The sequence below is a fragment of the Dactylosporangium sp. NBC_01737 genome, from assembly GCF_035963215.1.
GTDB lineage: Bacteria > Actinomycetota > Actinomycetes > Mycobacteriales > Micromonosporaceae > Dactylosporangium.
On record NZ_CP109153.1, the window covers coordinates 13039313 to 13264943 of the forward strand.

Annotated in this window: 222 protein-coding genes, 4 tRNA genes and 7 pseudogenes (2 of these 233 cut by a window edge); 94 read left to right on the top strand and 139 right to left on the bottom strand. The window is 72.2% G+C overall.

Going from position 1 to position 225631, the window contains the following annotated elements; genetic code table 11:
- The 4 genes from OHA72_RS60165 to OHA72_RS60180 all read right to left on the bottom strand — a co-directional run.
- Positions 1-935, bottom strand: partial view of a glycosyltransferase gene (locus OHA72_RS60165; protein ID WP_327005032.1) — the 5' portion only. 184 nt of this gene lie to the left of the window's left edge; 935 of the gene's 1119 nt are visible here — the first part of the coding sequence; it begins with the start codon at positions 933-935; the stop codon falls past the left edge of the window.
- Positions 919-2028, bottom strand: a complete 1110-nt coding sequence (locus OHA72_RS60170; RefSeq protein ID WP_327005034.1) for a glycosyltransferase — start codon at positions 2026-2028, stop codon at positions 919-921. Before OHA72_RS60170 ends, OHA72_RS60165 begins: the two co-directional genes overlap by 17 nt.
- 132 nt (positions 2029-2160) lie before the next feature.
- Complete coding sequence (locus tag OHA72_RS60175; protein WP_327005036.1) at positions 2161-3504, bottom strand: hypothetical protein; 1344 nt, start codon at positions 3502-3504, stop codon at positions 2161-2163.
- Positions 3505-3736: 232 nt separating this feature from the next.
- Entirely contained in the window at positions 3737-4303 is a 567-nt protein-coding gene (locus tag OHA72_RS60180) for a TetR/AcrR family transcriptional regulator (protein ID WP_327005038.1), read from the bottom strand.
- Between the two features lie 68 nt (positions 4304-4371).
- Between OHA72_RS60180 and OHA72_RS60185 the strand changes: the two genes are divergently transcribed.
- Entirely contained in the window at positions 4372-4836 is a 465-nt protein-coding gene (locus OHA72_RS60185; RefSeq protein WP_327005039.1) for a GNAT family N-acetyltransferase, read from the top strand.
- A 35-nt stretch (positions 4837-4871) separates the two neighbouring features.
- On the opposite strand, the gene OHA72_RS60190 is transcribed toward OHA72_RS60185, so the two are convergent.
- Together OHA72_RS60190 and OHA72_RS60195 are read right to left on the bottom strand one after the other, a co-directional pair.
- Positions 4872-6083: an SGNH/GDSL hydrolase family protein gene (locus OHA72_RS60190; protein ID WP_327011895.1), complete on the bottom strand. Its 1212-nt coding sequence runs from the start codon at positions 6081-6083 to the stop codon at positions 4872-4874.
- Between the two features lie 242 nt (positions 6084-6325).
- A complete protein-coding gene (locus tag OHA72_RS60195; RefSeq protein WP_327005040.1) occupies positions 6326-6778 on the bottom strand; it encodes a DUF1203 domain-containing protein in 453 nt (150 codons plus the stop codon).
- 97 nt (positions 6779-6875) lie between these two features.
- Here OHA72_RS60195 and OHA72_RS60200 point away from each other — a divergent pair, with 97 nt between their 5' ends.
- Positions 6876-7319, top strand: coding sequence for a hypothetical protein (locus OHA72_RS60200; RefSeq protein WP_327005041.1), 444 nt, complete (start codon positions 6876-6878; stop codon positions 7317-7319).
- A gap of 64 nt (positions 7320-7383) precedes the next feature.
- Here the strand turns inward: OHA72_RS60200 and OHA72_RS60205 are convergent, their stop codons facing one another.
- The 4 genes from OHA72_RS60205 to OHA72_RS60220 form a co-directional block, all read right to left on the bottom strand.
- Positions 7384-7848, bottom strand: a complete 465-nt coding sequence (locus OHA72_RS60205; protein ID WP_327005043.1) for an SRPBCC family protein — start codon at positions 7846-7848, stop codon at positions 7384-7386.
- Positions 7849-7917: 69 nt separating this feature from the next.
- Positions 7918-8679 carry an SDR family NAD(P)-dependent oxidoreductase gene (locus OHA72_RS60210; RefSeq protein WP_327005044.1) on the bottom strand — a complete coding sequence of 254 codons (762 nt, stop codon included), beginning with the start codon at positions 8677-8679 and terminating at the stop codon, positions 7918-7920.
- A 10-nt stretch (positions 8680-8689) separates the two neighbouring features.
- Positions 8690-9574: a Sco1979 family transcriptional regulator gene (locus OHA72_RS60215; RefSeq protein WP_442788457.1), complete on the bottom strand. Its 885-nt coding sequence runs from the start codon at positions 9572-9574 to the stop codon at positions 8690-8692.
- A gap of 154 nt (positions 9575-9728) precedes the next feature.
- On the bottom strand, positions 9729-9977 hold the full coding sequence (locus OHA72_RS60220) for a DUF397 domain-containing protein (protein WP_327005046.1): 249 nt from the start codon (positions 9975-9977) through the stop codon (positions 9729-9731).
- A 203-nt stretch (positions 9978-10180) separates the two neighbouring features.
- Here OHA72_RS60220 and OHA72_RS60225 point away from each other — a divergent pair, with 203 nt between their 5' ends.
- Together OHA72_RS60225 and OHA72_RS60230 are read left to right on the top strand one after the other, a co-directional pair.
- Positions 10181-10837, top strand: a complete 657-nt coding sequence (locus OHA72_RS60225) for a GGDEF domain-containing protein (RefSeq protein ID WP_327005047.1) — start codon at positions 10181-10183, stop codon at positions 10835-10837.
- A gap of 14 nt (positions 10838-10851) precedes the next feature.
- Positions 10852-11055 carry a hypothetical protein gene (locus OHA72_RS60230; protein WP_327005048.1) on the top strand — a complete coding sequence of 68 codons (204 nt, stop codon included), beginning with the start codon at positions 10852-10854 and terminating at the stop codon, positions 11053-11055.
- A gap of 288 nt (positions 11056-11343) precedes the next feature.
- Here OHA72_RS60230 and OHA72_RS60235 read toward each other — a convergent pair whose 3' ends face one another.
- Positions 11344-12099, bottom strand: a complete 756-nt coding sequence (locus OHA72_RS60235; protein ID WP_327005049.1) for an endonuclease/exonuclease/phosphatase family protein — start codon at positions 12097-12099, stop codon at positions 11344-11346.
- Positions 12100-12116: 17 nt separating this feature from the next.
- On the opposite strand from OHA72_RS60235, the gene OHA72_RS60240 reads away from it, so the two are divergent.
- The gene (locus OHA72_RS60240) at positions 12117-13358 is read left to right on the top strand and encodes an ArgE/DapE family deacylase (RefSeq protein ID WP_327005050.1); all 1242 of its coding nucleotides are present in this window, start codon (positions 12117-12119) and stop codon (positions 13356-13358) included.
- Between the two features lie 58 nt (positions 13359-13416).
- Here the strand turns inward: OHA72_RS60240 and OHA72_RS60245 are convergent, their stop codons facing one another.
- Positions 13417-13893, bottom strand: a complete 477-nt coding sequence (locus OHA72_RS60245; RefSeq protein ID WP_327005051.1) for a peptidase associated/transthyretin-like domain-containing protein — start codon at positions 13891-13893, stop codon at positions 13417-13419.
- A gap of 222 nt (positions 13894-14115) precedes the next feature.
- Here OHA72_RS60245 and OHA72_RS60250 point away from each other — a divergent pair, with 222 nt between their 5' ends.
- Together OHA72_RS60250 and OHA72_RS60255 are read left to right on the top strand one after the other, a co-directional pair.
- Positions 14116-15564, top strand: a complete 1449-nt coding sequence (locus OHA72_RS60250; protein ID WP_327005052.1) for a cellulose binding domain-containing protein — start codon at positions 14116-14118, stop codon at positions 15562-15564.
- 47 nt (positions 15565-15611) lie between these two features.
- Complete coding sequence (locus tag OHA72_RS60255) at positions 15612-15956, top strand: PadR family transcriptional regulator (protein WP_327005053.1); 345 nt, start codon at positions 15612-15614, stop codon at positions 15954-15956.
- Positions 15957-15994: 38 nt separating this feature from the next.
- Here the strand turns inward: OHA72_RS60255 and OHA72_RS60260 are convergent, their stop codons facing one another.
- A complete protein-coding gene (locus OHA72_RS60260) occupies positions 15995-16435 on the bottom strand; it encodes a MarR family winged helix-turn-helix transcriptional regulator (RefSeq protein WP_327005054.1) in 441 nt (146 codons plus the stop codon).
- Between the two features lie 77 nt (positions 16436-16512).
- Here OHA72_RS60260 and OHA72_RS60265 point away from each other — a divergent pair, with 77 nt between their 5' ends.
- Positions 16513-16884: a cupin domain-containing protein gene (locus OHA72_RS60265; protein ID WP_327005055.1), complete on the top strand. Its 372-nt coding sequence runs from the start codon at positions 16513-16515 to the stop codon at positions 16882-16884.
- Here the strand turns inward: OHA72_RS60265 and OHA72_RS60270 are convergent.
- The gene (locus OHA72_RS60270) at positions 16836-17648 is read right to left on the bottom strand and encodes a helix-turn-helix transcriptional regulator (protein ID WP_327005056.1); all 813 of its coding nucleotides are present in this window, start codon (positions 17646-17648) and stop codon (positions 16836-16838) included. The genes OHA72_RS60265 and OHA72_RS60270 overlap by 49 nt on opposite strands.
- A gap of 48 nt (positions 17649-17696) precedes the next feature.
- Between OHA72_RS60270 and OHA72_RS60275 the strand changes: the two genes are divergently transcribed.
- Entirely contained in the window at positions 17697-18107 is a 411-nt protein-coding gene (locus OHA72_RS60275; protein ID WP_327005057.1) for a DUF2000 family protein, read from the top strand.
- A gap of 11 nt (positions 18108-18118) precedes the next feature.
- Positions 18119-19510 carry a condensation domain-containing protein gene (locus tag OHA72_RS60280; RefSeq protein WP_327005058.1) on the top strand — a complete coding sequence of 464 codons (1392 nt, stop codon included), beginning with the start codon at positions 18119-18121 and terminating at the stop codon, positions 19508-19510.
- Here OHA72_RS60280 and OHA72_RS60285 read toward each other — a convergent pair.
- The 5 genes from OHA72_RS60285 to OHA72_RS60305 all read right to left on the bottom strand — a co-directional run bounded on the left by OHA72_RS60285 (position 19431) and on the right by OHA72_RS60305 (position 22818).
- Positions 19431-20225 carry a hypothetical protein gene (locus OHA72_RS60285; RefSeq protein ID WP_327005059.1) on the bottom strand — a complete coding sequence of 265 codons (795 nt, stop codon included), beginning with the start codon at positions 20223-20225 and terminating at the stop codon, positions 19431-19433. The two genes, OHA72_RS60280 and OHA72_RS60285, sit on opposite strands and share 80 nt — an antisense overlap.
- On the bottom strand, positions 20213-20686 hold the full coding sequence (locus tag OHA72_RS60290) for a SigE family RNA polymerase sigma factor (RefSeq protein WP_327005060.1): 474 nt from the start codon (positions 20684-20686) through the stop codon (positions 20213-20215). The genes OHA72_RS60285 and OHA72_RS60290 overlap by 13 nt, the downstream gene beginning before the upstream one ends.
- Positions 20687-20780: 94 nt before the next feature.
- Positions 20781-21200 (bottom strand): hypothetical protein, encoded by a 420-nt coding sequence (locus OHA72_RS60295; RefSeq protein ID WP_327005061.1) that lies wholly within the window; start codon positions 21198-21200, stop codon positions 20781-20783.
- 27 nt (positions 21201-21227) lie between these two features.
- On the bottom strand, positions 21228-22106 hold the full coding sequence (locus OHA72_RS60300; RefSeq protein ID WP_327005062.1) for an NAD(P)H-hydrate dehydratase: 879 nt from the start codon (positions 22104-22106) through the stop codon (positions 21228-21230).
- On the bottom strand, positions 22093-22818 hold the full coding sequence (locus tag OHA72_RS60305; protein ID WP_327005063.1) for a histidine phosphatase family protein: 726 nt from the start codon (positions 22816-22818) through the stop codon (positions 22093-22095). Before OHA72_RS60305 ends, OHA72_RS60300 begins: the two co-directional genes overlap by 14 nt.
- A gap of 84 nt (positions 22819-22902) precedes the next feature.
- On the opposite strand from OHA72_RS60305, the gene OHA72_RS60310 reads away from it, so the two are divergent.
- The 7 genes from OHA72_RS60310 (at position 22903) to OHA72_RS60340 (ending at position 29429) form a co-directional block, all read left to right on the top strand.
- A complete protein-coding gene (locus tag OHA72_RS60310; RefSeq protein WP_327005064.1) occupies positions 22903-23904 on the top strand; it encodes an NPCBM/NEW2 domain-containing protein in 1002 nt (333 codons plus the stop codon).
- Between the two features lie 76 nt (positions 23905-23980).
- On the top strand, positions 23981-24778 hold the full coding sequence (locus OHA72_RS60315) for an alpha/beta fold hydrolase (protein ID WP_327005065.1): 798 nt from the start codon (positions 23981-23983) through the stop codon (positions 24776-24778).
- 1240 nt (positions 24779-26018) lie between these two features.
- Positions 26019-26666 carry a C40 family peptidase gene (locus OHA72_RS60320; RefSeq protein WP_327005066.1) on the top strand — a complete coding sequence of 216 codons (648 nt, stop codon included), beginning with the start codon at positions 26019-26021 and terminating at the stop codon, positions 26664-26666.
- A gap of 293 nt (positions 26667-26959) precedes the next feature.
- Positions 26960-27307 (top strand): PadR family transcriptional regulator, encoded by a 348-nt coding sequence (locus OHA72_RS60325; protein WP_327005067.1) that lies wholly within the window; start codon positions 26960-26962, stop codon positions 27305-27307.
- Complete coding sequence (locus tag OHA72_RS60330; RefSeq protein ID WP_327005068.1) at positions 27304-28281, top strand: hypothetical protein; 978 nt, start codon at positions 27304-27306, stop codon at positions 28279-28281. The genes OHA72_RS60325 and OHA72_RS60330 overlap by 4 nt, the downstream gene beginning before the upstream one ends.
- Before the next feature lie 24 nt (positions 28282-28305).
- Positions 28306-28965 (top strand): tetratricopeptide repeat protein, encoded by a 660-nt coding sequence (locus OHA72_RS60335; RefSeq protein WP_327005069.1) that lies wholly within the window; start codon positions 28306-28308, stop codon positions 28963-28965.
- Positions 28962-29429, top strand: a complete 468-nt coding sequence (locus OHA72_RS60340) for a YfbM family protein (protein ID WP_327005070.1) — start codon at positions 28962-28964, stop codon at positions 29427-29429. The genes OHA72_RS60335 and OHA72_RS60340 overlap by 4 nt, the downstream gene beginning before the upstream one ends.
- Here the strand turns inward: OHA72_RS60340 and OHA72_RS60345 are convergent.
- Positions 29413-30855 (bottom strand): FAD-dependent oxidoreductase, encoded by a 1443-nt coding sequence (locus tag OHA72_RS60345; protein ID WP_327005071.1) that lies wholly within the window; start codon positions 30853-30855, stop codon positions 29413-29415. The genes OHA72_RS60340 and OHA72_RS60345 overlap by 17 nt on opposite strands.
- Positions 30856-31304: 449 nt before the next feature.
- On the opposite strand from OHA72_RS60345, the gene OHA72_RS60350 reads away from it, so the two are divergent.
- Entirely contained in the window at positions 31305-33257 is a 1953-nt protein-coding gene (locus tag OHA72_RS60350) for a glycoside hydrolase family 99 protein (protein ID WP_327005072.1), read from the top strand.
- Between the two features lie 80 nt (positions 33258-33337).
- Here OHA72_RS60350 and OHA72_RS60355 read toward each other — a convergent pair whose 3' ends face one another.
- The 12 genes from OHA72_RS60355 to OHA72_RS60410 all read right to left on the bottom strand — a co-directional run bounded on the left by OHA72_RS60355 (position 33338) and on the right by OHA72_RS60410 (position 44397).
- Positions 33338-33820, bottom strand: a complete 483-nt coding sequence (locus OHA72_RS60355; RefSeq protein ID WP_327005073.1) for a flavin reductase family protein — start codon at positions 33818-33820, stop codon at positions 33338-33340.
- A 21-nt stretch (positions 33821-33841) separates the two neighbouring features.
- Positions 33842-34543: an alpha/beta hydrolase gene (locus OHA72_RS60360; protein WP_327005074.1), complete on the bottom strand. Its 702-nt coding sequence runs from the start codon at positions 34541-34543 to the stop codon at positions 33842-33844.
- Complete coding sequence (locus OHA72_RS60365; protein ID WP_327005075.1) at positions 34540-35664, bottom strand: LLM class flavin-dependent oxidoreductase; 1125 nt, start codon at positions 35662-35664, stop codon at positions 34540-34542. The genes OHA72_RS60360 and OHA72_RS60365 overlap by 4 nt, the downstream gene beginning before the upstream one ends.
- Entirely contained in the window at positions 35661-36776 is a 1116-nt protein-coding gene (locus tag OHA72_RS60370) for an acyl-CoA dehydrogenase family protein (protein WP_327005076.1), read from the bottom strand. The genes OHA72_RS60365 and OHA72_RS60370 overlap by 4 nt, the downstream gene beginning before the upstream one ends.
- Before the next feature lie 49 nt (positions 36777-36825).
- Entirely contained in the window at positions 36826-37797 is a 972-nt protein-coding gene (locus tag OHA72_RS60375; RefSeq protein WP_327005077.1) for an ABC transporter ATP-binding protein, read from the bottom strand.
- Between the two features lie 385 nt (positions 37798-38182).
- The gene (locus OHA72_RS60380) at positions 38183-39196 is read right to left on the bottom strand and encodes an ABC transporter ATP-binding protein (RefSeq protein ID WP_327005078.1); all 1014 of its coding nucleotides are present in this window, start codon (positions 39194-39196) and stop codon (positions 38183-38185) included.
- Positions 39193-40005 (bottom strand): ABC transporter permease, encoded by an 813-nt coding sequence (locus OHA72_RS60385; RefSeq protein WP_327005079.1) that lies wholly within the window; start codon positions 40003-40005, stop codon positions 39193-39195. The genes OHA72_RS60380 and OHA72_RS60385 overlap by 4 nt, the downstream gene beginning before the upstream one ends.
- On the bottom strand, positions 40002-41009 hold the full coding sequence (locus OHA72_RS60390; protein WP_327005080.1) for an ABC transporter permease: 1008 nt from the start codon (positions 41007-41009) through the stop codon (positions 40002-40004). The genes OHA72_RS60385 and OHA72_RS60390 overlap by 4 nt, the downstream gene beginning before the upstream one ends.
- Positions 41006-42538 carry an ABC transporter substrate-binding protein gene (locus tag OHA72_RS60395; RefSeq protein ID WP_327005081.1) on the bottom strand — a complete coding sequence of 511 codons (1533 nt, stop codon included), beginning with the start codon at positions 42536-42538 and terminating at the stop codon, positions 41006-41008. Before OHA72_RS60395 ends, OHA72_RS60390 begins: the two co-directional genes overlap by 4 nt.
- A gap of 296 nt (positions 42539-42834) precedes the next feature.
- Complete coding sequence (locus OHA72_RS60400; protein ID WP_327005082.1) at positions 42835-43512, bottom strand: DsbA family oxidoreductase; 678 nt, start codon at positions 43510-43512, stop codon at positions 42835-42837.
- A 2-nt stretch (positions 43513-43514) separates the two neighbouring features.
- Positions 43515-43943, bottom strand: a complete 429-nt coding sequence (locus OHA72_RS60405) for a cupin domain-containing protein (protein ID WP_327005083.1) — start codon at positions 43941-43943, stop codon at positions 43515-43517.
- A gap of 10 nt (positions 43944-43953) precedes the next feature.
- Positions 43954-44397 carry an RrF2 family transcriptional regulator gene (locus OHA72_RS60410; RefSeq protein ID WP_327005084.1) on the bottom strand — a complete coding sequence of 148 codons (444 nt, stop codon included), beginning with the start codon at positions 44395-44397 and terminating at the stop codon, positions 43954-43956.
- A gap of 156 nt (positions 44398-44553) precedes the next feature.
- Here OHA72_RS60410 and OHA72_RS60415 point away from each other — a divergent pair, with 156 nt between their 5' ends.
- Positions 44554-45336 (top strand): hypothetical protein, encoded by a 783-nt coding sequence (locus OHA72_RS60415; protein ID WP_327005085.1) that lies wholly within the window; start codon positions 44554-44556, stop codon positions 45334-45336.
- 104 nt (positions 45337-45440) lie between these two features.
- On the opposite strand, the gene OHA72_RS60420 is transcribed toward OHA72_RS60415, so the two are convergent.
- From OHA72_RS60420 to OHA72_RS60470, 11 genes are all read right to left on the bottom strand, one after another.
- Positions 45441-46007, bottom strand: a complete 567-nt coding sequence (locus tag OHA72_RS60420) for a TetR/AcrR family transcriptional regulator (RefSeq protein ID WP_327005086.1) — start codon at positions 46005-46007, stop codon at positions 45441-45443.
- The gene (locus OHA72_RS60425) at positions 46000-46794 is read right to left on the bottom strand and encodes an alpha/beta fold hydrolase (RefSeq protein ID WP_327005087.1); all 795 of its coding nucleotides are present in this window, start codon (positions 46792-46794) and stop codon (positions 46000-46002) included. The genes OHA72_RS60420 and OHA72_RS60425 overlap by 8 nt, the downstream gene beginning before the upstream one ends.
- A gap of 45 nt (positions 46795-46839) precedes the next feature.
- Entirely contained in the window at positions 46840-47550 is a 711-nt protein-coding gene (locus tag OHA72_RS60430) for a sugar ABC transporter substrate-binding protein (protein WP_327005088.1), read from the bottom strand.
- Positions 47547-49019, bottom strand: a complete 1473-nt coding sequence (locus tag OHA72_RS60435; RefSeq protein ID WP_327005089.1) for a methyl-accepting chemotaxis protein — start codon at positions 49017-49019, stop codon at positions 47547-47549. Before OHA72_RS60435 ends, OHA72_RS60430 begins: the two co-directional genes overlap by 4 nt.
- 115 nt (positions 49020-49134) lie before the next feature.
- Positions 49135-49806, bottom strand: a complete 672-nt coding sequence (locus OHA72_RS60440; protein WP_327005090.1) for a FadR/GntR family transcriptional regulator — start codon at positions 49804-49806, stop codon at positions 49135-49137.
- A complete protein-coding gene (locus OHA72_RS60445; protein ID WP_327005091.1) occupies positions 49797-50675 on the bottom strand; it encodes an amidohydrolase family protein in 879 nt (292 codons plus the stop codon). Before OHA72_RS60445 ends, OHA72_RS60440 begins: the two co-directional genes overlap by 10 nt.
- Positions 50672-51598, bottom strand: a complete 927-nt coding sequence (locus OHA72_RS60450; protein WP_327005092.1) for an aldo/keto reductase — start codon at positions 51596-51598, stop codon at positions 50672-50674. The genes OHA72_RS60445 and OHA72_RS60450 overlap by 4 nt, the downstream gene beginning before the upstream one ends.
- Positions 51595-52350, bottom strand: coding sequence for an SDR family NAD(P)-dependent oxidoreductase (locus OHA72_RS60455; protein ID WP_327005093.1), 756 nt, complete (start codon positions 52348-52350; stop codon positions 51595-51597). The genes OHA72_RS60450 and OHA72_RS60455 overlap by 4 nt, the downstream gene beginning before the upstream one ends.
- Positions 52351-52447: 97 nt before the next feature.
- The gene (locus tag OHA72_RS60460; RefSeq protein WP_327005094.1) at positions 52448-53680 is read right to left on the bottom strand and encodes an RNA polymerase sigma factor; all 1233 of its coding nucleotides are present in this window, start codon (positions 53678-53680) and stop codon (positions 52448-52450) included.
- A 9-nt stretch (positions 53681-53689) separates the two neighbouring features.
- Positions 53690-55156, bottom strand: a complete 1467-nt coding sequence (locus OHA72_RS60465; RefSeq protein WP_327005095.1) for a diguanylate cyclase domain-containing protein — start codon at positions 55154-55156, stop codon at positions 53690-53692.
- A gap of 4 nt (positions 55157-55160) precedes the next feature.
- Complete coding sequence (locus OHA72_RS60470) at positions 55161-55472, bottom strand: hypothetical protein (protein WP_327005096.1); 312 nt, start codon at positions 55470-55472, stop codon at positions 55161-55163.
- A gap of 173 nt (positions 55473-55645) precedes the next feature.
- On the opposite strand from OHA72_RS60470, the gene OHA72_RS60475 reads away from it, so the two are divergent.
- From OHA72_RS60475 to OHA72_RS60485, 3 genes are read left to right on the top strand one after another with little or no spacing between them, the layout of a single operon-like run.
- Complete coding sequence (locus OHA72_RS60475; RefSeq protein ID WP_327005097.1) at positions 55646-56908, top strand: glycosyltransferase 87 family protein; 1263 nt, start codon at positions 55646-55648, stop codon at positions 56906-56908.
- Positions 56905-57729 carry a class I SAM-dependent methyltransferase gene (locus OHA72_RS60480; RefSeq protein WP_327005098.1) on the top strand — a complete coding sequence of 275 codons (825 nt, stop codon included), beginning with the start codon at positions 56905-56907 and terminating at the stop codon, positions 57727-57729. The genes OHA72_RS60475 and OHA72_RS60480 overlap by 4 nt, the downstream gene beginning before the upstream one ends.
- Before the next feature lie 47 nt (positions 57730-57776).
- Positions 57777-59045, top strand: a complete 1269-nt coding sequence (locus tag OHA72_RS60485) for an aldehyde dehydrogenase family protein (protein WP_327005099.1) — start codon at positions 57777-57779, stop codon at positions 59043-59045.
- Positions 59046-59731: 686 nt separating this feature from the next.
- Here the strand turns inward: OHA72_RS60485 and OHA72_RS60490 are convergent.
- Positions 59732-60583 carry an aldo/keto reductase gene (locus OHA72_RS60490; RefSeq protein ID WP_442788796.1) on the bottom strand — a complete coding sequence of 284 codons (852 nt, stop codon included), beginning with the start codon at positions 60581-60583 and terminating at the stop codon, positions 59732-59734.
- A 196-nt stretch (positions 60584-60779) separates the two neighbouring features.
- Here OHA72_RS60490 and OHA72_RS60495 point away from each other — a divergent pair, with 196 nt between their 5' ends.
- On the top strand, positions 60780-60983 hold the full coding sequence (locus tag OHA72_RS60495) for a hypothetical protein (protein ID WP_327005101.1): 204 nt from the start codon (positions 60780-60782) through the stop codon (positions 60981-60983).
- Here the strand turns inward: OHA72_RS60495 and OHA72_RS60500 are convergent.
- Together OHA72_RS60500 and OHA72_RS60505 are read right to left on the bottom strand one after the other, a co-directional pair.
- The gene (locus tag OHA72_RS60500; RefSeq protein ID WP_327005102.1) at positions 60962-62776 is read right to left on the bottom strand and encodes a diguanylate cyclase domain-containing protein; all 1815 of its coding nucleotides are present in this window, start codon (positions 62774-62776) and stop codon (positions 60962-60964) included. The genes OHA72_RS60495 and OHA72_RS60500 overlap by 22 nt on opposite strands.
- The gene (locus tag OHA72_RS60505; protein ID WP_327005103.1) at positions 62773-65100 is read right to left on the bottom strand and encodes a putative bifunctional diguanylate cyclase/phosphodiesterase; all 2328 of its coding nucleotides are present in this window, start codon (positions 65098-65100) and stop codon (positions 62773-62775) included. Before OHA72_RS60505 ends, OHA72_RS60500 begins: the two co-directional genes overlap by 4 nt.
- A 108-nt stretch (positions 65101-65208) precedes the next feature.
- Between OHA72_RS60505 and OHA72_RS60510 the strand changes: the two genes are divergently transcribed.
- Positions 65209-66090, top strand: a complete 882-nt coding sequence (locus OHA72_RS60510; RefSeq protein WP_327005104.1) for a serine/threonine-protein kinase — start codon at positions 65209-65211, stop codon at positions 66088-66090.
- 31 nt (positions 66091-66121) lie between these two features.
- Here the strand turns inward: OHA72_RS60510 and OHA72_RS60515 are convergent, their stop codons facing one another.
- Positions 66122-66385 carry a hypothetical protein gene (locus tag OHA72_RS60515; protein WP_327005105.1) on the bottom strand — a complete coding sequence of 88 codons (264 nt, stop codon included), beginning with the start codon at positions 66383-66385 and terminating at the stop codon, positions 66122-66124.
- Between the two features lie 131 nt (positions 66386-66516).
- Positions 66517-66948, bottom strand: a complete 432-nt coding sequence (locus tag OHA72_RS60520; protein ID WP_442788798.1) for a MarR family winged helix-turn-helix transcriptional regulator — start codon at positions 66946-66948, stop codon at positions 66517-66519.
- A 170-nt stretch (positions 66949-67118) separates the two neighbouring features.
- Here OHA72_RS60520 and OHA72_RS60525 point away from each other — a divergent pair, with 170 nt between their 5' ends.
- A complete protein-coding gene (locus OHA72_RS60525; protein ID WP_327011896.1) occupies positions 67119-68831 on the top strand; it encodes an ABC transporter ATP-binding protein in 1713 nt (570 codons plus the stop codon).
- A 52-nt stretch (positions 68832-68883) separates the two neighbouring features.
- Positions 68884-69123 carry a hypothetical protein gene (locus OHA72_RS60530; protein WP_327005107.1) on the top strand — a complete coding sequence of 80 codons (240 nt, stop codon included), beginning with the start codon at positions 68884-68886 and terminating at the stop codon, positions 69121-69123.
- 376 nt (positions 69124-69499) lie between these two features.
- Here OHA72_RS60530 and OHA72_RS60535 read toward each other — a convergent pair whose 3' ends face one another.
- The 5 genes from OHA72_RS60535 to OHA72_RS60555 form a co-directional block, all read right to left on the bottom strand.
- The gene (locus OHA72_RS60535) at positions 69500-70132 is read right to left on the bottom strand and encodes a TetR/AcrR family transcriptional regulator (RefSeq protein WP_327005108.1); all 633 of its coding nucleotides are present in this window, start codon (positions 70130-70132) and stop codon (positions 69500-69502) included.
- Positions 70133-70154: 22 nt separating this feature from the next.
- Complete coding sequence (locus OHA72_RS60540) at positions 70155-70577, bottom strand: ester cyclase (RefSeq protein WP_327005109.1); 423 nt, start codon at positions 70575-70577, stop codon at positions 70155-70157.
- Positions 70578-70663: 86 nt separating this feature from the next.
- Positions 70664-71548, bottom strand: coding sequence for an IS5 family transposase (locus tag OHA72_RS60545; protein WP_327002749.1), 885 nt, complete (start codon positions 71546-71548; stop codon positions 70664-70666).
- Positions 71549-71693: 145 nt separating this feature from the next.
- Positions 71694-72059 (bottom strand): DoxX family protein, encoded by a 366-nt coding sequence (locus tag OHA72_RS60550; RefSeq protein WP_327005110.1) that lies wholly within the window; start codon positions 72057-72059, stop codon positions 71694-71696.
- Position 72060: 1 nt separating this feature from the next.
- Positions 72061-72873 (bottom strand): NmrA family NAD(P)-binding protein, encoded by an 813-nt coding sequence (locus tag OHA72_RS60555; protein ID WP_327005111.1) that lies wholly within the window; start codon positions 72871-72873, stop codon positions 72061-72063.
- 81 nt (positions 72874-72954) lie between these two features.
- On the opposite strand from OHA72_RS60555, the gene OHA72_RS60560 reads away from it, so the two are divergent.
- Positions 72955-73446, top strand: coding sequence for a MarR family transcriptional regulator (locus tag OHA72_RS60560; RefSeq protein WP_327005112.1), 492 nt, complete (start codon positions 72955-72957; stop codon positions 73444-73446).
- Between the two features lie 13 nt (positions 73447-73459).
- On the opposite strand, the gene OHA72_RS60565 is transcribed toward OHA72_RS60560, so the two are convergent.
- Genes OHA72_RS60565 through OHA72_RS60580 form a run of 4 tightly spaced genes read right to left on the bottom strand, consistent with a single transcriptional unit; the run spans position 73460 to position 77100 of the window.
- On the bottom strand, positions 73460-74353 hold the full coding sequence (locus OHA72_RS60565; RefSeq protein ID WP_327005113.1) for a glycoside hydrolase family 88 protein: 894 nt from the start codon (positions 74351-74353) through the stop codon (positions 73460-73462).
- Positions 74354-74356: 3 nt separating this feature from the next.
- Complete coding sequence (locus OHA72_RS60570; protein WP_327005114.1) at positions 74357-74794, bottom strand: nitroreductase family deazaflavin-dependent oxidoreductase; 438 nt, start codon at positions 74792-74794, stop codon at positions 74357-74359.
- A 35-nt stretch (positions 74795-74829) separates the two neighbouring features.
- Positions 74830-76164: an AI-2E family transporter gene (locus OHA72_RS60575; RefSeq protein WP_327005115.1), complete on the bottom strand. Its 1335-nt coding sequence runs from the start codon at positions 76162-76164 to the stop codon at positions 74830-74832.
- 51 nt (positions 76165-76215) lie between these two features.
- Positions 76216-77100: a hypothetical protein gene (locus tag OHA72_RS60580; protein WP_327005116.1), complete on the bottom strand. Its 885-nt coding sequence runs from the start codon at positions 77098-77100 to the stop codon at positions 76216-76218.
- 238 nt (positions 77101-77338) lie between these two features.
- Between OHA72_RS60580 and OHA72_RS60585 the strand changes: the two genes are divergently transcribed.
- The 3 genes from OHA72_RS60585 to OHA72_RS60595 all read left to right on the top strand — a co-directional run bounded on the left by OHA72_RS60585 (position 77339) and on the right by OHA72_RS60595 (position 78441).
- Positions 77339-77620: a DUF3040 domain-containing protein gene (locus OHA72_RS60585; RefSeq protein WP_327005117.1), complete on the top strand. Its 282-nt coding sequence runs from the start codon at positions 77339-77341 to the stop codon at positions 77618-77620.
- An 87-nt stretch (positions 77621-77707) separates the two neighbouring features.
- On the top strand, positions 77708-78202 hold the full coding sequence (locus OHA72_RS60590; RefSeq protein ID WP_327005118.1) for a 3-keto-5-aminohexanoate cleavage protein: 495 nt from the start codon (positions 77708-77710) through the stop codon (positions 78200-78202).
- Complete coding sequence (locus OHA72_RS60595) at positions 78199-78441, top strand: 3-keto-5-aminohexanoate cleavage protein (protein WP_327011897.1); 243 nt, start codon at positions 78199-78201, stop codon at positions 78439-78441. The genes OHA72_RS60590 and OHA72_RS60595 overlap by 4 nt, the downstream gene beginning before the upstream one ends.
- A gap of 27 nt (positions 78442-78468) precedes the next feature.
- Here OHA72_RS60595 and OHA72_RS60600 read toward each other — a convergent pair whose 3' ends face one another.
- Positions 78469-79278, bottom strand: coding sequence for an NAD-dependent protein deacetylase (locus OHA72_RS60600; RefSeq protein ID WP_327005119.1), 810 nt, complete (start codon positions 79276-79278; stop codon positions 78469-78471).
- A 91-nt stretch (positions 79279-79369) separates the two neighbouring features.
- On the opposite strand from OHA72_RS60600, the gene secA2 reads away from it, so the two are divergent.
- Positions 79370-81697, top strand: a complete 2328-nt coding sequence (gene secA2 / locus OHA72_RS60605; RefSeq protein ID WP_327005120.1) for an accessory Sec system translocase SecA2 — start codon at positions 79370-79372, stop codon at positions 81695-81697.
- Between the two features lie 211 nt (positions 81698-81908).
- Here the strand turns inward: secA2 and OHA72_RS60610 are convergent, their stop codons facing one another.
- Together OHA72_RS60610 and OHA72_RS60615 are read right to left on the bottom strand one after the other, a co-directional pair.
- Positions 81909-82286 carry a DoxX family protein gene (locus tag OHA72_RS60610; protein ID WP_327005121.1) on the bottom strand — a complete coding sequence of 126 codons (378 nt, stop codon included), beginning with the start codon at positions 82284-82286 and terminating at the stop codon, positions 81909-81911.
- A gap of 76 nt (positions 82287-82362) precedes the next feature.
- On the bottom strand, positions 82363-85377 hold the full coding sequence (locus tag OHA72_RS60615; protein ID WP_327005122.1) for an AfsR/SARP family transcriptional regulator: 3015 nt from the start codon (positions 85375-85377) through the stop codon (positions 82363-82365).
- Between the two features lie 78 nt (positions 85378-85455).
- Here OHA72_RS60615 and OHA72_RS60620 point away from each other — a divergent pair, with 78 nt between their 5' ends.
- From OHA72_RS60620 to OHA72_RS60630, 3 genes are all read left to right on the top strand, one after another.
- Positions 85456-86517 (top strand): methyltransferase domain-containing protein, encoded by a 1062-nt coding sequence (locus OHA72_RS60620; protein ID WP_327005123.1) that lies wholly within the window; start codon positions 85456-85458, stop codon positions 86515-86517.
- A 91-nt stretch (positions 86518-86608) separates the two neighbouring features.
- The gene (locus tag OHA72_RS60625) at positions 86609-88006 is read left to right on the top strand and encodes a ferredoxin reductase family protein (RefSeq protein ID WP_327005124.1); all 1398 of its coding nucleotides are present in this window, start codon (positions 86609-86611) and stop codon (positions 88004-88006) included.
- Positions 88006-88524 carry an FMN-binding protein gene (locus tag OHA72_RS60630; protein ID WP_327005125.1) on the top strand — a complete coding sequence of 173 codons (519 nt, stop codon included), beginning with the start codon at positions 88006-88008 and terminating at the stop codon, positions 88522-88524. Before OHA72_RS60625 ends, OHA72_RS60630 begins: the two co-directional genes overlap by 1 nt.
- A gap of 388 nt (positions 88525-88912) precedes the next feature.
- Here OHA72_RS60630 and OHA72_RS60635 read toward each other — a convergent pair whose 3' ends face one another.
- Genes OHA72_RS60635 through OHA72_RS60645 form a run of 3 tightly spaced genes read right to left on the bottom strand, consistent with a single transcriptional unit; the run spans position 88913 to position 92302 of the window.
- Positions 88913-89821 (bottom strand): EAL and HDOD domain-containing protein, encoded by a 909-nt coding sequence (locus OHA72_RS60635; protein WP_327005126.1) that lies wholly within the window; start codon positions 89819-89821, stop codon positions 88913-88915.
- A gap of 36 nt (positions 89822-89857) precedes the next feature.
- The gene (locus tag OHA72_RS60640; protein ID WP_327005127.1) at positions 89858-90385 is read right to left on the bottom strand and encodes a GNAT family N-acetyltransferase; all 528 of its coding nucleotides are present in this window, start codon (positions 90383-90385) and stop codon (positions 89858-89860) included.
- Between the two features lie 12 nt (positions 90386-90397).
- Positions 90398-92302 (bottom strand): ABC transporter ATP-binding protein, encoded by a 1905-nt coding sequence (locus OHA72_RS60645; RefSeq protein WP_327005128.1) that lies wholly within the window; start codon positions 92300-92302, stop codon positions 90398-90400.
- Positions 92303-92430: 128 nt separating this feature from the next.
- Here OHA72_RS60645 and OHA72_RS60650 point away from each other — a divergent pair, with 128 nt between their 5' ends.
- The gene (locus OHA72_RS60650; protein ID WP_327005129.1) at positions 92431-92958 is read left to right on the top strand and encodes a type 1 glutamine amidotransferase domain-containing protein; all 528 of its coding nucleotides are present in this window, start codon (positions 92431-92433) and stop codon (positions 92956-92958) included.
- Positions 92959-93091: 133 nt separating this feature from the next.
- Positions 93092-94120, top strand: a complete 1029-nt coding sequence (locus tag OHA72_RS60655) for a hypothetical protein (protein WP_327005130.1) — start codon at positions 93092-93094, stop codon at positions 94118-94120.
- Here the strand turns inward: OHA72_RS60655 and OHA72_RS60660 are convergent.
- Positions 94110-94772, bottom strand: coding sequence for an SDR family NAD(P)-dependent oxidoreductase (locus tag OHA72_RS60660; RefSeq protein ID WP_327005131.1), 663 nt, complete (start codon positions 94770-94772; stop codon positions 94110-94112). The genes OHA72_RS60655 and OHA72_RS60660 overlap by 11 nt on opposite strands.
- 60 nt (positions 94773-94832) lie before the next feature.
- Between OHA72_RS60660 and OHA72_RS60665 the strand changes: the two genes are divergently transcribed.
- Together OHA72_RS60665 and OHA72_RS60670 are read left to right on the top strand one after the other, a co-directional pair.
- Positions 94833-95828 (top strand): dipeptidase, encoded by a 996-nt coding sequence (locus OHA72_RS60665; RefSeq protein WP_327005132.1) that lies wholly within the window; start codon positions 94833-94835, stop codon positions 95826-95828.
- Between the two features lie 96 nt (positions 95829-95924).
- Entirely contained in the window at positions 95925-97457 is a 1533-nt protein-coding gene (locus OHA72_RS60670; protein WP_327005133.1) for an alkaline phosphatase D family protein, read from the top strand.
- 46 nt (positions 97458-97503) lie between these two features.
- On the opposite strand, the gene OHA72_RS60675 is transcribed toward OHA72_RS60670, so the two are convergent.
- The 12 genes from OHA72_RS60675 to uraD form a co-directional block, all read right to left on the bottom strand.
- Positions 97504-98484, bottom strand: a complete 981-nt coding sequence (locus tag OHA72_RS60675) for a hypothetical protein (RefSeq protein WP_327005134.1) — start codon at positions 98482-98484, stop codon at positions 97504-97506.
- Between the two features lie 57 nt (positions 98485-98541).
- The gene (locus OHA72_RS60680) at positions 98542-99045 is read right to left on the bottom strand and encodes a flavin reductase family protein (RefSeq protein ID WP_327005135.1); all 504 of its coding nucleotides are present in this window, start codon (positions 99043-99045) and stop codon (positions 98542-98544) included.
- A 72-nt stretch (positions 99046-99117) separates the two neighbouring features.
- Positions 99118-100065, bottom strand: coding sequence for an allantoicase (alc, locus tag OHA72_RS60685; RefSeq protein WP_327005136.1), 948 nt, complete (start codon positions 100063-100065; stop codon positions 99118-99120).
- A complete protein-coding gene (gene allB / locus OHA72_RS60690) occupies positions 100062-101360 on the bottom strand; it encodes an allantoinase AllB (protein WP_327005137.1) in 1299 nt (432 codons plus the stop codon). Before allB ends, alc begins: the two co-directional genes overlap by 4 nt.
- Complete coding sequence (locus OHA72_RS60695; RefSeq protein WP_327005138.1) at positions 101357-102520, bottom strand: DUF6986 family protein; 1164 nt, start codon at positions 102518-102520, stop codon at positions 101357-101359. The genes allB and OHA72_RS60695 overlap by 4 nt, the downstream gene beginning before the upstream one ends.
- 2 nt (positions 102521-102522) lie before the next feature.
- Complete coding sequence (gene pucD, locus OHA72_RS60700) at positions 102523-104775, bottom strand: xanthine dehydrogenase subunit D (protein ID WP_327005139.1); 2253 nt, start codon at positions 104773-104775, stop codon at positions 102523-102525.
- Positions 104772-106118, bottom strand: coding sequence for an 8-oxoguanine deaminase (locus tag OHA72_RS60705; RefSeq protein WP_327005140.1), 1347 nt, complete (start codon positions 106116-106118; stop codon positions 104772-104774). Before OHA72_RS60705 ends, pucD begins: the two co-directional genes overlap by 4 nt.
- Positions 106115-106573, bottom strand: a complete 459-nt coding sequence (locus tag OHA72_RS60710) for a (2Fe-2S)-binding protein (RefSeq protein ID WP_327005141.1) — start codon at positions 106571-106573, stop codon at positions 106115-106117. Before OHA72_RS60710 ends, OHA72_RS60705 begins: the two co-directional genes overlap by 4 nt.
- Positions 106564-107415 carry an FAD binding domain-containing protein gene (locus OHA72_RS60715; RefSeq protein WP_327005142.1) on the bottom strand — a complete coding sequence of 284 codons (852 nt, stop codon included), beginning with the start codon at positions 107413-107415 and terminating at the stop codon, positions 106564-106566. The genes OHA72_RS60710 and OHA72_RS60715 overlap by 10 nt, the downstream gene beginning before the upstream one ends.
- Entirely contained in the window at positions 107403-108263 is an 861-nt protein-coding gene (gene pucL / locus OHA72_RS60720) for a factor-independent urate hydroxylase (RefSeq protein ID WP_327005143.1), read from the bottom strand. The genes OHA72_RS60715 and pucL overlap by 13 nt, the downstream gene beginning before the upstream one ends.
- A gap of 3 nt (positions 108264-108266) precedes the next feature.
- The gene (locus tag OHA72_RS60725) at positions 108267-108557 is read right to left on the bottom strand and encodes a hydroxyisourate hydrolase (protein ID WP_327005144.1); all 291 of its coding nucleotides are present in this window, start codon (positions 108555-108557) and stop codon (positions 108267-108269) included.
- A complete protein-coding gene (uraD, locus tag OHA72_RS60730; RefSeq protein WP_327005145.1) occupies positions 108554-109033 on the bottom strand; it encodes a 2-oxo-4-hydroxy-4-carboxy-5-ureidoimidazoline decarboxylase in 480 nt (159 codons plus the stop codon). The genes OHA72_RS60725 and uraD overlap by 4 nt, the downstream gene beginning before the upstream one ends.
- A 141-nt stretch (positions 109034-109174) precedes the next feature.
- On the opposite strand from uraD, the gene OHA72_RS60735 reads away from it, so the two are divergent.
- Positions 109175-110464: an ATP-binding protein gene (locus OHA72_RS60735; RefSeq protein WP_327005146.1), complete on the top strand. Its 1290-nt coding sequence runs from the start codon at positions 109175-109177 to the stop codon at positions 110462-110464.
- A 26-nt stretch (positions 110465-110490) separates the two neighbouring features.
- Here the strand turns inward: OHA72_RS60735 and OHA72_RS60740 are convergent, their stop codons facing one another.
- From OHA72_RS60740 to OHA72_RS60750, 3 genes are all read right to left on the bottom strand, one after another.
- Complete coding sequence (locus OHA72_RS60740) at positions 110491-111270, bottom strand: GNAT family N-acetyltransferase (protein ID WP_327005147.1); 780 nt, start codon at positions 111268-111270, stop codon at positions 110491-110493.
- A gap of 48 nt (positions 111271-111318) precedes the next feature.
- Complete coding sequence (locus OHA72_RS60745) at positions 111319-111687, bottom strand: ADP-ribosylation/crystallin J1 (RefSeq protein WP_327011898.1); 369 nt, start codon at positions 111685-111687, stop codon at positions 111319-111321.
- 292 nt (positions 111688-111979) lie between these two features.
- Positions 111980-113410 (bottom strand): MFS transporter, encoded by a 1431-nt coding sequence (locus OHA72_RS60750; protein WP_327005148.1) that lies wholly within the window; start codon positions 113408-113410, stop codon positions 111980-111982.
- Between the two features lie 103 nt (positions 113411-113513).
- Between OHA72_RS60750 and OHA72_RS60755 the strand changes: the two genes are divergently transcribed.
- A complete protein-coding gene (locus OHA72_RS60755) occupies positions 113514-113903 on the top strand; it encodes a MarR family winged helix-turn-helix transcriptional regulator (RefSeq protein ID WP_327005149.1) in 390 nt (129 codons plus the stop codon).
- Here OHA72_RS60755 and OHA72_RS60760 read toward each other — a convergent pair.
- From OHA72_RS60760 to OHA72_RS60775, 4 genes are all read right to left on the bottom strand, one after another.
- Positions 113885-114583 carry a class I SAM-dependent methyltransferase gene (locus tag OHA72_RS60760; RefSeq protein ID WP_327005150.1) on the bottom strand — a complete coding sequence of 233 codons (699 nt, stop codon included), beginning with the start codon at positions 114581-114583 and terminating at the stop codon, positions 113885-113887. The genes OHA72_RS60755 and OHA72_RS60760 overlap by 19 nt on opposite strands.
- A gap of 527 nt (positions 114584-115110) precedes the next feature.
- Positions 115111-115581 (bottom strand): hypothetical protein, encoded by a 471-nt coding sequence (locus tag OHA72_RS60765; protein ID WP_327005151.1) that lies wholly within the window; start codon positions 115579-115581, stop codon positions 115111-115113.
- An 80-nt stretch (positions 115582-115661) separates the two neighbouring features.
- The gene (locus tag OHA72_RS60770) at positions 115662-116924 is read right to left on the bottom strand and encodes a sensor histidine kinase (protein ID WP_327005152.1); all 1263 of its coding nucleotides are present in this window, start codon (positions 116922-116924) and stop codon (positions 115662-115664) included.
- Positions 116921-117613 (bottom strand): response regulator transcription factor, encoded by a 693-nt coding sequence (locus OHA72_RS60775; RefSeq protein ID WP_327005153.1) that lies wholly within the window; start codon positions 117611-117613, stop codon positions 116921-116923. Before OHA72_RS60775 ends, OHA72_RS60770 begins: the two co-directional genes overlap by 4 nt.
- A 49-nt stretch (positions 117614-117662) precedes the next feature.
- Between OHA72_RS60775 and OHA72_RS60780 the strand changes: the two genes are divergently transcribed.
- Positions 117663-118145 (top strand): hypothetical protein, encoded by a 483-nt coding sequence (locus tag OHA72_RS60780; RefSeq protein WP_327005154.1) that lies wholly within the window; start codon positions 117663-117665, stop codon positions 118143-118145.
- Here OHA72_RS60780 and OHA72_RS60785 read toward each other — a convergent pair.
- Positions 118142-119014: a LysR family transcriptional regulator gene (locus OHA72_RS60785; RefSeq protein WP_327005155.1), complete on the bottom strand. Its 873-nt coding sequence runs from the start codon at positions 119012-119014 to the stop codon at positions 118142-118144. The genes OHA72_RS60780 and OHA72_RS60785 overlap by 4 nt on opposite strands.
- 74 nt (positions 119015-119088) lie before the next feature.
- Between OHA72_RS60785 and OHA72_RS60790 the strand changes: the two genes are divergently transcribed.
- Complete coding sequence (locus OHA72_RS60790; protein ID WP_327005156.1) at positions 119089-119814, top strand: CTP synthase C-terminal region-related (seleno)protein; 726 nt, start codon at positions 119089-119091, stop codon at positions 119812-119814.
- A 100-nt stretch (positions 119815-119914) separates the two neighbouring features.
- On the opposite strand, the gene OHA72_RS60795 is transcribed toward OHA72_RS60790, so the two are convergent.
- From OHA72_RS60795 to OHA72_RS60845, 12 genes and pseudogenes are all read right to left on the bottom strand, one after another.
- Positions 119915-120658 (bottom strand): metallophosphoesterase, encoded by a 744-nt coding sequence (locus OHA72_RS60795; RefSeq protein WP_327005157.1) that lies wholly within the window; start codon positions 120656-120658, stop codon positions 119915-119917.
- 52 nt (positions 120659-120710) lie between these two features.
- Entirely contained in the window at positions 120711-121502 is a 792-nt protein-coding gene (locus OHA72_RS60800; RefSeq protein ID WP_327011899.1) for an endonuclease/exonuclease/phosphatase family protein, read from the bottom strand.
- A 118-nt stretch (positions 121503-121620) separates the two neighbouring features.
- A complete protein-coding gene (locus OHA72_RS60805; protein ID WP_327005158.1) occupies positions 121621-122337 on the bottom strand; it encodes an alpha/beta fold hydrolase in 717 nt (238 codons plus the stop codon).
- A 300-nt stretch (positions 122338-122637) separates the two neighbouring features.
- A pseudogene (locus OHA72_RS65425) lies at positions 122638-122898 on the bottom strand (hypothetical protein); the annotation flags it as partial.
- A gap of 17 nt (positions 122899-122915) precedes the next feature.
- Entirely contained in the window at positions 122916-123041 is a 126-nt protein-coding gene (locus OHA72_RS60810; RefSeq protein ID WP_327005159.1) for a hypothetical protein, read from the bottom strand.
- Between the two features lie 62 nt (positions 123042-123103).
- Entirely contained in the window at positions 123104-123736 is a 633-nt protein-coding gene (locus OHA72_RS60815) for a CG0192-related protein (protein WP_327005160.1), read from the bottom strand.
- 23 nt (positions 123737-123759) lie between these two features.
- Positions 123760-124212, bottom strand: a complete 453-nt coding sequence (locus OHA72_RS60820) for a GNAT family N-acetyltransferase (RefSeq protein ID WP_327005161.1) — start codon at positions 124210-124212, stop codon at positions 123760-123762.
- Between the two features lie 205 nt (positions 124213-124417).
- The gene (locus tag OHA72_RS60825) at positions 124418-124561 is read right to left on the bottom strand and encodes a hypothetical protein (RefSeq protein WP_327005162.1); all 144 of its coding nucleotides are present in this window, start codon (positions 124559-124561) and stop codon (positions 124418-124420) included.
- A 47-nt stretch (positions 124562-124608) separates the two neighbouring features.
- Positions 124609-125541, bottom strand: a complete 933-nt coding sequence (locus tag OHA72_RS60830; RefSeq protein ID WP_327005163.1) for an amidase family protein — start codon at positions 125539-125541, stop codon at positions 124609-124611.
- Positions 125542-125724: 183 nt separating this feature from the next.
- Positions 125725-126531: a GDSL-type esterase/lipase family protein gene (locus tag OHA72_RS60835; RefSeq protein ID WP_327005164.1), complete on the bottom strand. Its 807-nt coding sequence runs from the start codon at positions 126529-126531 to the stop codon at positions 125725-125727.
- Between the two features lie 49 nt (positions 126532-126580).
- Entirely contained in the window at positions 126581-127075 is a 495-nt protein-coding gene (locus OHA72_RS60840) for a hypothetical protein (protein WP_327005165.1), read from the bottom strand.
- Positions 127062-127571 carry a GNAT family N-acetyltransferase gene (locus tag OHA72_RS60845; RefSeq protein ID WP_327005166.1) on the bottom strand — a complete coding sequence of 170 codons (510 nt, stop codon included), beginning with the start codon at positions 127569-127571 and terminating at the stop codon, positions 127062-127064. The genes OHA72_RS60840 and OHA72_RS60845 overlap by 14 nt, the downstream gene beginning before the upstream one ends.
- 128 nt (positions 127572-127699) lie before the next feature.
- On the opposite strand from OHA72_RS60845, the gene OHA72_RS60850 reads away from it, so the two are divergent.
- Entirely contained in the window at positions 127700-128128 is a 429-nt protein-coding gene (locus OHA72_RS60850; protein WP_327005167.1) for an SRPBCC family protein, read from the top strand.
- Here the strand turns inward: OHA72_RS60850 and OHA72_RS60855 are convergent.
- The 4 genes from OHA72_RS60855 to OHA72_RS60870 all read right to left on the bottom strand — a co-directional run bounded on the left by OHA72_RS60855 (position 128125) and on the right by OHA72_RS60870 (position 133457).
- A complete protein-coding gene (locus OHA72_RS60855) occupies positions 128125-129132 on the bottom strand; it encodes an LLM class flavin-dependent oxidoreductase (protein WP_327005168.1) in 1008 nt (335 codons plus the stop codon). The genes OHA72_RS60850 and OHA72_RS60855 overlap by 4 nt on opposite strands.
- Positions 129133-129172: 40 nt before the next feature.
- The gene (locus OHA72_RS60860; RefSeq protein WP_327005169.1) at positions 129173-129739 is read right to left on the bottom strand and encodes a cadmium resistance transporter; all 567 of its coding nucleotides are present in this window, start codon (positions 129737-129739) and stop codon (positions 129173-129175) included.
- Positions 129740-129793: 54 nt separating this feature from the next.
- Positions 129794-131671, bottom strand: a complete 1878-nt coding sequence (locus OHA72_RS60865) for a Calx-beta domain-containing protein (RefSeq protein WP_327005170.1) — start codon at positions 131669-131671, stop codon at positions 129794-129796.
- A gap of 199 nt (positions 131672-131870) precedes the next feature.
- On the bottom strand, positions 131871-133457 hold the full coding sequence (locus tag OHA72_RS60870; RefSeq protein ID WP_327005171.1) for a methyl-accepting chemotaxis protein: 1587 nt from the start codon (positions 133455-133457) through the stop codon (positions 131871-131873).
- 57 nt (positions 133458-133514) lie between these two features.
- On the opposite strand from OHA72_RS60870, the gene OHA72_RS60875 reads away from it, so the two are divergent.
- A complete protein-coding gene (locus tag OHA72_RS60875) occupies positions 133515-134312 on the top strand; it encodes a VWA domain-containing protein (RefSeq protein WP_327005172.1) in 798 nt (265 codons plus the stop codon).
- 203 nt (positions 134313-134515) lie between these two features.
- On the opposite strand, the gene OHA72_RS60880 is transcribed toward OHA72_RS60875, so the two are convergent.
- Positions 134516-135742 (bottom strand): IS4 family transposase, encoded by a 1227-nt coding sequence (locus OHA72_RS60880; RefSeq protein ID WP_327005173.1) that lies wholly within the window; start codon positions 135740-135742, stop codon positions 134516-134518.
- Positions 135743-135875: 133 nt separating this feature from the next.
- Between OHA72_RS60880 and OHA72_RS60885 the strand changes: the two genes are divergently transcribed.
- Together OHA72_RS60885 and OHA72_RS60890 are read left to right on the top strand one after the other, a co-directional pair.
- Positions 135876-137522 (top strand): IS1634 family transposase, encoded by a 1647-nt coding sequence (locus tag OHA72_RS60885; RefSeq protein ID WP_327005174.1) that lies wholly within the window; start codon positions 135876-135878, stop codon positions 137520-137522.
- A gap of 87 nt (positions 137523-137609) precedes the next feature.
- Positions 137610-138841, top strand: a pseudogene (locus OHA72_RS60890) (IS4 family transposase).
- 203 nt (positions 138842-139044) lie between these two features.
- Here OHA72_RS60890 and OHA72_RS60895 read toward each other — a convergent pair.
- From OHA72_RS60895 to OHA72_RS60910, 4 genes are all read right to left on the bottom strand, one after another.
- Positions 139045-140559 carry a GntT/GntP/DsdX family permease gene (locus OHA72_RS60895; RefSeq protein ID WP_327005175.1) on the bottom strand — a complete coding sequence of 505 codons (1515 nt, stop codon included), beginning with the start codon at positions 140557-140559 and terminating at the stop codon, positions 139045-139047.
- 15 nt (positions 140560-140574) lie between these two features.
- Complete coding sequence (locus OHA72_RS60900) at positions 140575-141090, bottom strand: gluconokinase (RefSeq protein ID WP_327005176.1); 516 nt, start codon at positions 141088-141090, stop codon at positions 140575-140577.
- Between the two features lie 162 nt (positions 141091-141252).
- Positions 141253-142005 (bottom strand): SDR family NAD(P)-dependent oxidoreductase, encoded by a 753-nt coding sequence (locus OHA72_RS60905; RefSeq protein WP_327005177.1) that lies wholly within the window; start codon positions 142003-142005, stop codon positions 141253-141255.
- A gap of 56 nt (positions 142006-142061) precedes the next feature.
- Positions 142062-142433, bottom strand: a complete 372-nt coding sequence (locus OHA72_RS60910; protein WP_327005178.1) for a hypothetical protein — start codon at positions 142431-142433, stop codon at positions 142062-142064.
- A 237-nt stretch (positions 142434-142670) separates the two neighbouring features.
- On the opposite strand from OHA72_RS60910, the gene OHA72_RS60915 reads away from it, so the two are divergent.
- Complete coding sequence (locus OHA72_RS60915; RefSeq protein ID WP_327005179.1) at positions 142671-143546, top strand: GNAT family N-acetyltransferase; 876 nt, start codon at positions 142671-142673, stop codon at positions 143544-143546.
- Between the two features lie 159 nt (positions 143547-143705).
- On the opposite strand, the gene OHA72_RS60920 is transcribed toward OHA72_RS60915, so the two are convergent.
- The gene (locus OHA72_RS60920; RefSeq protein ID WP_327005180.1) at positions 143706-145415 is read right to left on the bottom strand and encodes a DUF6311 domain-containing protein; all 1710 of its coding nucleotides are present in this window, start codon (positions 145413-145415) and stop codon (positions 143706-143708) included.
- Between the two features lie 29 nt (positions 145416-145444).
- Complete coding sequence (locus tag OHA72_RS60925; RefSeq protein WP_327005181.1) at positions 145445-145777, bottom strand: DUF952 domain-containing protein; 333 nt, start codon at positions 145775-145777, stop codon at positions 145445-145447.
- A gap of 96 nt (positions 145778-145873) precedes the next feature.
- On the opposite strand from OHA72_RS60925, the gene OHA72_RS60930 reads away from it, so the two are divergent.
- Complete coding sequence (locus OHA72_RS60930; protein WP_327005182.1) at positions 145874-146203, top strand: hypothetical protein; 330 nt, start codon at positions 145874-145876, stop codon at positions 146201-146203.
- On the opposite strand, the gene OHA72_RS60935 is transcribed toward OHA72_RS60930, so the two are convergent.
- On the bottom strand, positions 146190-147953 hold the full coding sequence (locus tag OHA72_RS60935) for a thiamine pyrophosphate-dependent enzyme (RefSeq protein WP_327005183.1): 1764 nt from the start codon (positions 147951-147953) through the stop codon (positions 146190-146192). The two genes, OHA72_RS60930 and OHA72_RS60935, sit on opposite strands and share 14 nt — an antisense overlap.
- A 73-nt stretch (positions 147954-148026) precedes the next feature.
- On the opposite strand from OHA72_RS60935, the gene OHA72_RS60940 reads away from it, so the two are divergent.
- The gene (locus tag OHA72_RS60940) at positions 148027-149181 is read left to right on the top strand and encodes a DUF1444 domain-containing protein (protein WP_327005184.1); all 1155 of its coding nucleotides are present in this window, start codon (positions 148027-148029) and stop codon (positions 149179-149181) included.
- 81 nt (positions 149182-149262) lie between these two features.
- Here the strand turns inward: OHA72_RS60940 and OHA72_RS60945 are convergent, their stop codons facing one another.
- Positions 149263-150324, bottom strand: a complete 1062-nt coding sequence (locus OHA72_RS60945) for an FKBP-type peptidyl-prolyl cis-trans isomerase (protein WP_327005185.1) — start codon at positions 150322-150324, stop codon at positions 149263-149265.
- A 125-nt stretch (positions 150325-150449) separates the two neighbouring features.
- On the opposite strand from OHA72_RS60945, the gene aceB reads away from it, so the two are divergent.
- From aceB to OHA72_RS60975, 6 genes and pseudogenes are all read left to right on the top strand, one after another.
- Positions 150450-152006 carry a malate synthase A gene (aceB, locus tag OHA72_RS60950; RefSeq protein ID WP_327005186.1) on the top strand — a complete coding sequence of 519 codons (1557 nt, stop codon included), beginning with the start codon at positions 150450-150452 and terminating at the stop codon, positions 152004-152006.
- Entirely contained in the window at positions 152003-153460 is a 1458-nt protein-coding gene (locus OHA72_RS60955; protein WP_327005187.1) for an FAD-linked oxidase C-terminal domain-containing protein, read from the top strand. The genes aceB and OHA72_RS60955 overlap by 4 nt, the downstream gene beginning before the upstream one ends.
- Positions 153461-153463: 3 nt before the next feature.
- A pseudogene (locus OHA72_RS60960) lies at positions 153464-153634 on the top strand (FAD-binding oxidoreductase); the annotation flags it as partial.
- Positions 153635-153722: 88 nt separating this feature from the next.
- The gene (locus tag OHA72_RS60965) at positions 153723-154640 is read left to right on the top strand and encodes an FAD-binding oxidoreductase (RefSeq protein ID WP_327005188.1); all 918 of its coding nucleotides are present in this window, start codon (positions 153723-153725) and stop codon (positions 154638-154640) included.
- 83 nt (positions 154641-154723) lie between these two features.
- Positions 154724-155731, top strand: a pseudogene (locus tag OHA72_RS60970) (heterodisulfide reductase-related iron-sulfur binding cluster); the annotation flags it as partial.
- A 223-nt stretch (positions 155732-155954) separates the two neighbouring features.
- On the top strand, positions 155955-156131 hold the full coding sequence (locus tag OHA72_RS60975) for a hypothetical protein (RefSeq protein WP_327005189.1): 177 nt from the start codon (positions 155955-155957) through the stop codon (positions 156129-156131).
- A gap of 38 nt (positions 156132-156169) precedes the next feature.
- Here OHA72_RS60975 and OHA72_RS60980 read toward each other — a convergent pair whose 3' ends face one another.
- Positions 156170-156775 carry a hypothetical protein gene (locus OHA72_RS60980; RefSeq protein ID WP_327005190.1) on the bottom strand — a complete coding sequence of 202 codons (606 nt, stop codon included), beginning with the start codon at positions 156773-156775 and terminating at the stop codon, positions 156170-156172.
- Between the two features lie 72 nt (positions 156776-156847).
- Between OHA72_RS60980 and OHA72_RS60985 the strand changes: the two genes are divergently transcribed.
- Both OHA72_RS60985 and OHA72_RS60990 read left to right on the top strand, forming a co-directional pair.
- Positions 156848-158605 carry an ABC transporter ATP-binding protein gene (locus OHA72_RS60985; protein ID WP_327011900.1) on the top strand — a complete coding sequence of 586 codons (1758 nt, stop codon included), beginning with the start codon at positions 156848-156850 and terminating at the stop codon, positions 158603-158605.
- A gap of 27 nt (positions 158606-158632) precedes the next feature.
- Positions 158633-159280 (top strand): GntR family transcriptional regulator, encoded by a 648-nt coding sequence (locus OHA72_RS60990; protein WP_327005191.1) that lies wholly within the window; start codon positions 158633-158635, stop codon positions 159278-159280.
- A 7-nt stretch (positions 159281-159287) separates the two neighbouring features.
- On the opposite strand, the gene OHA72_RS60995 is transcribed toward OHA72_RS60990, so the two are convergent.
- Together OHA72_RS60995 and OHA72_RS61000 are read right to left on the bottom strand one after the other, a co-directional pair.
- Positions 159288-159944, bottom strand: a complete 657-nt coding sequence (locus OHA72_RS60995) for a hypothetical protein (RefSeq protein WP_327005192.1) — start codon at positions 159942-159944, stop codon at positions 159288-159290.
- A gap of 51 nt (positions 159945-159995) precedes the next feature.
- Entirely contained in the window at positions 159996-160979 is a 984-nt protein-coding gene (locus OHA72_RS61000; RefSeq protein WP_327005193.1) for a calcium-binding protein, read from the bottom strand.
- 119 nt (positions 160980-161098) lie between these two features.
- On the opposite strand from OHA72_RS61000, the gene atzF reads away from it, so the two are divergent.
- From atzF to hpxZ, 5 genes are all read left to right on the top strand, one after another.
- On the top strand, positions 161099-162832 hold the full coding sequence (gene atzF / locus OHA72_RS61005; RefSeq protein ID WP_327005194.1) for an allophanate hydrolase: 1734 nt from the start codon (positions 161099-161101) through the stop codon (positions 162830-162832).
- A gap of 64 nt (positions 162833-162896) precedes the next feature.
- Positions 162897-163592: a biuret amidohydrolase gene (gene biuH, locus OHA72_RS61010; RefSeq protein ID WP_327005195.1), complete on the top strand. Its 696-nt coding sequence runs from the start codon at positions 162897-162899 to the stop codon at positions 163590-163592.
- Positions 163593-163612: 20 nt separating this feature from the next.
- Positions 163613-164293: a cysteine hydrolase family protein gene (locus tag OHA72_RS61015; protein ID WP_327005196.1), complete on the top strand. Its 681-nt coding sequence runs from the start codon at positions 163613-163615 to the stop codon at positions 164291-164293.
- A 3-nt stretch (positions 164294-164296) separates the two neighbouring features.
- Complete coding sequence (locus OHA72_RS61020; protein WP_327005197.1) at positions 164297-165970, top strand: SulP family inorganic anion transporter; 1674 nt, start codon at positions 164297-164299, stop codon at positions 165968-165970.
- 88 nt (positions 165971-166058) lie between these two features.
- Positions 166059-166451, top strand: coding sequence for an oxalurate catabolism protein HpxZ (gene hpxZ / locus OHA72_RS61025; protein ID WP_327005198.1), 393 nt, complete (start codon positions 166059-166061; stop codon positions 166449-166451).
- Between the two features lie 73 nt (positions 166452-166524).
- Here hpxZ and OHA72_RS61030 read toward each other — a convergent pair whose 3' ends face one another.
- The 5 genes and pseudogenes from OHA72_RS61030 to OHA72_RS61050 form a co-directional block, all read right to left on the bottom strand.
- Positions 166525-167094, bottom strand: coding sequence for an HdeD family acid-resistance protein (locus OHA72_RS61030; protein ID WP_327005199.1), 570 nt, complete (start codon positions 167092-167094; stop codon positions 166525-166527).
- Positions 167094-167378 (bottom strand): chaperone modulator CbpM, encoded by a 285-nt coding sequence (locus OHA72_RS61035; protein WP_327005200.1) that lies wholly within the window; start codon positions 167376-167378, stop codon positions 167094-167096. The genes OHA72_RS61030 and OHA72_RS61035 overlap by 1 nt, the downstream gene beginning before the upstream one ends.
- A complete protein-coding gene (locus OHA72_RS61040) occupies positions 167375-167878 on the bottom strand; it encodes a J domain-containing protein (RefSeq protein WP_327005201.1) in 504 nt (167 codons plus the stop codon). The genes OHA72_RS61035 and OHA72_RS61040 overlap by 4 nt, the downstream gene beginning before the upstream one ends.
- A gap of 239 nt (positions 167879-168117) precedes the next feature.
- Positions 168118-168261 (bottom strand): annotated as a pseudogene (locus OHA72_RS61045) (DnaJ domain-containing protein); the annotation flags it as partial.
- A 106-nt stretch (positions 168262-168367) separates the two neighbouring features.
- Positions 168368-169042, bottom strand: a complete 675-nt coding sequence (locus tag OHA72_RS61050; RefSeq protein ID WP_327005202.1) for an Hsp20/alpha crystallin family protein — start codon at positions 169040-169042, stop codon at positions 168368-168370.
- Positions 169043-169197: 155 nt separating this feature from the next.
- On the opposite strand from OHA72_RS61050, the gene OHA72_RS61055 reads away from it, so the two are divergent.
- Positions 169198-169593, top strand: a complete 396-nt coding sequence (locus OHA72_RS61055; RefSeq protein ID WP_327005203.1) for a DUF2267 domain-containing protein — start codon at positions 169198-169200, stop codon at positions 169591-169593.
- Between the two features lie 56 nt (positions 169594-169649).
- On the opposite strand, the gene OHA72_RS61060 is transcribed toward OHA72_RS61055, so the two are convergent.
- Together OHA72_RS61060 and OHA72_RS61065 are read right to left on the bottom strand one after the other, a co-directional pair.
- The gene (locus OHA72_RS61060) at positions 169650-171071 is read right to left on the bottom strand and encodes an LLM class flavin-dependent oxidoreductase (protein WP_327005204.1); all 1422 of its coding nucleotides are present in this window, start codon (positions 171069-171071) and stop codon (positions 169650-169652) included.
- Between the two features lie 19 nt (positions 171072-171090).
- Entirely contained in the window at positions 171091-171693 is a 603-nt protein-coding gene (locus OHA72_RS61065; protein WP_327005205.1) for a hypothetical protein, read from the bottom strand.
- Between the two features lie 167 nt (positions 171694-171860).
- On the opposite strand from OHA72_RS61065, the gene OHA72_RS61070 reads away from it, so the two are divergent.
- The 6 genes and pseudogenes from OHA72_RS61070 (at position 171861) to OHA72_RS61095 (ending at position 177879) form a co-directional block, all read left to right on the top strand.
- Positions 171861-172388 carry a pyridoxamine 5'-phosphate oxidase family protein gene (locus OHA72_RS61070; protein ID WP_327005206.1) on the top strand — a complete coding sequence of 176 codons (528 nt, stop codon included), beginning with the start codon at positions 171861-171863 and terminating at the stop codon, positions 172386-172388.
- An 88-nt stretch (positions 172389-172476) separates the two neighbouring features.
- A pseudogene (locus tag OHA72_RS61075) lies at positions 172477-175512 on the top strand (SNF2-related protein).
- Positions 175513-175541: 29 nt separating this feature from the next.
- On the top strand, positions 175542-175829 hold the full coding sequence (locus tag OHA72_RS61080; protein WP_327005207.1) for a YciI family protein: 288 nt from the start codon (positions 175542-175544) through the stop codon (positions 175827-175829).
- Positions 175826-176659 carry an SWIM zinc finger family protein gene (locus OHA72_RS61085; RefSeq protein ID WP_327005208.1) on the top strand — a complete coding sequence of 278 codons (834 nt, stop codon included), beginning with the start codon at positions 175826-175828 and terminating at the stop codon, positions 176657-176659. Before OHA72_RS61080 ends, OHA72_RS61085 begins: the two co-directional genes overlap by 4 nt.
- Before the next feature lie 9 nt (positions 176660-176668).
- Complete coding sequence (locus OHA72_RS61090; protein ID WP_327011984.1) at positions 176669-176968, top strand: hypothetical protein; 300 nt, start codon at positions 176669-176671, stop codon at positions 176966-176968.
- 203 nt (positions 176969-177171) lie between these two features.
- Positions 177172-177879 (top strand): septum formation family protein, encoded by a 708-nt coding sequence (locus tag OHA72_RS61095; RefSeq protein ID WP_327011901.1) that lies wholly within the window; start codon positions 177172-177174, stop codon positions 177877-177879.
- 39 nt (positions 177880-177918) lie between these two features.
- Here OHA72_RS61095 and OHA72_RS61100 read toward each other — a convergent pair whose 3' ends face one another.
- Entirely contained in the window at positions 177919-180366 is a 2448-nt protein-coding gene (locus tag OHA72_RS61100; RefSeq protein ID WP_327005209.1) for a transglycosylase domain-containing protein, read from the bottom strand.
- Positions 180367-180778: 412 nt separating this feature from the next.
- On the opposite strand from OHA72_RS61100, the gene OHA72_RS61105 reads away from it, so the two are divergent.
- A complete protein-coding gene (locus tag OHA72_RS61105; RefSeq protein WP_327005210.1) occupies positions 180779-182083 on the top strand; it encodes a MurL-like N-terminal domain-containing in 1305 nt (434 codons plus the stop codon).
- 81 nt (positions 182084-182164) lie between these two features.
- Here OHA72_RS61105 and OHA72_RS61110 read toward each other — a convergent pair whose 3' ends face one another.
- A complete protein-coding gene (locus OHA72_RS61110) occupies positions 182165-182686 on the bottom strand; it encodes an AAA family ATPase (RefSeq protein WP_327005211.1) in 522 nt (173 codons plus the stop codon).
- A gap of 160 nt (positions 182687-182846) precedes the next feature.
- On the opposite strand from OHA72_RS61110, the gene OHA72_RS61115 reads away from it, so the two are divergent.
- From OHA72_RS61115 to mgrA, 11 genes are all read left to right on the top strand, one after another.
- The gene (locus OHA72_RS61115; protein ID WP_327005212.1) at positions 182847-183224 is read left to right on the top strand and encodes a hypothetical protein; all 378 of its coding nucleotides are present in this window, start codon (positions 182847-182849) and stop codon (positions 183222-183224) included.
- A 300-nt stretch (positions 183225-183524) separates the two neighbouring features.
- The gene (locus OHA72_RS61120; protein ID WP_327011902.1) at positions 183525-184535 is read left to right on the top strand and encodes a LacI family DNA-binding transcriptional regulator; all 1011 of its coding nucleotides are present in this window, start codon (positions 183525-183527) and stop codon (positions 184533-184535) included.
- 125 nt (positions 184536-184660) lie between these two features.
- Positions 184661-185476, top strand: coding sequence for an exodeoxyribonuclease III (locus OHA72_RS61125; protein WP_327005213.1), 816 nt, complete (start codon positions 184661-184663; stop codon positions 185474-185476).
- A gap of 490 nt (positions 185477-185966) precedes the next feature.
- Entirely contained in the window at positions 185967-186968 is a 1002-nt protein-coding gene (locus OHA72_RS61130; RefSeq protein ID WP_327005214.1) for an ABC transporter permease, read from the top strand.
- A 194-nt stretch (positions 186969-187162) separates the two neighbouring features.
- Positions 187163-188887, top strand: coding sequence for an ABC transporter substrate-binding protein (locus OHA72_RS61135; RefSeq protein WP_327005215.1), 1725 nt, complete (start codon positions 187163-187165; stop codon positions 188885-188887).
- A 133-nt stretch (positions 188888-189020) separates the two neighbouring features.
- A complete protein-coding gene (locus OHA72_RS61140) occupies positions 189021-190022 on the top strand; it encodes an ABC transporter permease (RefSeq protein WP_327005216.1) in 1002 nt (333 codons plus the stop codon).
- Positions 190023-190074: 52 nt separating this feature from the next.
- Complete coding sequence (locus OHA72_RS61145; protein ID WP_327005217.1) at positions 190075-191151, top strand: ABC transporter ATP-binding protein; 1077 nt, start codon at positions 190075-190077, stop codon at positions 191149-191151.
- A gap of 11 nt (positions 191152-191162) precedes the next feature.
- Positions 191163-192293 carry an ABC transporter ATP-binding protein gene (locus OHA72_RS61150; RefSeq protein ID WP_327005218.1) on the top strand — a complete coding sequence of 377 codons (1131 nt, stop codon included), beginning with the start codon at positions 191163-191165 and terminating at the stop codon, positions 192291-192293.
- Positions 192294-192355: 62 nt separating this feature from the next.
- Positions 192356-192601, top strand: a complete 246-nt coding sequence (locus OHA72_RS61155) for a hypothetical protein (protein WP_327005219.1) — start codon at positions 192356-192358, stop codon at positions 192599-192601.
- A gap of 77 nt (positions 192602-192678) precedes the next feature.
- A complete protein-coding gene (locus tag OHA72_RS61160) occupies positions 192679-194379 on the top strand; it encodes a S8 family serine peptidase (protein ID WP_327005220.1) in 1701 nt (566 codons plus the stop codon).
- Positions 194380-194507: 128 nt separating this feature from the next.
- The gene (gene mgrA / locus OHA72_RS61165) at positions 194508-195467 is read left to right on the top strand and encodes an L-glyceraldehyde 3-phosphate reductase (RefSeq protein ID WP_327011903.1); all 960 of its coding nucleotides are present in this window, start codon (positions 194508-194510) and stop codon (positions 195465-195467) included.
- A gap of 37 nt (positions 195468-195504) precedes the next feature.
- On the opposite strand, the gene OHA72_RS61170 is transcribed toward mgrA, so the two are convergent.
- The gene (locus OHA72_RS61170) at positions 195505-196011 is read right to left on the bottom strand and encodes a hypothetical protein (RefSeq protein ID WP_327005221.1); all 507 of its coding nucleotides are present in this window, start codon (positions 196009-196011) and stop codon (positions 195505-195507) included.
- 134 nt (positions 196012-196145) lie between these two features.
- Between OHA72_RS61170 and OHA72_RS61175 the strand changes: the two genes are divergently transcribed.
- The 4 genes from OHA72_RS61175 (at position 196146) to OHA72_RS61190 (ending at position 204577) form a co-directional block, all read left to right on the top strand.
- Entirely contained in the window at positions 196146-197435 is a 1290-nt protein-coding gene (locus OHA72_RS61175) for an MFS transporter (protein WP_327005222.1), read from the top strand.
- Between the two features lie 3209 nt (positions 197436-200644).
- Positions 200645-203389, top strand: coding sequence for a hypothetical protein (locus OHA72_RS61180; protein ID WP_327005223.1), 2745 nt, complete (start codon positions 200645-200647; stop codon positions 203387-203389).
- Between the two features lie 87 nt (positions 203390-203476).
- Positions 203477-204358: a glycosyltransferase family 2 protein gene (locus OHA72_RS61185; protein WP_327005224.1), complete on the top strand. Its 882-nt coding sequence runs from the start codon at positions 203477-203479 to the stop codon at positions 204356-204358.
- Positions 204359-204424: 66 nt separating this feature from the next.
- Positions 204425-204577, top strand: a complete 153-nt coding sequence (locus OHA72_RS61190) for a hypothetical protein (protein ID WP_327005225.1) — start codon at positions 204425-204427, stop codon at positions 204575-204577.
- On the opposite strand, the gene OHA72_RS61195 is transcribed toward OHA72_RS61190, so the two are convergent.
- From OHA72_RS61195 to OHA72_RS61250, 12 genes and pseudogenes are all read right to left on the bottom strand, one after another.
- Positions 204543-204628: transfer RNA gene (locus tag OHA72_RS61195), tRNA-Ser, on the bottom strand. The genes OHA72_RS61190 and OHA72_RS61195 overlap by 35 nt on opposite strands.
- Positions 204629-204654: 26 nt before the next feature.
- A tRNA-Ser gene (locus OHA72_RS61200) sits at positions 204655-204739 on the bottom strand.
- Positions 204740-204742: 3 nt separating this feature from the next.
- Positions 204743-204815, bottom strand: a tRNA-Leu gene (locus OHA72_RS61205).
- A 61-nt stretch (positions 204816-204876) separates the two neighbouring features.
- Positions 204877-205320: an HNH endonuclease gene (locus OHA72_RS61210; protein WP_327005226.1), complete on the bottom strand. Its 444-nt coding sequence runs from the start codon at positions 205318-205320 to the stop codon at positions 204877-204879.
- 164 nt (positions 205321-205484) lie between these two features.
- Positions 205485-205558 (bottom strand) — tRNA-Trp (locus OHA72_RS61215).
- A 306-nt stretch (positions 205559-205864) separates the two neighbouring features.
- Positions 205865-206482: a hypothetical protein gene (locus OHA72_RS61220; RefSeq protein ID WP_327005227.1), complete on the bottom strand. Its 618-nt coding sequence runs from the start codon at positions 206480-206482 to the stop codon at positions 205865-205867.
- A 125-nt stretch (positions 206483-206607) separates the two neighbouring features.
- Positions 206608-207021: a response regulator gene (locus OHA72_RS61225; protein WP_327005228.1), complete on the bottom strand. Its 414-nt coding sequence runs from the start codon at positions 207019-207021 to the stop codon at positions 206608-206610.
- Positions 207022-208830 (bottom strand): chemotaxis protein CheW, encoded by a 1809-nt coding sequence (locus OHA72_RS61230; RefSeq protein ID WP_327005229.1) that lies wholly within the window; start codon positions 208828-208830, stop codon positions 207022-207024.
- A gap of 391 nt (positions 208831-209221) precedes the next feature.
- Positions 209222-209464: pseudogene (locus OHA72_RS61235) on the bottom strand (Hpt domain-containing protein); the annotation flags it as partial.
- A complete protein-coding gene (locus tag OHA72_RS61240; protein WP_327005230.1) occupies positions 209439-210803 on the bottom strand; it encodes a DUF998 domain-containing protein in 1365 nt (454 codons plus the stop codon). The pseudogene OHA72_RS61235 and the gene OHA72_RS61240, both read right to left, overlap by 26 nt.
- A complete protein-coding gene (locus tag OHA72_RS61245) occupies positions 210800-211570 on the bottom strand; it encodes a hypothetical protein (protein ID WP_327005231.1) in 771 nt (256 codons plus the stop codon). Before OHA72_RS61245 ends, OHA72_RS61240 begins: the two co-directional genes overlap by 4 nt.
- Positions 211571-211610: 40 nt before the next feature.
- Positions 211611-212366, bottom strand: coding sequence for a flagellar basal body-associated FliL family protein (locus OHA72_RS61250; RefSeq protein ID WP_327005232.1), 756 nt, complete (start codon positions 212364-212366; stop codon positions 211611-211613).
- A 139-nt stretch (positions 212367-212505) separates the two neighbouring features.
- Between OHA72_RS61250 and nhaA the strand changes: the two genes are divergently transcribed.
- The 3 genes from nhaA (at position 212506) to OHA72_RS61265 (ending at position 215288) form a co-directional block, all read left to right on the top strand.
- Positions 212506-213705: a Na+/H+ antiporter NhaA gene (gene nhaA / locus OHA72_RS61255; protein WP_327005233.1), complete on the top strand. Its 1200-nt coding sequence runs from the start codon at positions 212506-212508 to the stop codon at positions 213703-213705.
- A gap of 223 nt (positions 213706-213928) precedes the next feature.
- Positions 213929-214888: a sodium:calcium antiporter gene (locus tag OHA72_RS61260; RefSeq protein WP_327005234.1), complete on the top strand. Its 960-nt coding sequence runs from the start codon at positions 213929-213931 to the stop codon at positions 214886-214888.
- Positions 214889-214922: 34 nt separating this feature from the next.
- Positions 214923-215288 (top strand): STAS domain-containing protein, encoded by a 366-nt coding sequence (locus OHA72_RS61265; RefSeq protein WP_327005235.1) that lies wholly within the window; start codon positions 214923-214925, stop codon positions 215286-215288.
- A gap of 10 nt (positions 215289-215298) precedes the next feature.
- Here the strand turns inward: OHA72_RS61265 and OHA72_RS61270 are convergent, their stop codons facing one another.
- The 3 genes from OHA72_RS61270 to OHA72_RS61280 all read right to left on the bottom strand — a co-directional run bounded on the left by OHA72_RS61270 (position 215299) and on the right by OHA72_RS61280 (position 218498).
- Positions 215299-216075, bottom strand: coding sequence for a hypothetical protein (locus OHA72_RS61270; protein ID WP_327005236.1), 777 nt, complete (start codon positions 216073-216075; stop codon positions 215299-215301).
- A 355-nt stretch (positions 216076-216430) separates the two neighbouring features.
- The gene (locus tag OHA72_RS61275; RefSeq protein WP_327005237.1) at positions 216431-217090 is read right to left on the bottom strand and encodes a hypothetical protein; all 660 of its coding nucleotides are present in this window, start codon (positions 217088-217090) and stop codon (positions 216431-216433) included.
- A gap of 121 nt (positions 217091-217211) precedes the next feature.
- Complete coding sequence (locus OHA72_RS61280; protein ID WP_327005238.1) at positions 217212-218498, bottom strand: citrate synthase; 1287 nt, start codon at positions 218496-218498, stop codon at positions 217212-217214.
- A 294-nt stretch (positions 218499-218792) separates the two neighbouring features.
- Between OHA72_RS61280 and OHA72_RS61285 the strand changes: the two genes are divergently transcribed.
- Positions 218793-219266, top strand: a complete 474-nt coding sequence (locus OHA72_RS61285; protein WP_327005239.1) for a GVDTG sorting domain-containing protein — start codon at positions 218793-218795, stop codon at positions 219264-219266.
- 4 nt (positions 219267-219270) lie between these two features.
- Positions 219271-219924 (top strand): class F sortase, encoded by a 654-nt coding sequence (locus OHA72_RS61290; RefSeq protein ID WP_327005240.1) that lies wholly within the window; start codon positions 219271-219273, stop codon positions 219922-219924.
- Here the strand turns inward: OHA72_RS61290 and OHA72_RS61295 are convergent.
- The gene (locus tag OHA72_RS61295; RefSeq protein ID WP_327005241.1) at positions 219893-220966 is read right to left on the bottom strand and encodes a hypothetical protein; all 1074 of its coding nucleotides are present in this window, start codon (positions 220964-220966) and stop codon (positions 219893-219895) included. The two genes, OHA72_RS61290 and OHA72_RS61295, sit on opposite strands and share 32 nt — an antisense overlap.
- A 336-nt stretch (positions 220967-221302) precedes the next feature.
- Here OHA72_RS61295 and ung point away from each other — a divergent pair, with 336 nt between their 5' ends.
- The 3 genes from ung (at position 221303) to OHA72_RS61310 (ending at position 224499) form a co-directional block, all read left to right on the top strand.
- On the top strand, positions 221303-221977 hold the full coding sequence (ung, locus tag OHA72_RS61300) for a uracil-DNA glycosylase (RefSeq protein ID WP_327005242.1): 675 nt from the start codon (positions 221303-221305) through the stop codon (positions 221975-221977).
- Positions 221978-221984: 7 nt separating this feature from the next.
- Positions 221985-223307 carry a MacS family sensor histidine kinase gene (gene macS, locus OHA72_RS61305; RefSeq protein ID WP_327005243.1) on the top strand — a complete coding sequence of 441 codons (1323 nt, stop codon included), beginning with the start codon at positions 221985-221987 and terminating at the stop codon, positions 223305-223307.
- A gap of 559 nt (positions 223308-223866) precedes the next feature.
- Positions 223867-224499 (top strand): response regulator, encoded by a 633-nt coding sequence (locus OHA72_RS61310; RefSeq protein ID WP_327011904.1) that lies wholly within the window; start codon positions 223867-223869, stop codon positions 224497-224499.
- Here OHA72_RS61310 and OHA72_RS61315 read toward each other — a convergent pair whose 3' ends face one another.
- A complete protein-coding gene (locus OHA72_RS61315) occupies positions 224500-224763 on the bottom strand; it encodes a hypothetical protein (protein ID WP_327005244.1) in 264 nt (87 codons plus the stop codon).
- Between the two features lie 146 nt (positions 224764-224909).
- Between OHA72_RS61315 and OHA72_RS61320 the strand changes: the two genes are divergently transcribed.
- A protein-coding gene (locus OHA72_RS61320; protein WP_327005245.1) for an SCO7613 C-terminal domain-containing membrane protein crosses the window boundary here: on the top strand, positions 224910-225631 show its start. 3085 nt of this gene lie beyond the right edge of the window; 722 of the gene's 3807 nt are visible here — the first part of the coding sequence; its start codon is at positions 224910-224912; the stop codon falls past the right edge of the window.

Sequence of the window (225631 nt, forward strand, 5' to 3'; positions counted from 1 at the left end):
GTGGCCATCCGGATCGCGCCGCCGCCGGTCGCCTCATGCAGCGCCGGATCGGGCGAGATCACGGTCGGGGTACCGAGCCGCATGGCCTCGGCGGCCGGCAGCCCGTACCCCTCGAAATGGCTCGGCATGACGAAGGCCGCCGCGCCGGCGAGGGTGGCGAGGTAGTCGGCGTCGCTGAGGCGATCCAGGAACACGACCCGGTCGGCGGCCGGCGACGCCGCCGCGGCCCGCTCGAACGCCTCGACGCGCTGCCCGCCGGTGAGCACGGCCAGTGTGTATTGGGAGTGCTCGGCCAGTGCCTCGACGGCGAGCTCGACGCCCTTGTGCGCGGCGTGGCCGGGCACCACGAGATACGACCGCCCACGCAGGGCTGCCGGCAGCTCGCCCGGGATCCCGGCGACGTCGCTGCCCGGGTGCCAGACGCGGGTCCGCTCGGCCGGCACACCGTAGACGCCGAGCAGGTCGTGTTGCGTGCGGGCGCTGACGCACAGCAGCCGCTCGGAGCGGCTCACTGCCATGCCGTAACTGGCCTGGCGGTACTGGCGCACCGCCACCGACAGGTCGTGCGGCCACAGCTTGAACGCCAGGTCGTGCATGACGGTGACGACCGGCAGGCGGCTGCCGGCGACGGCGATCGACGGGCTGAGCGACAACAGCCGCGTCGTGGCGGGGTCCAGGCCCGCGGTCGCCTGGCGCAGGGCCCTGGTGGCCGCCGCGATCGATCTGCCCCGGCCGCCGGCCTGCCGGCTCGCGGTCCGCACGTCGGCCTCGACGCCGTCCGGCACGTCCCATCCGGCCGGCACCGCGACCAGTTCCAGGCGGTGCCCGCCGGGCCAGAAGCGGACGATCTCGGTGAGCACCCGGGTGATGCCGCCCGGACCGACACCGCTGCAGTCGACGACCGTCGACGTGGGCGCCTCAGCCGCTGGTCGCATCGGTGACCCATTCGCTCATCCGGTGGGCGAACCGCTCCGGGGAGAACCGCGCCGCCTGCTCCTGCATGCGGCGCTGTGTGGACAGGCGCGGCAGGCGACGGACGGCCTCCGCGTGCGGCGCGGCCTCCAGGGAGTCCACCAGGTAGCCGGTCTCGCCGTCGACGACCGTCTCGAGCAGGCCACCGCGACCCAGACCGATCACGGGTGTGCCGCACGCCTGAGCCTCGACCGGGATGATCCCGAAGTCCTCGTGCGCCGGGAACAACAGCGCGCGGGCTCCCCAGTACAGCTCGCGCAGTCGCTCTTTCGACGGCCGGACCTCGAACGTGACGGGCACGCGGGCTGCGGCGGCGAGTTTCCGAAGGCGCGCCTCCTCCGGGCCGGAGCCGGCGATCACCAGCGGCAGGCCGGCCTCGTCCGCGATGGCAATCATGAGATCGAAGTTCTTGTACGGGATCCAGCGTCCGACCCCGAGCAGATAATCACGCGGCTGTTCACGCTGCGCGTGCGGCGCCGCGGCGAAGTAGTCCACGGCCACCGGCGGATTGACCACGACGGCGTCGCGTCGCCAGAACCGCCGGATTCGCGCCTGCACCTCACGTGAGTTGGCCGCGTAGGAGTGCACGTGCCGGTTGAGCCGCGAGTCGACGACCTGCAGCAGTTTGCGCGGTGCGCGCAGCGCCGGGTTCGCGCCACGACCGTCGAAGGACGGGCTCCAGACGTATCGCGCCGGTGAGTGCACGTAGCTGAGGTACCGCGTCGCCTCGTGCGAGCCGAGCCTGACCGTGTGCGCGAACGCATGGGTCGAGGAGATCACGACGTCGAACGTGGCGCGGCGATCCAGGGTTCGCCAGACCAGCGGCATCATCGGCAGCGCGAGGGCCTTGCTGCGACGCAGCGGCGTGCGGGCCAGCCATGACTCGCGCAGACCCAACCCCTCGGCACCGGCGTCACGCTCCGCCCAGAGCACGTAACGCGCCGCATGCGGCAGGAGGCCGGCGATGGCCATGAAGACCTGCTCCGAGCCGCCGGTGGCGCTGAACCATTCGTGGACCAGCGCGACCGACGAGCCTTCCAGAAGCCCCGCGCCCAACTGCCTCTCGCTGTCGTGCACGACTCCCCCGTTGCGTCCGCGCGCCATGATGGCGCCCACATGAAACGGGCTTACGTCGACGCTGTCAACAGACTGTGACACATACTTCCCCGCGGCGTCGCGGCCGCTTGTTCAGCTGTGGCGCTGCCACAGGTCCCGGAACGGCTGCCAGTCGCCGCCGAGGACCTCCTCGCACAGCGCCTCCATGAAGACCGCGGCGTTGCCGTCGTCGCGGTTCCACCAGATGCCGCACAACGCCCGGCCGTCGGACTCCTTGAGCGCGTACTCAACGTACTGGCCGGTCGCGCCGCTCCCGCCCGTCTTCGGCCCGGGTGCACCCTGACCGGGCGCAAGCCCCGGCGAGGTGACGCTCAGTTGGATCCGGAACGCACGGCCAGCGTCACGCTCGGTCTGCGACGCGTACTGCGCGAAGTGCACCGATACCCCACCGTGCCGGCAGAAGACATGCTTGGTCTCGTCGGAGGGCAGCTTCGGGCCGCCGGTGTCGGTGTTGGTCGCGCAGCCGCCCATGTCCGCGAGCCATGGCGTGGCGAGCGGCAGCAGGTCGCCGTCGAACTTCGCCTTGTTCAGCGTGGCCTGCGCGCGCTCGAACGTACCGAGCGACGGGCTCGCCGACGCGGAAGGCCCGGGCACCGGGTCGTTGCCGGCCTGATCCTTGCTGCCGGCGCCGAGGAAGTAGCCGCCGACACCGGCGAGCACCGCGACGATCACGGCCGCCACCAGCGTCCAGACGAGGGCCCGGCTGCCGGACGGGCGGGCGTTCACGTCGCCGAGCGCGGGAATCGGCTCCTCACGGACCGGCGAGTTCCAGCTCTGCTGGGGCGGGCCGGACGTCGGCGAGCCGACGGGAGGCCAGGAGCTCTGCACCGGCTGCGGCGAGGTCGGCACGCTTGCGGCCACCTGCGCGACATTCCACGAACCGGGCGTCGGCTGCGGCGGTATCGGCGTGGGCATGGGCTGGGCCACCGGGGCAGCGCCGGACGGGCCGCCCGTCCAGTATGGACCGCCGGAGGTCTGCGCCTGCCCGTACGGCGGCGCGGACGCCTGCCCGTGCGGTGGCGCGGACGCCTGCGCGTGCGGCGGGGCCGACGCCTGCGCGTGCGGTGGCGCGGACGCCTGCCCGTGCGGCGGGCCGTACTGCTGCTGGGCCGGGTTCTGCTGCGGATACTGCTGCTGCGGATACTGCTGCTGCGGGTATTGCTGCTGCGGGTACTGCTGCTGCTGCGGGTGCGGCTGCTGTTGGGGCTGCGGCGGGTACGCCTGGGGCGGCTGCTGCTGCGCTGGGGGCTGCTGCCAGTTCGGCGTCAGCGGCGCGGTCTGCTGGTCCCAGTCGGCCTGCTGCGCCTGCTGCCGCGGCGGCTCGGCCGGTGGAGGCAGGGGTGGCCACACCGAGGGCGGCCACTCGCCCTCGGCTGGATAGCCGGCACCTGGTTCCGCACGCCCCTCGTCACTCACGTGGCGCAGGGTATCAACGCTCGGCCAATTGTACAGTCCGTATGCACGGTCGGCTCGACCCAACGGTCGGCGTGCTCCACCAACTGCGGCTCCTCGTCCGCCCAGAGTTGCGGTGCCGTTCAGGCGGCGGCGGGGATCGAGCGCTTCCACCAGCGGGAGGGGTGCCACCGCATCCCGCGTGACGCGGTACGGGATGTGCCGGTGATCTTTCCCTCATCTGGTCCTGAGCCGGTCAGGAAAGATCGAAGGCTTCGAGCGCGAGCTCCAGCATCGCGGCCTGCACGGCGGGCGGGTAGGCGTCCGGGTCGGCGGACGCGAACGCCGCCGCGCCCTCCACCATGGCGATGAGCGCGACCGTGACGGTCGCCGGGTCCTGGCGCGGCCCGGCGGCCTCGACGAGCCGGCCGACCCTGGCCCGCCACGCCCGGTTGCCGTTGCGGTGCATGGCGATGAGGTCCTCGTCGGCGACGGCGGCGGCCAGGAACCCCAGCCACACCGTGCTCTCCGCGGTGGTCTGCGGGTCCAGTGCCAGCCCCTGGTGCAGCACCGCGCGCAGCGCCGCCCGGGGCGAGTCCGCCGCGGCCTCCAGGGCCTCGACCCGGGCGCGGGTCGTGTCGTGCAGCAGCTGCCGGGCGTGGCGCAGCAGCGCCCGCCGGTTGGGGAACCGGTGCATGACCAGGCCCGTCGTGCAGCCCGCGGCGGCGGCGACGGCCCTGATCGTCAGCCGTTCAAGGCCCTGCTGCGCCAGGACGTCCCAGACGGCCTTGGACAGCAGTTCACCCTGCTCCTGACGTGGCACGGGTCTCACTCCCTCATCTCGTAACAACTGTTACGGTAACACTTGTTACGACGGTGGAGGGAACGCGGATGACGGACTGGAGCATCGAGGCACGCGGCTGGGACGACCCGGAGGGCGCCGCCCTGCGCGCGGCGCAGCGGGCCGAGCTCGACGCGCGCTACGGCAGCGACGACCACGAGCCCGGTGCCGCCCCGTCCGCCGGGGACGTCGACCTGTTCCTGGTCGCGGTCAGCGACGTCGACGGCACGCCGGTCGGCTGCGGTGCCCTGCGCCGCCTGGATCCGTCCGCCGCTGAGGTCAAGCGGATGTTCGTGGTGCCACCGGCCCGCGGCACCGGCGTCGCCGCCGCGATCCTGCGCGCCCTGGAGACGGCGGCAGTGGAGCGTGGCTGGAAGACGTTGCGCCTGGAGACGGGCACGGAGCAGCCGGACGCCCAGCGCTTCTACGAACGCGAGGGTTACCACCGCATCCCGCTGTTCGGTGTGTACGCGGGATCCACGCGCTCGGTCTGCTACGAGCGCACCCTGCGCTGAAACGGGGTCGTCTCAGCGCAGGGCGCGGGTGGGGGTCAGGCGGTCACGATGGTGCCGTCCGCCTTGCGGGTGCAGGTGACGGTGCGGGCCGTGCCGGCCGCGGCGCCGGTCAGGCACTTGCCGAGCACGGCGTGGCCGGCGGCGCTGGGGTGCCACGACTCCTGGCAGGTCTGGAAGTAGGAGACGCAGGTGTTCGCGATCCGCTGGATGGCGATCTTGTCCTTGCCGGCGAGGCTGGTCACGAACACGCCGCTCGCGCCGTCCTGCAGGCGGATCGGGGTGGCGAGGGCGTTGCCGGGGCTGCCGGTGCGCTCGCACAGCCGGGCGCCGTCGAAGGCGTGCTGGACGTTGAGGTAGACCAGGTCGTCGCCGGGGAACTCGGCGGCGAGGGTGTCGCGGGTGGTGCGCACGATCGTGCCGAGGCTCTGCGAGAAGCCGTGCCCGGGGGCGAGGCTGGCCCTGTGGATCGGGCAGCCGGCGGCGTACCGCTCGGCGCCGAGGTCACGGAACTTGTCCCGGTCGTCCTGCCGGCCGTCCTCCTCCCAGTAGCTCTGCTCGAGGTCGAACGGCAGCGGGTTCGTGTAGTCCTGGAACACCACCCGGTGCTGCCCGTCGGCGTCGATCTGGTCGAGGGTGCTCAGCAGCTGCCGCACGGCGGCGGTCGTCTCCGCCGTCGCGGCCGCGACCTGCGCCGCGGTGGCGAGGTCCTCGGCGGTGCAGGGCTCCTGCTCGACCGGGCCGTTGAGGTAGGCCCAGAACTCCCACCAGCCGGTCCACGCGTCGGCGATGAACCGGTTCGCGCACTTCTCGGCCACGTCGCCGAAGGTGAAGGAGCTGTTGTTGGAGCCGAGGCCGACCAGGACCAGGTCGATGTCGTGGGTCTGCGCGACGGCCCTGAGCTGGTCGAGCTGCGCGGCGACGGTGCGGCCCTTGTCGCGGGCGCCGGACGGGTTGGCGATGTCGTGCGGGCGGCCGCCGGAGCACGCCAGGTTGAAGCGGGCCTGGATGCCGGGCAGCGTCGCCTGGTTCAGCGAGGCGTTGGCGGAGCGGTGGCAGAAGAAGGCGTTGGTGTTGGGGGCGGACCAGCCGGGGAACGGCTGCGCGACGCCGTTGACGTCGACGACCGGCTGGTAGCTGCCGGCGCCTTCCCCGCTGATGAAGCTGTCGCCGAGGGCGACGGCGGCGGTCGGCAGGGCGGCGGCGGCGGGCAGCCCTGGCACGACCGCCGCGCCGGTGGCGGCCAGCATGCCGGCCACCACCAGGGCGGTGCGACGGAACACGGACACGGCGGTCTCCTCGATCCCATCGAATGTGAAAAATCCTCTGGGTCGGGATCAGATCATGACGTCTGCATGTCCGTCAATGTTTCGATGTGATTTCCAGATAAAACCGGTCGGAATAGTTATGAAGTCGCTTTCGAGAGCGGCGGCGAGGGCCAGGAGCAGGTCCTCCCGGCCGTACCCGGCGACGAGTTGCACCGCGCGCCTGCTCAACGAGTCACGGTGAACATGAAGCAGCCGTAGGCGACGTTGCGGGAGTCGACGCGCACGACCGCAGGCTCCCGCAGGATCGCCGCGAGGACGCCCTCGGGATCGGAGCCGTCGTGCACGCGGGTCGCGGGATGGATCCAGCCACGCGCGTCGTAGGCCCGCAGCACCTGCGACCGGCCGCGCCAGTCCTGCGGGTAGCCGGTCCCCGCGGGCCCGTCGCACCGCTCGGCGTGCGCGAAGACCGCGCCGATCTCGCGGTACGGGCTCGGCGGCAGCACTGGTTCGTATCCGAACAGGATCAGCCGCTCGCCTTCGACCGCGTCGCGCAGGCAGCATCGCAGCGGTTCGCCACCGCCCGCCGTCGCCGTCTCCACCGCGTTGCCGGAGACGTCGGTTCCCTTGCTCCGCACCGATTCCAGGGTGCCGGGGTCGATCGCGTGAATCGTGAACATGCCCCGATCCTGACGCACCGGGGTGCGTCGTGGCTGGCGGGAATCGGCCGTCGCGCTCGCCGTGCGGACCAGCGCACACAGGCTTACCGTTGACGAGGTGGAGCGTGTACCCCTGGACGAGAACGCCGCCGCGCGGCAACGCCTGACCACCCTCATCGATTCCCTCGGCGACGACGAACTCGGCCGGCCGGTCACCCCCAGCTGGAGCGTTGCCACCGTGCTCGCCCAGGTCGCGTTCTGGGACCGCTGGGCGCAGATCCTGGTAAGACGCTGGCGCTCCGGTCAGCTCCCCCCGCCGACCGTGCCGCCGTGGTACGACGACGCCATCAACCACACGCTCCTGCCGACGTGGCAGGCCCTCCCCGGCCGGGAGGCGGCGAACCTCGCGCTGTCCGCCGCCGAGGCCGCGGACCACGAGATCGAGAAGGCCGAGACCCCGGTCCTCGCCGGCATCCTCGCCTCGCGCCAGTCCAACCTGCTGGACCGTGCCACGCCGCGCAACGACGCCCTCGACCGCATCGAGCACGCGCTGCGCGCCTGACCCACGGCGAAGGGCGCCGCCGGCGACGGCGACGCCCTTCGCGTGGTGCTCACTACTGGGTTGGTTACAGGCTGGGGCGCTGGACGTCGCCGCGCCACTGGCCGGATTCGCCGCCGCGCTCCTCGATGAATTCCTTGAAGCGCTTGGTGTCGGTCTTCACCTGGAGGTCGTCGACGCCGGCGGCGGCGCCGGCCTTCTCCACGATGCCCTCGGGCTGCCAGTCGAGCTGGACGGTGACCCGGGTGTCCTGCTCGCCCAGGCGGTGGAAGGTGACGACGCCGGCGTGCTTGGTGTCGCCGCCGACGCTCTTCCAGGCGATCCGCTCGTCCGGGTGCTGCTCGGTGATCTCGGCGTCGAACTCGCGCCGGACACCGCCGACCTTCGTCACCCAGTGCGTGCGCCGGTCGCCGACCTGGCTGATCGACTCGACGCCGCTCATGAACTGCGGGAACGACTCGAACTGCGTCCACTGGTTGTATGCGGTGCGCACGGGCACATGGACGTCGATGGTTTCGGTCACGCCACTCATTCGTTCCTCCGAACTCTTGATCGCGCGTTCCCTTGTCTCGTGCCCGGCCATGGCACCGGCAAACAGGATTCAGGCCTGCTGTTGGGTAGGTCGCACCAGCAGCTCGTTGACCGCCACGTGCCGCGGGCGGGTGACGATGTAGGCGATCGTGTCGGCGATGTCGTCGGCCTGGAGGCGTTCGACGTCGGCGAAGCGCTGCTTGATGCCCTCGAGGATCTCGGGGCGGTTGTGGCCGGCCAGCTCGGTCTCCACGGCGCCGGGCTCGACCAGCGAGACCCGCACGTACCGGCCGGTGACCTCCTGCCTGAGGGCCTCGCTGAAGGCGCCGACGGCGTGCTTGGTGGCGTTGTAGACGCCGCTGCCGCTGCGGGCGACCCGCCCCGCGACGGAGCTGACGTTGACCATGTCGGCGACCCGCCGCGAGCCGTCGGCGGCCGCCGCGAGCAGGTGCGGCAGCGCGGCGTGGGCGCAGTACATGAGGCCCATGATGTTCACGGACACCATGGTCTGCCACTCCTTGACGGGCGCGTCGGCCACGGGCCCCAGCAGCATCACGCCGGCGTTGTTGACGAGCGTGTCGAGGCGCCCGAGTTCGTCCACGGTCCGCTGTACCGCCGCCGCGGCGTCCTCCTGGTCGGTGACGTCGGCCTCCACGACCAGGGCGACGCCACCCTCGCCGCGGATGCGGTCCGCGAGGGCCTTCAGCCGGTCGGCGCGCCGCGCGGCGAGCGCGACGGAGGCGCCGCGGGAGGCGAGGGTGAGGGCAGCCGCCTCACCGATGCCGCTCGACGCGCCGGTGACAAGTGCGACAGTGCGTGACAGGGTTCCCATACCAGGGAAATTACCCCTCCAGGTCCCGCCTGATCTCCTCAAGGACCTTCTGGGTGTCCGTCGGCGGGCGGGCCTCCACGCAGAGCCGTTCCATGGCTTCGGCATACAGGTCGACGTCGTCGCGTTTGTCCAGATACAGGGCGCTGGTGAGCTGCTCGATGTAGACGACGTCGGGCAGGTCCTGGTCGGGGAAGCGCAGGATGGTGAACGCGCCGCCGGCCGCGGCGTGCCCGCCCGCGTTGAACGGGATGACCTGCAGCCGCACGTTGGGCAGGGTGTTGGCCTCCAGGAGCGCGTCGACCTGGCCGCGCATGACGTCGATGCCGCCGATCGGGCGGCGCAGCGCGGCCTCGTCGACGACGACCCACAGCTTCGGCGCGTCGGGGCGGGTCAGCACCTGCTGGCGCGCCATCCGCAGCTCGACCCGGCGATCGATCTCGTCGGCCTTGGCCCGGCCGTGGCCGAGCAGGACGACCGCCCGCGCGTACTCCTTGGTCTGCAGCAGGCCCGGGACGAACTGGACCTCATACGTGCGGATGAGGGCCGCGGCTGCCTCGAGACCGAGGTAGGACTGGAACCAGTTGGGCAGCACGTCGCCGAAGCGGTGCCACCAGCCGGGGTTGTTGGCGTCGCGGGCCAGGGCGAGCAGCCGCGTGCGCTCCTCGTCGTCGTCCAGGCCGTAGAGGGTGAGCAGGTCGGCGACGTCGCGCTCCTTGAAGCCGACGCGGCCGAGCTCCATGCGGCTGATCTTCGACTCCGACGAGCGGATCTCCCAGCCCGCGTCCTCGCGGGTCACACCCTGCGCCTCACGCAGGCGGCGCAGATGGGCGCCCAGCAGCATCCGGAGGACCGTGGGTCCTCCAGCCGAACCACCTTCTGGCGTTCCGGTCGTCACCTACTGCCTCCGAGTTCCTGGACGCTGCCTCCGTCGTGCCCGGGCGAGCCGGAGGTCCGTTCCGGGGGTGAACCGGAGTAAGCATGCCATGACCCGACAGTAAGCGGGAGTGGGCTCGCGTCGATCCGGCGGTATCGCAGGCGAGCCCACGCCCTCAGCGGTTGCGGTCCAGCAGGTTGTCGAAGTCGCCGTCCCTGGCCCCGGCGACGAAGGCCGCGATCTCGTCGTAGGTGTAGATGAGCGCGGGCCCCTCAGGGTCGCGCGAGTTGCGCATCGCGAATCCGGTCCCGTCGGGCAGTGGGGCCAGCTCGACGCAGTTGCCGCTGGGGTTGCTGCGGCGGCTCTTCTGCCAGGGCACACCCGGCAGGTCGCCGGCCGGCATCCCGTTGTACGTCTGCTCCATGGACATCTCTCTGCAACATGTAGTTGAAAGTTTGCCGAGAATCGGCGTCTGCACGTGCATCGGCTCTTGCGTATGCAGCCGATAACGCGCATGCTAGCGCATGTGCGAATGTGCGGGGACGCTCACAATTTGTGACTGAAACCGGACGTTCGCTCCCAAATGATCGGGTGGCTTCCCCAGCTACGATCTTGGAGGACGTGCGCATGGACCCTCTCGCCTTCCTGGCCGGTGCGGCCGCGGCGGCTGGAGCGTGCGCGGCGTGGGTCATGCAGCGCCGGGTGGCACAGCTGCAGCAGCAGCTCACCGCCGAGCGCCACGCCGCCAGCCATGACTCGCTGACCGGCCTGCCCAACCGGCGCGCCTTCTATCAGCGCGGTGCTGAGCTCGTCGCCGACGTCCGCGCACACCCCCTCGTCGCGGTCGTCCTCGACGTCGACGGGTTCAAGCAGATCAACGACGCCTTCGGCCACTCCGCCGGCGACGAGGTCCTCGTGACCATCGCGCGCCGCTTCTCCGCATGCGCGGGGCGGGGCATCGTGGCCAGGCTCGGCGGCGACGAGTTCGCCGGTCTCATCGCCGGGCGCGACGGGGAGCCCGACGAGCAGGCCGCGGGCCTCGCCGACCTGCTGGCCGCGCCGATGCGGCTCTGCGGTCAGGTGATGACGGTCAGCACGTCGGTCGGGCTCGTCCCGGTCGAACCGGACGCGCACCTCGCCGATGCGGTGCACCGGGCCGACGCCGCCATGTACCGCGCCAAGCACCACACCCAGCGCCGCCGCCCCCACCTGGTGGCGCACCAGCACATCCTGCACACATCGCTTCGATGCGAGCTGCCCGCCCACCCCACATCGGCGACCTGACAAGGACCCCCGCGATGGACCTCAAAGAGCTCGTCCGCCAGCGCCGCCGCCACCAGCCCCGTCCCAAGGGCTGGCTGGCCGCCAAACTCCACCGTGGTGAGCAGTGCCGTGACTGCCACCAGCCGTGGCCCTGCGACCAGTACGTGGCCGCCCGCAACTCGGTGCTCGTCTACGCCCTGCGACGCCTGGAGCTTGCCCGGCCCGGGAGTCTGGGGTGACAATCGCGCACATTCCGGGCCGGCCGACCTGGTTGTGCACGGGATGTCGCGAGCCCTGGCCCTGCGCCGCGAAGCGGGACCAGCTCGTCGCCGAGCACGGCGACAGCCCGGCCGCGCTGCGCACCATGATGGCGCTGCGGGTCGCCGACGCCGCCGAGGACCTGCGCCACCTCGGCGCCGACCAGCTCTGGGCCCGGTTCCTGGGCTGGCTGCCGGCGCCCGGGCAGGGGCCCGCGATCCGCTGGGTCGCGAACCCGCCGCTCGGCGGGCACCGCAGACCCGCGCCGGTCATGGAGCAGATCGACCCGCGGGGTCCGGCGTTGCGAGTGTCGCCAGCACCGGAAAGTGGTCCGACGCGGACGCCGTCGCGCCGCCGGTCAGCACGCGGCACGCCGTGAACTCCCCCGCCACCGCCGGCGACGCGAGGATGTAGTCCAGCCGCGACCGGATGAACTCCTCACCGCCGAGCGCGGTCGGCACCGTCCAGCCCGGCCCCGTGCCGACCGTGCGGAACACGTCGACGAGACCGCGGCGGGCCAGCAGCGCCATTGCCCGCGTGTCCGGGCCGCCCCGGCCGAACCAGCGCCGGTGCCGCCGCTGGACGTGCGCATACCCGGTCCACGGGTCGAGCGAGTTGAAGTCCCCCATCAGCACGACCCGCCCGCGCCGCGCCGCGAATGCAGCCAGCCGGCGGGCCTCGTACAGGCGGACGAAACCCCAATACGGGAACAGATGCGTGCTGATCACCGTCAGCGGGCCACCGTCGCAGTCCAGCTCCACCCATGCCGCGCCGTGATGGAACGGCCCGGGCACTGTGCCCTGCCGCAGGATCCGCAGGTGCGGCGCGACCAGCAGGCCGACCGGCTGCCCCGTCCGCGGCGGCGCCACGTGCAGGCGCATCCCCGTCCGCCGCGCGAGCGGCGGATCCCCGCGCAGCTCCTGCACCGCCACGACGTCGGGCGCGGCGGCATCGACGACCGCACACACCGCGTCCAGCCTGCCGCCGTTCGCGCCGGTCAGGATGTTGTACGTGAGGAGTGTCAACGACATACATTGCCCGGATGGACGTCCACAACGCTCTCCTCAGCTCCCGCGACGAGACCATCGGCACGCTCGTCGACCTGATCCGCGTACCCAGTGTGGGTGGCAGCCAAGCGGAGGGCGAGATCGTGCGGCACGTAGCCGGCCTGCTCGCGGCCGAGGGCGTCGAAACCGACCTGTGGCAGATCCCGGTCGCCGACCTCGCCGCCCGGCCCGACTTCCCCGGTATGGAGGTCGAGCGCACCGAGGCGTGGGGCCTCGTCGCCCGGCTGCCGGGCACCGGCGGCGGCCGGACGCTCATGCTCAACGGGCACCTGGACGTTGTGCCGCCCGGCGACCTGTCGACCTGGTCGGACGATCCCTACTCGGGGCGCATCGAGGACGGCCACGTGTACGGCCGCGGCGCCTGCGACATGAAGGGCGGATTCGCCGCCGCGCTGTCCGCGCTGCTCGCCCTGCACCGCAGCGGGACCCGCCTGCCCGGTGACGTCCTGCTCGCGGCGGTCGTCGGCGAGGAGGACGGCGGCCTCGGCACCTACGCGACCCTCGACCGCGGCTGGCGCGCCGACGCCTGCGTGATCACCGAGCCGACGGCCCTGGACGTCCTGGCCGCCAACGGCGGCGCGCTCACCTTCCGGCTGCGGGTGCCCGGCCTGGCCGCGCACGCCTGCGCCCGCACCAGCGGCGTCAGCGCGGTGGAGAAGTTCCAGCTCATCTTCCCCGTGCTCCGGGCCCTGGAGGCGTCCCGCAACCGCAGCGTCGACCCCATGATGAGGCGCTGGGACATCGCGTACCCCCTGGAGATCGGCACCGTGCGGGCCGGCGACTGGGCTTCGACGGTCCCCGACCTGCTGGTCGCCGAGGGACGGTTCGGGGTCGCCCTCGACGAGCCCGTGGAGGAGGCCCGGGCCGCGTTCGAGCGCACGGTCGCGGAGGCGTGCGCCGGCGACCCGTGGCTGAAGGAGCACCCGGTGACGGTCGAGTGGTGGGGCGGGCAGTTCGCCTCGGGCCGCTGCCCCGAGGGCACCGACCTGGTCCGCCGGGTCCTCGACGCGCACACGGGCACGCACGGCGGCGCGGCACCGGCGGTCGTCGGCGCGCCGTACGGCTCCGACCTGCGGCTGCTGACGAACATCGGAGGCATCCCGACGGTGCAGTACGGCCCGGGGGTGGGCTACGGCCACTGCCCCGACGAGAAGGTGTCGATCGCGCAGGTCCACGCATGCGCGGCCACGCTGGTGAACCTGGCCCTGTCCTTCTAGACCTTCGCCGCCAGGGCGATCACCGCCAGATAGCCGTCCTTGTCCTCGGTGACCTTCATCAGCATCGACTCCTGGAAGGTGGAGTCGTTGCTGTTGAGGGTATCCCGGCCGGTGTGGGTGTTGTACGGCGGCCTTCTCCCCCGCCTGTGGACAGCGACTCGGCGCCGGAGTAGAGGCCGGCGCCGTCGCGGTGCCAGATCTCCACGACCGCGTTGTGCAGCGGCTTGCACGCCGAGGAGTCCTGCGCCTTCAGCACCACGCGCAGCTTCGTGCCCTTGCGGTCCTCGCGGATGTCGCTACGGATCCTGTCCGCGTCGAAGTAGTACGGCCCCTGGGTGACCTCGGCGCTCATCGTGCAGGTGTTGGCGCCGGCGAAGAGCCCGGTGAGGTCGGCCGTGGTGGACGCCTGCGGCGCCGCCGTGCCGCCCTCGTCGCCGCCGCAGGCGGCCAGGATGCCGCCGAAGCTGATCGCGCTGATGCCGCGGACCAGCGTGCGGCGGCTGACCCGCTGACCTTCGTGGTGATCGCCTGACATGCGTCTCCTTCGTCTGCGTGGGGGTGCCGAGACCCGGACGCTAGGGATGGGGGCTGCCAGTTCCCTGCGAACATGCTTCGGGTTCGACGTCAGTACATCGTGTATCTGAAAAGTTACTCTGCGTGTTGTTAGCGCTCCCGCGCTCGTGAGGCATTGACCAAGAGTTGTAAAGACTGTTAACTAATCAGCCAACGGACGCTGCGACGCGGAAGAGGCTGGTCGATGCGGATCTCGCGCACGTTGCTGCTGGCCGGGACCGCCGGCGCGGCGATCCTGCTGCTCGCGCCCCTCACCGCGTCCGCCGCGGCGGCGTCGCTGACCGCCGCGTTCACGCAGTCGTCGGTCTGGAGCAGCGGGTACGGCGCCGAGTACACCGTCACCAACCGCGGCGACGCGGCGGCGAGCGGCTGGGTCGTCGAGTTCGACCTGCCGGCCGGCTCGACCGTCAGCAGTTCCTGGGACTCGACCCGCACCAGCACCGGGCAGCACCACCGCTTCGCCAACGCCTCCTGGAACGGCACCGTCGCCGCGGGGGCGTCGGTCCGCTTCGGGTTCAACGTCAGCGGCACGGGCGTGCCGTCCAACTGCACCGTCAACGGCGCGCCGTGCGCGGGTGGTCCGGCGCCGTCGCCCACCTCGGCCCGGCCGTCTTCGCCCGCACCGTCCGTGCCTTCGTCCCCCGTACCGTCGACGCCGCCGACGAGCGGGTCCACTGTGGACGTCTCGACGGCCGCGCAGTTGCAGGCCGCCCTGGCGGGTGCCCGTCCCGGCCAGACGATCCGGCTGGCGCCCGGGGTCTACGACGGCTCGTTCATCGGCACCACCCCGGGCACCGCGGCCGCGCCGATCACGGTCACCGGCCCGCGCACGGCGATCCTGACCAACCCCGCGAGCGCCGGCAGCGGCCCGTCGTGCCCGGTGCCGACGCCCGGCTGGGACCCCGGCTACGGGATCTGGCTGGCCGGCGCGCCCTACTGGCGGCTGGCCGGCTTCACCGTCGCCGACGCCAAGAAGGGCGTCATCCTCGACGACTCGCCGCACGTGACGATCGACGGCCTGTACGTGCACCACATCGGCGACGAGGGTGTCCACTTCAGACGGTCCTCGTCGGACGGTGTGATCCGCAACTCGACGATCGAGTACACCGGCACCGTCCAGCCCGCCTACGGCGAGGGCGTCTACCTCGGCTCGGCCAACTCCAACTGGGCCTGTCACGGCAACAGCGGCGGCGTCGACCGCTCAGACCGGGTGCAGGTGCTCGACAACCACATCGGCCCGTACGTCGCCGCGGAGCACATCGACGTCAAGGAGGGCACCGTCGACGGCGTCATCCGCGGCAACACGTTCGACGGGCGCGGCATCGCCGGGCAGAACTCCGCCGACTCCTGGGTCGACGTGAAGGGCACCGGCTACCTGATCCAGGGCAACACCGGCACGTTCGCCCCGCCGGGGACGTTCGCCAACGGGTACGAGACGCACAACCCCGTCGCCGGCTCCGGCTGCGGCAACGTGTGGCGGGACAACGTCTCCGACCTCGGCGGCGTGGGCCGCTACGCGATCAACGTGACGTCGACGTCGAAGTGCGCCGGCAATCTCAACGTCGTCCACACCTCCAACAGCGTCACGAACGCCACAGGAGGATTGACGAACATCACCCCAACAGCCGGGTGACCGATCGGTCGATGGTATATACCGATGAGTTGAATATAGTGATGGATATGACTGGCGTACCCTTACGTGAACCGACGTTCCTCGTGCTGACCGCACTGGCGGCCGAGCCGCAGCACGGCTACAGCGTCCTGGAGGACGTGCGGCGCATCTCCGACGACCGGGTCCGCCTGCAGGCCGGCACGCTGTACGGGATCCTCGACCGGCTCAGGGTGGACGGGCTGATCGAGGTCGACCGGGAGGAGGTCGTCGCGTCCCGGCTGCGCCGCTACTACCGGCTCACGGCCCCCGGCCGCGATCTGCTCAGCGCGGAGACCGACCGCCTGCACCGCAACGCCGCCGCGGCCGACCGCCGGCTGCGGCAACTGCGCCTCGCCACCGACACCGCGGCCTGACACAGGCCGCCGCGGCGTGACGGGGGCGCCGCGGTTCGTCAGGTGGTGCTGATGCGCAGCAGCGACTCGCGGAGGCGAGTCAGCTCCTCGGCGCCCAGCAGCGCCGCGAAGTCGCCGTCGACCGCCGCCATCGCCGCGGGCGCGCCGGCGAGAAAGCTCGTGCCGCGGTCGGTCAGCGCCACCACCACGGCCCGCTGGTCATGCGGGTCCTGACGACTGGACACGTAGCCGAACCCCTCGAGCTCCTTCACCAGGCGGCCCGCCATCTGCCGGGTCATGCCCGCCTTCACCGCCAGGTCGGTGATCCGCATGCCCGCCGGGTCCAGGTTCGTGATGACCGGCAGGTGGCCGAGGCGGATCTCGCTGTGCCCGCTGGCCTGCAGCTTCGCCAGGGACGCCGCCTGGGCGCGCCGGTGTGCGTGCAGCAGCAGCCGGCCCAGCGGCATCGCGCGGAGCTCGTCAGGCGTGAGATCGGACATACGAAACCCCGTTTACAAAGTACGAAACCTGGTTTAGCTTTTGAGGCACCGGAACCAACCCATCACGGAGGACAAACATGAGTATCGTCCGTGCGGCCGACGCGCCGCGATTCGAGCTCGACGGCTCCAAGTTCACGGTGTTCGCGGGGCCCAGCAACGGCTCCACCCAAGTGTGCGCATGGCGGCTCACGGTCGCCGCGGGGCACGAGTCGATGCCGCACAGCATCGACCGCGACGAGGTGTTCATGGTGCTGTCGGGGCAGCTGCGGGTCACCCCCGGCGGCGAGGTCCTCGGCGCCGGCGACTCGGTCGTCGTGCCGGCCGGCGAGCCGATCGCGGCGCACAACCCGGGCGCCGAGCCCGCCGAGGTGTATGTCACCGTCCCCGCCGGTTTCACTGCCTACCGCGCCGACGGCACCCTGTTCGGCACCCCGCCCTGGGCGGCGTAACGCGCAGGGGTGACCCCGACGTGCCGGACGAAGTGCCGGTGCAGGTGTGACTGGTCGTGGAACCCGGCCTCCGCGGCCACGTCGGCAGGGCGCCGGCCGTCCAGCAGCAGCCGGCGTGCCTGCTCGACGCGGCGGCCCACCAGGTACCGGTGCGGCGGCAGCCCGAACGTCGCGGTGAACGACCGCACCAGGTGCCCGGGATGGCTCTGCAGCAGCGCGCCGGCCTCCTGCAGCGTGATGCCGTCCCGGGTCCGCGCGTCGAGGAGGTCGCGCAGCTCCCCGGCGAGCCCCTTCGACAGCTCCGCCGGTGGGGCGGCGACCCGGCCGAAGTGGCCTCGCAGGCGGTCCCGGATCAGCGCGAGCCGGCTCTCCGCCTCCAGCTCGTCGCCGGGCGCGTCCAGCGCCAGGTGCAGCTGGTGGATGCGCTGCCGCAGCAGCGGGTCGTCGACGCCGGGACGGTCGACGGCGGCGCCGGCCAGGCCCGCGGGCAGCACGGTGGTGTCGAGGTAGAGCACCCGCTTGCGGAAGCCGTGACCGGTCGCCGCCCGGCCGTCGTGAGCGACGTTCGGGGGCAGCAGGGTCACCGACGTGCCCGCCGCGCCACGATGATGCCGGTCCAGGTCGAAGCGGATCGCGCCCTCGTCGACGATGAGCAGCGTCCAGGCGTCGTGGACGTGCGGCGGATAGGCGTGATCCACGAAGTGCGCGTGGAACACCTCGGCGATGCCGGGCACCCTGGGCCGCCATGCGATGACGAGCTCCATGTGCACAACGTACAAGACCGCGCAGGTCAGGACCGGCACGCTGGGTCCATGACGTTCCCCACGAAGATCGCCGTGCTGCTGCGGGACGACCTGGCGACCTGGCAGCGCCTCAACGTGACCGCGTTCGTCGTCAGCGGCATCGCCGGCACGGCACCGCAGCTGCTCGGCGAGGACTATCTCGACGCCGACGGCACCCGGTACCTGCCGATGTTCGGCCAGCCCGTCATGGTCTTCGAGGGCGACGCGGCGATCCTCGCGGCGGTGCACCGCAGGGCCGTGGAACGTTCGGTCGCGTGTGCAACGTTCACGGAGGAGCTGTTCAAGACCGGTAACGACGAGGACAACCGGGCCGCCGTCCGCGCCGTGCACCAGGCAGATCTCCGGCTCGTGGGGATGGCGGTGCACGGTCCCCGCAACGCCGTCGACAGAATCGTCAAAGGGGCCCGCCTGCATCGTTAGGCTCCGGCGGCATGGAACTGCCTTGCGCTGAACGGCTCCCGGTCTCCTTCGAAGGGATGGGCGCCGGCAGCGGGCCGCTGTCCTGGGGGCAGATCGAGAGCTGGAACGCGGTGCGCACCCTCGGGCACTGGATGCCGATCGGCGGTGCACTGCCGCTGAAGCCCGGCACCACCGTCGAGGACATGGCCGGCGAGCTGCGCCACCACCTGAGCCGCCACCCGTCCCTGCGCACGCTGCTGCGGATCCCGGCCGACGGCAGCACCCCCACGCAGGTCGTCCACGGCTCCGGTCACTCGATACTGGAGGTGTACGAGGCGGGCGCCGACCCGTCCGGCGTCGCCTCGGCGGTGGCCGGACGGTACCGCGACACGGACCTGGACTTCACCGCGGAGTATCCGATCCGGATGGCGGCCGTGCTGCACCACGGCGTGCCCAGCCACGTCGTCGCGCTCATCTCCCACTTCGCCGCCGACGGCGCCGGCGCGCAGGCGATGCTCCGCGACGTCGCCGAGCGGCCCGCGGCGCCGGTGGCCGGGCGGCAGCCCCTCGACCAGGCACTGTGGCAGGCCTCGCCGACCGGCCGCCGGCAGAACGAGGCCGCGCAACGGCACTTCGAGGGCATCCTGCGCACCATGCCGCCGGCCCGGTTCCGCGCCCCGGCCGCGCCGTCGAGCCCCCGTTTCTGGCGGGCCGCGTTCGACTCGGCCGCGCTGCCCCTTGCCTTGCGGGCGTTGAGCGCCCGCACCGGCGCCGACCCGTCGGCGACGCTGCTCGCCGTGTTCGCCATGGCCGTGCACGCGACGTGCGGCGTGGACCCGGTGGTCGTGCGCCCGCTGGTGAGCAACCGTTTCCGGCCCGGGTTCGCCGACGTGGTCTGCACCGCCGTGCAGGCCGGGCTGTGCCAGGTGCCGGTCGCCGGCCTGGGCTTCCAGGACGTCCTGCCGCAGGCCAGGCGGGCGGCGATGAGCGCGTACAAGCTGGCGTACTTCGACCAGCGGGACCTGTTCGCGCTCGTCGACCGGGTCGGCGCGGAGCGCGGGGAGCGCCTCGAGATCGGCTGTTTCCTCAACGACCGCCGCGATCCGTCCGCCGGCGCCGGCGGTCCCACTCCGACCTCCGCCGAGATCCAGGCGGCGCTGCCGCAATCGTCGTTCGCGTGGGTGGTCCGGCGGGCGGCGCCCGGCTTCGAGCCGATGATCCTCGACGTCGAGGACACTGCAACCGGGTTGCGGTGCACGGCGCACACGGACACGGCGTACATCTCCCCGGACGACACGTCGGCGCTGCTGCATCACCTGGAGCGCATCGCGGTCGACTGCGCGGTCACGGCGCCAGGTGCTCCGCCAGCGTCAGCGCCGTCAGGGCCGCCTCGTCCAGCGGTGGCACCGGCCGTGTCACCGTGACGGCGTCACCGGCTGCAACGAAGTTGCGGACTTCCAGGTGGACGTGTCCGCCGTCGGGACGATAGGTGTCGACCGTCAGGAGGACGGCACCGCCGCCGCGGTCGGCCCGGGCCCGGTAGACGACCGTGCCGTCCTGCCGCTCCTCCCGCACGCAGGTGGCGCCGTCGTCGGCCCCGGCGCACCCGCGCCCTGCCGGGGCGGGCGCCCGCGTGACCCAGCCGTCGAGGCGGGCGACGCCGGCGCCGTCGACGGCGACGATTCCGACCGTGAACCGCCCGGGGGTGGAGTCCGTCCGCACGGCGACGCCGAGGTCGGCGTGGAACGAGAACCCCTGCTCGCAGGTGAACGCGTCCAGCAGCGTCGCGCCGGGCAGCGCCTGCCGCAGCGGGCCGGCGAGCGCGGGCGTCAGCTTGCCCTCCTGCACGGCCACGAGCCTCCCGGCCGCCTCCTCCGCCTCGGTGCTCGCCGCCGGCCGGGTGACGCCGCTCGGCTCGCATGCCACCGGCGGCTGGGCGGCGCCGCCGTCCCGGTGCCGGGCCGCCGGCACCGCCACGGCGACCGCGACGGCCGCGACGGCCACCGCGGCCGTGACCGCCGCGAGGACCCTGGTCCTGCGCCGGTGCCGGTGGGCCCGGCGCACGACGGCGTCGAGGTCGACGGACGACGGCGGCGCCGGGGGGTCGAGGTCACGCAGGGCGTCGGTCAACTGGTCCACGGCGACTCCTTCTGTACCGAAAGGCGCTTCCGCAACGTGTCGAGGGCCCGTGCCGCCTGGCTCTTGACCGTGCCGGTGCTGCAACCGAGTTCCCGCGCCGTCTCCTCGACGGACAGGTCGCAGCAGTACCGCAGCACGACCACCGCACGACGGCGCGCCGGCAACTCGTCCAGCAGCGCCAGCAGCGACACCCGAACGTCGACGGCGTCGCTCTCCCCCGCCGCCGCCCGATCCGGCAGGGTCTCCAGCGGGTGCTCACGGCGCCAGGGGCGGCGGCGTTCGTTGAGCATCGTGCGCACCAGGACCCGCCGGACGTAGCCGTCGATGTTTTCCGCCGCCGACACCCGCGGCCACTGCAGCAGCAGCCGCACCAGCGTCGCGGACAGCACGTCGTCGGCGGTGTGCCAGTCGCCGCACAGCAGGTACGCGACCCGGCGCAGCGCCGGCAACCGGGTGCTCACATATGTGCGGTAACCCTCGACATCCGTTGCCACACCCACCTGACACCGGCGGTGGCGCCCGGGGTTGCCTGCTGTGCGGTATTGCTCCTGCGCGCTATTGCTCCTGGTTGCGCAGGAGCTCGGCGAACTCGGGGTAGGACAGGTCAGACTTGGGAAGGATGCCCGCCTCGACCATCGCGGGACCGAGTTCCTGCCGGACCTGCGGGTCGGCGCACTCCAGGCCGAACTGGACGACCTCGGCGACGACCTCGGCGGTGCCGGCACGGAAGAAGGTGCCGCTGTCCACCTGGTACAGCCACGCGTCGAACCGGACCTCGTCGCCGTCGGCGACCCGCCACAGCGTGCAGAACCCGCGGAAGCCGGCCTCGTCCTGATCGTCATCGGTGAGCCGCGCCTCGGCGTCGAGGTCCTCGCCGTCATACAGCCGGCCGGCGGCCCGCAGCTGCTCACGCTCGATGGGGCTCAGCTCGGCCGGGTCGTTGATCTCCCGCTCGTCCACGAAGCGACTCGCCACGGCGCACAGCGTACCGGCCGCCGGGCGTCAGACGGTGCCGAGCGTGTACGCCACCTCGTCGAGCAGCTCCCGGGCCAGGAATCCGGTCCGGCCGTGTCGCGGGGCGAGCCGCTGGCCGCTGACCGCGTGCGCCCAGGTGCCCCAGCAGGCCGCCTGGTCGGGGTCGGCGCCGCGGGCCAGGAGCCCGGCGATCACGCCGGCGAGGACGTCACCGCTGCCGGAGGTGCCGAGCCCGGCGTCGCCGCTCTCCTCGGACCAGACGCGGCCGTCGGGTGCGGCGATCGTGCCGTACAGGGTGACCACCGCGGAACAGCGTCGCGCCACCGCGGTCGCGACGGCGGCGAGATCGTCCCCGCTGCCGACGGAGTCCGGGCGGCCCAGCAGGTAGCCGGCCTCGGTCACGTTCGGGGTGAGCACGACGCGCTGCGGGCGCCCGTCGAGCAGCTCCGGGTCGCGGCTGAGGGCGCCCAGCGCGTACGCGTCAAGGACCAGACCGGCGTCGGGCCGCAGTATGTCCAGGACGGCGCCCAGCAGGGCCGCGGTCTCGTCGATGTCGTCGAGTCCCGGGCCGATCGCGACGGCATCGGCGTCGGCGGCGAGGTCGAGCAGCCGCTTCGGCGCGTCACCGGCGACGCTGCCCGACGCGGTCTCCGGCAGGCCGATGACGGCCGCCTCCGGCACCGCGATGCTCAGTGCCGCGGCGGTGCTGTCGGTGACCGCCAGTTGCAGGCGTCCCGCACCGGCGCGCAGCGCGGCGACACCGGCCAGCAGTACTGCGCCGGGCGTAGAACGGGAGCCACCGACGACAAGGACGGTGCCGCGGTCCTTCTTGTCCGTCGTACCGGTGCGCAGCGGCCACTCGCGCAGCAGGCCGGGCGTGATCGTGCTGTGCTCAGACGTCGGCACTGACGTCCTCCTGCCTGGTTGCCGGGGTGCCCTCGCGGTGCAGGTGCTCGACGGCGTTGAACCGTTCGGGAAGCCACCGGTCGCCGTCGCGGCGCCAGCTGCTGACCGAGCAGTTGCCCAGGGCCGTCGCCCGGGCGATCTCCAGCAGGCCCGGCTCGTCGAGGCCCTCCACCAGGTACCGCACGAGCATGACGACCGCCTCGTGGCCGAACAGGACGACCCGCCCGCCGGGGTACGCAGCCCGCACGTCAAGCAGCAGTGACCGCAGCCGCAGCAGCACGTCGGCCCAGGACTCGCCGCCGGGTGGGCGGTAGTAGAACTTGCCGAGCCGCCGGCGCCGGGCCGCCTCCAGCGGCAGCCGGGCCTCGACGCCGCGGGCGGTGAGCAGGTCGATGACGCCGAGCTCGCGGTCGCGGAGGCGCTCGTCGAGGACGGCCGGGATGCCGGAGCCCGCGAGCGCCAGCTCTGCGGTCTGCCGGGTCCGCAGGTACGGCGACACGACCGCCACCTGCGGCCGCTCCCCGGCGGGCAGCTCGGCGATCCACCGGCCGACGGCCTGCGCCTGCGAGCATCCGAGCTCCGACAGCGGGACGTCGGCGTCGCGCTCGGGGATGGCGATCTCCTCCAGTCCACCCGCCTCCGCTTGTTGTGCAAGCACATTTCCGGTCGACTGCCCGTGCCGGACGACGCCGAGCCACTGGAGTTCCGCCATGCCCTACCTTTGCCCCGGCCAGATTCCGTTCACACAACGACTCTGGCAAGATCGGTGCTTCGGTCCCCGGGGGGTTTTGTAGCGATGCTGGCGAATACGGTGTTGACGGTCGGCGGCGTGCTCGTCGCCGCCGGGGTCATCGGGTGGATCGTCGCGGCCGTCGTCAACCGGGGCGCCGCGGCCAACCCGCGCGGCCGCGGCCCGCAGCCCGGCGAGATCTGGTGGGCGACCGTGCCCTACCGCGACGGCGAGGGCGAGAAGCGCCGTCCCGCGCTCGTCCTGGCCGGCGACGGGCGCTCGTACACGATCCTGAAGATCACCAGCCAGGACAAGAGCCAGCGGCGCGACCACCTCGAGATCCCCACCCGGACGTGGGACCGGCGCGCCACCTACAACAGCTACCTGGACCTGTCCGCACCGTTCCAGCTCAACCGCCTCGACTTCGCCAACCGCGCCGGCGTCGTGGACCCCGCGACGTGGCAGCGGGTCGCGCAGGCGCACCGGGTCGGCATGCCGGTACCCGCGGGCAGGGCGTCTTTGCCGAGCGGTCGGCTCGTCACATGGCTGAGCACCCTCGCGTTCGTGCTCGGGGTGCTCGCCGTGTGCGCCGGCTCGGCCCTGATCCCGTGGATGAACCGCATCCGCCACGAGATGGAAGTGGCGGCGTCCGCCGACGTGCCGCTGCACGACGCCACCGTGAGCGCCTCCGATCAGAGCGGTTCGGGCCGCGCGTACGACAGCACCCTCAATGGCGTGCACTTCGTCGACTCGACCGGCTTCTGGGTCGGCTGCGAGGGCAAGCCGTCGGCGGTGACGTTCGCGTTGGACGGCAACTTCAAACGCTTCACCGGTACGGCGGGCCTCGACGCCGTCGCCCCGAAGGACATCGTGGTGAAGCTCGTCGTGGAGGTCGACGGCAAGGACGCGGCGACGGTGTCCGTGAGCCGCACCGCCTCGGCGCCGCTGGACGTCGACATCACCTCGGCGCGCACCCTCACTCTGTCCGCGCAGCGCACCAAGGGCACCTGCGCCAACGCCACCCGCCCGTACGGCGCCGTCGGCGACGCCCTGCTGCACAAGACCTGACCGCCTCTGCCTGCGTTGCCGGCTCTCGATCTTGTCAGCCACGATTTTGTCGTACCCCACCGGCAAGATGTCACCCATGCATCTCGTCACCCACGGCGCGGACACCGCCACCCCGGTGCTCGCCCTGCACGGCTGGCCCGTCGACCACCGCCTGATGTCCGGCTGCCTGGAGCCACTCTTCACCCGCCGCCCCGGCTACCGTCGCCTCTATCCCGACCTGCCCGGCATGGGCCGCACCCCGGCAGGCGCCGCCGCCAGCTCCGACGACCTGCTCGCCGCCGTCCTCACCCTCATCGAGGCGGTCCTCGGCACCACCCCGTTCCTGCTCGTCGGCGAGTCCTACGGCGGCTACCTGTCCCGCGCCGTCACGCGCGCCCTGCCCCACCAGGTCCTCGGCTTGGCCCTCATCTGCCCCGTCGGCCAGACCCTCGACCGCGACGCCCGCATCCGCCCGCCGCACCAGGTGCTCCGCACCACCCCCGGCCTCCTCGACGACCTTGACGACGCGACCAGAGCGGAGTTCGTCGACCTCGCGGTCGTCCAGACCCCCGCCACGCTGCGCCGCTTCAACGACGAGGTCGTCCCCGCCCTCGCCCTCGCCGACCGCGACGCGATCACCCGCATCGAGCGCCGCTGGCACCTGACCGAAGCCCCCGACGGCCCCACCCCGTTCGACCGCCCAACCCTGATCCTGTGCGGCCGCCAGGACTCCTCCGTCGGCTACGCCGACCAGTTCGCCCTGCTCCCCCACTACCCGCGGGCCACGTTCGCAGTCCTCGACGTCGCCGGCCACAACCTGCAGATCGAGCAACCCGCCCTGTTCGAGACCTTGATGAACGACTGGCTGGACCGCTGCACCCATACCTCCACGTAACTCCCGCCCTCTCCTCCCCAGACCACCGCCACCGAAACGCGTCGCCCCGACGACCCTGCCGCCAGGAGGCGCCGCCGCGAGAACACCCTGCCGCCGAGACGCGCTGCCGTGAAGACGCACCTCGTCAAGGCGCACCTCGTCAAGGCGCACCGCGATCGAGACGAGCCGCCGTCGAGGCACGGCCACCAGGGCGCACTGCCGCCAGGGCGCCCTGCGATCGAGACGTGCAACCGCCAGGGCGCAGCACCGTCGAGGTGAGCCGCCGAGGCACAGTCTCCAGAGCACGCCGTCGAGCACGCCGCCGCTGAAGCACGCTGTTTCGGTAGCGCGGATCCCAGCGGCGCACAACTCCTGGTAGGACGCCTCTCAGCAGCGCCTGGTCTCGCGAAGGCACCGTTTCTGCAAGGGTTCCCCTGCCAGGTGCACGGGCCGTCCAGCGGGCACAGCGGCACCGCTACGCACAGGTGGTACACCCGAACCGGGCACACTCCGCGCGCAGTTGCAGGGCATGCCCTACGTAGGACAAGGGCACCCGCGTGCACACGCAGGTGAACGCCCGGCGTGCTCGCGCACAGGAGTGTCTCGCCGATTGGTACTCCCCCAATCATCGACTTCGACCCGTTGCTCGCGATCACGGCGGGGTGCGACGCCACGCGTGGCCGCGCCTCGGGCGAGGGCAGGTGACAAGGCGAAGAGAAATCGGGGTTGGGGGCACCGGATTTCCTTCCGGTTGTCGAGAAAAGTCGGAAGGGCGGGCGACCCGAGGGCTCACCTTGGCGGCATATACGGGCGTCGAGGTTCTGGGTGGTGTCTCACCCGCGCTGGGGCACGTCTATCCGGCCTGATCAGATGCCGCTCGCCGGCATGGTCATGGCGGCTGGTCGAGGGTGCGGGGCGCGGCAGGGGTGGGAGGTCGGCTCACCTTTGGCCGGCGTGCGGACGGGGGCTGCGCGGAGGTCGCGGTCGATGCCCATAGGGGTGCTGGAAGGCGGAAGCGACGCGCCGGAGTGTGGGGTGACAATGCGTGTGAGATCGATGGTGAACGGTCGATGATCTCCTTGAGGCGCATAGTTTCCGAACTACACCCGGGGTTCATTCCGGGCGATGACAACCGTTTCGTCTTGTCCAGGTTCCTGGAAAGCCCTTGCCTGAAGCAAGGGCCGGGCCGCGTGACGGCCGCAGGATGCACAGCTGAGTCCTGGACCTATCGTGGGAGCACGTTCTGTCCTCAGTTCGCCGCATGGTTGCGGTCGCCATAGCCCTGTCCGTTGTCGTACTTCCCACTCCTCCCGCGGTTGCCGCGCATGCGCCGGCCGCGGCCGATGTTCCGCAACAACTCGCCGCTCGGACGCCGGTGCTTCGGGCCGAGCGGTTCTTCGAGCGGCGTGTGCCGCCGGTCCGGCCGGTCACGGAGGTTGTGCCGGTTGCGCAACCCGTGGTCAAGACCACGAAGGTCACGAGCCAGAAGGCCACGAAGCCGAAGGTTCCGAAACCCAAGCCGAAGCCGAAGCCGAAGAAGCCCATCGTTACACAGACGCCGGTCGTTGCCGGGTCGGTGAGTGCCGTCCTGGCGTACGCGAAGGCACAGCTCGGCAAGCCCTACGTCTGGGCCGCTGCCGGGCCGAACGGATTCGACTGCTCGGGGCTGGTTGTGGCCAGCTATGCCCGGGCCGGTATCAAACTTCCTCACCAGACCGGTGGCCTGATCGGCCGTGGACGGTCGGTGTCCCGTGCACAACTGCAGCCGGGAGACCTGGTGTTCCCCAGTTCCGGCCACGTCGGGATCTACCTGGGTGACGGCATGATGATCCATGCACCGCACCCGGGGGACCATGTCCGGATCGCCAAGGTTTACGCGTTCTACGCCGGGCGCCGCATCATCGGCTGACCCGCCGTCGCGCCGGTGATCGCCGGTGCGCCGCGAGGACACGAGCGCCGCCGTCCGCTGAATCGGCTGACATGTCGGAAATGCGGGATGTCAGGCTCTACCGGTTGCACCGGCGGGCGGCGGTGGCGAACTTCGAGGGTACGGCCGGCTCGTGTGCGAGGCGGGCAGGATCACCCGCCACTGACCACGCCGGGCCGGGCAGCAGCCGCCCGCAGGCGGCGCCCCAGGGGTACGCCGTCCACAGTGGAGAACGAATGCTTGCGATGGACGTGTGACGCGGATAGTCTCCTTACATGACTATACAACTGCGGGCGCCGAGTTACTTCGTGCTCGCCGCGCTGCTGGACGGGGAGCTGCACGGTTACGTCATCATCAAGCGGGTCGAGGCGCTCTCCGACGGTGCGGTGCGGCTCGCCGCCGGCTCGCTGTATGCGGTGCTGGACCGGCTCGCCGAGGCGGGCCTGGTCGAGGTGGTCAGCGAGGAGATCGTCAATGGCCGTGCCCGCAGGTATTACGCGCTCACCGAGGACGGTGCAAGCGCCTTGCAGGACGAGGCGGCCCGGCTCGCCGCGGCCGCCAAGGTCGTCACCAGCGTCACCGCCCGCCGCCGGGCCGTCAACACGGCGGTGAGCCCCGCATGAGCGACGAGCAGCACATGAACGCCGAACCCCGCGAAAGCGACGGCACGCCCATGAACAGCGAGACCCGCACGAGCGACGGCACCCTCATGAACAGTGAGACCCGCACAAGCGACGCGCTCGCCCGCCGTTACCAGGCGCTGCTGCGGGCGTACCCGAAGGCGTGGCGGGAGGCGCGCGGCGACGAGATGCTCGGCACCCTGCTCGACGCCGCCGAACCCGGCCTGCAACGGCCGAGCGCCCGCGAGTCGGTGAGCATCGTGGCGCACGGCACCCTCGAACGGCTCGGCCTGCGGCGGCGGCGCACCGCCGGCGCGGTGTGGGCCGAAGGACTGCGCATCGGCGCGCTGCTCCTGCTGGCGCAGGCCCTCGCAGAACGCGTCACCCTCGCGATCGACGCGCTGAACTACCACGAGCCGCCGGGCCTGCTCGCCCTGCACGCCGCCGCGATCACGGCCGGGATCGCCGCAGCGGTGGCGCTGATCCGGGGGCGGCTGCTGGTGTCGGCGGTGCTGACGGCGCTGTGGTGCGTCGCGCCGGCCATGCACGGCGCCGTGTCCTGGGATCTCGTGGTCGCGCTGGTCGTCCTGACCGGCCTCGGCGTCACGCGACCGGCCGACCGGCGGCGCACCTCCGCGGCCTGGCTGCTGGTGCTGCCACTGATCCTGGCCTGGTGGTTCGGCTACCACCTGGCCACCGGCGTGTTCATCTCGCCCGCCGGGAGCCTGCTGTACGTCGCCGCGCTGCTGGTGGCGGTCACCGCCGGCGTGGCGTTCGACCCGCGGCTGCCGATCGCGGTCGCCTGCCTGTCGCTGGTGCTGATGCTGCAGAACTCGGTGCACGTGTCGACGCTGATGACGGTCGACCCGGGCCGGGTGATGGCGCGGCTGTCGCCGGCGGCGGTGGTGCTCGGCGCGATCGCCGTGGCACTCCTCACGATCGGTCACCTGCGGGCGCGGCGGCTGGCCCGGATCTGATTCATCGGGTCCTATGCTTGCCGGATGAGCGCGGAGCACCACCTGGCCAGGGCCCAGGAGCTGTACGAGCGGAGCGTCTTCGGCGGCGACGACGAGGCGCTGAGCGACGCCGACCGTGAGCTCGACGCGGTCGAGGCGGACCTGGCCCTGGCCCGGGGCAGGGTCGTGCACGCCCGGTTCCTGCGCGACCGGGTCGAGGACCCGGCGGAGCTGCCGCTGTTCTCCCGGGCGGCGCTGCTCTACCAGCAGCTCGGCGACGGGCGGGGTGAGGGCGAGGCGCTGTTCTGGATCGGCTGCTTCCACCAGGTGGTGCGGCAGGACGACGACGCGGCGGTGCCGGCGCTGCAGCGGGCCAGGACCCTCGCGACCGCCGCCGGTGACCGGCCCACGCTGTCGTACGTGCTGCGCCACCTGGGCATCTCCGCGCACCTGGCGGGCCGGCTCGACGAGGCCCGGGAGCACCTGCTCGAGTCGGCGCGGCTGCGGGAGGCGGTCGGCCACCTCGCCGGTGTCGCGGCGAACCTGGTGGGTCTGGCGTACGTGGCCGCCGCCGACGGCCGCCTGGACGAGGTGCCTGCGCTGCTGGACCGGGCGGAGCGGCTCGCCTCGGAGCACGCCGCGGCCGGCGTCGCACGCCAGGTCGGTGAGGCACGCCAGGCGCTCGACTACGATCGCGCGTCATGAGCATGATCACGCAGTATGCGCGGTTGCGCGACGGCGACCTGGCCGAGCTGCGCGATCTGCTGCGGACCGACCACTTCGCCGCCAACGATCAGATCACCGACCGCCCGCACATCGACATCGACAAGGCGTGGGGCGGCCTGGAGTTCCTGCTCGCGCAGGTCGACGCGCCCGTCGACGTGATCAGCGGCGGGGTGCCGATCACCGACGAGCAGTGGGGCTACGACTCGCCGCGGGTGCTCACGCCGGACGAGGTCGCGACCGCCGCCGCGTTCCTCACCACGACCCCGTTCGGGTCCCTCGCGGCGCACTACGAGCCGGCCGCGCTCATCGCCGACGACGTGTACCCGAAGATCTGGCACGACCCGAGTTCCCTGGACTACCTGCGGCGGTCCTACGAGTCCCTGGCGGCGTTCTTCCATACAGCGGCCGCCAACGGCGACAGCGTGCTCATCTGGATGAGCTGACAGGAGCCGCCGGGACGCGGGCACCGCCGAACCACTTCAGACGCAGCGCCCGCAGCAGCAGGCCGGGGCTGGCCAGGGCGTTGGGGTGATCCAGCATGGTGGTGACGCGGTTGAGCCTCTGGCTGGTGACGTCGTCGGTCATGGAGGCCTTGAGGATGACCTCGCTGACCCACTTGATGACCTTGTAGCCGCGGGGCTGGCCGCTGGTGATGTGCGGCAGGCCCAGGTCGGCGAACGTCGAGACCTGCCAGGCGGCGTCGACGACGATGCGGACCCGCTCGAAGTACCCGCGGGCCGGTTCGGTGGCGAGGTCGGGCCCGGTGCGCAGCCACTCCGACAGGCAGGAGGCGTGCAGCGTCGCGGACGTCATGCCCTGGCCGTAGACGGGGTTGAACGAGGCGACCGCGTCGCCGGCGGCGACGATCCCGGTGGGGAGCCGCTCGATCTGGTCGAAGTCGCGCCGGCGGCTGTCGGCCTGGTGGTAGGTGATGACGTTGCCGATCATCGTGCCGCGCTCGGCGATGTCGCCGAACATCTGCGGGAAGTACCGGCGGCAGCGCTCCGCGAAGTCGTCGACCTCCCGGCTGGGCCGGTCGTCGTCGTACCCGGCGACGAGCACGATCCAGCGGTCACCTTCGACGGAGCTGACGCCGCCGATGCGGGCGACGCGGTCCTTCGCCGGGGTGGTCTGCGAGATGGCGATCCAGGTGTCGCTGACCGCGGGGTCGCGCTGGAACAGGGCCGAGGCGTAGTTGAGCTTGATGGGCATCCGCTGCATCGGGGCCCGGGGCCAGCCGCGCTCCTCGAGCCAGTCGTTGAGCTTGCTCGACCGGCCCATCGCGTCGACAACCAGGTCCGCCTGGAGCTCCACCGCCTCGCCGTCGCCGGCCGGCGCGTAGCGGGCGCCGGCGACGCCACCGTCGGGGTCGTCGGCGAACAGCAGGCCCTCTGCCCGCCCGTACACCATCCGCACCTTCGGGCTCTCCAGGACCCGCAGGCGGACCTGGGCCTCCAGGAACGGCCGGGTGGTGATGAGGATCGGCTTCTCCGGCGGCGGCTCGGTGGTGACCCGCAGCTCGTCGTTGATGAAGATCTTCGCGTCGGTGCGGCCCTCGTCGGGCGCCCCGGCGGCGATCGCGCGCTCGGTGAAGTCCGGCCACCAGCGGTCCAGCTGCACCTGGCCCGCAGGCAGCAGCGCGTGGACCTGGCTGCCCTGCGGCACGCCGGGGCGCGGACCGGCGGTGACGTCGGTGTCGTCGCGCTCGATGATGACGACCTCGTCGGCGTGGTCGCTGAGGACCCTGGCGGCCATCAGCCCGGCCATGCTGCCGCCGAGGACCACCGCTCGCCGCATGAGGACCTTCGTGTCCGTCGGCGGGTGCGGGGTGTTGATCTCCGCGAAACGCTGCGCTGCTGTCGCTGCCACCGGCACTCCCTGTCGGCCCCTGCTCGAAACCCATCGAGGATCTTACCCAACACGCGAAGAAGCTTCTCGATGCACCCGCGAGCTGGGCATTCATCGGCGTGAAACAAGGAACACCAGGTCAGTCGAAATCTTGCGAGGATCGCATCGAAGTATTGCGTTGGCCTGCCGGTTGCTGGCAGGATTCCAGCGCAGAAGCCGACATGAGATGCCAGCACCGCCAACCGCGCCGTGACACGCGTGGGCTGCTCCGTGCCGGTCCGCGGGCCCGCCTGCCCGCTGCCCCGCCACGCACCGCCCCCGCCCGCCCCGTCGCACGTGCCCAGCCGTCCCGCAGCACCGTCCGCCGCGCCCGACCGCCATCGGACCGGCCCACCCGCGCCCCGGCGCGACACGGACCGTGCCCGGCGGGACCCCGGGCGCGCTCCGCCGGGCACACCCGAGGAGTCCACATGGGAGTTTCCCGCCGCTCCGTCATCACCACCGCGCTCGCGGGGACGGCCGCCACCGCCCTGCCGATCGCGGCCGCCACCGCCCCCGCCGAGGCCGCCAGTCCGCCCGGCGACGTCGTCGGCAAGGTCACCGTCGGCTACCAGGGCTGGTTCGCCGCGCCCGGCGACGGCGCGCCGATCAACGGCTGGTGGCACTACAGCCCCAACTGGTCCCAGCCGCCCGCGCCCGGTGCCTGCTCCATCACGTGCTGGCCCGACATGCGCGACTTCACCAGGGGCTACCGCACGAACTTCGCCAACCTCGGCAACGGCCAGCCGGCGAACCTGTTCTCCTCCTACGACCAGCAGACCGTCGACACCCACTTCCGGTGGATGCAGCAGAACGGCTGCGACGTCGCGGCCCTGCAGCGCTTCAACCCGTTCGGTGGCGAAGGACCGACCCGCGACGCGATGGCGGCCAAGGTCCGCAGCGCCGCCGAGGCCACCGGGCGCAAGTTCTACATCATGTACGACGTCACCTGGTGGCTGAACATGCAGTCGGAGGTCAAGACCGACTGGACCACCAAGATGTCCGCGTACACCGCCTCCCCCGCCTACGCGAAGCAGAACGGCAAGCCCGTCGTGTGCATCTGGGGCTTCGGCTTCAACGACGACGGCCGGCCGTTCACGCCGTCGCAGTGCCTGGACGTCATCAACTGGTTCAAGAACCAGGGCTGCTACGTGATCGGCGGCGTGCCGACCCACTGGCGGCTCGGCGAGGGCGACTCGCGGGTCGGCTACCTCGACGTGTACCACGCGTTCCACATGATCTCGCCGTGGATGGTCGGGCGGATCAGCGACAACGCCGGCGCCGACTGGTTCTACCAGAACCGGGTCCTGCCCGACCTCGCCGACCTCGGCCCGCGCGGCATCGACTACCAGCCGTGCATCATCCCCGGTGACCTCGCCGCCGGTCACCGCCGCCACGGTGAGCTGATGTGGCGGCAGTTCTACAACCACACGCGCGCCGGGGTACCGAGCGTCTACATCTCGATGTTCGACGAGTTCAACGAGGGCAACCAGATCGCCAAGACCGCGGAGAGCGCGGCGTGGCAGCCGACCAACTCCGGGATGCGCGCCCTCGACGAGGACGGCACCCCCTGCTCGTCGGACTACTACCTGCGCCTCACCAACGACGGCGGCCGGATGCTCAAGGGCCAGATCGCGCTGACCGCGACCAGGTTCACGGTCCCGTTCCCGACCGGCCCCGACCAGACCGCGCCCAGCGTGCCGGGCAACCTGCGGGTCACCGGCAGCACCGACACGACCGTCGCCCTCGCCTGGAACGCCGCCACCGACAACGTGGGCGTTGCCGGCTACCGGGTCTCGCGGGTGACCGGTTCCACGACCACCGCCGTCGGCACGACCGGCACCCTCGCGTTCACGGTGACGGGCCTGACCGCGTCGACGGCGTACACCTTCACCGTCGCCGCCTACGACGCGGCGGGCAACACGTCCGGCGCGTCGAACGCCGTCACCGTCACCACGTCGGCGCCGCCGAACAACACCACGAACCTCGCGCAGGGCAAGCCGACGTCGGAGAGCAGCCACACCCAGGTGTACGGCAGCGGCAACGCCGTCGACGGCAACACCGGCACCTACTGGGAGAGCGCCAACAACGCGTGGTCGCAGTGGCTGCAGGTGGACCTGGGCGCGGCGACGGCCACGAAGCGGGTCGTGCTGACGCTGCCGTCCAACTGGGGCACCCGCACCCAGACGCTGTCGGTCACCGACGGGGCCACGGGCGCGACGATCGTCGGCTCGGCGGGCTACACGTTCAACCAGTCGACCGGCAACACGGTGACCATCACGTTCCCGAACACGGTGACGGTGCGGTACCTGCGGCTGACGTTCACCGCCAACACCGGCTGGCCGGCCGGTCAGGTGTCGGAGTTCCGCGTCTACTCGGCCTGACGGCAGCTTCCCTGACCGACGCCGACGGTCAGGGAGGAGGCGGGTGGCGACCAGGCGTCCGGTCGCCACCCGCCCCGACCTCAGGCCGCCTTGAGGTAGCGGCCCATGTGGTACAGCAGCGGCAGGCCCTCCTGATGCTCCCCGAGGACCGGTTCGGCGAGCACGATCGCGTGGTCGCCCGCGTGGACGCGCTCGACCACCCGGCAGACGAGGACCGCGAGGGCACCGTCGAGGACCGGGACGTCGTGGGCGCCGGCCCGCCACCGGGTCGGCGCGGCGAAGCGGTCGATGCCGCTGGTCGCGAACTGCCGCGCGACCTGCTCCTGCGCGTCGGCGAGGACGTGCACCCCGACGTGACCGGCGGCCTGCACCGTCGGCCAGCTCGACGAGCGCCGGTCCAGGCAGAACGACACCAGCGGCGGGTGCAGCGACACGGACGTGAACGACGTGGCCGTGAACCCGGCCGGGCCGTGCGGTCCGGTCGCGGTGATGACCACGACGCCGGCCGCGTGCCGGCGCAGCAGCTGGCGGAACAGGTCGGGTTCGATGGCGGTGACGGTCATCGCGGTCCCCCTCAACGGATCTCAGTGCGTGTGAACGGTGAGGATCGGTGTTGCGTCCTTGTCGGCGCGCAGGCGTTCGAGCCACTGCACGACGTGCGCGGCGACGGTGCGGTGGGTGGCGTCGTTGAGCACGTCGTGCCGGCCGTCGCGGACCGTGCCGAGCTCCGCCTTCGGCAGCGTCGCGGCGAGCTGCCGCGCGGTGCCGACGGGGCTGACGGTGTCGGCCTCGCCGTGCAGGACGAGGACCGGCACCGCGACGGGCGCCGGCGCGAGGAGGTTCGCCGCGACCGGCAGGGCCAGGGCGCCGCGCTGGAAGCCGGTGTCGCCGGTGAGCCTGGCCTGGTGGGTCGGGCACGCGGTGCGGGCCTCGAGCTCACCGTCCCAGTCGACGGCGACCCCGTCCGCCGCGGGCACCCCGGCGGCGATGACCCCGGCGAACAGGTCGGGATGCGCGGCCGCGAGCGCCAGGGCGTGCAGGGCGCCGGTGTCGGACCCGGCGAGCACCACCGGACCCGCCGCGTCCCCGGCCAGCGACGGCGCCGTCTCCGGGGTCGCGGAGCGCACCGCGTAGCCGTCGGCGGCGATGCGGCGGCCGAAGCGGTCGTAGACGCCGGCGTGCTCGCCGCGGCCCGGCAGGACGAGCACCGTGCCGCGCACGGCGATGGCGGCCGGCGGGTCCCAGCGGGCACCGGCCACGACGGGCGCGCCGATCGTCGCGGTCACCGGGCACCCGCCGCGACCGGCGCGTCCTGGACGGTGGTCCGGGACAGCGCCCGGTGCGCGAGCTCCTGGCGGATCAGCGGCAGCAGGTGCCGGCCGTAGTCGATCGCGTCGTCGAGCGGGTCGTAGCCGCGGATCAGGATCGTGGTGACGCCGATGTCGACGTAGTCGAGCAGGGCCTGCGCGACGGTCTCCGGGGTGCCGACGAGCGCGGTCGAGTTGCCGCCGGCGCCGGTCGCCTTGGCCGGGGCCGTCCACAGTGCACGGTCGTGCAGGTCACCCTTGGCCGCCGCGGCGAGCAGCCGCTGCGAGCCCACGTTCTCCGGTGCGCCGTTGGTACGCCACGCCCGCTGCGGCCACTTCGCCGCACCGCTGGTGATCGTGTCGAGGATCGTGTGCGCCCGCTCCCAGGCGAGGTCCTCCGTCGGCGCGAGGATCGGCCGGAACGACACGCTGATGCCGGGCACGTCGGTGCGCCCGGCGGCGGCCGCGGCGGCCCGCACGGACGCGATCTGCTCGGCGGTCTCCTTCAGCGGCTCACCCCACAGCGCGAACGTGTCGGCGTGCTTGCCGCCCACGCGGTACGCCGCCTCCGACGACCCGCCGAAGAACAGCGGGATGCGGTGCGCCGGCTGGACGTGCGCGGCGAAGTCGGCGAAGCGGTAGTAGCGGCCGTCGTAGTCGAACGGCTCCGGCGACGTCCATGCCCGGCGCAGGATCTCCAGGTATTCGTCGGTCCGGGCGTACCGCTCGTCCTTGTCGAGGTAGTCGCCGTCGCGCTGCTGCTCGGCGTTGTTGCCGCCGGTGATGGTGTGCACGGCGACCCGGCCGCCGCTGAACTGGTCCAGGGTCGCGAACTGCCGCGCGGCGAGCGTCGGCGCGACGAAGCCGGGACGGTGCGCGATGAGCAGGCCGAGCCGCTCGGTGTGGGCGGCGACGTGCGCGGCGACCTGGCCGCCCTCCGGCCAGCCGGAGCCGTAGCCGATGAGGATCCGGTCGAAGCCGGCGTCCTCGTGGGCGCGGGCGAACCGGCGGGTGTACGCCGGGTCGATCACCGGCCCGGACGGAGCATGGATCTCCGAGGCGTGCTGGGTGCCGATCATGCCGACGAACTCGACCGTCATGGCGTGTGCTCCTTCGTGTACTGGGAAAGCGCGGCCTGGCCGGCCGCGGCGAGGATGGTGTCGTCCTGTGGGGTGTGGATGCGGGCGCAGAGCACGTCGCGCAGGTGGCGCTCCAGGGGGTTGCGGCGGTTGAGGGCGTTGTTGCCGATGAGCGCGACGGCCTGTTCGACCGCGCCGATCGCGGCGCGGGTGGCGACGAGCTTGCCGATGCCCGCCTCGACGGGGAGCCCGGCGTCGTAGCCGGCGGCCTGGGCCCGCACCAGCACCGTCGCCGACACCAGCGCCGCCTCGATCTCGCCGACCGCGGCCTGGAAGCGGGGCAGCGTCGCGAGGGGCCTGCCGAGCGACGCCGGGGTCCGCTCGTGCAGGAAGCCGATCAGCCAGTCCTGGGCCGACCTCGCCACGCCCAGGTACAGGGCGGCGAGCCCGAGCGCGTTCCACGCCGTGAGGTCCGCGCCGCGCCCGCCGGGGGTGTGCACGAACGCGTCGAGCGGCACCCGTACGCCTTCCAGGTGCACGTCGTCGCTGCGGCTGGCGCGCAGCCCGAGGTGGTCCCAGGTCGGCTCGACCCGCACGCCGGGGCTGCCGCCGCGGACCAGGAACGACCCGACCCGCGCCGGGTCCTCGCCCGTGCGCCCCCAGACGGCCATCCACGACAGCGCGACCGCGCCCGTCGAGAAGATCTTGTGTCCGTCGATCACCCAGCTGTCGCCGTCGCGGCGGCCGGCGGTCGCGGGCAGGCCACCGCGTGCGGGGCTGCCGAGCTCCGGCTCGACCCGCAGCGCGTTGACCAGCGCCGGCCAGGCCTTCGACTCGGCGAGCAGCTCGTCGTACAGGTGTGACGGCCACGACGGGTGGCGCGCCTGCGCGGCATGGGTGAACAGCGTCATCGCCGAGACGAGGGCGACCGCCGGATCGCCGGCGCCGAGTGCGCTCAGGATGTCCACGGTACGGGCAAGCCCCGCGCCCTCGCCGCCGTAACGGGCTGCGACGGTGGCGGTGAGCAGCCCGTGCTTGTGCACGACCGCGATCCCGTCGTAGGGGAACGACGCGTCCCGGTCGTGCTCCGCCGCGCGCGCGGCGAGCTCCTGCGTCACCACGTCCAGGCTCATGAGGAGATCCTTTCCAGCGGCGGTGGGTGGTGGGCGGTGGTCGGCATGCTCATCGCGCCCCGACCGCCAGCCGGGAGCGCCAGTCGTCGGCGTGGTGGCACGCGACCGTCCACTCCTCGTCCACTGTGGACGGTGCGACGGCGCACGCCCCGGTCGCGAACGGGCACCGCGACGCGTAGGAGCAGGCGTCGGCCCCGAACGCGGCGACCGGTGGGTGCTCCGGCGACGGGCGCAGCGCCCGCGCGGGAATCGGGTGCTGCCGGCGGACGCTGGGCGCCGACGCGGTGAGCAGCGCCGTGTACGGGTGCCGCGGCTCGCTCAGCACCCGCTCGATCGGGCCCTGCTCGACGAGGCGCCCGCCGTACAGGACAGCGACCCGGTCGGCGATCCCGGCGAGGGAGCTCAGGTCGTGGGAGATGACGACGACGGTGACCCCGGACCGGTCGCGCAGGTCGGCGAGGAGCCGCAGGACGTGGTTACGGTTGGACGCGTCCAGGGCGCTGACGGGTTCGTCGCACAGCAGCAGCCGCGGGTCGAGGGCGACGGCGCGGGCGAGCAGGACCCGTTGCCGCTGCCCACCGGATATCTGCCCCGGCAGCCGGTCCGCCAGGGACGGGTCGAGCCCCACCTGGACGAGCGCGGCCGTGACCCGGGCCTCGATCTCGGCCCGGTTCAGGGCGCCGGCGACGGTGAGCCCCTCGGCGACGATCCGGGCGACGGTGTGCTGCGGGTCGAGGGCGCGCAGCGGGTCCTGGAACACGTACTGGACCTGGCCGGTGCGCCGCCACGCCCGGCGGGCGTTGCCGCGCAGCGCGGTGACGTCGGTGCCGTCGAACGTGATCCGGCCGGAGCGCACCGGTGACAGGCCGACGACGGCGCGGGCGAGGGTGGTCTTGCCGGAGCCGGTCTCGCCGATGATCCCGAGGATCTCCCCCGCCCGCACCCGCAGGGAGAGGTCGGACAGGACCCGGTGCCGGTCGAACGTGACGTCCAGCCGGTCCACCGACAGCAACGTGCTCATGCCGCCACCTCCGCTGCGCTCCGGCGTCGGCCTGAGCCAAACCTGAGCCCCTGATTCGCGGCTCCTCCGCTACGCTCCGGCCCGCTCATGCCGCCACCTCCGCTACGCTCCAGCGTCGGCCTGAGCCAAACCTGAGCCCCTGATTCGCGGCTCCTCCGCTACGCTCCGGCCCGCTCATGCCGCCACCTCCGCTGCGCTCCGGCGTCGGCCTGAGCCAACACTGCGCTCCTGATTCGCGGCTCCTCCGCTGCGCTCCGGCCCGCTCATGCCGCCACCTCCGCTACGCTCCAGCGTCGGCCTGAGCCAAACCTGAGCCCCTGATTCGCGGCTCCTCCGCTACGCTCCGGCCCGCTTCTGCCGCCACCTCCGGGACGCTCCGGCGCGCTCATGCGCCCACCAGTTCCAGGGTCGCGGCCCGGTGGCACCGGACCTGGCGATCGTCCAGGGTGGACAGCTGGACGGGGGTCGCGCAGGTGTCGGTGACGTGCGCGCAGCGGGCCGCGAACCGGCACCCAGCGGGCATCGCGCCCGGCTCCGGCGGCCGCCCGGGGATGACCTCCAGGTCGCGGCGCCGCCAGTCCCCCAGCGACGCGACCCGCAGCAGGGCCTCGGTGTACGGATGCCGCGGGTTGGCGATGACGTCGGCGGTCGGGCCCTGCTCGACGATCTCACCGGCGTAGAAGACCGCGACCCGGTCGCAGACCTCGGCGACGACGGCGAGGTCGTGGCTGACGAGCAGCAGCGCCAGGCCACGTTCCTCGCGCAGCTGCCGCAGCAGGTCCAGGACCTCGGCCTGCACGGCGGCGTCGAGCGCGGTGGTGGCCTCGTCGGCGACGAGGAGCTCGGGTTCGCCGGCCACGGCGATGGCGATGAGCGCCCGCTGCAGCATGCCGCCGGACAGTTCGTGCGGGTACTGGTCGAACACCGCCGGCGCCCGGCGCAGCCCCATCGCGGCGAGCAGCTCGACCGCGGCGGCGCGGGTCCGCGCGCGGGGCAGGCCGCGCTTGAGCCGCAGCTGCTCGGCGAGCTGCCGGCCGACGGTCAGCGACGGGTTGAGATACGACGCCGGGTCCTGGAAGACCGCGGCGATCCGGCTGCCGCGCACGGCGTCCCAGCCGCGCCGGTCGAGCCCGGTCAGCTCGACGTCGGTGCCGCCGCCGAGGTGGATGCCGCCGCCGGTGACCGCCACGCCGGGCGGGAGGACGCCGAGGACGGCCCGGCAGGTGAGGGTCTTGCCGGATCCCGACTCGCCGACGAGGCCCACGGACTCGCCCCGTTCGATCGCGAACGACACGTCCCGGACGGCTTCGCGTCCGCCGTGCACGGCGCCGGCTCTGGTCGTACCGTGGCGGCCGCCGACGGACACGTGGAGGTTGTCGACACGCAGGACCGGGCTCACGATGCACCGCCGGGGCGGATCGCGTCGGCGAGCGCGTTGAGGGCGGCGACCGCGAGCATGATCAGGGCCGCCGGGATGACCGGCGCCCACGGCTGCTGGGCCAGGAACCCCAGGTCGCTGGCGAGGACCCCGCCCCACGTGGGTGCGGGCGGCTGGACGCCGATGCCGAGGAACGTCAGCGACGACACCGCCAGCAGCGCGCCGCCGGTGGCCTGCGCGGCGGTGACGGCGACGGTCGGCACGACCTTGCCCCACACGTGGGTGCGCAGGATCCGCCACCGTGAGGCCCCGAACAGTTCGGCGGCCTCGACGTACTGGGCGCGGGTGAGGCTGAGCCCGGCGGCGCGGGTGACGCGGAAGAACAGCGGCGCGAACAGCACCCCGATGGCGGCCATCGCCTGGGTGAGGCCGTTGCCGAGGATGCCGGTGACGGCGATGGCGAAGACGATGAACGGCAGGGTCATGACCGCGTCGACAGCGCGCAGCAGGACCCATTCGACGGTCCGGCCGAGCCACAGCGACGCGAGGCCCGGCAGGACGCCGATGGCGAGCCCGACCCCGACGCTCTCCAGTGCCGCGACGACGGTGGTGCCGGTGCCCGCGAGGAGCCGGCTGAACACGTCACGGCCGAGGTAGTCGGTGCCGAACAGGTGGGTGGGGCTCGGCCCGCGCAACGACAGGTCCGGGTTCTGCAGCAGCGGGTCGTGCGGGGCGAGCGTCCCACCGGCGACAGCAAGGAGCGCCACCACGGCAAGGACGGTCAGCGCGAGTCGCGCCGAAGGCAGCCGGACGGCCGTGAGCGTGCTCATCGCTTGCCCTGCGGGGTCAGCCGCAGCACGGCGACGTTGACGAGGGTGTTGCACACCAGTACCACGGTGACGGTGACGAGCAGGGTGCCCTGGATGAGCGGGACGTCGTGCTGCCCGGACGCCTGCAGGGCCAGCTGGGCCACGCCCGGCAGGTTGAAGATCTTCTCGGTGACGACGGCGCCGCCGAGGATCATCGGCACGCCGATGCCCAGGACGGTCAGCGCCGGGCCGATCGCGTTGCGCAGGGCGTGGCCGAACAGGACCCGGCGGGTGCCGAGGCCGCGCACGACGGCGCCGGTGACGTAGTTCTCGCCCAGCTGCCCGACCAGCGAGGTGCGCAGCTGCCGGGCGATGGAGGCGGCGATGTCGAGGCTGAGCGCGAGGGCGGGCAGGATCGCGAAGCGCAGCCACTGCCCGAGGCCCTGTTCGAGGGGCACGTAACCACCGGCCGGCAACGCCTTCAGCAGCACCGAGAAGACGATGATGAGGCCGATGCCGAGCACGAACGGCGGCAGCGTGCCGAGCGCGGAGGCGACGGCGGTGACGGCCCGGTCCAGGCGGCTGCCCTGCCGCAGTGCGGCGGCGATGCCGGCGGCGCCGCCGATGAGCACCGCCAGCAGGACCGCGAGCCCGGCAAGGGCGAGGTCGACGGGCAGCGCCGCGAAGATGCTGTCGGCGACGGGGATGGTGGTGAAGTACGACCGGCCCAGGTCGCCCTGCAGCGCCGAGAACAGCCAGTCGAGGTACTGCACCGGCAGCGGGCGGTCGAGCCCGAACTCGTGGTTCATCCGGGCGATGTCGTCCGGGGTGGCGGTCTCGCCGAGGACCGCGGCGGCCGGGTTGCTCGGCGACAGCGCGCCGAGCCCGAACGTCAGCAGCGACGAGAACAGGAACACGACCACGGGGGTGGCGACGGTACCGATCCAGCGCCGGGACCGCCGTTTCGGCGGCTCCGCCGGTTTCGTCAACACCGCCGGCGGTGGGCGGGACAGCAGCGTGGTCATGACACGGTCACCCCTTCGAAGCGCTGGACGACGGTGAACTCGCCGATTGCCGACACGTTGGCGCGGCGGGCGAGGATCCGCGGCACGCTGTAGAGGAAGACGTTGGGCATCGACTTGACCGCGACCGCGGTCGCCGCCTGCAGGACGCTGGGGTAGGACGGGTCGTCCAGCGGGGTCTTGCTGACCTTCGCGAGGGCGTCGGCGAGCTCCGGCGGGGTCTGCCGGCCGGGGTTCATGAGGCCCTCCTTGCCGAACAGCACCTGGAACGCCTGGACGGCGGAGTCCCGGCCGGCGAACTGGTCGACGAACAGGGCCTTGCTGTGCTGGACGTACACCAGCTGGGTGGCCTGCGCCTGCGGGATGACCTCGATGGTGGCCTTGAACCCGGCGGCGTTGAGCTGCGACTGCAGCTGCTCCGGCACGCCCTCGGCCTTGGCGGTGGTGATGACGACCTCGACCGGCGAGGTGCCGTAGCTGGACTGGCCGAGCAGCTGCTTGGCCTTGTCGGGGTTGTACTGGTGGATGCCTTCGAGGCTGTTGCTGTAGCCGGCGTAGCCCTTCGGGAAGGGCTGATAGGCGACCTCGCCGTGACCGAACTGCGCGGTCTTGAGCAGCGCGGCGCGGTCCACGGCATAGCGCAGCGCCTCGGTGACCTTCGGGTCGTCGAACGGCTTCTTGGCGATGTTGACGTCCAGGACCGCGACGACCAGCGACGGGATGACCTGGACCTGCAGGCCGGCGGCCTTGGCGGCCTCGACCTGGCTGCCGGGGATCTGGGCCACGTCGTACTGCCCGGACTGCAGCGCGGCCACGACGGTGGCCGGCTCCGGCAGCGGGTACGCCTCGAACCCGCCGAGCTTGATGTTCGCGGCGTCCCAGTAGTCGGGGTTGCGGGTCAGCGCCGCCTTGGCGTTCTGCACGTAGGAGGTCAGTGTGAACGGCCCGGCGCCGACGGGCTTCGTCGCGAGGCCGGCGGCGTCGGCCTCGAACGCGGCCGGGCTGACGATCATGCCGGTCTTGCCCGCGAGGAGGTTCGGGATCTGGTAGTCGGCCTGGGCGAGGCCGAGGACCACGGTGGTGGCGTCCGGCGCGGTGACCGACTTGACGTTGGCGAGCTGCGCGGCGATGAGCGACTTGGGGAAGTCGCGGCCGCGCTCCAGGCTCTTCTTCACGGCGGTCGCGTCCAGCGCGGTGCCGTCGCTGAACTTCAGCCCGGGCCGCAGCGTGAACGTCAGCGTGGTGCCGGCGGCGTCGTACTTCCAGCCGGTGGCCAGGGCCGGCACGGCGTTGCCCTGCTCGTCGAGCTTGGTGAGGCCGGCGTAGACCAGCGACAGCAAATGCACGTCCCAGCCGGCGGACGAGGTGACGGGGTCCCAGCTGGTGACGCTGGACCAGCCCCACTTGAGGGTGCCACCGGCGGTGCCGCCGGGGGCCGCGACCGTCCCGTCACCGCAGGCGGCGAGCAGGGTCGCGGTGCCGGCTGCGGCACCAAGTCCGAGGAACGACCTGCGGGTCAGCGATGAGCTCATGGGGACGGAAGCCTTTCGAGGGTGTGGAGGGTGCGCGGCATCGTCCGCGGAGCGGCTCTGGGCACGCTGCGGCTGCGGGAGTTGCTTCGAATGGTGCGGGGACACGCCCCGATAGATCGACGGTGACTTATCGACAGAGGGCGCTGGCCGTGCGCCGGAAGTCGACGTAGCGACGAACTACGCCGGGGTGGGTCGATGTCATGTGCCCATCATGCGGACGCCGCTTCAGTGTCGTCAATAGCCATCTGGAAGTGTCCTATGCTTCGAGACAAATCCGATGGTTTTTATAGGAGTTCTCAGACCGGATCGACGCGCCTGACCGCGTCCACGTACTGCTGCAGCGGGCGCCATCCGGGCACGATCTCCCTGCCCAGGGGCCCTTCGAAGAGCAGCGTCGGCAGCGCGTACCGCAGGCCGCCGTCGATCGGTTTGGCGGCGCCGCAGTGTGGACCCGGCGCGGTGAGACCGATCACCTCGGCCGCCGGGCGGCGCGTCTCCCGCCAGTCCGCGCGGACCGCGGCCTCGATCTCCGGCGAGGCGAGGTCCCGGGCGAAGGCGCCGGGATCCAGCCCGTCGACCCCTTCGGCGGCGGCCAGGACGCGCTCGACGGTGTCGGCCGGCCGCCCCGCGATGAACATCGCCTCGCGCAGCCGTCGCAGGACGGCGTCCTCGGCGCCCTGCCGGGCGGCCGCCTTGGCGCCGAGCGACGCCGGCCACGAGCTCAGCGCGACCCGCTCCAGCTCGGCCGGGCAGGGCGCGCCGGTGTGCTCGGAGACCTGCTGGACGAACCGGAAGTACCAGGCCGTCTCGGCCGCCGGGTCCGGTGGCGGGTCGTCGTCGTGGTCGAACAGGATGCCGTACACCCGCCGCCACCGGGACCTGCCCGCGGTCAGCTCGCGCAGCCGGCGGAACGTCGGCTCCGAACCCCACGCCCACGGGCACATCGGGTCGGTGAACTCGGCGACCTCCAGCACGGTCAGTCCCCCGCCGCCGCGCCTTCGGCGAACAGGCTCGGCAGGTTGACCACGATCCCCTCCTGACTGCTGCGGGCAATGACGACGACCGCCTCCTCCACGCCCGGGTTCTCCTCCCGGTGCGGGACGAACGGCGGCACGAAGATGTAGTCGCCGGGCTCGGTCTCGATCCTGACCTCGGCACCGTCCTCGGCGAACACGAAGACCGGGTGGCCCGACACGACGTAGATGGCGGTCTCGGCCTCGCCGTGGTGGTGGTCGCCGGAGTTGGTCGCCGGGGCGACGTGGGTCTGGCCCATCCAGACCTTCTCCGAGCCGACGGTCTTGCCGGAGACGGCCTCCAGGCGGGTCATCCCGGTGGTCTGCCGGGTGTCGCCGCTGAGCTCCTTGCCCTTGATGTGCCGCAGCGGCGCGTGCCAGTGGTCGGTCATGCGGAATCTCCTATGTGGTTCTGCTACCGACGAGGCCCAGCAGCGACGCCGCGGGCTCCGCCGGTGACTCGGTGAGCAGGTCGGCGATCGTGACGCCGGTGAGGATCTCCTCGGTGCGGGCCTGGATCGCGCGCCAGACCGCGGTGACGCCGGGTGCGCGGGTCGCGTCGGCCGGGCTCTCGCCGTGCACGGTCATCAGCCCGCCGTCGACCGCTGCGACGACGTCGGCGAGGGTGATCGTGGCCGCGTCGCGGCCGAGCCAGTAGCCGCCCTCACAGCCGCGCTGGCTGCGCACCAGGCCGGTGCGGCGCAGGTCGCGCATGACGGACTTGAGGAACCGGTAGGGGATGTGCTGGGCGGCCGCGATCCCCTCGCAGACCAGTGGGCGTCCGGCGTCGGCCGCCAGCTCCACCAGTGCGCGGATCGCGTAGTCCGCCTTCGCCGATACACGCATCGCATTCCTCGCTTGTCGTCAGCAAGCTAAACCCTACCAACTGACTTCGGTATGTATCCATTACCCCTGGCGGCTTTTAGCGTCTTTTAGTCCGTTTTGTCGTTAAGGTCACCAGTGGCCGGGCACGACGCCTGGCCGGACGGGAGCGACGAAAGCATGAACCGCAGGAGTCTGCTGCTGGGCGCGGGTGCGGTCGGCCTGACGGCGGCCGTCGGCGGTGCCGCGATCGCGGTGGCCGCGCCGGAGGACATCGAGGCGGGCCGGCGCCCGCAGCCGCTGCTCACCTGGGAGCTGACCGGCGGGTTCGTCCCCGCCGGCTGGAACGCGCTGCGCGCCCCGCGCCTCGCCGCCTACGACGACGGCACCCTCATCGCCGACGCGAGCCGCCGCCTGAAGATCAGCCAGGGCACGCTGCGCTCGCTGCGCAACCACGCCACCGCCGTGCTGCGCGACCCCGACAACACCCGCCGCCGCCCCGGCGCTCCGATGATCGCCGACGTGCCCTCGACGGTGTTCACCGTGCGCGGCAACGGCCGCCGCTTCCGGGCCCAGTTCGAGGGCCTGGAGGAGACCCGGTCGGACCGGGCGTACCCGTTTGCGTCGTACTCGCTGCTGGACCACCTGACGCAGGTGCGCGACCGCACTCGGCGGACCGGCTCGTCGTATCACCCCGACGCGGTCCGGCTCATCGCGGTCCTGCTCGACCCGACCCAGCCGCCGCCGTCACAGCCGACCCTGATCGAGCCGTGGCCGGCGGGGGTGCCGGTGCCGCACCTGCGCAAGGACGAGTTCGTCGCCCAGCTCGACCTGCGCGACCGGCAGGCCCGCGCGCTGCTGCGGGCCGTGCCGCGCCCCGATCCCGCGCGCTGGCCGGTGTTCACGACGCCGGACGGCAACCGCTTCCAGGTCAACCACCGCTTCCTGCTGCCCCACGAGTAACCGGGCGCGCCGCTCGCACCTTCACGGCGGGACGGCGTAGGCACGGCGGGCGCGGCACGGCGGGACGGGCGGGCGCAGTGCGACAGGGCACGGCGCGCTGCATCTCAGCGTGGCAGTGCGGCGCCGACGCCGTGCACGACGGTCGCGATCAGGCGGTCGAGGGTGGCCTCGACGTCCTGCGGCAGGCCGAAGGCACCGGACGTGTGCAGGACGGCGAAGCCGTGCATCGTGGCCCGGGCGATCCGGGTCGCGTGGACGATCTCGTCGTCGTCGAGGCCGTAGCCGCGCAGCACGGCGAAGCACAACTCGACGAACCTGGCCGCCGCGGCCGCCACCGCCGGGTCGGGGTCGGGGGCCTGCGGCAGCAGTGCGTAGCGGTGCGGGTGGGTCACGGCGTAGCGGTGGTATGCCCGCATGAGCTGCTCCAGGGCGGCGTCGCCGCTGAGGCCGAGCACGGCCGTGGTCGCAGCGGCGGTGAACTCTTCGATGAGCCGCACGGCGAGCAGGTTGCGCAGGTCGGTGAGGCTGCCGACGTGCTTGTACAGCGACGGCGTGGCGACGCCTGTGCGGGCCGCGACCGCGGCGAGGGTCAGCGCGGCCGGGCCGTCGGCGTCGACCAGGGCGAGCGCCGCGTCGACGACGGCGTCGCGGCTGAGGCCGGCCCTAGGCAATGGCGTGCTGGTCGAGGAAGGCGACCACGGCGGCGGCGGTCTCGGCGGGGAACTCGGAGTGCGGGTAGTGACCGGCGCCGTCGATCATCGTGACGGTGCCGCCGATCCGGTCGGCGACGAGGCGGGCCTCCGCGGCGGGGTCGGGGAAGTCGGGGTCCTTGGAGCCCATGAGGACCAGGGCCGGGGTGCGGACCTCGCCCATGCGGGCCTCGCAGACGGAGACGTCGGCGGCGAACATGGCGCGCAGCGCCGTCATCCGGCCGGGTTCGGCGAGGTTCGCCGACAGGGCCGCGCGTTGCCGGCGGAAGTCGGCCGGCTTGCGGGTCTTGTAGAGGCTCGCCCAGTACAGCATCCACAGTGGACGGAAGCGGCCGACGGCCCAGACCGCCGCGCGCATCACGGGGTTGGGCTTGGGCATGACCCGGGCGAACGGGGCGCTGAGCACGAGGGCGCGGAACAGCTCGGGTGCCTCGGCGGCGGCCCAGACGGCGGTGGCGCCGGTGTAGGAGTTGGTGAACAGCACCGCGGGGCCGGCGTCGAGGTGCCGCAGCAGGGCGACGGCGTCGCGGCCGATCGCCTCGGGTGAGTAGTCGGCCCAGGCGGCGTCGCTGCCGCCGTGGCCGCGCAGGTCCATGGTGACGACGCGGTAGCCGGCCTTGACGAACAACGGCCGCACCGCCGCATACAGCTCGCGGGTCACGCCCATCCCGGGCAGGCACAGCAGCAGGGGTCCGGTGGTGCCGCTGTCGTCGTACGCGATGCGGCCGCCTTCGTGGCTAAGTTCCATAGCTATAAAGCTAACGCCATTAGCCATTCGCGTCAACAGCCGGACTCAGGCGATACCGGCCGCCTTGCACGCCTCGGCGTAGGCGCCCGCGCACAGGGCGCTCGGCGTGACGAAGCCGTCCTTCACCACCGTCGAGGCGATCGTGTCCTTGGTGACCGTCACCGGGTCCAGCAGGATCGACGGGACCTGCCCGGCCCCGTTGTCGACCGTCGCCGGCGCCGACGGGTGCTTGCCGCGCACCAGGTCGTTGGCGAGCGTCGCGGCCGTCTCCGCCTCGGTGCGGATCGCCTTGTAGACCGTCATGTACTGGTCCCCGACGAGGATCCGCTGCAGCGCCGCGGTCTCCGCATCCTGCCCGGTCACCGGCACCTGGGGCATGCCGGCGGCCTTCATCGCGGCGATCGCGCCCCCCGCGGTGCCGTCGTTGGCGGCGTAGACCCCGACGATCGTGCGCCCCCGCAGCGTCGGCAGGATGCGGGCGGTCCACGCCTTGGCGTTGTCCGGGTTCCACTCCGCGGTGTCGGACTCGGCGGCCACCCGGACCTTGCCGTCGAGCCCGGCGTGCGCGCCCTGCTTGAACAGCGTCGCGTTGTTGTCGGTCGGCGAGCCGTTGATCCACAGGATCTCACCCGTGGACGCCTTCGCGCCGAGCGCCTGCACCAGCGCCGCCGCCTGCAGCGAGCCGACCTTCGCGTTGTCGAAGGAGATGTAGTAATCCACGGCGGTCTTCAGTACGAGCCGGTCGTAGGAGATCACCGGCACGCCTCGTCGACGCTGTGGCCCATGGTGCGGGCCGTCACCGCCTGCTCCTCGACGGCCGCGGCGATCGAGTGCTGATACTCGCTCATCCGCGCGATGACCTCGCCGATCTGCCCGATCGCGGAGACCGCGTCCTCGGTGTCGAGCTGGATCGCCTGGACGCGCTTGCCGATGTCGTCGGTGGCGCGGGCGGTCTCCCGGGCGAGGTCCTTGACCTCCTGGGCGACGACGGCGAAGCCCTTGCCGAAGTCGCCGGCCCTGGCCGCCTCGATGGTCGCGTTGAGCGCGAGGAGGTTCGTCTGGCCGGCGATCGACGTGATCACCTTGATGACCTCGCCGATCTCGCCGGAGGACGCGCCGAGCTTGCCGATGGTCTGGTTGGTGGTCGCGGCGATCGACACCGCGGTCGCGGTGACCGTGGCGGCGTGCGCGGTGCTGCGGGAGATCTCCTCGATCGCGCCGCCCATCTCCATGGCACCGTTGGCGACCGCGGCGACGTGCTGGCTGACCTCGTTGGCGGCGCGGGACACCAGTTCGGCGCGGGAGTTGGCGTCGGTGGCGCTGGTGTCGATCTGCCGGCTGATCGCGGCGAGTTCTTCGGCGGCCACCGACAGCGTCGCGGAGTTGTCGCCGAGGCTGCGGACCGCTTCGCGGGTGCTGGCGGTGGCGGCGTTCAACGCGCGGGCCATGTCGCCGACCTCGTCGCGCTGCGGGATGTCCGCCTCGGCGGTCAGGTCACCGGCGGCGACCGCGGTCAGCACGCCGTGCACGCGCCGGATCGGGCGGACGATGAGCCCGGTCAGGTACCGGCTGAGCAGGAGCGCCGCCGCGAGCCCGACGAGCAGCGCGGCGACCATCGCGACCCGGGCCCGGCCGTAGGCGTCGGACGCCTCGTCGGCGCCGGCCCGGCCGCTGGCCTGTTCGTAGGCGAGCAGGTCGGTGAGCGCGCCCATCGCGTTCGTGGTGACGGTTGCGCCGTCGCCGAGGTACGCGGCCTGGAAGCCGGGGATGTCGCCGGCGGCGACGAGCGGCAGCAGCCGGTTGTCGCGGATGTTGCGGAACGCGCCCCACCAGATGCTGAAGCGGGCCAGCAGCTGCCGCTGTTTCGTCGTCGTGGCCGTCTGGCGGTACGCGTCGAGTTCCTGGTCGACGAGGGCGTCGGCGGCGGCGATGCCGTCCTGGAACGCCTTGCTGGCGACCGGCCCGTTGGACAGGGCGAGGTTGGCGACGTCGTTCTGGACCTTCATGGCCGACTGGTTCATCGCCGCCAGGTGCGAGGACGGCACCAGGTTGTTCTTGTACAGGTCGCCGGCCTTGGTGTTGACCTCGCCGAGGCTCGAGACCCCGACGCCGAGCACGACCGCGCCGACGGCGCAGCACACCAGCACCAGCAGGACCAGTTTCCGCGCAACCGGCTGGTCCGCCAGCCACTGGCGTCTCGGACGCTGCGACTCTGCACGCTCCACGAAACCGCCGATCGGCGGCAAAACGTCCGACCTGAGCGGATTCAGCCCACCGCGCGACGCGGAAGACCCACCGCGCGACACGGAAGACCCACCGCCGTCGCAAAGGTCACGACGCTCACAACGCGCGGCGCAGCCACTCCTCGACGCCCGCGACGTGGATCGTCGCCCACGACTTGGCGAGGTCCGGCTGGCGGGCGGTGATCGCGTCGACGATCGCCTGGTGCTGCTCGCGGGTGCGTTCGGCGGCGCCCTCCTGGGTGAGGCCGCGCCAGATCCGGGCCCGGGTCGTCGGGCCGGACAGCCCGTCGATGAGTGAGCACAGCACGGCGTTGCCGGAGCCTGCCGCGATCTGCCGGTGGAACTCCAGGTCGTTGGCGACGAGCGCCTCGATCGTCGGGGAGGTCCCGAGCTGGTCGAGCACGGCCTGGAGTTTCGCGATGTCCGCGGCCTGCATCCGCTCCGTGGCCAGGGCCGTCGCGGCGGGCTCCAGGATCCGGCGGACCTCCAGGAACTGCAGGACGGTGTCGTCGCGGTGGAAGTCCACGACGAAGCTCAGCGCGTCGAGCAGCAGGTCCGGCGCGAGGCTGGTGACGTAGGTGCCGTCGCCCTGGCGGACGTCCAGGACGCGGATCATCGACAGGGCCTTGACCGCCTCGCGCAGCGAGTTGCGGGACAGGCCGAGCCGCTCGGCCAGGTCCGCCTCCTTCGGCAGCCGATCGCCGGGGCCGAGCTCACCTGAGGTGATCATGCCCTTGATCTTGTCGATTGCCTCGTCGGTCAGTGCCATGCTTGCCTCCGCGGCGACTCTACGCCCGGCTTTCCGATGTCCAGCCGGTAGAACGCGGCGGCGGTGCCGCCGAAGATTGCGGCCCGGTCGGCCTCGGCGACGTCCTGCAGCAGGTCACGCATGGTGTCCAGGACGCCGCGGTACGAGGCGGCGAGCAGGCAGACCGGCCAGTCGGAGCCGAACATCAGCCGGTCGGCGCCGAACAGGTCGAGTGCGGTCTGCACGAAGGGGCGCAGGTCCGCGGGCCGCCAGGAGGCCCAGTCGGCCTCGGTGACGAGCCCGGACAGCTTCGCCGCCACGTTCGGGCAGGCCGCGAGCCGCGCCAGGTCCTCATCCCACGGTTTCACGACTTGCCCGGCAATATCGGGCTTACCGAGATGGTCCAGCACGAACCGGACGGAGGGCAGGTCGGCCGCGAGGCGGGCGCACTCCGCCAGCTGGTCGCGTCGGACCACCAGGTCGAAGGCGAGACCGGCGGCCCCGATCGCCAGCAGCCCCTCCCGGACAACGGGACGGTCCAGGTATCCGGCCGGTTCGGCCTGGACCTGGGCCCGGAGGCCGACCAGGCGCGACGCGCCGGGCAGCCGCCGGTAGCGCTCGAGGGGCAGGTCGGCGGGGTCCGCCCAGGCCACGACGCCCGCGATCTGCGGCGTCTCGGCCGCGTACTGCAACAGCACCGCGGCCTCCCCCTCGTCGCAGCGGCCACCCTCGACGAGGACGGTGTGCGACACCCCGGCCCCGGCCAGTTCGGCTCGCAGGTCGGCGGGGCTGAACGTGCGGCGGATCGGGGTGAGTGCGGGGTCGTCCAGCCAGGAGTATCCGCCCTCGACGTCCCACAGATGGTGGTGCGCGTCCACGACGACGGTCACAGCAGCCCCGCCTCCTGCAGCGCCGGCCACAGCGAGCCGGGTGGCGGCGCGATCGCCAGGGCCGCGTTGCGGCGCACCTGCTCGGGCGCGTCGGCGCCGACGACGACCGCGGTGACCGCCGGGTCGCTGCCCGCGAACGCGAGCGCCGCCGCCGGCAGGGTCGTGCCGTGCCGCTGGCAGACCTCGGCGATCGCGCGGGCCCTGGCCACCAGGGCGGGGGGTGCGGCGGAGTACTCGTAGGGAAGGTCGGCGCTCGGGTCGTCAACGGCGAGCAGCCCGCTGTTGAACACGCCGGCGTTGAACACCTCGACGCCCGCCGCCGTGCACGCGGGCAGCAGCGTCTCGCGCGCGGGCTGCTCCAGCAGCGTGAACCGCCCCGCGAGCATGACCACGTCCGGGGCGCACTCCTCGACCAGGCGGGTCAGGATCGCCGCGTCCTTCGACCCCGCGCCGATCGCGCGGACGAGCCCTTCCTCGCGCAGCTCCGCCAGGGCCGGGAAGCCGGTGCGCAGCGCCACCTCCGGGTGCTGCTCGGGGTCGTGCAGCAGCGCCACGTCGATCCGGTCCAGGCCCAGCCGGGCCAGGCTCGCCTCCAGTGACCGGCGGATCCCGTCGCGGCTGAAGTCCCAGACCCGCCGGTGGGTCGCCGGGACGACGAACCCCTCGGTGTCCGTGCCGCCGGCGTAGGACGGGTCGCCGACCAGCAGCCTGCCGACCTTGGTGCTGATGGTGTACTGGTCCCGCCGGCGCCCGCGCAGCGCTTCGCCGAGCCGCCGCTCGGACAGCCCGAGCCCGTAGTGCGGTGCCGTGTCGAAGTAGCGCACCCCGGCGTCCCACGCGGCGTCGACGGTCGCGCAGGCGCGTTCGTCGTCGATCTCGTGATACAGGTTGCCCAGCTGCGCGCAGCCCAGCCCGAGTCTCATACCGGCGGCCTCACCCGGAGGCCGTGCATGCCACCGTCGACGGCAAGCACGGTGCCGGTCGTCGCGCCTGCGAGGGGGCTGGCCAGGTATCCGATGGCGGCCGCGACCTCCTCGGCGCTGACCAGGCGGCCGGTCGGCTGCCTGGCGTTGAGCGCGGCGAGCTCCGCGTCGGGGTCGGCGGCCTGGGCGAGCAGGCGGCGCACCCACGGCGTGTCGACGGTGCCGGGGTTGACACAGCAGACCCGGATGCCTTCCCGCACGTGGTCGGCGGCCATCGCGGCGGTCAGCGCCTGCACGGCACCCTTGCTGGCGCTGTACAGCGCCCGGTCGGGCAGTCCGGCGTGCGCGACGATCGAGCAGGTGTTGACGATCGCGGCGTGTTCGGACTTGCGCAGGTACGGCAGCGCCGCGCGGCTGACCCGGACCAGGCCGACGACGTTGACGTCCAGGACGCGGTGCCATTCGTCGTCGGTGTTGGACTCCACGGTGCCGACGGCGCCGATACCGGCGTTGTTGACCAGGATGTCCAGACCGCCGAACGCCTCGACGGCCGCGGCGATCCCGGCGCGGACCGTCGCGTCGTCGGACACGTCGGCGGCGATGCCGAGCAGCGGCTCGGGCAGCCCGTCGGGCCGCAGGTCGAGGCACGCCACGCGGGCGCCCCGCCCGGCCAGATGCAGGGCCGTGGCCAGGCCGATCCCGGAGGCACCACCGGTGACGACGGCGGCGAGACCGTCAAATTCCCCTACCACAACTCCCCCAATACATCGGAGGTCTGATGTCTACCAGTCCGCACCCACGAAACACAAGCGCCGTGAGTTTCGATATTCATCCGATGACCGAGGGTGTTTATTGCGAGGGCGTGGCGGCTCTGGCGAGGAACAGGTCGCGCTCCCGCGCGTTGCCCGTCAGGGCCGCGGCCCGGGCGAACTCGGCCCTGGCCTCCTCCGCCCGACCGAGCCGGTCGAGCAGGTCGCCGCGGGCCGCCGGCAGGTAAGGGTAGGACGTCAGGGCACCGGCGGCGGTCAGCTCGTCGAGCAGCTCAAGGCCCGCCGCGGGTCCCGACGCCATGCCGACCGCGACCGCCAGGTTGAGCCGGACCACCGCCGACGGCGCGACGTGTGCCAGCAGCCGGTACAGGGCGACGATCCGCGCCCAGTCGGTGTCCTCGGGGCGCAGCGCCCTGGCGTGGCAGGCGGCGATCGCGGCCTGCAGGCCGTACGGCCCGAGCGTGCCGAGGGTCTCCGCCGCCGTCAGCGCCGCCAGGCCACGGCGGATCAGCAGCCGGTCCCACAGCCGCCGGTCCTGGTCCATGAGCAGCACCGGGGTGCCGTCCGGCGCCGTGCGGGCGCGGATCCGGGCGGCCTGCAGCTCCATCAGCGCGCACAGCCCGTACACCTCGGGCTCCGACGGCAGCAGACCGGCCAGGACCCGGCCGAGGCGGATCGCCTCCTCGCACAGCTGCGGGCGGGCCCAGTCGTCTCCGGCGGACGCCGAGTACCCCTCGTTGAAGATCAGGTACACGACGCCGAGCGCGGCGGACAGCCGCGCCGGCAGCTCCGCCGGGGCGGGCAGTTCGAACTGCACGCGCTCCGCGGCGAGGGTCCGCTTGGCGCGCAGGATGCGCTGCGACACGGTCGCCTCGGTGGTCAGGAACGCCCGGGCGATGGCGCCGGTGCCGAGCCCGCCGAGGGTCCGCAGGATCAGCGCCACCTGCGACTCGGTGCTCAGCGCCGGGTGGCAGGCGGTGAAGATCAGGCGCAGCAGGTCGTCGTGGATGTGGTCGTCGAGGTCCGGCTCGTCCTCGACGGCCGGGTCGGCGGCGCCGAGGACGGCCAGCTTGCGCTCGTAGTTGGCGCGGCGGCGCAGCACGTCGACGGCCCGGTGCTTCGCCGTCGCCATCAGCCACGGGCCCGGGTCGTCCGGCACCCCCTTCGCCGGCCACTGCTCCAGCGCGATGACCAGGGCGTCCTGGGCGAGCTCCTCGGCGAGGCCGACGTCGCGCACGATCCTGGCCAGCCCGGCGACCAGCCGGGCCGACTCGATGCGGAAGACCGCCTCGACCGTGTCGCGTACGTCCACAACCGGTGATTATGCGGGCACCGGCAACACCGGTTCCAGTTCGGCGGTGAACGTGACCGCACGGTTGCGGCCGCGCAGCTTCGCCGCGTACATGGCCAGGTCGGCGTGGCGCATCAGGTCCCCCACCCCGGCCCGCTGCCCCGGGAGTCGCGGGTACCGGGCGATGCCGACGCTCGCCCCGACGGTGACGGCGGCGCCGCGGACCTGGACCGGCACGCCGACCGCCGCGATGACCCGCCGCGCCACGTCGTCGGCCGCGACCGGCGGCACGAGCAGCGCGAACTCGTCGCCGCCCATCCTGGCGACCAGGTCACCGCCGACGCCGGCGCACGCCGCGAGCCGGTCCGCGACGGCGCTCAGGACCCGGTCGCCGGCCTCGTGGCCGTGGGTGTCGTTCACCGGTTTGAAGCCGTCGAGATCCACGTACAGCAGCGCGACCGGCCGGCCCGCCTTGAGCCGCCGTTCGAGGGTGTCCAGCAGCAGCGCCCGGTTCGGCAGCCCGGTCAGCGGGTCGTGGTAGGCGCGGTGGCGCAGGTCGTCGACGACCTCCGCGAGGCGCCGGTTGAGCAGCCGGTTGTCCCGCAGCGCCAGCAGCTGCCGGACCAGGATCAGCACCGTCATCGCGATCATGAGCAGGAACAGCACCCCGTCGACCCGGCCGCCCTGCACGAAGTACGCCGCGACGCCGGTGCACAGCGCCGCGCCGAACGGCAGGTACGGCAGGTGGTCCCAGGTGCGGCCCTCGATGACCATGGCGGCGCTGCCGTCGATCTCCGCCGGCCGGGGCGCGCCGACGCCGACGATCGCGAACCCCAGGAACCAACCCAGGTCGGCGACGTTGCCGACCTGGTACGTGCCGGCGAACACCTGCGAGGCGTACGCGGTGTCGGCGGCGGACACGAACAGCAGCCCGACCGCCGCGACCGCCACGGAACGGCGCCGCGGGCCGCGGGTCTCGTACAGCATCAGCAGGGTGATGCTGCCGATGAGCACGTCCCCGAGCGGGTACGCGGCGGCGCTGACCACGGGGGCGGCGCTGTCGTCGCGGGCGCGGTACAACGGGCCGAGGATCACGGCCCAGCTGATGAAGCACAGGCTCGCGGCCATGATGAGCCCGTCGAGGGCGGCGCGGATCGAGCCGAGCCGGCGGGTCGCCGCCATCCACGCGGCGCCGGCGGCCATCAGGACCGCCGAGACGTTGAAGACGGCGGTCGCCACCTGCGGCGGGCCGAGCAGCCACACCAGCTGCCCCGCCGACCAGGCCAAGAACCCGGCGCCCAGCAGCCGCAGACCGACCCGCATCCGGCCCTGCGCCGGGCTGGCCGACTGCAGCCAGCGCAGCCCGACGCCGAGGGTCAGCACGCAGGTGGCCCAGCCGATCAGGGTGCCGCCGGGGTGCCGGAGCGCGGCGGCCAGCAGCGCCACGGTGGCGACCATGGCGACCGCCGCCTCGCGGAGCCGTGAAGCAGCGGGCACGTGCTCACCTCCCCACCGCGTCGCCGGTCGACGAGGTCCTATCGGCGGCGTCGGCGGGATCCGGGCGGAACGTGGCACGCCTCACCCGGGACCGCACGACGCCGAGGATCAGCACGGCCGCGGCGACGGCGAGGAACACCCACAGCGCCAGGTCCATCGGGAACAGGCCGCCGGACGGCGCCCGGTCCGACAGCCCGAGCCCCGCGAGGTCACCCGGTGGCGGGCCGGTCAGCACCGCCCGGACGTGCGTGGTCTCACCCAGCCACACCAACCCGCCGAGCGCGGCACCACCGGCAAGCAACGCCCATCTGTACATGTGGCCATGCGTAGCAGTGATCAGGGTGAGCGTGCCGGGGACTGGACGGTCACCCCGGCCATTCCATCCCCTGCCGGGCTCGGCCGGTCGGCGTGCCGCGGCCGCCACAAGACCGTGGATCCCGACCGTTGGGCCACCTCTGCGACGCGCCGCGGCGTGGCACGCTGCGGATCGTGAGACGGACCCTCCCGGACTGGCTGCTCCTGCCCGGCGCGCTTGCCTTCGCCGTGTCGCTCGGCAGCTACCTGCAGGTGGCCAGGCTCGAGGGACCGCAGCTGGACGACCCCGACATCGAGGTCTACGTGCAGGCGGGCGCCGCGTTCCGGCACCACGAACACGTCTACGACCTGGCGTTCACCGCCGGGCACTGGCCGTTCACGTACCCGCCGGTGACCCTGCTCGCCTTCGACGAGCTGTCCCGGCTCGGCAGCACCCACGCCCTCGTCACGCTCAACGCGCTGACGATCGTCTCGCTCGTCGTGGTCTGCCTGCTCAGCCTCCGGATGGCGGGCCTGCGCGGGCGGGCCGGTCTCACCGGTGCGGCGCTCGCCCTCGCCGCCGGCAGCCTGTGGCTCGAACCCGTCCAGGCCAACCTCAACGACGGCCAGATCAACATGATCCTGGTCCTGCTCGTCCTGACCGACTTCGCCCTGCCCGACGGGCACCGGCTGCGCGGCGCCGCGATCGGCGTGGCGACCGCGGCGAAGCTCGTCCCCGGCATCTTCATCGTGTACCTGCTGATCACGCGCCAGTTCCGGGCCGCCGCGACGGCAACCGGGGTGTTCGCCGCGCTGACGCTCCTCGGCTTCGCCGCCGACTGGCGCGACTCGGCCCAGTACTGGTTCACCGGCATGTTCGCCAGCTCCGGCCGGGTCACGCAGGACGCCGCGCTCGGCGGCTCCCTCGACCAGTCGCTGCACACCCTCGCCGCGCGGTGGACCGGCTCGACCGGCGTCTACTACGCCCTGGCCCTGCTCGTCGCCGTCGCCGGGTTCGCGGTCGCCCTCGCCGCCCACCGGCGCGGCGAGGAACTGCTCGGGGTCGCCTGCGCCGCGCTCACCGGCCTGCTCATCTCGCCGGTGTCATGGACGTACCACTACGCCTGGATCGTGCCGGTCCTCGTCGCGACCGCCGCCGTCGCCGCGCAGGTCCCCGCCCGCCTGCGATGGCTCGCCGCCGGGCTGCCCGGGGTGCTCGTCATGGCCTTCCTCGCCTGGCCGATGCAGGGCCGCGGCGAGCACATCGCCGCGCCGCGCGGGCTGCTGTGGCACCTACCCGACATCGAGGACCCCACCACGTGGCACGGCGTGCAACGGCTCGTCGGCGACACGTACACCCTGGTCAGCATCGCACTGCTGGTCCTCGCCGCGCTGTGGCTGCGGCCGGCGAAAACCGCTGTCGAGCCGGCGCCGGTCGTGGCAGGTTCGACCGTGTGACCGAATACCTGCGCCTCAACCGCGCCCAATGGGACGAGCGTGCCCCCGCGCACGCCGCGTCGCCCGGCTACTCCCGGCAGCGGTTCATCGACGACCCGGCGTATCTCAGCGACGTCGTGCGCTTCGACCTGCCGCGCCTCGGCGAGCTCGGCGGCCTGCGGGCCGTGCACCTGCAGTGCCACATCGGCACCGACACGCTGTCGCTGCACCGGCTCGGCGCGCAGGTCACCGGCCTCGACTTCTCCGGCGCGTCCCTGGCGCAGGCCCGCGACCTCGCCGCGGCGACCGCGGCGCCGATCGGCTACGTCGAGTCCGACGTGTACGACGCACCGAAGGTGCTCGATCAGGGGACCTTCGATCTCGTGTACACCGGCATCGGCGCGATCTGCTGGCTGCCGGACATCCGGCGCTGGGCCGGTGTCGTCTCCGCGCTGCTCAGACCCGGCGGGCGGCTCTTCATGCGTGAGGGCCACCCGATGCTGTGGGCGATCGACGAGACCCGCGCCGACGGTCTGCTCGCCGTCGACCAGGCATACTTCGAACGCGCCGAGCCGCTCGTCTGGGAAGAGGACGGCACCTACGTCGAGACCGACGTGAAGTTCCAGAACACGGTCACCCACCAGTGGAACCACGGCCTCGGCGAGATCGTCACCGCGCTGTTCGACGCCGGCCTGGACCTCACGATGCTCCAGGAGCACGACAGCGCCCCGTGGGACGCCCTGCCCGGACGGACCGTCGCGGACGAGCACGGCGAGCACCGCCTCGCCGAACGCCCGTGGCGGCTGCCGCAGACGTACACCCTCCAGGCCCGCAAACGGTGACGCTCTAGAATTCCCTTTTCGCCGCTGCTTGTCTGGGGAGTGCCGCCGTGTCCGCTGACTCATCTCGGGATGCCGTTACGGCGGCCGCGCAGGCCGCCCGCGCCGCCGCGCCGTCACTCGCCGCGGCCCCCGCCAAGACCATCGACGACGCGCTGCGCGGCATGGCCCGCCGCCTGGTCACCGCCCGCGACGAGATCCTCGCCGCGAACCGCGAGGACCAGGCCGCGGCCGTCGCCGACGGCATGAGCGGCGGCCTGCTCGACCGGCTCAAGCTCGACGAGACCCGCCTCACCGCGATGGCCTCCCAGCTGGACATCCTCGCCGGCGTCGAGGCCGAGCCCGCGCAGCGCACCGTCCGCACCCTCGACGGCGATCTGGTCCTGCAGGAATGGCGCCGCCCCGTCGGCGTCATCGGCGCCAACTACGAGGCCCGCCCCAACGTCACCGTCGACGTCGCCTCGCAGCTGGTCAAGTCGCAGAACGCGGGCGTGCTGCGGACCGGCTCCGCCGCCCTGGCCTCCGCCGTCGCGCTCATGGACGCCGTCGTCGCGCCCGCCCTCGCCGAGGCCGGCCTCGACCCCGCCGCCGTGCAGCTCGTGCGGGCCCGCGGCCGCGACTCCGCCGAGGCCCTCGTCTCGCAGCCCGGCCTCATCCCCCTCGTCATCCTGCGCGGCAGCGGCGACTCCACCCGCAGCCTCGCCGAGCGCGCCGCCCTGCACGGCGTGCGCACTCTCGCCCACGCCGACGGCGGCGGCGTGCTCTACCTCGACGAGGCCGCCGACCCCGCGAAGGCCGCCGCCCTCATCGACGCCGGCCTGGACCGCCTCGGCGTGTGCAACCGGCTCAACCTCCTGCTCGTCCACGAGTCCCTGTGGTCCTCGACCGTCCCCGGCATCGTGTCCACCCTGGCCGCCCGCACCCCGTCGATCGCCGCCTCGCTGCCGCCGCACAGCCACGCGCTGGGCTACGAGTGGGCGCTGGACTCCGCCGACGAGGCGACGGTGACGATCGCGCCGGTGTCCGGCCCTCTCGCCGCGGCGCAGCTCGCCAACGACGCCACGTCCGGGCTGGCGGCGGGGATCGTCACCGAGTCCGCCGCCGCGGCCCGCGAGTTCCTGGCGGCGTATTCGGGCACCGGGGCGTTCTGGAACGCGACGACGCGGCTGCTGGACGGGTTCAAGCTGCTCGCGCTTCCGGAGACGGGGATCAACATCGACCGGGTGCCTGGTCCTCGGGGGCCGGTGACGTTCCGGGATCTGTCGTTGCGGCAGTATGTGGTGGTGCCTGCTTCCCGGGTTGCTGATATCGCGGGTTAGTTCTCCCCCACGATCCAGTGGTCGTCTTGCGGTTGCTCGTCCGCGTGGGGGTGCGCCGCTTGGACTGGTTCCTGGTGTCGGTCCTCGGGGCTCGGTGGTTTCGCGCAGCCTGCGGCGGCGCGGACGGGTAGCGCGGTCACCGTCCGTGCCGTAGTTGCGGTGATCCCGAGCCAGGTCCGAACTCACATGATCCAGCGCCGTCGGGCGCATCATTCGGTGCTACAACACCGTTTTCAGTCAAAGAGCGAAGACCATCGATCACTAGACCGGGGAGTACCAGCGCTCGGACGGCGATCTTCCGTCCCGGCCCATGATCGAAGGACGGCGGTGGCCGTCCGGACGACCACCCGGAGCCTTCGATCAAGACGGCGGGCGGGCTGGATCTTGGTGCGCGCCTCGGGCGCACCGCGGTTTGGGTGATTTGCGATGGTTTTTGATACCAGCGACGGTGTGGCACCACCGAATGACGACCTCGACGGCGCTGGATCATGTGAGCGCGGACCTGGCTTGGCATCACCTCGACACGGCACGGACGGCAACCGCGCTACCCGTCCGCGCCGCCGGAGGCTGCGCGAAACCACCGAGCCCCGAGGACCGACACCAGGAACCACTCCAGGCGGCGTACCCCCAAGCGGACGCCCAGCAGGAAGACGACCACACGATCCTGGGGGTGAAAACAGGAAACCTCAGCCCGTAGCAGCCGTAATCGCCGCAACCTCCGCAGGCGTCAATGCAACAGAGGCAGCAGCAACATTCGACTCCAGATGAGAGACCGACCCAGTACCCGGAATCGGCAGAATCGCCGACGACCGGCCCAGCAGCCACGCCAGCACCAACTGCCGCGTCGTGATGGAGTACCGCGCCGCGATCTCCTCGACCGCGGTCACCCCGTCAAGGTCCTGGATCGGCGCCCAGGGCAGGAACACGATCTGCTCCTGCTCGCAGAGATCGACGAGAGACTCCGAGCCGCGGTCGTCGACGTTGTACCGGTTCTGGATCGACACGATCGGGGTGAGCCGCTGCGCCACCCGCAGCTGCTCCTCGGTGAAGTTGGAGACGCCGATGTGGCGGATCTTGCCGGCCTCCTTGGCCTCGACGAGCGCGCCGATCGAGTCCTCCAGGGGCACGTTCGGGTCGGGGCGGTGGAACTGGTACAGCGGGATCTGCTCCAGGCGCAGCTTGCGGAGGCTGCCGTCGAGGGCCTTGTGCAGGTGGGCCGGGTCGCCGTTGGCGGTCCACTCGCCGGGGGCGGGGCGCTCCAGGCCGCCCTTCGTGGCGATGACGAGGTCGTCGGCGTACGGGTACAGCGCCTCCGCGATCAGCTCCTCGCTCACGTCGGGGCCGTAGGAGTCGGCGGTGTCGATGAAGTTGACGCCCAGGTCCACGGCGCGGCGCAGGACCGCCACGGCGTCGGCGCGGCTGGGCGGGTCGCCCCAGATGCCGGTGCCGGTGATGCGCATGGCGCCGAAGCCGAGCCGGTTGACGGTCAGGTCACCGCCGAGGTCGATGGTGCCGGCCGCCCCGGCGTGCGCGCTGATCTGCTCTGACATGCGGCGGGATCTCCTAAGAACGAAAGGCAGGTACCCAGCCGAACCTATCCACGGTGCGGCGGTATTCCACATCCGGTAGCTGGGATGTCAGGTGGGATGCGTGGTGAATTGCTTATGGATTCGAGCCGACGGGAGTGGGTATCGTGGCCCCTCACGCGAAGGCGAACCCGTTTGGAGTGATCCGATGAACGCACAGGACCCGACCGGGGTGGACCCCGACAGCCCCGAGGGCCAGGCCAAAGCGGCCGCGCGGCGCGAATACGAGCTGGCGCAGAGCCGCGCCGTGCACGAGGCGCGCGGCGGACGCATCGACGACGGTGCGGTCGACTCGACCGGGCAGCTGGTGCGCGAGGCGCGCCGCGCGACTCAGCTCGACGAAGACATCTGAGACATCTGAGTTTCGCGTTTCGTCGCGTACATGCGGGCGTCGGCGCGTTGCAGCAGCGCCTCGGCGGCCTTCGGGTCGCCGTCCACGACGCCGATGCTCGCCCGCACCAGCAGCCGGTGACCGTCGACCACCACCGGCACGTCCAGCAGGTCCAGGAACCGGCGGGCGACGGCGTCCGCGTCGCGCGCGTCGGAGCCCGGCAGCAGCACCGCGAACTCGTCCCCGCCGATGCGGGCCGCGGTCCCGCCGGCGGGGACGCTGGCGGCGAGCCGTTCGGCGACACCCACGAGCACCGCGTCCCCAGCGTGGTGGCCGTGGGTGTCGTTGACCACCTTGAAGTCGTCGAGGTCGACCAGCAGGACCGCCGCGACGCGGTGCGACGCGGCGGCGGCTAGGTGCGCGTCGAACAGGGCCCGGTTGGCCAGGCCGGTCAGTCCGTCGTGGGTCGCCTGGTGGCGCAGCTCGTCCTGCAGGAGGCGGGCCTGGGTCGCGTCACGGGCGTTGCTGACGTAGCCGCCGACGCTCGGCAGGTGCAGCAGGTTGCGGCTGACCACGTCCAGCCAGCGCCAGGAGCCGTCGGCGTGCGCGTAGCGGACCTGGTAGCTCACCGACGCGTTCGGGGTGGCCCGCAGCGTGTCCATCGCGGTCGCGAACGCCGGCAGGTCGTCGGGGTGGATGTGGGAGGCGACGGTCGTGCCGAGCACCGCCGCGGGTGACTTGCCCAGCAGCCGCTCCGTCGCCGGGGTCACGTAGGTCAGCGCGCCGGTCACGTCGACGATCGAGGTGATGTCGGTGGAGTGCGCGAGCAGCGACCGGAAGTGTTCCCGTTGCGCGCCGAGCTCCGACAGCAGGGCCGCGTTCTCCCGGAACGCCAGCAGCTGGCGGGTCACGACCAGGGCCGTGGTCGCGGCGAGCCCACCGAGCAGCAGCCACACGTCGGGGCCGGTCCCGTCGCGCAGCACGATCGGCAGGGCCGCGAAGAGCCCCACGAGCGTGGTGTACGGCAGGAGACTGTACGGCCGCCGCGCCGGGCGTACCGAGCGCACCGGGTCGAGGCGCACCGAGTGCTCCTGCAGCCGCGGGCCCAGCGCCAGCAGCGCCGCCGGCAGGACCTGCGCGGCCAGCAGCAGGCGCTGGTGGGTGCCGTCGGCGGTGACGAGGGCGCCGACGCTGCCCTGGATCACGGCGGCGGCCAGCATCGGCGCGGCGGCGAGCACGGTCAGCGGCGCGTTGCCGCTGAGCACCAGTTTCACCGCGGAGAACCCGGTGATGGCGATGATGACGGTGCCGAGCAGCAGCGCGACCGGCGAGCCGCCGATGCCGGTGTGCGGCAGGAGCAGCAGCCAGATGAGCACGCCGGCGCCGATGAGGACCGCGCCCGCGTCCAGCCAGAAGCGCACCTTCACCGCCGTCGACGGCAGGTGCGCCGGGTGGGTCACCATGACCCAGATCAGCCAGCAGGATCCGGCGACGATCGCCGCGGCCTGGAACGAGTTCGGCACGGCCGCCGCGGGTCCCGGGTGCAGCCACGCCACGGCGGTCTGGCTGAGGTCGCCGACGACGAACAGCACCGCGGCCTGCCCGGCCCGCCGCCAGAACCTGCGCGCGTCCTCCGGCAGGCCGGGCATCGCCGCGACCCGCCGCGCGAAGACCCAGATGAGCAGGTCGTACACCGGCAGGGCGGACCAGAAGAGCCGCACGCCGCCGGTACCGGTGAGCAGGCAGACGACCAGCAGCACGGAGGCCGCGGCGAGGGCGATGAGCGCCGGGTCCCGCCGCAGCTGCGCTCTCATGGGGTCAGCGCCGGGTTGAGCCGCAGGAACGCGGCGTCCACCTGCGCGACCGGTCCGGGCCGGGCGAAGTGGTAGCCCTGCGCGAGCCGGCAGCCGAGGTCGTGCAGCAGCCGCGCCTGCTCCTGGGTTTCGATGCCCTCGGCGATCGCGGACAGGTGCCGGCTGGTGCCGAGCTGCAGCACCGCGCGGGTGAACGCGTGGTCCTCGCCGGCGGCCGCGGTGTCCGTCGGCACGAACGACCGGTCGATCTTGAGGATGTCGACGGGCAGCTGCGTCAGGTACGACAGCGACGAGTACCCGGTGCCGAAGTCGTCGATCGCGACGCGGATCCCGTGCGTGCGCAGCCCGTCGAGGGCGGCGAGCAGCGGCGCCGCGTCGTCGGCGACCCCGACGAACACCGACTCGGTGATCTCCAGGACCAGCGCGGCGGCCGGCAGCCCGGTCCGGGCGAGGGTGCGCAGCACCTGGTCGGCGAAGCCGGGCTCGGCGAGCTGCCGCACCGACACGTTCACCGTCAGCGACGTGCCGTGCCGGTCGTGCCAGTCCTTCGCGTCCCGGCACGCCTGCTCCAGGACCCACGCGCCGATCGGCACGATCATCCCGGTCTCCTCGGCGACGGGGATGAAGTCCAGCGGCGGCACCGGCCCGCTCGGCGGCGTCCACCGCAGCAGCGCCTCGACGGCCACGATCCGCGCGGACGGCAGCTCCACCACCGGCTGGTAATGCACGGCCAGCTCGCCGCGGTCGACGGCGTGGCGCAGCCCGGCGCTGATGCGGGTGAACGTCTCGCGGGCGGTGCGCAGCTCCGGTCGGTACACGCTGACCCGGTCCCGGCCGGCGCGTTTCGCCGCCCGCAGCGCCAGTTCGGCGTCGGCGACCGCGTCGCGGGGCGCGGCCCTCGGTGTGAGGTGCACCAGTGCGAGGCTGGCGGTCAGGTGTACGGTCCGCGCGCCGATCGTCAGCGGCGCCTTCAGCTCCGCCCGCAGGTGCTCGGCGAGGTGCCCGGCGCGCAGCGGGTCGACGTCCTCGACGAACAGCGCGAACTCGTCGCCGCCGAGCCGGGCCAGGGTGTCGGCGGGCGCGGCGACGCCCCGCAGCCGGGCGGTGACCGCGACCAGCACGTCGTCGCCGAAGCCGTGCCCGTGGGCGTCGTTGACGTCGGTGAAGCGGTCCAGGTCGAGCAGGATCAGCGCGTGCCGGCCCTGATCGTCGTTCCTCGTCAGCGCCCACTCCATGCGCTGCGTCAGCAGCGCCCGGTTGGCCAGGCCGGTGGTCGGGTCGTGCAGGGCGCCGTGGCGCAGCTGGTGCTCCAGGGTCTCCCGCTCCGCGAGGGCCTCGGTGAGTTCCCGGCCGCGCCGCTCCAGCTCACCGGCGTGCAGGTCGAGGTCCGCGGAGCGGCGCTGCGCGACCCGGGCCAGGCCGCCGAGGCGCAGCACCAGCAGCAGCGACAGGGCCGCCGACACGACCGCCGGCACCAGGAGGTGGTCACCGTCGCCGTTGCGCTGCTGCACGACGAACGCCAGCGGCCCGATCAGCGCGGCGACCGCGAACGTCATGATCCGGGCGCGGGACATGGCCTGGCCGTCGGCGGCGCGGTCCCCGGCGGCGGACCCCGGCCGTTCGCGCTGGAGCCCGGCGAACCCGAGCGCCAGGTACGACAGCAGCCACAGCACGTTGTCGACGAGGTCGACCGACCGGGTCGCGCCGGTCGCGGCGTGGGCGAAGAAGATGAAGTTGGCCGCCAGCAGCAGCCCCAGGCCGAGCAGGACGAGGCGGTTGGCGCAGCTCTGCATCGCGTCGGTGAACAGCACCCGCACCCCGGTCGCGAACAGCACCAGGTCGCACACCGGGTACAGCAGCGCCAGGGCGGTCGCGCCCGGCCCGCCCTGGTCGGCGTGGTGCAGGTACGGGTGGACCAGGACCATCCAGTCGACGAGCGCCAGGCCGGCCGCGATGATCGACGCGTCGAGCAGCGCGGTGCGGGCCCGCCCGCCGGTCGCGCGGACCAGGCCGGCCATCAGCAGCCCGTAGGACAGCAGGTAGCCGATGTCGTTCCAGGACGGGAACGGGATCGCCCCGTCGTGGCGCAGGTCCTCCACGGACCACACGACGTCCGACGCGAGCCGCACCGCGACGCCCGCCACGACGAGCCGCCACGGCGCCGCGACCGTCGCGCGGTCCCGCCAGACCCGCACGAGCAGTGGCGAAGCGCACACGATCGCGGTCAGCAGCCAGATCACGTGGCCGACCCGCCCGCTCGTCAGCGACGACGCGACGATCCCGGCCGCGCCGAAGGCGAGCAGCACCCGTTTCGTTGTGTGCACACGCGCCTCCTGTCGGTGATCTGTGTTGAGTCCACCTCCGGGTGGTTGCGTCGCGGTTGCCCGCCGGGTTGCCGTGTGGTTCACCGGCGATCCGGGAAGGAGGTATCCATGCGGTGTCTGAGTGGGAGGTACCGCCTCGGCGCGAAGCTCGGCCAGGGCGGCATGGCGAGTGTCTGGCGTGCGCACGACGACGTCCTGGACCGGGACGTCGCGGTCAAGCTGCTCACCCCCGAGCACACCGCCGACCCTGACGCGTTCGACCGGGCCCGCAACGAGGCCCGCTCCGGCGCCCGCTTCGCCCACCCCAACGTCGTGGCCGTCTACGACTTCGGCACGTCCCGCCGCGGCGGGCGCGGCACCGCGTACCTGGTGATGGAGCTCGTCGAGGGGCCGCTGCTCGTCGAGGCCATGCGGGACGGCCCGCTCGACTGGCAGGTCGCCGGGCGCATCTGCGCCGAGGTCGGCGCCGGCCTTGCCGCCGCGCACAGCCACGGCATCGTGCACCGCGACGTGAAGCCCGCCAACGTCGTGCTCACCGCGGCCGGCGCGAAGATCCTCGACTTCGGCGTCGCCGCGCGGGTCGGGCACCCGTCGGAGCGGATCCTGTTCGGTACCCCCGCGTACCTGGCGCCGGAACGGCTCGACGGCGGCCCGGCCAGTACCGCCACCGACGTCTATGCCGTCGGTGTCCTGCTGTACCAGTGCCTGACCGGCCGGATCCCGTGGCCGGTCGGCACCGACGAGCAGGTGCTGCACGCGCACCGGCACACCCCGCCGGCCGAGCTGCCGCCGATCGCCGGGCTGCCACCGGAGATCGCCGAGCTGTGCGCCGCGTCACTGTCGAAGGTCCCGGAGTGCCGCCCGACGGCGGTCGCGCTCGCGCTGATCCTCGCCGCCGCGGTCGACGTGCCGGTCCACGTCCCGCCGGTCCTGGCCCACCGCCCGGCGCCCGTCCCGGCCGCTCTGGACGCGCCCACCCTGGCGGTCTGACGCGGCGGGCCGGTGGAGTCCGCCGGGCGGGTCAGGGGCTGATCAAGGTGAGCGTGAGGACGGACGTGTAGTGGCCGGTCGGTGAGGTGCCGGGCATCCGCAGCTCGAGGTCCGCCCCCAACCGGACCGTTCCCAGCCCGCCGCCACCTGCCAACGTGGCCGCTGTGCCAAGGCCCGGACTGGACGGATCGGCCAGTCGTGAGGCGACGCCGGCGCCCAGGACGACCTCTCCCTCAGCGTCGCCGCGGTCCGCTTCGAATGCGGGCCGCCAGCCGAGGTTGCGCGCCGATTTCATGGTCGCTGATCTTGCAACGATCTTGCGTGCGATCGGCGGCGCATCGGTGAACGCCGGACGTCCGCCCGGCCACGCACTTGTCGCTCGGCGCTGCGTCGACCACGATCCGAACCCGCCGGCCGGTCGCGGCGCTACGACTTCAGGGTCTTCAGGATCCTCGCCAGGGTCGTCCGGTCGGCGGCGTCCAGGTTGGCGAAGAAACGTTCGGCCTCGGCGTGCCGGGCGGTGCGGATCGCCTCGGCGGTGGCCTGCCCGGTGTCGGTCAGCGCGACCAGGGTGGCGCGCCGGTCCGCCGGGTCGGGGCGGCGCTCGACCAGGCCGCGCTCCTGCAGCCCGTCGACGACCTCGGTGGTCGAGCGCGGCGCGATGCGCAGGTGGTCGGACAGCTCGCTCAGGCGCATCACCCCGTGCCGCATGAGGACCGCCACGGCGCGGGACTGCCCGGGGGTGATCCCGATCGGCTCGAGGGTCTCGTGCGTCAGGTGCCGCAGCCGGCGGGCGACGCTCCAGAACGCCTCGGCGAGACCCTCATCACGGCCATCGTCGGCGTCGTTCACGGGAATACGGTAGCAGGGGTTGGTGTTGGAGCCTCATAGTGAGGTAACCTCATCAAAACGTCCCCTGCAGAAGGTGAGTTCCCTTGGAACCCCAACTCCCCCAGCGACCCCCACGCAACCGTGAGCTCAGCGCCGCGGACAAGGCCCGCAACAAGGCCCAGGCCAAGGACGTCTCCCTGGCCCGCATCGGCCGCCTCTTCACCGCCCACCGCGGCCCGCTGACCGCGGTCGTCGCCATCATCGTCGTCTCCTCCGTGCTCGGCGGGGCGTCGCCGTTCCTGCTCCGCGAGGTCATCGACGTCGCACTGCCCGGCCGCGACACCACGCTGCTGATCTGGCTGGTCGTCGGCATGGTCGCCGTCGCCGCCGTCACCTCCGCGCTCGGCGTCGTGCAGACCTGGATCTCCACCAGGGTCGGCCAGCAGGTCATGCACCGCCTGCGCACCGACGTCTTCACCCACCTGCAGCGCCAGTCCGTCGGGTTCTTCACCCGCACCAGGACCGGCGAGGTGCAGTCCCGCATCACCAACGACATCGGCGGCATGCAGAGCGTGGTCACCTCGACCGCGACCTCCGTCGCGTCGAACCTGACCACCACCATCACCACCGCGGTCGCCATGGCCGCGCTGTCGTGGCGGCTGTCGCTGGTCTCCCTCGTCGTGCTGCCTCCCGCGATCTACCTCACCCGCAAGGTCGCCGGGATGCGCCGCGAGATCACCGCCGCGCGCCAGCGGGAGCTCGCCGACCTCAACGTCACCATCGAGGAGGGCCTCTCCGTCAGCGGCGTGCGCCTGAGCAAGACCATGGGCGCCGGCGCCGCCCTCGTCGAGCGGTTCACCGCGTCGTCCAACCGGCTGATCGACCTGGAGCTGCGCTCCGAGCTCGCCGGGCGCTGGCGGATGGCCTCGATGAGCATCATCTTCGCCGCGATCCCCGCGGTCATCTACCTCAGCGCCGGCCTGCCACCGACCGCGGGCTCGCTGAGCATCGGCACCCTGGTCGCGTTCACCGCGCTGCAGTCCGCGCTGTTCCGGCCGCTCATGGGCCTGCTCGGCGTCGGTGTGTCGCTGACCAGCTCCCTGGCACTGTTCGCGCGGATCTTCGAATACCTCGACCTGCCGGTGGAGGTCGACGACCCGGCCCACCCGGTGCCGCTGCCCCGCGCCACGACCAGCGGCCACCTGCGCTTCGAGGACGTCACCTTCAGCTACCCGGGCAGCGACGCCGCCGCGGTCGCCGGGATCAGCCTCGACGTGCCCGCCGGCACCTCCCTCGCCCTGGTCGGCGAGACCGGCTCCGGCAAGTCCACCATCGCCTCCCTCGTCGCCCGGCTGCACGACCCCACCGGCGGCCGGATCACCATCGACGGCGTCGACCTGCGCGACGTGCGCCTCGCCGACCTCGCCGAGATCGTCGGGGTGGTCAGCCAGGAGACGTATCTGCTGCACACCACCATCCGGGAGAACCTGCGCTACGCGAAGCCCGACGCGACCGACGACGAGCTCGTCGAGGCCGCGAAGGCCGCCCAGATCCACGACCTCATCTCCCGCCTCCCCGACGGCTACGACACGATGGTCGGCTCCCGCGGCTACCGCTTCTCCGGCGGCGAGCAGCAGCGCATCGCCATCGCCCGCACCCTGCTGCGCGACCCGCGCATCCTCGTGCTCGACGAGGCGACCAGCGCCCTGGACACCGAGACCGAGCGCGCCGTGCAGCGGGCCTTCGACGCCCTCGCCGAGGGGCGCACCACGATCACCATCGCGCACCGCCTCTCCACCGTCCGCGACGCCGACCAGATCCTGGTCATCGACCACGGCCGCGTCATCGAGCGGGGCACCCACGCCGCGCTGCTCGAGGCCGCCGGCCCGTATGCGGCCCTGGCCGCCTGACTCAGTGACTTCCCCGATGCGCAGGCCGCCGCGGCCGGCGCATGCTGGAGGCATGGGTCGAGTCCTCGCAGGGATCGTCGCCGTCGTCGTCGGACTGTTCGTCGTCGGCGCGATCGCCGTATGGCTGTTCAACGCACTGCTCGGTGCCGCCTTCTACCTCATCGTCGGCGCGGTCGTGGTCGGTGGGGCCGTCTGGCTCTACGGGCGCGTCCGCCGCAATCTCACGGGCGGCAGCCGCAACCAGCGCCGCCTCGAGGCGACGCTCGCCACCTGGCGCCAGCGCCAGCGCTGATCGGCCGCCCCGGCCGCCGCACCCCTCCGCCGACCGCCTCCGGGCGCGGCGACACCGCCGCCTCCGGGCGCGGCGACACCGGCACGCCTCCAGCCACGGGCAGCCGGGCGCCTCCCGGCGCGGGCAGACGGGGCACCTCCCGGCGCGGGCAGACGGGGCGCCTCCGGGCGCGGGCAGACCGGGCGCTTCCGGGCGCGGCAACACCGGCACGCCTCCAGCCACGGCCAGACCGGGCGTCTCCCGGCGCGGCCAGATGGGGCACCTCCGGGCGCGGCGACACCGCCGCCTCCGAGCGCGCCGACGACGGGGCGCCTCCGGGCGCGGGCAGACCGGGCGCTTCCGGGCGCGGCAACACCGGGCGTATCGGCGGCGGGGGTCAGCGGGGCAGGACGGCGTCGGCCATGGCTTCGGCGAGCCAGCGTTCGAAGCGGTCCAGGGTCCAGCCGCGGCGGTGCACGAGGCGCAGCACCACCTCCGGCGCGGTGAGGGTCCACAGCACGTCGGCGGCCTCCTCGACGCTGACCCGCAGGCCGAAGCGCTCCTGCAGGGTCGCCGCCACGGTCGCGGTGCCGATCGCGCGCTCCGCCTCGGTCGTGTCGATCAGCGCCTTGACGTCGCGGTCGCCGGCCGCGCCCTCGCTGAGCAGGATCGGCAGCAGCGGCAGGACCCGCTCGGTGATGTCGCGGCCCATCCGCGCGTACCGGGCCAGCAGCTCCCGTGGGTCCGGCGCCGCGCGCATCGCGAGGGCGGCCGGACGCTCCAGCATCGCCACGGGTTCGATGTCGCCGGCCAGCATCGTGTCGTAGACCGCCTTGAGGACCGCGGCCTTGCCGCCGACCGTGTTGTAGACCGTCTGGACGCTGCACCCGGCGCGCGCCGCGATCGCCTCGACGGTGGCGCCGGTGTAGCCGCGGCGCAGGAACAGCGCCTGGGCGGCGGCGATCACGCGCTGGCGGGTGGCGCGGGTCTGCTCCGCCCGGACCGCACTGGAATACCGCCGCCCCGTCATGGCTACAGCCGCCCCGTCATGGCTACAGCGCCACCGGCTCGGGCACCGGCAGGGCGCCGACCTGCCACAGGGCGCTGAGCTCGTCGCGGACGCCCCAGTGCTCGACGAGGACGCCGCCGGTGGAGCGGTACAGATGCATCGTCATCATCGCGTAGGGCTTCCCCGTCGCGGCGAAGCCGAGGTGGCCGCTGTTGTGCACGCCGTGGGCCGTGGCGCGGACCGCCACCTGGTCACCGGACGCGACGAGGTCGTGCAGCTCGAAGCGCAGCCGCAGCACGCCGGTCAGGAAACCCATGATCTGCAGGTAACCGGCGCGACCCTTGGGCGCCCAGGGCGGCGCGCCGTGATCGACGAAGTCCTCGGCGACGAGCGGTCCGATGCGGTCCACCGCGCCCTCGTTGATCGCGGCGAGCAGGTCGCGGACGAGCCTCTCGGTTGTCTCCATGGTGCCTCCTCAGCAGTTCGATAGAACCACGTTCCATCCGAACCGGCGCGGGACCCAAGCTCGCTGGAAGGATCCGGGGCGGGGTTCTAGGTCGTGTTTCGTAAGGCTCGGAGCCATTGGTTGATAACGGCGATGGTGACGGTGGCTTCGTAGCGGACGGCGAGCTTGTCGTACCGAGTGGCCATGGCCCGGTGGTGTTTGAGCTGGTTGATGCCGCACTCGACGGCGTGACGCAACCGGTAGACGACAGGGTCGAAGGCGGGTGGCCGCCCGCCGTTGGACCCCTTGGCTTTACGGTGCGCGTCCTGGTCGGCCTTGCTCGGGATGCAGACGCGGATCTTGCGGCGGCGGGCGTACCCGCGGTTGCCTCTGCTGGTGTACGCCTTGTCGGCCAGGATCAGGCTGGGACGCGTCCGTGGCCGGCCGCCGCCGATGCGGTGCACCTTGATGCGTTCCAGCACGGGGATGAACTGCGGGCTGTCCCCGCGCTGCCCAGCGGTCACGACCACCGCGAGGGTCTTGCGGCCCTGCTCGCAGACCAGGTGGGTCTTGGTGGTGAACCCGCCACGAGAGCGGCCTAGACCATGATCGGCCGGTTCGGCACCGCCGACCCCGTCTGGTGGCTCCTTCTGCAGGTGCGCGTCCCGGCGGGCGCCGGCAGCGTGCTGATGCGCGCGACTGACCGTGGAATCGACGCTGACCGTCCAGCCGATCTTCCCAGCCGCGTCCGCCAGGGTCTGCAACGCGGCCAGGATCTTCGCCCACGTCCCGTCGCGTTGCCAGCGCCGGAACCACCGGTACAACGTCTGCCACGGCGCGTACACGGCAGGGACGTCCCGCCACGGCACCCCGGCGCGGACCCGCCACCGGATCCCGTCGACGACATCTCTGACTGCCCACTTCCGCGGACGCCCACGACCGTTTCCCGCAGGCAGCAACGGTTGCAGCACCGCCCACTGCACGTCGGTCATGTCATGGCGCCTCGCTGCCGCTACGCTCGGCACGAGGTCTCCGGTCTGGTATTCGGTTTTGCTTGGTCGCTAAACCACCTACCGGAGACCTCTTCAGTTATCGATCACCGCCACGCCGCAACATCGACCCCTTACGAAACACGACCTAGCCGACGCTGAGGGCGGGATCGAGGGCGACGGTCGCGGCGGCGAGGGCCAGCAGGCCGACGGCCAGGCCGAACTGCGCCGACAGGTCGCCGGCCAGCAGGTGCGTGTGCACGGCGCAGGCGAAGAACAGCACCAGGCCCGCGGCCGCCGCGGTGCCGAGGGCGGAACCGGTGAGCAGGCCGGCGACGAGCCCGGCGGCGCCGGCGAGCTTCAGCACGCCGATCGGGAACGTGAGCCACGACGTGGGCACGCCGGCGCGGGCCATGCCGGGCAGGATCGGCCGGAAGTGCAGCACCGCGCAGGTGCCGGAGAACAGGTTCGCCGCGGCGGTGACCAGGGCGACGGTGACGTAGGCGGCGCCCACGTCAGAACGCGTCCGCGTGGTCGGCGACCCAGCCGGCGAGCGGGGTCGCCGGGCGGCCGAGGACCTGCTCGACGACGCCGGTCGGGGCGTGCTGCGGCCGGTCGGGGTGGCGGGCGTAGCGCTCCATCAGCGCCGCGGCGAACGCCGGCGGCATGCCCTGCGCGACCAGCTGCCGCGCCGCGGCCTCGGCGGGCACCTCCTCGAAGCACAGTGGACGGTGCAGCACCGCCCCGATGGTCGCGACCTGCTCGCCGTGGGTCAGCGACTGCGGGCCGGTGAGCTCCAGGGCCCGCCCCGCCAGGGTGCCGTCGCGCAGGGCCAGCGCCGCAACCTCGGCGATGTCGCGTTCGTCCACGAGGGACTCCTGGAAGGCGCGGAAGGGGTACCGCACGGTCGCACCGGCCCTGATCTGCGGGCCGAACGCGCGGGCGGTGTTGCCGGCGAAGGAGGCCGCGCGCAGCGTGGTCCACGCCAGGCCGCTGTCGCGCGCGGCGACCTCCAGCTCCGCGTTGCGGTCACCGGCGAGCCGGGACGGCTGCTGGTCCTCGGGGTCATCGACGTTCATGGCGGTGAGCGCGACGACCCTGCGGACGCCGGCGGCCCGCGCGGCGGCGAGGATCTGCGGCGCGCGCTCGCCGGCGACGCGCGGGTGCAGGAACAGCGCGGTGACGCCGTGGAGGCCGGCCTCGACGGTGGGGACGCTGCCGGGCAGCGGGGCGCCGCGGGTGACGGCCCGGACGGGCTCGCCGGCCTCGATGAGGGTGCGCAGGAGGTGGCGGCCGATCACGCCGGTCGCGCCGGTGATCAGGATCATCGTGGTCCTTTCCGGGTATCGTGTCTTCGACAACCGATATCGTATGAGTTCCATAATATATGGAACAGGGATCGAGATCTTATGAGTTCCGTATCACAGTCGCCTGACGACAAGCGGCAGCGGCGGCGCTCCACGACCGCGATCAAGGAGTCGCTGCGGGAACTGTCGATCCAGCTGTCGCTGCTCAACCATCAGGTCGGCGGGCGGCTCGGCGTGAAGGACGCCGACTTCGACTGCCTCGACCTGATCAACCGGCACGGCCCGATGAGCCCCAGTGCCCTCGCCCGGCGCGCCGGGCAGCACCCGGCGACCATGACCGGCGTCCTGGACCGCCTGGAGCGGGCCGGCTGGATCACCCGCGAGCGCGACCCTGCCGACCGCCGGGCCGTCCAGGTCCGCGCCCTCAAGGAGCGCAACACCGAGGTCTTCCACCTGTACACGGGAATGAACACCGCCATGGACGACCTCTGCGCCGGCTACGACGAGGCGCAGCTGGAGCTGCTGGCCGAGTTCCTGGACCGGGCCACCGCGGCGGGCCGCCAGGCCACCGACGCCCTGGCCGAAGCGGACTGAGCCGCGGGCGTCGTCAGCCGTCGAGCCGGGCGGCGGCGGCCCTGGCCAGGAGGTGGAAGGACTGGGCCTCCGCGGAGGTGCCGGGCCGGTCGAACATCGGGGCGCCGCAGACCTGCGTCACCAGGCCCTCCCCGGTCACCAGCGGCGCGACCGACGCCAGCAGCGAGCGGCCCACCGCGGCATACGAGCGTGGCAGCCAGCCGTCCGCGACGCCGGTGCAGGCGGTGTACGCGAGCATCTGCGCGACGTTCGCCTCGGGGAACGACGCCGGGTCGTCCAGGACGTTGCCGAACAGCCCGTCGGGGCGGCGCAGCGCGAGGCACGCGTCCAGGACCTCCCGTGCGTGGCCGGCGAGGGCCGGCCGCAGCGACGGGTCGTAGCGCAGCGCCCGGGCGATGCCGGCGGCGACCCAGCCGCTGCCGGTGCCCCAGTGCCCTGGGGCGGTGAGGGTCGCGGTGGCCTCGTCCCACTGGGCCGCGTAGAGCCCGCCGTCGCACAGCCGCTCCCGGTGCCCGGCCACCTGCCGGGCGGCCTCGTCGGCGTGGCCGGTGGCGGCGAGCAGCGGCACCACCATGTAGACGGTGTCGGCCCAGACCTCGCGGCCGCCGATCACGTGGAAGAGGGTGCCGTCGGCGGCCCGGGGCGCACGGGACAGCAGCCAGTCGAGCTGGGCGTCCAGCGCCGGGTGGCCGATGAGGGCCTCGCCGCAGGCCGCGCCGTTGACCGAGCCGGACTCCTCCCCCACCGTGCCGAGCCGGCCGTCGGCGCTCTGGTGCACGACGGCGTCGAGGGCGAGCAGCCGGGCCAGGCCGGCGTGGCCGAGGTCGAGCAGGGCGTGCGTGGCGACGCCCTGCTCCCACGAGTGGCGCTGCATGGCCAGCAGCGCGAGCAGAACCGGGTCGAGCACCCCTCAGCTCTGCGGCGTGAGGACGAAGACGGGGATCACCCGGTCGGTCTTGGCCTGGTAGGCCTCGTAGTCGGGCCAGGTCTCGTTGGCGCGCTTCCACCACGTGGCGCGCTCCTCGCCGGTGACGAGACGGGCGGTGTAGTCCTTGCGGACCGGGCCGTCCTGCAGCTCGACCTGCGGGTGCGCGACGAGGTTGTGATACCAGACGGGATGCGTCGGCGCGCCGCCCTGGGAGGCGACCACCGCGTATTCCCCGTCGTGCTCGACCCGCATCAGCGGGTTCTTGCGCAGCTTGCCGGTCTTCGCACCGACGGTGGTGAGCAGGATGATCGGGCGGCCGCGCAGCGTGTTGCCCTCCGCGCCGTTGGTCCGCTCGAACAGCTGAGCCTGTTCGTTGGCCCAGTCCGCGGCGCCTGGTGCGTATTCTCCGGTCAGCGGCATGCACGGCTCCTCACGTGTGACAGTGCGGATCAACACTACTCGTGGGAGTTGGTGCTGCCGGAGGTCTTCGCGTCAGGCAGGTCCTCCCCCGGCGGCGAGGCCACCGGATCCGAGGCGGGATCCGAGGCGATGGGCCCGCCGTCGGACTCGTCGGACGGCTGGGTGCCCGGTGGTTCCTTGTCCGGGGTCGGCTCGCCGTCGGGATGGGCGACGAGGTATCGCACGGCGGTGTTGCCGACCGCCAGCAGCGGCACCGCGACCAGGCCGCCGACGATGCCCGCGGCGACCACGCCCGTGGTGATCGCGAGGATCACGGCCAGGGGGTGCAGGGAGACCGCGCGGCCCATGATGAGCGGCTGCAGGACGTGCCCCTCCAGCTGCTGCACGGCGATGACGATGGCCAGGACCAGCAGCGCGTGCAGCGGGTCCTTGGTGACCAGGGCGACGAGCACGGCGACCGCGCCGGACAGGGTCGCGCCGACGACGGGGATGAACGCGCCGAGAAAGACCAGCGCGGCGAGCGGCAGTGCCAGGGGGATCCGCAGGATCGCCAGGCCGATGCCGATGCCGACGGCGTCGACGAACGCGACGAGGACGGTGGCCCGCACGTAGGACACCAGCGTGAACCACGAGTAGTGCCCGGCGCGGGCGGCCGGCAGGCGGGCCGGGCGCGGCAGCAGGCGGCAGAGGAACTCCCAGATCTGCCCGCCGTCGCGCAGGAAGAAGAACAGCGTGAACAGCACCACGAAGAAGCCGGTGAGGACCTCGGTGATGGTGGTGGCGGTGGTCAGGGCGCCGGAGGTGAGCGCGCCACGGTTCGCCGACAGCTGGGCGCCGATCCCGTCGATCGCGGAGTCGATCTGCTCCTTCGAGACGTGCAGCGGCCCGCTCGACAGCCAGTCGCGGATCTCGTTGACGCCGCCGGCGACCTGTTCGCTGAGGCTGTCGAACTGGGCGATGAAGGTCTGCACGATGACGCCGAGGCCGCCGAAGACCACGACGAGGCCGCCGACGAGGACGAGCGTGGCGGCGAGGGACCTGGGCACGCCCCGCTTGCGCAGGCCGGCGGCGGCCGGTTCGAGCAGCGCCGCGAGCAGCAGCGCGACGACGACCGGGATGACCATGAGGCGCAGGGCGCCGATGAGCCGCAGCAGCAGGTACGCGGCGAGGATGAACAGCACGATCCGCCACGCCCACGCGCCGGCCACCCGGACACCGTGCGGGATGCCGTCGTCCACTGTGGAGCGCTGGTCGACGACGAGGACGTCGCGGTCGGGCAGCTCCCGGCGGAACTCGGGGACGACGCCGGTCCGCCGGGCCGTGGTCAGTCGCGCCTTCGCACGGTCGGACACTTGCGCGATCCAGGTCATGCTCCCGCTGTACCCCCCGACGGGCGACGCCAATCGAGGGGTTTCGCGCCGCTACTTGACCTTGTCGTACCGGGCGAACGAGTCGGGGTCCTTGGCGCTGGAGGTGCGCCACACGTCGCCGACGCAGGTGTAGTTGTTCGGGTCCAGGTTGGGCTCGAGGTTGATCGTGCCGGCCTTGCGACCGTCGACGGAGATGACCACCGAGGAGGTGCTCTCCTTGCCGGCGTACTCGATCGTCCGCCCGACGGTCTTGATCGACCAGTCGGTGCTGCCGGAGAACGTGGCGTTGATGTTGCGGCCCTTGTCGTCCGTGCCGGCGTAGACGGTCTTGGCGTCGTCCTCGACCGCGGTGCCGTCGGCCTTGATCGTCCACCGCTTGCCGCCGCCGGTCATCTTGACCTTGCCGATGCCCTCACGCTTGTCGACATCGGTGCCCGTCAGGTCGACGACCTTCTGGTAGCTGGTCTGGTTCCATGTGCCGACCAGGCACGGATCGACCGGGCCGGCGTAGGACGTCGGCGCCGTGCCGGGGCCGGCAACCGGCTCCTTCTTGTTCTTCGACAGCGCCACGACCACGATGGACACCGCCAGCAGGGCGAGCAGGCAGACCGCGGCGATCACCAGCATCGGCAGCCGGCTGCGCGAGCGCTGCGGCGGCACGGTGATCAGCCCCGTGGCCGGTTGCGCATACGGGTTCGCCGGCGGTCCGCTGTACGGCGCCGCCGAGTTGGGCGCGATGTTGTAGGGCGCCGCCGAGTAGGGCTGGTTCCCGTAGGACGGCTGCTGCGGCGGGTACTGCTGCTGCTGCGGGTACTGCGCCGGCGGCTGCTGCGGCGGGTACTGCTGCTGCGGGTACTGCGCGGGTGGCTGCTGTTGCGGATATTGCGGACCCGGCTGGCCCTGCTGCGGGTACGGCCATTGCTGCGACGGATCCACGATCGTCCTCCCCGATGCCTGACGTGTATCGCCGTAGAGGATGGCACACCGAACCCTGGCCCGCAGGACGCGAGAAGCGACATATGGTGCATTTACCTGGTCAGATCACAACGTGGCAGGCTGGGAGTTTCCCACTGGCGCCGATCGACCGACCCTAAACCCGCAGAAGTGTGTGACCATCGAGCGGAGCGGGTACACGTCGCGCACCGGGCAGGCCCGTCGGAGGAGGTTGAGCATCATGCTCAGCGAGAGCGAGCAGCAGCGGCTCGCGGACATCGAAGCCGCACTGCGCAATGACACGCGGTTCGTCAACGGGTTCAACCGGGCGATGACCCGCCGAGTCACACCCCGTCGCATCACCGCGGTCGCCATCGCCGTCGCCGGAGTCCTCGGCGTCGTCGTCGGGCTGGCCGCAGGCAGCGTCGCGGGCACGGTCCTGGCGATCTGCGCCGTCGGCGTCGCCGGGGGCGTGTGGACCTGGCGGCCGCTGCACCAGCCAGAACCCCCTGTCACCCCATAAACGACTCCGCACATCCGACCCCCGAAGGCCACCGCCGGCCGTCGGGGGTCCGTGCACTGCCCGGCGCATTTGCGTAGAATTTGTCCCGTGTTGCCCTCGATCGCCCGGATCAAGGTCGCCCTGAACGGCGGCCGCCTCCCCGGCGCGCACCCCGCCCTGCCGTGCACGCCCGCCGAGCTCGCCGTCGCCGCGCGGGACGCGGTCGCCGCCGGCGCCGAGGCCGTGCACCTGCACCCGCGCGACGCCGACGGGCGGGAGTCGCTCGACGCCGCCGACGTGGGCGCCGCCGTGGCCGCGGTCCCGGGTCCTGCCCGGCCACGCCGATCGGCGTCACCACCGGGCTGTGGATCAGCGGCCGGGACGTCGCCGCCCGGCAGCGCACGGTCGCCGGCTGGGCGGAGCTGCCACCGGCGCGGCGGCCGGACTTCGCCTCCGTCAACGTCGCCGAGCCCGGCCTCACCGACCTGGTCGCCACCCTGCGGGCACTCGCCGTCGCGGTCGAGGCCGGCGTCTGGTCGGTGCAGGACGCCTCGGCGCTGTCCATCATGGACGGCCTGCCACGGATCCTCGTCGAGGTCATGACGCCGCAGACCGACGCCCTGGCGATCCTGGCCCGCCTCGACGAGGTCGGCGTGCGCGGCGAGCGGCTCCTGCACGGCGAAGGCGAGCAGTGCTGGCCGATGGTCGCCCTCGCCGGCCGGCTCGGCCTGCCGACCCGCATCGGCCTCGAGGACACCCTCACCGCCCCCGACGGCACCCCGGTCAGCGGCAACGCGGAGCTGGTCCGGCACGCCCTGTCCGTGTGGGCGTCGCTCGGCTGAGGTTCGTCCCGCGGCGGCGGTACGACCTCAGGCGACCAGTTCCGCCAGCTGCTGCAGGGTCTTGCCGAGCGGGGCGTCCACCAGTACACCGGCCAGCTCGTCGCTCTTCGTGGGTCCCTGGTTGACGATGGCGATCGGCACGCCCAGCTTCGCGGCCCGGATCACGAAGCGCCGCCCCGACAGGACTGTGAGCGAGGAGCCCAGGACCAGCAGCGCCGCGGCCGCCTCCACCAGCGCGAAGCTCGCCTCCACGCGGGGCATCGGCACCTGCTCGCCGAAGAACACCACGTCGGGCTTGAGCATCCCGCCGCAGCCGTCGCAGTCCACGACGGCGAAGTCCGCGGCCTGCTCGTCGGTCAGGTCGACGTCTCCGTCGGGGTTGACGCCCCCGCTCAGCGCGGCGAACGACGGGTTCGCCGCCCGCAGCCGCCCGTCGAGGGTGGTCCGGGCGGTCACGTCGCCGCAGTCCAGGCACACGACCCGGTCCAGGCCGCCGTGCAGCTCGATGACGGGGTCGGCGCCGGCGGCCTGGTGCAGGCCGTCGACGTTCTGCGTGATGACGCCCGTGACCAGCCCGCCGAGCTGCAGCCGGGCGACGGCGCGGTGCCCGTCGTTGGGCGCCGCCTCCGCGATCGTGCGCCAGCCCAGGTAGCTGCGTGCCCAGTAGCGCCGCCGGGCGACCGGGTCGCCGGTGAAGGTCTGGTAGGTCATCGGCGCCGCATTACGCTGCTGCCCACTCGGACCGCGATAGTCCGGAATGCCCGACTCGGTGGACAGCCCGGCGCCACTGAGGACGACCACACCGCCCCGCCGGACGAGCCCGCTCAACTGCTCCACCCAGTCATTGTCCCTCGCGTTTCCCGCCCGGTTCGCCGGTGGCAGTGATGGGGCGCACACGTCCGGCGGGCGGGGACGTATCGTGGGGGCCATGGGTTTGGTGAGCAAATTCAACGCGTGGCGTCGCAAGCTGCAGGAGCAGCCCGGCACCACGATCGACCTCGAGCCGATGCAGGCTCTTCTGCCGCTGATCGAGGAGCGCGAGGCCGAGCTGTCCGAGCTCACCGACGACGAGCTCCGCGCTGCCGCCACGGCGCTGCACCAGCGGGACGACCCGCAGGACTTCGTCGAGGCGTGCGCCCTCGGCCGGGAGGCCGCGAAGCGTGCCCTCGACGAGCGCCCCTATGACGTGCAGCTGCTCGGTGCCCAGGTGCTCCTCGCCGGTCACGTCGTGGAGATGGCCACCGGTGAGGGCAAGACCCTGACCGCCGCGATCGCCGCCGCCGGATACGCCGCGATGGGCCCGGTCCACGTGATCACGGTCAACGACTATCTCGCCCGCCGTGACGCCGAGTGGATGCGCCCGGTCTATGAGCTGCTGGACCTCACCGTCGGCTGGGTCAACGAGTCCTCCACGCCCGAGGAGCGCCGCGAGGCGTATGCGGCTGACATCACGTATGTCTCGGTCAGCGAGGCCGGCTTCGACCTGCTCCGCGACAGCATCGTCACCGACACCGCCGACCGGGTGCACCGCGAGTTCGGCACGGTCATCATCGACGAGGCCGACTCGATCCTGATCGACGAGGCCAAGGTCCCGCTGGTCCTGGCCGGTTCGACCATCGACGAGAAGGACTCGCCGGTCGCGATCGCCGAGATCGTCGGCGGCCTGCGGCGCGACCACGACTACGACGTCGTGGACGACGGCCGCACCGTGCACCTGACGACCGAGGGCCTGGCGAAGGTCGAGGCCCTGCTGGGGGTCGACCTCTACGCGGCCGACCAGGTCGACGCCCTCACCGCCGTCAACCTGGCGCTGCACGCCGAGTCGCTGCTGGTCCGCGACGTCGACTACATCGTCCGCGACGAGAAGGTCGAGCTCATCGACGAGTTCCGCGGCCGGGTTGCCCAGCGGCGGCGCTGGCCCGACGGGCTGCAGGCCGCCGTGGAGGCCAAGGAGAAGATCCGCAGCAGCGGCGGCGGCACCGTCCTGCAGACCATCACGGTCCAGGCGTTCCTGACGCAGTACAAGAAGATCTGCGGCATGACCGGCACCGCCCTGCCCGTCGGTGACCAGCTCCGCGAGTTCTACAAGCTCGAGGTCGCGATCATCCCGCCGCACCTGCCCAACGTCCGCAAGGACTGGCCCGACCGCGTCTACGCCTCCGCCGAGGAGCGCGACATCGCCGTGGTCAACGAGATCGTGGCGATGCACGCGACCGGCCGGCCCGTCCTCGTCGGCACGCTCAGCGTCGCCGAGTCCGAGCAGCTCGCCGCCACCCTCGCCGAGGAAGGCGTCGAGTGTGTCGTGCTCAACGCCAAGAACGACGAGAAGGAGGCCGGCATCGTCGCGGAGGCCGGCTCGTTCAACGCCGTGACCGTCTCGACGCAGATGACCGGCCGCGGCGTCGACATCCGCCTCGGCGGCAGCGACGAGAAGGACCGCGAGCGGGTCGAGGGCCTCGGCGGCCTGTTCGTCATCGGCACCGCCCGCAACGACAGCCGCCGCATCGACGACCAGCTCCGCGGCCGCGCCGGCCGGCAGGGCGACCCCGGCGAGTCGATGTTCTTCGTCAGCCTCGAGGACGAGCTCATCCAGCGCTACGGCCCCGAGCCGCTGCCGATGGGCCAGGCCGACGCCGAAGGCGCCATCGAGGACGAGGACGTCCGCTGGGCGATCGGCTCCGCGCAGCGCGTCGCGGAGACCGTCAACCTGGAGATCCACCGCAACACCTGGCGCTACAACTACCTGCTCGACCAGCACCGCCAGCTGCACGCGAAGCGGCGCGAGGAGCTCCTCGTCACCGACGCCGCCGGCGAGCTGCTCGCCGAGCGGGCCCCCGACCGCTACAACGAGCTGTCGGAGGAGCTCGGCGAGGAGGTCGTCCTCCGCATCGCCCGCACGATCGCGCTGTTCCACGCCGACTCCGCCTGGTCGGAGCACCTCGCCGACATGAGCGAGCTGCGCGAGGGCATCCACCTGCGCGTCCTCGGCGCCCAGGACCCGCTCGACGAGTTCCACCGCGAGGCGATCCCGGCCTTCCGCGGCCTGCTCGCCGAGATCGACGACCGCACGGTCAAGGAGTTCGAGGAGCTCGAGATCGACGGGCCGGACTGGCAGCCCGCCGACGCCGGCCTGGTCCGGCCGAGCGCCACCTGGACCTACGTGGTCAGCGACAACCCGTTCGGCTCGGAGATGGAGCGGTTCTTCGCCGGCATGGTCAAGCTGTTCCGCAGCGGCAAGGGCGTCAAGAAGAGCTGACACCGCGCCTCGGTGGCCGTCGCGCGCTGCGCGGCGGCCACTGCTCTTTGCGGCGGCGGCCGCTTCTTCGCGCGGCGACGGCCGCTTCTTCGCGCGGCGACGGCCACTTCTTCGCGCGGCGGCCACTGCTCTTGCGGCGGCCGCTTCGCTGGGCGGCGGCCGCTGCCCTTGCGGCGGCCGCTGCCCTTGCGGCGGTCGCTTCGCTGCGCGGTCAGCCGAACTGTTCGGGGCCGAAGCGGCCCCACGCCACGAGGACGGCCAGGGCCAGGATCGCGACGTTCACCGCGATCGCCGGCGCCTCGTGCCGGCGCAGGTGCGTGACGGCCGCGCCGGCCATCAGCAGCGCCACGCCGACGGCGGCGACGGGCACCAGCACCGGCGCGACCCCGAGCAGCGCGGGCAGCACCAGGCCCACGCCGGCCAGCAGCTCCAGGACACCGATGGCCTTGACGACGCCGTCGCTGAAGTCCTCGGTGAATCCCATGCCGGCCGCGGCCAGCTTCTCCTTCGGCAGGGCGACCTTCACGGCGCCGCCGGCCAGGAAGGCCGCGGCCAGCAGTCCCGCAACGATCCACAGCGCGATGTTCATGGGTGCTCCTCGTGCTCGGGGTACGTCTCAGCGGTACGACGACGCACACCCCCGCAACGTCAGGCGCCCCGCGCGGTCAGGTGGTACAGGGCCTGCGCGGCGGCCTCGTCGGCGGTGCGGGTGCTCCCCCGGCGCCACGCCTCGCCGGCGTCCGCGGCGGGCAGGCGGACCCGGACGGCGGCGAGCGCGACGGCGAGCCGCTCGGCCTCGGCACCGTAGACACCCGCGGGCGCGTCCAGGGCGGCGGCGAGCTCGATCGCGGCGGTGTCGCGGCCGGTCCGCGCGAACAGCACCACCAGGTTCCGCAGCGCGATGATGAGCAGCGGCCGGCCGCCGGTGGTCCGCCAGTGCCGGATCGCGTCGGCGAACAGGGCCAGGGCCGGCTCGGGCGGGCCGTGCCTGCCGCGCAGGGCGACCATGGCGGTCCTGGTGACCCCGGCGACGAACCGGTTGCCGACCGCGCCCGCGACCCGCAGCGCCTCGTCGAGGGCGGCGATCGCGGCCGTGGGGTTGCCGTCGCCGTGGGCCTCCGCGAGGGCGAACAGGGCGAAGGCCACCGCCGACGGGTTGCCGGTGGCGCGTGCCTCGGCCAGCCCGCCTCGGCGGCGGGCAGGGCGGCGGGGTCCTGCCGGTACGCCAGGGGCAGGGCGAGGTTGGCCATCGCGATCGCCCGGGCCGCGCCGCCGGCCGGGAGCACCGCGATCGCCCGCCGGTACTGCGCTTCGGCCGCGTCGACGTCGCCCTGGATGAGGGCGATGTCACCGAGCAGGTCCGCGGCGCCGGTGTGGCCCGCGTCGACGGCCTGCCGGGCGATCCGGGCGGCGGTGTCGAAGTCGCTGTCCAGCCAGGCACCGTACGCCGCGCCGACCATCACCTCAGGGGTCGCCCCGCGGGGGTCGTCCCGCAGCGTCAGGGTCGACCAGGTGAGCAGGTCGGCGCGCAGGTGCCAGAGCCCGAACCAGGCGACCGCACCGGCGAGACGCACCGCGACCCGTGGCGCATGCACCCTGGACCACTGCCACGCCTGCCGAGCGTCGTCCAGGGCGCCCTGCACCACCGGCACCCACGCGGCCTCGTCCGGCCCCGAAAGACCCGCCGCGGCCTCCTCCAGGACCCCGGCGAAGTACGTGGCGTGCCGCAGCCGCAGCTCCCGGTCGCCGGCCTCGTCGAGGAGCTCGGCGGCGTACACCCGCAGGCTGACCAGCATCCGGTACCGGCCGACGCCGACGGTCCCCGGCCTGGTCAGCAGCGACCGCTCGGCGAGCAGCGCGACGACGTGCGCGACCGACGCGGCCGACAGCCCGCCGTAGCCGATGACGGCCTCGGCGGCGGAGAGGTCGATCCCGGCCGCGAACACGTGCAACCTGGCGAACGCGACCCGCTCCTGCTCCCCCAGCAGCCGCCACGACCAGTCCACCACGGCCCGCAGCGTCTGGTGCCGGGCCGGGCGGCCGCGGGGACCGGCATCCAGCAGGACGAGCCGCGCGTCGAGCCGCCTCGCGAGGTCGTCGACGGTGAGCGTGCCGACCCTGGCCGCGGCCAGTTCGATGGCGAGCGGCAGACGATCGAGCGCGTCACACACCGCACCGACCCGCGCTGCCAGTCCGGCCTCCGGCGGCCGGTGTACGCCGGGAGCGGGCCGGTCGCCCGCAGCGGCCCGCGTATCCAGCACGGCGGCGGCTTGCATGGGCGGTGCGGCGAGCGCCGGCTGCGCGGACGGTGCGGCGAACGCGGGGTCGGCGGCGGCCTGCGCGGACAGCGCGGCGAACGCGGGGTCGGCGGCGGACGCGCGCAGGGTGAACAGGTGCACGGCGTCGCGGGCGGACAGCGGGTCGAGGACGTAGCCGCGCTCGCCCGGCAGCCCGATGCGTTCCCGGCTGGTCGCCAGGACCCGCAGGCCCGGGCAGTCCTCGATGGACAGTCCACCCAGGATCTCGTGGACGGCGTCGAGGAGATGCTCGCAGTTGTCGACGACGAGGAGCCCTTCGGCGCCGCGGGCCCACGCCGCGAGCGAGTCGGCGAGCCGCCCCTCGACCACGAGGCCGGTGGCAGCGGCGAACGCCGGCGCCACGGCCGGCGGGTCGCCGAGGGCGGCCAGGTCCACCCACCACGTCTCCGGCCCGCCGGCCTGCCGCGCGCACGCCAGGGCGAGGCTGGTCTTGCCCACGCCTCCCGGGCCGATCAACGTGACGACGCACCCCGGTACCAGCAGCGCCGCGACCTCGGCGAGCTCATGGTCCCGCCCGATCAGCTCCGGCGTCCTGCCCGCCGACGCCCGGGCCACGGTGCGCCCGGCCGACGGGTGGGTCGCCGGCGCGGCCTGGGACGGGTGGCGGGGGCGGGGCGCGGCGGCCGGGGCGCGCAGGAGGTCCACCTGCAGGGTGAGCAGCGCCGGCGACGGGTCGAGGCCGGCCTCGTCGCGCAGCCAGACGCGGTGGGCGCGGACGGCGGCGAGGGCGTCGGCGGTGCGGCCGGCGGCGGCGAGAGCCGACACGAGGGCCCGCACCGCCCGGTCCCGGCCGGGGTCGGCGGCGACGAGGGCCGACGCTGCGGCCACCGCCTCGGCGGTCCGTCCCAGCTCGGCGAGGATCTCCACGCGCGTCTCCTCGGCGTCCCGGCGCAGTTCGGCGAGGCGGGCGGCCTCGGCGCGGGCGAGGTCGGGGAACTCCGCGTATGCCGGGCCCCGCCACAGGCGCAGCGCCGTGTCGAGCCGCAGCAGCGCGTCGAGCGGCGCCTCGCCGGGGCGGGGCCCGGCGAGCGCGGCGAACCGGTCCGCGTCGACGGCGCCGGCCGGGACGTCCAGGACGTAGCCGGGCGGGCTGGTCCGCAGGCACCCTGCCGCCGGGCCGAGCGAGCGGCGCAGCCGGGCGACGTAGGTCTGGACGGCGTTGCGGGCGTCGGGGCCGCCGGGGCCGGGCACGACGAGCGCGGCGAGCCGGTCGACGCCGAGGACGCCCGGGCGGCTCAGCACCAGCGCGGCGAGCACGGCACGCTGCCGGCCGCCCGCGATGTCCAGCGGGTGGCCGTCGACGATGACCTCCAGAGGCCCGAGGACCCCGATGCTCAGGTTCACGGCCGCGGTTTCCGCCACATGCAATCACCCTCCGCCTACAGTGCACGTACTCCGGTTGTACCCGGTTCGACAGCGGACTGGGTCAGGCTTGCAGGCATGACCGACACCGAGAGCATGAACCTGACCGAGCGCCTCCTGGGCCAGCTGCTGGCCGGCACCGAGCTGTTCAGCGTGCACCTGGGCATCCAACTCGGGTTGTACAAGGTGCTGCACGAGCATCCCGGCGCCACGGACGCGGTCCTCGCCAAGGAGGCCGGGATCGCCGAGCGGTACGCCCGTGAGTGGCTGGAGCAGCAGGCCGCGGCCGGGTACGTGGAGTGCACGTCGATTGCGCAGCGGACGTTCCGGCTGCCCGACGGCGCCGCCGACGTGCTGCTCGACCCGGCGCACCCGGCGTCCGGGGTGGGTCTCGTCACCGTGTTCGCCGGGGTGGCGCAGGCAGTGCCGGCGCTCGCCGAGGCGTACCGGACGGGTGGCGGCGTGCCGTATGCCGCGTTCGGGTCGTACACCAGGGACGGCATCGCGGCGATGAACCTGCCGGGCTTCCGGCACGCGCTCGCCCAGGAGTGGCTGCCTGCCCTGCCGGACGTGGTGGAGCGGCTCACGAAGGCGCCCGCGCGGGTGCTGGACCTGGGGTGCGGGGTTGGCGCGTCGACGCTGGCGCTCGCCGGGGCGTTCCCGCGGGCCGCGGTCACCGGCATCGACCTGGACGAGTCTTCGATCGCCGGCGCGCGGCGGGCCGCGGCGGAGTCGGGGCTCGCGGACCGGGTGACGTTCCTGCGGCAGGACGCGGCGGCCGCGGACGGCGACTACGCCCTGGTGACCATCTTCGAGGCGCTGCACGACATGGGTGACCCGGTCGGGGTGCTGCGGACCGTCCGGGGGCTGCTGGCGCCCGGTGGCACGCTGCTCGTCGCGGACGAGAAGGTCGCCGACGAGTTCACCGCACCGGCAGGTGAGATCGAGCGCCTGCAGTACGCCTTCAGCGTCCTGCACTGCCTGCCGGCGACGATGGCGGAGGATCCGGTGGAGGCGGCGGGGACCGCGCTGCGGGCGCCGACGGTCGCACGGTGGGCGGCGCAGGCCGGGTTCGCCAGCACGGTGCTGCCGATCGAGCACGACTTCTGGCGCTTCTACCGGCTGTCCGTTCTGGACTGAGTCCAGTGTGGACGGCCGTTGGATTAGGGTTGCTTGAAAAGCACCTAAAGTCTTCGTATGTGAGCGCGCCCGGTTGGTATGACCGTCCCCGGTGGACATTCAAGGGGCAGTCTCAGAGGTCGCTCGCATCCCGCGTGAGTTTCGCCGGCCGTACCGGCGCCGGCGCTCCGTCGACGCGTGGCGGGCGTTGACCATCGCCGCGTTCTGGCTGGGGCTGGTGGCGACCCTGCTGCCGTGGTGGTGGAACACGCCCGCCGGGTTCCTGCGTGACCCGGCCACGTCGCTGATCGCCGTCGGGCGGATCACCGGTCTCGTCGCGGGCTACGTCCTGCTGGTGCAGGTGCTGCTGATGTCCCGGGTCGCCTGGCTGGACCGCTGGCTGGGTGCCCGGGACCTGCTGCACTGGCACCGGGACCTCGGCGGTCTCGTCGTCGCCACCGTCCTCGCGCACGCCGTGTTCATCGTCCTGGGATACGCGAAACTCGAACGCGTCGGCCCCGCGCACGAGATCGTCAGGCTGCTCACGATCGACAAGTACACCGGGATGCTCGGCGCGTTCGTGGCCACCGGGATCCTCGTGGCGCTCGCCCTGCTGGCGCTGCCGCTGCTGCGCCGCCGGATGTCCTACGAGGTCTGGCACCTGCTGCACCTGACGTCCTACCTGGTGCTGATGCTGTCGGTGGGGCACCAGTTCGCGGTCGGGCAGGAGATGTCGCTGCCCGGGTTCTCGCGCTCCTTCTCGCTGCTGCTGTGGTGCGCGGTCGTCGCCGCGATCGGCTGGGGGCGCATCGTCGCGCCGCTGCGGATGAACCTGCGGCACCGCTTCCGGGTGCGGTCCGTCGTCGCGGAGGGCCCCGGCATGGTCTCCATCTACATCGGCGGCGAGCGGCTGCCGGAGCTGCGGGTGCGGGCCGGGCAGTTCTTCCGCTGGCGGTTCCTGGACCAGCGCAACTGGTGGCAGGCACACCCGTTCTCGATGTCGGCCGCCCCGAACGACGACTGGCTGCGGCTGACCGTGAAGGTCGTCGGTGACCACACCGCGGGTCTGCGCCGGCTGCGCCCGGGCACGCGGGTCTTCGTGGAGGGCCCCAGCGGCGACTTCACCGCGGACCGCCGCCGGCAGGCAAGGGCGCTGCTGATCGCGGGCGGCAGCGGCATCGGCCCGATCCGGGCGCTGCTGGAGGAGCTGCCGCCGCGCACCGTCGTGCTGTACCGGGCGCGCAACGCTGCCGAGCTGGTGTTCCGTTCGGAGCTGGAGCTGCTCGCCGAGGCCCGTGACGCGCAGGTCTGGTACGTCACCGGCGGCCGCGACGACCCGGGCCCGCGGCGGGCGTTCAGCCCCCGTGGGCTCGTGGAGCTGGTGCCGGACCTGACCCGGCGGGACGTGTACCTGTGCGGGTCCGCCGGGCTCGTCGACGCGTCGGTGGTGGCGCTGCGCCGTGCCGGGGTGCCGCCGCGGCAGATCCACCTCGACCCGTTCGAGTTCTGATGCGCCGCATCGGGTTCGCCGTCCTCGGCACGGGCGTGGTCACCGCAATCCTGGTCGCGGTGAAGTCGCAACTGCCGCCCGCCGCCGTGCCCGGCCCGTCCTCCTCCGTGACCGCCGCGGCGGTGGCCGGCAGGCCGGGCGGCCTGTCCACGGCCCGCGCGCCGGCACCGTCGTCGGCGTCGCGGTCGGCGCCGGGCGTCGGCGTCGTGGACCCGCACCGGATGATGGACGGCTCGTACCTCGGCGCGGTCGTCACCAACCCGTACGGTCCCGTCCAGGTCCGCGCCGACGTGCGCGGCGGGCGGCTGGTCGACGTGGTCGCGGTGCGACTGCCGACGGCCGCGGCGCGCGGCATCGAGATCGGCATGCGGGCCGCTCCCGTGCTGCGGGAGCAGGCCCTGGAGCGGCAGAGCGCCGACCTCGACACGGTGTCGGGTGCGACGTACACCAGCGACGGCTACCGGCGGTCGCTGCAGTCGGCGCTGGACGCGGCACGGACCGGCCGGCCCGGCACGTGACCTGCTGCAATCGAGTTGCGCCGATCGCCGCCGGTGGTCGTGCCGTGGGTGGACCGCGGTCGCGGACGGGCCGCACTGTCTCGGACGGCCGCATGGCCGCGCAGGTCGGACGGTCACGCGGTCGCAGACGGGCCACACGGCCGCGCAGGCCGCGCGGTCGCAGACGGGTCGCACTGTCGCGCGGGTCGGACGGTCGCGGACGGGCCGCGCTGTCGCGCGGGTCGGACGGTCGCGGACGGCCGCAGGCCGCGGAGGTCGGACGGTCGCGCGGTCGCAGACGGGCCGCACGATCGCGCGGGTCGGACGCGCGGCCGGGTCGGGCGCCCGTCGTGCGGATCGACGCGCAGCCCGGGTCTGACGCCCGGCGGACGGGTCCGCCGGGCGGGGGTCAGCCGCCGGTGGGGGCGGCGCTGGTCACGAGGTCGCGGAGCCGGTGCTGCTGCGGGACGTCGGCGGGTTCGACGGTCGCCATGAAGCGCAGCAGGCGGGTCCATTCGCGGAACTCGGCCACGTCGGCGTGCGTGAGGGCGAGCGCCGGCCCGGCCGGTAGGCCCAGGATGCGGCGGACGCCGGCGGCGAGGCCGGCGCTGCGGTCGATCAGCTCGCCGACCCGCGCCGGGTCCGGTGAGCCGGTGTCGAGCTCGGCGATGACCGCGCCGACCGCCGCTGGGTCCTGCACGACGTTTCCGGTGGTCATGACGTGCGGATGACCGAGCGCGTTGCCCTGGAACAGCTGGAAGCCGCGCGCCATGGCGCCGCTGACCGCGGCCGGGTCCTCGAGGCGGTAGGCGATCAGTTGCACGTGCGGGGTGTTGCCCACCTCGTCCAGGGCCAGTTCGACGGTCCGCGGGTCGGCGTGCAGGTGGTCGACCTTGACGTAGGTGACGTACGGCAGCAGCCGGACGCGGCCGGTGCCGGGGCTGAAGTTGTCGAGCACGACGGTGAAGCCGCGCTCCGCGAGCGACGCGACGCCTGCGACGAGGTCCCGGTCGACCTCGACGTCGTGCGGGATCTCGACGCCGACCTGGGCGGGCGAGACCGGCAGTGGCAGGTCGCCGGTGATGAACTCGCGGGTCAGGTTGACGAACACGGCCCGGTTGCCGACGAGGGCGTTGAGGCCGAAGCCGCTCCACGCCGCGGTGAGCACCCGCGCGGTGGCGTAGCTGCCGCGGGTCGTCGCGGTGTCGGCGTCGGCGCGGTCCCGGAACAGCAGTTCGTAGGCCAGGACGTCACCGGCGGCGTCGTAGATGGCCTGGCGGCCGACGTGCACCTGCTGTGTTCCGTCAAGGTTCGTCACGCAGGACCGTATCGGCGCAGACCGGCACCGGCTGTGTCATCCCGGGGAGTGACCTCGGTGCAAGGCGGTTGCAGCGGCCTCGCTGTCCAGGGCGATCCGCATCGACGGGCTCTGCACGTCGCTGAACCCGAGCCGCCGGTAGAGCTCGTAGCCCTCGTCCGAGGCGTGCAGCTGCACCCGGGTGACGCCGCTGTGCAGGAACCATCCGAGCAGCCCGGTCATGCACGCCTGCGAGAAGCCGCGGCGCCGGTAGCCGTCGTCGGTGGCCACGTTGTAGACGTATCCGTTCAACCCGGTCGGGTTCGCCGGCGAACCGAGCCGCACGTCGATGCCGCCGACCGCGCACGCCGCCAGCCGCCCCGGCTCGCCGGGCCGGTCCACGACGAACGCCGCCGTGCGCGCGTCCGGCACCGGCAGCCGCTCCCGCAGCGACCGCACGGCCTCCCGCGACCACTCCCCCGGCTCGGGTGCGACGCCGTCCATCGACGCGAACATCACGATCCGTAGCCGGATCAGTTCCTCGGCGTCGGACGCGGTGGCTCTGCGGGCCTGCACCTCGATCACGACGGGAACGTATCAAGCGGCCGTGTACCCCGTCGCCTGCAATTCGAACAGCTCGGCGTAGGTGCCGCCGGCGGCGAGCAGGTCGAGGTGGCCGCCGTGCTCGACAATCCGGCCTTCGTGCAGGACGTAGATGTGGTCGGCGTGGCGGACGTTGGCGAGGCGGTGCGTGATGAGCACCGTGATCCGGTCGGGTGCGCCGGCCCGCAGCGCCGCGAACAGCGCGTGCTCCGCCCGCGCGTCCAGGGCCGCGGACGGCTCGTCGCAGATGAGCACCGGGGCGTCGCGGTAGAACGCCCGGGCGGCCGCGAGGCGCTGCCACTGGCCGCCGGAGAGGTCCTGCCCACCGGCGAAGTTGCGTGACAGCAGCGTGCCGTAGCCCGCCGGCAGGTCGGCGATCATGTCGTGGGCGCCGGCCTTGCGCGCGGCGACCTCGATCAGCCCGTCGCGCGCCTCGTCGTGCGTGCCGAGCAGGATGTTGCGTTCCGCGGTGAACGGCCAGTGCCAGTACTCCTGGCTGACCATCGCCACGTGCCGCCACGCGTCCTCGGGGTCCACCGTGGACAGCGGGGTGCCGTCCCAGGACACGGAACCGCTGTCGGGGTGGTACAGGCCGGCGATGAGCCTGGCGAGGCTGGTCTTGCCCGACCCGTTCTCGCCGACGAGCGCGATCGTCTCTCCACGGTGGACGGTCAGGCTGGCGTCGAGGACCGCCGGCGAGTCCGTCTCGGCGTAGTGCAGCGTGGCGTCCCGCACGGTGATGGTCGTCGGCGGCCGCACCGTCGCCTCCTTCGTCACGGGCGGCATGCGCTCGCCGGCGCGGGCCAGGAAGTCGGTGTAGTCGTTGAAGTACAGCCCTTCCTCGTAGACCCGGTTGACGTTGGTGACCGCGAGGGCGAGCGCGGTCCTTGCCGCCTGCAGCGCGAGGACCGCGGTGCCGGCCGCCGCCAGCGGCAGCCGGTGGTCGACCAGCAGCACGCCGAGCGCGACGTACACCCCGAACGTCGCAAGACCGGAGAACACGCCGCCGATGAGCCGGGTCAGCGTCTGGCGCCGCACGACCTCCAGCTCGGTGCCCGTCTCCGCGCCGGCCATGATGTCGTACTCGCGCAGCAGGAACGGCCGCATCGTGAACGCCCGCAGTTCCGCCGCGGTGGCCCGGTTCGCCATCAGGTCCGACAGCATCCACAGCCGCCGGCGCCGGCTGGTGCGGGCGTGGTTGCTCAGGTACGCCAGGCGCGCCGCCCGCACCGCCGCCCACGCGGCGGGGACGCTGGCCAGCAGCAGCGCGCCCAGCAGCACCGGGTGCAGCAGCGCGAGGGTGACCGCGGTCGCGGCGAGCCCGGCGAGCCCCGCGGTGAGGTCGATCGCGCCCCGGGTCAGGAACTGCACGGCGAGTGCACCGCGGTTGCGGGCGCGTTCCATCTCGTCGGAGAACCCGGCGTCGTCGAACGCGGCCAGCTTCACCTGCGTCGTCAGCTCGAACAGCCGCCGCTCCGCGGTCGTGAGCACCTGCGGTTCGAGGCGTGCCTGCGCCCAGCCGGCGATGATCGAAAGCCCGCTGCGCACGGCGGTTGCGACGGCCACCACGATCAGCGACGGCACCGCCGCCCTGACCCGGTCCAGGGTGGCGCCGGAGGCGAAGAGCGCCTGCAGCACGCCACGCGTCGCGAGCAGCCCGAACGCCGTCGCCACCCCAGCCAGCAGGTTGAACAGCAGCGCGGCGAGCGTGTCGCGGCGGCTGGCCTGCCACGCGATCGCGATCGCCTGCCGCAGGACGGCGGGCAGGCGCTTCGCCATCGCGCCGAACCGCACGTTGGCCAGCGCCACGCTGTGCGACTCCCACCATGAGGCTTTGAGCTCCGGCAGCTGGGAGCTGCCGGAAGGGTGTGACAGTGCGGCGGCAGTCGCCTTGGCCATTGATCCTCCTCGACGTCCCGCTTCGAGGATAACCGCGTGCCGGCGGCGCGGGTGAGCCGTCACACGCTTGGGTGGCGCCGCAGCGGGTACGCAACACCTGGAAGTGACACGGAAGGAGGACATCAGCGATGAATGTCGCGTTTCTGGTTGCGAAGGAAGGCATTGAGCAGGTCGAGCTCACCGAGCCGTGGAAGGCCGTCGAGCACGCCGGTCACACGCCCCGGCTGATCTCACCCGAACCCGGCCGGGTCCAGGCGTATCACCACCTGGACAAGGCCGACGCGTTCGACGTCGACGTGACCGTGTCCGACGCCAGGGCGGGCGACTACGCCGCCCTCGTCCTACCCGGCGGCGTGGCCAACGGTGACCTGTTGCGGTGGCAGCGGCCGGCGGTGGACCTGGTGCGCGACTTCGTCGCGTCCGGCAAGCCGATCGCGGTCATCTGTCACGGCGGCTGGGTGCTCATCGAGGCCGGCGGCGTCACCGGGCGCCGCATCACGTCGTGGCCGTCGATGCAGACCGACTTCCGCAATGCCGGCGCCACCTGGGTCAACGAGGAACTGGTCGTGGACGGCCCGCTGATCAGCAGCCGCAAGCCGGACGACCTGGCGGCGTTCTGCAAGGAGCTGGTCGAGACCCTGGCGGACGCCGGCTGACCTGCGCGTGATCGCGGAACCTCCGCGGGGCCCCGCGCCCGGCGAGGTTCCGCGATCCCGCACGGCCGGATTCCGCGACCACGCACGGCGAGGTTCCGCAACCACGCACGGTGGCCGCTAGAGTCGGCGGGCGATGCTGGAGATCACCCGTGAGCTGATCGGCCGTCACGCCCGCGGGGCGGGCGGCGGGTATGACGTCTGGGTCCGCGCCGCGACCCGGGCGATCCGGCGCAACGGCAACGCCGATGACGCCGCCGCGTTGCTGCCCGTGTTCCTCCGCGATCCGGCCGCAGGCGACGCCCTGCTGCCGGTGCTGGCCTGCCACGGCGACCTGTCCACCGCTGCGGCGCTGCTCGGCGTGCGCGAGCGCAACCCAGAGGTGCTGCACGCCGTCGGCTACCTCGGGCACGAGGACGCGGCGCTCATCCTCTGGGACCAGGCGGTCCACGGCGACTGGGACGCGCAGTGCGCCGCGGTGCTCGGCCTCGTCCACCTCAGGTGCGACGGCATCGACGTCGGGGCGGAGCTGCGCCGGCACGAGGGCCACGGGCTGTTCCCCGAGCTGCTCCCCGCCCTCGCGGTGAAGACCGGCGACCCGACCTGGGCGGAGCGGCTCCTGCACTGGGGCACGACCCAGGCGTCGACGGACTGCAACGGCGGCCTGCTGCTCGGCCTGGCCCTGCTCGGCGACGCCGGCCGGGAGGCGTTCGACCTGGCGCTGTGGAGCCCTGCGTGGGAGACGTGGTCGGGCTCGACCGGGACGGTCCGCTGGGCGCTGCGCGGCGCCCTGGTCGCCGGGCAGAGCGTCACCGGCCTGCGCGGGCGGTTCGACGCCCACGTCGCCGCCGCGACCGACCCGCACGACCGGACCAACGCGGTGCTCGTGCTGACCGGCGTCCTGGACTGCTGGCTGGACGACCAGTGGACCGGGCTGCGTGCCGCCGCGCCGCCGCCGGAGACGAAGGAACGCGCCTACCGCCTGCTGTTCGAGGGTGACGCCGCGCTTGACGAGGTCGCCGAGCGGCTCGTCCGCAACGCCCGCGACGGCGGCCACACCGAGGTCGAGCCGGGCCTGCCCATCAGTGTCGTCCTGCGCCGTGTCCACGACCTGCGCCGCCGCCTCGACGACGCCGTCAGACACGAGGCGGAGCTCACCGCTTGAGCGTGCTCCTGGTCACCAGCCGCAGCAGGCGCGCCGCGACCGACATCCTCCTCGGGTAGGACACGACCGGCCGACGGCTGCGAACCGCGTGCATGAGCACGTCCACCGCTCGGTCGACGCCGACCAGCATGGGCTTTGCCGAGCCCTTGGCCATCTTCGTGTCGACGAAGCCGAACCGGACCGCGGTGACCGCGACACCCCGCGGGCGCAGCGCGGCGGACAGCCCGAGCAGGTACGAGGTCAGCCCCGCCTTCGAGGCGGCGTACCCGGGCGCGTCGGCGGAGATGAGCACGTCGGCGAGGCTGGACAGGCCGATGAAGTGCCCGCCGCCGGCCGCGAGCATGCCGGGCACGACGGCCTCGACGGTCCGGGCCGCGCCGATCAGGTTCACCTCGATGGCCCTGGTCTGCGCAGCGAGGTCGGCCGGGTCGAACAGCTCGCCGACGCCGGCCGCGTAGACGCACAGGTCGACCGGTCCGACCTGTGCGAGGACCCCGGGGAACTCCTCGGCGGTGACGTCCACGACGTGCTGGACGAGGTCCTCCCGGGGGCTGCGCGACACGCCCACGACGCTCCACCCCTCGGCGACAAGCCGGTGGGTGAGGGCCAGGCCGATGCCGTCACTGTTGCCGACCACCAGAGCACGCTTCACCGGACGAGCGTAGCCGCGGGTCCGCGGCGCGGGCGACGCCGCAACGGTACGGTTCGGGGCGTGACGGATCACCGGTTGTTGTGGGAGCAGCACACCTGCCTGCCGCTGTCGGCGCAGGCCCGGCTCGGTGAGCTGCGCCGCTACCGGCGGCCGGGCGGCACGTTCGCGTCCGTCAACGTCGGGTACGCGCCGCACAGCGCCGACGACGTCCGCAAGCTACTCGCAGCGTTCCGCGCCGGGGTGGCACTCGAGGAGGACCTGGTGCTCGGCGACACGCTCGCCGCCGTCGACGGGGTGCACCGCGACGGCGGGGTCGCGGTCGCGTTCGACCTGGAGGACTCCGGGCCGCTGGAAGGGGACCTGGCCCGCGTCCGGGAGTTCTTCGACCTGGGCGTGCGCACGATGCTGCCGACCTACAACCTGCGCAACGCCGCGGGGTCGGGCTGCCTCGACCAGGTCGACGAGGGGCTGACCGCGTACGGCAGGGCCCTGGTGCGGGAGATGAACGCCGTCGGCATGGTCGTGGACGGTTCGCACTGCAGCGTCCGGACGGGCCTCGACCTGGCGGAGGCGACGCAGCGGCCGATGGTCTACAGCCACTCCTCGATGCGCGGCCTGTGGGACCACCCCCGCAACGTGACCGACGACCAGGCCAGGACGTGCGCCGCGACCGGCGGGGTCGTCGGCGTCACGGGGGTCGGGATCTTCCTCGGGCCGAACGACGCCTCCGTCGACGCACTGGTCCGGCACATCGACTACGCGGTCGACCTGGTAGGACCCGCGCACGTCGGGGTCGCAAGCGACTTCCCGTTCGATCACGAGGACTTCAACCTGGAGCTGACGAGCAACCCGGGGCTGTTCCCGCAGAGCTACACCCGTTGGGGTCCGATCGAGTTCATGCCGCCGGAAGGCCTGCTGCGGGTCGAGGCGGCCCTGGAAGCCAGGGGCTACCCGCCCGACGCCGTCACCGCGATCCTGGGCGGCAACTTCCGCCGCGTCGCCGCGGCGGTCTGGGGTCCGGCACCGCCGCCCCACCCCACCGCCCCCACCGCCTGACCGGCACGCCGCGGGGTCCGACGCACACCACCGGTTTCCTCAGCAGGCACGGACGCGTTCACCTGCGCGTCGACTCGGTTCGATAGATCTCGGTACATGACGAACTCCCCGTCCGTAAGCCGGCGCCTCGTCCTCGGCGCGACCGCCGCGGCCGCCGCCGGCGTCGCGACCCCCACCATCCTGACCGCGGGGCCCGCTGCGGCCTTCATCCCGTCCGGCCGCCCGGTGCTCACCCACGGCGTGCAGAGCGGCGAGGCCACCGGCGACTCGGCCTACGTGTGGACCCGCGCCGACCGGGCCGGCCGCATGGTCGTCGAGCTCAGCGACCGCCCCGACTTCAAGCACGCGCGGACCCTGCGCGGCCCGGTCCTCGACGCCTCCGGCGACTTCACCGGCAAGCTCAAGGTGCCCGGCCCCCGCAACGGCGGGCGCACCTACTACCGGGTGCGGGTCGACGCCGAGCACGCCGGCGAACCGCTCACCGGATCGTTCGGCTTCCCGGAGTGCCACCGCCGGATCCGGTTCGTCTGGACGGGCGACATCAACGGGCAGGGCTGGGGGATCAACCCGGACTTCGGCGGGATGCGGATCTTCCGGGCGATGCGCGCCGTCAGGCCGGACTTCTACCTGTGCAGCGGCGACACCGTCTACTCCGACGGCCCGCTCGCCGAGACCGTCAACCTGCCCGACGGGCGGATCTGGCGCAACGTGGTCACGCCGGCCAAGTCCAAGGTCGCGGAGACGCTCGAGGAGTACCGGGGGCAGTTCGCGTACAACCTGCTCGACACGAACTACAAGGCGTTCCTCGCCGAGGTGCCGCAGCTCAACCAGTGGGACGACCACGAGGTCGTCAACAACTGGTACCCGGGCGAGGTCCTGGACGACGCGCGCTACACCGAGCGCCGCGTCGACGTGCTCGCCGCCCGTGCCAAGCAGGCGTTCTTCGAGTGGGCGCCGCTCGCCCCCGGCCCGGTGTACCGCAGGTATTCCTACGGCCCGCTGCTCGACGTGTTCAAGCTCGACATGCGCACGTACAAGGATCCCAACGACGCCAACACCTACGCCGACCCCCGCCGCGGCCTGCTCGGCGCCGAGCAGCGCGCCTGGCTGATCCGGTCGCTGCGCGCGTCGAACGCGACCTGGAAGGTCATCGCGGCGGACCTGCCGCTCGGCCTGGTCGTGCCGGACGGGCCGGCCGCGCAGGAGGGCGTCGCGCAGGGCGACGGGGGTGCCCCGCTCGGCCGTGAGCTGGAGTTCGCCGAGGTACTGCGGGCAGCGCACCGGGCAGGCGTGCGGGGCATCGTGTTCCTCACCGCCGACGTCCACTACACCGCCGCGCACCACTACGACCCGGCGCGCGCCGCGGTGCAGGACTTCACACCGTTCTGGGAGTTCGTCTCCGGGCCCGCGAACGCGGGTGCGTTCGGCCCGAACGCCCTGGACGGGACCTTCGGCCCGCAGGCGGTGTTCGTGCACGCGCCGCCGGTCGCCAACACGTCGCCGATGGGTGGCTTCCAGCACTTCGGCGAGGTCGAGATCGATCCGTGGAGCCGCGACCTCACCGTCCGGCTGCGCGACCTGGACGGCGGGGTCCTGTGGACCACGACCCTGGACGCCGGCCGCCACTGACCCGAGTGCCCGGCCGGGCCGCCACGGGAGGCCCGGCCGGGCGGTGTCAGCGGCCGCGCCGGGCCTTTCGCCGCGCCGCGAGGAAGGCGTGCCTGGGCCCGCCGTTGTCGTAGTACCACGGGTACTCGCTGACGTACGGGCCGATCGCGGCGAACTGTTCGGCGGCCTCGGCGAACCGGCCGGCCCTGGTCAACGCCCTGGCAAGCACCGATCGTGACTTCATGGCCAGGGCGTGCTCCGGCGGCCCGGCGCCGAGCCATCGCTGCTTCGCGGTGTCGATGTCGGCCCGGACCTCCGCGCTGTCCCACAGCGCGGCGACGCGGGCCGCGCCCTGCTCGCCGCCCCGGTCGGCCTCGATGAGCTCGAACTCGAAATGTGCTTGCAGAGGCAGCAGCGCCAGGGGTGACCCGGGCGGGGCGGACGCGGCCGCCGTGCGGCAGAAGTCGTACATCCGCTCGTGGTCGCCGGACCACTTCCGGCAGCTGAACTGGAACCGCGCCTCATGGCCGAGATAGTTGTGCGGGTCGCGGGTGAGGAGTTCCTTCCAGCGCCGCTCGAAGACCGGGCGGCCGTCACCGCGGCCGATGGTCAGCCACAGGTACCAGATCCAGGGTGAGGGATCGTCGGCGGCGAGCGTCGTGGCCCGAACGACCGCGGACTCCGCGTCGGCGAGGATGCGGTGGAACCGGTCGAACGCGGCGGCGGAGGTGTTGCGCGCCCAGCCCGAACCCCGCGCGTTCCAGGCCGTTGCCACGCCCGCCCGCGCCAGCACGACCGCGGCGTCCGGGCTCTCCGGCTCCGCCGCCGCCCACGCCGCCAGCCATTGCGGGTGATCCGCGCCGACGGTGCCGAGCACCTCGCAGCGGTGTGCCCGCCGCTCCCAGTCCCCCGCCGCCTCGCTCAGCACCGTGCGGGCGGGCTCCCAGTCGCCGCGCAACGCCGCGTCCCGCGCCGCGGACAACGGCAGGTCGTCGAGGGCATGGTCGAGGGAGACCGCCGGGCGGCCGGAGAAGAGCAGTGACAGCATCAGACGGGGATCCCATACAGCGGCTCGGTCGGAGAAGCTGCAGCGTACCTGGGCGTTTCAGCGGCCCAGGGCGGTGTACGTGCCGTCGTGGTACACCAGCGGCGTCGCCGTGCTGTCGGCGTGGTGGGCGGCGTGCACCGGCGAGGCGACGACGATGACGTGGTCGCCGGCTTCCACGTGGTTGACGACCTCGCAGATGAGCACCGCGAGGACGTCGTCGAGGATGGGCACGCCGCCGGGGCCGGGGGTCCAGGTGCCGCCGACGGCCGCGTGCGCGGCGAACCGGTCGGCGCTCCGGGCGGCGAAGGTGCGGGCGACCGGCTCCTGGCCTGCGGTGAGAACGTGCACGGCGACCAGGCCGGCGCCGCGGACCGTCGGCCACACCGAGGCGGACTTGGCGACGCAGAAGGAGACCAGCGGCGGGTCCAGCGAGACGGATGTGAAGGATGTGGCGGTGAACCCTGTCGGCGGATCACCCGGTGCGGTGACGACGACCACGGCGGCGGCGTGACGTCGCAGAACGCGCCGGAACAGCCCGGAGTCGATCGCGGTAGCCGTCACCCCGTCCTCCCGTCCCGGCTGGTGCCTGGTTAGGAGAACCTTACCCGCGGGTACGGGATGCAACCACCGGCGTCAGACGGTCTCGCCGAACAGGCGGAGGCGGGCCATGCCGCCGTCGGGATAGACGTCCAGGCGGACATGGGTGGCGGGGGTGGTGCTGTCGAGGCGGAAGCGGTGGCGGGTGTCGGGCTGCAGGTCGACGCGGGGCAGCAGATCGAACCAGGCCGATTCCGAGGACGGGTCGACGGTACCGCGGAGCCTGGCCGCGCCCGGAGCGTTGCCCTTGAAATGGGTGGTGTCGAGCTCGGCGAGGCGGATCGTGCCGGTCGCGGCGAGGCGGACGAGGACCCAGTCGTTGCCGTCGTCACGGCGGCGGGCGGTCTCCCAGCCCTCGCCCATGACGCGGGCCTGGCCAGGCAGGATGAGGTTGTTGGCGGAGCCGTAGAAGCGGTTGCTGCAGTCGACGACGAGGCCGCCGAGCTCGAGCGCGGCGAGGTCGACGGTCATGCCGTGCAGCAGCGCGGGGTCGGGCTCGACGACGCCGTGGACACGCAGGCGGGCGACGCCGCCGTCGGGGAAGATGTTGAGCCGCACGTGGGTGACCCGCCGGTGGTCGGTCACCTCGAAGAGGTTGCGGGTGTCGCCCTTCACGGCGGACTTCTCCACGAGCGGGAACCAGCCGGTCAGCGCCGACGGCGCGGGGTGACCCGCGACGTCACAGCCCTCGACCGAGACGTGCGGCGGGTAGTTGCCGGTGAAGTGGGCGGTGTCGACCACGACGCCGTGCACCGCGCCAGGGGCGCCGAGCCGCACGACGGCCCAGTCGTGGCCGGGGGTGCGGCGCCGTCGGGTCTCCCAGCCGTCGTAGACCTTGCCTTTGGGCCCGAACGTCCACGTCTCGAACGTGGACGGCTCCGGGTTGACCAGGTTGTCGCGGGCGGCGAAGAACTCGTCGTTGGCGTCGACGACGCCGCCGCCGAGGACCCTGGAGGCCAGGTCCGGCAGCTCCGTGAATGTCATCGGTCATCCTCCCGCCGCAGGAACGTCCCGTGTGGAGTGTCCCCGACCGGCACCCCTCGCAGCCAGGTGGTGTGCACCACGCCGCGCAGCGTGGTGCCGGCGTAGGGCGTCACCGGGTGCCGGTGGTGCAGTGCCGTCGCGTCGACGACGAAGGGCTCGTCGGGGGCGAACGCGACGAGGTCGGCATCGGCGCCCGGCGCGATGCGCCCCTTGCGGCGCAGCCCGACGAGGTCGGCGGGGCCCTGCGCCATCCACCGCACCACATCGGCGAGGGTGAAGCCGCGCTCCTGCGCCTCGGTCCACACGGCGCTGAGCCCGAGTTGCAGGGAGGCGATCCCGCCCCACGCGGCGGCGAAGTCGCCGCTGTCGCGCCGTTTCAGGTCCGGCGTGCTGGGCGAGTGGTCGGACACGACGACGCAGATCGTGCCGTCGGCGAGGCCGGCCCACAGCCCGTCCTGGTTGACGGCGTCGCGGATCGGCGGGCAGCACTTGAACTCGGTGGCGCCGTCGGGGACGGCGAGACCGTCGAGGGTCAGGTAGTGCGGGCAGGTCTCGGCGGTGACCCGCACCCCGTCCGCGGCGGCCCGGCGCAGCAGCGGCAGGGCGTCGGCGGCCGACAGGTGCAGGATGTGGACCCGGGCGTTCGCGGCCGCGGCGACGGCGAGGGCGGTGCCGATCGCGGTCACCTCGGCCGCCGGTGGGCGGGACGCGAGGAAGTCGGCGTAGGCGCGGGACGCGACGGAGTCCCGCAGCTGACCGGGGTCCTCGGCGTGCACGATGAACAGCGCGTCGACGCTGGCGAAGGCGGTCGCGAGGCCGTCGCGGTCCAGTGGGGGGAACTCCGGGACGCCGGAGTCGACGAGGAAGCTCTTGAAGCCGAAGACCCCGGCGTCGTGCAGTGCGGGCAGGTCGGCGGCGTTGCCGGGGATCGCGCCACCCCAGAAGCCGACGTCGATGAAACACTGGCCGGTCGCGGCCGCCTGCTTCTCCCGCAGGGCGGCGACGGTCGTCGTCGGCGGCAGCGAGTTGAGCGGCATGTCGACGATGGTGGTGACGCCGCCGGCCGCCGCGGCACGGGTGGCCGTGGCGAAGCCTTCCCATTCGGTACGGCCGGGCTCGTTGACGTGCACGTGCGTGTCCACGAGACCCGGCAGCAGCACCAGGTCGCCGAGGTCCTGATCGCACGGCGCGGTGACGTCGCCGACGGCGACGATGCGTCCGGCGTGGACGGTGACGGTCGCCGGGCGTGGACCGTCCGGGAGGTACACCTGCCGCGAGCGCAGCGTGAACGTCACAAAGCCTCCAGCTCCTCGATGGGCCGCCCCGCGGACGAGGCCGACAGCGCTCCACAGTGGACACCACGGAGCAGGAAGCGGGCGATGGCGCGGGCGGTGGCGGGCTCGTCGAGGATGCCGCCGTCCCGGCGGGCCAGGTAGTTGTCCAGGCGCCGGCGGGCCTCGGGCAGCCCGTCGAGGTAGAACGAGAACGTCGCCGCGTACCGGGTCGGCAGCTGCGCGGGGTGCAGGTCCCAGCCCTGGTAGATGCCGCGTTCCAGACCGCGGCGCACGAGGCGGGCGTGCAGCCGCCAGGCGGCGTGGACGGCGGCGGTGCCGCCGACGGGCAGGATGTTGGTGGATCCGTCGGAGACGTGGACGCCGGTCCCGGCGGTCGCGACCTGCATGACCGACTTGGCGTGGTCGGCGACCGGGTGGTCGAGGGCCTGGTGTGCGGGGGCGATGCCGAGCGCGGTGCTGTAGTCGTACGTGCCGTAGTGCAGGCCGCTGAGCCGGCCGTGCGCGGCGAGGATCATCTGCGGCAGCGGCGACCGGCCGTCGGCGCCCAGGACCGCCTGCGGGGTCTCGACCTGCAGTTCGAAGCGTAGCCGCCCCTCCTCCAGGCCGTGCGCGTGCTCGAGCTGCCGGCACAGCAGGACCGCGGTGTCGACGTGCGCGACCGAGGTCGGCTTCGGGATGGTGACGACGAAACCGGGCGGCGGCGGGCCGAGCGCCGACAGGACCAGGTCGAGGGTGCGTGCGCCGCGCAGCACCGTCGCGGGTTCGAGGCTCTTGATCCGCAGCCCGCTGAAGGGCGTCGGGGATGCGCGCAGCGCCTCTCCGGCGGCCAGGGCGTGTGCGTCCTCGACGTCGTCGGGGCGCAGGCCGTAGCCGTCCTCGAAGTCGACCCGCAGGTCCTCGACGGGTTCGGCGGCGAGCTTCGCCCGTACCATGTCCACTGTGGACCCGTCGAAGTCCGGCAGGCCGTGCGCGTCCATGGCCTGCAGGGCCTGCGACCCCCAGTCGGTGACCGTGGCCGGCCCGAACCGGTCGGCGGGCACGTAACAGGTGTGCACCGGCCGGCGCGACACGGCGTCGTCGACCTGGCCGGGCAGCGCGATCCTGTCGAGGTGCTCGGCGCTGGCCAGGAGCTCTTCGAGGTCGAGGTCGGTGAGTCCCATCGTCAGGTCCCCGTCAGGTGTTCCGGTCGCACCGGGACCCGGTTGAGCGCGAGGCCGGTCGCGGCGCGGATCGCGGCGACGATCGCCGGCGTGGAGGAGATCGTCGGTGGCTCGCCGACCCCGCGCAGGCCGTAGGGCGCGTCGGGGTCGCCGAGCTCGAGCACGTCGATCTGCATCGGCGGTACGTCGAGGATGGTCGGGATGAGGTAGTCGGTGAACGACGGGTTGCGGATGAGCCCGTCGACGACCTGGATCTCCTCCATGACCGCGAGTCCGAGCCCCTGCGCGGTGCCGCCGGCGATCTGGCCGCGGACCGACTGCGGGTGCAGCGCCCGGCCGACGTCCTGAGCGGTGGCGATCTCCACGACCCGCACCAGGCCGAGCTCGACGTCGACGTCCACAGTGGCGCGGTGCGCGGCGAACGCGTACTGCACGTGCGCGTCGCCCTGCCCGGTGCGCGGGTCGAGCGGATGGGTCGGCTTGTGCCGCCACTCCACGGTCTCCTCGACCGGCTCGTCGCCGAGCACGTCGACGAGGTCCGCGACGACCTCCCCGCCGGCGGTGACGAGCCGCCCGCCGCGCAGCGTGACGTCGTCGCGGCCGGCGCGTCGCAGGACGGCCGCCCGGACCGCCTCGCAGGCCGCCTTGACGGCGCCGCCGGTGACGTACGTCTGCCGCGACGCGGAGCTGGATCCGGCGCTGCCGACGGTGGTGTCGGCGGTGGCGACCGTGACCTGCTCGACGCCGAGCTCGGTGCGCGCGATCTGGGCCTGGATCGTGACGAGCCCCTGCCCGACCTCGGCGGCGGCGGTGTGCACGACCGCGGCCGCCTCACCGCCGACGACCTCCAGGCGGACGCGGGCGGTGGAGTAGTCGTCGAAGCCTTCGGAGAAGCCGACGTTCTTGATGCCGATGCCGTACCCGACGCCGCGGCGGACCCCTTCGCCGTGCGTGGTGTTGGCGACGCCGCCGGGCAGCTGCCGCAGGTCGTCGCCGCGCTGCGGTGGCGGTGCGGCGGCGCGGACCCGGTCGAGCAGGTCCGCGACGGGTGCGGGGCCGCGCACGACCTGGCCGGTCGGCAGGGTGTCGCCCGGTTCGAGGGCGTTGCGGACCCTGACGTCGACGGGGTCGAGGCCGAGCGCCGCGGCGAGCTTGTCCATCTGGGACTCGTAGGCGAAGCACGCCTGGACCGCGCCGAAGCCGCGCATCGCGCCGCACGGCGGGTTGTTGGTGTAGACGGCGTAACCGTCCATGACGACGTTGGGCACCTTGTAGGGCCCGATGCCGAGCGTGGTCGCGTTCGCCACGACGGCCATCGACGTGGACGCGTACGCGCCGCCGTCCAGCACGATGCGGGCCTTCACGTACACCAGCCGGCCGTCGGCGTCGGCGCCGTGCTCGTACCACATCCGCGCCGGATGCCGGTGGACGTGGCCGTGGAACGACTCCTCGCGGGAGTAGACCATCTTCACGGGACGGCCGGTGTGCAGCGCCAGCATGCACGCGTGGACCTGCATGCTGACGTCCTCGCGGCCGCCGAACGCGCCGCCGACCCCGGCGAGGCTCAGCCGGACCTTCGACGGTGGCAGCCCCAGGCAGTCGGCGACCTGACCGAGGTCGCCGTGCAGCCACTGGGTGGCGATGAACAGGTCAACGCCGCCGTCCTCGGCGGGGATCGCGAGGCCTGACTCGGGGCCGAGGAACGCCTGGTCCTGCATGCCGACCTCGTACTCGCCGGTGACGACGACCGCCGCGGCCACGGCCGGATCCCCTTTGCGGATCGGCACGTGCCGCAGCAGGTTGCCCCGGTCGTGGACCCGCTCCGACGAGTCCTGCATCGCAAGGACGCTGTCCACGACCGGCGGGAGCACCTCGTACTCCACGACGATCGCGGCGGCGGCCCGGCGGGCGGTCTCAGGGTGGTCGGCGGCGACGATCGCGACCGGCTCGCCCGAGTAACGGACCTGGCCCATGGCGAGGACCGGCTGGTCGGCGTGTTCGAGGCCGTACAGCTTCTTGCCGGGGACGTCCTCGGCGGTGAGCACGGCGTGCACGCCGGTGGTGGCGACGGCGCCGGTGAGGTCGATGCGGACGATCCGGGCGCGAGGGTGCGGGCTGCGCAGCGTGGCGCCCCACAGCATCCGGTCGGCCCACAGGTCGGAGGAGAACGCGAACTCGCCGGTGACCTTCAACGTCCCGTCGGGCCGCAGCGGCGACGTGCCGACCCCGGCGCTGATACCGACCGCAGTGGTCATCGGGCCTCCCTGAGCGTGCGGGCGGCCCGCGTGAGAGATGCCGCCACCGCCTGTTCGTCCAACGTGGACAGTGCGCCGTCCTGTACCACGGCGCGGCCGCCGACCAGCAGCAGCCGCAGCGGGGCGGGAGGGCCGAAGACCAGCGCCGCGACCGGGTCCTCGATGCCGGCGTGGCCGAGGCCGTCGAGGCGCCACAGCGCGATGTCGGCGAGCTTGCCGGGCTCCAGGGAGCCAAGTTCGTCGTCGCGGCCGAGGCAGCGGGCGCCGCCGATGGTGCCCAGGGCCAGGGACTCCCGGGCGGTGAGCGCGGCCGGCCCGCCGCGCAGCCGGGCCAGGTACAGCGCCTGGCGCAGTTCGGCGCCGAGGTGCCCGGCCTCCTGCGACGCGGCGCCGTCGACGCCGAGGCCGACGGGGACGCGGGCGTCGAGCAGGTCGCGGACGGGTGCGATGCCGGCCCCGAGCCGGCCGTTGGAGCTGGGGCAGTGCGCGACGCCGGTGCCGGTCGCGCCGAGCCTCGCGATCGCGTCGGGGTCCAGGTGCACGGCGTGGGCGAGCCACACGTCGTCGCCGAGCCAGCCGAGCGATTCGGCGTACTCGACCGGCGTGCAGTTGTGGACCTCCCGGCAGTACTCCTCCTCCTCGATCGTCTCGGCAAGGTGGGTGTGCATGCGCACGCCCTCGGCGCGGGCCAGGTCGGCGGCCTCGCGCATGAGCCGCGGGGTGACGGAGAACGGGCTGCACGGCGCGACCGCGATGCGCACCATCGCGTCCGGCGACGGGTCGTGGAAGCGGTCGATCGCGTCCTTCGTCGCGGCGAGGGCCGCGTCGGTGTCCTCGACGACGCTGTCCGGCGGCAGGCCACCGTCCTTTTCGGACAGGTCCATCGACCCGCGGCACGGGTGGAAGCGCAGGCCGACCGACGCGGCCGCGTCGATCTCCGCGGCGAGGATGTCGCCGCCGTCGCGTGGGAACACGTACTGGTGGTCGGTGCTGGTCGTGCAGCCGGACAGCGCGAGCTGGGCAAGGCCGGCGGTCGCGGCGGCGTGCACGATCCCGGCGTCGATGCGGGCCCAGACCGGGTACAGCTCGGTGAGCCAGCCGAACAGGATCTCCTGCTGGGCGTAGCCGCGGGTGGCGGACTGGTACAGGTGGTGGTGGGTGTTGACGAGGCCGGGGGTGGCGAGGCAGCCGGTGCCGTCGACCCGGGTGGCGCCCGGCGGGCCGTCGTACGCGCCGGGCCCGACCGCGACGATCCTGTTGCCGTCCACGACGATGTGCCCGTCGGTGTACTCGGTGCCGGCGCCGTCCACCGTGGACACCGCGCAGTGCTCGATGACGATCATGCGCCGGCCGCCAGCTTCACGGCTGCGACGATGTTCTCGTAGCCGGTGCAGCGGCACAGGTTGCCGGCAAGGGCCTCGCGGATGTCGGGATCGCTCGGGCTCGGGTTGCGCGCGAGGAGGTCGTGGACGGCGACGACGAGGCCGGGCGTGCAGAATCCACATTGGACGGCGCCGGCGCTCAGGAACGCCTGCTGCACCGGGTCGAGCCCGTCGGCGCCCGGCAGGCCCTCGACGGTCCGCACGTCGCGGTGCTCGGCCTGACCGGCGGCGACGAGGCAGGCACAGACCGGGGTCCCGTCGAGGTAGACGGTGCAGGAGCCGCACTCGCCCTGTTCGCAGGCGTTCTTCGCGCCGGGCAGGCCGAGGCGTTCCCGCAGGACGTACAGCAGGCTCTCCCCCGGCCAGACGTCGTCGGCCTGCCGGGCCTCCCCGTTGACGGTCAGGTTCACGCGCATCGGTGCTCCTCCCAGGCCCAGCGCAGGGTGCGGCCGCCGAGGACGGCCAAGGCGTGCCGGCGGTACGCGGCGCTGCCGCGCACGTCGTCGATCGGGCGGGCGGCGGCGCCGACGAGCTCGCCGAACCGCCGCACCAGCGGGTCCGGCAGCGGCGCGCGGTCGTCCCACGGCAGTTCGGCGGCCAGGGCCTCCGCATCGGTGGCATGCAACGGGGTCGGCCCGGCCGAGCCGATGCCGGTACCGACGCTGCGCCGGGCCGGGTCCAGCGCCAGGGCGAACGAGCAGACCGCGATGACCATCGCGTTGCGGGTGCCGACCTTCGCGAACTGCTGCGGGCCGGCTGCGGCGGGCACGAGGAACGCGGCGATGAGCTCGTCGGGTGCCAGGACGCTGCGCTTGGGTCCCTGGAAGAAGTCGGCGACGGCGACGGTGCGGGCGCCGCGGACGGAGGCGACCTCGACCTCGGCGGCGGTGGCGAGCAGCGGCGGGTGCGCGTCGCCGGCGGGTGAGGCAGAGCCGAGGTTGCCGCCGACGGTGCCGCGGTTGCGGATCTGCGGCGAGCCGACGGTCCTGGCGGCCATCGCCAGGCCGGGCAGGCGACCGCCGAGCTCGTCGATGATCCGCCGGTACGTGACGCCGGCGCCGACCCGCAGCCGGTCGCCGTCGGTGGCCCAGTCGGCCAGCGGCGCGACGCGGGTCAGGTCCAGCAGCGCGGGCGGGCGGCGGCGGTCGAAGTTGAGCTCGACCATGATGTCGGTGCCACCGGCGATCGGCACGGCATCGGGATGCTCGGCCTTCGCGGCGAGGGCCTCGTCCCAGGTGGACGGTCTCAGAAACTCCACGCGACCTCCTCGGCGACATCGTCGTCGCGCCGGACGGAGCCTTCGATCAGCCCGTAGGGCCGGTCGGCGGCGTAATACACCTCGTTGGGATTGTCGAGCCCGAACGGCGTCAGGTCCACGAGGAAGTGGTGCCGGTTGGGCAGCGACAGCCTGACCTCCACCACGCCCGGGCAGGCGGACAGCACCCGCTCGCCCATGGCGTACAGGGTCTGCTGCAGCGCCAGGCTGTGCGTGTCCGCGAACGCCGCCACCAGCGCGGCGCGGGCGGTGTCGTAGGCGTCCCCGGGTTGCGGCCCGGCGTGCCGCCAGGTGGCGTTGACGCTGGTGGCGAGGATCCGGTCGCGGGTCTCCGGCAGGGTCGTCCAGGCGTCCCGGACGAAGCCGTGGAACTCCGAGTCGGTCGTCTTGAGCAGCACCAGTCCGCTGACGCCGGAGACGACCTGGGTGCCGTCGGCGTCGTGGTGGACGGTGGCGGTGCGGACCTCGCCGCCGTCGCGGCGGAAGGTGTGCCTGCCGTCGACCGGCTGCCACGGGTACTGCTCGACGATGACCCGCGCGCCGTGGATGCTGGGCTGCGAGTCGACGAAGTGCCGGGCCAGGCGGGTCGCGAACGCCTCGATGCCGTCGATGCCGTGCTCGCGCGCGAACGCGTAGACCGTGTTCTTCTGGGTGTCCGTCGGCAGGACCGCGGCGTTGTCGCCGGTGAGGTGGCTGGCGGCCAGGTCGCCGCGCAGCGAGACGCTGACGTTGAGGTCGGTCAGCTCGTCGCCGCCGGGGCCCCGGGTCACGCGCACGATGCGGGTCTCGGCCTTGCCGTACTGGTTGGGCCCGAGCGCGAAGGTCGGCACGTCTCAGCTCCCTCGGTAGGTCGAGTATCCGAACGGGCTCAGCAGCAGCGGCACGTGATGATGCCGGTCGTCGGCGACCGCGAAGACGATGGCGACCTCGGGGAAGAAGTCGGAGGCGAACTCCGTCTCGAGGACGAGGCGGTGCCGACCGGCCTGCAACGGTGTTTCGAGCCGCCACCGGCCGTCGGCGTCGGTCACCCCCTCGTGCGTGCCCGAAGGGGTTTCCAGGCGCACGGGCACCCCTTTGACGGGCAGCCCCCTGGACGTGTCGAGGACATGCGTGGAGAAGCTCATGCCACGAGCCGTTCGAGGCGCAGCTCCACGATCTTGCGCAGCTCGCCGCGCACGACGCGCCGCTCGGTCTCCTCGTCGTTGCCGAGGCGCCCACGGGCGGCGGCGAGGATTTCGTCCGCCGACTTGCCGCTGGCGAAAATGAGGAACAGGTGGCCGAAACGGTCCTCGTAGGCCTGGTTGGCGGCGGCGAGCTCGGCGTCGGCGCCCTGGACGCCGGACTGCTCGCGCCGCGACCAGGTGGCCTCGGCGCTGTCGCCGGACGGTCGCTCACCGATGCGCGGGTGCGCGGCGAGCACCGCGGCCAGGTCGGGCCACGTCAGCTCGTCGAACGCGGCGACACCAGCGACGACCAGGTCGGCGGGTGTGGGAAACGGGCGGTGGTCGGCCACCCTTGCGGCCCAGCCGGGCGACGCGCAGCAGGCCAGCAGGGCCTCCTGCGCCGCGGCGGGCGGCAGACCGTTGAACCGGTCGAGCATGGCCCCCCTCTCACTATCCCCGGCACCCTACTCCGGGGATGTTTCATGTCTAGATCTTGTCGCTTTTCTTGCTTTTTATCCACGTTTTCTCCGGTACCTTCGAACCCTGCCGCCGTGTGGTATGCGTGGCAGACTCGAAGGATGCAGTTGCGGCCGGAAATCGAGCTCATCGAGGTGTCGGGCCGCTCGCTGCGGATCGTCGACGCGCACCTGATCACCGCCGACGGCCCCACCCGCCCGATCGGCCACGACCTGCCCGACCGTGGGGTCGAACTGACCGCCGGCCCCGACGGGTACACGGCCCGCTGGTCGCGCAACGCGGTGAGCCTGCCCGGCATCGCCCGCGCGTTCGTCGGTGGCGCCGCGGGCGGGGCACTGTTCCGGCTGCTCGGCCTGCCCGGTGCCGTCCTCGGCGCGGTGATCGCGGTCGGTCTGGCCCGCTCCGCCCGCGACCGCCCGACGACCGTGCCCGACCCGACGGTGTCGGTCGCGGAGGAGGGCGCCGACCTGGTCCTGCGCTCCGCCGACCTGCCGTCGCTCGTCTTCGCCGTGATGGAGCTGACCGGCGCCACCGGCCCGGTCACCGTGAGCCCCGCCTTGAAGGTCGCGGAGCTGACCGACGGCGGCTCGGAGACCGTGCGGCTCGACGACGTCGGCGGCCTCGACGACGTCGTGGCCCAGTTCCGCGACGTGGCCGTGTCCTTCCGCCACCCCGATGTCATGGCCCGCTGGGGCGCCACCAGGCCGCAGGGCATCCTGCTCTACGGCCCGCCCGGCACCGGCAAGACGATGCTGGCCCGCGCCCTCGCCAACGAGATCGGCGGCGACCTGCGCGAGATCCGCACCCCGGAGATCCTCGACAAGTGGGTCGGCAACTCCGAGAAGAACATCCAGCGGATCTTCGCCGACGCCCGGCGCCTGCGCCAACCGACCGTCCTGCTCTTCGACGAGTTCGACTCCATCATCAGCTACACCGGCGCCGCGTTCGACGCCGCCGGCCAGATGATCAACGCGGTGGCGGGCATCTTCAAGCAGGAGATGAACACCCTCATCGAACACAACCCCAACGTCATCGTCGTGGCGACCACCAACTTCCCGGACCGGGTCGACGCGTCCCTGGTCCGCTCCGGCCGCTTCGACCTGAAGCTCGCCGTCCCGCCGCCCGGCCCACAGGCCCGCGCCGACATCCTCACGAAGCTGCTGCGGCGCCTCATCGCCCGGCACGAGGTCGGCGGGTTCCGGCTGTTCGCCGACGACCTGGACGTCACCGCCATCGCCGCGGCGTCGACGGGGATGACGGGTGCGGACTTCAAGGAGGCGCTGCGGAGGGCACAGCTGGACAAGGCGATGCACGAGGCGCGCAACGGCAAGCCGCCGTCACCGATCACGCAGGCCGATCTCCTCGCCGCGGTGAGCGCCGTCCGGACCTGACCGAGCCCGCGGGACGTGGCCCGCCGCTACGGGTTGCGCACGAACGGAGTCGTCGTCGCGAGCTGCTGGAAGCCGAGGCGGCGCAGGATCGGGCGGCTGTCGGCGGAGGCGTCGACCTGCAGGAAGCGGTAGCCCGCCGCGGCGGCGAGCGCGGCGCGGTGGGCGACGAGCGCGCGGAACACACCCCGGCCGCGCCAGTCCGCGACGGTGCCGCCGCCCCACAGGCTGGCAAACCCGGCGCCGCCGTGGAACTCGACCCGGCCGGCGCAGATCGGGCGGTCGCCGGCCATGACGACCGCGGCGGCGATCGAGTCCGGCCGGTCGGCGAGGCGGGCGGTGAGGTCCTTGCCGATGCGGGAGTGGTCACCGCCGAAGACCTCGTCGTGCACGGCGACGACGAGGTCGACACCGGCGGCGTCGGTGACCTCGTGCAGGCTCGTGCCGGCGGGGAGGGTCACGTCCAGCGACAGGTCGGCGAGCTCGGCGAAGAGCAGGCCCTCCGCGGGGTCCGGCTCGAACCCCGCGGCGAGCAGCCGCTCGGGGAGGTCGGCGGGGCGGTCATAGGAGTAGTGCTTCCACTCCCACGGCTGGCCGAGCTGGCCGAAGCGCTGGATCTGCGCGGCGATGACCGCGTCCGCGTCGAGGCCGTCCAGGTCGCACCAGGCGATCCCGTGCCAGCCGTCGCTGGCCGAGACGACCCGCACGATGCCGGGCTCCCGCTCCACGACGGTGCCGGAGTCGGCGCCGACGCGCGGCTCCTGGCGGATCTTCCGGTCGAACAGGGCTAGCACCTGCTGGGCGTCCACGCCTCAAGACCACACCTTCGTGGATCTGTGTGCAAGCGGTTTGCAGCGTCAATCGGTGTAGGTGCCGACCAGCTCGATCGTGCCGACCAGATGCTCGTTGAGGGCGCCGACATCCTCGGCGGGAATCCACAGTTCCAGAATGTGCCCGCCGCCCGCGCGTTTCGTGGTGTACCGGCGGGCGAACAGCGTCTGCACCCGGAATCGCGTCACGTGACCGACGCCGGACGCGGGAACGTTCCACTCGCGGGCGATCTGCGTGGCGTAGGCCTCGTTGAGGACGGGGTAGAAGATCGGCTGGTCCGGCAGGCGCGGCGGCCACCGGCGCCAGCCGGACGCCTCGACCAGGCGCAGCTCCTGCGGTCCGACGGGACGCCAGAGGGTGGTCGTGCCGGCGGCGTCCTCGACCCGGCCGGCCAGCAGGTGGGCGGCGAGCCTGGCCACGTCGGGGTCCGTGGCCGGCGCGGCCAGGTCCTCGGTGAGGACGGCAAGGATGTCGTCGCCGTCGAGCCAGCGCAGCGCGGCGATGTCATCCGGGTCCGCGTGTTCGATGAGGTGGGCGAGGCCCGGGCCGTCGAGCCGGTACGCGCCGCTGCCCGCGCGGTGCCCGCAGGCCGCCGCGAGCGCCGGTGGCCAGCCGGCATCGGCCCGGACGAACTCGCCGCCGACCGGGCCGATGCCGTATGCCTTCACCACGCCGTGCAGTCTCGCATCACGCGTGCCGGCCGCGCGGGCGGGTGAGGACCGGCACGAGGCTCAGCGCCAGGCCGACGAGCGCGATGCCGGTGACGAGGTTGACGCCGGGGTGGAACTGGGTGAAGTCGCCGGTTCCCTTGCCGCCGGTGGCGACGAGGGCGGTGACGACCGCGAGGATGAGCGCCGCGCCGACCTGGCCGGAACTCTGCACCAGACCGGAGGCGAGGCCCTGCTCCTCATCGGCGACGCCGTCGGTGGCCTGGGCCATGATGGAGCTGAAGCCGAACGCGAAGCCGCCGCCCAGCAGCAGCATCGTCGGCAGGATGGCGACCAGGTAGTGCGGTGCGCTGCCGGCCGTGAGCAGGAACCAGCCGTAGCCGAGGCTCATCGACAGCATCGACGCGACGATGAGCCGCGGTGTGCCGTAGCGGTCGATGAGCCGGCCGACGAACGGTGAGCCGAACGCGACGAGCAGGCCGGCCGGCAGCAGCGCGAGCGCCATCTTCAGCGGCGACCAGTGCAGCACGTCCTGCAGGTACAGCGTCATCATGAACTGGAAGCTCAGGTATGACCCGAACAGCGCCACCATGCTGAGGTTTGCCCGCACGATCGAGCCGACCCGCAGGATGTCGAGGCGGATCAGCGGGTGCGCGACCCGCCGCTCGATGACGACGAAGCCGACGAGCAGTGCCACGGCGACGACGGCGGAGGCGAGCGTCACCGGGTCGAGCCAGCCGCGGTCCGGTGCGGACACGACGGTGTAGACGGCCAGGAGCATGCCGCCGACCAGCGTGGCCGCGCCTGCAAGGTCGTGCCCGCCGTTGGCGGCCGGCTCATCCCTGGGGATGAGGGCGACGCCGGCGACCAGGGCGCCGATGGCGAGCGGCACCGGGATCAGGAACGTCCACCGCCAGCCGACGCTGGTCAGCAGGCCGCCGAGGATCAGGCCGGAGCTGTACCCGCTGGCGCCGAAGACCGAGAAGACCGACAGTGCGCGGTTGCGGGCCGGTCCCTCGTGGAACGTGGTGGTGAGGATCGACAGGGCGGTCGGCGCGGTGAACGCGGCGGCGAGGCCCTTCACGAACCGGGTGGCGATGAGCAGGGTGCCGTCGTCGACGAGGCCGCCGACGAGGGACGCGACGGCGAAGACGCCGAGCGCTGCGAGGAAGACGCGGCGCCGGCCGAGGACGTCGGCGGTGCGCCCGCCGAGCAGGAGCAGGCCGCCGTAGCCGAGGACGTAACCGTTGACGATCCACTGCAGCGAGGTGGTCGACAGGCCGAGCTCGGCGCCGATGGACGGCAGCGCGACGCCCACCATCGACACGTCGAGGCCGTCGAGGAACAGCACGGCGCAGAGCACCGCGAGGACTCCCCAGAGTCGCGGGGTCATCGTCGCGTGGGTCTCCGGCGTGGTGGTGGCGCTTGGGGCCGGGAGGGTCGTAGTCACGGGACGGAACACTAGATGCGTGTGCATTCAATGTCCATGCACTAAATGCTGGTGCATTTAATGTAGGTGCATCCGGATGACGTACGGGGGTAGGATGCGCGGCATGACGTCGGAGGCAGCGCTGGTCGAGCACTGGCGCTCGCTGCTGACCAGCTACAACGAGGTGGCATGCCATTTGGAGCGCGCGCTGTCCGACGCGCACGGACTGAGCATGAGCGAATTCGAGATCCTCGACCGGCTGGTCGCGCAGCAGTGTGAGAAGCGCCGCATGCAGGACCTTGCCGCGGACATGTATCTCAGCCAGAGCGCGCTGTCGCGAGCGGTCGCACGGCTGGAGAAGAGCGGCCTGGTGTCACGGGCGCTGTGCGAGGCAGACCGGCGCGGCGTGTTCGTGACGCTCACCGCCGAGGGTCTGCAGCGTCACACCGCCGCCCGCGAGACCCACCTGTCGGTGCTCGCAAGCCATTTGCAGGCTCAGGACACCCTGCGGTAGTAGGAGTCGACCGCCGGCTGGCCGGTGTAGTTGGCGCCCGCCTTGTCGTCCGCGCCGAGATACTCGTACGGCAGCGTGACCTCGCCCCGGTCGTCCCGGCCGATCCTGCGGCGCCGGCCGTCGTAGTTGAAGCCCGCGTCCCTCAGGTGCGCGGCGAGCCGCCGCCCGGCGGGCCTGCCGTCCTCGAGCCGGACGCTGTCGAGGTCGATGTCGGCGACGAGCCGGCCGCCGTCGGTCAGCCAGCCCGCGGCGCTCGCCAGCAGGCCGAGCTTGTCGCCGACGTAGTGCAGGCCGTGCACACTGGTGATGAGGTCGTAGCGCCGATCGGGCTTCCATTCCGCCACCGACGCGGTGGTCAGCCGCAGCCACGGCACGTCCGGCGCGGGGTCGAACGCGTCGACGAGATCCACCCCGTGGACGAGGACCCGGTCGCCGACCCCGGCGGCGTGCAGCCTCGCGGCCGCCTCGACCAGGGCCCGCCCGGTGCCGCAGCACAGGTCGAGCCACGCGACGGTGTCCGGGGCGCCGGTCACCGACACCAGCGGCAGGAGCGCGTCGACCGGGTTGAAGCCCAGCTCACGGTCGTAGCTGTTGACCCCGGCGAGGGCACGCTCGCGGTTCATCGCGGAGTTGGCCACCACTGCCGAGCCGGCGAGCGTGTCGTCATCGAGCAGGGTCACCAAACCATGATCGCAACCAGGACCCGGGAAGCCAACACCCGGCCGCCCTTCCGGAACCCTCGCCCGGGCCCGGGTCCCGTTCTTTGGGATGACTTCCCGCCCAGCTCACTGAAACACGCTTGCAGAGATCACCTCCGCGCTGCCCGTGCCAGGTCTGCGGGCCTTCGCAGGTGTCCTACCAGCTGGGACGAACGCCACCCGGGCGACGTGGCGCAATGACCACCGGCGATCGGTGCGGAAGGTCGGCGGGCCGGCTCCGGCGTCGCGGGCCTCGGCGGTCCGAGCCCGGCAAGGCGGGTCGGACCGCCGTCGCCGACGGCACCGGATGGGACCGGAGCTGCCGGCGAGGTGACGGAGTTGCCGGCGGTGCGGATCAACGGTCGCCGTGGCCGTCACCCGCGCCGCTGCCCGGGCCCGCGGCGAGGTGGCGGAGTGATCGGTGGTGCGGGATCAGCACTCGCCGTGGCCGTCACCCGCGCCGCTGCCCGGGCCCGCGGCGAGGTGGCGGAGTGATCGGTGGTGCGGGATCAGCGCTCGCCGCCGTGGTCGTCGCCCACGTCGTGACCCGGGCCGTCGTCAGCGCCGTGGCCGCCGCTGCCGTGGTCATCGCCGGCGTCGTGGCCCGGGCCGTCGTCCCCGCCGCCGTGCCCCCCGCTCCCACTGCCGCCGCTCCCGCTGCCCGAGCCTGAGCCGCCGTTGCCGGAGCCGGTGGTGCGGTTGCCGCCGTGGTCGTCTGCCGACGGGGATGCCGAGGCCGACGGGTTGCCGCCGTGGTCGTCCGTCGACGCGGAGGCCGACGGGGACGCGGTCGCGTCGTCGCTGGACGCCGAGGGCGACGCCCCGCCGTGGTCGTCGGCCGACGCCGACGCGGACGGACTGTCCGAAGTGGACACCCGGGCCGGGCGGTCGTCGCCGGACGGGCCGGACGCGGCCAGTGCCGTGCCGCCGATCGCCAGGGCCGCCGTCACGGTTGCGGTGATGATGAGGGTCTTGCGCATTGCCGTACACCTCCGTGGTTGTTCTGCTCTTGCAGAAACCACGTTGCCGGGCACGGCGATATCGAGGTGCTGTGGCAACCCTAAGGTTCGGTTAACGCGCTCAGCGTGACAGTGACCCGCGCACCGCCGAGCGGCGAACGGTCCACGGTCAGCGTGCCGCCGGCGGCCTCGGCCGTGCGCCGCGCGATGTCCAGGCCCAGCCCGGTGGATCCGGCGCCGCTGACACCGCGGGCGCCGGCGGCCGGGTCGAAGCCGGTGCCGGCGTCCTGCACGGTGAGGACCCGGCGGGGGTCGAGGGTCACCGCGACGGCGACGCCCTCCTCCGTGTGCGCGAAGACGTTGCCCAGCAACGCGTCGACGCACGCGGCGAGGTCGGCGGCGGAGACCGCCACGGGCAGCGGGCCGTCCGGCAGGTCCGCCTCCACCGGCCGCTGCTGGTCCTCGGCGAGCACCGTCCAGAACCGGATCCGTTCGGCGACGACGGCGGTCGCGTCGCAGGAGGGCAGATCATGCTCGCGGCGGGCGTCCTCGATGACGGCGGTGACGGCATCGTCGAGCGCGGCCACGTGGGCCAGGATCCGGGCCGCCTCGTCCTGGTCGCGCAGGCCCTCGGCGTCCAGCCGGAGCGCGGTCATCGGGGTCCGCATGCGGTGCGACAGGTCCGCGACGCGCTCGCGTTCGTGCCGCAGGAGGTCGCGGATCCGGGCGGCGAGCTGGTTGAGGGCCGCGGCGACCGCCCGCACCTCCGGCGGCCCCGCCGCGGCCGGCGCCCGGCGGTCCAGGTCGCCGCCGGCGAGTGCGTCGGAGACCGTTGCCAGGGTACGGATCGGGCGCACCACCATGACGGCGAGCCGGTCCGCGACGGCCACCCCGACGGCGAGCAGGCCGACGCCGAGCAGCGCGAGGACCAGCCACGCCCGTGCAACACCCTTGCGAAGCTCGTCGCGCGGGACGAAGACCCGGATGACGGCGGTGCCCTGCGGCAGGCCCTGCACGACGACGAGGACCTCCCGGCCGTCGGCGTGCTCGACGGAGAAGCTGGTGGTGCGGGCGGCGAGCCGCACGGCCGGGGTCTGGCCGACGGCGGGGCCGACGGTGCTGCCGTCCGGGAGGTACACGGTGACCGGCCGCCGGGCGTCCACGTTGACCTGCTCGACGGCGAGGCGCAGCGACTGCGGATCGGCGGTCGCGACGAGCACGCCGATGGACTGCGCCTGCGTCGTGGCCGCCGACACGGCCCGGTCCGCGGCGACACCGCGCAGCAGCAGCGCGAGCGGGACCAGGAACGCGAGCAGCACCAGGGTCATCGCGGCCGCGACGAGCAGCGCCAGCCGCCACCTCACGGCTGCAGCCCGTACTTGACGCCGACCCGGCGCACGGTGTGCAGGCGGCGGGGTTCCTGCGCGGTCTCCCCCAGCTTGCGGCGCAGCCATGACAGGTGCACGTCGACGGTCTTGTCGGCGGTGGTGTACGGCAGCTGCCACACCTCGGTCAGCAGCTCCCGCTTCCCGACGACCTCGCCGGCGCGGGACATCAGGTGGTACAGCAGGTCGAACTCGCGTGGGGTCAGGTCCAGCGGGACGCCGTCGAGGGTCGCGGTCCTGGCCCGGGGATCGATGCGCACACCGTCGACGTCCAGCGCCGGGTCCCGTTCGGGTGCTGACGGTCCGCCGTCGGCGCGGCGCAGCACGGCGCGGATCCGGGCGTCGATCTGTTCGGCACCGTACGGCTTGACGACGTAGTCGTCGGCGCCCGCGTCCAGGGCGCGGACCATCTCGCCCTCGGTGCGCCTCGCGGTGACCACGATGATCGGCACCCGGCTGACCGCGCGCAGCATGCGCAGCACCTCACGGCCGTCGAGGTCGGGCAGGCCGAGGTCGAGCAGGACCACGTCCGGCGCCTCGGCGACGGCGAGCTTGAGCCCGTCCATCGCGGTCGCGGCCGGCACCACGACGTGGCCGCGCTCGGTCAGCGCCCGCACCACGCCGGTGCGGATCGTCCCGTCGTCCTCCACGATCAGCACCTTCGCCATAGCCCGAGGTTAACCATCTCTTAGCAGTCGGCGGTGGATAGTGGTGGGCATGGCGGCGACAGTGGTACGGCGGTGGGTCCTCGCGGGCGGCGCGTGGCTGCTGACCGTGGCGGCTGCCACGGCGGTGGCGACGGGTGCCGTCGGCTCAATGCGGCAGGGCATCTTCGGCACGGCGGATGCGCCGTACACCGAGGCGAACGTCGACGCACTGCTGGCCGCGTCGTCCGCCGGGCCCGCGACGGCATCGCCGACACCCGCGCCCGCCTCATCGCCGGCGTCGTTGCCGGCCGGAACCGGGGTCGTGCGGGCCCTGACGACCTCCGGCGGGACGATCGTGGCGGTGTGCGAGGCCGGCCTGGTGACGCTGCGGTCGTGGACGCCCAACTCGGGGTTCAAGGCTGAGCCCGAGCAGCGGGGACCGGCGGCGGTCGCCTCGCTGCGCTTCAAGGCCCGCAGCGGCGGCGGCGACGTCCGCGCCCGGGTCACCTGCTCCGGCACCGAACCCCAGCTCACCGTCGTCGACGACGATTAGCCGGCGAAAGCCTCGGCGAGAGCGCGGGCCGGTGGGGTGAGGGAGCCGTGGACCAGCTCCACGCGGTGGACCAGTCGCGGCTGCGTGACCTCGACGCCCATGACGCCGGGGTGGCTCAGCGGCGCGGGCAGCAGCGCCAGCCCGGCGCCGGCCGCGACCAGCGCGAGCAGGCCACCGGTGTCGGTGCCCGGGTAGCGCAGCCCGGCACGGAACCCGCCGGCGTGGGCCAGGGCCCGCAGCTGCGGCAGCGGCGTTGCCACGTCGGGCGCGTCGATCCAGGTGGCGTCGGCCAGGTCCGCGAGCCGCAATGAGCGTCGTCCGGCGAACGGGTGGCCCATCGGGAACGCCGCCACGGCGGCCGACTGTGCCAGTACCGACGCCGACAGCTGCCCCGCATCGGGCAGTGGCAACGGGTCGCTGGGCGCGGTCACCCCGTCGACGAGCCCGACGTCGAGGGTGCCCGTGGCGACGCCGGCGGCCACCGCGTCGCGCCCGGCGAGCAGCAGCGTGAACCGCACGCGGGGCATCGCCCGCTGGACCGAGGCGAGCACTGCGGCGACCCGGTCACTGCCGGCGAACGGGGTGGCGCCGAGCACGACCGTCGCGGCGGGCTGCCCCGACAGACGGGTCACGTCGGCGCGGGCGGCGCTCAGCCGCAGCAGGATCGGGCCGGCGTGCTCCAGCAGTCGCGCGCCCGCGTCGGTCGGCGCGACCGGCCGGCGGTGCAGCAGTGTGGCACCCAGGTCGGACTCCAGCGCGGCGATCTGTTGCGACACCGCGGACTGCGTGTAGCCCAGCTCCTGCGCGGCGGCGGAGAACGACCCGGTGCGGGCGACCGTGACGAACGTGCTCAGCAGGTGCGGGTCCACGACATCAGTATTGCTTATCCCGCTACGCAAATGTGTTGTTGGACTGATGGAGACCGCGGCGGGACAGTTGACGCATGGCAGCGACCCGCACCGCCCGCATCGCCCTTGTCGGCGACCGTTCACCGCACGTGCGTTCCCACACCCGGATCCCGGGGCTGTTCGAGGTGCTCCGCGCGCAGCACGGCATCGGCATCGACGCGTACTGGGTGCCGACCGACGACGCGACGGCGACGGACCTCGCCGGGTTCGACGGGATCTGGCTGCTGCCCGGCAGCCCGTACCACAGCGAGGAGGGCGCCCTGCACGCCGTGCGGGTGGCTCGCGAGCACCGGATCGCGTTTCTCGGCACGTGCGGCGGGTTCCAGCATCTGCTGCTCGAGTTCGCCCGCACCGTCTGCGGCATCGCCGACGCCAGCCACGGCGAGTCCGACCCGGACGCCGGGCAGCAGCTGATCGTGCCGCTCGCCTGCTCGCTCGTCGGCCACGAGGGCGCGGTCAACCTGACCCCCGGTTCCCTCGCCGAGCGGGTCTTCGGGGTCGAGCGGTCCGTGGAGCGGTACCACTGCGCGTACGGGCTGGACCACGCCTATCTGCCGGAGCTCACCCGGCACGGGCTGCGGTTCACCGGATTCGACGACGACGGTGAGGTGCGGGTCGCCGAGCTGGACGGGCACCCGTTCCTCATGGGCACGCTCTTCCAGCCGGAGCTGGCCGGGGACGGGACCCGCTGCCACGTCGTCATCCGCGCCTTCGCCGAGGCGGCCGTTGCCGTTGCCGCCCGCCAGCCCGCCGTGCGGTAGCGCGTTTCCGGGCGTGCGGTGGCGCCGTTTCGGTGTGCGGTGGCGCCGTTTCGGCGTGCGTCAGAGCAGTTCGGCGTGCGTCAGAGCAGTTCGGCGTGCGTCAGAGCAGTTCGGCGCCGGGGAGCAGCAGCGGCGCCCAGGTCGGTGCGCCGAGCCTGCCGTGCTTCGGGTCGACGCCGATGATCCGGGCGCCGCTCACCCTGGTCGTCGTGTGCCGGGCGTCCCAGTCCACCGTGGACCGCTGCCGGATCCGCTCCGCGCACCGCCACACCCGGCGGTGATGGTCCACGATGGACGAATGCCCGTGGACCTGGGAGAACGGCATCGGCTCGTGCTCCTGCAGCCACGACGCGGCGACGTGCTCCGCCCACAGCGGGCCGTGGTCCGCCCACAGCAGCGGCTCGGGCCTGGTGTTGAGCAGGTCCGCAGCGGTGGCGGCGGTGACCGGCCCGCCGAGCTCCCGCCACGCCGCGACGGTCAGCCCGGCGTGGGTCACGAGCAGTTCCTCCCCAGCGGCGGTTCGCACCGCCGCCGCGACCTGCATCCGGTCCCGCAACCACCAGCTCCGCAGCCGCCCGGCGTCGGCGTCGCTGAGCCGCTCGGCCCAGAAGCTCATGCCGCCGGTGTACTGCGCCTCGTGGTTGCCCGCAAGCTGGATCCAGCGGCGCGGCGTCGCATCGATCCTGGGTTGGACGAGGTCGAGCACACCGGTGCTGTCCGGGCCGCGGTCGACGAGGTCGCCGACCTGGATGACGACCGTGTCACCAGCATCGAGACCCTCCAGTGCGGCGGCGAGTTGCGCGGCGCAGCCGCCCACGTCACCGATGACCGCGATCGTCGCCATGCCGACCTCCCCCGTGCGCCCGACCCTAGCTCGCCGCGGCGCGGGACGGCGTTCAGCGCAGCTCGGCGACCACGGCGAAGTGGTCGGACGGCCAGATCCCCTGGTGCGGGGCGGTCCCCGCCAGGTGGACCCGCTCGACGCGGCCACGACCGGCGGCCGAACGGGGCGACCCCACCAGGATGTAGTCGATCCGGGCACTCGGCGCCCAGTACTCGCGGACGTACTCGTTGCGGCGGTCCCAGGTCCAGCCGGGGTCGGCATCGTCGCGGTACCGCCACGCATCGACCATCACCAGCCCGGGCACGACCGGGGCGATCAGGCGCCCACCCGTGCGCCGCATCTCGTCGGAGTCGGGTTCGGCGTTGAAGTCGCCGGTGAGCACCGGCGGATGGTCCTCGACGCGGTGCGCGGCAATGAACGGTACGAGCCGCTCGACCTGCGCGCACCGCGCCGCGGAACCGTCCGGGCTGGAGTCCAGATGGGTGGTGAACACGGGAATCGGGCCCTCGGGCGCGTCGACGCGGGCGTGCAGCACGGTGCGCCCCTCGCCGCCGAGGTCCCCGATCGCCGTGTCGGCGATCGGCCACCGGCTGAGCACCGCGTTGCCGACGTCGATGCCCGTGTCGCCGATCCGCGAGTGCCAGCGTCCGGGCGACGGCGACGGACTGTACGCCCAGTGCATGCCGAGCTCGCGCGCCAGCAGCTCCGCCTGGTGCGCACCGTCCCGGACCGCCCAGACCTCCTGCAGCCCGCACACGTCGGGGCGCTCGGCCCGCAGCGTCGCGAGGATCGCCTCGTGCCGGGCACGCCAGTCACCGAACCGCCACCACAGGTTCCAGGTCATGATCCGCACCGGCCCGATCGTAGATCAGACGACCCGCGCCACCCCCGACCCGCCACGGCAGCGCGATCGGCACGGGCCGGCGGCCAGGACGGCGGGCAGGCGGGCGGGGTGGCGGGCCTCAGCGCAGGGCGGCGAGGATCGGGAGGAGCGCTGCGGGATCCTCGACGTGGGAGTTGTGGCCGAGGCCGGGCAGGTCGGCGGGGTCTGGGACCAGCGCCGCGAGTTGCTCGTGGCTCACCATGGGGTCGTGTTCGCCTCGGGCGAGGACGACCGGGACGGGTGCGGCGGCGAGCAGGTCGGCGACGCGTGGGTCGCCGACCGCGAATGTCCTGGGGTCGTGGGTGGTCCGCCAGCCGTCGCCGTCTCGGGTCACCGCCGCATCGGGCACATCGTCCTTCAGGCCGACGAGACCCGCGACCCGTTGGAAGCGGGTTGCAGCCTCGTCGCGGGTGGGGTGGATGATCGGCGGCTTCCTGGCGATCGCGGCGGCACGGTCGAGCTCTTCCACGGTCCAGGCGACCTTGATGCCCAGGCCGACAACGGCGCGCACCCCGCGGACGCGGGCGAGGTGCAGCCCGATCACCCCGCCGAACGAGTGTCCGACCACGACCGTGCCGCGCGGGTCGACCAGTCCCGCGACGGCGTCGGCCACCGTGGCGAACGTGTACTCGTCCAGCCACGCCGAGCCGCCGTGCCCGGGCAGGTCGGGTGCCACCCACGCCCCGTCGAGGAGCGCGGTCAGGTCGTCCCACACCTCGGCGGTGGCGCCGAGGCCGTGCAGCAGCAGGACCGTCGGCGTGCCGGAGCCGCCGCAGAGCACTCGAAGGTCGGTCACTCCGACAGCATCCCGCACGCGGGCGCGGCCGTGAGTCACCCGGCACCCGCGCGCAGGGTGAACGGGTGCTGCGGGCCGAGCGCCCGGGTGAGGATTGCGACGGCGCGTGCGGCGTACGCCCGGCTCCGCGCGCCGTGGACCCGGCTCAACGCCATATGTTCCCGCCTCGGCGCCAGATGCAACCGCCTCCGCGCGGCAGCAGAGCACGCCGAGCGCGTTGAGCACCGCCGGGTGCGGGCCTGCCGCGCGCAGCACCTCCTCCGCCTCGGGCAGCCTCCCCTGAACCCGTAGCGCGTCCCCGAGGCGCACCGATGCCGCGACCGCCAAAGGGTCGTGCGGTGCCATGGATCGCAGGGCGCGGCGGAAGGTGGTTGCGGCCGTGGCGTACTCGGCCAGGCGGAACTCCAGGTCGCCGAGGGTGAGCAGGGCGGCGGCGAGCTCCGCGCCCTCGAAGCCGGTAACCGCGTGGCGGCGCAGGTCGAGGGCGCGGAGCCGGTGGCCGGACCGCCAGAGCCGCAGCGCACGCCGGTGTCGTTGCCGGGCTCTGATGAGCGTCCACATCGGATGGGCGGCCGGGACTACGCGCCGAGGAACGGCTCGGAGTGGTTGAAGCTCGTGCCGGCTGCCGCAGGCGCGGCGGTGACGGCGATCAGACCGGCGGTGGCCACCAGTACCCAGACGAGGCGCTTGATGCTGTTCTTCATGCAGTGGCGCACGCCGGGCGACGGGCGGGTGTTCAGGACCGACCGGAAGCCGGCAGCAGGGGTCAGCCGGCGTAGGCGAGCAGGTGCGGGGTGGGGCTGCCCGGCCAGGTGGCGGTGAGGGTGGGTGCGTCGCCCGGGGCGGCCGCGTCGCCGGTGAGCACACGCAGGACGGTCAGGGTGACGGAGTCCGTTGCGATGCGGGTCGGGTGGGTGTCCGACACATCGAGGACAGCGGTGACAGCAGGCACGGGCACGCCGGCGTGGCCGCTGCCGGTGACCTGCATCGGGTTCGGGCGGACCTGGCGGACGCCGTCGACCTCGAACTCCTCGGCCGCCTCGGCGGCGCCGGTGAGGATGGTGGCGGCGAGGGTGGCGGCGTAGACCGGGTCGCCGCTGGCGTCGTACACCCAGCGGGGGCCGAGGACCGAGTGCTCGGTGGTGCCGATCAGCCACCGTTCGGCGCCGGCCAGCGGCGCGGCGCGGTAGGTGAGCGCGACCTGCAGCAGTGGTCCGTCGCCGGCGCGGACGAGCATCGTCTCGACGCCGACCTCGCCGGCGGGGTCGTCGAAGCGGAACGCGCCGACCTTCTCCAGGTCGGGTTCGGCGGGGCCGGTGTACCAGTCCTTGGTGGGCAGCCACGCGTTGAGCAGTTCGAGTTTGGTGGGCGTCAGGTCCGCCCGGTGCAACAGCGCCATGATCACATCGTAGAGCCCGGCGGTCATTCCAGGATGTAGAGGACTTCCTCGATGCCGTCGTCGCCGGTGTGCGGCGGGCCCGCGGGGTGGAAGCCGCACTTGCGCAGCACGCGGACCGAGCCGGTGTTGGCGGTGGCGACGTAGGCGTGGACCGGGCGGTCGGGCAGCTGGTCGAGCAGGAGCCCGAGCGCGGCGGTCGCGACGCCGCGGCCCCAGTGTTCCCGGCCGATCCAGTAGCCGACCAGGCGCTGCCCGTCCTGCTCCCAGCTCACGATGTTGCCGGCCACCGCACCGCCGGCCAGGACGGTGCGCAGGGTGTTGGCCGGGTCGGCGCGGGTCCGTGCCCAGTGGGCGAAGAACGGGTCGCGGTCCCGCGAGGGCATCGCCGCCATCCCGGCCGCCTCCGGGTCCTGCTGATGGACGAAGAACGTCTCCAGGTCGTCGTCGCGGACGTCCCTGAGCTCCACGACCGCCATCTCAGGCCACCGCCGCAGCAGACACGGCCGGCGACGGGCCGCGGCCGGCGCCGTCGTCGCGGACGTCCCTGAGCTCCACGGCCGCCATCTCAGGCCACCGCCGCAGCAGACACGGCCGGCGACGGGCCGCGGCCGGCACCGTCGCACCGGGACTCGATGGGGTCGATCATCACGCGCTCCAGGGAGAAGGTCGGCGGCACAGTATTCACGAGCTGGTCCCGTCGACCTGGGCCAGCGCGAGCAGGCCAAAGTCGTGCCCGGGTGGCGCGATGACGGCGATCCCGGCCGGCGGGCCCGACGACGGCGTCGGCACGGAGACGCTCGGCAGCCCGTACGCGCTGGCGGGCACGGCGCACCGCAGCGTTTCCCGGCGCCACGCGTCGCGACCGACGGGGCTCAGCTCGCGGGGTGCCCGGGACCGCCGGCCGGCAGGACCAGCCAGGCGTCGCGGTCGGCGAGGAGGTCCAGCAGCTCGGCCCGCCGCTGCGCCAGGAACTCCCGTGCGGCGGTCTCCTCGGCGGCGGTGACGGCCGCGCCGAACCGGAAGCGGTCCTCGACGTCGACGGCGAGGGCGCGCGGGTGGGCGGTGATCCAGTCGCCGTGCGCCCGCCACGCCTCGGCCGCCTGCACCTGCCGGAAGGCCAGCAGCAACGGGTCGGGGTCGTCCCAGGTGGACAGTGTGACGCGGGAGACCGGCAGGCCGAAGCCCTCGGCGGCGGGCGCGCCGTCGACGGTGAGCAGCCGCGAGGGCAGTGCCGACGGGCCCTCGGGCAGCAGCACGGAGCCGACGAGGGCCAGGTGTGAGGCGGTGGCGGTGATCCAGCCGACGGTGTCGAACGACGGGGCGAGTGGCAGCACGCCGTCGGTGGGCACGGCGCCGTGGGTGGGGCGCAGACCGTACAGCCCGCAGCAGGACGCGGGCACGCGGATCGAGCCGCCCGTGTCGGTGCCGAGGCCGATCTCGGCGTGGCCGGTCGCGACCGCCGAGGCCGGGCCGCTGGAGGAGCCGCCGGTGACCAGGTCGGGAGCGCGGGGGTTGGGCGGGGCACCATAGTGGACGTTCGTGCCCGACAGGGAGTAGGCGAGCTCGTCGGTGTGCGCGATCCCCTGGATCACCGCGCCGGCGGCGCGCAGCCGGGCGACGGCGGGGGCGTCGGCCGCGGCGGGCAGGGCGGAGGCGAGCCAGGCAGGGTTGCCCCCGCCGACCGCGAAGCCGGTGACCTCGAACAGGTCCTTGACCGCGACCCGCAGGCCGTCGAGCGGGCCGTGTCCGGTGGCCGGGGCGAGGGGCATCCCCTTCACCCGCCACACGGAAGGGTCGGCGGTCATGCAGGGCCCCCGGAACACGGCACGGAAAAGATCGACACCGGACCACCTACCTCATCGGCGCGGTCACCGCAACGCCGCGGCGGACCGCTGATGAGCCTAGCGCCCAAGCCGCCAAGACACAGCGGTTCACCGGTCCGGCGAACCGCTGATGAGCCAACGCCCACGCCGCCAGGACACGGCGGTTCACCAGTCCGGCGGACCGAGCCAGGTCGCCTTCGCCAGGGCGTTCTGCCCGGCGGAGTTCGGGTGGAAGAAGTCCTGCGCGGTGATCATGTCGAGGCTGAACGCGACCCGGTGCGCCGCGCCGCCGTCGTCCCTGCACCGCGCGCCGTAGGCCTTGCAGGCCGCGACGAGCTGGGAGTTGTACGCGTCGATGCGCTCCCGGAACGCCTTGCGGCGCGCCGCGTCGGCGGGTGCGGTGGAGGTGGGCGCGGCGAGCAGCGCCTGGCAGATGCCGAGGGACCAGGCCTTCACCGCGACGTCCCTGGTGTGCCCGATCTCCCAGAGGTGGTAGATGTCGGGGATGCTCACCACGAGGATTCGCGCCTGCGGCAGGCCCTGCTTGAGCACCGCGAGCGCGTCGTCGATCTGGCGGCGGAACGCGTCGGCGGGCGTCATCTCGGCGATGGTGGGGCGGCACGCGTCATTGGCGCCGATGAGGATCGTGACGTAGGTGGCCTTCGCGGTGACCGCGGTGCGGGCCTGCGCGGCGAGGGCGTCGGCGCGGGCCTTGCCCTCGGCGGCGTTGTGGCCGCGAAGGCCCGGGCTGGACTTCAGCAGCCGCCGGTAGTGGCTGTCGACGCGGGTGCCGTCGCCGGTCGACCACGAGTTGCGCGGGCACGGGGTCGGCGCCAGGCACGACGCGAACGCGGTGGTGACGGAGTCGCCCAGCGCCGCCATCGAACCGGAGCCGCCGCCGCTCGGCGCGGGACCGGCGGTGCCGCCCTCGCAGGCGAGCGCCAGCACTGCGAGGCCCGCGAGCGCGAGCACCCATACATTCTGTGTCCATCTGGTGACGATGGGCACATCGTAGCGGAACCTATGTGGCGTGCAGCCGTTTCAGCAGCGCCATCTCCAGCTCCTCCGGCAGCTGGAAGAAGCCGTCCTCGGTGAGCAGGCGGTGATGCTCGTTCGCCCGGTACGACATCGGCACCAGCTCGCCGTCGCGCACCTCGACGCTGCCGATGACGTCGTGCTCGGGGACCTCGCCGGCCGGGTCCGGGGTGCGGGCGTCGAGCACGTCGACCCAGCCGTGCCCGCCGACGAGCGCGGCCTGCTCGCGGATGCCGTGCACGACGAAGATGTCGTCGCCGATCGTCTCGTGCAGGAACCGCACGAAGGTCGGGTTCTCCTCGAAGTGGTCGGGCTGCATCGCGCCCGGCCCGTCGACGCCGACGGCGAGGAGCCCGACGACGGCCTCCGCCGACAGCCCGTGCTCGGCGACGTCGTCCGGTTCCAGCGGCGAGACCAGGTGGCGCAGCCGCTCGCCGAGGTACACCTCATACACGAAGAACTCGCGTTTACCGGTCCCCACGGAGCTTCCCGTAGACCAGGACGTCCCGCCAGGCGCCATCGCGGAACTCCGCGGAGCGCAGGATGCCCTCGCTGAGGAACCCGACCTTCTCCAGGGCCTTCTGCTCGGGGATGTTCTCCGGCTGGGTCCGCGCCTCGATCCGCGGCGCGGCGCTGTTGGCGAACAGGTAGTCGCACAGCAGCGTCTGCGCGCGCCAGCCGACGCCGCGGCCGCGCCACTCCGGCAGCAGGATGATGCCGATGCTCCAGTACCGCGACCAGCCCGTGCCGGTCGACTCCCAGCTGACGAAGCCGGCGGCGGTCTCGTCGGCCTCGACCATGAGCCTGCCGTCGTGCTCGCCGAGGAAGCCGTCCTCGGCGAACCGCCTGGCCGGGCCGGTCGGCTCGCGGTAGCCGGACCAGGCCGGTCCGGCCAGCCCAGGCTCCGTCACGAACCGGCGGAACATCCCCAGATCGCTCTCGACCACCGGTCGCAGCCGCACCCAGGTCTTATTCAACTCGCCTCACCTCGCTCAGCCGGCAGCCTGCGCGCGACGCGCAAGATCGCCCGCCATCTTCGCCGATGATCGCGGCGACCGCCATCCGACCAACCGCCGGTAAATCGGCCACGCTACCGTCTACGGCCATGCCCGTCGATGCCTTCGCTCACACGTTCGCCGTGGCCGCCCCGCCCGGAAGGGTCTATGCGCACCTGGCCGACCCGCGGTCCTACGTGGGGCTGTCCCCGCTCGTCGCCGCCGTCCGCGACGTGCACACCGACGGCAACCGGGTCACGTATGTCGCGCTGGAGCGGTTCCGCTTCTGGACCAACCCGATCCGGGTGACGATGACCCTCGACCCGCAGGCGCCGTCGGTGGTGAGCGCGGTGGTCTCCCCCGGCCGGGTCCGGCTCCGGGCGGAGGTCACGCTGACGCCCTCCGGAGACGGCACCGACGTCACCGAGACGATCACGGTCGAGTCGCCGTCGTTGTTGCGGCGGTACGTCCTGCGCCAGGCGAAGGCGGTGCAGCTTCGCCGGGCCGCCGAGCTGACCCGGCGGATGGCCGCCGCCTAGCGGACCAGGTGCGGGGCCACGTGCTCCCGGATCAGCTCGAACGAGCGGGCGCGGGCGTCCACGTCGTACACCATGCAGGTCAGCATGAACTCGTCGGCCTGCGTGCGTTCGAGGAGCTCCGTCAGCTGGCCGCGGACGGTCTCCGGGGACCCGAGGGCCTGCCCTTCGCGGCGGTCGAGGATGAACTCGCGCTCCCGGTCGCTGTACGGGTACGCCGCCGCCTCCTCCGGGGTCGCCATGGCCTCGGGCCGGCCGGAGCGCAGCCGCAGGAACGACAGCTGGCTCGGCCCGGCGAGGAACGCGGCCTCCTCGTCGGTCGGGGCGGCGATGGCGCTGACGGCGACCATCGCGTAGGGCGCGTCGAGCCACTGCGAGGGCCGGAAGCTGTCGCGGTAGAGCTTCAGCGCCGGCAGCGTGTTGGCACTGGAGAAGTGGTGCGCGAAGGAGAACGGCAGCCCGAGCAGGCCGGCGAGTTGCGCGCTGAAGCCGCTGGAGCCGAGCAGCCACACGTCGGGCTTGTCGCCGCGCCCCGGTGAGGCGAGGATGCGCTGCTGCTCGTCGTCGCCGGTGAAGTAGGCGATGAGGTCCTGCAGCTCCTCCGGGAAGTTCTCCGCCGACAGGCCGTCCATGGTGCGGCGCAGCGCGAGCGCCGTGTACTGGTCGGTGCCGGGCGCCCTGCCGATGCCGAGGTCGATGCGGCCCGGGTGCAGCGCCTCGAGCGTGCCGAACTGCTCGGCGACGACGAGCGGCGCGTGGTTGGGCAGCATGACCCCGCCGGAGCCGACGCGGATCGTGGACGTCGCGGCGGCCAGGTGCGCCAGCAGGACCGCGGGCGAGGAGCTCGCGATGGCGGGCATGTTGTGGTGCTCGGCGACCCAGAACCTGCGGTAGCCGAGTGCCTCGACGCGTCTGGCCAGCTCCGTCGTGTTGCGCAGGGCGTCACCGGCGGACGCGTTGGCGGCCCGGGGCGCGACGTCAAGGACGGAAAGCGGAATCTCGGTCACAAACCATGGTCAACAGCGGAGGGCCCGCGGATGTTCCCGCTCAGAGCAGGTCCAGCAGGATGACCACGCCCAGAGTGACGAAGACCACGGGGGTGAGCCACGGCCCGGCGGCCGACACGGCCGACACGACCCGGCGGTGACCGCCGAGCCAGCCGGCGGCCGCGCACCACACCGCGACCAGCACGGCGAAGACGGCGACCATGACGGCCGCGTCGGCGAGGCCGGCGGTGCGCAACAGCGGCGTGTAGACCGCGATGTTGTCCCCGCCGTTGGCGATGGTGACCCCGGCCACGGCCAGCACTCCCCCCGCGATCACGGGGGTGTCGGCGGCACCGCCCCGGGCGCGCCAGGCACGCAGCGCCCCCAGTACCCCCAACGCCAGCGGAACGAGTCCGAGGAAGCGGATCCACGAGTCGGGGATCAGGGTGAGGCCGGCGGCCGCGGCGGCCGAGACGGCCACCAGCGCGGCGATGCCGAGATACTGCCCGAGCCACACCGCGCCGGCCCGGGCGCCGGCACCGGTGCGCGCCGCGATGAACAGCAGCGTCAGCACGACCAGATCGTCGACGTTGGTGCCGGCGAAGACGGCCGCCGCCGTGAGGATCACCGCCGCAGCATACGGCCCGCCCCTGGCAGGGACGGGCCGCACGGTGCCGGGAGGTCAGACGCGGCAGGGGTTGCCGGTCGGGTTGGCGGCGCTGCCGTGGATGTCGGCGCGCGCCTCACTGATGACCACGTCGGTCAGCAGGGTGTCCAGGACGACGGCCTGCTGGGTGACGCTGGTCGGGGTGGTCGTGGTCGCGTTGAGCTTGAGTGCGCCGATGACCAGCGGGACGGTGAGCGGTGCGCTGCCGACCGTCACCGCGATGCCGTTGATCTTCAGGTACGCGATGCTGGAGGCGCCCGTGAGCACCGGCGCGAGGCCGCCGGGGCCGGACGCGCAGGTCGCCTTCGCGGTCGCCTGGATGAGGCCGAGCTCGATCGTCACCGGGGCGATCCCGCCGACGGTGATCTTCACCGACTCGACGGTGGCCTTGGCCGTGCCGTTGTCCCCGGCCGCGGGTGCGGTGTTGAGGTTGTCCGGGGTCAGCGCCGTGTTCGCGTCCAGGGTCCTCGACTCGACCTTGATCAGGCCCGCGTTCAGGGTGAGCTGGGCGAAGACCTTGCTGTCGTCGGCGCACGGGACGTTGGCCGGGTTCGCCGCCGGCGAGGACAGCGGGCCGACCCGCAGCACCTGCGCCGTGCAGGAGAACATGCCGTTGCGGTCGGCGTCGACGATCGTGCCGAGTCCGCTGCCGTCGGCGATCACCGCGCCGCTGGGCGCGGACAGGTTGACGGTGAAGGTCTCGTTGAGCTCGTCGACCGCATCGTTGATGATCGGCACCGAGACGGGCCGGCTGGTCTGGTCCGGGGTGAACGTGACCGTGCCGGCGCCGCTGAGGTAGTCCGCACCGGCGGTGGCGCTGCCGTTGGCGGTGGCGAAGTTGACGCTGACCGGGTCCGTGGACGGGCCCGACAGCGAGACCGTGAAGGTGGCGTTGCCCGCGTTCTCGTCGACGACGACGTCGTTGATCGAGATGCTCAGGACCTTCACCGACAGCGTCTGCACGAAGGCCGCGCCCTGGCTGACCCCGTCGACCTTGAAGTCGACCTTGCAGGTGTACGTGCCGGGCGCGGCACCCCCCGCGACGGTGACGTGTTCGGTGAAGTCGGCGGTGGCGCCGCTGTCGACGGTCTTCTCGGCCGGCGCGAAGCCCACCGACAGGTTGGCGTCGCAGTCGAAGAGCACCGGGGTGACCTTCACCTGGATCGCCTGGACACCGGCGAGGATCGCGGCGCTGACCTCGTCGGCGGGCACGTTGGGCAGGTACACGCCGCCGGTGCCGGAGGTGATCGCCTCGGCCTGGCCGCCGGCGTTCATGCCGCCGACGTCGACGGCGACGACGCGGATGTGCGCGGCGTTGAGCGCGGCGATGGTGTCGGCCAGGGTGTGACCGAGGCTCGGGTCGTGCGACGGGGCGTCGCCGAAGATGACGATGATGCGGGTGCCGCCGTCGCGGAAGTGCACCGCGCCGTTGGCGAGCTGGAACAGCGCGTTGAGGTTGTCCTCCGGCAGGTCCCCGCCGCCGTCGGCGTTCCACAGGTCGATCCCGGCCTGGACGGCCGCCTGGTTCGCGGTGATGTCCTGGCGGACCGTGAACGGCGCCGAGTCGTCGACGTCCTTGTACTCGGCGACGCCGAACTGCGCGTTCGGCTGCGCCGCCGCGATCTGGCCCATGACCGACGCGGCGTTGGTGCGCACGTCGGCGATCGGCTCGAACATGCTGCCCGTGGTGTCGGCGAGGAAGACGACGTCGGGCTTCGGGGGCACCGGCGCGGTCTCGACATGCTTGGCGATGTCGGCCGACTGGCCGGGCCCCAGCGTCAGGCTGACGTTGGGCGGGGTGACTCCTGGAGCGGCCTGCGCGGCGGTGCCCGTCGCGAGGACGGTCACCGCCCCGGCGGTCAGCACCAGGCTGAGTAATGACGCGAGTTTCACGTGCTCCTCCTGAAGACGGCGGTTGCCGAGGAGAAGCAAACAATGACGACGGAGGTGTGAAACAGGACTTGCCGACCGCGCGGACCTCTTGTAAGCAGCGCTCAACTGCCTTAACAAATTCACTCCTGTGAGTGCGTTTAGGAGCGCCGCTCACATTCAATTCAGTCCACCGGAAGGGTGGACCACGTTGTATGAATATTTACACCAGCTGGAACTGGGCCACGACCGTGCGCAGCTCGCTGGACATGCGGGCCAGGTCCTCGGCGGCGGCCCGGGCCTCGGTGACGCCGGACGCGGTCATCTCCGCCGCCTCGGCGAGCCCGCCGACGGTGCCGGCGATCCGCTCCGCGCCGCCGCTGGCCTCGCTGACGTTGCGGCTCATCTCGGCCGTCGTCGCGCTCTGCTGCTCGACCGCGGCGGCGATCGTCGTCGCGTACTGGTTGGTCTCGCTGATCACGTCGGCGATCTCCGCGACCGCGGTCGCCGCGGCGGTGGCGTCCCGCTGGATCGCCTCCACCCGCCGGGAGATGTCCTCCGTCGCCTTCGCCGTCTCCTGCGCCAGGTCCTTCACCTCGCCGGCGACGACCGCGAAGCCCTTGCCCGCGTCGCCGGCCCGGGCGGCCTCGATCGTGGCGTTCAGGGCGAGCAGGTTCGTCTGCTCCGCGATCGCGGTGATGGTCTTGAGCACGTTGCCGATCTCCGCGCTGGACACCCCGAGCGCGGTGATGGTGCTGCTCGCCGACTCGGCGCTGAGCACGCCATGGCCGGCGACCCTGGCCGCCTCGGCGGCGCTGCGGGCGATCTCCCCGATCGCCGCGCCCATCTGCACGGTGCCCGCCGAGACGGTCTGCACGTTCTGCGAGACCTCCTCCGCGGCGGCGGACACGGTCGTCGCCTGGGCGCTGCTGCGCTCCGCGGACTCGGCGATCTGGTTGCTGACCGCGGACAGCTCCTGCGCGGCGCTCGCGAGGGCGCCGCTGTTCTCCTCGACCGCGCAGACCCCGGCGCGCAGCTTCCCGGTCGCGGTGTTGAGCTCGGCCGCCATCGTGCCCAGCTCGTCGCCGCCGCGCACGTCCGCGACCCTCGTCAGGTCGCCGTCGGCGAGACCGGTGACGACGTGGGACACCTTGCGCACCGCCCGGACCAGCTGGGCGGCGACGGTGAGCGCGACCCCGACGGCGAGGACCAGGCCGACGGCGAGCAGCCCCCAGGTCCAGATCTGCGCGTCGCGGTACTCCTGCCTGGTGGCCTCCAGGCGGGCGAGGGACACCTGCCGCTCGGCGGCGCCGATCTCCGTCACCACGTCGATCGCCTGCGACACCAGCGGACCGGTGACCTCGTCGCGGATGCGGGTCACCTCGGCGTCGTCGCCGGCGCGGCTGGCCGGCAGGAACTGCTCGTCGATCACGGTCCGGAACTGCGCGAACAGGTCCCGCAGCCGCCCGACGAGCTGCGGCATCGACGAGGTGTCCTCGTAGACGGCGAGCCGCCGGTCGAACGTGTCGTAGCCCCGCTCGAGCAGCTCCTCGTACCGGGCCGCACCGGCGCCGCCGTTGGAGATCCCGTGGTTGAGCACGTTCACGCGGACGTCGGTGAGCGCCGACAGCACGTCGTTGATCTCCTGGATCGGCACGAGGCCGTCGTTGTACAGCAGCTCGGCCTCGTGGTTCATCTGCGACATGCGCACCGTCGACTGCACGCCGGTGCCCAGCGCCACCGCGCCCAGCACCGCGACGACCAGGAGCACCTTCGTGCGGACCGACCGGTTCGCGAGCCAGGTTCTCATATATCCCATTTGAGCAGGTCGCGACGGTACCCACGGCGAAAGCTGCGAGATACCGTCATGGAACACGGGTCCCACCAGGAGGGCGGCATCATGGCAGGCAGGACGCAGCTGACCGCGGCTCGGGCCGTGACCCTCGTCAAGGATCCCTCCGGGGCGCCCGCCGTCAATCTCGCCAAGGTCCGCGAGTCCGGGCACGTCGACCTTGCCAAGCGGGCCGACAAGGCGGGCCTGGCGCTGAGCAAGCGGGGCCTCGGCGGCATCCGGGCGCAGGCGATGCTCGTGCTGGACCACTCCGGCTCGATGCGCGCCGACTACAACTCCGGCGCGGTGCAGACCCTCGTCGAACGCGCCCTCGGCTTCGCGCTGCAGATCGACATCGACGGGACCGTGCCGGTCATCCCCTTCGACACCCAGATCCTGCCGACGGTCGATGTGACCGTCGACAACTACAGCGGCGTCGTCGACCGTGAGATCCACCGCGGCTGGATGGGCACGACGAACCTCGCCGACGCCCTCGCCCTGGTCCTCGCCGAGGCGGAGAAGGCCACCGAGCCGATCTTCTGCATCGTCGTGGCCGACGGCGGCCCCGACAGCAAGCGCGCCACCACCAAGGTCGTGTGCGAGCTGTCGCGGTATCCGGTGTTCCTCAAGCTGCTCGCGGTCAGGCCGGTCGAATACTTCCAGACCCTCGACGACCTCGACGGCACCAAGCGCCTGCTCGACAACGTCGACACCAAGTCCTCGACCGAGGCCCTCGACCTGCTCACCTGCACCGACCTGCAGTTCGCCGAGGCGATGGCCGACGAGTGGGACACCTGGGTCACGGCGGCCACCGCCGCGGGGGTCCTGCGCTAGACCCAATACCGCTGACTTAGGCGGTCGTTGCCCGTGGTTTTCGCTTGGTGGGGTTGGGTTTGGTGGCTTCCACGATGGTGATGCTGTGATCGGGACGTGCTGGGTCGCGGTGTTGTGCTCGTTTGAGTTTCCAGTTCGACATCTTGCGTTTGATCACTCGCGGGTTGCTGCGGGCGCGGCGGGTGGTCAGGTGCCGCAGGATTTCACGGACGCCTCGGCGCAGTGCCCGGGTCAGTCGTGAGGGGGGAAAACGCCGCTTGGGCGGTGACCTGGCGGCGTACGAGGCGCAGGGTGCGGGTGAATGACACCCGGTCGGGGTCGATGTCGGCGCCGGCTGCGGCGTGATGCATCAGGGTGCGCACGGCGTAGTGCACGAGGAGGAAGCCGTAGATTTCCTGTTCGACCCCGGTCGGGGTCTGCGAGCGCAGGACCATGTCTGGCTGGCCTTGATGGGTTTTCAGTTCATCGAGGGACGTTTCGATCTCCCAGCGTTGGGCGTACAACGCGGCCAGGTCGAGTGCCGGAGCGGCGTCCGGGTCCAGGATCGTGGTGATCAGCCGGTAGACGGTGGCCTGGCCGGGCATGGTGTATTCCACCACCCGCACGGTGATCGGGTCGGCGTGGCGGTTCTTGTCGCGGGCGGCGAAGATGTGCGACAGGTACGAACCGTCGTGCAGTTGCTCGATCACGGGCAGCACGGCAACGGACTTGACCCGCCAGAGCAGGTCCGCGCCGGTCGCGGCGGCTTCCCGCCACAGATCGAAGCCGAGGAATCCACGGTCGGCCAGCAGGAGCATGCCCGGGCCCAGCGCACCGAATAGCTGCTGCGCCAGGACGGTCTCATGAGTGGATAATGGCCCGGTCGTTGCAGCGAAGATGGCGTGGGTGCCACATTCGGCGATCGCCGCGACCCGAGCCTGCGGGTAGGCGCTTCTGCCGTTGCCGCGGCCCGAACCCGGCCGGCCGAAGAAGTCCACATTGGACACCGTGTCGGGCAGATCGAAGGTGGTGCCGTCCACCGCGACCAGGCGCCACTCCCGGTAGAACGCACCGACCGTCGCCGGGGTGGCCACCGGCCGGCAGACCGAGGCGAACAACGCCTTGATCGGCTCCGGGCCTAACCGGACCCGGGTGATCGCCGCCGTGGTCGGCACCTGCCACGAACCCCGCCAGCCACGCGCCCAACCGAGGCCCTCGGTCAGCAACCGGGCCACCTCCTCGTAGCCCTGACCGAAGAACAGGCACATCGCCAGGACGTAGTAGACCACCGCCCGCGCCGGCAACAACCGGCTGCGCTGCTGCGTACGACCCGCCTCAGCGACCACCCGATCCACCAACTCCGGCGGAAACGTCGAGGTCAACAACCCGATCGCAATCCGATCCGACAACCGCTCACCCAGCGGCGGTTTCACCTGTCCAGCACGCGGCACACCGCACTGTAGCAGCCAACACGCTTAAGTCAGCGGTATTGGCGCTAGACCCGTCTTTCGCACATCGTTGTGAGTGGCGGTGTGTGGTGTTGGCGGGTTGGGGTGTTTAGGTCGGTGGATGGGTGTCGGTGGGGTGTCTCGGGGTCGTCGGGTGGTGTCCGGGCGGCGGGCGGAGATTGTGGCGGTGCCGGTGCTGGAGAAGCGGTTGGGGTCGTTGCCGGTGATCGCGGAGTTCTGCCGTCGTCTGGACATCGCGGGGGTCATCGACCGGGCCTGCCCGATCCGGGACCTGGCTGATGCGACGCATGGGCAGGTGATCGAGGTCCTGATCGGGAACCGGTTGACGAACCCTGCGGCGATGGTCGGGGTCGCTGGGTGGGCGCAGGCGTGGGCGGTCCAGGAGGTGTACGGCCTGCCGGCAGCGATCCTCGGTGATGACCGTCTGGCCCGTGCCCTCGACGCGATCGCACCGCACGTGGATCAGATCATCGGGTCGGTCGGCGCGGCAGCGATCGACGGTTTCGGGATTGATGTGGCCCGGCTGCACTGGGACATGACCAGCGTCTCGCTGCACGGCGCCTACGACGAGGTGCAGGACGGGTTCCCGGCGCCGGGGTGGGGGCATCCGAAAGACCGCCGCACGGATCTGAAACAGATCCAGGCCGGGATCGCGGTCGCCTCCGACGGCGGTGTCCCGATCTTCCACCAGGCCTACGACGGCGGCGCCGGAGAGATCTCTCAGGTCGTCGAAGCGATGCAACGCCTGCAGGCTCTGGCCGGCCCCCGCCGGTTCCTGCTGGTCGGGGACTCGAAACTGCTGTCCTACGGCAACATCACCGCGATGAGCGACGCCGGGGTCGGGTTCATCGCGCCCCTGGCCGCGGCCCGGGTCCCGGCCGGGCTGTTCGCCGCACTCGACCCGCAGACCGCCGTGCCGGTGGACTACACCGCGCTGCGCGACGCCGGGAAGCCCGCAGACCGGCGCGGCGCCTACCGGGTCGTCGAGGACGTCATGGACATCCCCGGCCCCCGCAAACGCGACCCGGTCCACCAACTGCGCCGGGTCCTGGTCCACTCCACCGCGAACCAGACCGCCGCGGTCAAGGCCCGCACGTTGAAACTCGACAAAGCCCGCACCGAACTGGACACCCTCACCCGCACCGCCGGCACCCGCCACCACCCCGACACCGCCGCCGTCACCGCCAAAGCCGAGCAGATCAGCCGGCACCGCCGCGTCAGCAGCTACCTCCGCACCCAGGTCACCGAACACCCCGACACCGGCAAACCGGTGTTCGCCTGGCACTACGATCAGACCGCCATCGACGCCGAGGCCGCCACCGACGGCTGGTACGCCCTGCTGTCCAACCTGCCCCCGCAGGAAGCCGACGCCGCTGAGATCCTGCGCCGCTACAAGAACCAACCCGTCGTGGAACAGCGCTACGCCACCATCAAGGGACCCCTCGCAGTCGCCCCCATGTTCCTGCGGCACAACCGGCGGATCACCGCACTCATCACCGTCATCTGCCTCGCTCTGCTCATCTTCAGCCTCATCGAACGCGAGGTCCGCACCAACCTCGCCCCCAACACCGAAATGATCGGGTTCTACGCATACGACAACCGCGCCGTGAGACCCACCGGCCGACTCATCCTGCAAGCCCTCCACGACCTACGACTCATCCCCGCCCACGACCAACAGCCACCCAGAATCCCCCAACCCGGATGGCTGCAAGCCCAACTCCTCGCACTGCTCAACACCGACCCGACCCGACCCCGCTGGTGAGCACAAACCACCACTCACAACCATGTGCGAAAGACGGGGCTAGACCCAATACCGCTGACTTAAGCGTGTTGGCTGCTACAGTGCGGTGTGCCGCGTGCTGGACAGGTGAAACCGCCGCTGGGTGAGCGGTTGTCGGATCGGATTGCGATCGGGTTGTTGACCTCGACGTTTCCGCCGGAGTTGGTGGATCGGGTGGTCGCTGAGGCGGGTCGTACGCAGCAGCGCAGCCGGTTGTTGCCGGCGCGGGCGGTGGTCTACTACGTCCTGGCGATGTGCCTGTTCTTCGGTCAGGGCTACGAGGAGGTGGCCCGGTTGCTGACCGAGGGCCTCGGTTGGGCGCGTGGCTGGCGGGGTTCGTGGCAGGTGCCGACCACGGCGGCGATCACCCGGGCCCGGGTCCGGTTGGCCCGGAGCCGATCAAGGCGTTGTTCGCCTCGGTCTGCCGGCCGGTGGCCACCCCGGCGACGGTCGGTGCGTTCTACCGGGAGTGGCGCCTGGTCGCGGTGGACGGCACCACCTTCGATCTGCCCGACACGGTGTCCAATGTGGACTTCTTCGGCCGGCCGGGTTCGGGCCGCGGCAACGGCAGAAGCGCCTACCCGCAGGCTCGGGTCGCGGCGATCGCCGAATGTGGCACCCACGCCATCTTCGCTGCAACGACCGGGCCATTATCCACTCATGAGACCGTCCTGGCGCAGCAGCTATTCGGTGCGCTGGGCCCGGGCATGCTCCTGCTGGCCGACCGTGGATTCCTCGGCTTCGATCTGTGGCGGGAAGCCGCCGCGACCGGCGCGGACCTGCTCTGGCGGGTCAAGTCCGTTGCCGTGCTGCCCGTGATCGAGCAACTGCACGACGGTTCGTACCTGTCGCACATCTTCGCCGCCCGCGACAAGAACCGCCACGCCGACCCGATCACCGTGCGGGTGGTGGAATACACCATGCCCGGCCAGGCCACCGTCTACCGGCTGATCACCACGATCCTGGACCCGGACGCCGCTCCGGCACTCGACCTGGCCGCGTTGTACGCCCAACGCTGGGAGATCGAAACGTCCCTCGATGAACTGAAAACCCATCAAGGCCAGCCAGACATGGTCCTGCGCTCGCAGACCCCGACCGGGGTCGAACAGGAAATCTACGGCTTCCTCCTCGTGCACTACGCCGTGCGCACCCTGATGCATCACGCCGCAGCCGGCGCCGACATCGACCCCGACCGGGTGTCATTCACCCGCACCCTGCGCCTCGTACGCCGCCAGGTCACCGCCCAAGCGGCGTTTTCCCCCCTCACGACTGACCCGGGCACTGCGCCGAGGCGTCCGTGAAATCCTGCGGCACCTGACCACCCGCCGCGCCCGCAGCAACCCGCGAGTGATCAAACGCAAGATGTCGAACTGGAAACTCAAACGAGCACAACACCGCGACCCAGCACGTCCCGATCACAGCATCACCATCGTGGAAGCCACCAAACCCAACCCCACCAAGCGAAAACCACGGGCAACGACCGCCTAAGTCAGCGGTATTGGGGCTAGACCACCACGCCGAGGGCGAGGATCAGCACGATCGAGACGACGGAGATGATCGTCTCCATCGCGGACCAGGTCTTGAACGTCTCCCCGACCGTCATGCCGAAGTACTCCTTCACCAGCCAGAAGCCGGCGTCGTTGACGTGCGACAGGAACAGCGAGCCGGAGCCGATCGCCAGGGCGAGCAGGGCGGTGTTGGTGTCGGGGAGCTGGCTGAGCAGCGGGGCCATGAGCCCGGCGGCGGTGACCGTCGCGACCGTGGCGGAGCCGGTGGCGAGGCGGATGCCGACGGAGATGAGCCAGCCCAGCAGCAGGGCGGAGATGCCGCTGGCGGCGGCGGCCTTGCCGATGGCGTCGCCGATGCCGACCGCGACCAGGGTCTGCTTGAAGCCGCCGCCGGCGCCGATGATGAAGATGATCCCGGCGATCGGCAGGAGGCTGCCGGCGACCAGGTCGCTGACCTTCTGCCGGCTGAAGCCGCGCAGGTAGCCGAAGGTGAACAGGGCGACCAGCACGGCGAGCAGCAGCGCGACGAACGGGTCGCCGAGGAAGTCCAGGACGGTGCGGGCGCGGTTGCCCTTGTCGAGGGTGATGTCGGCGACGGCGCGGCCGAGCATGAGCACCACCGGCAGCAGCACGGTCGCGAGCGTCAGCACGAACCCGGGGCGCGACGTCGGCCGGTCCTCGGGATCGTCGACGTCGATGTCGTCGCCGACCGCGCCCTGCGCGCTGGGCTCGACGGTGTCGTCGGCCTTGTCCGACGCCCGTTGAGCGACGCCGCCGGAGGCACCGTCACCGGCGGCGACGGCGGCGGGGACAGGGGCTGGGGTTGGGGCGGGGGCCGAGCGGATGCCGAACGCGGCCACCAGGCGGGCCGGCGGGGTGGGGTTGACGAACCTGCCGATCCAGATCCCGTACAGCGGACCGGCGATGATCACCGTCGGCACGGCGACGAGCAGGCCGAAGGCGAGCGTCTGGCCGAGGTCGGCGTGCAGGGCGTCGATCGCGATCAGCGGCCCGGGGTGCGGCGGGACCAGGCCGTGCATGACCGACAGCCCGGCCAGGGCGGGGATGCCGACCCGGACGATCGACGTGCCGGCCCGGCGGGCCACCAGGAAGATGACCGGGATCAGGAGCACGACGCCGACCTCGAAGAACAGCGGAATGCCGATGATCATCGCGATGAGGGCCATGGCCCATGGCAGGCGGCGCTCACCGGCGCGGCCGACGATCGTGTCGACGACCCGGTCGGCGCCGCCGGAGTCGGCGAGGAGCTTGCCGAGAATGGTGCCGAGGGCGACGAGGATGCCGACGCCGCCGAGGGTGCTGCCGAAGCCCTTCTCGAACTCGGAGATGACGTTCGCGGCGGCGAGGCCGGCGCCGAGCCCGACCACGGCGCTGCCGAGGATCAGGGCCAGGAACGGATGGATCTTGTACCGCGTGATCAGCACGACCACGACCACGATCGCTACGAGGGTCCAGGTGACCAGCCAGGTGTCGTGCGACGTCCAGTCCATGGCGGCGGCCTTCTCTCAGTGCAGGCGCGACCTCAGCACGATCTCGTTGACGATCTGCTCGGGGGTGGCGTCGATCGACACCTCCGTGACGTCCTCGTCCGGCTGGGGTGGCTCCAGGGCGGCGAACTGACTGTCGAGCATCTCCACACGCATGAAATGGCCGTGGCGGGCCGCGAGCCGGCGCGTGATCAGCTCGCGGGAGCCTTCGAGGAGGACCAGCCGCACCTGCGGGCGGCCCTCGCGCAGCTGGTCGCGGTACACCCGGCGCAGCCCCGAGCACGACACCACGCCGGAGGTGGCCCCGGCGGCGCGCTCGTCGATCCACCGGCCGATGGCGGCGAGCCAGGGGGCCCGGTCCTCGTCGGTGAGCGGCTCGCCGGCCGCCATCTTCGTCACGTTCGCGGCGGGGTGGAAGTCGTCGGCCTCCGCATACGGCCAGCCGAGCCGGCCGGCGAGCAGCGCTCCGACGGTGGTCTTGCCGGTGCCGGCAACACCCATCACGACGATCACTGGAGGCGGGGTGTCCGGCATGGCGACACCGTACCCAAGCAACCGGTCCACTACACACGGCGGTAACCGCCGTCGATTCCCCGTCGATGGTGGCGACCCCGCCGCTGAGCCGTTCCTCCCCGTGGTCGTGGGCCGGCCGGTGCCCGCACCGGCCGGCCCACGCGTTCGAGCCGGGCCCGTCGCTCAGGACGGGGCCATGGCCACCAGCGGAGGGAAGTGCAGGGCGACGAGGTGCTTGGCGACCGTCGCCGGGTCGGCGATGTCGCCGGAACGGTGCCGCTCGACCAGCCGGGCGTGCCCGGGTAGGCCGGTGCCCCGCTCGCGGAGGGTCTGCTGCATCTGCGTCTCGATGGCGCCGGGGTCGACGATCTCCACCGTGCAGGTGCGGCTGGCCGCCTCGCTGACGCAGCGCATGAACGCCTCCGCGCCCGCCTTCGTCGCGCAGTACGTGGCCCAGCCCGGGTAGCTGCGGTGCGCCGCCGAGGAGGCGACGTAGACGATCCGCAGCCGCGGGGCCGGGTCGCGGGCGAACGCGGCCAGGAAGGTGTTCGTCAGCAGGATCGGCGCGACCAGGTTGACCTGGACCGCCGCGAACACGTCCTCGGGTGCCAGTTCGCCGACGAGCCCGATCGGCTCGACGGTTGCCGCGTTGTGCAGCAGCACCACCTCGTCCTCGGCACGGGCCTCACCGACGAACGCGGACAGTTCGTCCTCCGTCGGCAGGCTCACCGCCTCGGCGAGGTCGGTGCAGCGCAGCCGTACCGACGCCGGATGCCGCGCCGCGAGCACCTGCTGGTCGGAGGGGAAGGTACGGGCCAGGCCGAAGACCCTGGCACCGTCGGATTGCAGCGCGTGGAACAGGGCCGCGCCGAGCCCTCGGGAAGCGCCGGTGACGAAGACCGAGCGCATGCGGGAAACGTCCGCGATCGCGGACATGACATCACTCCAACCGTGTCGAGCTGCCCAACAACGACGGGGGGTGGGAGTTCGATCTACGTGCGCCAGACCTGCAGCACGGAACGGACGGGTGTGTGATCCCCACGGGCACCCGTGAACGCTTCGGAGAGTGACGCCGGCATCAGCTGTGCGGCGAGACCGGCGGCGACCTGCGCGAGCGCGTGGCCCGCGGCTTCCGGGGTCTCGACCTGCTCGCCCTCGGCGTGCAGCATCAGGGGTTGCTGCTCGCCGCCGTCACCGCCATCGGACCACGAGCCGCGCTCGTGGTGGTCGGGTGCGAGCAACTGGTGGGCGATCGCCGCATGGGACGTCGGTGCGCCGATGGTCGCGCCGAACAGCAGCGCCAGGACGAGGGCGAGGACGCCGACGGCCCAACTGGGCCTGCGTGCCCGCGTGCGTCCGTCCAAGTCCGCCCTCTCCCCCGCTGATGCCCTCCGTCATCATGGACCAACCGAACGCACATTGGAGTGTCGCGAATTTGGCAGCATCCGTAAAATTCGATTTCCGGATAGTGTGCCCGAGTGCTGGTACGAGCCGCAGTCGATGACGACCTGGCCTGGTCGCAAGAATTGCTCACGCATTCGTACGGTGCGGTCCACGTCATCACGGGAGAAAACGGTCGTGACGCGGATCGGCTGCCGGCTTTGGTCGCCGAGGACGACGCCGGCGAACGGGTGGGACTTCTCACCTATGAGATTGCCGCGACCGGCCTGGAAATCGTCACCATCGACGCCGTGCGTCCGCATCGCGGGATCGGCACGGCCCTGCTGGACGCGGCGCGGGCGGTCGCGGCCGACGCCGGCTGCACCCGGCTGTGGCTGATCACCACCAACGACAACCTCGACGCGCTGCGCTTCTACCAGCGCCGCGGGCTGCGCATCCGGGCCGTGCACCCCGGCGCGGTGCAGCGGGCCCGGCGCCGCAAGCCGCAGATCCCCAGGACCGGGGAGTACGGCATCGCAATGCACGACGAGCTGGAGCTGGAGCTGCCCCTGCGGGCCGCCGACGCGCACATCCGGCCCGGCGGCCTCGCCGACGTCAGGCCCGTGCTAGGGCTGCTGGACGGCGCGACCCGGTGGCTGGCCGGGCTGGGCCGGACCGGGCAGTGGGGCACCGAGCCGCACTCGACCAACCCGCGCCGGCTCACCGCGATGATGCGGTGGGTCCCGCAGGGCCACCTGCACGTCGCCGAGATCGACGGCACCGTGGTGGGCGCGCTCGTCGTCGGCGAGGCGCCGGACAACATCCCGGTCGTCTACGAGCCGGAGCTGTACGTGAACCTCCTCGTCACCGACCGCGCACGGCAGGGCCGGGGGCTGGGCCCGCTGCTGCTGGACCACGCCCGGGTGCTCGCCGTGCGGCGCGGGATCGGCCTGCTGCGGGTCGACTGCTACGCCGGCGACGACCAGGCCCTCGTCGACTGGTACCGTCGGCAGGGCTTCACCCCGACGGAGACCTTCACGGTCCGGCTGTCGACCGGCGTCGACTGGCCCGGGCAGGTCCTCGAGCAGCGCCTCTAGCCGGGCGCCGCGGCGACCCGCGACCTGGTCCTAGCCGGCGGTGAGGGCTCCCGGGCGCGGTGTGGCAGCGCGGCGAGCCGGCGTGGGTGCGCGAGTTCGGGCAGCACCGGTCCTTCACGCTCACGCCACCGGGTCAGGGACTCGTCACGTCCGCTGGGGTCAGGGGTTCCTGACGTCCCACAGCCAGAGGCCGCCGACCTGGCGGCCCGGGCCGAACAGGGCGTCCAGGGTGCCCCGCTCCGCGGCGGCACCGTCGCCGGTCGGGGCCAGGATGATCGAGGTGCGCCAGTACGCGAGGTCGAGCCTGGCCTGCTCCCGGTCGGCGTCGGTGACCGTGGTGACCTGATGGGTGGCGGTCGCGGTGTTGATCAGCCGGTCCGTCGGGCGCACCGCGGGGCCGACCGTGGCGTGGCTGCCCTTGACCCCGCCGGCCGGGCCGAGGAAGTAGCCGTGCGACATGCGCAGGTCGGCCCCGGTCGCGGTCGCCCAGCTCATCGACGTCCAGTGCTCGAAGGTGGCGAGGGGCACGATCAGCGCCGACTCCTGCGCCTTGACATAGGAGCGCCACTCGCCGGACGCGATGAACGACGGGATCGCCGGCCGGTCGATCACCTTGATCGGCACCGGTGCCGCCGGCACCAGCACCGCCGCGATCAGGCCGACCTTCAGCACCCGCAGGCCCGCCACCGCCGGCAACCGGTCGATGCCGATCGCGACCAGCGGCGCCACCGCCCAGGTGGCCGCCTCACCGAGCCGCGTCGGGAGCAGCGTGTCGAACAGCGGCAGGCCGCTGAGCAGCGAGTAGGGGCCCGGGACGCCGATGTCGCGGCCGTACAGCGTCAGGTCGTTGCCGAAGGACAGGACCGCGAAGACGGCGCCGGTGACCGCGATCGAGCGCACCAGCGGCTCCCGCCACCGCCAGATCACGACGGCGACGACCGCGATGACCAGCGGCCAGCCGAAGTATCCGTGCTGCTCGGCGAAGAACCCAGGGGCCGGCTGGAACTCGCTGAAGCGCACCGCCACCGAGTTGCGGGAGAACGACGTCAGCCCCAGCAGGTCGGTGTGGAACGCGGTCATCTGCTTCTCGCCGCCCCGGTAGGCGTTCCCGCCGAAGAACTGCCACCACAGCGGGTACGCCAGCAGCACCGCCGTCACCAGCAGCGTCACGCCGAGACCCGCCAGGACGTTGGGCAGCTGCACCTCACGCGGGCGCTGCACCAGCCACAGCAGCCCGAACAGCCCGACCGCGAGCGCCGTGATGAACAGCGTCTCCTCGTTGATGAAGACCTGCCACACGACCAGCGCCGCGAGGATCAGCCCCCCGCGCACCGGCGCGTCACGCAGCTTCACCACCCGCCACACGATGACCGGCACCAGGAACTGCGCCGTCAGGTTCGGGTGGAACGTGGCGTGGTTGGCCACGCTCGGCGCGAACGCGGCGACCAGGCCGCCGACCCAGGCCGCGGCGCGGGAGTCCACCACGTGCCGGGACAGCAGCCAGTACCAGGTGGCGGCGGTCGCGGCGACCGTCAGCACCACCAGCGCGTCGAACGCGATCCCGGGCCCGAACAGCAGCGTCACCGGCGACATCGGCAGGCCGAGACCCAGCATGGTTGTGTTGGCCATGCCGTTCACGCCGGCCGGGGCGTTGAGCCGGTCCAGGACGAACGGGTTCGACGCGTGCCGGACGCACCGGGCCGCCCACGCCAGGTAGTACTCGGCGAGGATCCGGTCACCCGGCGTATACGGCAGCCGCTGCCCCGGATGTGCCAGCAGCCGCCCGCACAGCAGGACGGCACCGGCCAGGTATCCGGCCACCGCCACCGCGTCGGCGGGCCACCGGTTCCTGGATCGCCCCTCGTCCATGGTCAAGACCATAGCTGGCCGCGCCGGGCTCAGGCGGGGATGACTTCGTCGACGGAGGAGGCGCCGGCGATGCGGTGGACGGCGGCGACCGCGGCACGCGGCAGCGGGGCGTAGACGTGCGGGAAGGGACCGCCGTTGCTGGAGGTCTCCCAGCGCAGCCACATGCCCATGGTCTGGGCGTCGATGGCGACGACCACCAGGTCCGGTTCGGTGCCGAAGTAGCGCTCCGCGGTGCCGGCGACCTGGGCGCGGGACGAGCAGTGGATGTAGCCGTCGCGCAGGTCCAGCGGCGAGCCGTCGAAGCGGCCGTTCGCCTCGAAGCTGGCCCACTCGGCCGGCAGCAGGATCTTGTAGATCAGCACGAGCACACAATGCCACGGGTGAGAGGTTCCTTCACCTGTCGCAGGTGAGGAGGGGGGAGCGACGAGTCACCCGTTTGCGACCTAGCGTGCGCCATTATGAGAACTCGGGCATGGGTGTGCGTCGCCGGCGCCGCCATCGCGGTCGGGTCGCTGAGTGCCGCACAGGCACGAAGACCGGACCCGCCGATGGTCCGGACCGCGCAGACCACCGGACAGCAGAGCATCGAGCAGGAGCAGGACGCCGTGATGTACCTGCTGACGGGCACCGGTCTGGTGGCCATCGGCGGGGTCGTGCTGGTCGGGGGCGTCGCCGGGCTCGGCGGCCTCGACATCCCCGGCGGCATCACGATGACGGTCGGGCGGACCCGGCTGTGGGCGCGGTCGCTGCGGGTGCAGGGCCGGCACCGGCGCCTCACAGGCGGGTGATGCGGTCCTGCAACAGGGTGGTGGCGATCGCGGCCTTGTGCGGCTGGCCGCGCACGAACGCCTCCGCGAACTTCACCGCCTGCTGGTAGGTGACCTTCGCCGGCATCGGGGGCTCGTCGGCGTCGACCGCGACGTCGACGAGCGCCGGCCCGTCGTACGCCAGGGCCTCGCCGAGGACGTTCTCCAGCGCGATAGGGTCGGTGACGCGGGCGCCGTACCCGCCGCAGCCGCGCGCCCACGCCGCGTAGTCGGGTTGCGGGTCGCCGTAGCGGACGCCGTACTCCGGGAAGCCGTTGACCATCTGCTCCCAGACGATCATGCCGAGGGCGTTGTTGTCGTTGATGACGACCTTCACCGGCAGCCGGTAGCGGGCCGCGGTGTGGAACTCGGCCATGAGCATGCCGAAGCCGCCGTCGCCGACGAACGCGATCACCTGCCGGCGCGGGTACTCGTGCTGCAGGGCGATCGCGTACGGCAGGCCGGGCGCCATCGAGGCGAGCGTGCCGGACAGGTAGAACTCGCGGCCGCCGGTCGCCTGCCAGTGCCGCGCCGCCCAGGTCGTGACGGTGCCCGAGTCGCAGGTCATGATCGCGTCCGGCGCGGCGACCCGGTCGAGGGTGCGGGCCAGGAACTGCGGCGCGATGGGGTCCCGGTCGGATCGTTCCGTGTCCGCCATGCGTTCCCGCCAGTCGCGCATCTTCTCCTGGTACCGCTGCAGGAAACGCTGATCGGTGCGCCTGCGCAGCCGCGGCAGGAGCGCCTCGAGGGTCGCCGCGGCGTCGCCGACGAGCGGCACGTCGGTCGGGATGCGGGTGCCGACCCGCGACGCCTCCACGTCGATCTGCACGACGTGCGCCTGCCCCGGCGCCGGCAGGAACTTCGTGTACGGGAAGTTCGTGCCCACCATCAGCAGCGCGTCGCACTCCTGCATCAGGTCCTCGCTGGGCGCGGTGCCCAGCAGCCCGAGCCCGCCGAGCGCGAACGGCGAGTCGTCCGGCACGACCATCTTGCCCATCAGCGACTTCACGATCGGGGCGCCGATCACGTCGGCGACGAGTTCGATCAGCGGGCCGGCGCCGCGAGCGCCGACACCGGCCAGGATCGCCGGTTTCGTGGCGTTGTTGAGCAGGTCCGCGGCGGCCTGGAGGTCGTCGTCGGCGGGCCGGACCGGCGGCGCGACCCACACCGGGGCGGTCGCCGGCTCGCGGACCGGGCCGACCTCGTCGAACGGGTTCTCCCCGGCCCTGGCCACCTGCACGTCGTTCGGCACCGTCAGATGTGCCACGCCGCGGCGGGCCAGCGCGGTGCGGACCGCGATGTCGACCAGCGCCGGCACCTGCGCGGGATTGGCGATCGTCTCGTTGTACTCGGCCACGTCCTCGAACACGCGGTCGAGGTGGACCTCCTGCTGGTACCCGGTGCCGATGACGCTGGACTCCTGCATCCCGGTGATCGCCAGGACCGGCGCGTGGTCGAGCTTCGCGTCGTAGAGCCCGTTGGCGAGGTGGATGCCGCCGGGGCCGGACGTGGCGAGGCAGACGCCGAGCCGCCCGGTGGCCTTGGCGTGCGCGACCGCCATGAACGCGGCGGCCTCCTCGTGATGCACGAGGACGAACCTGATCCGGTCGGCGTTGCGCCGCAGGCCCTCCATGAGCCCGTTGACCCCGTCGCCGGGCAGCCCGAACACCGTGTCGACGCCCCAGTCGGCCAGCCGGGCGATCAACGCCTCACCGACAGTCGGTTTGCTCATACGCTTGTGCTTTGCCGGTACACGGCGAAACAAACAATCGGCAGGAGATCAAAGTCCGGTAGCGTGCCTGCTCATGGGGATGCTCGACGGGGTGTTCGGCAGCCGGCAGGACCGTTTCGCCCGGCAGGTGCTGACCGTGCTGCGTGACGCCGGGGTCGCCGACGCCCGCTACGACCCCGACCAGTTCGCCATCCACGTGCGGCGCGACGCCGCCGACCGTTCCCCGTCGATCGCCTACCTCGGCAACATCTTCCGCGAGTGCCGCGACGCCGGCCGTGAGGAGCGGCGGGAGCGCATCGCGCGCTACCTGTCTGCCGTGGTCTTCCCCTCCGGCGCCCCCGACACGTGGGACGAGGTGGCGCCGCTGCTGCGGCCCCTGCTGCGGGCGGTGACGTTCGGGCTGGGGGTGCCGGCGGGGGCACCGTCGCTGGTGCGCCGCCCGGCGCTGCCGATGCTCGACGAGGTCGTCGCGGTCGACCAGCCGACGTCGATGATGTACGTGACGACCCGGCAGCTCGACCAGTGGGGCGTGCCCGCCTCGGTGGTCTTCGACCGCGCGCACCGCAACCTGCCCTGGTCGCCGGCCACGGCGCCGGGCAGCGGCCCGGCGGTGATCCGGATGGTCGACGACGGCGACGCGTACTGCGCCTCCCACCTGCTGCTGGACGGGTGGCTGGCGGCGCAGGCCGACCGGGTCGGCGGCACCCCGGTCGCGTTCGTGCCCGACACCACGGGCCTGCTCCTGGCCTCCGACGCCGGCATCGGCCCGCTGTTCGCCGCGGTCGAGGAGGAGTACCGCGACGCGGCCCGGCCGATCTCGACGATGGCGTACACGGTCGACGCGGCCGGTGCGGTCGTGCCGTACCACGCGCCGCAGGGACATCCGCTGCACGCCGTGGTGCACCGCTCGGAGGTCCTCATGGCCGCCGCCGAGTACGGCACTCAGGCGTCGCACCTGGACACGGACGCGTTCGCCGCGACGCTCACGGTCGCCGAGCGACCGGACCGCTCCGTCTTCTCCGTCGCCACGTGGGCCGAGGGCGTCGACACGCTGCTGCCGCGCGCCGACTACGTGTCGTTCGGGTCGTTCCTGGTCACCTGGGACGGCCTGGCCCGCGAGGTCGACCTCGATCCGGAGCCGGGGCTGAACCCCGAACGGTTCCGCCTGCGCGCGTGGCCCCACCCGGGCGTGGTCGCCCGCCTCCGGGCGGTCGCCGCCACGCCGTGAGGCCCCGCCTCCCGCAACGACGGCCCCGCACCGGTGTGCAACCGGGCGGGGCCGTCGTGGTGGAGCTCGAAAGGTGCGGGGTCAGCCGCCGAGGCCGGCGGGCAGGCCGCTGCTGTCGGCGTCCTTCGCGTCGAGGATGTCGACGATGAAGCGCAGCGTGCCGGCCGGGTAGCCCTCGGGGGCGTCATCGCCATACGCCTTGTTGCCGGGGACGTCGAGCTGGACCCGGGTGCCGACCTTCAGGCCGACGAGGCCCTCGTCCCAGCCCTCGATGACCTGGGGCTGCTTGCCGAGCTGCTTCTGCCCGACGGGGATCTCGATCGTCTTCTTCCGCGGCCAGGAGGCGTCGAAGACCTTGCCGTCCTTCATCGTGGCGCCCACGTAGTTCACCGAGACGGTCTGACCGGCCTTGACGGCCTTGCACTCGCCCTTGACCAGGATCGTCGTCCGGACGGTCTTGACCTCGTCGGAGCTGGGCGTGATCGTCGGCTCGGTGGCCAGGGCCTTGTTCATGCCGCCGAGCAACGGCGGGAACGCCGCGGCGTCGGCGGCCGGCTTGCACTTGACCCGGTTCTTCTCGGCCCTGTCGCCGAAATACCAGACGCCGGCGAACGCGCCGCCGACGACCAGCAGGACGATGAGCGTGCCGGCGATCGCCTGGCCGGTGCGGCGGCGGCGGGCCGCCTTCGCGGCGGCGATGCGCGCGGCGGCGCGCTTCTCCGCCTTCGTCATCGGCGTCGGCGCCTTGGACTTCGACGCCGCCTTGCCGGTCTTGCCCTTGCCGTCGCCGGTCTCGGCCTCCGCGTCCGCGTCCTCGTCCGCGTCACCGTCGGCGCTCGCGTCGGGATCGTCGGCGTCGTCGGCCTCGGCGTCTGCGTCTGCGTCGGCGTCTGCGTCATCCGAAGCGTCGGCCTCGGCCGGCTCGTCGTCCTGCTTGTCCAGCGAGACGGTCTCGTCCGCGCCGGTGGTCTCCGCCGCCGGGGTCTCGGCCGCAGCGGCCGCTCCCGACGGCGTTTTGTCGCTTTCCGCACCCTCGGTGGCGGCCGGCTCGTCGCCGGGTTCGACCTCGGTGTCCGGGGTCGCCTTCGGCGCAGTGGCCTTGGTCGACCTCGCAGTGCGGCGGCTTCTGCCCCGATCGCTCACAGTTGGAAGACTCCCCTGCTGGACGGACCCGATACTGGCGGACCTGAGTTTTGTTCGCCAGAGCTTCCCATATCACACACGCCGCGACACGCCCCGGGTGGCACCGCAGCCGATAGGGTCATGACATGGGCACTGTTCAGGGCGTCGAGATTACCGGACCGGTTGACGACCGATTCGCCGAGATCCTCACTGAAGAAGCTCTGAGTTTCCTGGCAGACCTGCACAGGGCGTTCGACGCCCGCCGGCTGGAGCTGCTCGAGGCCCGCAAGGAGCGCGAGGCGGAACTCGCGGCCGGCGGGACGCTCGGGTTCCTGCCCGAGACGCGAAACATCCGCGAGGGCGACTGGCGGGTGGCCGAGCCGGCCCCCGGACTGATCGACCGGCGGGTCGAGATCACCGGGCCGACCGACGCGAAGATGACCATCAACGCGCTCAACTCCGGCGCGAAGGTGTGGCTCGCCGACCATGAGGACGCCAACACGCCGCTGTGGGCCAACGTGATCGGCGGGCAGCTCAACCTGCGCGACGCGAATGCCGGCACCCTGTCGTACACCTCCGGCGAGAAGCACTACGAGCTGACCGGCGGGCCCCGCCCGACCGTCGTCGTGCGGCCGCGGGGCTGGCACCTGCCGGAGAAGCACATCCTGGTCGACGGGGCGCCGACGTCCGGTTCGCTGACCGACTTCGGGCTCTACTTCTTCCACAACCACCTCGCCACCCGGCCGTACTTCTACCTGCCGAAGATGGAGTCGCACCTGGAGGCGCGGCTGTGGAACGAGGTGTTCGCCTTCGCGGAGGAGCGCTTCGGCCGGCCGCCGGGCACGATCCGGGCGACGGTGCTCATCGAGACGTTCCCCGCCGCGTTCGAGATGGACGAGATCCTCTACGAGCTGCGCGAGCACTCCGCCGGCCTCAACGCCGGGCGGTGGGACTTCATGTTCAGCGTCATCAAGAAGTTCCGCACCCGGGGCAAGGACTTCCTGCTGCCGGACCGCAACACGGTGACGATGACGGTGCCGTTCATGCGGGCCTACACCGAGCTGCTGGTGCAGACGTGCCACAAGCGGGGCGCGCACGCGATCGGCGGCATGGCGGCGTTCATCCCGAGCCGGCGGGACGCGGAGGTCAACCGGGTCGCGCTGGAGAAGGTGACCGCCGACAAGACCCGGGAGGCCGGCGACGGCTTCGACGGGTCGTGGGTCGCGCACCCCGACCTCGTCGGCGTCTGCCGGGAGGTGTTCGACGGGGTGCTCGGCGACCGGCCCAACCAGCTGGACCGCACCCGCGACGACGTGTCGGTGTCCGCGGCCGACCTCCTGGCCGTCGGCGACACCCCCGGCCAGCAGACGGAGGCCGGGCTGCGCAACGCGGTGAGCGTCGGCGTGCAGTACCTGGACGCGTGGCTCAAGGGCAGCGGCGCCGTCGCGATCAACAACATGATGGAGGACGCGGCGACCGCGGAGATCTCCCGGTCGCAGGTCTGGCAGTGGCTGCACAACGGTGTCACGCTGGCCGACACGGGCGAGCTCGTCACCGTCGCGCTGATCGAACGGGTCGCGGACGAGGAGCTGGCCCTGCTGGACGGGGACCTGAGTGAGGCACGGGCGTTGTTCATGGAGGTTGCGGTGGCCGACGAATTCGTGGATTTCCTGACCCTGCCGGCGTACGACCGGATGCCATGACCATTGCCGCCCTCGCAGAGCGCCTGCGGGGGTTCCTGGAGCCGGAGCAGGTGCTCACCGACCGCCAGCAGCTGCGCACCTACGAGTGCGACGGCCTGACCCACTACCGGGTCGTGCCGGCGGTCGTGGTGCTGCCGCGGACCGCCCAGGAGTGCGCCGACACGGTGCGGGCCTGCGCGGACGCCGGGGTGCCGTTCGTGGCGCGCGGCTCCGGCACCGGCCTGTCCGGCGGGGCGCTGCCGCATGCCGACGGCGCGCTGATCGTCACCTCGCAGCTGCGCGCGATCCGCGAGGTCGCCCCGCAGGACGAGCGGGCGGTGGTCGAGCCCGGCGTGATCAACCTGCACGTCAGCCGGGCCGCGTCGCCGCACGGGTACTACTACGCGCCGGACCCGTCCAGCCAGCAGATCTGCTCGATCGGCGGCAACGTCGCGGAGAACTCCGGCGGCGCGCACTGCCTCAAGTACGGGTTCACCACCAACCACGTCACCGGCGTCGAGATCGTCACGCCCGACGGCGACCTGGTCCGGCTCGGCGGGCGGGCACCGGACACCCCCGGCTACGACCTGCTCGGCGCGTTCGTCGGCTCCGAAGGGACCCTCGGCATCGCCACCGAGGTGACGGTGCGCCTGGTCCGGCTGCCGGAGACGGTGCGGACCCTGCTCGCCGCGTTCCCCGGCACCGACCAGGCGGGCGCCGCCACCTCGGCGATCATCGCGGCCGGGGTCGTGCCGGCGGCGGTGGAGATGATGGACGCCCTCGCGATCGAGGCCGCGGAGGCGGCGGTGCACTGCGGTTACCCGGGCGGCGCCGGCGCGGTGCTCATCGTCGAGCTGGACGGGCCGCAGGCCGAGGTCGAGGCGCAGTTCGCCGCGGTCGAGGCGTTCTGCCGGGAGCACGGCGCGTTCGAGATCCGCATCGCCGCCGACGACGCCGAGCGGGCCCTGTTCTGGAAGGGGCGCAAGTCGGCGTTCGCCGCCGTCGGCCGGATCAGCCCCGACTACATCGTCCAGGACGGCGTCATCCCGCGCACCGCGCTGCCGGTGGTCCTGACCCGCATCTCCGAGCTCGCCCGCGAGCACGGTGTCCGCGTCGCCAACGTCTTCCACGCCGGCGACGGCAACCTGCACCCCCTCGTCCTGTTCGACGAGACCGTCCCCGGCCAGGCCGAACGCGCCGAGGCGGTGTCGGGCGCGATCCTGGACATCTGCGTCGAGCACGGCGGCTCGATCACCGGGGAGCACGGCGTCGGCGTCGACAAGGCCAAGCACCTGCCCAGCATGTACAGCGTCGCCGACCTCGACACGATGCAGCTGGTGCGGTGCGCGTTCGACCCCCGGGGACTGTCGAACCCGGGGAAGGTGTTCCCGACGCCCCGCCTGTGCGGCGAGGTCCCGGGACGGCACAAGGGCACCCATCCGCTGCATCAGCCAGGCATCGCGGAGGTCTTCTAGAACATGACAGCCGAGATCGCGGGAACGCCGGCCGCCGCCGTCGCCACGCCCGCGTCGACCGCGGAGGTCGCGGACGTGGTCCGCGGCGCCGCCGGCGGGGGCCTCGCGCTGGTGGTGCGCGGGGCGGGCACCCGGCAGGACTGGGCGCTGCCGCCGCAGCGCCTCGACCTGATCCTGGAGACGTCACGGATGTGCGGGCTGGTCGAGCACGCCGCCGGCGACCTCGTCGCGGTGGTGCGGGCCGGCACACCCGCTGCGGCAGGTGCAGGAGGCGCTGCGCCCCGCCGGGCAGCAGCTGGCCCTCGACGAGCCGCTGCCGGGCGCGACCGTCGGCGGGACCGTCGCGGTCAACGCGTCCGGGCCGCGCCGCATGCTGTACGGCACGGTCCGCGACCTGCTCATCGGCGTCACGGTCGTGCGCGCGGACGGCGTGGTGGCGAAGGCCGGCGGCAAGGTCGTGAAGAACGTCGCCGGGTACGACCTGGGCAAGCTCGTCGCCGGTTCGTACGGCACGCTCGGCGTCATCACCGAGTGCGCGTTCCGGCTCCACCCGCTGCCCGCCGCGCGCCGGTACGTCTCGGCGCGCCTGGACGGGCCCGAGGACGCGGCGCGGGCGCTGTCCGCGGTCCTCGGCGCGCAGGTCGTGCCGAGCGCCCTGGAGATCGACACCGACCCGCTCACAGTGACCGCGCTGGTCGAGGGCGTGCCGGCCGGCGTCGCCCAGCGGGCCGCCGACCTGGAGAAGCTGCTCGGCGACGGCACCACCTCCACCGAGACCCCGCCGCCCGGCTGGGGCTGCTACCCCTGGCGGCCCGGCGACGTCGGCATCAAGCTCACCTCGGCGCTGTCCAGGGTGCCGTACCTGCTGACCGCCGCCGGCGTGACCGCGCAGCTGCACGACGTGGCGCTGCACCTGCGGGGGTCCGCCGGCACCGGCGTGCTCTACGCGGGGCTGCCCGGCGGCACCGACCCCGGCTCCGTCATCGGGGTCGTCAGCGACCTGCGGGCGGCGACCCGGGCCGGCGCCGGGCACTGCGTCGTGCTGACCGCGCCGCCGGCGGTCCGGTCCCGCGTCGACGTGTGGGGCCACGTCGACGGCCTCGACCTGATGCGCCGGGTCAAGGAGCAGTTCGACCCGCTCGGCATCCTGGCACCCGGCCGGTTCGTGGGAGGCATCTGATGTCGTCCATCGATCCCGAACTCGTGTCCGACTGCGTGCACTGCGGATTCTGCCTGCCGACCTGCCCGACGTACGTGCTGTGGGGCGAGGAGATGGACTCCCCACGCGGCCGGATCCAGCTGATGCTGCAGCACCTCGAGGGCGAGCCGCTGACCCCGACCGCGGCCGGGCACTTCGACGCGTGCCTGGGCTGCATGGCCTGCGTGACCGCGTGCCCGTCCGGGGTCCGCTACGACACGCTCATCGAGCAGACCCGCGTGGTGGTCGAGGAGCAGCACCCGCGGCCGTGGCCGGAGCGGGCGCTGCGCGGGCTGGTCTTCGGGCTCTTCCCGCACCCACGCCGGCTCGCCGTGCTCAAGGAGCCGCTGCGGCTGTACCAGCGGCTCGGCTCACCGCTGCTCGGCAGGCTGCCGGGGCGGCTGTCGACCCTCGCCGCCCTCGCCCCGCCGGTGCGCCGGGCGGTGCCGCTGCCGGCGCGGCTGACGGCGCTGGGGCCGCGCCGGGCCGTGGTCGGGATGCTGACCGGCTGCGTGCAGCGGGCGTTCTTCCCCGACGTGAACGCGGCGACCGCGCGGGTCCTGGCCGCGGAGGGCTGCGACGTGGTGATCCCGCCCGGGCAGGGGTGCTGCGGCGCGCTCAGCGTCCACAGTGGAAGGCGGGACGAGGCGGCCCGGTTCGCCCGCGGGATCGTGGACACGTTCGCCGACGCGGGGATCGACGCCCTCGTCGTCAACGCCGCCGGGTGCGGGTCGTCGTTGAAGGAGATCGGTGCCCTGCTCGCCGACGACCCGGTGTACGCCCCCCGCGCCGCCTGGCTCGCGGACCGCGTGACCGACTTCTCCGAGCTGCTCGGGCGGCTCGGCCCGGTCGCCCGGCGGCATCCGCTGCCGCTGAGCGTCGCCTACCACGACGCGTGCCACCTCGCGCACGCCCAGGGCATCCGGTCGCAGCCGCGCGAGCTGCTCCGCGGCATTCCGGGCCTGGTGCTGCAGGAGATCGCCGACCCGGAGATCTGCTGCGGCTCGGCGGGCGTGTGGAACGTGCTGAACCCCGGGCCGGCCGCGGAGCTCGGCGCCCGCAAGGCGCGCGACGTGCTGGCCACCGGTGCCGACTGGCTCGTGACCGCGAACCCGGGCTGCCTCATGCAGATCGGCGCCGGGGTCGCGCGGCCGGCGGCGCGATCCGCACCGCGCACACCGCCGAGGTCCTGGACGCCTCGATCCGCGGCGTGCGCCTGCGCCCCGGTCGCTGAACGCCGGCGTCGGGTAGGCGACGGGGCCGAGCCTGACGGCCCGGCCCCGCGTGTCTGGATACATGACGACGACGAATCTTGTGGACTGCCCCGAGTGCGGGCTTCCGGCGACCGCCCGCAGCGAAGGCCGGGCCTGGAGCACCGGCGGCCCGGTCGAGCACCTCCGCCTGCACTGCGTGCTGGGCCACCGCTTCTTCGGCCCGGCCGAGATGCTGCTCCGCCCGCTGAGGGCGGCCTGACGGATCAGCCGGGGCACCCGCTCAATGGGGCTGACCGATCAGTTCGGGCGCAGCGGGCGGCCCTGACCGTCGACCGGGCGCCCGGCCAGCATGATGATGCCGTCCACGACGAACCACACCCACAGGCCGAAGGAGACGAACCAGGTCAGGCCGAAGGAGAGGAACCCGCACACGATCGCCGTCCACCCCACGACCACCGCGAGGATGATCTGCGTGATGCCCAGCGCGATGTTGCCGGCGTACAGCCGCCCGATGCCGCCGAGGCCGAGGAACAGGCCCGGCAGCAGCTGCAGCAGGCCCGCGGCGAGTTTCGACTTGTCCGAATACGGCTGTCCCGTCGTCGGGTCGAACCCCGCGTTGGCCACGCCCAGCACCGGCACGCCGTAGCCGGGCTGCTGCCCGTAGGCGGCCTGCTGGGCATACGGGTCGTAACCGCCGGACGTCGGCGCGCCGGAGACCGGCAGCTGATACGTCGGCGAATACGGCGGGCCGGACCCGGGCGGACCCGAGGACGGCGGACCCGACATCGGCTGCTGCGGCCCCGCCGGCAGCGCATAGGGGTCGGAAGGCTGCTGCCCATACTGGCTCTGGCCATACGGGTTGGGCTGATATGGGTCCTGTTGCCCGTAGGGTGGCTGCGTCATGGGAGCAGGCTACCGTCACCGATCCACCTAGCAGGACCCTGTGACCATGGCGACGTTGAGCGATTCCGCACCATGCGATCGGATGAGCGCATGGACTTCGACGGCCGCAGGCCGCTGCGCACCATCGTCCGGCTCCTCGCACCCCGCAAGTGGCGCATCGCGCTTGCCACCGTCGCGTTCGCGGTGAAGGACAGCCCCATCTGGCTGTTGCCGCTGCTCACCGCCAACATCATCGACGTCGTCGTGGAGCACCGGCCGCTGCCGCAGCTGTGGCTCAACGCGGCCGTCCTCGCCGTCATCCTGCTGCAGAACATCCCCGTGCACATGCTCTGGGTACGGCAGATGAGTCTCATCGTCCGGGATCTCGGCACGGACCTGCGCTCCGCGCTCGCCGGCCGGCTGCAGCAGCTGTCGATCAGCTTCCACACCAAGGCCGGCGCCAGCCTGCTGCAGACGAAGGTCGTCCGCGACGTCGAGAACGTCGAGATGATGCTGCAGCAGGTCGCGGCGTCGGGCACGTCGGCGGTGCTGACCCTGGCCGGTGCGCTGAGCCTGACCGCGGTGCGGGTCCCGCAGTTCGTGCCGCTGTTCCTGCTGGTGGTCCCGGCGACCGCCGGTCTCGTCGCGATGGTGCGCCGCCGCTCCGGCGCGCGCAACGAGGAGTTCCGCCGACGGGTCGAGGACCTCTCGGCCCGCGTCGACGAGATGGCGCACCTCATGCCGATCACCCGCGCCCATGCCCTGGAGACCGAGGCGCTGCACCGGGTCCGCGGCACCGTCGACGAGGTCCGCGCCGCCGGTCGCCGCCTCGACCTCGTCAACGGCAGGTTCGGCGCGCTGTCCTGGGTGACCTACCAGTTGCTCGGCGCCGCCTGCCTGATCGCGGCCGGCTGGGCCGCCTGGAGCGGGTTCGCCCCCGTCAGCGCCGGCGACGTCGTGCTGCTCAGCACCTACTTCGCGGTGCTCACCTCCTCCGTCATCGGCCTGTTCGGGCTGGCCCCGATCATCACCAGGGGCCTCGAGTCGGTCCGGTCGATCGGCGAGGTTCTCGCCGCCCCTGACCTGGAGCGCAACGAGGGCAAGCAGACCGTCACCGCCGTCGCGGGTGCCGTCACCCTCCAGGGCGTCGGCTACCGGTACACCGACGGCGCGGCACCCGCGGTGAGCGGCATCGACCTCGACGTGCGCCCGGGCGAGACCATCGCCTTCGTCGGGCCTTCGGGCTCCGGCAAGTCCACGATGCTCAACCTGCTCATCGGGTTCATCCGGCCGACCGAGGGCCGCATCCTCCTCGACGGCGTGGACATGGAGCGCATCGACCTGCGCAGCTACCGCAGGAGCGTCTCGGTCGTGCCGCAGGAGTCCGTCCTGTTCGACGGCACGATCCTCGACAACGTCACGTACGGGCTGCGCGGCATGACCGAGGACACCGTGACCCGGGCCCTGCGCGACGCCAACGCCCTGGAGTTCGTCGAGCGGCTCCCCCACGGCTGGGACACCGTCGTCGGCGAGCGCGGCGCCCTGCTGTCCGGCGGCCAGCGGCAGCGCCTCGCGATCGCCCGCGCCCTGGTGCGCGACCCGCGCGTGCTGCTGCTCGACGAGGCCACCTCGGCGCTGGACAGCGAGTCGGAGGCCCTCGTGCAGGAGGCCCTGACCCGGCTCATGCGGGGGCGGACGACCTTCGTCGTCGCGCACCGCCTCGCCACCGTCCGCGGCGCCGACCGGGTCGCCGTCCTGGCCGGCGGCCACCTCGCCGAGCTCGGCACCCACGACGAGCTCATCGCCGCGGGCGGCCTGTTCGCCAGGCTGCACCGGCTCCAGAACGTCTGATCTGTGAGTGTCTGCCACACTGGGCGGGTGAAGCCGTCCGGTGCGTCCGACGAGCTGGCCAGCGCGAGCCTGGTCGAGCTCGCCGTGTCACGGCTGAGCCGGGAGATCCTCAGCGGCGCCACCGATCCCGGCGCGCGTCTCGTCGAGGAGCAGCTGACCCGCCGGTTCGGCATCAGCCGCGCCCCGCTCCGCGAGGCGTTGCGCCTGCTGGCGCAGCAGGGCCTGGTCGAGCACGTGCCGCGCCGCGGCGTGCGCGTCGCCACCCTGTCCGCCGACGACATCCAGGAGCTCTACGCGGTCCGCGACGTCCTGGAGCGCCACGCCGTCACCGCCACACCCCGCGACGCCGACCTCGCCGGCGTCGCCACCGCCGTGAAGGCGATGCAGGAGGCCGACGCCCGCGGCGACCTGTTCGACGTGGCGACCGCCCACCGCGAGTTCCACGTCGCCGTGGTCGCCCTCGCCGGCAACCGCCAGCTCACCCAGGTCTACGAGTCGATCCTGGTCAAGATCCAGCTGTACATGGCGCTCAACCTGCGCCGCGAGGCCGAGGTCGCCCGCCCGCACGACGGCGTCCACCGGCACGAGCGGCTCTTCGAGGCCGTCTCGGCCCGCGACACCGCCGCCGTGCTCGCCGCCCTGGACGACCACGGCGCCCGCTCCTACCTGCCCTGACCGCGCGTCACGCGCTGGGCGGGGTCCAGCCGTCCGACGGGCCCGGCACCGGGGACGCCACCGGCGGGGTGCGGTCGGCGACGGCGGCCGCCGGAGCGGCGGCCCACACCGCGGACGGTGCCGCTGTGGCCGGGACGGTCCATCCGGCGGGCATGGGGTACACCGGTGCCGGCTGCTCCCGAAGCGCGGCGAGGAACCGCTCGTGCGGGCGGGTCAGCACGAGCCACTGGCCGTCGCGGCTCACGCCGACCCCCGCCGAGGCATCCCGGGTGCTGCGGGTGAACATGACCCACCCGGCGATCATCAGCGTCACGGTGACGACGATGACGACCAGGGCGCCCACGCCCTTGACGGTGTCGCTGGAGGTCAGTGCCAGCTTGGCCCCGGCGGCGAGGATGACCAGGCCGAGGAGCGCACGCCACAGGCGGGTCAGGCCACAGCGGCCGCACCAGGGCCAGGCCCGGACAAAGACCTCCTTGCGCAGGTAGTGGGCGACGATCAGGTAGAGCACGCCGCCGCCGAACAGCAGCAACAGCAGCGCCCAGGCAGGCGGCCGGGAGGCGAACACCATCGGCTTCATCGTCCTGCCCGCGCGGCCGTGCCGGACGCAGACGGGCAGGGTCAGGCCGTTCGCGGCGGCAGCCGGGATCCGGACGGGTGGCATGGCAGGCTCCCAGCTCTGAGGACTGGCGGGATTCTGCCACGCCACCGGCCGTCAGGGCAGTGGGATGAACATGGAGCAGCTGGTGACGACGGCGCCGTCGGCACCCGGGTAGCAGAGGTCGGAGTCGAGGCCGCCGTTGAGGTTGTCGTAGCCGGCGTCGCCGTACAGGACGTCGTTGCCGGAGCCGCCGTTGATGGTGTCGGCGCCCTGGCGGCCGCGGAGGGTGTCGGGGCCCCCGCCGCCGTTGATGACGTCGTCACCGGAGTAGGTCGTGCACGGCGGCGGAGCCTGGATCGCCGTGGGGGTGAGCAGCGCGCCGGCCGTCGGGAACGGGTTGCACGGCGTGGTGTACCAGCCGCCGTCGATGACGTTGGCGGACGCGTTGCCCGTCAGGGTGTCGGCCGCGCCGCCGCCGGTGAGGTTCTCGATCTCCTGATACACGTCGCCCTCGCCGGTCAGCGGGTCGCCGCCGCCCGCGGGGCTGACCAGGGTCGCCGTGATCTTCGCGGTGCGGCCCTGGAACGTGACGGTGTCGGTCTCGGTGCCGCCGTTGATCCAGTCGTCGCCGGGGCCGGAGTAGATGATGTCGTTGCCCGGGCCGCCCGAGGCGTCGCCGGCCGCCGCCGGGGTGGCGTGACCGCCCATCTTGATGATGTCGTCGCCGGCACCGCCGGAGGCGTGCACGTTGGACGTGGTGCGGTTGTCGATGATGTCGTCGAGGTCGGAGGTCTTGATGTCCAGGAACGTCGCGGAGTGGACGCAGTGGACGGTGGTCATGGTGGCGTACGGGTAGGAGCAGGTGCTCCCGTCCGGCGTGCTGAAGGTGATCGGGTAGACGTCCGTGAACGCCACGACGCCGGGCGACGGGTTGCTGATGGTGAGCCGGTTGGCCTGGTTGAGCGCCGCGTCATAGTGCATCTCACCGTTCATGGTGAGGGTGGCGACCAGTGGTTCCGCGTGTGCGGGGCTCACGGCGGCGACAGTGAAGCCGACGCCGAGGATGACCGCGAGTCCGAGCCGGGACAGTCGTCTCATCGCGGCAGGGTCGCAGTGACCGTGATCACAATCCCGTAACTGTCGGAAACCGGCCGCAGGACATCGACGCGTTACATGCGCCGCGGTTTGGCGAAACAGAACTGTCGACAATCGACAGCATGACCGCACTCGCCACCCAGACGGGGATCGCCGCCCTCCGCGACGCCTACCGCGCGGGCACGCTCACCCCTGGCGACGTCGCCGAGCAGGTCATCGCCGCTCCGTCCGCGCCCGGCGTGTGGATCACGCGGGTCTCCCCCGAGGCACTCCGGGCCCGGGCGGCGGAGCTGGAGGACCCGAGCCTTCCCTTGTACGGGATCCCGTTCGCCGTCAAGGACAACATCGACGTGGCGGGGATGCCGACGACCGCGGCCTGCCCGGCGTACGCCTACACCCCGGCCCGCAGCGCCCCCGTCGTCGAGAAGCTCCTGGCGGCCGGCGCGATGCTGGTCGGCAAGACCAACCTCGACCAGTTCGCGACCGGGCTCACCGGGTCCCGCTCCCCGTACGGCGCCGTCGAGAGCGTCTTCGGCGGCGGCCTCATCGCCGGCGGGTCCAGCTCCGGCTCGGCGGTCGCCGTCGCGGCGGGCGTCGTCGCGTTCTCCCTCGGCACCGACACCGCCGGATCCGGGCGGGTGCCGGCCGCGCTGAACGGCATCGTCGGGCTCAAGCCGACCCGCGGCCTGCTCAGCACCGCCGGCGTGGTCCCCGCCTGCCGGTCCCTGGACTGCGTCTCGATCTTCACGCTCGACGTCGCCGACGCCAGCACCGTCCTGGACGTGGCCCGGGGACCGGCCGCGGAGGACCCCTGGTCGCGGGCGGCCTCCGGTGAAAGCCTCCCACCGGCGGCCGTCCGCCTCGGCGTCGCCAGGCCCGACGTGCTCGAGTTCGACGGCGACCACGGCCAGGCCGAGCGGTACGTCGCCGGCTGTCTCACCGCGGCGCGGCTGACCTCGGCCGTCACCCAGGTCGACCCGGCGCCGCTGCTGGAGGCGGGTGACCTGCTCTACCAGGGGCCATGGGTCGCCGAGCGGCTCGCCGACCTCGAGGACTTCCTGGCCGGGCACGCCGACTCGGTGCTGCCGCTGACGCTGGGCATCCTGCGGGGCGGCCACCGCTTCAGCGCCGTCGACACGTTCCGCGCCCAGCACCGGCTGCAGGAGCTCAAGGCGGCCGCGGCGCGACTGTTCACCGAGGTCGACGTGCTCGCGCTGCCGACGGTGCCGACCACGTTCACCCTCGACGAGATCACCGAGGAGCCGCTGCGGCGCAACCTGATCCTGGGCCGCTACACCCAGTTCGCGAACCTGCTCGACCTCGCCGTGGTCACCGTGCCCAACGGGATGACGCCGGAGGGGCGACCGGCGAGCCTGTCGCTGATCGGGCCGGCGTTCACCGAGGGCACCCTGCTCGGGCTCGCCGCGGCGTTCAAGGGCGAGGCGGCACCCGTCCACCATGCGCAGCCGCCGACCGTCGAGCTTGCGGTGGTCGGGCACCACCTGCGGGGCGAGTCGCGCAACGCGGAGCTGGTGGCGCTGGGAGGGCGGTTCGCGCGCACGACGCGCACCGAGGCGTGCTACCGGCTGTACCGGCTGCCGACGGGGGTGCCCGGCCTGGTCCGGGTCGGCGCCGGGCAGGGCGCGCAGATCGAGGTCGAGATCTGGCGGCTGCCGAGCAGCGCGGTCGGTGCCCTGCTCAGCAGCGTCAAGGAACCGCTGTCGATCGGCTATCTGTCCACCGTGGACGGCCAGATCGTGCAGGGGTTCCTCTGCGAGGCGTACGCGGCCGGCGCGGCGCAGGACATCACCGCCAGTGGGGGCTTTCGGGCACACCGGCAAGAGGAGGGGCAATGAGCGGAGTGAAACGGAGCGAGTCAGCGTCGCAGGTTTGGCTCAGGCCGGCGCCGGAGGTGACGGCATGAGTGCAAGCATCGGTCCGGTCGTCGGCGCCAGGCCCTACGCCTGGCCGTATGACGGCTCGGTCCCGGTCGGGCGCACGGCGCTGCTGTGCATCGACTGGCAGACCGACTTCTGCGGCCCGGGCGGCTACGTCGACAGCATGGGCTACGACATCGGCCTGACCCGGGCGGGGCTGCCGGCGACCGCGAAGCTGCTCGACCACGTGCGGGGACTCGGCATGCTGGTCGTGCACACCAGGGAGGGCCACGACCCGGACCTGTCGGACCTGCCGCCCAACAAGCGCTGGCGCTCGGCACAGATCGGGGCCGAGATCGGTTCCGACGGGCCGTGCGGGCGGATCCTCATCAAGGGCGAGCCCGGCTGGCAGATCGTGCCGGAGGTGGCGCCGGCACCCGGCGAGGTCGTCGTCGACAAGCCCGGCAAGGGCGCGTTCTACGCCACGAACCTGGACCTGGTCCTGCGCACGCACGGCATCACGCACATCATCCTGACCGGCATCACCACCGACGTGTGCGTGCACACGACGATGCGTGAGGCGAACGACCGCGGCTACGAGTGCCTGATCCTGTCGGACTGCACCGGCGCCACCGACCCGTCCAACCACGCCGCCGCCCTGCACATGGTCACCATGCAGGGCGGGGTCTTCGGCTGCGTCGCCACGTCCTCCGACGTCATCGCGGCGACCGTCCACTAGTCCACTTGGGAGCGTCCACAATGGCCACCCTCGACGCCACACCCGGACCCTTCACCTTCGACCCGGCGACGACCGCAGTGGTCGTCATCGACATGCAGCGCGACTTCATGGAGCCCGGCGGCTTCGGCGAGACGCTCGGCAACGACGTCTCCCAGCTGCGCCGCGTCATCGAACCGACCGAAGCGCTGCTGCGCGCCTGCCGCGCGGCCGGGCTCACCGTCATCCACACCCGCGAGGGGCACCTGCCGGACCTGTCGGACTGCCCGCCCGCAAAGCTCAACCGCGGCGAACCCAGCCAGCGCATCGGCGCGCCCGGCCCGATGGGACGCATCCTGATCCGCGGGGAGCACGGCCACGACATCATCGACGAGCTCGCACCGGCAGACGGCGAGCTCGTCATCGACAAACCCGGCAAGGGCGCGTTCTACAACACCACCCTCGGCGAGGTCCTTGCCGCGCAGGGGATCCGCAGCCTCGTCGTCGCCGGCGTGACGACCGAGGTCTGCGTGCACACCACCGTCCGGGAGGCCAACGACCGCGGCTACGAGTGCCTCGTGCTGTCGGACTGCGTCGGCTCGTACTTCCCGGAGTTCCAGGAGGCGGGCCTGAGGATGATCGCCGCGCAGGGCGGCATCTTCGGCTGGGTCGCGCCGTCCACCGCGTTCATCGCCGCACTTCAACCGTCTCTGCAGAGGACGTGAGTCATGGCTACGAGCACCGACACCGCATCCTTGAAAATCCCGTGGTGGGTCCGCGGCGACACCAACGCCTTCTTCGGCTTCGGCGTCAACGTCCTCGTGAACGTGCTGACGCTCACCTCGCTGTGCCTGTTCGTGGTGAAGCTCAGCGAAGGCGACGTCTTCCAGGCGATCCTGCCGGCGCTCGGCATCGCGCTGGTCGCCGGCAACGTCTACTACACGTTCCTGGCCCGGCGCCTGGCCCGCAAGGAGAACCGCACCGACGTCACGGCGCTGCCCTACGGGCCGAGCGTGCCGCACATGTTCATCGTCATCTTCGTCATCATGCTGCCGGTGTACCTGAAGACGAACAACCCGACCCTGGCCTGGAAGGCCGGCCTGGCGTGGGCGTTCATCATCGGCGTCATCGTGCTCATCGGCGCGTTCGTCGGCCCCTACATCCGCAAGTACGCGCCGCGGGCGGCGCTGCTGGGCACCCTCGCCGGCATCTCCATCACCTTCATCTCGATGCTGCCCGCGGCCCGGATGTGGGACCTCGCGTGGGTCGCGCTGCCGGTGTTCGCGCTGCTGCTCATCGGCCTGCTCACCGACACGAAGCTGCCCGGCAACTTCCCGATCGGCCTCGCCGCGCTGCTGGTCGGCACCGCGATCGGCTGGGCCGGCGGTGCCATGGACGGCAACGCGGTCAGCGCCGCCGTCGACGACATCGGATTCGCGCTGCCCGGGCTGCACCTGAACCTGCTCACCTCGGGCCTGTCCGACGTGGCGCCGCTGCTGGCGACCGCGATCCCGCTCGGCGTCTACAACTTCACCGAGGGCATGTCCAACGTGGAGAGCGCCGCGGCGGCCGGCGACAACTACAACCTGCGCAGCGTGCTCCTGGCCGACGGCGCCGGCGCGATCATCGGTGCGGCGCTCGGCTCGCCGTTCCCCCCGGCCGTGTACGTCGGGCACCCCGGCTGGAAGAAGGCCGGCGGCGGCAGCGGCTACTCGATGGCCACCGGCATCGTCATCGCGATCCTGTGCTTCCTCGGCCTGTTCGGCTTCCTCGGGGCCATCTTCCCGCTGCCGGCGATCGTGCCGATCCTGCTCTACATCGGGCTGCTGATCGGGGCGCAGGCGTTCCAGTTCTCGCCCAAGGCGCACGCGGCGGCGGTAATCGCGGCGCTGATACCCAACATCGCGCAATGGGCCACCAGCCAGATCGACAACTCCCTGGCGGCGGCGGGCACCAACGCCGCGAAGGTCGGCGACGCGGCCCTGGAGGGCAACGGCGTCATCTACGGCGGCCTGCTGACCCTCGGCCAGGGCGCGATCCTCGCCGGTCTGGTGTTCGGCTCGATCGTCGCGTTCATCATCGACAAACGCTTCATCCACGCCGGGATCTTCGCCCTGTCGGGGTCGCTGCTGGCCTTCGTCGGGCTGATCCACGGCGAGAAGGTCGCATGGAACGCCAACGGCCAGGTCGCGCTCGGTTACCTGTTCATCGCGGTGGTCTGCGGGCTGTTCGCGCTGAGCCGGCCCGAGCCGCGGGCCAAGGAGCCAGACGAGATCGAGCTGGACCGGCTGCACGGCGAGGCGGCCCTCGAGCCCGCCGCGCCGGCCGCCGACTCGCCCGCTCCATCGCCCGCTCCCGCTCCGGCTCCGGCGACCGCTCCGGCTCCGGCTCCGGCGCCGTAGGTTCACCACGACGAGGTGGTCCCCTCCTACCTGGGGACCACCTCGCGTGGACCGTCATGCAAGCCGCTTGCAGTTGGGAGGCACAGCCGTGCGGATCGACCGGGACGACGTCGTCGCCGAGGTGACGGCGGCCTTCGAGGCGTACGAGAAGGCGCTCGTCGCCAATGACACCGCCGCCCTCGCCGAGGCGTTCTGGGACTCCCCCGCCGTGGTGCGCTTCGGCATCGCGGACCGGCAGGCCGGCGCCGGCGAGCTGCGGGCGTGGCGGGCCGCCCAGGCGCAACTGCCGCCCGGCCGGCGCCTGTACGACACCCGGGTCACCACGTTCGGGTCCGAACTGGCGACCGTGACCACGATGTTCGACTACCCCGGCGGCGAGGGTCGACCCGGAAGGCAGTCCCAGACCTGGGTCCGCCTCCCGGAGGGCTGGCGCATCGTGCACGCCCACGTGTCGCAGGAGCAGGTGCCGCCGGGCCCCTGAGCCGGCGGGCCCCGAGCCACCGGCTCCTCAGCCGGCGGGCTCCTCCAGCGGCCGGGCTCCTGAGCCCGCCCCCTCAGTGTGCGGCGGAGAGCCGCCCCCGCCCCTGGTGCGTCAGCTGGTAGGCGGCGAACAGCAGCAGCGCGCCGCTGACGATCGCGTACAGGCCGATCGCCCACGCGATGGCGACGGCGCCCGCGGCCGGGCGGATCACCACGAACAGCCCGGCGACCACGGAGATCGCACCGACCAGCGCCAGGGTCCAGCCGCCGTGCTGGCGGGTGGCGAGCCACAGGTCGGCGATGCCGGTCACGATCGCCCACGCGCCGACCAGGACCGCGAGGACCACCGCGGTGATCCCCGGCCACACGATGGCCAGGATGCCGGCGGCGAGCCCGAACAGCCCGGCGACCACCCGGGCCACCCGCGGCCCGGTGCCGTCGGCGAAGCCCGTGACCGGGTTCGTCGCGCCCGCGGACGGGCGCATCGCGTGCACGATCTGCTCGATCCCGGTCGCGATCGCGAAGATACCGAACAGCAACGCCAGGGCGATCACCGTCACCTGGGGCCAGATGACGGCGAGGACCCCGAACACGATCGCGAGGACCCCGCGCACCCCGAGCAACCACGCTTCTCTTCTGAGCATCATGCCCTCCTAGCGAGTCGGTCTTCGAGTTCGTCGATCCGGTCGAGAAGGTCCAGGACCACCCCGACGGCGGCGTAGTTGAGCGTCAGGTCGTCGTGCAGCCTGCGGATCCGGGCGACGGTGGCCAGCTCGTGGACCGAGAACCCGAGCGCGCCGGTCGGTCCGGTGTCGACCTCCACCAGGCCCAGCGCGACCAGGCGCGCCACCAGATCCGGGTGCAGCCCCGCCGCGGCGGCGAAAGCCTCCAGCGGCAGCCGTGCCGTTTTCACGATCGGAAACGTCATGCCGGGCTCCGGGGGTCGGTCGTGGACGCCGCGGCGAGCTCCGCGTAGAGCCGCCGTTCGCGCTCGGACAGATTCGGCGGGACGACGATGCGTACCTTGACGTACAGGTCACCGGCGGCGCCTCGGGGGTTCGGCAGCCCCTTGTCCCGCAGCCGCAGCCGCCGCCCCGACGACGAGCCGGGCGGCACGTCGAGCCGCACCGGCCCGCCGGGGGTCTGGACCTGCACGGGCGCGCCGAGCGCCGCCTCCCACGGGGCCACCGGCAGCTCGACCATGATGTCGCGGCCGTGGACCTTGTACCGGGGGTGCGGTGACAGGTGCACGACGAGGTAGAGGTCCCCGGACGGCCCGCCGTCGCTGCCGGGCGCGCCCTGCCCCGCGAGCCGGATACGCTGCCCTTCGGCGACACCCGCCGGGACGTCCACGGTGTACTGCCGGGGCCGCCCGGTCGGTCCGGGCAGCGTGACGGTGCGCCGGCCGCCGTGGTACGCGTCCTCCACGGCGACCGCGAACCCGGCCTGGTTGTCCGCGCCGGGCCGCCCCTGCTGCGGTGCCTGGTCGCGGGGCCCGGGCTGGTTGTAGGGGGCCGGCGGCGCTGCGGGCCGGCCTGGCGGCCCGGTGCCGCGCCGAGGCCGCTGAACAGACTGCCGAGCCAGTCGTCCGCGGTCGCCTGGCTCGCGTCGTAGTCGCGGCGCCGCCGCGGGTCGGACAGGACCTGGTACGCCTCGGCGATCGCCTTGAAGCGCTCCTCCGCGCCAGGTTCGCGGTTCACGTCCGGGTGGTGCAGGCGGGCGAGGGTCCGGTAGGCGCGCCGGACCTCCTCCCGGTGGGCGGTCCTCGGCACGCCGAGGTCTGCGTAGTAGTCGCGGGTGTCAACCGGCATCGGTCCCCCCAACTGGTGCGCCGACCGCGTCGACGGACGGCCGGCCCGAACTGCTGGGCCGGCACCGCCTCGTCGCGCGCCTCCACGGTGCTGGGCCGCCCCGGTCTCAGCTCATGCCGCTGCGACCGACCTGGCCCGTGCTACCGGTGCCGGTGCTCCCGGCCTGCTGGCTCGCCGGTCCCGGCCGGGACTGGCCCTCACGCATCTGCTTCGCCTGCGCGGCCGGCGTGTCGGCGGGCCGCGGCTGCTGCGCCGCGTCCGGCCGCCCCTGCTCCTGCTCCTGCTGCTGCCGGCCACCCGGCTGTCCCTGCGCCGGCTGGCCTTGCTGTCCTTGCGCCGGCTGGCCCTGTGTGCCCGGCAGGCCGGCCTGCGCGCGTTGCTGGCTCAGCTGGCCCTGCGCCGCCTTGACGGTGATGCGCCGAGCCTGCTCCCCGCGCGACTTCGGCGCGACGATGGTCAGGACGCCGCTGTCGAGGTTCGCCTCGACCCGGTCGTCGTCGATGTCGCCCGGCAGCCCGATGAGGTACTCGAACTCACCCTCCTGCCGCGCGTGGTGGTGCATGGTGCCGCTGCGGACCCGGGCGCGGTAGTTGCCCGCCACCCGGATCTCGTTGTCCCGCAGGTCGATCCGCACGTCGGCGGCATCGACGTCGGGCAGGTCCAGGTCGACCCGGTAGGCGTCGGCGGTCTCCTCGATGTCGACCGGCACGCCACCGATGCGGGGCATCGCCGCCGACGGGAACGTGAACGCTCGGCCGGGTCGGGTCACCAGGAAAGCCATCAGGGTGTCTCCCAACGATGAGGGGATGTACGCGGCCATGCTGGGCGCCCACCGGGTGACCCTGTCCCACCCACCGCGGATGAGCGCGTGCCGTTGCTCCGTTCGCTCCCTGCTGGTGATGGTGCTTCACCTGCGCGATGGGGAGCGTTCGCCTCATGTATGAAGACGTGTTCATCGCGGAGGTCCGCGAGAAGACCGGCATCGCCACCGCGGAGGAGACCCGGCGGGCAATCCGGGGTGTGCTGCACGCACTGGCCACCCGCCTGCCGGACGGCTGGGTGCATCACCTCGCCGCGGAGCTGCCACCGACGCTCGCCGAACCGCTGTGGTCCTATCAGCATCTGTACGACCAGGAGGTGCACCTGGACTTCCTGGCCGATGTCGCCGCCCGGGCAGCCGTGCCGCCGGAACTCGCCGAACGCCTGGCCCGGGCCGTGTTCGCGGCGGTCGCGAGCGTCGGCGACCCGGCCCTGCTGCGCCGCGTGTACGCCCCGCTCACCAGCGACATCCTCGCCCTGACCGAGTCCGACCGTTCGCTGCTGCCCGCATAGCCACGACGGCCGCCGGGCCGGCGCCGGCCCGGCCCGGCGGCATCAGGAGGCACGCCTCAGCGGAAGGCGGCCATCACCTCCGCCATCGGTCCGACACATGCGGGGTCGGGCAGGCGGACCATCGCCTCGCGTACCCCCGCGTCCGCCAGCTGCCGGAAGCGCCCGATGTGGTCGGCGACCGTGCCGGCGTTGACCTCCTTCGCGTAGGCCTCCCGGGACCTGCGGCCGCGGCCGCGCTCGACGAGCTCGGCCAGGTGCCGGTCGTCGGCGGCCACGAGCGCGGTGCCCAGGTGCGTGAGCCGGGTCGCGGGGTTGTAGCCGCGCAGGATCTCCGCCTTGCGCCGCACCGTGGCGAGGTCGCCCATGACGTTGGCGGCGTCGGCGTAGGTGGCAGCCAGCCTCAAGGTCCGCTGCTCGCCGTTGCCGCCGACGATGATCGGCACCCGCTCTTGCACGGGCCTCGGGTAGCACAGCGCCTCCGGCACCGTCAGGCTGCGTCCCTCGAAGCGTGGGCTGCCCTTGCCCCACAGCAGCGGCAGCAGCTGCAGGGCGTCCTCGAGCAGCGCATACCGGTCGCCGACGGAGGGGAACGGCCAGCCGTACGCGACGTGCTCCTCCTTGAACCAGGCCAGCCCGAGTCCGCACACGGCCCGGCCGCCGCTGAGCACGTCCAGCGTCGCCACGATCTTGCCGAGGTGCGCGACGTTGCGGTACGTCACCCCGGTGACCAGCGCGCCGAGCCGCACCTTCGTCGTGCACGCCGCGAGGTAGGCCAGCGTCGTGTAGCTCTCCAGGAAGTCCTCCCAGGCGCGCCCGAGCTGCGGGATCTGCCGGAAGTGGTCCATCACGTAGATCGCGTCGAACCCGGCCTCCTCGGCCTGCGCGGCGCTCTGCCGCACGTCGACGCCCTGGAACCGGCCGATGTGCAGCCCGAACCGCAGCCGCGCCGGGTCGTCCAGCTGCCGGTCCCGTGCCTCGGCGGCCTCGACGAACACCTCCGGCACCGTGCGGGCGGGCGTCTCCAGGTGTACCGCGTCGAAACCCTCCGATGCGAGCAGCTCACGCGTCTTCGCCCAGCCCCGGAGCTGGGACGTGTGCACGTCGGCGGGGATCCGTTTCGTGGTCCTGGCCCGGTTCCGGGCCCGGCACTGCGCCGCCGGGGTGTCGAACGCGATCGCGACGCATGGCAGCCCGTGCGCCTTCGCCGCCGCGACCCAGGCCGCCCGCCGCTGCGGGTCGAGGCCGAGGGTGTCGATGACCGTCGTCAGCCGCCGCATCCGCTGCGCCACCACCGTGTCCAGCAGCGCGAACGCGTCGGCGCTCGCGGTGACGTCGTCCTCGCCGGCCCCGACCAGGGCCCGCAGCCGGTCGCTGCTGACGATCCGGTCGGCCGCGAAGTGCGTCTGCGCCCACGTCGACTTGCCGGCCGCGCCGGGCCCGACCAGCACGACCACGCAGGGCTCAGGAAGCGTGAGCACACCGGAGTCTCCCACGGGCTCAGCGCAGCAGGCGGCGGATCGCCTGGGCGATGAGGGGGACGGCGCGGGCCTCGAGCTCGGCGCCGGCGTCGCGGACCAGGGTGGCGCCGAGCTCGGTGACCCGGCACCGGGCGACGGCCTGCCGGAACGACGCGACCGGATAGCCGCCGCGGGGCTCGGCGAGCAGCGCGGTGTTCCACTCGCGGGTCTCGGCGACCCCGTCAACGGGCTGCGTCCACTCGAACCGGCCCGCGACCCAGAGGGTGCCGACCTCGATCTCGTCGATCTCGACGCGTTCGCCGCCGAAGCGCAGCTTCACGGTGCGGCGGCGCTGCTCGATCACCGGGCGGCCCGGCACGCCCTTCGTGACCAGGTCGCGGACGGCCTGGCCGGACATGACCCAGCGCTGCTCGTCACCGAGGCGCTGCACGGGCCCGACGTTGCGGGCCTGGTCGGCGGCCGCGGCATGGCGGCGGGCGGCGCACGGCTCGCACAGCGCGGCGTAGCCGTCGCCGGTCGCCGGGTTGCGGCCCTGGTGCGACATGCAGAATGCGGCCCCGCAGTCCCGGCACCGGCCGATCGCCAGCACACCACAGTCGACGATTGCGCACTCGGCAGCCATCCGAGCGACGATACCGTCACCTCGCCACTGACGCCGATTGATGCGTGCGCATCGTCCTGCCGTTCCTGGCTCACGCACCGTCGCCGGTCAGGGCGGGGCGGAAACGCGGAAGGTGTCGCCCGGTCGGACGTTGACCCCGGGGGCGGGGGTACGCCAGTCTGGCTGCCATGCTTTCGTGGGGGCGCTTCCGGCGTTCGGCGCCGGACCTGGCCTCGTCGGGTCGCGCGCTGCTCTACCGCAGCGGCGTCGGCCTGGCCTATCTGGGCACGGTGCGCGCCGACGGCGGCCCGCGGGTCCACCCGGTCAGCCCGCTGCTCGTCGAGGACGGGCTGTTCGCGCTGCTGATGGTCTCCCCGAAGCTCGAGGACCTGCTGCGCGACGACCGGTTCGCGCTGCACACGTTTCCGCTCAACGACGGCGAGGACGCGTTCTACCTGACCGGCCGGGCCAGGTTCCCGCGCGACGAGGCGATGCGGCGCAGCGTCGCCGCCGCGTTCCTGGCCGAACGGTCGCTGTCGGGGCCGCCGCCCGGCTTCGGCCAGAACGTGCTGGTCGAGCTGCACGTGGAGACCTGCGTGCTGAGCCGGGCGGGTGAGCACATCACCTGGGCGGCGGCCGAGCCCCACGTCTACGAGATCGGCCGCCACCGGTCGATGCGGCAACGCGGGTACGCCTCGAACTCCCACACCGAGTAGCCGTGACTACCGGACGGTAGCAACGACACTCATCGCTGAACAGAGGTTCAGCCGCTCGTGTCAGCGGTCCTCGGCTAGGCTCGCGCGGGTGATCGTCGTGCACGCTGCCTGGCTCGACGGCCGTCTCTGCCTCTGGGCCGAGGACCCCGACCTACCTCCGGCGCAGCGCCGCGGCCGCCGCCCCAAGGTCCCGCCGCACCCGTTCGCCGTGCGCGGGCTGCGCCTGGACGAGGACACCGGCGTGCCCGCGACCCGGACGCTCACCCTGCCGACGCGCGGCGGCCTGCCCGAGCCGTCGCCCGCCGCCCTGGGACGACTCGCGCCCGCCGACACTCCGCTCCGGCTGAGCGAGTGGACGGTCGACACCGTCGAGTACGGCCCCGACGACGCCTACGCCCTGCTGCGCTCGACCCTGGTCGCGATCACCGCCGCCGATGGCGCCGACGGCACCGACGACTTCGTGTTCGGCGACACCGTGCGCGCCCTGGCGACCGTCGCCGCGTTCGCCGCCTCGCTCGTGCGCCGCGGCCGGATGCTGCCCGGCGTGGTCACCGCGCCCGGCGGCGACGAGGCCCGGTGGGTGCCGGTGCTGACCGGCAAGGACGCCGCGTACACCCGATCCTCGCGCTGTCGCTGCCGCAGGCCGTCCTCGGCGGCGCGCCGTCGCGGGCGCGCTGCTCACCGAGCTCCTCGACACCCTCGTCGACGCCGCCGCCCGCGCCGTGCTGCCCGCTGCCACCACCGCGTGCCCGGGCTCGCCGGCGCGTGGCTCACCGCACTCACCGGCACCGACCGGACGCTGCCCGCGGCCACCGCCGGCCTGGCCGAGCTGCGCGCCGACCTCCTCGCGTGGCAGGCCGACGCCGTCGGCGGCACGGTCCGCGCCTGCTTCCGGCTGATCGAACCGCCCGAGCCCGGCACCCTCGAAGAGGCCGCCGCCGGCGACGAGGATCCGGTCTGGCGCCTGGAGTTCGCGCTGCAGGCCGCCGACGAGCCGAGCCTCGTCGTGGACGCCGGCACGGTCTGGACGGCACCCGGCCCGCTGGAGCTGTCGCAGTGGCAGGTCCCCGCGCCGCAGGAGACCCTCCTGGCGGAGCTCGGCCGGGCCAGCCGCCTGTACCCGGCCCTGGAGGACTCACTGCGCTCGGCCCGGCCGGCCGCGCTCACCCTCGACACCGCCGGCGCGCACCAGCTGCTCAGCGAGCACGCGCCGCTCCTGGCGAGCGCCGGGTTCGGGATGCTGCTGCCGGGCTGGTGGCGCAGGCCGCAGGCCCGGCTCGGCGCACGGCTCACCGCCCGCAGCCCGTCGGCGACCCAGCCCGGCACCGTCGCCACCACCAGCGCCGTCGGCCTCGGCTCCGTCATCGACTACCGGTGGGAGCTCGCCATCGGAGACGAGCCGCTCACCGAGGAGGAGCTGCGCCGCCTCACCGACCTCAAGGCACCCCTCGTCCAGCTGCGCGGGCAGTGGGTCGAGCTCGACCCGCGCCGCCTCGCCGCCGGCCTGGAGATCATGCGCCGGCAGGCCGACGAGGCCTCGATGACCGTCGCGGACCTGCTGCACCTCGCCGGAGGCGACACCGAAGGCCCCGGTGGGCTGCCGGTCGTCGAGGTCGCCGCCGACGGGTGGCTCGGCGACCTGCTGGCCGGGGACACCGAGCTGCGCGTCCCGGCCGCCGAGCCGCCGGAGCGGTTCCACGGCAGCCTCCGCCCGTACCAGCTGCGCGGCCTGAGCTGGCTGACCTTCCTGGAGGCGGCCGGGCTCGGCGGCATCCTCGCCGACGACATGGGCCTGGGCAAGACCGTGCAGCTGCTGGCGCTGCTCTCCGGCGACGCGCCCGGCCCGACGCTGCTGATCTGCCCGATGTCGCTGGTCGGCAACTGGCAGCGGGAGGCGGCCAGGTTCGCGCCGGCGCTGCGCGTGCACGTCCACCACGGCGCCGAACGCGCTCGCGGCGCCGACTTCCGTGCCGCGGTCGCCGCGTCGGACCTGGTCATCACCACGTACGCGATCGCCGCCCGCGACGCGACGGCGCTGAAGTCCCTGTCGTGGCACCGGCTCGTCCTCGACGAGGCGCAGGCGGTCAAGAACGCCGCCACGAAACAGGCCGTCGCGGTCCGCGGGCTGCCGGCCCGGCACCGCATCGCGGTCACCGGCACCCCGGTGGAGAACCGGCTCGCGGACCTGTGGTCGATCATGGACTTCGCCAACCCCGGCCTGCTCGGCACGGCCCGCAAGTTCAAGGAACGCTTCGCCGAGCCCGTCGAGCGGCACGGCGACGCCGACGCGGCCGCGCGGCTGCGCCGCATCACCCAGCCCTTCGTGCTGCGCCGGCTCAAGACGGACCGCGGCATCATCTCCGACCTGCCGGAGAAGCTGGAGATGGAGGTGCTGTGCAACCTCACCCGCGAGCAGGCGTCGCTCTACCAGGCCGTCGTCGACGAGATGCTCGGCAAGATCGAGCGCAGCGAGGGCGTCGCCCGCCGCGGCCTGGTCCTGGCGACCATGACCCGCCTGAAGCAGATCTGCAACCACCCGGCGCATGCCATGCGCGACGGCAGCCGCATGTCCGGGCGCAGCGGCAAGCTGCTGCGGCTGGAGGAGATCCTCGACGAGGTCCTCGCCGCCGGTGAACGCGCCCTGGTCTTCACCCAGTACGCGGAGTTCGGCGGCATGCTGCGCGCCCATCTCTCCGCCCGCCTCGGCCGCGAGGTCGCCTACCTGCACGGCGGCCTCGACAAGCCGGCCCGCGACACGCTCGTGGCCCGCTTCCAGGCCGCGTCGCCGTCCTCGCCGGCGGTGTTCGTGCTGTCGCTGAAGGCCGGCGGGACCGGCCTGACCCTCACCGCCGCCAACCACGTCGTGCACGTCGACCGGTGGTGGAACCCGGCCGTCGAGGACCAGGCCACCGACCGCGCATTCCGGATCGGCCAGCGCCGCGCCGTGCAGGTCCGCAAGTTCGTCACCGCCGGCACCGTCGAGGAGAAGATCGCGGCGATGATCAACGAGAAGCGCGGCCTGGCGGCGAAGATCGTCGGTACCGGCGAGCAGTGGCTGACCGAGCTGTCCACCACGGAGCTGCGCTCGCTGCTGGCGCTGGAGGCCGGCGCCGTCGTCGAGTGACCCTCCTCGAACAGGGCTAGACTGCTGCGATGTTCGTGATCACGCTGAGCTACCTGGTCGACGTCGAGCAGATCGACGAGGCGATGCCCGCGCACCGCGAATGGCTCGACGCCCAGTACGAGGACGGGATCTTCCTCGCCTCCGGCGCGCAGGTCCCCCGCAAGGGCGGCGTCATCCTCGCGGCCGGCCTGCCCCGCCTGGAGCTGGAGGCGCGGCTGTCCCTCGACCCGTTCAAGCAGAAGAACCTCGCCTCCTACGAGGTCGTCGAGTTCGTCCCGCGCGTGGTCGTGCCCGGCCTGGAGGCGCTGCAGGCATGACGACCCCGGAGTTCTGGGGGTCGCGCACGGTCAAGGTCGAGGGCGGGATCCGGGCCCGCAGCGCGCGCGGCGCCATCGGTGAGAGCTGGTGGAGCAAGCGGTTCCTCGGCGTGCTCGAGTCCTTCGCCCTCGGCACCCGCCTCACCCGCGGCCGCAACTACGCCCGCGCCGGGCAGGTCCTGTCGCTCACCGTCGACCCCGGCGTCGTCGCGGGCGTCGTGCAGGGGTCGCGGCCCACCCCGTACCGGGTGAGCATCGCCCTGCAGGTCTTCGACGACGACGTGTGGCGGCGGGTCGAGACGGCGCTCGCGGCGGAGGCCCTCGGCGCCGCGAAGCTCCTCGCCGGCGAGCTGCCCCCGCACGTCGAGGACGTGTTCGCCGACGCCGACGCCCCGCTGTTCCCGGCCCGCGTGCGCGATCTCGCGATGCGGTGCTCCTGCCCGGACGCGGCCGTGCCGTGCAAGCACCTGGCGGCCACGTTCTACCTGCTCGCCGAGCGCTTCGACGCCGACCCGTTCCAGATCCTGCTGTGGCGCGGCCGGACCCGCGACGCGCTCCTGGCGAATCTGCGGACCCTGCGCACCGGCACGGCCACCGGCCCCGCGGCAGTCACCGAGGTCCCGGTGGCGACGGGTGCCGCCCGGGTACTGGCCGACATGGACGAGCCCGACGTCGAGCTGGAGCGCTTCTGGTACCCACCGGTGCCGCTCGCCGACCCCGAACCCGCCGCGGTCACCGGCCGGGACCTCCTGCTGCGGCAGCTGCCCACCCCGCCGCCGTCCCTGGGCGGCCGGGACCTGTTGACGGCGCTGCGCGCCTGGTACCGGTAGGGTCACCACATGACCGGTCCGTACCCGCCGCAGCAGCCGGATCCGGCGCACTACGGGCCGCCACCCGGCACACCGCCACAGTTCCCGGACCAGGTTCCGCCACAGTTCCCGCCGCAGTTCACGCAGCGGTTCGCGCCGCGGCCGGGCCGCCCGCCGCGGGACAGGATGGTCATCGCCCTCATCGCGATCATCGCCACGCTGCTGGTGCTCTGCCTGGCCATGGCCGTCGGCTCGGTGTACTTCCTTCGGGAGGAGCCCGGCGACGACAAGACCTCCGAGGTCGTCGACCACCGTCCCGCCGGCGGCTGACGGGTGCGCCGGGGCACGAGCGCGGCGCTGCTGGGCCTGACCCTCGGGCTGACGGCGGCGCTCGCCGGCTGCGGCGACCCGGCCGGCACCGACGGCGACCTGATCAACGGCTGGGCGGCGCTGCCCGCCGCTCCTACGCGCCGCCGGCCGCCGGCACCTGCCTCAAGGGCGCGGTCAGCGCGTTCGAGCCGTCGGCGGCGACGCTGCAGGCCATCGACTGCGCCGAGCCGCACACCGTCGAGGTCGTCGGGGGCGGCGCCGTCCCCGACGCGGCGGCCCCGCCCGCCTGGGACAGCGACCCGAGCCGCGCCGCGTTCGCCGAGTGCGACAAGGCCGCCACCGCGTATCTCGGCGGCGACTGGCGCACCGGGCGGCTCTTCCCCGTCTTCCGCATGCCGCTCCCCGCGGTCTGGCAGGCCGGCGGGCGGCAGTACCTGTGCGGGATCGCCGAGGCGGCCGACGACATGTTCGCGCCGCTGGAGCGCGTCGGCAGCGTCAAGGGTGGCCTCGCCCAGGACCGCCCGCTCGCGCTGACGTGTGTGCAGCTCGCCGGTGGCGACCAGGACGCCAAGGGCTTCTACCGCACCGTCGACGCCGTCAAGCCCGTCACCTGCGACGTCCCGCACGACACCGAGTTCGTCGGCGCGTGGACCGCCCCCGACGGCGAGTACCCGGCGCAGCAACGGCTCAAGGAGCTCGCCGGCGACGCCTGCTACCTGAAGATCGCGCAGTTCCTCGGGGTCACGCAGACCCAGCTGTATCAGCGCGCCGACATCTACACGTTCTGGACCGGCCTGACCGCGAGCCAGTGGGCCGTCGGCGACCGCACCGCGCACTGCTTCCTCAACGTGTCGAGCAGGACGCTCCTGCGCGCCTCGATCCGCGACCTCGGCACGAAGAAGCTGCCGTGACCGCGGCGGCCACGGCACGCGCCGTGGCCGCCGCCCGGGTCAGTTGCGCCGGCTCAGGCTGGGGCTGGGTTTCGGGCTGGGGCTGGTGCCCGACTTGCTCGGGCTGGGGTTCGGGTTCGGGTTCGGATTGGGGTTCGGGCTCGGTGTCGGGTTGTCGGCCGGGGTGCTCGGGCCGGGCGAGACGCCACTGCCGACGTCCTTGTCGCCGACGCCCTTCGAGGGCAGGAACGACACCTTCGGCATCTTGACCTTCGTCAGGGCGCCGTCCATGAAGTCGCGCCAGATCGGGCCGGGCAGCGACCCGCCGATGATGTTCGCGTCGTTCTTGTCCTTGATCGCGACCTCCTCGCCCTTGTTGCCGACCCAGACCGCCGCCGCCAGGCCGGGCGACTTCTTCGCCGTGTCGTGCGGGACGTAGCCGCCCATCCACGCGTGCGCGTTGCCCTGCGAGGTGGTGTTGCCCAGCTGCCACGTGCCGGTCTTGCCGGCCAGCTGGTAGCCGTGCGCGGCCTTCAGCTTGTACTTCGCCGGCACCCCCTGCAGCACGGTGTTGAGGTCGTCGGCCATGCCATCGGTGAAGCCCGGGATCCGCTGCGGCTTGAGCACCTCGCCGTAGGTCTGCTTCTCCTTCTCCCACACCTCCTTCAGGAAGTGCGTCCTGGCCGCCATGCCGCGGGCCGCGAAGGTCGCCAGGCCGCCGGCGTGGTCCAGGACCGTGATCGGGTACTGCCCGAAGCCGACCTCGTTGCCGAAGTACCTCGGCGCGACGTCCTTACCGGTCAGCTTGACCAGGTCCTGGCGCTGCGGCAGCTTCTCCCCCTCGACGGTCGCCCACATGCTGGTGACGCCCGCCGCCCGGGCCGTGTCGATCACCCTGTCCGCGCCGAGCTCCAGCGTGATCGCGTAGAACGGCACGTTGAGCGACTTGACCGTGATCTCCTCCAAGGTGCACCAGGTGCCGGAGCCCGACTTGCAGTCCGGGATGGTCCCCTCGGTCGCGTTCTTGATCTGGTTCTTCTGCGCCGCCGTGCGGCCCGGGAAGTCCTGCGGCACGCCGTTCCAGTAGGAGTTGATGCTGTACCCGGCCATCAGCGCCGTCGCGAGCGTGTAGATCTTGAAGGTCGAGCCCGGCGGGTGGCCGCCGCAGCAGTTCGGCTCGCCGTCGCTGAGCACCGGATCGACGTAGTAGCCGGCATAGTCGTTGCCGGATCCCTTGTCGCCGCCGTAGTAGGCCTTGACCGCGCCGGTGCCCGGCTCGACCGCCACCAGCGCGGCCTGCAGGTTCGGCTTCTGGCCGAACATGTTGGACTCCTTGCTGGAGCCGCTCGCCTCCTGCACCGCGACCTGCTGGATCTGGGAGTGCAGGGTGCTGACGATCTTCAGCCCGCCGTCGCGGATCTTGTCGAAGTTCTTCTTGCCCTGGGGGTCGACGCTCTCGTACAGCGGCAGCCCGGTCTTCGGGTCGGTCAGCGCCGCGACCTCCTGCATCACGTGGTGCACGGCGAGACCCTCGGGCTTGTCCAGGGCGGTGTTGGCGGTGAGGTTGTTGGCCCGGTTCTGCGCCTGGGTGATGACGGTCGTCGGCATCGTGAGCTTCTCCTTCGCCTCCGCCTCGGAGACGAACTTCAGCGCCACCATCTGCTTGCGGATGTAGTCGAAGCGGGCCTCCGCCTTGACCGGGTCGACCGTCGGGTCGGACGGGCTGCCCTTCTCGTTGTCGCCCGAGGGGTTCTTGATGATCCCGGCGAGCACCACGCCCTCGGCCATCGACAGGTCCTTCACGGGCTTGTTGAAGTAGGCGAACGACGCCGCCTGGATGCCGTGCGCGCCGCGGCCGAAATAGATGATGTTGAGGTACATCGTCATGATCTGGTCTTTGCTGTACGACTTGTTGAGCTTCAGCGCGATGACGGCCTCGCGGACCTTCCTGGCGTAGGTGACGCCTTCGAGGTCGGCCCATTTCCGGGCGTACTGCTGGCTGATCGTCGAGGCGCCCTGCCGGTCGCCGCCGGTGACGTTGTTCCACGCGGCGCGGGCGACGCCCCAGTAGTCGACACCGTCGTTGGTGTAGAACGTGTTGTCCTCGGCCGCGACGACCGCCTGCTGCACGTGCTTCGGGATCTCCTCGAACGTGACGAGCGTGCGGTTCTTGCTGCCGATGCGGGCCATCAGCGGGCCGTCGGCGTAGTAGATCGACGTGGACTGCTCGAGGGTGAGGTCGTCGGGCAGCCCTACCTGGTCGAAGTAGTACGTGCCGGCCACCATGCCGACGCCGGTGAGCATGATGAACGCGGCCAGCGACGCGATGATGATGTTGCGTCTGCGTCGTCGCTTCGCCCTGGCCGTCGGCGCCGGTCTGTCCCTGCCGGACTCGGGCGGGGTCTCCACGGGCGGCCCGCCGACCCGCGCCGAGGCACGCACCGGGGGCGGCACCGCGCCGCGCACGGACGCCCGGCCGGTCACCGGCTCGTCCGGGACGGGCGGCACCGGCGCGCCGGCCCTGCCGACGGAGGCCCGGCCACTCCATCCGTCCGAAGGTCCGGGAACGCTCGCCCTGCCTGATACGGGGTTGGTCGGCTCGCCGTAGTGCATCTGTCCCACGCTTTGTCGCCCCCATGTCTGTGCGTCCGTTGGCGGCGCGACGCGGTCGCCGCAGCTCGCCTGGCCACCCCCTGGAACTCACGCAGCGTCATCGTCGGCGCCGGTGCGTTCACCACTGCCGCTGGGGTACACGTGGCCCGAGCGTACGTGCATCCGCCATTGACGGCGATCCCGGTCACGATCGGTAACGGCGGCGGCGACGTAGGGCAGGCGGGAACCCGACTGCGTGACGCGGCCGGCGGCACCTTCGCGGCGGCTACCATTGCCCGGTCCGCGTCGCCGAGCTAGGAGATCCCGCGTGAACGTCGAAGCGCTGCGCTTCCCCGGCCGGGAGTTCGACCCGGCGACCGGCGTCGCCCGCTTCCACTACGCGCTCGGTGACCTCGTGCTCACCGAGACCGTCGACTTCGGACCGCCGTCGGTCGTGCACCCGGCCCTCGACAGGGTCCTCGACCTGCTCTACGTCGCGGCGTCGACGTCCTACTACAAGATCGCCGCGCCGAAGCAGGTCGAGCTCGGCTTCCCGCTGGCGGAGAAGGCCCTGCCGTGGGTCATGGCGTTGTACCGCGAGGGACTCGGCGAGTTCGCGTACACCAACCAGCTGGCGTACGTGCTGGACCTGGAGATCGTGCCCGGCCCGTATGCGCAGCCGCCGGCCGTCGTGCACGAGCCGTCCGGCCCGCCCGTCGCCGCGGTCGGCGGCGGCAAGGACTCGATCGTCACGATGGAGGCGCTGCAGCGCGCCGGGCTCGACCCGGTACTGTTCGCGGTCAACCCCAACCCGATCATCCGCAGTGTGATGGCGGTGTCGCCGCAGCCGACCCGCGCCGTGCGCCGCACCCTCGACCCGCGGATGCGGGAGCTCAACGCGAGCGGCGCGTACAACGGCCACATCCCGGTGACGGCGATCAACTCGCTGATCGCGGTCGCCGCCTCGCTCATGCACGGCCTCGGCCCGGTCGTCATGTCCAACGAGGCCTCGGCCTCGGTGCCCAACCTCAACTGGCTCGGCCGCGACATCAACCACCAGTGGTCCAAGGGGCTGCCCGCCGAGGCGCACCTCCGCGACGCGCTGCTCGCCCACGCCGGCCTGCAGGAGGCGTACTTCTCGCTGCTGCGCGGCCTGTCGGAGCTGCACATCGCCGCGCTGTTCGCCAAGTTCACCGCCTACGACTCGGTCGTGACCAGCTGCAACGCGGCGTTCAAGCAGCGCGACGCGGCCGAGCGGTGGTGCGGGCACTGCCCGAAGTGCCGGTTCGTCTTCCTCGCCATGGCGCCGTTCACGGGCCGCGAGCGCCTGCTCGGGATCTTCGGCACCGACATCTTCGCCGACGCGACGCAGCTGCCCGGGTACCGGGAGCTGATGGGTCTCACCGCACACAAGCCGTTCGAGTGCGTGGGTGAGATCGAGGAGTCCCTCGTCGCGCTGCGCCTCCTCGCGGGGCAGGACGAGTGGAAGGACACCCTCATCGTCTCGGCGCTGACGGCGGAGGCGACCCTGCCGTCCGACGCGGAGGTCGAGGCCGCGTTCCGGGGCGACGGGCCCAACCTGGTCCCGCCGGTCTACCTTGCCGCGCTGGAAGGCCTCGGCGCGCCCCGCTGATCCGGCGCGCCGCCGTCCCTCCCGGTGCGCCGCCGTCCCTCCCGGTGCGCCGCCGTCCCTACCGGTCGCCGGCGTCCCGGGTCAGGCGCGCCATCCGGCGATGATCGCCTCGGCCTCGTCGGCGACCTCGGCCGCCTCGAGGTCGTCGGTGTCGAGCACCGCGTCGACGCGGCGCAGGTCGTGCCGGGCGGTCAGGTAGGTGCCGAGCTGGTCCAGGCGCCACGCCTGCGGGCCGTCGTCGTCATCGTTCTCGACCCGCTCGATGAGCACCGGCGCCGACACGTCCAGCAGCAGGTGGCGCACCTCGTGACCGCGCCCGCGCAGGCCGCCGAAGATCTCGCGCAGGATCGGGCCGCGCAGGACGGTCATCGGCACGATGAGCGGGTCGGCGCCGCGCGCCTGCCACGCGGCGGCGGTGATGATGGCCGAGCGCCAGGCGGGCAGGTCCTGGTAGTCGCCGTGCCGCAGCCGTCCCACAGTGCGCTGGAGGACCCAGCCGATGCGCTCCGGATCGAACGCGCGCGCCTTCGGGTCGCGGCGGCACAGTTCCTTCGTCAGCGTCGTCTTCCCGACACCGAAAGGCCCATTGATCCAGACGATCACCGCATCAGCCTTTCACGGCCCGAGGCCCCGCGGCAGGTACGCGGCGGGCGCGCCGCGGGTGAGCGCGGCGGCGCGGGACCGCGGCGGCCACGGCCGGGCTGCCAGGATCTTCGCAGCCCGCGTCGAGCCGGATGGCAGGCCAGGGCGCGATAAATGAGGCATGGACATCTTGACCCTCCCGCAGCGCTCCGCATCCGACCTCGACCACGTGACCGTGCTGCTCGTCGCCGACGGCGCACGCTTCTCGGACCTGACCCGCTATCTGCCACAGGACTGGACGGTCCTGCGGCGCACAACGCCCGAGCCCGTGGTGCGGCACCCGGACATCGTGGTGCTCGACGACCCCGGCCCCAGGGCGGTGACCGCCGCCTGCCTGCGTCACCCGGCCTCGGCGATCGTGGTGGTGCTCAGCCCGTACAGCGACCACCAGGAGGTCGTCGACGTGCTTGAGGCGGGTGCCGACGCGTGTGTGCGTTCCAACACCACTGCGGTCGTCGCGGCACACGTGGAAGCCTGCCGGCGACGTCAGGCCGCATAGGGTATTTGGCGTTTCTGACAACATATTCCAGAGAGCGCTTTCATGGGGTTTCACGATTGACAATGCGCTAGTCATGGCCCACTCTGAATCGTGTCTTGAGAGCGCTCTCAGGCCGATTGGCGGCCAGGGTGACCAGCCGATCGTCCGGGTGAATCGTGATCAGGGTGTAACCGGTGTGAGGGTGCGACGGGCGGCGGAGCGGCATGCTTCGTCGCCCGTCCCTTTTTGTGCGCCATAACATCGGGCGGCTTCAGTCATGATGAGTCCGGCAGACAGATATGGGGGAAAGCGCACATGGTGATGTCGGGGCGGGACAGGCCCACTCTGGAGAACGTCGCGCAGCGCGCCGGGGTCTCGCGAGCGACCGCCTCCCGCGTGGTCAACGGCTCGACCTCCGTCGCGCCGCACATCCGCGACAAGGTCCTCAACGCCGTCGACGCCCTCGGCTACGTGCCCAACCAGGCGGCCCGCAGCCTGGTGACCCAGCGGACCGACTCGATCGCCCTCGTGGCGTCGGAGACGACCAGCCGGGTGTTCTCCGACGACCCCTTCTTCGCCGCCGTCATCCGCGGTGTGAGCCTCGAGCTGGAGGCCGCCGACAAGCAGCTGGTGCTGATGATGGTCGGGCCGTCCGGGCCGAGCCACGACCGGGTCGAGCGCTACGCGACCGGCGGCCACGTCGACGGCGCGATCATCTTCTCCATGCACGGCGCGGACCCGCTGCCGGAGCGCCTGAGCAGGGCCGGCGTGCCGGTGGTCTGCAACGGCCGGCTGCTGACCCAGTCCCAGGTGCCCTACGTCGACGTCGACAACGAGGACGCGGCCCGCGCCGCGGTGCGCCACCTGCTGGACACCGACCGCCGCCGGGTCGCGACCATCGCCGGCCCCCAGGACATGAGCGCCGGCATCGACCGGCTCAAGGGGTACCGCTCGGCGATGCAGGACGCCAGCCGGCGCTCGATCGTCGCCGTCGGCGACTTCACCCGGCAGTCCGGCGCTCTGGCGATGAGCCAGCTTCTCGCCGACGACCCCCAGCTCGACGCCGTGTTCGCCGCGTCCGACGCGATGGCCGACGGCGCGCTGCGCGCGCTGCGGCAGAACGGGCGCCGGGTCCCCGACGACGTGGCGGTCGTCGGGTTCGACGACATGGAGTTCGCCCGTGACACCGAGCCGCCGCTCACCACGGTCCGCCAGCCGATCACCGACATCGGGCGCACCGTCGCCCGGCAGGTGCTGCGGCTGACGGCGGGCGAGCAGATCGAGCCGGTGCTGCTGCTGCCCACCGAGCTCATCAAGCGCGAGTCGGCTTGAGTGCGCCGCTTGCGGCGCATTGGGGGGCTCCGGGGGTGAGAATCCCCCGGCGGGACCCGCCGCTTGCGGTGGGGCGGATAGTGATGGCCTGATGTAGTGGCCCGCGATAGGGCAAGGTGGGACGGGTGAGACTCGCGACCTGGAACGTGAACTCGGTCAAGGCCCGGCTCCCCCGGCTCCTGGAGTGGCTCGAGCTGGCCGGGCCCGACGTGCTCTGCCTGCAGGAGACCAAGGTCGGCGCGGACGGCTTCCCCGCCGAGGAGGTCGCCGCGCTCGGCTATGCCACCGCCGCCCACGGCGAGGGCCGCTGGAACGGGGTGGCCCTGCTGTCCCGGATCGGCCTCGACGACGTGGTGCGCGGCTTCGAGGGCGACCCCGGCTGGGCGGGCGAGCCGACCGGCGAGGAGGGCCTCTTCGAATCGCCCCGCATCGAGGCCCGGGCGGTCTCCGCGACGTGCGGCGGGGTGCGGGTATGGTCCGTGTACGTGCCGAACGGCCGCACACCGGAATCGGCGCACTACACGTACAAGCTGCAGTGGCTCGACGTGCTGCGCTCCCGCGTCGCCGGTGAGCTCGCGGCCACCGACCGCCTCGTGGTCTGCGGGGACTTCAACGTCGCGCCCACCGACGCCGACGTGTTCGACCCGGCGGCGTTCGTCGGCTCGACGCACGTGACCGCGCCGGAGCGCGACGCCCTGGCCGCGCTGCGGGCCGCCGGTCTGCGTGACGTCGTGCCGGTGCCGATGAAGGGCCCGAACCCCTTCACCTACTGGGACTACCGGGCCGGTATGTTCCATCAGGACAAAGGTATGCGGATTGATCTTTTCTACGCGAGTTCTACCGTCGCGGATGCGGTCAAGACGGCCTACATCGACCGCGAGGCGCGTAAGGGCAAGGGACCGTCGGACCACGCCCCGGTCGTGGTGGACGTCGATCTCTGAGCACGCTCCGTGATCAGCGCCGCCTGACCGGACGGTACTGTTAAAAGTGAAACGATCAAGTAAAGTGATGGATGGCCCCATCCGTCAGGTTGTGCGTGCTCTATCCACAACGCAGCGTAACCATACCGTTACCATGAGCCGGTAATTCGCCCGTTTCGGGGGCGTATGATCCAAACGTCGCTGAGCTTGGATCACGCCCTCATCACGGCCCGGCGTGGACTTGGTTACAGGACGGGGGGTGACCCTTGACGATCGGCCGAACGGGAGACAGGGTTCCTCCAACGGAGGCGACACACCAAGTCGGCTTCGTGCACGCTCTGCCCGTGGACCGAACCTGCGGATAGGGCACCAGGAGTCCACGAAGACACAGCCGATCGGCTGCTGACTGCCACGGGCCCCGGTCTGGCCGACGCGCGTTCCCATGCTGCGACGGCCATTGCTGGCGGCTGTGCAAGGCGGGCAAGCGGCCGGGGAGAGGGGCGCCACGCCCATGACTATGGGACCCGTCACGTCCAAGAGCGACGAGCAGGTGCCGAGTGTCGAAGAGGCGACCAGTACGCCACCCGGTGTCCCCGCCAAGGCCATCGAGGGTCGGTCGCTCGGTCAGATCGCCTGGACCCGTCTGAAGCGCGACAAGCTCGCGCTGACCGGTGCCAGCGTCATCGTGTTCCTTGTGCTGATCGCGATCTTCGCGCCGCTGTTGAACAAGGCATTCGGCCACCCGATCAACGAGTATCACCAGGACGAGATCAACCCCAGCCTCGGCGGTATCCCCGAGCCCGGCACCTGGGGCGGCATCAGCAAGGAATTCCTGCTCGGCGTCCAGCCGGTCACCGGCCGCGACATGTTCTCGCAGATCATCTACGGCGCGCGGGTCTCGCTGCTGGTCGCCCTGTCCGCCACCATCGTCGCGGTGCTCCTGGGCGTGGTGCTGGGCATCACCGCCGGCTACTTCGGCGGGTTCATCGACAGCCTGGTCAGCCGCCTGATGGACCTGATCCTCGCGTTCCCCTACCTGCTGTTCTCGATCGCGCTGATCTCCGTCGTGCCGGTCACGACCGCATGGCGTATCGGCGTCGTCGTCGGCGTCATCTCATTCTTCAGCTGGCCGTACATCGGCCGCATCGTGCGGGGGCAGACCCTGTCGCTGCGCGAGCGGGAGTTCGTCGAGGCCGCCCGCAGCGTCGGCGCCGGACCGATCCGGATCCTCTTCCGGGAGCTGCTGCCCAACCTGGTCGCGCCGATCCTCGTCTATTCGACCCTGGTCATCCCGACCAACATCGTCTTCGAGGCGTCACTGTCCTTCCTGGGCGTCGGCGTGCTGCCCCCCACTCCCTCGTGGGGCCGCCTGTTGTCCGACGCGGTGAACTTCTACACCTACGACCCGGTGTACATGTTCGTGCCCGGCCTCGCGATCTTCATCATGGTGCTCGCGTTCAACCTGTTCGGTGACGGACTGCGTGACGCGCTGGACCCCAAGGCCAACCGGTAACCCGCCACCGCGCCGCCACCCCGGCCCGGACCGGCTCCCACGCCAGGGATCCGTGCCGTGCCACCCCGATCTCCGCTCGCACCACAGCACAGCTCGGACGACCCGTCCCTCGGCGGGTCGTGCCAAACAAGGAGGGAAACCTAGTGAGAATGAGGACAGGGGCATTGGTGGCCGGTTCGGCTGCTGTCGCCCTGGTGTTGTCCGCCTGTGGGTCGGGCGGCGACGACAAGACGCCCAGCACGGGCGAGAGCACCGCCGCGGGTGTGTCCGGCTTCAACGCCGCCACCAAGGGCATCGTGAACCCTTCCGACAAGAAGGGCGGCACGCTCAAGCTGGTCAACCACTCTGACCCGGACTCGTTCGACCCGGTCCGTGCGTACTACGCATGGGTGTGGAACTTCCAGAAGGGCTACTACGTCCGGACCCTTCTCACCAACTCGTCGAAGCCCGGCGAGGACGGCCTGAAGCTGGAGCCCGACCTGGCCGCGAAGCTGCCGGACATCACCGACGGCGGCAAGACGTACACCTTCAAGCTGAAGGCCGGCGTCAAGTTCGAGGACGGCTCGCCGATCACCTCGAAGGACATCAAGTACGGCATCGAGCGCGTGTTCGCGCAGGACGTGCTGTCCGGCGGCCCGACCTACATCGTCGACGTGCTGGACCAGGGCCAGAAGTACCCCGGCCCGTACAAGGACACCGACCCGGACAAGCTGGGTCTGAAGTCCGTCGAGACCCCGGACGACACGACGATCGTCTTCAAGTTGAAGGAACCGCTGTCGGACTTCAACTACCTGCTCGCCATGCCCGGCGCCGGCCCCGTCCAGAAGGCCAAGGACACCGGCGACAAGTACGGCGACAAGCCCGTCTCGACCGGCCCGTACAAGTTCCAGTCGTACGACCCGGGCAAGAAGGCCGTCCTGGTCCGCAACGAGAACTGGGACGCCAAGACGGACACCATCCGTAAGGCACTGCCGGACCAGATCGACCTGACCATCGGCACGGCTGTCGAGGAGATCGACAACCAGCTGCTGGCCGGCGACCTCGACATCGACACCGCGCAGACCGGTGTCCAGCAGGGTGCGCAGCCGAAGATCCTGCTCGAGCCGACCAAGAAGGCCAACGCGGACACGCCGACCACCGGCTTCATCCGCTACTTCTCGATCAGCACCAAGGTCGCGCCGTTCGACAACATCCACTGCCGCAAGGCCGTGCAGTACGCCACGGACAAGATCACGATGCAGACCGCTCGTGGTGGCGCCGAGGCCGGTGGCGACATCGCCGTCAACATGCTCCCGCCGAACATCGCGGGTCACGACCCGGCGCTGGACCCGTACAACACGAAGTCCGGCAAGCCGCAGATCGACAAGGCCAAGGAAGAACTGGCCGCGTGTGGCAAGCCGAACGGCTTCGACACGGTCATCGCCACCCGTAACGCCGGCAAGGAGCCGAAGACCGCTGAGGCGCTGCAGGCCGCGCTGAAGAACGTCGGCATCAACGCCCGGCTCGACCCGACCGACGCGTCGCTGTACTTCCGCTCCACCATCGGCGCGCCGGGCAACGTGAAGGCCAAGGGCTACGGCCTCATGATGGCCGGCTGGGGTGCTGACTTCCCGACCGGCTACGGCTTCCTGTCGATCCTGGTCGACGGTCGCTCGATCTCGCAGTCGGGTAACAACAACTACGCCGAGCTCGACAACGCCGAGGTCAACAAGCTGATCGACGACGCCAAGGCCGCGACCGACCCCAAGGCCGCCGCGGACATCTGGGGCAAGATCAACAAGATCGTCATGGACGAGGCCGTCATGGTGCCGTTCGTGTACGACAAGGCACTGAACTACCGCAACCCCCGTCTGACGAACGTGTTCGTCACGGAGTACTACGGCATGTACGACTTCAGCAGCTTGGGCGTCACCAAGTGACCTGGTCGTACCTGACCGCGTAATGCCAGTAAGCCGGTAACCCGCCCTTCCGAGGAAAGAAGGCAGGTGAAGGCCACGGCGCCGGCCGGTGAGACGGGAACCCCGTCGAGCCGGCCGGCGTCAGGCCGCACACGTGATCAATTACATTCTGCGCCGCCTGGTCACGGCAGTCGCGCTGCTCGTGGCCGTCTCGGCCGTCACCTTCCTGATCTTCTTCGCGATCCCGAAGGCCGCGGGCGCCGACCCTGCCCAGATGTACGTCGGTAAGTCGGCGACCCCGCGCGACGTCGAGGCGACCCGGGTCAAGCTCGGCCTCGACAAGCCGATCTACATCCAGTACGGCCGCTTCCTGAAGGGCATCGTCGCGGGCCGCGACTACAACAACGGCCCGAGCGTCACCCACTGCTCCGCCCCCTGCTTCGGCTACTCCTTCCGCACCGACCGCGAGGTGTGGCCGCTGCTGATCGACCGGCTCCCGGTCACCATCTCCCTCGCCCTCGGGGCCGCCGTCATCTGGCTGCTCTTCGGCGTCGCAGGCGGCGTCATATCGGCGTTGAAACGCGGCTCGATCGCGGACCGCACAGCGATGGTCATCGCGCTCGCCGGCGTCTCACTGCCCATCTACTTCACGGGCCTGGTCGCCCAGCAGCTCTTCGTCCACACCTGGCACATCTTCGAAGGTGGCGAGTACGTCAACTTCAAGGACGACCCCGCCGGCTGGGCGAACAAGCTCTTCCTGGCCTGGGTCACCCTGGCGCTGCTGTTCGCCGCCCAGTACACCCGTCTGACCCGCGCGCAGATGCTCGAGACGATGAGCGAGGACTACGTCCGCACCGCTCGCGCCAAGGGCCTCAAGGAGCGCGTCGTGGTCGGCAAGCACGCGATGCGCTCCGTGCTCACCCCGATCGTGACGATCTTCGGTCTGGACCTGGGTGGCCTGCTCGGCGGCGCGATCCTCACCGAGAGCGTCTTCAGCCTCCCCGGCATCGGCCGGCTCAGCATCGACGCGGTGACCGTCAAGGATCTGCCGATCATCCTCGGCGTGACACTGTTCGGCGCCTTCTTCATCGTCATGGCAAACCTGCTCGTGGACCTGCTCTACGCCGTGATCGACCCGCGGGTGCGGCTCTCGTGACCCTGCCGCTGCCCCGTTCCGCTCGACCCGGCACCCCTGGAAAGGAGTGAGCATGTCCACCAGTCTGCTCAAGGACGGCGACCCGACCCCCATCGGCACCGGCTCGTCCGCACAGTCCTTCCTCGACGTGCGCGACCTGCGGATCCATTTCAAGACCGACGACGGCGTCGTCAAGGCCGTCGACGGCCTGACGTTCCAGCTGGAGCGTGGCGAGACCCTCGGCATCGTGGGTGAGTCCGGCTCCGGCAAGAGCGTCACCAGCCTCGGCATCCTCGGCCTGCACCGGCGGGGCTCCGCGAAGATCAGCGGCGAGGTCTGGCTGGACGGCGAGGAGCTCATCGGCGCGTCGCCGGAGCGGGTCCGCGCCCTGCGCGGCGCGAAGATGTCGATGATCTTCCAGGACCCGCTGACCGCGATGCACCCGTACTACACGGTCGGCAAGCAGATCATCGAGGCCTACCGGGTGCACCACAAGGTGAGCAAGGCAGACGCCAGGCGGCGCGCCGTGGAGATGCTCGACCGGGTCGGCATCCCCCAGCCGCAGAAGCGGGTCGACGACTACCCGCACCAGTTCTCCGGCGGTATGCGCCAGCGCGCGATGATCGCGATGTCGCTGGTCAACAACCCGCAGCTGCTCATCGCGGACGAGCCGACCACCGCGCTGGACGTGACGGTGCAGGCGCAGATCCTGGACCTGATCCGCGACCTGCAGGCCGAGTTCAACTCCGCGGTCATCATCATCACCCACGACCTCGGCGTGGTCGCCGAGGTCGCCGACGACATCCTGGTCATGTACGGCGGCAAGTGCGTCGAGCACGCCACCGCACAGAACATCTTCCGGCGGCCGGAGCACCCGTACGCCTGGGGCCTGCTGTCCTCGATGCCTCGCGTCGACCGGGAGGTGCGCGAGCGGCTGGTCCCGATCAAGGGCAACCCGCCGTCGCTGATCAACCTGCCGAGCGGCTGCTCGTTCCACCCTCGCTGCCCGTACGTCGAGCGCAACGGCATCCCTTGCAAGACGGTCGAACCGACGTTGGCGGAGGGCACGGCCGATCACGGCGTCGCGTGCCACATCCCGTCCGCGGAACGGCTGGCCATCTTCAAGTCGGACATCGCCCCATCCCTCTGAGGAGCACGACAGTGTCGACGAGCACCCAATCCCAGCCCGCCGCGGCACCTCAGCGGGGCGGCGAAAACCTCCTCGAGGTCCACGGCCTGGAGAAGCACTTCCCGATCCTTCGGGGTGCGTTCTTCAAGCGCAAGGTCGGCGCCGTGCGCGCCGTCGACGGCATCGACCTGGCCGTCAAGGCCGGCGAGACCCTCGGCCTGGTGGGCGAGTCCGGCTGCGGCAAGTCCACCACCGGGCGGCTCATGACCCGCCTGCTGGAGCCGACCGGCGGCAAGGTCATCCTGGAGGGGCGCGACATCTCGCACCTCGGGGTCGGCCAGATGCGGCCCCTGCGGCGCGAGATCCAGATGATCTTCCAGGACCCGTACTCCTCGCTGAACCCGCGGCACACGGTCGGCTCGATCGTCGGCGCCCCGCTGCAGGTGCAGAACATCAAGACCGCGCACGGGCAGAAGCGTGAGGTCCAGCGGCTGCTGGAACTGGTCGGGCTCAACCCCGAGCACTACAACCGCTACCCGCACGAGTTCTCCGGCGGCCAGCGCCAGCGCATCGGCATCGCCCGGGCCCTGGCCCTGCAGCCGAAGCTCATCATCGCCGACGAGCCGGTCTCCGCGCTGGACGTGTCGATCCAGGCGCAGGTCGTCAACCTGCTCGACGACCTGCAGCGCGAGTTCAACCTGACCTACGTGTTCATCGCCCACGACCTGTCGGTGGTCAAGCACATCTCCGACCGGGTCGCGGTCATGTACCTGGGCAAGGTCGTAGAGGTCGGGCCGCGCGACGGGCTCTACGCCACGCCGCTGCACCCGTACACGTTCGCGCTGCTGTCGGCGGTGCCGGTGCCCGACCCGGACCGGCGCGACAAGGCACAGCGGGAGCGGGTCCTGCTGACCGGTGACGTGCCCAGCCCGATCGACCCGCCGTCGGGCTGCCGCTTCCGCACCCGCTGCTGGAAGGCCCAGGACATCTGCGCCCAGGAGGAGCCGCCGCTGCGTGAGCTCCAGGTGGGCCAGACCGTCGCCTGCCACTTCCCGATCACCGACGAGGAGCGCTCGGGCAAGGGCGCGCAGGCCGCACGGGCCGCCGCCGCGGAGATCCCGGTGGCCGCCTCGACCGACCCGTTCGCCGAGCCGATCGCATAACCGGACCAAATGCGTCGGGGAGCCGCCAGTAGCGGCTCCCCGGCGTTGTTACGGTCGGCGTCATGGACGCCGCCGAAAGCATTCGCCTGGCCCGACTGGAGCGTCAGGTCGCATTCCTCTATCGTCATTTCGGGCTCGACCCCGCGCTCGCCGACGTCTTCGGCGCCGTGGACGGTCTCCCGCCGGAGTTCGTTGCCGCGTTGCGACGCCAGGATCTGATCACCGCGATCAAGCTCTACCGGCAGGCCACGGGCGCCGGACTGGCGGACGCAAAGGAAACAGTGGAGCGAATCGCCCGAGGTATTTGAAAATCTTGGCGTGAATGCCTTCCGCAGCCGAATGTTTTTCGATCTCATAATGCCATCCCCTCGAACCGGGAGGACATGTGGGATTCAACAAGAGGTTCACGGGCGCTGCGGTCATCACCGCGGCGTTGACCGTGACCGCGGCAGGCTTGTCTGCCCCGGCAAGCGCCGAGTCCGTCGCCAATACGGAGTACACCGTGGTGGCCGCGGACAACGTCTCGACCAGTGACGCGGCCGCGGCCATCACCAAGGCCGGCGGCAAGGTCGTCGCGACCAACGACACAGTCGGGATGTTCACGGTCCTGGCACCGCAGAGCGGATTCGTCGAGAAGGCGGCAGCCTCCTCGAAACTCGTCGGTGCCGCCCACCGCACCGCCATCGGCAAGGCTCCCAAGAAGGAGCAGCCGGGCGACGTCGAGAAGGAAGCACAGGCCGCGGCAGCGGCAGCGAAGAAGCCCGGCGGCAAGAAGCCCGCAACCGCCGGCATGGACCCGCTGGACGACAAGCTGTGGGGTCTCACCACGGTCAAGTCGGACAAGGCCCGCAAGGTCAACGCCGGTGACAAGCGAGTCACCGTCGGCATCCTCGACACCGGCGTCGACGCGTCGCAGCCCGACATCGCCCCGAACTTCAACTGGGCGCTGTCGAAGAACTTCGCGCCGGACAAGATCGACATCGACGGCCCGTGCGAGGTCGCCAGCTGTCTCGACCCGGTCGGCACCGACGACGGCGGCCACGGCACGCACGTCGCCGGCACGATCGGTGCGGCGGCGAACGGCTTCGGCATCTCCGGTGTCGCGCCGAACGTGTCGCTGGTCGAGCTCAAGGGCGGCCAGGATTCGGGGTACTTCTTCCTCGAGCCCGTCGTCAACGCGCTCGTCCACGCGGGGCAGACGGGCATCGACGTGGTCAACATGTCGTTCTACGTCGACCCGTGGCTGTTCAACTGCACCGCCAACCCGGCCGACTCCGCGGCCGCGCAGGCCGAGCAGCGCACCATCATCCGCGGCATGTTCCGGGCCCTGACGTACGCCCACTTCAAGGGTGTCACGCTCGTCGGTGCGCTCGGCAACAACCACGAGGACAAGGGCAAGCCCCGTACCGACATCTCCAGCCCGGACTACCCGGCGGACTCCGCGTACGACCGGCCCATCGACAACAGCTCCTGCTGGGACCTGCCCGTCGAGGGACCGTTCGTCATCGGTGTCTCCGCCCTCGGCCCGTCGCTGAAGAAGTCGGACTTCTCGGACTACGGCCTGGAGCGCATCGGCGTCTCCGCGCCGGGTGGCTGGTTCCGTGACGGCTTCGGCACGGACACCTACCGCACCAACGAGAACATGATCCTCTCCACGTACCCGAAGAAGGTGCTGCAGGAGGAGGGCACGGTCGACGCGGACGGCAACGTTGTGCCGGAAGCCGAAGGCCTGGTCTACAAGGAGTGCAACGCGGCAGGGAAGTGTGGCTACTACACCTGGCTGCAGGGCACCTCGATGGCCTCGCCGCACGCGGCCGGCGTCGCGGCGCTCATCGTGAGCGCGCACGGTGACAAGCACGGCAAGGACTTCGGTCTCGAGCCGTGGAAGGTCGAGTACATCCTGTACAGCTCGGCCGCCGAGCACGCCTGCCCGACCCCGCGGCTGCAGACCTACCTCCAGGAGGGCCGCTCCGAGGAGTTCAACGCCCTCTGCGAGGGTGGCGAGCAGTTCAACGGCTTCTACGGCTTCGGCATCGTCGACGCCTACGCGGCCGTGACCACCAGGGCCTGGTGGGAGCACCGCTAGATCGTTTCGGTGGCGCGGGGCCCGGTCACCGGGCTCCGCGTCGCCGAGCACTTGCGCATCCTGCTCCGTCTGCCCAGCTTAAGATCCGTACCGTGGCGTATGAGGCGGCTTCGAGCCGATACCAGGACATGCAATACCGGCGCAGCGGACGCAGCGGGCTGAAGCTGCCGGCGATCTCGCTCGGCCTGTGGCACAACTTCGGGCACGCCCGCGCGTACGAGACGCAGCAGGCGATCGTGCGCCGCGCCTTCGACCTCGGGGTCACCCACTTCGACCTGGCCAACAACTACGGGCCACCGCCGGGCTCCGCCGAGCTCAACTTCGGCCGGATCCTCGAGGAGGACCTGCGCCCGTACCGTGACGAGCTGATCATCTCCACGAAGGCCGGCTACGACATGTGGGAGGGGCCATATGGCGAATGGGGCTCCCGCAAGTACCTGACGGCGTCGCTGGACCAGTCGCTGCGGCGGATGGGCCTGGAGTACGTCGACATCTTCTACTCCCACCGCCCCGACCCGGACACCCCGCTCGAGGAGACGATGAGCGCGCTGGACCGGGCCGTGCGGGCCGGTAAGGCGCTCTACGTGGGCATCTCCAACTACACCCCCGCGCAGACGGCGGAGGCCGCACGCATCCTGCGGGAGCTGGGCACGCCGCTGCTCATCCATCAGCCGCGGTACTCGATGTTCGACCGCTGGATCGAGGACGAGCTGCTGGACGTCCTTGCGGCGGAGGGTGCCGGGTGCATCCCGTTCTCGCCGCTGGCGCAGGGGCTGCTGACCGACCGCTACCTTTCCGGCATTCCGGACGACTCGCGGGTGCGGACCAGCCGCTTCCTCAACGAGAGCGATCTTTCACCGACCCGTCTGGCCACCATCGAGGCGCTCAACGAGGTGGCCCGCGGGCGGGGGCAGAGCCTTGCGCAGCTCGCCCTGGCGTGGGCGCTGCGCGACCCGCGGGTCACCTCGCTGATCATCGGGGCGAGCTCGGTGGGGCAGCTGGAGCAGAACCTGGGCGCGTTGTCCGCTGCTCCGCTGGCTGCGGACGAGCTCGGCCGTATCGATTCGCTGCTGACCGCCGTCGCTTAGCGGCGGCGTCGCTTATTTGCTCAGCAGGCCGTGTCGCTTATTTGCTCAGCAGGCCGTTCAGGGTCGTGATCACGGGCTGGAGGGCGGTCGGCACCGCGCCGTCCTCCGCCACGACCTCGTCGCCGCCGTAGCTGATGCTGTACTTGTACCCGTCCGCGACGTTGCCGTTGCTGTTGACCTTGGGCAGCTTCGAAAAACCGACCTGCTCCAGGGTGCTCTTGAGGGCGGTGAGCTCGGCGGCGGTGAGCTTGCCCTCCTTCGATCCGCTCTTCGTCGTCAGCGTCCACGAGCCGTCCGGGCGCACCACGAGCCGGTCGTTGGTGCCCGCCAAACCGCCCGTGCGGGTGAAGACCAGCAGGGTGTCACCGACGTTCTGGCTCGCTGCGCTGCTCGCGCTGGCGCTCGCGGCCGTGGATGCCGGCGCGGCGGCGCTGCTCGACGGTGTCCCGCCGGCGCCGGCCGTGGTGTCGGTCGTGCCGTCCGCGCAGCCTGCGAGGGCCAGCGCGAGCAGGGCGGTGACGGCGATCGGGGTCCTCGATTTCATCGAAGGTGTCTCCATCTCTCTTGGACTGCTCGGTCGTTCGTCGGGTTCCCCGTGACGTGTTCTTCGTTACCTCGGTGCCTCCGAGCGGGGTAACTCGCTCGTTTCTTGTCGTACCCCCACGACATGATTGCCCCATGCGCCTCGACCCGTACCGTCACGTCCTCGCCCTCCCCGGCGTGCGATCGCTCATGGTGCTGGCGCTGCTGGCCCGCATCCCGATCACCGCCATCGGGGTCACGATGACGCTGCACGTGGCGCAGGATCTCCACCGCGGCTGGGGCGCCGCGGGTCTGGTCGGCGCCGCCCTGACCGTCGGCACCGCCATCGGCGGCCCGCTCAACGGCCGCTTCGTCGATCGTAAGGGGCTGCGCCCCATGCTGGTCGTCACCACCGCCTGCGAGGCGCTGTTCTGGGCCGTGGCGCCGTCACTGTCCTATCCGGCTCTGCTCGTCGGCGCCCTGGTCGCCGGCGTGTTCTCGCTGCCGGTGTTCTCCGTGGTCCGCCAGTCCCTGGCCGCCCTCGTCCCCACCGAGCAGCGCCGCCAGGCCTATGCGCTGGACTCGATGTCGGTCGAGCTGTCGTTCATGACCGGCCCGCCGCTCGCCGTCCTGCTGATGAGCAGCCTGTCCGGCCGGTTCACCATGTGGGCGATCGGCGGCTGCCTGGTGCTCGCCGGCATCGCCCTCTTCGTGACCAACCCGCCCGTCCACGCCGCCACCGACGCCGCAGACGCCACCGGACCCGCCGCCCCCGTCCGCCGCCGCGACTGGCTCACCCCGCGCTTCCTGGCCGTCTGCGCCGCCGCTGCCGCCACCACGATGGTCCTCGCCGGCACCGACCTCGGCATCGTCGCGATGCTCCGCGAGGCCGGCAAGGTCCAGCTCATCGGCGGCGTGCTCGCCGCCTGGGGCGTCTACTCGCTGATCGGCGGCTTCGTGTATGGCGCTCTGACCCGTGCGGTGCCGCTCGTCGCCCTCATCGGCGGCCTCAGCCTCTTCACCCTGCCCATCGGCCTCGTCGGCGACCGCTGGTGGCTGCTGTTCATCGCCCTGCTCCCCGCCGGCGCCCTCTGCGCACCCACCCTCAGCGCCAGCGCCGACCTCGTGAGCCGCCTCGTCCCCTCCCCCGCCCGCGGCGAGGCCATGGGCTGGCACGGCTCCTCCCTGACGGTCGGCCTCGCCATCGGCTCCCCCCTCGCCGGCTGGGCCATCGACCACGGCTCCCCAGGCTGGGGCTTCGCCGCCGTCGCCACCGTCGCCCTCCTCATCACCGCCATCCTCCTGGTCCTACGCCGCGGCAGCACCCCCCTTGACCCCACCCTCACCGCGGCCACAGCCACCACCACTGCGGCCACCGCCCCCACCACCGCCGTCCCCACCACGGCTGCCGCTGTAACCACACCCGCAGTCCCGACACTGCAGTAACGGCAACCCCCGCCACCGTTTCGACCACAACCGCCGCGGCCCCGCCCCACCAGCGCAGTCCTCACAACCCGCCGCTGCTGCGACCGCAATCGCCGGCCACAACCGCAGTCCCCACAGCCGCTGCCACTGTGACCGCAACCGCAGCTACCGCAACGACGGCCATGCCGCGACCGTTGGCGCTGCGATCACTGGCCCCGCACGGGTCCCGACCCGCCATCCCCGCGACGGTTGCCCCACAGCCGCACCGCCTGTACGACCGCAGCCACCGTCGCCACAACCGCAGTGGTCTCCGCGCTCACCGTCACAGCAGCGATCACTGCGATCGCAACCGCACGGCCGCTGCAACGCTGCCGCTGCCTTGACCGCAACCGCACTCGCTGCGGCCTCTACCGCTGTCGTCGCTACGGCGGGCAGGCGGGGCCGCTGCAGCGCTGCCGCTGCCTTGTGACCGCAACCGCACTCGCTGCGGCCTCTACCGCTGTCGTCGCTACGGCGGGCGGGCGGCCGCCACGGCCACGGCCACGGCCGCGTGTGCCTCGGACTCCCGAGCTGCGCAGTCCGCACCGTAACGCCCGTGCAACCGCGACACTTCGCCTCCTCTCGCCGCTGCGACCCCGCCGGTCCGGCCTCTCCGCCGCTGCAACCTCCACTGCTGCCGTACCTGGCCGCCGCGGTCGCGACCGCCATCCCGGTGTCCCTTTGCCGCGGACCTGTCGCCGCACTTCAGCGCCGCTGCGGCCGCGACCGTCGCTCCGCTTCTTTTGCTGCGGCTCAGGCTTCGCACGCTGTGCCTCTCCGGCCGTTCACGTCCGGCGCTGCGGTCGTTGCCGCGTCGGCCTGCGGCCAGTTGCCCTCCAAGACGCTGGTCCTGCAGATCGTCGGGGCGGTTCGGCCACTACAGCGCGTTCGGCGCCGAGGTGCTGCACCGCACGACCGTGACCGGCGCGAGACGGTCCCGGATTCGTCGACCTCGAAGGACGTCCGCCTGCCGACGCGCCGTCGGACCGTGCTGGGGCCGGCTGGAAGGCATCCCCATGACGAGTCCGGTCGCGGCCCCGGGCTCCAGGGTGCGAGTCGGCGCGGTCCAGCGGCGGGGATCGCCCAGGCGCCGCGAATGCGACCTTGACCTGTTGTCTGTCGTCCCGGTGCCCAATCCGGTCACCAGACCCCATCTTGCCGCCATGATCGAAGCCGCCCGCTGGTTGTCCGCGTGACCGGCGGGCGACTTCGATCTGTGCAGGTTTGCCAATCGGTGATGCAGCGGTGGGAAGCTTCTGCCGATCGCAGAGGTCGTCACCATCGAGGTTCCGTGGTCACCGACCGGACCCTCCACAACCCGGTGGATCCCGGCAACCCGGGATCACTGTCGCCAGGACAACAGCCCGGCACCGCGTGACCACGATCCACCGCGTCGCCGGGGACAGTCCGCCCCACCCGGCCCTCAAGCTTCGATCCGCCCAGCCGTGATCAACACCCGGACCGAGCCGGCCACGCAGGCGAGGGCAGCCCCCGACGACCTTCCGGGATCGCGACGCCACGACCGGCTCCGATGACTGGACCGAGGGACCCCACACCCGGCCGGGAAGTACCGCGCTCCAAGCGGCGATCCTCACCCCGCCGCTAGATCGAAGGACGCCCGTGGTCGCGGATGCGGCCACTGCCGTCCTTTGATCACGCCCGCAAGATCGTCCGCTGGCACCGAACCATCGCCGGCGGCAGGAAAACTCCCGTGCACGGGCGCCACCCCGCCACCCCGCCGCTGCGCCGTGATCAACGCCGCGGGCCGGCCGTCCAGGCCGCCAGTCCGCGACTTCGATCAGCCACAAGGTCCAGCACTGGAGCGGAGTAGTCGGACAAAGATACCAATCCGGACATTCGCGGCGGGTGTGGGGGTGCCCGCCTTCCGGCTTTGTCCGTTATCCAGATTCCGCGAGTTTTGGCGAAGTCCGGAGGTGCGAGGGACGCGGCAATGCGGCTCAAGGTCAACCTCGGGGACGGAGCGGGAAAAGCGTGGATAGCGAGGTTTGGGCGGAACCCGAGGCGCAGCGGGTCCGTTAAATCTTTGTGTTGGCACGTTTTCGGATCGGTTCACGCCAGAGAGGCGGCGTTCGCGACGCGGGGCGGGTGTGTGGATCACCGTGCGTGTGGCGGTCGCGGTGCAGGCGGGTCGAGCCCGCGGGGCGGGCGGGGATGTCGGGAGGATCGGGACCGGCGAACGGCGTTTGCGGCGCGGAATTGTCCGGAAGGGGACCGTTTCGGGATCTGGGGGCGGTGGGAATCGGTTGTGGCAAGGGGCGGCGGCGGCAGAGAAGCAGACCGTGAAAGGGCACGGGATCGCGGTTGTCGGTGGTGTGCCGGGCGGGGTGGAATTCGACGGTGGGGTGGCTGGGTATACGACGGGCGGCCTGTTGGCGAACGGAGTCTTACCGCCGGTCAGGCGGGCCGGGCGTGGACAGGCCGTGCATCTTGCACGGTGCGGTTGGCGGCGTCGGTACAGGGGCGCTTTCGACCGGCGCGGCGGCCGGCGCGGTGGTGCCGGATCGGGGTGCGGCATCGGCGGTCGTCGTTTTCTGAATGCGATTCGGTGGGCGGTGAAGATCGAGATGGGAGGCGGACGTGTACTTCGTCACCCGGGGCGAAGCGGGTGCGGGGCTGGACGGGACGAGTAATGGCTGGTCAGAGTGGGTGGGGGTCGTCAAGTCGAGTGGGTTGACCGGCTGTGGCACACAGGACGCGGGCTCGATCAGCGGGTATCCAGGAGTGGGACCGATCGATGGGTCCCGTCCGGGTCGACCGATTGGAGAGGTTTTGCTGGCAGTGAGAACAGCGGCGGAGGCGATCACCGCTAGGACAGTGGCGATCACAGAATGTATCCGTCGGGCAGGGACCGCTGACATGCACAACTCTCCGGAAAACTCGTCATCAATGGGGGTGAATCGGGCCGGAACCACCCGGCTGTCGGCCATATTCACCGGGTCCCGCGACAAACGGGATGGTTGCGTCCGTCACTCAGCGCGGTACGATCCGCCAGAGCCGCCATGCGGTGATCGGTGTGGAACCCCCTCCGCATCGCACCGCTCGTGGCACACCCGACGGAGGGCGATCTTGACTATCTGCTGCCCGCTTGCAGCAAGCGCGCCGGACCAGCAGGCTGCGATGCGCATCTCGGCATGGCCGCCCGTCGGGGCAGCAGATCGTGTGAGGTTCGCATGAGCACCGCGATGCAGGTCCGCCTGCGGCACTGGCCCGGCATGAAGGTCTCCTGGCTCGGGGCGGGTGCGGTCGTCCATTCGGGCGACGAGCCCAGCCCGGGTGCGGCGGCGCTGGTCGTCTCGCCGCACGGCTCCACCGAGTGTGCGGTGGTCATCAGCTCGCACACCGTCAAGCTCCAGCCCGCGATGGTCGAGGAGTTGGCCGAGGTTCTGGCCAACGGTCTCCCGCGAGGGTTCACCGCGATGCGGTTCGTCGCCTGGGACGGCGCCTGCGCCACCAATGAGCGACCCGCCGCGGCACACATGATCGCCATGCGGCTCGGGATCGACGTCATCGCCGCCGCTGGGCCGTTGCTGGGTGTACCGGGTGGGTCGCTGTTCGCGCCGATCGGGCGTGGCGAGCACCGCCCCGGCGGGTTCTGGCGGTTCCGGGCGGGCGCGCAGCCGACCCGGGTGGGCTGGCGGTTCCCGGCGCCGCACTGGGAGGCGGACCTCGGCGAGGTGCCCGAGCTGTCCGGCGACCTGGTGCTCGACCAGATCCCGGCCGGCCTGTGGCTGCACCGCCGCCGCGTCGGCAGTGTCACCGACCTTGCGTATTCAGTGCCGACGGACCACGCGAACCCGGCGATGATCCTGTCGCACCCGGGTGAGGAGCCGCTGCACCGCGACGAGCTCGTCCGGGCCGTCTCGGTCATCCCGGCGCTCGCCGCCGACCGGTGCGTCTTCACGCCCTACGGGCAGCGTCCCCTCCTCGACGGGCCCGTCGGGCCGGTCGTGGCCGATGTGCTGGGCCGCGCCGTGCACGTGCGGACCGGGCTGCCGCTGTGTGCCCCTGCCGGGCAGCGCGCGGTCGTCACCATCGACCAGAAGGGTCTGCCGCGCTGGCGGACGTTCGCCCGGGAGCTGTGGCACGCGCCGCGCACCGGAGCGCCGCGCCCGGTCGACTGGGTCAACCCGTGCCCTGACGTGCTGGACACGCCGGCGGGTGCGGCCACGTTCACGCTCGGCAGCGGCTGGGTCCTCGAGGTCATCCAGGCCGGCCTGTGGCTGCGCCCGGAGCACCTGACCGACCCCGCCGACTGGATCCGCGGGCTGCCGGTCGACGTGAACCGCTGCGCCATCATCGTGGGCGCCCCGCACGCGGCCGAGCTGCCGCCACCCGGGCACACGATGGCCGAGGTGCTGGAGAAGCTCCCGGTCGACGCCCGCAAGCGGGCCTACCTGGCCGTGCCGCGGGGTGCCGCGCCGAACGTCTTCATTCTCGCGACCGCGCTGCGTGACTCGCTGCCGGAGCCGGGCGAGGTCGAGCTCGTCGGCCCGTCGGCGACACCGCCGGCCGCGGCGCTGCCCGCGTTCCCGCCGTCGACGACCGGGTCGTTCCCTGCGGTCGGCTCGACGGGCTCGTTCCCGTCGGTTGGGTCGACCGGGTCGTTCCCGGCGACGCCCGCCGCGCAGCACAACGGTCACCGTCCCGACGGGCCGTTCCTGGTCAACGGGCGGCCGGCCAACGGGCACCCGTCCGGCGCGCACCCGACGGTGTCCCGCCCGGCGGCGCACAGCTCGTTCGACCACGACGGGCCACAGGACACGTACCGCAACGGCTACGAGGGCCAGCGCACCGGCTCCTTCGAGCCGCTGACCAGTCCGGAGCGCCGCAACGGCAGCGAGCACCGCAATGGCAGCGAGCACCGCAACGGCGCCGAGCCGCGCACGGGTGGCTTCGCGCCGGCCGAGCCGACCTCAGGGTCGTTCGCGCCGGTCGAGCCGCGGTCGGGCTCGTTCCCGCCCGTGGAGCCCCGCACCGGATCATTCGCCGTGCCGCGCAACGGAGCAGACCCGCGTAACGGCGTCGATCCCCGCAACGGCGCGGACCTTCGCAACGGCGCGGACCTTCGCAACGGGGTCGACGGCCGCAACGGTGTCGACCCGCGCAACGGAGCAGATCTTCGCAACGGGGTCGAGGGCCGCAACGGGCACGACGCGCGCAACGGGGCCGACCCGCGGACCGGGGCGTTCGCGCCGGTCGAGCCGCCCACCGGTTCGTTCGCGCCGCTGAGCCCGAACGGGACCAACGGCCACCACGCCCCCGGCGGCTTCGGGCCGCAGCACCCGGGTCAGCAGCACACCGGCCCGGTGCACCCCGGTCAGCACGGCCGGCCGGTCGACAACGGTCGCGGGCAAGGGTTCGCCAACGGGCGGGCGGAGAACACCACGGCGTTCCCCGCTGTCGCGCCCGAGGCCTACCGCGGCACGCCCGACCCGGTCCGCAACGGCTCGCACCCGGAGCTGAACGTGGCGCCGCCGCGGACGTACCACCGCGAGCAGCCACCGGCGTACGACCCGCAGGGCTACGAGGCGGGCCGCCCGGCCAACGACGGTTACCGGTTCGACGCGCCGAACTACGACGAGCACCACTTCGATCTGCCGACGCCCCCCGGGCAGCGGGCACCCGTCCAGCGGATGCCGGCGCACGACGAGGCCGAGGACCAGACCGGCGGCATCGAGGACACCTCGTCGATCCGTAGCGGCCGCGAGATCCGTTCGCACGGCAAGAAGGCCAAGGCCACCCGTTCCGACGACAAGACGAGCACGCAGGAGCTCGACCGGCTCCTCGGGTTCTTCGACGAGATCCGCCGCGCGAAGGCGTGGGACGAGGACTCGCCGGGTTCGTCCACGGACGAGGCCACGGCGCGCCGCGCCGCCGCGGGCCAGCCCCCGGCCGGCCCCAGGCGGGCCCGCTAGCAACACGGACACAACGACGGCCGGTCTCCCAGCGGAGACCGGCCGTCGTGTTTCGTCGTGCGGGCGGTGGCCGACTAGGATCGCACGGTGCTCGACATCATGCTGCCGCACTACGGCGACGTGGAGCTGTTGAAGCTCGCCGTCAACAGCGTCCTCGCGCAGACCGACGACCGCTGGCAGTTGACCGTCCTCGACGACAGCACCGCCGAGGGCATCCCGGAGTGGTTCGCCTCGCTGGGGCACGACCGGGTGCGGTATCAGCGCAACCCCGCGAATCTCGGGGTCACCGGCAACTTCCAGCAGTGTGTCGACCTCGCCACGCAGTCGTTCATGGTCATCATGGGCTGTGACGACGTGATGCTGCCCAACTACGTGGCGACGGTGCACGCGCTCGTCGACGCGCACCCGGAGGCGGTGCTGATCCAGCCCGGTGTCGAGGTCATCGACGCGCGGGGCGAGGTGGTGCGGACCCTGGCGGACTCGACGAAGCGCCGGGTGTACGCGCCGAAGATCAGCGGGACCGTGGTCATGTCGGGTGAGGAGCTGGCGGTGAGCCTGCTGCGCGGCAACTGGCTCTACTTCCCGTCGCTGTGCTGGCGCACGTCGGAGATCAAGGCGGTCGGGTTCGACCCGGAGCTGAAGGTGATCCAGGACCTGGCGCTGATCCTGGAGCTGGTGACCCGCGGCGGCACGCTCGTCGCCACGGACGAGGTGTCGTTCCGGTACCGGCGGCACGGCTCGAGCCTGTCGTCGTCGTCCGCGGTGACGGGTGGCCGGTTCAGCGAGGCGCGCGACTTCTTCCTGGCCGCGGCGGCGCGGATGGACGCGCACGGCTGGCGCCGGGCGGGGCGGGCGGCCCGCTGGCACCTGTCGTCCCGCATCCACGCGCTGACGATGCTGCCGGCGGCCGCGAAGCAGCGCAGCGGCAGCAGCGTGACCGTGCTCACAAAGTACGCGCTGGGCCGCTGACCGTCCGGATCGGCGGTCCGCCGTTCGTCATGTTCGTAAAGGCCGAACACGACGAAGGAGCCACCCATGTACTACACGAGCATGCTGTGCCGGCCGGACGCGATGACCGAGGGCCTGCGGCGCGAGTCTGAGCACCGGGTGGCCCGCGTCGCGGCGCGCTGGCACCGCCGGCTGCGGCGTGGAGCGGAGAGGGTGGGAGTCGAACCCACACGGGCGTGAACCCAACGCCGTTTTCGAGACGGGTGCCGGCACCAATCGGCTGGCCTCTCCAAAGCCCTCAAGTGTGCGGTAGTGCGCGGAAAGTGAGGGGATCGAACCCCCGCGGGGTTGCCCCCGTCGACGGCTTAGCAAGCCGCAGCCTTACCTCTCGGCCAACCTTCCAAGTACCCGGAAGAGGATTCGAACCTCCAACCTCCTGACCCTGAATCAGGCGCCTCTACCGTTGGGCTACCCGGGCACGGGTTTCGAGCCTGTACGGGCCCGGCGGGGAGGTAGCAGCACCCCGCCGGACCCGTCCGTCAGCGCTGGGCCAGTGCGTGCCAGGTCGGGACCGACGGCTGGACCCGCAGCACCATGCCCGCTTCGGCGGGGGTGCGGTCGCCCTTGCGCTGGTTGCACACCGTGCAGGCCGCGACGGTGTTCTTCCAGGTGTTCCGCCCGCCCCGGGACCGGGGCAGGATGTGGTCGATGGTGGTGGCGTCCTTGCCGCAGTAGCCGCAACGACGGCCGTCACGGGCGTGGACCCCGGCGCGGGACCAGGCAGGTCCGCCGCCGAAGCGCCAGCGGGTGACGACGTAGGACACGAGCCGCACGACCTTCGGCATCGGGTAGACACCGATGAGCCGGTCGGGCTCGGACTCGTGCACGACGGCCACCTCACGCAGCAGCATGCGCACGGCATGGCGGAGGGTGACCCGGTGCAGGGGTCCGAGGTCGGCGTTGAGAACGAGAACCGCGGTCACCGGGCCTCCCTTCGCTAGTAACTTCCCAACTGATACCAAACGATCTTGCGTGCCGTGAGCGGGACTCGAACCCGCACTGATCCCATTTTGAGCGGGACGCCTCTACCGATTGGGCTACCCCGGCGTTTCGAATGTACGAATGGAATTGTCAAACAACGATGCTGCACGGGCGGCAGGAATCGAACCCGCAACCGTCGGGGTTGGAAGCCGGTGCTCTACCAGATTGAGCTACACCCGTAGGAAGGTACAAAAAAGCCGCCCATTGCTGTGGGCGGCGGGAGAGGCGGGGGAACCCTAGCCTCGCCACCGTCCGGGCAGCTCCGAACTGGCCAGCAGGTCGCTGAGCAGCATGTTGTGCCAAGCACGGGACACGCCTGATCGACCGCGCGACGCGGACGCCGTCAGTCGTAGCTCGATGTGCGCTGCCATTTGCGGTCTCCCTTCAGGTCCTGTGGATCTTGGTGTTCCTCGTTGACGTATTCAAAGATACGACCCCGGCGCCGCCTCGGCAACCATTTAATTCCGGCGGCGCCGGGAATGCCGTTCAGGCGGCCGTGTAGTGGGCCAGATACAGGTTCATCTCGTCGGTGGACTCGTCGCCCTCGTTGACGCTGAACCACAGCGAGTTCTCCAGCCAGAAGCGGTGGACGAACTGCTCGAAGCTGTCGGCGACGCGGACCATGTTGGCGATGAGGACGTCCACGTCGACCTCCTCGAGGCCGACGATCTCCAGCAGCCACGGCGAGGCGATGACGAACGGTTCGGCGCCGGGCCGCAGGTACAGGTACCAGATCACCGCGTCCTGCTGGTCGCGCAGGAACCGCACGAGCTGCGCCTCGGGCTCGACCGGGCTGGGCACGGGCCGGGGCGCCAGGTCGAAGTCGCAACCGGTGCACGACGGGATGGCGTCCATCAGGACCTGGCTGCTCATGAAGCGTTTGAACGCGGCCGGCAGCTCGACGTGCGCGGCGAGGGCGCCGAGGTCCATGGCGCGCAGCGGGTCGTGCGGGGCGCCGGAGACCAGCCAGTTGAACGTGCCGTCGAAGCGTGACTGGTCCACTACCGGCAGGCTTTCGGTGGGGTACAGCTCGTAGGTCCCCATGCTCGCCCGGGCGCTGCCCAGGTCCGTGCCCCACCAGCCGCGCGGAAAGTCGATCGTCATGTGTCGCACGGTACGACGCCGCCTGGTGTTCTTCCGTCGCCTATCGGACCAAGACGAGCGCGTTTCAGGTCACGCCGTCACCTCCGCTACGATCCGGACCGGCCACGCCCCCAACCCGGCACGGCTCAGCCGTTGTTCGCCCCCTCCAGGGTCGGGATCTGCGGCAGCACGCCGAGGTAGCTGAGCTTGTCGATGATCGCCTCGGCGGTGAACGGTTTGATGACGTATTCGTGCGCGCCGGCGGCGAGGGCGCGCACGATCTGCCCGTGTTCGCTCTCCGTGGTGACCATCATGAGGGTCATCTGCCGGAGGTGTTTCTGCTTGCGGACCGCCATCACGAACTCGAGGCCGTTCATCTCCGGCATGTTCCAGTCGATCAGGGCGAGCCCGGGTTGCAGGTCGTGGTCCCAGAGCTGGTCGAGGGCGTCCTTGCCGTTGGTGGCCTCGCGGACCTCGAAGCCGAGCGGCAGCAGGATCCGTTTGAGGATGCCCCGCATGGCACGTGAGTCGTCGATGACCATGGCGAGCTTCGTGTCCATTCAGACTCCGGCAGGTTGGTAGGTGGTGGTTTCGTAGGGGTCGGTGGTGGTGTCGATCTTGGTGTGGAAGAGGGGGTCGGCGGCGAGGATGGCGCGGCGCACGTCGAGCAGTTCGGTGACGCGCTGCTGGATGACGGCGGAGCCGAGCAGCCCGTCGTCGCCGAAGTCGCGGCGCGAGTCGTCGAGGCCTTCCTCGACGATGTCGAGGATCTTCTCCACGGCGAGGGCGACGGAGCGCCCGTTCTCCGTGTAGACCACCACGGGCACGGTCGGCCCGGGTTCGGTCTCGTACGCGCCGAGCAGGTGGGACAGGCGCAGCACGGGCAGGATCTGGTCGCGGTACTGCACGACCTCGCGGCTGCCGGTGCGTTCGATGCGTTCGACGGGGAACTCCTCGAGTCTGGTGACCATGTCGAGGGGGATCGCGACGCGGCGGTCGCCGACGCCGGCGATGAGGAGCCGGCCGCCGTTGCCGCCGCCGCGGCGAACCGTCGTGTCGGCGTCCTTGGGTTCGACGCCGGCGGCGAGCTGTGCCCGGCGGGCGAGCGACGCGACGTCGAGGATCAACGCGACGCGGCCGTCGCCGAGCAGGGTGGCGCCGGCGTACACACCGATGTCCTTGAACCTGGACGTCAGCGGCTTGACCACGACCTCCTCGGTGTTGAGGACGCGGTCGACGACCAGCCCGAAGCGTTTCCCTTCGGCCTGCAGGACGGCGACGTAGACGTCCTTGTCGTGTTCGCCGTCGCGGGCCAGGCCGAGGGTGTCGTCGAGGTACACCAGGGGCAGCAGTTTCCCTCTGAGCCGGTAGACCTGCGCACCCATGGCGTGCTCGACGACGCGGCCGGACTGCCCGTCCAGATACACCAGCTCATGCACCGCGACCTGCGGGATCACATACCGCTCGTCACCACACTCGATCGTCAGCGCCTGAATGATCGCCAGCGTCAACGGAATCGTCAACCGCCACGTCGTGCCCTGACCCACCACCGAGTCCACATCAACCGCACCACCGATGCGCTCAATGTTCGTCTTCACCACATCCATACCCACACCACGACCGGACACGTTCGTCACCGCCTTCGCGGTCGAGAACCCCGGCCGGAACACCAACCCCAAAATCTCCCGGCGATCCATCGTCGCCAACTGATCCCGCGACACCAGGCCCTTCTCCACCGCGATCCGCGCGATCTTGTCCGGATCAATCCCCGACCCGTCATCGCGGACCTCGACGATCACATGCCCACCCTCGTGGTAAGCCCGCAACGTCAACGTCCCCTCAGCATGCTTCCCCGCCGCCACCCGCTCATCCGGCGACTCAATCCCATGATCCACAGCGTTACGGACCAGGTGCGTCAACGGGTCCTTCACCGCTTCGAGGAGCGACCGGTCCAGCTCAGTCTCCTTACCCTCCTGCGCCAGACGGATCTGCTTACCGAACGTCGAGGACAGATCCCGCACCACCCGCGGCAACTTCGACCACAAATGATCAATCGCCTGCATCCGCGTCTTCATCACCGACTCCTGCAACTCAGAAGTGATGAGATTCAACCGCTGACCCGTCCGCGTCATCCCCGGATCCGCCACCGACCCGATCGCCCGGATCAACTGATTCCGGGTCAACACCAACTCCCCCACCAGATTCATCAACTTGTCCAGAAGATCCACATCCACCCGGATCGACTGATCCGCCACACTCCGCTTCGACACCGTGTCGTCGGCGGAGTCGGTGGGCGGCTGACCGGCCGCGGCCGGCCTGCCCTTCGCCGGGGCCGGAGCGGCCGCGGGCACGGGCGCCGCCGCGGGCACGGGCGCGGCCGCGGCGCCGCCGGCGGTGGCCCGAAACGGCTGGGGCCTCAGCGACCTGTGGGACTGCCACCACGGTCACCGGCTGGACCACAACGACCTCCACGGCCGGCGCCGCCGGTGGCGGTGCCGCTGCGGGCTCGGTGACGTCCCCGCTGACCGGAGCGGCGGCAACCGCCGCGCCGGCTGGAGACGCCGCTGCCGCCGCCGCGGCGGGTTTGGCGGCCGCCGCCGGCGTCGACCCATCGGTGATGCACGCGTTGACCGCGGCGATCACACCCGTGTCGTCGCCTTCGAGCTCCCGGCCGTGCTCCTCGATCTCCGACAGCAACCCACGGACCGTGTCGACCATCCGCAGCAACGCGTCGGTCGTCGAGGGCGTCATGCCCTGCGTACCGTCCCGGAGGCGGGACAGCAGCGACTCACCGACGTGCGTCACCTTCTCCAGACGGTTGAACGCCAGAAAGCCGGACGTGCCCTTGATCGTGTGGATGGTCCGGAAGATCGACGACAGCAGCTCACGCGATCCCGGCGCGGCCTCCAATGCCACCAGGTCCCGGTCAAGCTGATCCAGGTTCTCGTGCGACTCCACGAGAAACTCCTGAACGATGTCACCCAAGTCGTCGCTCACTGCCACGCTCCCCTTCTCCGACGGCCCAATCGACCGTCGGAGCGGGAACCTGAGCAAACCGGTCAGTGCGCAGCAGCCACACCGCCGCGGCGAACATCCACAGCGTCCAGGTGGCGTCGAACGCCCGTCCGGCAAGCCCCTTCCACGCCGGGGAGGCGGCGAGGGCGGCGCCGAAGCTCACCAGTACACCGGCGAACGGCAACGCCAGGAAGCGCGGTCCGGCGCTGGTCAGCAGCGCCAGCGCCGTGATGAGCAGCGCGAAGGTCGGTATCAGCGCGATCTCCCGGATCGTGCCGGGGACGGTGCGTGCGCCGGTGGCGGTGTCGTCCTGCCCGAAGACGGCGGACAGGTAGGCGCCGCCGGAGGCGAGGGTGAGCAGCACTCCCCCGGCGCGGCTCACGGTCCGCAGGGCGAGGCCGAGGCAGAGGGCGCCGGTGCCGAGGGCCAGGTAGGCGCCGACCATGAGACCGCCGTAGGGGCCGTGGGCGTATTCGCCGACCCACCGGGCCCGCACGTCCAGGTCGGGGCGCAGCGCGGGCAGGGCGGCGAGCGCGACGAGGAACAGCCCGACCCCCGCGGCACCGGTGACGGCGAGCCCGCGGGTCGTGCCGTGCCGGCGCACCAGCAGCACGGCGCAGACGGCGGCGAGCCCGAGCAGGTCCAGCAGCTGGACGAGCAGTCCGCCGCTCATGGTGTACGGGTAGCGCGACAGCTGGATCCACAGGATCGCGGGCAGCGTCAGCAGCCACAGGGCCGCGAGGCGCCAGTCCCGGCCCTTGCCGGTCAGCCACAGCAGGGTCGCGAGGCCGAGGGCCCAGCCGGCGTAGACGCGCACGAGGACGGGTGGCAGCGGCGCCAGGACCATCGGCACGAAGAACAGGAACGTCCAGACGGACCCGAGGATCACGGCGTTGCCCATGAACAGGTTCGCGGCCCACGCGGGCAGCGGGCCGGCCGGGGGGACGGCGGGGCGGCGTTCCTGCCACACCCACAGTGCGAGCAGGGTCGGCGGTGGCAGCAGGTAGCTGACGAACCACAGCCAGAACGCCACCGTGCCGTGGGTGAACACCGGCCAGTGCAGGAACGTGGCGAGCAGCATCACGGACGTGAGGACCCCGGCGGCGGCGACGACCGGGCGGACCTGCCCCCAGTTGCGGGCGAAGAGCGCGGCGGCGAGCATGACGGCGACGGAGCCGTAGCAGGCGCCGAGGACCGAGGCGGCGGCCGGTGACGCGATCGGCCACGCGAAGTTGGTGGCGGTCGAGGCCGGGTCGAGCAGCACCGCCGACGCGCCGAAGAGGCCGAACAGCAGTTCGACCGCGATCCAGATCCTGATGAGTCTCATGACACGCGCGCTCTCCGCCGGGTGAGGCCGGCGATCGTGCCGGCGGTGAGCCCGGCGAACACCACGGCGAACCCGGTGAACCACACGACGGTGGCGGTGCCCGGCCGGAACAGCTCCAGCCGCAGCGTGGACACGATGAGGACGGTGCCGGCGAACAGCGCCGAGGCGGGCAGGACGATCGCGAGGTCGTCCAGCGGCCGGCGGGCCGACAGCAGGAACCCCACGCCGAATGCGGCGAGGGGCGGCGCGTAGATGTGCAGGACGAACGGCTGCGCCGCCCACGGCCACGCGGGCGGGTCCACGAGGAGCAGCACGGCGACGACGCTGAGCAGCGCGCCGGTGACGGCGAGGAAGCCGCGCAGCCACCGCGGGGCGGGCGGGCCGGCGGCGACCGGGGTCCGGCGGTGCTCCCACAGGCGCCAGACCTCGGTCACCGGCAGCACCGTGTAGGCGACCAGCCAGATGACCACGGTGGTGCCGGTGTGCTGGATGCGGTCCCAGTGCACGAACAGGACCACCAGCAGCCCGCCGGTCCACACGGCGATCATCGGTACCACGACCGCCTGGCGGGACCAGGTGGAGCTGCGCGCCATCGCGGCCATGAACACGGCCCCGGAGAGGTAGAACGCGCCGATCACCTGGGCGTGCAGCGGCGGCAGGTGCCACGGCACGGCGAGCTCGACGGAGTGCGGGAAGAGCAGCCCGACGGCCGCCACCCAGCCGGCGAGGAGCACCCCGCCCGCGTACACCAGTCGATTCGCGCTCACGACCGGGTTCACGGACCGGGCGGCGGACCGGTTCTGTCGGCTATTGGCGGGCGCTGGTGCGTTTCAGCTCGACGATGACGTCGGGGGTCGTCAGGCTCATCGCGACGCTGCCGCAGTTGAGCTTCCGCGGCGGGACGCTGCGGGCCTCGAGCTTGGAGGTGTAGTCCTGGTGGCCGTTGCGGAACAGCGTCTCCGTGCCGTCGGCGCGCGGGTTGCTGTAGACGACCTGCCCGTTCTCGACGACGTAGGAGTAGACGATGATCCCGGTGAATACGAACTCGTAGGTGGTGGACCCCTTGGCGCCGGTCATGCGGACACCGGATCCGTAGTCGAAGACGACCCGGCCGCTGTCGTTGTAGCGGTGATACGTGCCGCTGCCGTGGAACGGGAAGACGCCGGTGTTGAGGATCGCCATGTTCTCGTCGTGCCGCTCCTCCAGCCACACGCCGACGATGCAGGTGTCCGCCGACGGTGACGGGCTGGCGGTCGCGCTCGGGCCGGCGCTCGGGCTGGAGCCGGCGCTGGGGCTCGGTGCCGTGCTCGTCGCGCCGGTGGTCGCGGGCGCGGCCGGTCGCTGCGCCGCGGTGTCCTCGGCGGGTTGGTCGCCGCCGGTGGCCGCGTAGACGATGACGGCGGTGATGAGCAGGACCGCGACCACGGCGAACACGATGCCGGGGATCAGCAGCGGGTTACGCTGGAGCCGAGGCGGCCCCGCGGGCGCCCCGACGTAGAGCCGGCAGCGCAGGCACAGTCCCTGCGCGTCGACGCCGATCGCGCCGCATCTCGGACACTGCACCCGGACACGGTACCGTGCGGGCCCCCGCCACGATAGTCCACAGTGGAGTGAGAGCACGGTGGGGTAGCGTTCGCCGCAGGTGCGCCGGGAAGTCTGGTCGGCAGGACAGGATGAGTCTGCCCGCTGGAGGAGACCCGCAATGGCCCGTGGCACCGCACGCCGGTTCGACATGCTGCTGGAGTTCCTCCGCCTGGAGACGACCGGTGGTCGGCTGCTTCTCCTCGCGACCGGGGTCGCCCTGCTGTGGGCCAACCTGCCCGGCGGCACCTATGAGCAGTTCTGGTCCATGCGCCCGCCGTCCTCGGCGGTGCTGGACGCGCTGCACCTGGACCTGTCCCTCGCCGACTGGGTCACCGACGGGCTGCTGACGATCTTCTTCTTCGTCGCCGGCCTGGAGGTCAAGCGGGAGCTGACCGTCGGTGAGCTCGCCGGTTGGCGGGCCGCGGCCCTGCCGGTCGCGGCGGCGCTCGGCGGCATGGCGGTGCCGGCGGTCGTCGCGATCGTGGTGTCCGGCGGCGCGGCCGCGCACGGCGGGGCGTGGGCGATCCCGGTCGCCACGGACATCGCGTTCGCGTTGGGGGTCCTGGCCCTGGCCGGCTCGACGCTGCCGTCGGGGGTGCGGGTGCTGCTGCTGTCCCTGGCCGTCATCGACGACCTGGGCGCCATCGCCCTCGTCGGGGTGCTGTTCGCGCACGACGTCCGGCTGTGGTGGCTGGCCGGCGGCCTGGTGCTGTGCCTGGTGTACGGGTTGCTGCACCGCCTGCGCCGTGCGCCCGCATGGCTGGTCGTGCCGATCGCCGTGGGAGCGTGGGTGTTCGTGCACGGCGGCGGCGTCCACGCCACCGTGACGGGGATCGTGCTCGGCCTGCTGACGCCCGTACACACGCGGAACGGTGAGGACGAGTCGGCCTGTAACCGTCTCCTGCACCGGCTCCACCCGGTGTCCGTCGGCGCGGTGGTGCCGATCTTCGCGCTCGCCGCCGCCGGCATCCCCCTCGCCGCGGCCGGCGACGCGTTCGGTGACCCGGTCGCGCGGGGAGCCGCCGTCGCGCTGCTGGTCGGCAAGCCCGCGGGCATCATGCTCGGCTCGTGGCTGGCGGTGCGCACCAGGCTCGGCGCGCTGCCGCCGGAGGTCGGGTGGGGTGACGTGCTGCCGGTGGCGATGCTCGGCGGCGTCGGCTACACGGTGAGTCTGCTGATCGCCAGGCTGTCGGTGCCGGGCACCGGGGCGGACACCGCCGCGGCCGCGGTGCTGTGCGCGTCGGTGGTCGCGGCGGTGCTGGCGACGGTCCTGGTCCGGCGGCGGGGCAGCACCCGCCCCACCGGCGCGACCCGGTGACGCATCAGGTCCAGACATGGTGAGACCGGCATCCACGGGGGAAGACGCCGGTCTCGTTGAAAACGATAAGGCTCGACGGGCCTTTCCGCCAGCCGTGCACGGGGTCAATCCACCGGAACCGGTTACGGATCGGCGGGCGAGACACGGGGCGGTATCGTGTCGGGCCGTTGGCCCGGCGTTTCCGTGATCCTCAATGGTTCCGTGATCCTGAATTTGGAGACTGATGTCGACGCTGCTCGTCGTCGGGCTCGGCCTGGTCGGGCTGGCGCTGCTGACCGTGGGCGCCGACCAGGCGGTGGTGGGCGCGAGCCGGCTCGCGACGCTGCTGCGGGTCGCGCCGGTCATCGTCGGCGTCGTCGTGATCGGGCTGGGCACCAGCGCCCCCGAGTTCGTGGTGTCCGGCACCGCGGCGGTGCGCGACAACGCGGGCCTGGCGCTGGGCAACCTGGTCGGCTCCAACATCCTCAACGTGACCCTGGTCCTGGGTGTCGTCGCGGTCGTGTCCCCGGTGATGGTGCGCTCCTCGGTGCCGGTCCGGGAGGCGCCGCTGATGGCGGCGGCGGTCGCGGTGTTCGGCGCGTTCGCACTGGTCGGCCTGAAGTTCGTGGCCGGGCTGCTCCTCGCCGTCCTCAGCGTCGGGGCGCTCATGCTGTTGGTGCGGTTGTCGCGGGTACAGGACGGCGACCCGCTGCCCGATGACGTCGCCGCGTTCGTCTCGCCGCGGGCGCGGCACTGGTGGGTCGAGGCGCTGCGGACCGTGCTGGGGCTCGCCGCGACCCTCGGCGGGGCGCAGCTGCTGGTCGCCAACGCGGTCACGCTCGCGCACCGGTGGGGCGTCAGCGACCAGGTCATCGGCTTCACCCTGGTCGCCTTCGGCACGTCGCTGCCGGAGCTGATGACGTCGGTGCAGGCGCAGCGGCGCGGCGAAGGCGACCTGCTGGTCGGCAACCTGCTGGGCAGCAACATCTTCAACAGCCTGATCGGCGGGGCGGTCGTCGGTCTTGCCGCAGGACGCTCGACGATCGCGCCGTTCGGGTTCGCCGCGGTCACGGCGATGGTGTGCGCCGCAGTGCTCGCCTGGCTCCTGCTGTGGCGGGGCAGCAGGATCACCCGTCCGGAGGCTTGCGTCCTGCTGGCCGCGTATGTGTGTGTCCTGCCACTCCTGATCTCGGCCAACCCGTGAGTTTCCGGTTCCGCTGACTGGGTACGCGACGTGAATGGGCGACGCGATGGTCCGGACACACCGCTCCGGAGATGTACTTGTGGTGGAAGTATTGGGCCCGTTGGAAGCCGCGACGGTAGGCGCACTGCGATCGGTGGTGATCGACACGATCGACGCCCAGCGGCCGTCGGTGCTCACCGTCGACCTGCGGCGGGTGCCGTTCATGGATTCGATCGGCATCGGCACCCTGGTCGCGATCAACAACAAGACCCGCGACGTCGGTGGCCGGATGGAGGTCCGCAGCCCGTCACCGTTCGTGCACCGGCTGCTGCAGGTGACCGGGCTGACGGAGCTGTTCGGCCTGCCGGACCTCCCGGTTGACGCGCCCGTCTCGGGCGCCGGAATGATCCTTCCCTCTTGATCTTTCAGGATCAGTAGCGGTCCACGACGACGCTGGACACTCCCGCGGTGTTGTCGATCTCGTACCTGTCGGCCGCGGCGGGGTCTCCGCTCTGGAACGCCGCGCCGCCCGCGACCCCGTCGTGGCGGGCGCCGTCGACGGTGACGCTGCCGGCACCCCCGCCCGCGACGACCCGGACGGGCCGGCCCTGCGGCAGGTGGACACGGAAGGTGCTGGCGCCGCCGCTCATCCGCACCGGGACAACGCCCTTCGCCGCGGGAAGGCTGAGCTCGATGCTCGAGACGCCGCCGATGTACTCGACACCGCCGATCTCGCGCAGGCCGCGTAGGTCGGCGGTGTTGCTCGTGGCGCCGGCGGTGAAGCGGACGGTCCAGCGCACGTCCCGGTTGAGCTCGACGGTGACGACGCCCTTGTCGGCGCCGTTGCCGGTGTCGTTGAGCTGGACGCCGACCCGGCCGTCGAGGTCGGTGACGCTGGGGACCATGCGCCCGCCGTCGGGGGTGCGGACCCGGTAGAGCACGTCGCCGAGGTCCGCGGCGGTGACGGTGACGGCGGTGACCCCGCTGAGCAGGTCCAGGGTCGCCTGGTCGCGGCCGGCCACGGCCGCGGTGACGGTGTGCGACGCCCGGTCGACGGAGGCGTGCCGGACCCGCCAGACGGAGACGGCGACCGCTGCCAGCACCAGCACGGCGAGCAGGATCATGCCGCCGATGAGCAGCACTGTGCGCGGGGGCGGACCGGCGGCGTGCGCGGGGGCTGTGGCGCGCGGACGAACGGTGGTCACCATGTCGATGTGGTCTCCGCGGGCACGGTCATCGAAACGCGGATGTCTGGCGTCGGCCGGCGGGGAGTGGCAACCAGTTCAAAGACCGGGGCCGCCGCCACGGGGGAAGCGGCGGCCCCGGCGTCCTTGGGATGCAACGCAATGTACTCCCAACGTGAGCCACTGCACAGCCCCCAATCCGTGCCGTTCTACCGGTGTCGGAGAACCGTCCAATGTAGAACGTCCAAGCGACGCAACCGCACAGATTCGCACAACCTGTGCGGCTTCAGCCGTGTGGGCGCTGCCGCTTCGGTGCTGTCTTCTGGTGCCTGCCGCTTCGGTGCTGTCTTCTGGTGCCTGCCGCTTCGGTGCCGCGGCTTCAGTGCAGTGCGGCGGCGCGGCGGCCGACCTCGGCCGGGGTCAGCAGCTCGCCGTCGAGGACGACGGCCCAGAAGGCGGTGAGCGGGATCCGCTCGAACAGCGGCGAGCCGAGCCCGTCGAACACCTGCTCCGGCACCAGCTTCAGCGATGTGGTGATCACGATCGTGGGGATGCTCTGGGCGAGTGCGAGCGTGCCCTTGATGTTGAGCACGCGGGTGGGGCTGATCGCGTCGGCCCCGGCCATGCCCGTCACCGGCAGGAGCCCCTCGGTGCCTGGGGCGTCGACGGTGCCGGCGGGCAGCTGCGCGGCGACGGCCTTCACCAGCGCGCTGCTCGGCGCGGTGCGGGCCCATCCGCCGCGCTGGTGCAGCAGGCGGGTCGCGGTGGCGACGCTCGCCTCGACGTCTCGGTCGAGCTGCTCCCGGATCGCGCGCAGGGCGGGCCCGGGATCGTCACCGTTGGCGGCACGGGCGATGTGCCACATCGAGGCGTACCCCGGCAGCAGCCCAGGCAACTGCGCCATGACCTCACGCAGCGTCACGGGATCGTGGACGAACTCGGCCAGGCCGTCGAGGACCTGCCGGGCCACCCCGGTCGCTCCGGACGTCCGGTCCTGCACTGCCGCGGTGAGTAGCGGCGACAACGTTGGCGCGCTCATGAAAACCGGTCTCCCCTGTCGAAAACGGACAACGACCCCAGATGGACCTCATGTATGAGACAGCCGGGGTCGATCTCCGTCAAGGTACAAACGAGCAAGAACCGGTTGACGCTGCGGGTCTTTACCGAGCAGCAATCGGCGCGTAATCCCGTGCGCCGTAACCGATATACACCTGACGCGGGCGGCCGATCTTCGTCTCCGGGTCGTTGATCATCTCACGCCACTGCGCGATCCAGCCGGGCAGGCGGCCCAGCGCGAACAGCACCGTGAACATCGTCGTCGGGAAGCCCATCGCCTTGTAGATCAGGCCCGTGTAGAAGTCGACGTTCGGGTACAGCTTGCGGGAGACGAAGTACTCGTCCGACAGCGCGATCTCCTCGAGCTGCATCGCCAGGTCCAGCAGCGGGTCGGGCTTGGCCATCCGGCCGAGGACCTCCTGCGCGGCCTTCTTCACCAGCGCCGCGCGAGGGTCGTAGTTCTTGTACACACGGTGACCGAAGCCCATCAGGCGGGTGGCGGTGTCCTTCTTGTCCTTGACCCGGCTGACGAACTTGGCGACGTCGCCGCCGTCGTTCTGGATCACCTGGAGCATCTCCAGGACGGCCTGGTTGGCGCCGCCGTGCAGCGGGCCGAACAGCGCGTTGACGCCGGCGGAGACGGAGGCGAAGAGGTTCGCCTGGCTGGAGCCGACGAGCCGGACCGTGGAGGTCGAGCAGTTCTGCTCGTGGTCGGCGTGCAGCAGCAGGAGCATGTCGAGGACCTTGACCGCGACCGGGTCGATCTCGTACGGGGTCGCCGGGACGCCGAACGTCATCCGCAGGAAGTTCTCGACGTAGCCCAGCGAGTTGTCCGGGTACAGCATCGGCTGCCCGATCGCCTTCTTGTAGGCATACGACGCGATGGTCGGCACCTTCGCCATCAGCCGGATCGTGGAGATCTCGACCTGCTCCTGGTCGAACGGGTTGAGGCTGTCCTGGTAGAACGTCGACAGCGCACTCACGGCGGAGGACAGCACCGCCATCGGGTGGGCGTCGCGCGGGAAGCCGTCGAAGAAGCGGCGCATCTCCTCGTGCAGCAGCGTGTGGTGCTGGATCCGGCCGGTGAAGTCCTCCAGCTGGGCCGGCGTCGGCAGCTCGCCGTGGATCAGCAGGTAGGAGCTCTCCAGGAACGTCGAGCGCTCGGCGAGCTGCTCGATCGGGTAGCCCCGGTACCGCAGGATCCCCGCGTCGCCGTCGATGTACGTGATCGACGATACGCACGAGGCGGTATTGACGAATCCGGTGTCGAGCGTGACCTGACCGGTGTCTTTGAGCAGTTTGCCGATCTCGAGACCGGCGGGCCCTTCCGTTGCCTTGCGTGCCGGCAGGTCGAGCTCGCCGTCCGGGTAGGTGATCTTGTACTCACTCATGCGCGTCGTTCCCGTCTCGTCCCGCAGTCCGGCTTCTGGCCGCGGCCGCCATTGCCCGCGACCGGCGCTTATGGCGCCGACGCGCAGGATTTCAGACGTGCAGCCCGCACCACCAGGCGGGGCGCTCACGTGCGATATTTCCTACTCGTTACCTCATCCTCGCACCGGAGGAAGTACGGGACCAACCTGGTCTTTCTGGAAACTCTCAAGTTTGCCGGGTGACCTCAGTGTCATCGTGCCACTCCTCCGCGGAAGGTGTTCGGTGATCACCCCGATACAGCGGCAAATGGGAACATGCGAAGAATCCTGCTGTCCGGCGCCTTGCTCGCCGGCACGACGGCCGCGCTCGCCCTCCCCGGCGTCGCGGCGGCCGAGGGCGCCGGCGCAGTCACCCCGGACACGGTGAAACCTGGCGGGCGCGTCACGTTCAGCACCGTCTGCGCAGAGGGCGTGAAGTCCGCCGACGTCGCCGGGACCACGCTCGGACTGCCCGCTCGCATCCCCATGGAGGCCGGCAAGTCACCCGGCTCGTTCTCCGTCGCGGTCGACATCCCGGCGACGACCAGCGCCGGCACGTTCAACGTCAGCATCGACTGCGCCGACGGCAGCTCCTCGGTGGTCAAACTGGTCGTCTCGCCGACCGGCGGGGTGCCGACCGGCGGCGGCTCGACCGCGCAGGGCCCCAACCGCACCCTCATGGCCGCCGGCGGGGGGCTGCTCCTGGTCGGCGCGGCGGGCGCGCTGGCGCTGCGCCGCCGCACGGTGTGACGGCATGGGACACCGGCCACGGCACATGCTCGTCAGGTCCAACGGGACCTGGCGGGGCGGCACCGTGATCGGCGTCATCACCCTGGCGGTGACCGGTGTCTCGCTCATCGGCGCCGGGTACGGCACGCCGGTGGCACCGCCGGTCGTGGAGTCCAGCGCCTCGGCCGGGCTGGCCGGCGCCGCCGCGGAGGTTTCGGCGTCGACGCCGGTCGGGTTGAGCATCTCCTCCATCGCCGTGGACGCACCCGTCGAGCGGGTCGACGTCGACCGGGACGGCATCCTCATCCCGCCGTCGCTGCGGGAGTCGTCGCACGTCGGCTGGTACGAGCGGGGACCGACCCCCGGCGAGGCCGGCAATGCCGTGATCGTCGGCCACGTCGACACCTCCGACAGCGGCCCGGCGGTGTTCTACCGGCTCGGCCGGCTCAAGCCCGGCGACCATGTCGACGTGACCCGGCGGGACGGCTCGACGGTCACCTTCGAGGTCGACGGGGTGCGGCTGTACCCGAAGCGGTTCTTCCCGGCCGAGCTGGTCTACGGCCCCGCCACCCGCCCCCAGCTGCGCCTGGTCACCTGCGGCGGCACGTTCGACCGCGCGACCAGCAACTACTCCGGCAACACCGTCATCACCGCGACGATGGTGTCGTGGCGGCCGTGAACTGGTCCAGGGTGACGGCGTGGATGCGGCCCGCCGGTACCGACCGCTGCATGAGCATGTTGCGCATGACCCCGACCGCGAGGGGGGTACCGCACAGGTAGACGTCGTGGGAGGTCCACTCGGCGAAGTCGATGACCACCTGCGGCAGGGATCCGCTCAGGTACGGGTGCGACGGCCCTCTCGCCACGACCGGGTGCACGGTCGCGTGGGCGCACCGGGCGGCGTGTGCCCGCAGCGACTCCAGGTCGTACAGGTCGTCGCGGGTCGACACGCCCCAGAACAGGTGCACGACCCGCTCGTCGAGGCGGGCGGCCAACTCGTCCAGCAGCCCCTTCACCGGGGCGACGTGCACGTCCTCGGCGACGATGAGGATCGCCCGGCCGTGCTTCTCGATGACGAACTCGCCCTCGGCCCGGTGCAGCCGCACCGCGTCGCCGACCCGGGTGCCGTGCACCAGCGCGCCGGTCGCGTCGTCGCTGGGGGTGGCCTGGACGTGCAGTTCGAGGCGGTTGTCGCCGGTCGGCGGCGCGGAGATCCAGCAGGACCGCCACGCGCCGGGCACCATCGGATGCTCCACGACGGCGCGCTGCCCGGCCCGCGCCGGGTACGGCAGGTCGGTGGCCAGCCGCAGCACCGCCACGTCGTCGCGGCGCTGGTCGTGGGCCAGCACGGTGGCCGTCCAGAACGGGGTCTCGTCCTGCTGCAGCGACCTGCCCTGGCGCAGCCAGCCGACGACGAAACGCCAGCCGTCGCGCCACGTACCGGCGTCCTCATCGCTCCAGGGCCTATCGGACGTTTCGCGGACTGCCTCGACCAGGGCCTCGCCGAACAGGTCCAGCTGCCGGCTGCGCGGACCGATCAGCGCGTCGAGCGCCGGCGCCAGCTGCGCGAGGTGCGGCACCACGGCACTCGGCTGGTCGAAGTGCTCCAGCAGCCAGACGAACCCGCGCTCGGCCGCCGACGGGTCCGCGGCGATCGCGCTGTGCAGGACGGTGCGCTGCTCAGGCGGCGCGTCGGCGAGCCGCGCGATGACCGCCCTCACGTTGGTTTCCCGGAGGCGCTGCTGCAGCTGCGTCAGATAGCCCTGGTCGCTGGGTTTCGGCCCGTCCGCGGGACCGTCCTGTGCAAGACTGTCCTTTGGCTGATCTTGCTGGCGCCTGGGCCTCGGAGATGCCGCCCGCTGCTGGGCATTCTGCTCCAACTGGGCCTGCCTCCACGCCCAGAGCACCGTCAATGGTTCGCCGCCATGCCCGACCGGTCCTACCTGCGCCACACCTCCAGTCTCCCGGGTTCACGGCGGCAATGTAGCCAATTCCGACATACCCCCGCGTTTTACCGCGTCGTGAAAATGTCGTACCGCTTTCGTAGAGTGCGGTGCATGTCGTTGGATTTGCTCGAGCTGCTCCCCGCCGGCTGGCGGGACCTGATGAAACCGCACCTGGATCTCGAGATCGTGCAGAAGCTCGAGACGTTCGTGGAGGCGGAGTATGCGGCCGGCCCGGTCTATCCCCCGCTGCCGGACCTGTTCACCGCCTTCCGGCTCTGCTCGCCGGAGGCCGCGCGGGTGCTGATCCTCGGCCAGGACCCCTATTTCAAGGAGGGCCAGGCACACGGGCTCAGCTTCTCGGTGCGCCCCGGCGTGTCGATCCCGCCGTCGCTGCGCAATGTCTACAAGGAGCTCCGCGACGACCTCGGCGTCACCCCGCCCACCAACGGTGACCTCACCGGCTGGGCGAGCGACGGCGTCCTGCTGCTCAACGCGGTCCTCACCGTCCGCGCCGGCAAGGCCGCCTCCCACGCCAACAAGGGCTGGGAGCACTTCACCGACGCCGCGATCGCCGCGCTCAACGCGATGCCCCGCCGCGTCGTGTTCGTCCTGTGGGGCAGCTATGCCCGCAAGAAGGCCGTCCTGGTCACCAACCCCCAGCACAAGATCGTCGAGGCGGGCCACCCCAGCCCCATGAACCCCGCCGGCTTCCTCGGCTCCAAGCCCTTCAGCCAGACCGACGCCGCACTCGTCGAGGCCGGCCTGCCCCCGGTCCGCTGGGTCTGATCCCACCGTGAAGGCCCTCGAGGGACCCCTGTGGCGGGCGCTGCTGGTCTTCCGCATCGCCGCGCTCGGCTACGCCGCGGTGCTGATGATCGGCAACTTCCAGCACTACCACTGGCCCCTCGGCGGCTGGCTGGTCCTGTCGGTCATGTCCGCCTGGACGGTGGTGAGCAGCCTCGCCTATGCGCGCCCCGAGCGCCGCGGCTGGCCGCTGCTCACCGCCGACCTGGCCGTCACCGCCGGCTGCCTGCTCGCCACCCGCTGGATCGTCCAGCCCGACGGCCTCGGCGTCGGCGCACCCACCCTGCCGATGGCGTGGGTGGCGAGCCCGGTCGTGGCCTGGGCCATCTCCGGCGGCCGCCGCCGCGGCGCGATCGCCGCGCTGCTGATGAGCGGCGCCGACGTCATCGTCCGCGCCGGCTTCTCCCAGGCCACCGTCAACGGCCCGGTTCTCATGCTCCTGGCCGGCGTCGGCATCGGCCACATCGCCCGCCTCGCGATCGACGCCGAGGCCCGCTTGCAGCGCGCGACCGAGCTGGAGGCCGCCACCCGCGAGCGCGAGCGCCTCGCCCGCGGCATCCACGACTCCGTCCTGCAGGTCCTCGCGCTGCTGCAGCGCCGCGGCGCCGAGCTCGGCGGCGAGGCGGCCGAGCTGGGCCGCCTCGCGGGCGAGCAGGAGGCCACGCTGCGCGCCCTGGTCAGCTCCAGCGGCCCCGCACCCGCCGCGATGCGCCGCCGCCCTGCGCCCCCGGCGTCCCAGTCGTCGGGCCGCCGCTCCTTCCGCCTGCCCGCCAGCCTCTCCCGCTCACCCTCCACGTCTTCCAGCGCCGCCCGGGCCGCGTCACCCGCACGCCCCGTCGCTTCCCGCGGCATCTCCTCGCGCGGCGCCTCCTCCTCGCGCGGTCCCGGGTCGCGCGGCGCGGCGGCGTCGACCGACCCACAGCCCGACCTCGTCGACCTGCGGACCCTGCTCGACGGCCACGCCGCCGCGGGCGTCAGCGTCGCCGCCCCGGCCACCGAGGTCCTGCTGCCGGCGCCGGTCGCCGCCGAGGTCGCCGCCGCCGTGGCCGCCGCCGTCGACAACGTCCGCCTCCACGCCGGCCCCGGCGCCAAGGCCTGGCTCCTCATCGAGGAGCTCGACGACACCGTCACCGTCACGATCCGCGACAACGGCCCCGGCATCCCCGATGGTCGCCTCACCGAGGCCGAGCACGCCGGCCGCCTCGGCCTCGCCCAGTCCATCCGCGGCCGCATCCGCGACCTGGGCGGCACCACCACCATCACCAGCAGCCCCACCACCGGCACCGAAATCGAACTCCATGTCCCCCGCTGACCCTCCGCAGGCCTCGCCTCCGTCGCCAACCCAAGCAGCGCGACCTGATCGAGCCCAACATCTCGCAGCGCGACCCGCCCCGGCCTCGCGGCCAAACTCCGGCGGGGACGCGACCCACCCCCTGCACCAGCCTCATGACCCAACCCCCGCGACGGGACCGGCCGGACCGATAACCCGACGGATCGCCGGTGCCAGGACCCCGGAGATCCTTCGGGTTATGGCGCCGTCGGCACTTGCGTAGTGCCGACAGTCGCTCGTGAGTGGAACCTCCAATCGCCCTGCGGGTCGGGCCACGAGAAGGCTCCCGACGCGCACACGCGGCAACGTCCGCCGACCTGAGCGCCACGGCGGACCGGTTCACCGACGTACGCGGCCGTTGGCCCGGATTCGATCTTGACGCCCTTGATCGAAGTCGCCCGGCGGCCGTCCAGGCGACCAGCCCGGGACTTCGATCAACTGCAAAGTCCGCTCCCGTGGCGGGGTGAACCGCAGGGGCAGCCGGTGGGGGAAACGGACCTATAGGGTGCTGGGTGTGGACGCAGCGGGACGGCTCCGGGTCATGGTGGTCGATGACCATCCGATGTGGCGTGAGGGTGTTGCCCGGGATCTGGCGGAGGGCGGCTACGAGGTCGTCGCCGCGGTCGGTGAAGGGGCGCAGGCGGTCCGGATCGCGGGGTCGGTGCGGCCCGACGTGGTGGTGCTCGACCTGCAGCTGCCCGACCGGTCCGGTGTCGAGGTCATTCAGGGGCTGCTCGCGTCGTGCCCCGAGGTGCGGATCCTGATGTTGTCGGCGAGCGGCGAGCAGCAGGACGTGCTCGACGCTGTGAAGGCCGGCGCCACCGGGTACCTGGTGAAGTCGGCGGCTCGGGAGGAGTTCCTCGCGGCGGTGCGGCGCACGGCTGAGGGTGACGCCGTGTTCACGCCCGGGCTGGCGGGGCTGGTGCTCGGGGAGTTCCGCCGGTTGGCGACGGTGACGCGCGCCGAGGACCCGGACGCGCCGCGGCTGACCGAGCGGGAGACCGAGGTGCTGCGGCTGGTCGCGAAGGGCGTCACGTACAGGGAGATCGCCGAGCGGCTGGTGCTGTCGCACCGCACGGTGCAGAACCATGTGCAGAACACGCTGGGCAAGCTGCAGCTGCACAGCCGCGTCGACCTGGTGCGGTATGCGATCGAGCGCGGGCTGGACGAGTAGTCACACGCCGTAGATGTCGAGCAGGTAGTGGCCGAGGACGGTCTCGGTGCGCAGGTCCAGGACGAGGACCAGGAAGACGTTCGGGGTCTCACAGTTCACGAGGACGTGCTGCAGCTTGCCCGCCGGCATCTGCCAGGCGTAGTTGACGCCGCCCTCGCTGAAGTCGTGGCCGCCGAGGTGTGCCTCGGGTATCGCGTCGAAGTAGGGCCAGAAGTCGAACGGCGGCTCGTCGTCCGGACCGATCTGTATCGGTTCGGGCTCCATCGTCGCTTTGTACTCAGCCTCGGTGAGCAACCGCATCCCGCCAGCATGCCGCGTCATTCACGTGACAGGGAAGATCCCGCTACTCAGACGAGGATGAGTAGGGCAACCGATACCTGCAACAGGCTTGCGGGGTCATCCTGAGCGGCATGATGACGTACCCGTGCCCGTTCTGCGGCGGCCAGGCAGACCTGGAGGCCGGTTGCCCCGGCTGCGGTCGTGCCCCGTTCCCGGATGCGGCCGAGGTGGTACGGCTCGGTGTGCGCGCCGACGAACTGCTCGTCGAGGTCGAGGCGGCCCGTGCGGAGTTCGACGAGGCGCGCAGCAGGTATGACGCCGCGGTCCAGCGACTGAACGCCGTGCGCGCCCAGCGCAACCTGCTTGCGGCGAGGGTGAGCCAGGCGGTGCAGGCGGCGAAGCGCGCGCTGTCCCCGACCACCGCCGCGCCGGTACGACCGGTGCCCGCCGCACCGGGCCTGCCGCCTGCCGGGCCCGTGCCGGTGCCGGGTGCCGGTGCTCCGGGTGTCCATCGGCCGGCTCCCCTGGCCGCTGCGCAGCCGGAGACCAGTCCCCGCACGGTGCAGAACCTGCTGTTCATCCTCGGCGGTCTGCTGCTCGGCAGCGCGGCGATCGTGTTCACGGCGGTCGCCTGGGCGAGCTTCGGGGTGCTGGGCCGGGCCGCGATCCTGGCGGCGGTCACGCTGGTCACCCTCGCGGTGCCGCCGGTCGCGCTCGCGCGAGGGCTGCGCTCCACGGCGGAGACGTTCGCCGCGCTGGGGCTGCTGCTCGTGCTGCTGGACGGATACGCCGCCTGGTACGTCAACCTCGCCGGGCTCGCCGACACGACCCGGCCGAACACCTTCGCCGGGCT

Coding starts and splice junctions, on each gene's coding strand:
- OHA72_RS60185 (WP_327005039.1), top strand. CDS start 4,372: ATGACGGACTGGAGCATCGAGGCACGCGGCTGGGACGACCCGGAGGGC.
- OHA72_RS60190 (WP_327011895.1), bottom strand. CDS start 6,083: ATGCTGGCCGCCACCGGCGCGGCGGTCGTGCCAGGGCTGCCCGCCGCC.
- OHA72_RS60195 (WP_327005040.1), bottom strand. CDS start 6,778: ATGTTCACGATTCACGCGATCGACCCCGGCACCCTGGAATCGGTGCGG.
- OHA72_RS60205 (WP_327005043.1), bottom strand. CDS start 7,848: ATGAGTGGCGTGACCGAAACCATCGACGTCCATGTGCCCGTGCGCACC.
- OHA72_RS60210 (WP_327005044.1), bottom strand. CDS start 8,679: ATGGGAACCCTGTCACGCACTGTCGCACTTGTCACCGGCGCGTCGAGC.
- OHA72_RS60220 (WP_327005046.1), bottom strand. CDS start 9,977: ATGGAGCAGACGTACAACGGGATGCCGGCCGGCGACCTGCCGGGTGTG.
- OHA72_RS60225 (WP_327005047.1), top strand. CDS start 10,181: ATGGACCCTCTCGCCTTCCTGGCCGGTGCGGCCGCGGCGGCTGGAGCG.
- OHA72_RS60230 (WP_327005048.1), top strand. CDS start 10,852: ATGGACCTCAAAGAGCTCGTCCGCCAGCGCCGCCGCCACCAGCCCCGT.
- OHA72_RS60240 (WP_327005050.1), top strand. CDS start 12,117: ATGGACGTCCACAACGCTCTCCTCAGCTCCCGCGACGAGACCATCGGC.
- OHA72_RS60245 (WP_327005051.1), bottom strand. CDS start 13,893: ATGTCAGGCGATCACCACGAAGGTCAGCGGGTCAGCCGCCGCACGCTG.
- OHA72_RS60250 (WP_327005052.1), top strand. CDS start 14,116: ATGCGGATCTCGCGCACGTTGCTGCTGGCCGGGACCGCCGGCGCGGCG.
- OHA72_RS60255 (WP_327005053.1), top strand. CDS start 15,612: ATGACTGGCGTACCCTTACGTGAACCGACGTTCCTCGTGCTGACCGCA.
- OHA72_RS60260 (WP_327005054.1), bottom strand. CDS start 16,435: ATGTCCGATCTCACGCCTGACGAGCTCCGCGCGATGCCGCTGGGCCGG.
- OHA72_RS60265 (WP_327005055.1), top strand. CDS start 16,513: ATGAGTATCGTCCGTGCGGCCGACGCGCCGCGATTCGAGCTCGACGGC.
- OHA72_RS60270 (WP_327005056.1), bottom strand. CDS start 17,648: ATGGAGCTCGTCATCGCATGGCGGCCCAGGGTGCCCGGCATCGCCGAG.
- OHA72_RS60275 (WP_327005057.1), top strand. CDS start 17,697: ATGACGTTCCCCACGAAGATCGCCGTGCTGCTGCGGGACGACCTGGCG.
- OHA72_RS60280 (WP_327005058.1), top strand. CDS start 18,119: ATGGAACTGCCTTGCGCTGAACGGCTCCCGGTCTCCTTCGAAGGGATG.
- OHA72_RS60305 (WP_327005063.1), bottom strand. CDS start 22,818: ATGGCGGAACTCCAGTGGCTCGGCGTCGTCCGGCACGGGCAGTCGACC.
- OHA72_RS60310 (WP_327005064.1), top strand. CDS start 22,903: ATGCTGGCGAATACGGTGTTGACGGTCGGCGGCGTGCTCGTCGCCGCC.
- OHA72_RS60315 (WP_327005065.1), top strand. CDS start 23,981: ATGCATCTCGTCACCCACGGCGCGGACACCGCCACCCCGGTGCTCGCC.
- OHA72_RS60320 (WP_327005066.1), top strand. CDS start 26,019: ATGGTTGCGGTCGCCATAGCCCTGTCCGTTGTCGTACTTCCCACTCCT.
- OHA72_RS60325 (WP_327005067.1), top strand. CDS start 26,960: ATGACTATACAACTGCGGGCGCCGAGTTACTTCGTGCTCGCCGCGCTG.
- OHA72_RS60330 (WP_327005068.1), top strand. CDS start 27,304: ATGAGCGACGAGCAGCACATGAACGCCGAACCCCGCGAAAGCGACGGC.
- OHA72_RS60335 (WP_327005069.1), top strand. CDS start 28,306: ATGAGCGCGGAGCACCACCTGGCCAGGGCCCAGGAGCTGTACGAGCGG.
- OHA72_RS60340 (WP_327005070.1), top strand. CDS start 28,962: ATGAGCATGATCACGCAGTATGCGCGGTTGCGCGACGGCGACCTGGCC.
- OHA72_RS60350 (WP_327005072.1), top strand. CDS start 31,305: ATGGGAGTTTCCCGCCGCTCCGTCATCACCACCGCGCTCGCGGGGACG.
- OHA72_RS60355 (WP_327005073.1), bottom strand. CDS start 33,820: ATGACCGTCACCGCCATCGAACCCGACCTGTTCCGCCAGCTGCTGCGC.
- OHA72_RS60365 (WP_327005075.1), bottom strand. CDS start 35,664: ATGACGGTCGAGTTCGTCGGCATGATCGGCACCCAGCACGCCTCGGAG.
- OHA72_RS60370 (WP_327005076.1), bottom strand. CDS start 36,776: ATGAGCCTGGACGTGGTGACGCAGGAGCTCGCCGCGCGCGCGGCGGAG.
- OHA72_RS60375 (WP_327005077.1), bottom strand. CDS start 37,797: ATGAGCACGTTGCTGTCGGTGGACCGGCTGGACGTCACGTTCGACCGG.
- OHA72_RS60385 (WP_327005079.1), bottom strand. CDS start 40,005: ATGAGCACGCTCACGGCCGTCCGGCTGCCTTCGGCGCGACTCGCGCTG.
- OHA72_RS60390 (WP_327005080.1), bottom strand. CDS start 41,009: ATGACCACGCTGCTGTCCCGCCCACCGCCGGCGGTGTTGACGAAACCG.
- OHA72_RS60395 (WP_327005081.1), bottom strand. CDS start 42,538: ATGAGCTCATCGCTGACCCGCAGGTCGTTCCTCGGACTTGGTGCCGCA.
- OHA72_RS60405 (WP_327005083.1), bottom strand. CDS start 43,943: ATGACCGACCACTGGCACGCGCCGCTGCGGCACATCAAGGGCAAGGAG.
- OHA72_RS60410 (WP_327005084.1), bottom strand. CDS start 44,397: ATGCGTGTATCGGCGAAGGCGGACTACGCGATCCGCGCACTGGTGGAG.
- OHA72_RS60415 (WP_327005085.1), top strand. CDS start 44,554: ATGAACCGCAGGAGTCTGCTGCTGGGCGCGGGTGCGGTCGGCCTGACG.
- OHA72_RS60425 (WP_327005087.1), bottom strand. CDS start 46,794: ATGGAACTTAGCCACGAAGGCGGCCGCATCGCGTACGACGACAGCGGC.
- OHA72_RS60440 (WP_327005090.1), bottom strand. CDS start 49,806: ATGGCACTGACCGACGAGGCAATCGACAAGATCAAGGGCATGATCACC.
- OHA72_RS60450 (WP_327005092.1), bottom strand. CDS start 51,598: ATGAGACTCGGGCTGGGCTGCGCGCAGCTGGGCAACCTGTATCACGAG.
- OHA72_RS60470 (WP_327005096.1), bottom strand. CDS start 55,472: ATGTACAGATGGGCGTTGCTTGCCGGTGGTGCCGCGCTCGGCGGGTTG.
- OHA72_RS60495 (WP_327005101.1), top strand. CDS start 60,780: ATGAACGCACAGGACCCGACCGGGGTGGACCCCGACAGCCCCGAGGGC.
- OHA72_RS60500 (WP_327005102.1), bottom strand. CDS start 62,776: ATGAGAGCGCAGCTGCGGCGGGACCCGGCGCTCATCGCCCTCGCCGCG.
- OHA72_RS60510 (WP_327005104.1), top strand. CDS start 65,209: ATGCGGTGTCTGAGTGGGAGGTACCGCCTCGGCGCGAAGCTCGGCCAG.
- OHA72_RS60515 (WP_327005105.1), bottom strand. CDS start 66,385: ATGAAATCGGCGCGCAACCTCGGCTGGCGGCCCGCATTCGAAGCGGAC.
- OHA72_RS60530 (WP_327005107.1), top strand. CDS start 68,884: ATGGGTCGAGTCCTCGCAGGGATCGTCGCCGTCGTCGTCGGACTGTTC.
- OHA72_RS60535 (WP_327005108.1), bottom strand. CDS start 70,132: ATGACGGGGCGGCGGTATTCCAGTGCGGTCCGGGCGGAGCAGACCCGC.
- OHA72_RS60540 (WP_327005109.1), bottom strand. CDS start 70,577: ATGGAGACAACCGAGAGGCTCGTCCGCGACCTGCTCGCCGCGATCAAC.
- OHA72_RS60545 (WP_327002749.1), bottom strand. CDS start 71,548: ATGACCGACGTGCAGTGGGCGGTGCTGCAACCGTTGCTGCCTGCGGGA.
- OHA72_RS60555 (WP_327005111.1), bottom strand. CDS start 72,873: ATGATCCTGATCACCGGCGCGACCGGCGTGATCGGCCGCCACCTCCTG.
- OHA72_RS60560 (WP_327005112.1), top strand. CDS start 72,955: ATGAGTTCCGTATCACAGTCGCCTGACGACAAGCGGCAGCGGCGGCGC.
- OHA72_RS60570 (WP_327005114.1), bottom strand. CDS start 74,794: ATGCCGCTGACCGGAGAATACGCACCAGGCGCCGCGGACTGGGCCAAC.
- OHA72_RS60575 (WP_327005115.1), bottom strand. CDS start 76,164: ATGACCTGGATCGCGCAAGTGTCCGACCGTGCGAAGGCGCGACTGACC.
- OHA72_RS60585 (WP_327005117.1), top strand. CDS start 77,339: ATGCTCAGCGAGAGCGAGCAGCAGCGGCTCGCGGACATCGAAGCCGCA.
- OHA72_RS60595 (WP_327011897.1), top strand. CDS start 78,199: ATGACGCCGCAGACCGACGCCCTGGCGATCCTGGCCCGCCTCGACGAG.
- secA2 (WP_327005120.1), top strand. CDS start 79,370: ATGGGTTTGGTGAGCAAATTCAACGCGTGGCGTCGCAAGCTGCAGGAG.
- OHA72_RS60610 (WP_327005121.1), bottom strand. CDS start 82,286: ATGAACATCGCGCTGTGGATCGTTGCGGGACTGCTGGCCGCGGCCTTC.
- OHA72_RS60620 (WP_327005123.1), top strand. CDS start 85,456: ATGACCGACACCGAGAGCATGAACCTGACCGAGCGCCTCCTGGGCCAG.
- OHA72_RS60630 (WP_327005125.1), top strand. CDS start 88,006: ATGCGCCGCATCGGGTTCGCCGTCCTCGGCACGGGCGTGGTCACCGCA.
- OHA72_RS60645 (WP_327005128.1), bottom strand. CDS start 92,302: ATGGCCAAGGCGACTGCCGCCGCACTGTCACACCCTTCCGGCAGCTCC.
- OHA72_RS60650 (WP_327005129.1), top strand. CDS start 92,431: ATGAATGTCGCGTTTCTGGTTGCGAAGGAAGGCATTGAGCAGGTCGAG.
- OHA72_RS60655 (WP_327005130.1), top strand. CDS start 93,092: ATGCTGGAGATCACCCGTGAGCTGATCGGCCGTCACGCCCGCGGGGCG.
- OHA72_RS60670 (WP_327005133.1), top strand. CDS start 95,925: ATGACGAACTCCCCGTCCGTAAGCCGGCGCCTCGTCCTCGGCGCGACC.
- OHA72_RS60675 (WP_327005134.1), bottom strand. CDS start 98,484: ATGCTGTCACTGCTCTTCTCCGGCCGCCCGGCGGTCTCCCTCGACCAT.
- alc (WP_327005136.1), bottom strand. CDS start 100,065: ATGACATTCACGGAGCTGCCGGACCTGGCCTCCAGGGTCCTCGGCGGC.
- OHA72_RS60695 (WP_327005138.1), bottom strand. CDS start 102,520: ATGGGACTCACCGACCTCGACCTCGAAGAGCTCCTGGCCAGCGCCGAG.
- pucD (WP_327005139.1), bottom strand. CDS start 104,775: ATGACCACTGCGGTCGGTATCAGCGCCGGGGTCGGCACGTCGCCGCTG.
- OHA72_RS60705 (WP_327005140.1), bottom strand. CDS start 106,118: ATGATCGTCATCGAGCACTGCGCGGTGTCCACGGTGGACGGCGCCGGC.
- OHA72_RS60710 (WP_327005141.1), bottom strand. CDS start 106,573: ATGCGCGTGAACCTGACCGTCAACGGGGAGGCCCGGCAGGCCGACGAC.
- OHA72_RS60725 (WP_327005144.1), bottom strand. CDS start 108,557: ATGAGCTTCTCCACGCATGTCCTCGACACGTCCAGGGGGCTGCCCGTC.
- uraD (WP_327005145.1), bottom strand. CDS start 109,033: ATGCTCGACCGGTTCAACGGTCTGCCGCCCGCCGCGGCGCAGGAGGCC.
- OHA72_RS60735 (WP_327005146.1), top strand. CDS start 109,175: ATGCAGTTGCGGCCGGAAATCGAGCTCATCGAGGTGTCGGGCCGCTCG.
- OHA72_RS60755 (WP_327005149.1), top strand. CDS start 113,514: ATGACGTCGGAGGCAGCGCTGGTCGAGCACTGGCGCTCGCTGCTGACC.
- OHA72_RS60765 (WP_327005151.1), bottom strand. CDS start 115,581: ATGCGCAAGACCCTCATCATCACCGCAACCGTGACGGCGGCCCTGGCG.
- OHA72_RS60775 (WP_327005153.1), bottom strand. CDS start 117,613: ATGGCGAAGGTGCTGATCGTGGAGGACGACGGGACGATCCGCACCGGC.
- OHA72_RS60780 (WP_327005154.1), top strand. CDS start 117,663: ATGGCGGCGACAGTGGTACGGCGGTGGGTCCTCGCGGGCGGCGCGTGG.
- OHA72_RS60790 (WP_327005156.1), top strand. CDS start 119,089: ATGGCAGCGACCCGCACCGCCCGCATCGCCCTTGTCGGCGACCGTTCA.
- OHA72_RS60795 (WP_327005157.1), bottom strand. CDS start 120,658: ATGGCGACGATCGCGGTCATCGGTGACGTGGGCGGCTGCGCCGCGCAA.
- OHA72_RS60800 (WP_327011899.1), bottom strand. CDS start 121,502: ATGACCTGGAACCTGTGGTGGCGGTTCGGTGACTGGCGTGCCCGGCAC.
- OHA72_RS60810 (WP_327005159.1), bottom strand. CDS start 123,041: ATGAAGAACAGCATCAAGCGCCTCGTCTGGGTACTGGTGGCCACCGCC.
- OHA72_RS60815 (WP_327005160.1), bottom strand. CDS start 123,736: ATGGCGCTGTTGCACCGGGCGGACCTGACGCCCACCAAACTCGAACTG.
- OHA72_RS60820 (WP_327005161.1), bottom strand. CDS start 124,212: ATGGCGGTCGTGGAGCTCAGGGACGTCCGCGACGACGACCTGGAGACG.
- OHA72_RS60830 (WP_327005163.1), bottom strand. CDS start 125,541: ATGACCGCCGACCCTTCCGTGTGGCGGGTGAAGGGGATGCCCCTCGCC.
- OHA72_RS60850 (WP_327005167.1), top strand. CDS start 127,700: ATGCCCGTCGATGCCTTCGCTCACACGTTCGCCGTGGCCGCCCCGCCC.
- OHA72_RS60870 (WP_327005171.1), bottom strand. CDS start 133,457: ATGAGAACCTGGCTCGCGAACCGGTCGGTCCGCACGAAGGTGCTCCTG.
- OHA72_RS60875 (WP_327005172.1), top strand. CDS start 133,515: ATGGAACACGGGTCCCACCAGGAGGGCGGCATCATGGCAGGCAGGACG.
- OHA72_RS60895 (WP_327005175.1), bottom strand. CDS start 140,559: ATGGACTGGACGTCGCACGACACCTGGCTGGTCACCTGGACCCTCGTA.
- OHA72_RS60900 (WP_327005176.1), bottom strand. CDS start 141,090: ATGCCGGACACCCCGCCTCCAGTGATCGTCGTGATGGGTGTTGCCGGC.
- OHA72_RS60905 (WP_327005177.1), bottom strand. CDS start 142,005: ATGTCCGCGATCGCGGACGTTTCCCGCATGCGCTCGGTCTTCGTCACC.
- OHA72_RS60920 (WP_327005180.1), bottom strand. CDS start 145,415: ATGGACGAGGGGCGATCCAGGAACCGGTGGCCCGCCGACGCGGTGGCG.
- OHA72_RS60930 (WP_327005182.1), top strand. CDS start 145,874: ATGAGAACTCGGGCATGGGTGTGCGTCGCCGGCGCCGCCATCGCGGTC.
- OHA72_RS60935 (WP_327005183.1), bottom strand. CDS start 147,953: ATGAGCAAACCGACTGTCGGTGAGGCGTTGATCGCCCGGCTGGCCGAC.
- OHA72_RS60940 (WP_327005184.1), top strand. CDS start 148,027: ATGGGGATGCTCGACGGGGTGTTCGGCAGCCGGCAGGACCGTTTCGCC.
- aceB (WP_327005186.1), top strand. CDS start 150,450: ATGGGCACTGTTCAGGGCGTCGAGATTACCGGACCGGTTGACGACCGA.
- OHA72_RS60955 (WP_327005187.1), top strand. CDS start 152,003: ATGACCATTGCCGCCCTCGCAGAGCGCCTGCGGGGGTTCCTGGAGCCG.
- OHA72_RS60975 (WP_327005189.1), top strand. CDS start 155,955: ATGACGACGACGAATCTTGTGGACTGCCCCGAGTGCGGGCTTCCGGCG.
- OHA72_RS60980 (WP_327005190.1), bottom strand. CDS start 156,775: ATGACGCAGCCACCCTACGGGCAACAGGACCCATATCAGCCCAACCCG.
- OHA72_RS60985 (WP_327011900.1), top strand. CDS start 156,848: ATGCGATCGGATGAGCGCATGGACTTCGACGGCCGCAGGCCGCTGCGC.
- OHA72_RS60995 (WP_327005192.1), bottom strand. CDS start 159,944: ATGCCACCCGTCCGGATCCCGGCTGCCGCCGCGAACGGCCTGACCCTG.
- OHA72_RS61000 (WP_327005193.1), bottom strand. CDS start 160,979: ATGAGACGACTGTCCCGGCTCGGACTCGCGGTCATCCTCGGCGTCGGC.
- atzF (WP_327005194.1), top strand. CDS start 161,099: ATGACCGCACTCGCCACCCAGACGGGGATCGCCGCCCTCCGCGACGCC.
- biuH (WP_327005195.1), top strand. CDS start 162,897: ATGAGTGCAAGCATCGGTCCGGTCGTCGGCGCCAGGCCCTACGCCTGG.
- OHA72_RS61015 (WP_327005196.1), top strand. CDS start 163,613: ATGGCCACCCTCGACGCCACACCCGGACCCTTCACCTTCGACCCGGCG.
- OHA72_RS61020 (WP_327005197.1), top strand. CDS start 164,297: ATGGCTACGAGCACCGACACCGCATCCTTGAAAATCCCGTGGTGGGTC.
- OHA72_RS61030 (WP_327005199.1), bottom strand. CDS start 167,094: ATGCTCAGAAGAGAAGCGTGGTTGCTCGGGGTGCGCGGGGTCCTCGCG.
- OHA72_RS61035 (WP_327005200.1), bottom strand. CDS start 167,378: ATGACGTTTCCGATCGTGAAAACGGCACGGCTGCCGCTGGAGGCTTTC.
- OHA72_RS61050 (WP_327005202.1), bottom strand. CDS start 169,042: ATGGCTTTCCTGGTGACCCGACCCGGCCGAGCGTTCACGTTCCCGTCG.
- OHA72_RS61055 (WP_327005203.1), top strand. CDS start 169,198: ATGTATGAAGACGTGTTCATCGCGGAGGTCCGCGAGAAGACCGGCATC.
- OHA72_RS61065 (WP_327005205.1), bottom strand. CDS start 171,693: ATGGCTGCCGAGTGCGCAATCGTCGACTGTGGTGTGCTGGCGATCGGC.
- OHA72_RS61070 (WP_327005206.1), top strand. CDS start 171,861: ATGCTTTCGTGGGGGCGCTTCCGGCGTTCGGCGCCGGACCTGGCCTCG.
- OHA72_RS61080 (WP_327005207.1), top strand. CDS start 175,542: ATGTTCGTGATCACGCTGAGCTACCTGGTCGACGTCGAGCAGATCGAC.
- OHA72_RS61085 (WP_327005208.1), top strand. CDS start 175,826: ATGACGACCCCGGAGTTCTGGGGGTCGCGCACGGTCAAGGTCGAGGGC.
- OHA72_RS61090 (WP_327011984.1), top strand. CDS start 176,669: ATGACCGGTCCGTACCCGCCGCAGCAGCCGGATCCGGCGCACTACGGG.
- OHA72_RS61115 (WP_327005212.1), top strand. CDS start 182,847: ATGGACATCTTGACCCTCCCGCAGCGCTCCGCATCCGACCTCGACCAC.
- OHA72_RS61120 (WP_327011902.1), top strand. CDS start 183,525: ATGTCGGGGCGGGACAGGCCCACTCTGGAGAACGTCGCGCAGCGCGCC.
- OHA72_RS61130 (WP_327005214.1), top strand. CDS start 185,967: ATGACTATGGGACCCGTCACGTCCAAGAGCGACGAGCAGGTGCCGAGT.
- OHA72_RS61145 (WP_327005217.1), top strand. CDS start 190,075: ATGTCCACCAGTCTGCTCAAGGACGGCGACCCGACCCCCATCGGCACC.
- OHA72_RS61155 (WP_327005219.1), top strand. CDS start 192,356: ATGGACGCCGCCGAAAGCATTCGCCTGGCCCGACTGGAGCGTCAGGTC.
- mgrA (WP_327011903.1), top strand. CDS start 194,508: ATGCAATACCGGCGCAGCGGACGCAGCGGGCTGAAGCTGCCGGCGATC.
- OHA72_RS61170 (WP_327005221.1), bottom strand. CDS start 196,011: ATGAAATCGAGGACCCCGATCGCCGTCACCGCCCTGCTCGCGCTGGCC.
- OHA72_RS61175 (WP_327005222.1), top strand. CDS start 196,146: ATGCGCCTCGACCCGTACCGTCACGTCCTCGCCCTCCCCGGCGTGCGA.
- OHA72_RS61180 (WP_327005223.1), top strand. CDS start 200,645: ATGAGCACCGCGATGCAGGTCCGCCTGCGGCACTGGCCCGGCATGAAG.
- OHA72_RS61190 (WP_327005225.1), top strand. CDS start 204,425: ATGTACTACACGAGCATGCTGTGCCGGCCGGACGCGATGACCGAGGGC.
- OHA72_RS61220 (WP_327005227.1), bottom strand. CDS start 206,482: ATGACGATCGACTTTCCGCGCGGCTGGTGGGGCACGGACCTGGGCAGC.
- OHA72_RS61225 (WP_327005228.1), bottom strand. CDS start 207,021: ATGGACACGAAGCTCGCCATGGTCATCGACGACTCACGTGCCATGCGG.
- OHA72_RS61240 (WP_327005230.1), bottom strand. CDS start 210,803: ATGAGACTCATCAGGATCTGGATCGCGGTCGAACTGCTGTTCGGCCTC.
- nhaA (WP_327005233.1), top strand. CDS start 212,506: ATGGCCCGTGGCACCGCACGCCGGTTCGACATGCTGCTGGAGTTCCTC.
- OHA72_RS61260 (WP_327005234.1), top strand. CDS start 213,929: ATGTCGACGCTGCTCGTCGTCGGGCTCGGCCTGGTCGGGCTGGCGCTG.
- OHA72_RS61265 (WP_327005235.1), top strand. CDS start 214,923: ATGGGCGACGCGATGGTCCGGACACACCGCTCCGGAGATGTACTTGTG.
- OHA72_RS61270 (WP_327005236.1), bottom strand. CDS start 216,075: ATGGTGACCACCGTTCGTCCGCGCGCCACAGCCCCCGCGCACGCCGCC.
- OHA72_RS61275 (WP_327005237.1), bottom strand. CDS start 217,090: ATGAGCGCGCCAACGTTGTCGCCGCTACTCACCGCGGCAGTGCAGGAC.
- OHA72_RS61280 (WP_327005238.1), bottom strand. CDS start 218,498: ATGAGTGAGTACAAGATCACCTACCCGGACGGCGAGCTCGACCTGCCG.
- OHA72_RS61285 (WP_327005239.1), top strand. CDS start 218,793: ATGCGAAGAATCCTGCTGTCCGGCGCCTTGCTCGCCGGCACGACGGCC.
- OHA72_RS61290 (WP_327005240.1), top strand. CDS start 219,271: ATGGGACACCGGCCACGGCACATGCTCGTCAGGTCCAACGGGACCTGG.
- ung (WP_327005242.1), top strand. CDS start 221,303: ATGTCGTTGGATTTGCTCGAGCTGCTCCCCGCCGGCTGGCGGGACCTG.
- OHA72_RS61310 (WP_327011904.1), top strand. CDS start 223,867: ATGGTGGTCGATGACCATCCGATGTGGCGTGAGGGTGTTGCCCGGGAT.
- OHA72_RS61315 (WP_327005244.1), bottom strand. CDS start 224,763: ATGGAGCCCGAACCGATACAGATCGGTCCGGACGACGAGCCGCCGTTC.